The sequence below is a fragment of the Tolypothrix sp. PCC 7601 genome (assembly GCF_025677855.1).
GTDB lineage: Bacteria > Cyanobacteriota > Cyanobacteriia > Cyanobacteriales > Nostocaceae > Aulosira > Aulosira diplosiphon.
The window spans coordinates 3,114,261-3,344,946 of sequence record NZ_CP064879.1 but is presented as its reverse complement, the minus strand read 5'-3'; the positions used below and the strand labels follow the sequence as shown (position 1 = coordinate 3,344,946).

176 protein-coding genes, 2 tRNA genes, 10 pseudogenes and 2 riboswitches (1 of these 190 running past the window's edge) are annotated in these 230,686 nt (G+C 39.7%); of the genes and pseudogenes, 125 read left to right on the top strand and 63 right to left on the bottom strand.

The features are described from left to right. From HG267_RS14005 to HG267_RS13990, 4 genes are all read right to left on the bottom strand, one after another. A protein-coding gene (locus tag HG267_RS14005) for a peptidase domain-containing ABC transporter (protein WP_045872534.1) crosses the window boundary here: on the bottom strand, nucleotides 1-1,435 show its 5' portion. Its footprint begins 716 nt before the window's first position; only the first 1,435 of its 2,151 coding nucleotides appear in the window; the start codon lies at nucleotides 1,433-1,435; the stop codon falls past the left edge of the window. A gap of 145 nt (nucleotides 1,436-1,580) precedes the next feature. Then, nucleotides 1,581-1,904 (bottom strand): hypothetical protein, encoded by a 324-nt coding sequence (locus tag HG267_RS14000; protein ID WP_052335321.1) that lies wholly within the window; start codon nucleotides 1,902-1,904, stop codon nucleotides 1,581-1,583. 151 nt (nucleotides 1,905-2,055) lie between these two features. After that, nucleotides 2,056-2,265 (bottom strand): CTB family bacteriocin, encoded by a 210-nt coding sequence (locus tag HG267_RS13995; RefSeq protein ID WP_045872533.1) that lies wholly within the window; start codon nucleotides 2,263-2,265, stop codon nucleotides 2,056-2,058. Between the two features lie 152 nt (nucleotides 2,266-2,417). After that, on the bottom strand, nucleotides 2,418-2,624 hold the full coding sequence (locus HG267_RS13990; RefSeq protein ID WP_045872532.1) for a CTB family bacteriocin: 207 nt from the start codon (nucleotides 2,622-2,624) through the stop codon (nucleotides 2,418-2,420). Between the two features lie 789 nt (nucleotides 2,625-3,413). On the opposite strand from HG267_RS13990, the gene HG267_RS13985 reads away from it, so the two are divergent. Next, nucleotides 3,414-3,797 (top strand): calcium-binding protein, encoded by a 384-nt coding sequence (locus tag HG267_RS13985; RefSeq protein ID WP_045872531.1) that lies wholly within the window; start codon nucleotides 3,414-3,416, stop codon nucleotides 3,795-3,797. A 193-nt stretch (nucleotides 3,798-3,990) separates the two neighbouring features. Here HG267_RS13985 and HG267_RS13980 read toward each other — a convergent pair whose 3' ends face one another. Beyond that, nucleotides 3,991-4,545 carry a TIGR02281 family clan AA aspartic protease gene (locus HG267_RS13980; protein ID WP_081584090.1) on the bottom strand — a complete coding sequence of 185 codons (555 nt, stop codon included), beginning with the start codon at nucleotides 4,543-4,545 and terminating at the stop codon, nucleotides 3,991-3,993. Between the two features lie 884 nt (nucleotides 4,546-5,429). On the opposite strand from HG267_RS13980, the gene HG267_RS13975 reads away from it, so the two are divergent. The 10 genes from HG267_RS13975 (at nucleotide 5,430) to HG267_RS13930 (ending at nucleotide 21,000) form a co-directional block, all read left to right on the top strand. Then, nucleotides 5,430-7,013 (top strand): ferredoxin--nitrite reductase, encoded by a 1,584-nt coding sequence (locus tag HG267_RS13975; RefSeq protein ID WP_045872529.1) that lies wholly within the window; start codon nucleotides 5,430-5,432, stop codon nucleotides 7,011-7,013. Between the two features lie 134 nt (nucleotides 7,014-7,147). Next, complete coding sequence (locus HG267_RS13970) at nucleotides 7,148-8,473, top strand: CmpA/NrtA family ABC transporter substrate-binding protein (RefSeq protein ID WP_045872528.1); 1,326 nt, start codon at nucleotides 7,148-7,150, stop codon at nucleotides 8,471-8,473. Between the two features lie 128 nt (nucleotides 8,474-8,601). Beyond that, nucleotides 8,602-9,441, top strand: a complete 840-nt coding sequence (ntrB, locus tag HG267_RS13965) for a nitrate ABC transporter permease (RefSeq protein WP_045872527.1) — start codon at nucleotides 8,602-8,604, stop codon at nucleotides 9,439-9,441. An 84-nt stretch (nucleotides 9,442-9,525) separates the two neighbouring features. After that, nucleotides 9,526-11,514, top strand: a complete 1,989-nt coding sequence (locus HG267_RS13960; RefSeq protein WP_045872526.1) for a nitrate ABC transporter ATP-binding protein — start codon at nucleotides 9,526-9,528, stop codon at nucleotides 11,512-11,514. Nucleotides 11,515-11,617: 103 nt separating this feature from the next. Next, nucleotides 11,618-12,466 carry a nitrate ABC transporter ATP-binding protein gene (locus HG267_RS13955; protein ID WP_045872525.1) on the top strand — a complete coding sequence of 283 codons (849 nt, stop codon included), beginning with the start codon at nucleotides 11,618-11,620 and terminating at the stop codon, nucleotides 12,464-12,466. A 115-nt stretch (nucleotides 12,467-12,581) separates the two neighbouring features. Continuing rightward, on the top strand, nucleotides 12,582-14,084 hold the full coding sequence (locus HG267_RS13950; protein ID WP_045872524.1) for a NarK family nitrate/nitrite MFS transporter: 1,503 nt from the start codon (nucleotides 12,582-12,584) through the stop codon (nucleotides 14,082-14,084). Between the two features lie 277 nt (nucleotides 14,085-14,361). Then, nucleotides 14,362-16,605 carry a molybdopterin oxidoreductase family protein gene (locus HG267_RS13945; RefSeq protein WP_045872523.1) on the top strand — a complete coding sequence of 748 codons (2,244 nt, stop codon included), beginning with the start codon at nucleotides 14,362-14,364 and terminating at the stop codon, nucleotides 16,603-16,605. 414 nt (nucleotides 16,606-17,019) lie between these two features. Then, entirely contained in the window at nucleotides 17,020-17,436 is a 417-nt protein-coding gene (locus HG267_RS13940; protein WP_045872720.1) for a phosphate-starvation-inducible PsiE family protein, read from the top strand. Nucleotides 17,437-17,551: 115 nt separating this feature from the next. After that, nucleotides 17,552-18,010 (top strand): nitrate reductase associated protein, encoded by a 459-nt coding sequence (locus tag HG267_RS13935; protein WP_045872522.1) that lies wholly within the window; start codon nucleotides 17,552-17,554, stop codon nucleotides 18,008-18,010. A 716-nt stretch (nucleotides 18,011-18,726) separates the two neighbouring features. Continuing rightward, nucleotides 18,727-21,000 (top strand): CHASE2 domain-containing protein, encoded by a 2,274-nt coding sequence (locus HG267_RS13930; RefSeq protein WP_045872521.1) that lies wholly within the window; start codon nucleotides 18,727-18,729, stop codon nucleotides 20,998-21,000. A 169-nt stretch (nucleotides 21,001-21,169) separates the two neighbouring features. On the opposite strand, the gene HG267_RS13925 is transcribed toward HG267_RS13930, so the two are convergent. Continuing rightward, complete coding sequence (locus HG267_RS13925) at nucleotides 21,170-21,802, bottom strand: J domain-containing protein (protein WP_045872520.1); 633 nt, start codon at nucleotides 21,800-21,802, stop codon at nucleotides 21,170-21,172. 248 nt (nucleotides 21,803-22,050) lie between these two features. Between HG267_RS13925 and HG267_RS13920 the strand changes: the two genes are divergently transcribed. The 3 genes from HG267_RS13920 (at nucleotide 22,051) to HG267_RS13910 (ending at nucleotide 24,626) form a co-directional block, all read left to right on the top strand. After that, nucleotides 22,051-23,148, top strand: a complete 1,098-nt coding sequence (locus HG267_RS13920; protein WP_045872519.1) for a tocopherol cyclase family protein — start codon at nucleotides 22,051-22,053, stop codon at nucleotides 23,146-23,148. Between the two features lie 33 nt (nucleotides 23,149-23,181). Further along, nucleotides 23,182-23,255, top strand: a tRNA-Arg gene (locus HG267_RS13915). 177 nt (nucleotides 23,256-23,432) lie between these two features. Further along, nucleotides 23,433-24,626 (top strand): site-specific integrase, encoded by a 1,194-nt coding sequence (locus HG267_RS13910; protein ID WP_045872518.1) that lies wholly within the window; start codon nucleotides 23,433-23,435, stop codon nucleotides 24,624-24,626. 114 nt (nucleotides 24,627-24,740) lie between these two features. On the opposite strand, the gene HG267_RS13905 is transcribed toward HG267_RS13910, so the two are convergent. The 8 genes from HG267_RS13905 to HG267_RS13870 all read right to left on the bottom strand — a co-directional run bounded on the left by HG267_RS13905 (nucleotide 24,741) and on the right by HG267_RS13870 (nucleotide 31,462). Then, a complete protein-coding gene (locus HG267_RS13905; RefSeq protein WP_045872517.1) occupies nucleotides 24,741-25,577 on the bottom strand; it encodes an energy-coupling factor ABC transporter ATP-binding protein in 837 nt (278 codons plus the stop codon). After that, on the bottom strand, nucleotides 25,552-26,364 hold the full coding sequence (gene cbiQ, locus HG267_RS13900; protein ID WP_045872516.1) for a cobalt ECF transporter T component CbiQ: 813 nt from the start codon (nucleotides 26,362-26,364) through the stop codon (nucleotides 25,552-25,554). The genes HG267_RS13905 and cbiQ overlap by 26 nt, the downstream gene beginning before the upstream one ends. Beyond that, nucleotides 26,361-26,663 carry an energy-coupling factor ABC transporter substrate-binding protein gene (locus tag HG267_RS13895; protein WP_045872515.1) on the bottom strand — a complete coding sequence of 101 codons (303 nt, stop codon included), beginning with the start codon at nucleotides 26,661-26,663 and terminating at the stop codon, nucleotides 26,361-26,363. Before HG267_RS13895 ends, cbiQ begins: the two co-directional genes overlap by 4 nt. Next, nucleotides 26,647-27,426 carry an energy-coupling factor ABC transporter permease gene (locus tag HG267_RS13890; protein WP_045872514.1) on the bottom strand — a complete coding sequence of 260 codons (780 nt, stop codon included), beginning with the start codon at nucleotides 27,424-27,426 and terminating at the stop codon, nucleotides 26,647-26,649. The genes HG267_RS13895 and HG267_RS13890 overlap by 17 nt, the downstream gene beginning before the upstream one ends. A gap of 369 nt (nucleotides 27,427-27,795) precedes the next feature. After that, a riboswitch (cobalamin riboswitch) is annotated at nucleotides 27,796-27,936 on the bottom strand. 70 nt (nucleotides 27,937-28,006) lie between these two features. Then, on the bottom strand, nucleotides 28,007-28,336 hold the full coding sequence (locus tag HG267_RS13885; protein WP_071989451.1) for a DUF6464 family protein: 330 nt from the start codon (nucleotides 28,334-28,336) through the stop codon (nucleotides 28,007-28,009). Nucleotides 28,337-28,587: 251 nt separating this feature from the next. Next, a complete protein-coding gene (locus HG267_RS13880; RefSeq protein ID WP_045872513.1) occupies nucleotides 28,588-28,992 on the bottom strand; it encodes a hypothetical protein in 405 nt (134 codons plus the stop codon). 325 nt (nucleotides 28,993-29,317) lie between these two features. Continuing rightward, complete coding sequence (locus HG267_RS13875; RefSeq protein WP_045872512.1) at nucleotides 29,318-29,872, bottom strand: hypothetical protein; 555 nt, start codon at nucleotides 29,870-29,872, stop codon at nucleotides 29,318-29,320. 240 nt (nucleotides 29,873-30,112) lie between these two features. Beyond that, the gene (locus HG267_RS13870; RefSeq protein WP_045872511.1) at nucleotides 30,113-31,462 is read right to left on the bottom strand and encodes an OB-fold nucleic acid binding domain-containing protein; all 1,350 of its coding nucleotides are present in this window, start codon (nucleotides 31,460-31,462) and stop codon (nucleotides 30,113-30,115) included. 320 nt (nucleotides 31,463-31,782) lie between these two features. On the opposite strand from HG267_RS13870, the gene gatA reads away from it, so the two are divergent. The 11 genes from gatA (at nucleotide 31,783) to ylqF (ending at nucleotide 44,614) form a co-directional block, all read left to right on the top strand. Next, nucleotides 31,783-33,249: an Asp-tRNA(Asn)/Glu-tRNA(Gln) amidotransferase subunit GatA gene (gene gatA / locus HG267_RS13865; RefSeq protein WP_045872510.1), complete on the top strand. Its 1,467-nt coding sequence runs from the start codon at nucleotides 31,783-31,785 to the stop codon at nucleotides 33,247-33,249. A 480-nt stretch (nucleotides 33,250-33,729) separates the two neighbouring features. Further along, on the top strand, nucleotides 33,730-34,632 hold the full coding sequence (locus HG267_RS13860) for an alpha/beta hydrolase (protein WP_194007922.1): 903 nt from the start codon (nucleotides 33,730-33,732) through the stop codon (nucleotides 34,630-34,632). Between the two features lie 458 nt (nucleotides 34,633-35,090). Continuing rightward, on the top strand, nucleotides 35,091-36,179 hold the full coding sequence (locus tag HG267_RS13855) for a helix-turn-helix domain-containing protein (protein ID WP_045872509.1): 1,089 nt from the start codon (nucleotides 35,091-35,093) through the stop codon (nucleotides 36,177-36,179). 555 nt (nucleotides 36,180-36,734) lie between these two features. Continuing rightward, a complete protein-coding gene (locus tag HG267_RS13850) occupies nucleotides 36,735-37,460 on the top strand; it encodes a PEP-CTERM sorting domain-containing protein (RefSeq protein WP_045872508.1) in 726 nt (241 codons plus the stop codon). A 949-nt stretch (nucleotides 37,461-38,409) separates the two neighbouring features. Further along, nucleotides 38,410-40,632 (top strand): FdhF/YdeP family oxidoreductase, encoded by a 2,223-nt coding sequence (locus HG267_RS13845; protein ID WP_045872507.1) that lies wholly within the window; start codon nucleotides 38,410-38,412, stop codon nucleotides 40,630-40,632. Between the two features lie 52 nt (nucleotides 40,633-40,684). Continuing rightward, on the top strand, nucleotides 40,685-41,362 hold the full coding sequence (locus tag HG267_RS13840) for a Uma2 family endonuclease (protein WP_045872506.1): 678 nt from the start codon (nucleotides 40,685-40,687) through the stop codon (nucleotides 41,360-41,362). Between the two features lie 82 nt (nucleotides 41,363-41,444). Continuing rightward, nucleotides 41,445-42,284 carry a formate dehydrogenase accessory sulfurtransferase FdhD gene (gene fdhD, locus HG267_RS13835; protein ID WP_045872505.1) on the top strand — a complete coding sequence of 280 codons (840 nt, stop codon included), beginning with the start codon at nucleotides 41,445-41,447 and terminating at the stop codon, nucleotides 42,282-42,284. 64 nt (nucleotides 42,285-42,348) lie between these two features. Next, entirely contained in the window at nucleotides 42,349-42,879 is a 531-nt protein-coding gene (locus HG267_RS13830) for a VOC family protein (RefSeq protein WP_071989450.1), read from the top strand. Between the two features lie 177 nt (nucleotides 42,880-43,056). After that, entirely contained in the window at nucleotides 43,057-43,434 is a 378-nt protein-coding gene (locus HG267_RS13825) for a VOC family protein (RefSeq protein ID WP_045872504.1), read from the top strand. Further along, nucleotides 43,424-43,708 carry a hypothetical protein gene (locus HG267_RS13820; RefSeq protein WP_155539472.1) on the top strand — a complete coding sequence of 95 codons (285 nt, stop codon included), beginning with the start codon at nucleotides 43,424-43,426 and terminating at the stop codon, nucleotides 43,706-43,708. The genes HG267_RS13825 and HG267_RS13820 overlap by 11 nt, the downstream gene beginning before the upstream one ends. Nucleotides 43,709-43,732: 24 nt before the next feature. Then, nucleotides 43,733-44,614, top strand: a complete 882-nt coding sequence (gene ylqF / locus HG267_RS13815) for a ribosome biogenesis GTPase YlqF (RefSeq protein ID WP_045872503.1) — start codon at nucleotides 43,733-43,735, stop codon at nucleotides 44,612-44,614. 381 nt (nucleotides 44,615-44,995) lie between these two features. Here ylqF and HG267_RS13810 read toward each other — a convergent pair whose 3' ends face one another. Continuing rightward, the gene (locus HG267_RS13810) at nucleotides 44,996-45,871 is read right to left on the bottom strand and encodes an S-methyl-5'-thioadenosine phosphorylase (RefSeq protein ID WP_045872501.1); all 876 of its coding nucleotides are present in this window, start codon (nucleotides 45,869-45,871) and stop codon (nucleotides 44,996-44,998) included. A 280-nt stretch (nucleotides 45,872-46,151) separates the two neighbouring features. On the opposite strand from HG267_RS13810, the gene HG267_RS13805 reads away from it, so the two are divergent. Then, entirely contained in the window at nucleotides 46,152-46,838 is a 687-nt protein-coding gene (locus tag HG267_RS13805; RefSeq protein ID WP_045872500.1) for an HAD family hydrolase, read from the top strand. 67 nt (nucleotides 46,839-46,905) lie between these two features. Here HG267_RS13805 and HG267_RS13800 read toward each other — a convergent pair whose 3' ends face one another. After that, the gene (locus tag HG267_RS13800; RefSeq protein WP_155539470.1) at nucleotides 46,906-48,000 is read right to left on the bottom strand and encodes a hypothetical protein; all 1,095 of its coding nucleotides are present in this window, start codon (nucleotides 47,998-48,000) and stop codon (nucleotides 46,906-46,908) included. Nucleotides 48,001-48,552: 552 nt separating this feature from the next. Between HG267_RS13800 and HG267_RS13795 the strand changes: the two genes are divergently transcribed. Beyond that, on the top strand, nucleotides 48,553-52,119 hold the full coding sequence (locus HG267_RS13795) for a CHAT domain-containing tetratricopeptide repeat protein (protein WP_045872498.1): 3,567 nt from the start codon (nucleotides 48,553-48,555) through the stop codon (nucleotides 52,117-52,119). Between the two features lie 280 nt (nucleotides 52,120-52,399). On the opposite strand, the gene HG267_RS13790 is transcribed toward HG267_RS13795, so the two are convergent. From HG267_RS13790 to HG267_RS13780, 3 genes are all read right to left on the bottom strand, one after another. Then, nucleotides 52,400-52,858: a VOC family protein gene (locus tag HG267_RS13790; RefSeq protein ID WP_045872497.1), complete on the bottom strand. Its 459-nt coding sequence runs from the start codon at nucleotides 52,856-52,858 to the stop codon at nucleotides 52,400-52,402. Beyond that, entirely contained in the window at nucleotides 52,858-53,019 is a 162-nt protein-coding gene (locus tag HG267_RS13785) for a hypothetical protein (protein WP_155539468.1), read from the bottom strand. Before HG267_RS13785 ends, HG267_RS13790 begins: the two co-directional genes overlap by 1 nt. 83 nt (nucleotides 53,020-53,102) lie before the next feature. Beyond that, nucleotides 53,103-53,531, bottom strand: a complete 429-nt coding sequence (locus HG267_RS13780; RefSeq protein WP_045872496.1) for a GNAT family N-acetyltransferase — start codon at nucleotides 53,529-53,531, stop codon at nucleotides 53,103-53,105. A 686-nt stretch (nucleotides 53,532-54,217) separates the two neighbouring features. Here HG267_RS13780 and HG267_RS13775 point away from each other — a divergent pair. Together HG267_RS13775 and HG267_RS13770 are read left to right on the top strand one after the other, a co-directional pair. After that, nucleotides 54,218-55,393 (top strand): homospermidine biosynthesis protein, encoded by a 1,176-nt coding sequence (locus HG267_RS13775; protein ID WP_045872715.1) that lies wholly within the window; start codon nucleotides 54,218-54,220, stop codon nucleotides 55,391-55,393. 450 nt (nucleotides 55,394-55,843) lie between these two features. Further along, nucleotides 55,844-56,824, top strand: a complete 981-nt coding sequence (locus tag HG267_RS13770; RefSeq protein ID WP_045872495.1) for an aldo/keto reductase — start codon at nucleotides 55,844-55,846, stop codon at nucleotides 56,822-56,824. A 330-nt stretch (nucleotides 56,825-57,154) separates the two neighbouring features. On the opposite strand, the gene HG267_RS13765 is transcribed toward HG267_RS13770, so the two are convergent. From HG267_RS13765 to HG267_RS13745, 5 genes and pseudogenes are all read right to left on the bottom strand, one after another. Then, complete coding sequence (locus HG267_RS13765; RefSeq protein ID WP_045872494.1) at nucleotides 57,155-58,051, bottom strand: bile acid:sodium symporter family protein; 897 nt, start codon at nucleotides 58,049-58,051, stop codon at nucleotides 57,155-57,157. A gap of 235 nt (nucleotides 58,052-58,286) precedes the next feature. Continuing rightward, nucleotides 58,287-58,409: pseudogene (locus HG267_RS13760) on the bottom strand (chemotaxis protein CheB); the annotation flags it as partial. Nucleotides 58,410-58,856: 447 nt separating this feature from the next. Further along, nucleotides 58,857-59,576: pseudogene (locus HG267_RS13755) on the bottom strand (RtcB family protein); the annotation flags it as partial. Continuing rightward, nucleotides 59,576-60,385 carry an LAGLIDADG family homing endonuclease gene (locus HG267_RS13750; RefSeq protein ID WP_045872492.1) on the bottom strand — a complete coding sequence of 270 codons (810 nt, stop codon included), beginning with the start codon at nucleotides 60,383-60,385 and terminating at the stop codon, nucleotides 59,576-59,578. The pseudogene HG267_RS13755 and the gene HG267_RS13750, both read right to left, overlap by 1 nt. 235 nt (nucleotides 60,386-60,620) lie before the next feature. Beyond that, nucleotides 60,621-61,082, bottom strand: a pseudogene (locus HG267_RS13745) (RtcB family protein); the annotation flags it as partial. A 377-nt stretch (nucleotides 61,083-61,459) separates the two neighbouring features. On the opposite strand from HG267_RS13745, the gene HG267_RS13740 reads away from it, so the two are divergent. From HG267_RS13740 to HG267_RS13725, 4 genes are all read left to right on the top strand, one after another. Next, nucleotides 61,460-62,377 (top strand): class I SAM-dependent methyltransferase, encoded by a 918-nt coding sequence (locus HG267_RS13740; RefSeq protein WP_045872491.1) that lies wholly within the window; start codon nucleotides 61,460-61,462, stop codon nucleotides 62,375-62,377. After that, nucleotides 62,374-63,102 carry an HAD family hydrolase gene (locus HG267_RS13735; RefSeq protein WP_045872490.1) on the top strand — a complete coding sequence of 243 codons (729 nt, stop codon included), beginning with the start codon at nucleotides 62,374-62,376 and terminating at the stop codon, nucleotides 63,100-63,102. Before HG267_RS13740 ends, HG267_RS13735 begins: the two co-directional genes overlap by 4 nt. A gap of 70 nt (nucleotides 63,103-63,172) precedes the next feature. After that, a tRNA-Ala gene (locus tag HG267_RS13730) sits at nucleotides 63,173-63,245 on the top strand. 152 nt (nucleotides 63,246-63,397) lie between these two features. Then, nucleotides 63,398-64,519: a tyrosine-type recombinase/integrase gene (locus HG267_RS13725; protein WP_045872489.1), complete on the top strand. Its 1,122-nt coding sequence runs from the start codon at nucleotides 63,398-63,400 to the stop codon at nucleotides 64,517-64,519. Here HG267_RS13725 and HG267_RS13720 read toward each other — a convergent pair. Beyond that, entirely contained in the window at nucleotides 64,512-64,781 is a 270-nt protein-coding gene (locus HG267_RS13720; protein WP_052335319.1) for a hypothetical protein, read from the bottom strand. The two genes, HG267_RS13725 and HG267_RS13720, sit on opposite strands and share 8 nt — an antisense overlap. A gap of 1,045 nt (nucleotides 64,782-65,826) precedes the next feature. Between HG267_RS13720 and HG267_RS13715 the strand changes: the two genes are divergently transcribed. After that, nucleotides 65,827-66,075: a hypothetical protein gene (locus HG267_RS13715; RefSeq protein ID WP_155539465.1), complete on the top strand. Its 249-nt coding sequence runs from the start codon at nucleotides 65,827-65,829 to the stop codon at nucleotides 66,073-66,075. 83 nt (nucleotides 66,076-66,158) lie between these two features. Here HG267_RS13715 and HG267_RS13710 read toward each other — a convergent pair whose 3' ends face one another. Continuing rightward, a complete protein-coding gene (locus HG267_RS13710; RefSeq protein WP_045872487.1) occupies nucleotides 66,159-66,512 on the bottom strand; it encodes a helix-turn-helix domain-containing protein in 354 nt (117 codons plus the stop codon). Between the two features lie 365 nt (nucleotides 66,513-66,877). Between HG267_RS13710 and HG267_RS13705 the strand changes: the two genes are divergently transcribed. From HG267_RS13705 to HG267_RS13620, 18 genes are all read left to right on the top strand, one after another. Then, on the top strand, nucleotides 66,878-67,897 hold the full coding sequence (locus tag HG267_RS13705) for a ParB N-terminal domain-containing protein (protein WP_052335318.1): 1,020 nt from the start codon (nucleotides 66,878-66,880) through the stop codon (nucleotides 67,895-67,897). Nucleotides 67,898-68,118: 221 nt separating this feature from the next. Further along, nucleotides 68,119-71,226: a hypothetical protein gene (locus HG267_RS13700; RefSeq protein ID WP_168161010.1), complete on the top strand. Its 3,108-nt coding sequence runs from the start codon at nucleotides 68,119-68,121 to the stop codon at nucleotides 71,224-71,226. A gap of 263 nt (nucleotides 71,227-71,489) precedes the next feature. Next, nucleotides 71,490-71,711, top strand: a complete 222-nt coding sequence (locus HG267_RS13695) for a hypothetical protein (RefSeq protein ID WP_045872485.1) — start codon at nucleotides 71,490-71,492, stop codon at nucleotides 71,709-71,711. After that, complete coding sequence (locus HG267_RS13690) at nucleotides 71,693-72,100, top strand: type II toxin-antitoxin system VapC family toxin (RefSeq protein ID WP_045872484.1); 408 nt, start codon at nucleotides 71,693-71,695, stop codon at nucleotides 72,098-72,100. The genes HG267_RS13695 and HG267_RS13690 overlap by 19 nt, the downstream gene beginning before the upstream one ends. 482 nt (nucleotides 72,101-72,582) lie before the next feature. Further along, nucleotides 72,583-73,140, top strand: a complete 558-nt coding sequence (locus tag HG267_RS13685; protein WP_045872483.1) for a hypothetical protein — start codon at nucleotides 72,583-72,585, stop codon at nucleotides 73,138-73,140. Between the two features lie 22 nt (nucleotides 73,141-73,162). After that, a complete protein-coding gene (locus tag HG267_RS13680; RefSeq protein ID WP_045872710.1) occupies nucleotides 73,163-73,492 on the top strand; it encodes a hypothetical protein in 330 nt (109 codons plus the stop codon). Then, nucleotides 73,492-76,182 carry a hypothetical protein gene (locus tag HG267_RS13675; RefSeq protein ID WP_045872482.1) on the top strand — a complete coding sequence of 897 codons (2,691 nt, stop codon included), beginning with the start codon at nucleotides 73,492-73,494 and terminating at the stop codon, nucleotides 76,180-76,182. Before HG267_RS13680 ends, HG267_RS13675 begins: the two co-directional genes overlap by 1 nt. An 8-nt stretch (nucleotides 76,183-76,190) precedes the next feature. Beyond that, nucleotides 76,191-76,904 (top strand): hypothetical protein, encoded by a 714-nt coding sequence (locus tag HG267_RS13670; protein WP_045872481.1) that lies wholly within the window; start codon nucleotides 76,191-76,193, stop codon nucleotides 76,902-76,904. A 15-nt stretch (nucleotides 76,905-76,919) separates the two neighbouring features. Further along, a complete protein-coding gene (locus tag HG267_RS13665) occupies nucleotides 76,920-77,945 on the top strand; it encodes a hypothetical protein (RefSeq protein WP_045872480.1) in 1,026 nt (341 codons plus the stop codon). A 10-nt stretch (nucleotides 77,946-77,955) separates the two neighbouring features. Next, complete coding sequence (locus HG267_RS13660; RefSeq protein WP_045872709.1) at nucleotides 77,956-78,744, top strand: hypothetical protein; 789 nt, start codon at nucleotides 77,956-77,958, stop codon at nucleotides 78,742-78,744. Then, nucleotides 78,744-80,360 carry a TrbI/VirB10 family protein gene (locus tag HG267_RS13655; protein WP_045872479.1) on the top strand — a complete coding sequence of 539 codons (1,617 nt, stop codon included), beginning with the start codon at nucleotides 78,744-78,746 and terminating at the stop codon, nucleotides 80,358-80,360. The genes HG267_RS13660 and HG267_RS13655 overlap by 1 nt, the downstream gene beginning before the upstream one ends. A 111-nt stretch (nucleotides 80,361-80,471) precedes the next feature. Further along, nucleotides 80,472-81,119: a hypothetical protein gene (locus HG267_RS13650; RefSeq protein ID WP_235623097.1), complete on the top strand. Its 648-nt coding sequence runs from the start codon at nucleotides 80,472-80,474 to the stop codon at nucleotides 81,117-81,119. A gap of 39 nt (nucleotides 81,120-81,158) precedes the next feature. Continuing rightward, entirely contained in the window at nucleotides 81,159-82,985 is a 1,827-nt protein-coding gene (locus HG267_RS13645; protein WP_052335317.1) for a hypothetical protein, read from the top strand. 24 nt (nucleotides 82,986-83,009) lie between these two features. After that, complete coding sequence (locus HG267_RS13640) at nucleotides 83,010-83,570, top strand: hypothetical protein (RefSeq protein ID WP_155539461.1); 561 nt, start codon at nucleotides 83,010-83,012, stop codon at nucleotides 83,568-83,570. Nucleotides 83,571-83,574: 4 nt separating this feature from the next. Then, nucleotides 83,575-85,401, top strand: a complete 1,827-nt coding sequence (locus HG267_RS13635) for a type IV secretory system conjugative DNA transfer family protein (protein ID WP_045872476.1) — start codon at nucleotides 83,575-83,577, stop codon at nucleotides 85,399-85,401. Between the two features lie 84 nt (nucleotides 85,402-85,485). After that, on the top strand, nucleotides 85,486-85,740 hold the full coding sequence (locus HG267_RS13630; protein WP_228045261.1) for a hypothetical protein: 255 nt from the start codon (nucleotides 85,486-85,488) through the stop codon (nucleotides 85,738-85,740). A 131-nt stretch (nucleotides 85,741-85,871) separates the two neighbouring features. After that, nucleotides 85,872-87,266 carry a hypothetical protein gene (locus tag HG267_RS13625; protein WP_045872475.1) on the top strand — a complete coding sequence of 465 codons (1,395 nt, stop codon included), beginning with the start codon at nucleotides 85,872-85,874 and terminating at the stop codon, nucleotides 87,264-87,266. A 10-nt stretch (nucleotides 87,267-87,276) separates the two neighbouring features. Further along, nucleotides 87,277-88,893, top strand: a complete 1,617-nt coding sequence (locus HG267_RS13620; protein ID WP_045872474.1) for an ATP-binding protein — start codon at nucleotides 87,277-87,279, stop codon at nucleotides 88,891-88,893. An 83-nt stretch (nucleotides 88,894-88,976) separates the two neighbouring features. Here the strand turns inward: HG267_RS13620 and HG267_RS13615 are convergent, their stop codons facing one another. Beyond that, complete coding sequence (locus tag HG267_RS13615) at nucleotides 88,977-89,762, bottom strand: hypothetical protein (RefSeq protein ID WP_155539459.1); 786 nt, start codon at nucleotides 89,760-89,762, stop codon at nucleotides 88,977-88,979. A 776-nt stretch (nucleotides 89,763-90,538) separates the two neighbouring features. Then, complete coding sequence (mobV, locus tag HG267_RS13610; protein WP_045872472.1) at nucleotides 90,539-92,212, bottom strand: MobV family relaxase; 1,674 nt, start codon at nucleotides 92,210-92,212, stop codon at nucleotides 90,539-90,541. Nucleotides 92,213-93,170: 958 nt separating this feature from the next. Between mobV and HG267_RS13605 the strand changes: the two genes are divergently transcribed. From HG267_RS13605 to HG267_RS13585, 5 genes are all read left to right on the top strand, one after another. Beyond that, the gene (locus HG267_RS13605; RefSeq protein ID WP_045872470.1) at nucleotides 93,171-94,325 is read left to right on the top strand and encodes a ParM/StbA family protein; all 1,155 of its coding nucleotides are present in this window, start codon (nucleotides 93,171-93,173) and stop codon (nucleotides 94,323-94,325) included. Beyond that, nucleotides 94,325-94,738 (top strand): hypothetical protein, encoded by a 414-nt coding sequence (locus tag HG267_RS13600; RefSeq protein WP_045872469.1) that lies wholly within the window; start codon nucleotides 94,325-94,327, stop codon nucleotides 94,736-94,738. The genes HG267_RS13605 and HG267_RS13600 overlap by 1 nt, the downstream gene beginning before the upstream one ends. Nucleotides 94,739-94,810: 72 nt before the next feature. Next, nucleotides 94,811-95,842 carry a cobalamin biosynthesis protein CobQ gene (locus tag HG267_RS13595; protein ID WP_052335316.1) on the top strand — a complete coding sequence of 344 codons (1,032 nt, stop codon included), beginning with the start codon at nucleotides 94,811-94,813 and terminating at the stop codon, nucleotides 95,840-95,842. After that, nucleotides 95,839-96,543 (top strand): DUF6753 family protein, encoded by a 705-nt coding sequence (locus HG267_RS13590; protein ID WP_045872468.1) that lies wholly within the window; start codon nucleotides 95,839-95,841, stop codon nucleotides 96,541-96,543. The genes HG267_RS13595 and HG267_RS13590 overlap by 4 nt, the downstream gene beginning before the upstream one ends. Nucleotides 96,544-96,601: 58 nt before the next feature. After that, the gene (locus HG267_RS13585) at nucleotides 96,602-97,732 is read left to right on the top strand and encodes a hypothetical protein (protein WP_052335315.1); all 1,131 of its coding nucleotides are present in this window, start codon (nucleotides 96,602-96,604) and stop codon (nucleotides 97,730-97,732) included. A gap of 27 nt (nucleotides 97,733-97,759) precedes the next feature. Here the strand turns inward: HG267_RS13585 and HG267_RS13580 are convergent, their stop codons facing one another. Continuing rightward, complete coding sequence (locus HG267_RS13580; RefSeq protein WP_045872467.1) at nucleotides 97,760-97,954, bottom strand: hypothetical protein; 195 nt, start codon at nucleotides 97,952-97,954, stop codon at nucleotides 97,760-97,762. 44 nt (nucleotides 97,955-97,998) lie between these two features. On the opposite strand from HG267_RS13580, the gene HG267_RS13575 reads away from it, so the two are divergent. After that, nucleotides 97,999-101,778 carry a hypothetical protein gene (locus HG267_RS13575; RefSeq protein WP_045872466.1) on the top strand — a complete coding sequence of 1,260 codons (3,780 nt, stop codon included), beginning with the start codon at nucleotides 97,999-98,001 and terminating at the stop codon, nucleotides 101,776-101,778. Here HG267_RS13575 and HG267_RS13570 read toward each other — a convergent pair. The 7 genes from HG267_RS13570 to HG267_RS13540 form a co-directional block, all read right to left on the bottom strand. After that, on the bottom strand, nucleotides 101,772-102,239 hold the full coding sequence (locus tag HG267_RS13570; RefSeq protein ID WP_045872465.1) for a hypothetical protein: 468 nt from the start codon (nucleotides 102,237-102,239) through the stop codon (nucleotides 101,772-101,774). The two genes, HG267_RS13575 and HG267_RS13570, sit on opposite strands and share 7 nt — an antisense overlap. Before the next feature lie 92 nt (nucleotides 102,240-102,331). Next, the gene (locus tag HG267_RS13565) at nucleotides 102,332-102,955 is read right to left on the bottom strand and encodes a Uma2 family endonuclease (protein WP_045872464.1); all 624 of its coding nucleotides are present in this window, start codon (nucleotides 102,953-102,955) and stop codon (nucleotides 102,332-102,334) included. A gap of 303 nt (nucleotides 102,956-103,258) precedes the next feature. Then, nucleotides 103,259-103,522: a hypothetical protein gene (locus HG267_RS13560; protein ID WP_045872463.1), complete on the bottom strand. Its 264-nt coding sequence runs from the start codon at nucleotides 103,520-103,522 to the stop codon at nucleotides 103,259-103,261. 86 nt (nucleotides 103,523-103,608) lie between these two features. Next, on the bottom strand, nucleotides 103,609-103,896 hold the full coding sequence (locus tag HG267_RS13555; protein WP_045872462.1) for a hypothetical protein: 288 nt from the start codon (nucleotides 103,894-103,896) through the stop codon (nucleotides 103,609-103,611). 218 nt (nucleotides 103,897-104,114) lie between these two features. Continuing rightward, nucleotides 104,115-104,846 (bottom strand): hypothetical protein, encoded by a 732-nt coding sequence (locus HG267_RS13550; RefSeq protein WP_045872461.1) that lies wholly within the window; start codon nucleotides 104,844-104,846, stop codon nucleotides 104,115-104,117. Nucleotides 104,847-105,036: 190 nt separating this feature from the next. Then, complete coding sequence (locus HG267_RS13545) at nucleotides 105,037-105,426, bottom strand: hypothetical protein (protein ID WP_045872460.1); 390 nt, start codon at nucleotides 105,424-105,426, stop codon at nucleotides 105,037-105,039. A gap of 156 nt (nucleotides 105,427-105,582) precedes the next feature. Next, nucleotides 105,583-105,828, bottom strand: a complete 246-nt coding sequence (locus HG267_RS13540) for a hypothetical protein (protein ID WP_045872459.1) — start codon at nucleotides 105,826-105,828, stop codon at nucleotides 105,583-105,585. 449 nt (nucleotides 105,829-106,277) lie between these two features. On the opposite strand from HG267_RS13540, the gene HG267_RS13535 reads away from it, so the two are divergent. Beyond that, nucleotides 106,278-106,802 (top strand): plasmid pRiA4b ORF-3 family protein, encoded by a 525-nt coding sequence (locus HG267_RS13535; protein ID WP_081584089.1) that lies wholly within the window; start codon nucleotides 106,278-106,280, stop codon nucleotides 106,800-106,802. Nucleotides 106,803-106,954: 152 nt separating this feature from the next. Here HG267_RS13535 and HG267_RS13530 read toward each other — a convergent pair whose 3' ends face one another. The 4 genes from HG267_RS13530 to HG267_RS13515 form a co-directional block, all read right to left on the bottom strand. Further along, nucleotides 106,955-111,595, bottom strand: a complete 4,641-nt coding sequence (locus tag HG267_RS13530) for a CHAT domain-containing protein (protein ID WP_052335314.1) — start codon at nucleotides 111,593-111,595, stop codon at nucleotides 106,955-106,957. Between the two features lie 83 nt (nucleotides 111,596-111,678). Next, a complete protein-coding gene (locus HG267_RS13525) occupies nucleotides 111,679-113,883 on the bottom strand; it encodes a caspase family protein (RefSeq protein ID WP_045872458.1) in 2,205 nt (734 codons plus the stop codon). Nucleotides 113,884-114,138: 255 nt separating this feature from the next. Beyond that, on the bottom strand, nucleotides 114,139-115,350 hold the full coding sequence (locus HG267_RS13520; RefSeq protein ID WP_263420057.1) for a S8 family peptidase: 1,212 nt from the start codon (nucleotides 115,348-115,350) through the stop codon (nucleotides 114,139-114,141). A 52-nt stretch (nucleotides 115,351-115,402) separates the two neighbouring features. Then, on the bottom strand, nucleotides 115,403-116,302 hold the full coding sequence (locus HG267_RS13515; protein WP_263420056.1) for a hypothetical protein: 900 nt from the start codon (nucleotides 116,300-116,302) through the stop codon (nucleotides 115,403-115,405). Nucleotides 116,303-116,756: 454 nt separating this feature from the next. Here HG267_RS13515 and HG267_RS13510 point away from each other — a divergent pair, with 454 nt between their 5' ends. Both HG267_RS13510 and HG267_RS13505 read left to right on the top strand, forming a co-directional pair. Then, on the top strand, nucleotides 116,757-118,163 hold the full coding sequence (locus tag HG267_RS13510; protein ID WP_045874808.1) for a hypothetical protein: 1,407 nt from the start codon (nucleotides 116,757-116,759) through the stop codon (nucleotides 118,161-118,163). A 9-nt stretch (nucleotides 118,164-118,172) separates the two neighbouring features. Then, a complete protein-coding gene (locus HG267_RS13505) occupies nucleotides 118,173-119,567 on the top strand; it encodes a DUF1822 family protein (RefSeq protein WP_045874807.1) in 1,395 nt (464 codons plus the stop codon). On the opposite strand, the gene HG267_RS13500 is transcribed toward HG267_RS13505, so the two are convergent. Continuing rightward, a complete protein-coding gene (locus HG267_RS13500; protein ID WP_045874806.1) occupies nucleotides 119,556-119,759 on the bottom strand; it encodes a hypothetical protein in 204 nt (67 codons plus the stop codon). The two genes, HG267_RS13505 and HG267_RS13500, sit on opposite strands and share 12 nt — an antisense overlap. Before the next feature lie 89 nt (nucleotides 119,760-119,848). Between HG267_RS13500 and HG267_RS13495 the strand changes: the two genes are divergently transcribed. The 10 genes from HG267_RS13495 to HG267_RS13450 all read left to right on the top strand — a co-directional run bounded on the left by HG267_RS13495 (nucleotide 119,849) and on the right by HG267_RS13450 (nucleotide 138,621). After that, nucleotides 119,849-125,326: a tetratricopeptide repeat protein gene (locus tag HG267_RS13495; protein WP_045874805.1), complete on the top strand. Its 5,478-nt coding sequence runs from the start codon at nucleotides 119,849-119,851 to the stop codon at nucleotides 125,324-125,326. A 72-nt stretch (nucleotides 125,327-125,398) separates the two neighbouring features. After that, a complete protein-coding gene (locus HG267_RS13490; RefSeq protein WP_045874804.1) occupies nucleotides 125,399-127,933 on the top strand; it encodes a CHASE2 domain-containing protein in 2,535 nt (844 codons plus the stop codon). Next, nucleotides 127,926-128,600, top strand: coding sequence for a hypothetical protein (locus HG267_RS13485; protein WP_045874803.1), 675 nt, complete (start codon nucleotides 127,926-127,928; stop codon nucleotides 128,598-128,600). The genes HG267_RS13490 and HG267_RS13485 overlap by 8 nt, the downstream gene beginning before the upstream one ends. Before the next feature lie 30 nt (nucleotides 128,601-128,630). After that, nucleotides 128,631-129,089 (top strand): type II toxin-antitoxin system HicB family antitoxin, encoded by a 459-nt coding sequence (locus tag HG267_RS13480; protein WP_228045648.1) that lies wholly within the window; start codon nucleotides 128,631-128,633, stop codon nucleotides 129,087-129,089. A 209-nt stretch (nucleotides 129,090-129,298) separates the two neighbouring features. Beyond that, the gene (locus tag HG267_RS13475) at nucleotides 129,299-129,634 is read left to right on the top strand and encodes a tetratricopeptide repeat protein (protein ID WP_045874802.1); all 336 of its coding nucleotides are present in this window, start codon (nucleotides 129,299-129,301) and stop codon (nucleotides 129,632-129,634) included. A 277-nt stretch (nucleotides 129,635-129,911) separates the two neighbouring features. Continuing rightward, nucleotides 129,912-132,320, top strand: a complete 2,409-nt coding sequence (locus HG267_RS13470) for a CHAT domain-containing protein (protein WP_081584182.1) — start codon at nucleotides 129,912-129,914, stop codon at nucleotides 132,318-132,320. A gap of 195 nt (nucleotides 132,321-132,515) precedes the next feature. Continuing rightward, entirely contained in the window at nucleotides 132,516-133,175 is a 660-nt protein-coding gene (locus tag HG267_RS13465; protein ID WP_045874800.1) for a tetratricopeptide repeat protein, read from the top strand. Beyond that, on the top strand, nucleotides 133,175-133,372 hold the full coding sequence (locus HG267_RS13460) for a hypothetical protein (protein WP_045874799.1): 198 nt from the start codon (nucleotides 133,175-133,177) through the stop codon (nucleotides 133,370-133,372). The genes HG267_RS13465 and HG267_RS13460 overlap by 1 nt, the downstream gene beginning before the upstream one ends. 13 nt (nucleotides 133,373-133,385) lie before the next feature. After that, on the top strand, nucleotides 133,386-136,226 hold the full coding sequence (locus HG267_RS13455) for a CHAT domain-containing protein (protein WP_045874820.1): 2,841 nt from the start codon (nucleotides 133,386-133,388) through the stop codon (nucleotides 136,224-136,226). 127 nt (nucleotides 136,227-136,353) lie between these two features. Then, entirely contained in the window at nucleotides 136,354-138,621 is a 2,268-nt protein-coding gene (locus HG267_RS13450; RefSeq protein ID WP_096622029.1) for a caspase family protein, read from the top strand. A 98-nt stretch (nucleotides 138,622-138,719) separates the two neighbouring features. Here the strand turns inward: HG267_RS13450 and HG267_RS13445 are convergent. Beyond that, nucleotides 138,720-139,766: pseudogene (locus HG267_RS13445) on the bottom strand (caspase family protein); the annotation flags it as partial. 71 nt (nucleotides 139,767-139,837) lie between these two features. On the opposite strand from HG267_RS13445, the gene HG267_RS13440 reads away from it, so the two are divergent. The 5 genes and pseudogenes from HG267_RS13440 (at nucleotide 139,838) to HG267_RS13420 (ending at nucleotide 152,067) form a co-directional block, all read left to right on the top strand. Then, nucleotides 139,838-141,148 carry an IS701 family transposase gene (locus tag HG267_RS13440; protein ID WP_096621593.1) on the top strand — a complete coding sequence of 437 codons (1,311 nt, stop codon included), beginning with the start codon at nucleotides 139,838-139,840 and terminating at the stop codon, nucleotides 141,146-141,148. Between the two features lies 1 nt (nucleotide 141,149). Then, nucleotides 141,150-142,751 (top strand): helicase-related protein, encoded by a 1,602-nt coding sequence (locus HG267_RS13435; RefSeq protein WP_263420055.1) that lies wholly within the window; start codon nucleotides 141,150-141,152, stop codon nucleotides 142,749-142,751. Between the two features lie 62 nt (nucleotides 142,752-142,813). Beyond that, entirely contained in the window at nucleotides 142,814-146,647 is a 3,834-nt protein-coding gene (locus HG267_RS13430) for an Eco57I restriction-modification methylase domain-containing protein (RefSeq protein ID WP_263420054.1), read from the top strand. A gap of 73 nt (nucleotides 146,648-146,720) precedes the next feature. Continuing rightward, nucleotides 146,721-147,765 (top strand): annotated as a pseudogene (locus tag HG267_RS13425) (DEAD/DEAH box helicase); the annotation flags it as partial. A 51-nt stretch (nucleotides 147,766-147,816) separates the two neighbouring features. Further along, nucleotides 147,817-152,067, top strand: a complete 4,251-nt coding sequence (locus HG267_RS13420) for a helicase-related protein (RefSeq protein ID WP_411863273.1) — start codon at nucleotides 147,817-147,819, stop codon at nucleotides 152,065-152,067. Nucleotides 152,068-152,258: 191 nt separating this feature from the next. Here the strand turns inward: HG267_RS13420 and HG267_RS13415 are convergent, their stop codons facing one another. After that, on the bottom strand, nucleotides 152,259-153,284 hold the full coding sequence (locus HG267_RS13415) for a diguanylate cyclase domain-containing protein (protein WP_045869402.1): 1,026 nt from the start codon (nucleotides 153,282-153,284) through the stop codon (nucleotides 152,259-152,261). 206 nt (nucleotides 153,285-153,490) lie between these two features. On the opposite strand from HG267_RS13415, the gene HG267_RS13410 reads away from it, so the two are divergent. The 3 genes and pseudogenes from HG267_RS13410 (at nucleotide 153,491) to HG267_RS13400 (ending at nucleotide 155,683) form a co-directional block, all read left to right on the top strand. Continuing rightward, nucleotides 153,491-153,982 (top strand): hypothetical protein, encoded by a 492-nt coding sequence (locus HG267_RS13410; RefSeq protein WP_369792172.1) that lies wholly within the window; start codon nucleotides 153,491-153,493, stop codon nucleotides 153,980-153,982. A 213-nt stretch (nucleotides 153,983-154,195) separates the two neighbouring features. Then, nucleotides 154,196-154,753 (top strand): annotated as a pseudogene (locus HG267_RS13405) (GGDEF domain-containing protein); the annotation flags it as partial. Nucleotides 154,754-155,170: 417 nt separating this feature from the next. Next, a complete protein-coding gene (locus HG267_RS13400; protein WP_052335131.1) occupies nucleotides 155,171-155,683 on the top strand; it encodes a DUF5662 family protein in 513 nt (170 codons plus the stop codon). Nucleotides 155,684-155,765: 82 nt separating this feature from the next. Here the strand turns inward: HG267_RS13400 and HG267_RS13395 are convergent, their stop codons facing one another. The 6 genes from HG267_RS13395 to HG267_RS13370 all read right to left on the bottom strand — a co-directional run bounded on the left by HG267_RS13395 (nucleotide 155,766) and on the right by HG267_RS13370 (nucleotide 162,070). Further along, a complete protein-coding gene (locus tag HG267_RS13395) occupies nucleotides 155,766-157,118 on the bottom strand; it encodes a CBASS cGAMP synthase (protein ID WP_045869401.1) in 1,353 nt (450 codons plus the stop codon). 4 nt (nucleotides 157,119-157,122) lie between these two features. After that, complete coding sequence (locus tag HG267_RS13390) at nucleotides 157,123-158,142, bottom strand: CBASS cGAMP-activated phospholipase (protein ID WP_045869400.1); 1,020 nt, start codon at nucleotides 158,140-158,142, stop codon at nucleotides 157,123-157,125. Between the two features lie 292 nt (nucleotides 158,143-158,434). Next, entirely contained in the window at nucleotides 158,435-159,409 is a 975-nt protein-coding gene (locus HG267_RS13385) for a hypothetical protein (protein WP_081583955.1), read from the bottom strand. Then, nucleotides 159,406-159,996, bottom strand: coding sequence for an alpha-ketoglutarate-dependent dioxygenase AlkB family protein (locus HG267_RS13380; protein ID WP_263420052.1), 591 nt, complete (start codon nucleotides 159,994-159,996; stop codon nucleotides 159,406-159,408). The genes HG267_RS13385 and HG267_RS13380 overlap by 4 nt, the downstream gene beginning before the upstream one ends. Then, the gene (locus tag HG267_RS13375) at nucleotides 159,983-160,717 is read right to left on the bottom strand and encodes a Rha family transcriptional regulator (RefSeq protein ID WP_052335130.1); all 735 of its coding nucleotides are present in this window, start codon (nucleotides 160,715-160,717) and stop codon (nucleotides 159,983-159,985) included. Before HG267_RS13375 ends, HG267_RS13380 begins: the two co-directional genes overlap by 14 nt. Before the next feature lie 108 nt (nucleotides 160,718-160,825). Beyond that, complete coding sequence (locus HG267_RS13370) at nucleotides 160,826-162,070, bottom strand: hypothetical protein (protein ID WP_052335129.1); 1,245 nt, start codon at nucleotides 162,068-162,070, stop codon at nucleotides 160,826-160,828. 167 nt (nucleotides 162,071-162,237) lie between these two features. Here HG267_RS13370 and HG267_RS13365 point away from each other — a divergent pair, with 167 nt between their 5' ends. From HG267_RS13365 to HG267_RS13315, 11 genes are all read left to right on the top strand, one after another. Continuing rightward, nucleotides 162,238-162,417, top strand: coding sequence for a ribbon-helix-helix domain-containing protein (locus HG267_RS13365; RefSeq protein ID WP_045869398.1), 180 nt, complete (start codon nucleotides 162,238-162,240; stop codon nucleotides 162,415-162,417). A 441-nt stretch (nucleotides 162,418-162,858) separates the two neighbouring features. Continuing rightward, nucleotides 162,859-163,812, top strand: coding sequence for a hypothetical protein (locus HG267_RS13360; RefSeq protein WP_045869397.1), 954 nt, complete (start codon nucleotides 162,859-162,861; stop codon nucleotides 163,810-163,812). Nucleotides 163,813-163,881: 69 nt separating this feature from the next. After that, nucleotides 163,882-164,451 carry an RNA polymerase sigma factor gene (locus HG267_RS13355; RefSeq protein WP_045869396.1) on the top strand — a complete coding sequence of 190 codons (570 nt, stop codon included), beginning with the start codon at nucleotides 163,882-163,884 and terminating at the stop codon, nucleotides 164,449-164,451. 45 nt (nucleotides 164,452-164,496) lie between these two features. Next, the gene (locus HG267_RS13350) at nucleotides 164,497-165,117 is read left to right on the top strand and encodes a cupin domain-containing protein (RefSeq protein ID WP_045869395.1); all 621 of its coding nucleotides are present in this window, start codon (nucleotides 164,497-164,499) and stop codon (nucleotides 165,115-165,117) included. A gap of 310 nt (nucleotides 165,118-165,427) precedes the next feature. Continuing rightward, on the top strand, nucleotides 165,428-166,090 hold the full coding sequence (locus tag HG267_RS13345; RefSeq protein WP_045869394.1) for a ferritin-like domain-containing protein: 663 nt from the start codon (nucleotides 165,428-165,430) through the stop codon (nucleotides 166,088-166,090). A gap of 459 nt (nucleotides 166,091-166,549) precedes the next feature. After that, the gene (locus HG267_RS13340; RefSeq protein WP_210403077.1) at nucleotides 166,550-167,203 is read left to right on the top strand and encodes a hypothetical protein; all 654 of its coding nucleotides are present in this window, start codon (nucleotides 166,550-166,552) and stop codon (nucleotides 167,201-167,203) included. A 106-nt stretch (nucleotides 167,204-167,309) separates the two neighbouring features. Further along, nucleotides 167,310-168,482 carry an MFS transporter gene (locus tag HG267_RS13335; protein WP_045869393.1) on the top strand — a complete coding sequence of 391 codons (1,173 nt, stop codon included), beginning with the start codon at nucleotides 167,310-167,312 and terminating at the stop codon, nucleotides 168,480-168,482. A gap of 37 nt (nucleotides 168,483-168,519) precedes the next feature. Further along, nucleotides 168,520-168,915: a nuclear transport factor 2 family protein gene (locus HG267_RS13330; protein ID WP_045869392.1), complete on the top strand. Its 396-nt coding sequence runs from the start codon at nucleotides 168,520-168,522 to the stop codon at nucleotides 168,913-168,915. A gap of 633 nt (nucleotides 168,916-169,548) precedes the next feature. Next, nucleotides 169,549-170,799 (top strand): ornithine--oxo-acid transaminase, encoded by a 1,251-nt coding sequence (rocD, locus tag HG267_RS13325; RefSeq protein ID WP_081583954.1) that lies wholly within the window; start codon nucleotides 169,549-169,551, stop codon nucleotides 170,797-170,799. A 252-nt stretch (nucleotides 170,800-171,051) separates the two neighbouring features. Next, on the top strand, nucleotides 171,052-172,095 hold the full coding sequence (locus HG267_RS13320; RefSeq protein WP_045869391.1) for a 1,9-bis(guanidino)-5-aza-nonane synthase: 1,044 nt from the start codon (nucleotides 171,052-171,054) through the stop codon (nucleotides 172,093-172,095). Between the two features lie 302 nt (nucleotides 172,096-172,397). Then, nucleotides 172,398-172,616, top strand: a complete 219-nt coding sequence (locus HG267_RS13315; RefSeq protein WP_045869390.1) for a chlorophyll a/b-binding protein — start codon at nucleotides 172,398-172,400, stop codon at nucleotides 172,614-172,616. 236 nt (nucleotides 172,617-172,852) lie between these two features. Here HG267_RS13315 and HG267_RS13310 read toward each other — a convergent pair. Continuing rightward, a pseudogene (locus HG267_RS13310) lies at nucleotides 172,853-173,029 on the bottom strand (hydrogenase accessory protein HypB); the annotation flags it as partial. A gap of 125 nt (nucleotides 173,030-173,154) precedes the next feature. After that, a riboswitch (cobalamin riboswitch) is annotated at nucleotides 173,155-173,298 on the top strand. A 276-nt stretch (nucleotides 173,299-173,574) separates the two neighbouring features. On the opposite strand from HG267_RS13310, the gene HG267_RS13305 reads away from it, so the two are divergent. The 8 genes from HG267_RS13305 to HG267_RS13270 all read left to right on the top strand — a co-directional run bounded on the left by HG267_RS13305 (nucleotide 173,575) and on the right by HG267_RS13270 (nucleotide 179,063). Continuing rightward, complete coding sequence (locus tag HG267_RS13305; RefSeq protein WP_045869389.1) at nucleotides 173,575-173,775, top strand: hypothetical protein; 201 nt, start codon at nucleotides 173,575-173,577, stop codon at nucleotides 173,773-173,775. Nucleotides 173,776-173,991: 216 nt separating this feature from the next. Further along, the gene (locus tag HG267_RS13300) at nucleotides 173,992-174,996 is read left to right on the top strand and encodes a methyltransferase domain-containing protein (protein ID WP_045869388.1); all 1,005 of its coding nucleotides are present in this window, start codon (nucleotides 173,992-173,994) and stop codon (nucleotides 174,994-174,996) included. 148 nt (nucleotides 174,997-175,144) lie between these two features. After that, entirely contained in the window at nucleotides 175,145-176,200 is a 1,056-nt protein-coding gene (gene cobW, locus HG267_RS13295) for a cobalamin biosynthesis protein CobW (protein WP_045869387.1), read from the top strand. Then, the gene (locus HG267_RS13290; RefSeq protein ID WP_045869386.1) at nucleotides 176,187-176,651 is read left to right on the top strand and encodes a hypothetical protein; all 465 of its coding nucleotides are present in this window, start codon (nucleotides 176,187-176,189) and stop codon (nucleotides 176,649-176,651) included. The genes cobW and HG267_RS13290 overlap by 14 nt, the downstream gene beginning before the upstream one ends. A gap of 202 nt (nucleotides 176,652-176,853) precedes the next feature. Then, nucleotides 176,854-177,243, top strand: coding sequence for a hypothetical protein (locus tag HG267_RS13285; RefSeq protein ID WP_045869385.1), 390 nt, complete (start codon nucleotides 176,854-176,856; stop codon nucleotides 177,241-177,243). A gap of 139 nt (nucleotides 177,244-177,382) precedes the next feature. Then, entirely contained in the window at nucleotides 177,383-177,808 is a 426-nt protein-coding gene (locus HG267_RS13280) for a ubiquinol-cytochrome c reductase iron-sulfur subunit (RefSeq protein WP_045869384.1), read from the top strand. Nucleotides 177,809-177,977: 169 nt separating this feature from the next. After that, nucleotides 177,978-178,838 carry a class I SAM-dependent DNA methyltransferase gene (locus HG267_RS13275; RefSeq protein WP_045869383.1) on the top strand — a complete coding sequence of 287 codons (861 nt, stop codon included), beginning with the start codon at nucleotides 177,978-177,980 and terminating at the stop codon, nucleotides 178,836-178,838. A 6-nt stretch (nucleotides 178,839-178,844) separates the two neighbouring features. Beyond that, nucleotides 178,845-179,063 (top strand): hypothetical protein, encoded by a 219-nt coding sequence (locus HG267_RS13270; protein ID WP_210403076.1) that lies wholly within the window; start codon nucleotides 178,845-178,847, stop codon nucleotides 179,061-179,063. 643 nt (nucleotides 179,064-179,706) lie between these two features. On the opposite strand, the pseudogene HG267_RS13260 reads toward HG267_RS13270, so the two are convergent. Continuing rightward, nucleotides 179,707-180,844: pseudogene (locus tag HG267_RS13260) on the bottom strand (ISAs1 family transposase). A 137-nt stretch (nucleotides 180,845-180,981) separates the two neighbouring features. Here HG267_RS13260 and HG267_RS13255 point away from each other — a divergent pair. Next, the gene (locus tag HG267_RS13255) at nucleotides 180,982-181,251 is read left to right on the top strand and encodes a hypothetical protein (RefSeq protein ID WP_045869382.1); all 270 of its coding nucleotides are present in this window, start codon (nucleotides 180,982-180,984) and stop codon (nucleotides 181,249-181,251) included. Here the strand turns inward: HG267_RS13255 and HG267_RS13250 are convergent. Further along, nucleotides 181,248-184,223: a poly(A) polymerase gene (locus tag HG267_RS13250; RefSeq protein WP_228045385.1), complete on the bottom strand. Its 2,976-nt coding sequence runs from the start codon at nucleotides 184,221-184,223 to the stop codon at nucleotides 181,248-181,250. The two genes, HG267_RS13255 and HG267_RS13250, sit on opposite strands and share 4 nt — an antisense overlap. 185 nt (nucleotides 184,224-184,408) lie before the next feature. Between HG267_RS13250 and HG267_RS13245 the strand changes: the two genes are divergently transcribed. The 4 genes from HG267_RS13245 to HG267_RS13230 are packed head-to-tail and all read left to right on the top strand — an operon-like array spanning nucleotide 184,409 to nucleotide 185,560. Next, nucleotides 184,409-184,591: a hypothetical protein gene (locus HG267_RS13245; protein ID WP_155539117.1), complete on the top strand. Its 183-nt coding sequence runs from the start codon at nucleotides 184,409-184,411 to the stop codon at nucleotides 184,589-184,591. Continuing rightward, nucleotides 184,591-184,830 (top strand): hypothetical protein, encoded by a 240-nt coding sequence (locus HG267_RS13240; protein WP_045869380.1) that lies wholly within the window; start codon nucleotides 184,591-184,593, stop codon nucleotides 184,828-184,830. Before HG267_RS13245 ends, HG267_RS13240 begins: the two co-directional genes overlap by 1 nt. A gap of 42 nt (nucleotides 184,831-184,872) precedes the next feature. Then, entirely contained in the window at nucleotides 184,873-185,223 is a 351-nt protein-coding gene (locus HG267_RS13235) for a DUF5674 family protein (RefSeq protein ID WP_045869670.1), read from the top strand. Continuing rightward, nucleotides 185,204-185,560, top strand: coding sequence for a hypothetical protein (locus HG267_RS13230; RefSeq protein WP_045869379.1), 357 nt, complete (start codon nucleotides 185,204-185,206; stop codon nucleotides 185,558-185,560). Before HG267_RS13235 ends, HG267_RS13230 begins: the two co-directional genes overlap by 20 nt. A 124-nt stretch (nucleotides 185,561-185,684) precedes the next feature. Here HG267_RS13230 and HG267_RS13225 read toward each other — a convergent pair whose 3' ends face one another. The 3 genes from HG267_RS13225 to HG267_RS13215 form a co-directional block, all read right to left on the bottom strand. Beyond that, on the bottom strand, nucleotides 185,685-186,095 hold the full coding sequence (locus tag HG267_RS13225) for a hypothetical protein (RefSeq protein ID WP_045869378.1): 411 nt from the start codon (nucleotides 186,093-186,095) through the stop codon (nucleotides 185,685-185,687). Between the two features lie 202 nt (nucleotides 186,096-186,297). Continuing rightward, nucleotides 186,298-187,182 (bottom strand): GIY-YIG nuclease family protein, encoded by an 885-nt coding sequence (locus HG267_RS13220; RefSeq protein WP_210403075.1) that lies wholly within the window; start codon nucleotides 187,180-187,182, stop codon nucleotides 186,298-186,300. 1,025 nt (nucleotides 187,183-188,207) lie between these two features. Next, a complete protein-coding gene (locus tag HG267_RS13215) occupies nucleotides 188,208-188,963 on the bottom strand; it encodes a fatty acid desaturase (protein WP_045869376.1) in 756 nt (251 codons plus the stop codon). A 592-nt stretch (nucleotides 188,964-189,555) separates the two neighbouring features. On the opposite strand from HG267_RS13215, the gene HG267_RS13210 reads away from it, so the two are divergent. Then, nucleotides 189,556-190,257, top strand: coding sequence for a hypothetical protein (locus HG267_RS13210; protein ID WP_045869375.1), 702 nt, complete (start codon nucleotides 189,556-189,558; stop codon nucleotides 190,255-190,257). Next, nucleotides 190,254-191,093, top strand: coding sequence for a TIM barrel protein (locus HG267_RS13205; protein ID WP_045869374.1), 840 nt, complete (start codon nucleotides 190,254-190,256; stop codon nucleotides 191,091-191,093). The genes HG267_RS13210 and HG267_RS13205 overlap by 4 nt, the downstream gene beginning before the upstream one ends. Here the strand turns inward: HG267_RS13205 and HG267_RS13200 are convergent. Further along, nucleotides 191,068-192,584 (bottom strand): transposase gene (locus HG267_RS13200; protein WP_228045388.1). Its coding sequence is split into 2 segments (ribosomal slippage): nucleotides 191,068-191,693 and nucleotides 191,693-192,584, totalling 1,518 coding nucleotides; the frame shifts between segments, so codons are not numbered across the junction. The two genes, HG267_RS13205 and HG267_RS13200, sit on opposite strands and share 26 nt — an antisense overlap. A gap of 99 nt (nucleotides 192,585-192,683) precedes the next feature. Further along, on the bottom strand, nucleotides 192,684-196,886 hold the full coding sequence (locus HG267_RS13195) for a non-ribosomal peptide synthetase (protein ID WP_045869373.1): 4,203 nt from the start codon (nucleotides 196,884-196,886) through the stop codon (nucleotides 192,684-192,686). 6 nt (nucleotides 196,887-196,892) lie between these two features. On the opposite strand from HG267_RS13195, the gene HG267_RS13190 reads away from it, so the two are divergent. The 13 genes from HG267_RS13190 to HG267_RS13130 all read left to right on the top strand — a co-directional run bounded on the left by HG267_RS13190 (nucleotide 196,893) and on the right by HG267_RS13130 (nucleotide 205,335). Further along, nucleotides 196,893-197,027: a hypothetical protein gene (locus HG267_RS13190; RefSeq protein ID WP_304412424.1), complete on the top strand. Its 135-nt coding sequence runs from the start codon at nucleotides 196,893-196,895 to the stop codon at nucleotides 197,025-197,027. A 214-nt stretch (nucleotides 197,028-197,241) separates the two neighbouring features. Beyond that, complete coding sequence (locus tag HG267_RS13185) at nucleotides 197,242-197,448, top strand: hypothetical protein (RefSeq protein WP_263420051.1); 207 nt, start codon at nucleotides 197,242-197,244, stop codon at nucleotides 197,446-197,448. Between the two features lie 223 nt (nucleotides 197,449-197,671). Next, nucleotides 197,672-198,493, top strand: a complete 822-nt coding sequence (gene pstB, locus HG267_RS13180; protein ID WP_045869372.1) for a phosphate ABC transporter ATP-binding protein PstB — start codon at nucleotides 197,672-197,674, stop codon at nucleotides 198,491-198,493. A gap of 435 nt (nucleotides 198,494-198,928) precedes the next feature. Next, nucleotides 198,929-199,330: a fasciclin domain-containing protein gene (locus HG267_RS13175; RefSeq protein WP_045869371.1), complete on the top strand. Its 402-nt coding sequence runs from the start codon at nucleotides 198,929-198,931 to the stop codon at nucleotides 199,328-199,330. A 266-nt stretch (nucleotides 199,331-199,596) separates the two neighbouring features. Continuing rightward, entirely contained in the window at nucleotides 199,597-199,734 is a 138-nt protein-coding gene (locus HG267_RS13170; RefSeq protein WP_155539112.1) for a hypothetical protein, read from the top strand. Between the two features lie 110 nt (nucleotides 199,735-199,844). Continuing rightward, the gene (locus HG267_RS13165) at nucleotides 199,845-200,090 is read left to right on the top strand and encodes a hypothetical protein (RefSeq protein WP_045869370.1); all 246 of its coding nucleotides are present in this window, start codon (nucleotides 199,845-199,847) and stop codon (nucleotides 200,088-200,090) included. A 127-nt stretch (nucleotides 200,091-200,217) separates the two neighbouring features. Further along, nucleotides 200,218-200,505: a pentapeptide repeat-containing protein gene (locus HG267_RS13160; protein WP_045869369.1), complete on the top strand. Its 288-nt coding sequence runs from the start codon at nucleotides 200,218-200,220 to the stop codon at nucleotides 200,503-200,505. A 229-nt stretch (nucleotides 200,506-200,734) separates the two neighbouring features. Beyond that, nucleotides 200,735-201,220, top strand: coding sequence for an Allophycocyanin subunit alpha 2 (locus HG267_RS13155; RefSeq protein WP_045869368.1), 486 nt, complete (start codon nucleotides 200,735-200,737; stop codon nucleotides 201,218-201,220). A 356-nt stretch (nucleotides 201,221-201,576) separates the two neighbouring features. Next, entirely contained in the window at nucleotides 201,577-202,095 is a 519-nt protein-coding gene (locus HG267_RS13150) for a response regulator (RefSeq protein WP_045869367.1), read from the top strand. A gap of 58 nt (nucleotides 202,096-202,153) precedes the next feature. Further along, nucleotides 202,154-203,113 (top strand): orange carotenoid-binding protein, encoded by a 960-nt coding sequence (locus HG267_RS13145; RefSeq protein ID WP_045869366.1) that lies wholly within the window; start codon nucleotides 202,154-202,156, stop codon nucleotides 203,111-203,113. 293 nt (nucleotides 203,114-203,406) lie between these two features. Then, nucleotides 203,407-203,859 (top strand): photosystem II assembly protein Psb34, encoded by a 453-nt coding sequence (gene psb34 / locus HG267_RS41735; RefSeq protein ID WP_045869365.1) that lies wholly within the window; start codon nucleotides 203,407-203,409, stop codon nucleotides 203,857-203,859. 217 nt (nucleotides 203,860-204,076) lie between these two features. Continuing rightward, on the top strand, nucleotides 204,077-204,520 hold the full coding sequence (locus HG267_RS13135) for a hypothetical protein (RefSeq protein ID WP_045869364.1): 444 nt from the start codon (nucleotides 204,077-204,079) through the stop codon (nucleotides 204,518-204,520). Between the two features lie 470 nt (nucleotides 204,521-204,990). Further along, nucleotides 204,991-205,335 carry a hypothetical protein gene (locus tag HG267_RS13130; RefSeq protein ID WP_045869363.1) on the top strand — a complete coding sequence of 115 codons (345 nt, stop codon included), beginning with the start codon at nucleotides 204,991-204,993 and terminating at the stop codon, nucleotides 205,333-205,335. Nucleotides 205,336-205,389: 54 nt separating this feature from the next. Here the strand turns inward: HG267_RS13130 and HG267_RS13125 are convergent. Continuing rightward, nucleotides 205,390-205,813: pseudogene (locus HG267_RS13125) on the bottom strand (IS4 family transposase); the annotation flags it as partial. A gap of 296 nt (nucleotides 205,814-206,109) precedes the next feature. Here HG267_RS13125 and HG267_RS13120 point away from each other — a divergent pair. The 6 genes and pseudogenes from HG267_RS13120 to HG267_RS13095 all read left to right on the top strand — a co-directional run bounded on the left by HG267_RS13120 (nucleotide 206,110) and on the right by HG267_RS13095 (nucleotide 220,940). After that, nucleotides 206,110-207,333, top strand: a pseudogene (locus HG267_RS13120) (ISAzo13 family transposase). Between the two features lie 625 nt (nucleotides 207,334-207,958). Further along, nucleotides 207,959-210,817 (top strand): helicase-related protein, encoded by a 2,859-nt coding sequence (locus HG267_RS13115; protein WP_045869360.1) that lies wholly within the window; start codon nucleotides 207,959-207,961, stop codon nucleotides 210,815-210,817. Nucleotides 210,818-210,879: 62 nt separating this feature from the next. Continuing rightward, nucleotides 210,880-214,761 carry an Eco57I restriction-modification methylase domain-containing protein gene (locus HG267_RS13110; protein ID WP_168160955.1) on the top strand — a complete coding sequence of 1,294 codons (3,882 nt, stop codon included), beginning with the start codon at nucleotides 210,880-210,882 and terminating at the stop codon, nucleotides 214,759-214,761. Nucleotides 214,762-214,778: 17 nt separating this feature from the next. Then, nucleotides 214,779-215,573: an Rpn family recombination-promoting nuclease/putative transposase gene (locus HG267_RS13105; protein ID WP_045869359.1), complete on the top strand. Its 795-nt coding sequence runs from the start codon at nucleotides 214,779-214,781 to the stop codon at nucleotides 215,571-215,573. A 22-nt stretch (nucleotides 215,574-215,595) separates the two neighbouring features. Further along, nucleotides 215,596-217,821, top strand: a complete 2,226-nt coding sequence (locus HG267_RS13100; protein WP_263420050.1) for a DEAD/DEAH box helicase — start codon at nucleotides 215,596-215,598, stop codon at nucleotides 217,819-217,821. Nucleotides 217,822-217,883: 62 nt separating this feature from the next. Further along, nucleotides 217,884-220,940 carry a DUF1998 domain-containing protein gene (locus HG267_RS13095; RefSeq protein WP_317891625.1) on the top strand — a complete coding sequence of 1,019 codons (3,057 nt, stop codon included), beginning with the start codon at nucleotides 217,884-217,886 and terminating at the stop codon, nucleotides 220,938-220,940. A gap of 181 nt (nucleotides 220,941-221,121) precedes the next feature. On the opposite strand, the gene HG267_RS13090 is transcribed toward HG267_RS13095, so the two are convergent. Beyond that, entirely contained in the window at nucleotides 221,122-225,513 is a 4,392-nt protein-coding gene (locus HG267_RS13090; RefSeq protein ID WP_045869358.1) for an ATP-binding protein, read from the bottom strand. 81 nt (nucleotides 225,514-225,594) lie between these two features. Between HG267_RS13090 and tnpC the strand changes: the two genes are divergently transcribed. Continuing rightward, a complete protein-coding gene (gene tnpC, locus HG267_RS13085; protein ID WP_045868690.1) occupies nucleotides 225,595-227,067 on the top strand; it encodes an IS66 family transposase in 1,473 nt (490 codons plus the stop codon). Between the two features lie 129 nt (nucleotides 227,068-227,196). On the opposite strand, the gene HG267_RS13080 is transcribed toward tnpC, so the two are convergent. The 4 genes from HG267_RS13080 to HG267_RS13065 form a co-directional block, all read right to left on the bottom strand. After that, complete coding sequence (locus tag HG267_RS13080; RefSeq protein ID WP_081583950.1) at nucleotides 227,197-228,186, bottom strand: hypothetical protein; 990 nt, start codon at nucleotides 228,184-228,186, stop codon at nucleotides 227,197-227,199. After that, on the bottom strand, nucleotides 228,183-228,773 hold the full coding sequence (locus HG267_RS13075; protein ID WP_228045750.1) for an alpha-ketoglutarate-dependent dioxygenase AlkB family protein: 591 nt from the start codon (nucleotides 228,771-228,773) through the stop codon (nucleotides 228,183-228,185). The genes HG267_RS13080 and HG267_RS13075 overlap by 4 nt, the downstream gene beginning before the upstream one ends. After that, the gene (locus HG267_RS13070; RefSeq protein WP_052335127.1) at nucleotides 228,760-229,512 is read right to left on the bottom strand and encodes a Rha family transcriptional regulator; all 753 of its coding nucleotides are present in this window, start codon (nucleotides 229,510-229,512) and stop codon (nucleotides 228,760-228,762) included. Before HG267_RS13070 ends, HG267_RS13075 begins: the two co-directional genes overlap by 14 nt. Nucleotides 229,513-230,152: 640 nt before the next feature. Then, a complete protein-coding gene (locus HG267_RS13065) occupies nucleotides 230,153-230,473 on the bottom strand; it encodes a helix-turn-helix domain-containing protein (RefSeq protein ID WP_235623025.1) in 321 nt (106 codons plus the stop codon). Between the last annotated feature and the right edge of the window lie 213 nt (nucleotides 230,474-230,686).

The following is a 230,686-nucleotide window of genomic DNA, read 5'->3' as shown; positions in this document are numbered from 1 at the left end:
CATTGGCAATATAAGCTAAAGGTTTGCGTCCGTCACCTTCATTTTCTGGGGTAGCATCAATAACTTCTGTCAGGCGTTGTGTAGCAGTTTTAGCCCGCGTAAATTCTTCTACAAAACTAATCACAGTAGCGATTAACCCCAGAAAATTACCATTCATGGAGTTAAACGCCATTAACTGCCCAATACTGAGGTTTTCATCCGGATTAATTACTAAGTTACCACCAAACCACAGCAAAACAACTGCACCAATCGCAGAAATAAAACCAGAGAAAGTATTATTAATAATTCCTATCTGCATGGTGCGAAAGGTGAGATTACCAAGACGACCAAATCGGTGTTGTAGTTCATCCCAAAATTGGGGAGCAGATGCAGTCGTTTTGAGAGTTAGTGCGCCTTTGAATGTTTCTACTAAAAGTCCTTGAGTTTCGGCTTCTGTAACTAATAACTCGCGAGTTTTTTGCTGTAATGTGGGCTGGAATACTATCGTTGACAAGGTCATAGCTATAGAAATAAATACTGCTACTACAGTTAATTTCCAGCTATAAAAAATCATCAGCCCTAAAGAGATGATGGCGATAAAAAACTTACTAGGTAAGCCAACAACTACTTGCGCCACTAATTGATTTATCTGTTCAATATCTTGTAACCTGCTAACTATTTCTCCACTGCGACGGGTTTCATAATAAGTTAAAGGTAATCGCAGAATTTGTCTGCCAAATTCCATTACCATTCCTAATTGCAAGCGTTGAGCAAAGTTAGCAATTAAATTAGATTGTACAAACGAAAGGCTACTAGAAATAAAATTCATTACTACTACAGATATTGCCACAGTAGTTAGTAAGCTAGTATCCCCACGAACTAAAACATCATCTGTGAGAATTTGTAATAAAAATGGAGAAGCTAAAGAGAGTAAGCCCAATATTAAATTTAGTGGAAAAGCCTGTGCTAGAATTGCGCGATAATTCCAAACACGTTTAAAGAAGCGCCAAAAGCCACCAATATTATCATCCTTTTGAGCAAAAAATCTGACTGGATCTGGTTCCAGTAATAGCATTAACCAATCTGTCCAACCCTCAGCCAAATCTTTTTTAGAGAGATGGCGAATACCTACAGCCGGATCAGCGATTAAACATTTTTTGCCCTTTTTACCATATAAAACAACCCAATGATTTCCTTTCCAGTGAATAATTGCTGGTAAGGGTGCTTCATGCATCCGGTTTAAGAGTTCTGGTGAAGTTTTAACGGGACGAGTATTAAATCCTAATATTTCTGCGCCGCGTCTTAACCCTAATAAAGTAGTACCAAATTGTCCAGTACCTACAGCTTCTCGGATGTGGGTGAGAGTAAAATTATGCCCATAATGTTTAGCAATTGTAGCAATACAAGCAGCTCCGCAATCTTCTTCACTATGCTGTTTTACAAATTTGTATCTCATAAGCAAAGCACTCTAGAAAATAATAATCACAACAGCAATATATTTTAAATTTGTTGGAATAGTTTTGAAATTAACCTCTATTGGGATTTTAGTTATCAGAGTTTTTAAAGGAATCACTAGAGCCAAGATTATTGCTTATTCCAGTCTAAAAGAGACCCATTATACTAGATAAGAAATTACTGCCACCTCTTAACCAACTACTGCGTCTATTACCGGAGCCAAAAAATGCAGCAAAGATGAGTGTAGTTTGAGAAAACTGATATGCACTTTGGCTCTTAGCTGAACCAATTGAGTTACCTAGTGAAATATTTACTTCGCTACTACCCGAAGTTAGTATATTTGTGTTTTGATAAAAAAGATAGAAAAGCCCAAAGGGAGAAGATGAACGTCCACCAGATAAAACTTCTTGTTCTTGTTCGGACACATCTATAAACAATTCACTCTTTTGTTGTTGGATGTTATGAGACATAATATCTATCTCTCTAGTTCCTGAGTTTATCCAATACTTTTTCTGCAATTAAACTACATCTATAAAGCTGTAATAACCCCGTTGCTAGTGTCTCATCTTTACAAGATGAGACGAAACGGGGTTATCGCTTCACTACTTACTTTCTTAGTACTTATGGAATTTTAATCGCGGTAATACCACCAGTTAAGAAGTCAGAGCTTGTAGCCAATGAACCTGTAGTGGTTCCAGCCAAAGTGGAAGTTGAAGTGGTTGCCAAAGCTAGCTCTTTAAGACTAGTAAAACTTAGAGATAAACCCTCAGCACCACCAGCTACGATTTCTTGTTCCTCAATACTTACTTCGATAAAAAGTTCGTTAGACATGATTGGAATCTCCTGGATTTTAAGAGTTTCGTGAGTTGCTTGTTGTTCGCTTGATTAATACGATATAAACAAGTACCTAAGTGAGCCCATTTTCATGTCTCCCCTTGTCAAGAGGAGACACATGGGGTTATCGCTGATTACTTACTACTTAATTAAATTGAAATAGCAGTAATACCACCAGTTAAGAAGTCAGAACTTGTAGCCAATGAACCTGTAGTGGTTCCAGCCAAAGTGGAAGTTGAAGTGGTTGCTAGAGCTAGCTGTTTGAGACTAGCAAAACTTAAGGATAAACCACTAGCACCACCAGCTACGATTTCTTGTTCTTCAACAGTTACTTCGGTAAAAAGTTCGTTAGACATGATTCAAGTCTCCTGGGTTTTAATTATCTCGCGAGTTGTTTGCCTCTTGCTTCTCTCCTCGCTTGATTAATACGATATAGGCAAGTACCCAGGTGAGTCATTCTCATTTTGTGCAAACTTAATTACCAAAGTTAGAAATTCTCATTGCTTAAATCAGTCAGTGTAATTACTGAAAAATACATGGCTAAAATCACCACAAATTTTGCTAAAACTTATTTAAAAATTCAAGAAATTTTATAATAGCTTTACCAAAGTGCTTTATGTTTGTGGCATGTAAATCTTTGCTTTTCAAGATTTTATCAAAAATATATAGAAAATTATTACCCTCTTTAAGAAAAATGCTTTGATATATGATAATAAAATAATTAAGTCAAATTTAATACCCTCTATCTTGATGAAATAGACGTTATCTAGGGCTGACGAGACAAGTATCTTATTTGTGAAGTGATAAAAAATACTCTGAGGGTAAAATAATACTGTTTTGGCGCTATACAAGACTCAAATCGCTCACTTGTAAAGGTAGGCTTGCGTGAGCCTAGCTTATGTAAATAGACCACGCTTGATGGGTGAATAGCACTTACTGAAGCAAAAGTTGCTGTCCAGACCCCCGATTTTTTCAAAAAATCGGGGGTCTAATTTAGCTGATTTGTCGCTTAAAAAACCAAAAATAGAGGAATTACCCTAAATCACGCCTGAATTTTTTATTCCAAAGAAGTCATAAGAAATTGACAGGCGATCGCCAACAAGGTATACATATTTGAACATTTATCCTATGCAAGTCTGGATTTTATGCCTAATGTTGAAAGGGATGAAACTCGCGAGAGTCGCATTGAAACAGAGATCATTGCCGATACTGGTAATGATAAAGAGGAACGGGCTATGGGTTGGTACTACTACCTAGACGATACCCTGAACTTTCCCTTTAACGCCAAGTTGAAAAAGAAAGCACGCAAAACAGGAGTCATTGAAGAGAAACAAGTTGAAGTTTTAGCAATGGCACCTGACGAAGATTGTTTCAAAGATATGTATGTTGAAGTAGTCTATCCTGGTGGCGACGATGAAGATATATTTTCGGCAAAGCTGTCAGAAATAGAAGCAATAGATGCTGATGAAGAAACCCTAGAAGCACTTGCAGACTGGCAATATTGGCTTGCTAGAGGATACAAGTTTTAATAGTTAGTCTTGATAGTGCTGAGTGCTGTAGACGCTTCTGCGGCTTCCCGCAGGGTGGAGCCACTGCGTTGCGGAGGACAGTTGCATGGGCGGGTTTCCCGACTTGAGCAAACTGTCCGTTGGGGTTACCCCCGTTGTAGCAAGTGGCGTTGCTGAGTTCTGAGTAAAAAACTAGCCTCTAGCCTCTAGCACTTTAGCGCTGGCGGAATTCCACTTCTTTTTCCAAAATCTTGATGTCGTAGTTGTCAAAAAAATCGTGCCCTAATAGACCAATACTCGCTTTGGGTGCGATCGCAACTTCAATATTATTAGCTACAGCTCCACCAACAGCAATATCTTTGATCTGACTCGTTAAAAATTGCACTACAGTTCCATCTGCAATTTGCGCGTTAATTTTACCTGTGGGTTGGAGTTGCAGAGTAGCTGCCATTTTTAGAGTTATCAGGGTACTACTGGCACCTGTATCTAAAATCATCTCAAATGTTTGTCGCTGGTTAAAAGTCACATCAATCACAGGAGTTTTCCCAATTCGGCGTTTGATTGGTACACGAAAAACTCCGTTGTCTGGGGGTGTGACACCACAAAGCTTTCCTAAACTGATAGTTCTACCAGAGGAAGTCACCATAAAACAGCTTCCTAAATCTTCGGCTGTGGCACGATGCCAGAATGCTAAAAATAGCAGTGATGGTAGGAATGCCAACATTGCTAAGTTAATAGCCAACATCCTGATACTTCTAGCATTCTTCATCGGATTTTGCGCTCCAATTCCTAATTACCCCTTGTTATTAGATTACCCAGAGTTACTGGTAAATAGGGCAATCAAATAACAGCATCATTTATCCACAAAAAAAGCTTTTAGTTCAATACGCTTGGGTTAAGCTCATTAGCGATTGATTTGTCACTGATTAAAAAAGCTCTTTCAATTGGGGGATTCTCCCCCAAACCCCCGATTGGGTGACGGTTGCGTCCCCCAAACCCCCTCCAAAATGATTGTTCTGTTTTGTTGTTGAGTAACTAGTTTTTTGGTTTTGTGATCAATTAATTTTTTCAAATGAACTGTATTTGCTTTTAGTTGACTGTTGACTGTTGACTATGTTTTCTGTCAACCGTCAACCATCAACGTGAAATCCTCATCGCTCTTTTAGGGGTGGGATGAGCTTAAGAAAGCTATTTAAAACTGCTGCTGTGAATGAATTAGAAAGCTATTTTCGCTTTTGGATGTAGTGCAATAGCTTAATTGTTGTGCGATCGCATTAACTCAGTATTAGTGGCAGATTGCCTGATTCAAAAGTGCTGAATAAATTTAAATGCAAATAATGCATAGTAGCGATACATTTTTTGCACTATTACTAATTTTTTGTAGCTACTTATACTATTTTAGCAGAAAACCGCCTTTAACCTTAAGAATATGTAAATCGTTACACTTTTGTTACCAAAACAGCTTTAGCAAATTTCCCACAATGGATACAAGGAAATCTTCCTTCTGAAGCAATCATCTCAATACACAAATATTAGTTTATGAATGCATTTGCCCTAGTGGAAGCGGAAGCGATCGCACTACGGGTTAATTGATATTGGGCAAATAACTCACTTGGGTTTACGGGATTAAAACTTTGCAATGAGAGTCAGTTCATGACAGACACAGCAACTACCACCACAACCAGCCTCAATAAGTTTGAGAAATTCAAGGCAGAAAAAGATGGACTTGCTATTAAGCAAGAAATCGAAAAATTTGCCTCTCTAGGCTGGGAAGCAATGGATGAAACAGACCGCGATCATCGGCTGAAGTGGGTGGGTGTATTTTTTCGCCCAGTCACACCAGGTAAGTTTATGATGCGGATGCGAGTACCTAACGGTATTCTCACCAGCAATCAGATGCGTGTGTTAGCAGAAGTAGTACAGCGTTACGGTGATGATGGCAGTGCCGATATTACCACGAGGCAAAATATTCAATTGCGGGGGATTAGGATTGAAGACTTACCTGATATCTTCAATAGATTTCATGCAGTTGGTTTAACCACCATCCAATCAGGGATGGACAACATCCGCAATATCACAGGCGATCCCGTGGCTGGATTGGATGCGGATGAGTTGTTTGACACAAGAGAGTTGGTACAACAAATTCAGGATATGATCACCAACAAAGGTGAAGGTAATCCCGAATTTACCAACCTCCCACGCAAATTTAACATTGCAATTACTGGTGGGAGAGACAATTCCATTCATGCAGAAATCAATGACCTAGCGTTTGTACCAGCATTTAAAGATGGGACAGGGGAAGAAGTCAGCCCATCTCCTAAATTTGGGTTTAACGTTTTAGTGGGTGGCTTCTTCTCTGCAAAACGTTGTGAAGCGGCGATTCCGTTGAATGCTTGGGTTGCTCCCGAAGATGTGGTTGCTTTATCTAGAGCGATTGTAGAGGTTTTTCGTGACAATGGCTTCCGCGCTAATCGCCAAAAATCACGTTTGATGTGGTTGATTGACGAATGGGGTTTGGAAAAATTTCGTGTAGAGGTCGAAAAACGTTTGGGTAAGTCACTGTTACCCGCAGCACCGAAAGATGAAATTGATTGGGAAAAACGCGACCATATTGGTGTATATAAACAAAAGCAGCCAGGATTAAATTACGTAGGTTTACACATTCCTGTTGGTCGCTTGTATGCGGGTGATATGTTTGAAATCTCCCGTTTAGCTGGAGTTTACGGCAGTGGAGAAGTCCGCCTAACTGTTGAACAAAACGTCATTATTCCCAACATTCCCGATTCTAGATTAGCAATATTTTTGACGGAGCCATTACTAGAAAGGTTTGCAATTAATCCAGGGTTGTTGACGCGATCGCTAGTTTCTTGCACAGGCGCACAATTCTGCAACTTTGCTTTAATTGAAACCAAAAATCGCGCTTTAGCAACAATCAAAGCACTAGAAGCCGAGTTAACTCTAACTCATCCGGTGCGAATTCACTGGACTGGTTGCCCCAACTCTTGCGGACAACCCCAGGTTGCAGACATCGGCTTAATGGGAACTAAAACTCGCAAAAACGGTAAAACCGTGGAAGCCGTAGATATCTATATGGGCGGCAAAGTCGGCAAAGAAGCACAATTAGGTACTTGCGTTACTAAAGCCGTTCCCTGCGAAGACTTGCAATCAGTACTACGAGATTTACTCATCCAACACTTTGGGGCAAAACTCAGCCAAGAAGTATTGGTGACTCATTGATGGGGCAAGGGGGGAAGGGGGAATGGGAAAGGGGTAATAATCTATAAACCTTTGACCCTTGACCCTTGACCTTTGACCCTTGACCCTTGACCTTTGACCCTTACCAAATACCAAATCTGCTTAACAACCGAACAATGACTAATTTTTCACGAAGAAAATTTATCTTTACTTCCACTGCGGCGGCGGCGGCTTCTATTCTGGCTCATGGTTGTACTTCTAATGGTTCCAATTCAGCGACTACAGGGGATAACGCACCTTCGGCTGCACCTGCGGCTAACGTCTCTACAGTAGCTAATGCACCAAAAGTAGAAACCCCCAAAGCCAAGTTAGGATTTATCCCTCTAACTGATGCTGCACCTCTGATCATTGCTAAAGAAAAGGGTTTCTTTGCTAAGTACGGTATGACTGATGTTGAAGTCATCAAGCAAAAATCATGGCCTGTTACCCGCGATAACCTCAAAATCGGCTCGGCTGGTGGTGGTATTGATGGCGCACATATCCTCAGCCCTATGCCTTATCTGATGACTATTAACGATAAAGTGCCAATGTATCTGTTGGCGCGTTTAAATACTAACGGTCAGGCTATATCGGTGGCTAATAAACTTAAAGACCTGAAAGTAGGTTTAGAAAGTAAAGGGCTGAAAGCTGCTGCGGATAAAGCTAAAGCTGATAAACAGTCCATGAAAGTAGCTATGACTTTCCCTGGTGGAACTCATGATTTATGGATGCGCTATTGGCTAGCGGCTGGCGGAATCAATCCCGATCAAGATGTGGTGTTAGAACCTGTACCACCACCACAAATGGTAGCCAATATGAAAGTTGGTACAGTTGATGCCTTTTGTGTGGGAGAACCTTGGAACGCTCAATTGGTGAGCCAAAAATTAGGTTATACAGCCCTCGTCACAGGTGAGTTGTGGAAAGATCACCCAGAAAAAGCTTTTGCAATGCGGAAAGAGTGGGTCGATAACAACCCCAACGCCACCCAAGCATTGTTAATGGCAGTTCTAGAAGCGCAACAGTGGTGCGATAAAGCAGAAAACAAAGAGGAAATGTGCAAAATCTGCGCCGATCGCAAATACTTTAACGTTGCAGCTGCAGATATTTTAGAACGGGCTAAGGGCAATATTGACTACGGTGATGGTCGCACACAGCAAAATTTTGGCGATCGCATGAAGTATTGGGCAGATAATGCCTCTTATCCTTACAAGAGCCATGATACTTGGTTCTTAACCGAAGAAATTCGCTGGGGTTATCTGCCAAAAGATATCAAGGTGAAGGAAATTGTCGATCAGGTTAATAAAGAAGACTTGTGGAAAAAAGCAGCTAAAGCAATTGGTGTAGCTGATGCGGAGATTCCTACTAGTACTTCTAGAGGTGTTGAGACTTTCTTTGATGGTGTGAAATTTGATCCAGAGAAACCAGAAGCATATCTTAGCAGTTTGAAAATCAAAAAAGTCTGATAGCAATTCGTAATTCGTAATACCCTGCGGGAAGCCGCTGCGCGTCTACGTAGTTCGTAATTCAGAATTACGAAATTTCACAAAATTGGTTTTGAAATTAATTAAATCTGCCCTGGAGTAAGAAAAAAATGACAGCTATTGCTGGTAGTCGGATCAACAGAAAAAAGTCTCAAAAGGCGCTTAATAAATTATTCTGGAAAAAAATTGTACCGCCACTGGTAGCATTAGCGATTTTTTTGGTGATTTGGCAATTACTTTGTTTAAATCCTAACTTTAAGTTACCGGGGCCAATTGAAACAGTTTCCGAAACTTGGAACCCTTTTATCATTAATCCATTCTTTGATAATGGCGAAAGCGATAAAGGTTTAGGTTGGCAGATTCTTAGCAGTTTGGGCAGGGTTGGTTTAGGGTTTTCGCTGGCAACAATTGTTGGTATTGCATTGGGCATATTAATCGGTGCAAATCAATTAGTTTATAATGCCGTAGATCCCATCTTCCAAGTATTGCGAACTGTACCGCCTCTAGCATGGTTACCTATCTCACTGGCAGCATTTCAACAAGCTAATCCCTCAGCAATTTTCGTAATTTTCATTACTTCAATTTGGCCAATTATTATCAACACTACAGTTGGTGTACAGCAAATTCCCCAAGACTACATTAATGTAGCTAAGGTTTTAAAATTAAAAGGGCCAAAGTATTTCTTCAAAATCGTCTTTCCTGCCACAGTACCTTATATATTTACAGGTTTAAGGATTGGGATTGGTTTATCTTGGTTAGCCATTGTTGCGGCTGAAATGTTAGTAGGCGGTGTGGGTATTGGTTCGTTTATTTGGGATGCCTACAACACAACTACAGAAACCAATATGAGCGAGATTATTATCGCCTTAATATATGTTGGTTTAGTTGGTTTAATGCTGGATAGATTGGTAGCATTTATCGCTAGCAAAGTTGTAGCTGAACAAAAGTAATCAATAGTTCAAATTCAAAACTCAAAAGTAGATTATTGGCTCTGAACAAATAACAAATGACAAATGACTAAGGACTAAAGACAAATGACTACTTTTGTGGAAGTTGATCACGTTGACCGCATCTTTGATTTACCAAATGGCGATAAATATATCGCTCTAAAAAATATTGAATTAAAAATCAAACAAGGAGAATTTGTTTCTCTAATTGGACATTCTGGTTGCGGTAAATCTACCTTACTCAATATCATTGCAGGTTTGGATAGAGCCAGTATTGGCGGTGTGACTTTAGAAGGGAGAGAAGTTAGAGAACCAAGTCCCGATCGCATGGTGGTTTTTCAAAATTACTCCCTGCTTCCCTGGTTAACAGTCCGCGAAAACATTGCCCTGGCTGTGGATGAAGTCTATAAAAATCAGCCCAAAGGCGAACGTCGCGGCATTGTTGAAGAACATATTGATATGGTAGGGCTGCGCCTAGCCGCGAATAAACGTCCTAAAGAGTTATCTGGGGGGATGAAACAACGGGTAGCGATCGCACGTGCTTTGGCTACTCGTCCGAAGTTGTTACTGCTAGATGAACCCTTTGGGGCGTTGGATGCCTTAACCAGAGGGAGTTTGCAAGAACAACTGATGAAAATTTGCAACGAACACAACGTTACCTGCGTGATGGTGACGCACGATGTAGACGAAGCCCTATTGTTAAGCGATCGCGTTGTTATGCTTACCAATGGGCCAGAAGCGCATATTGGGCAGATTCTCGAAGTCCCAATTCCCCGTCCACGTCAGCGTTTGGAAGTAGTTAAACATCCCAGTTACTACAATCTGCGGAATGAGATGATTTACTTCCTTAACCAGCAAAAACAGGCGAAAAAACGCCGGATGCAGCAATCTCCAGTAACAGTAACTACATCCGAGAAAGTTTTAGAAAAAGCCAATCTGGAAATCGGCTTTATGCCTCTGACTGATGCTGCACCCTTAATTGTTGCTCAAGAAAAAGGCTTCTTTGCTCAATACGGCTTAGAAAATATCACCCTCCGTCGTGCAAGTACCTGGCAAGAAATTGCTAAAGGTGTAGTGACGGGTAAATTAGATGCAGCCCAAATGGTAGCTGGAATGCCTTTAGCCCTAACTTTAGGCGCTGGCGATCAAAAACCAATTCCAGTAATTAATGCTTTAAATCTTTCCCGTAATGCTAACGCTATTACCTTAAGCAAAAGATTATATAACCAAGGTGTCCGCGACCTAGCTAGCTTAAAAGCGGCAATTAACCAAAATCCTGACCAAATTATGACCTTGGGTGTGGTTCATTCCACCTCTATGCAGAACCTGGTGCTGCGTTATTGGTTGGCTGCTGGTGGTATAGATCCCGATAAAGATGTCAGTTTGGCAGTGATTCCACCCACCGAAATGGTTTCACAACTCAAAGCTGGCAATATTGACGGTTATTGTGCAGGAGAACCTTGGAACTACCTGGCTGTTGAACAAGACTTAGGTTTTGTTGCAGCTACAGCTTTAGAAATTTGGTCAGGACAGCCGAAAAAAGTCTTAGGAGTGCGGGAAGAGTGGGCGCAGAAATATCCCCAAACCTATCTCGCCCTAATCAAAGCTTTATTAGAAGCTTGCCAATACTGCGACGACATCCGCAACCGCCAAGAAATTATAGAATTACTCTCTCGTTCTGAATATTTAAATATTGACCCTGCATACATCCGCCCTGGATTTATCGATCCCTATGATCGCGGCGACGGTAAAGCACCTCAAGAACTGACAGGCTACAACCAGTTTTACCTGCATCAAACCAACTATCCCAACCGCACCGAACTGTTGTGGATGGTCACTCAAATGGCGCGCTGGGGCTTAATACCCTTCCCGAAAAACTGGGTCGAAGTCATTGAAAGAGTCTGTCGCACAGATATTTTTGGTACAGCTGCGCGGGATCTCGGCTTACTCGATATCGGTGAAGATGACCCGATTCATTTATTTGATGGGAAAGTTTTTAACCCTTCCGAACCAATTGAGTACCTCAAAGGTTTAGAAATCAAGCGACCAATTCGCGTGGAAGAAGTGTTTATTTAGTCAAGAGTTGACCAGACGCGATTAATCGCGTCTGTACTCAAAAGTTTATAGATTAGCCTTTTTTACCAATTACCAATTACCAATTACCCATTACCAAATTCTTATGCAACTCGCCAAAAATACTCACAATCAAAGTCAGGTTAATAAATTACCAAAGCAAAAAGCAGATGATTTTTTGGTAATTGAAGGTGTCAGCAAAATTTACCCAACTCCCGAAGGCCCCTACACCGTATTAGATGGCGTTGACCTGAAAGTTCGGGAAGGTGAATTTGTTTGTATTATTGGTCACTCTGGTTGTGGTAAATCTACGCTGCTAAATATGGTGGCTGGATTTAACACTCCCAGCGAAGGTATTGTTCTCTTGCAAGACCAACCAATTACTGAGCCAGGGCCAGACAGGATGATGGTTTTTCAAAACTACTGTCTCCTACCTTGGTTGAGTGTATTTGATAACGTTTACTTAGCGATTGATTCCGTATTTCCCAAAAAGTCCCAAGCCGAAAAAAGAGCGATCGCTAGAGAACATTTAGCAATGGTGGGGCTAACAGAAGCGGCTGACAAGAAACCCAGCCAAATTTCTGGTGGGATGAAACAGCGAGTTGCGATCGCCCGCGCCCTCTCAATTCGTCCCCAAGTTTTGATTCTTGATGAACCTTTTGGTGCGTTAGACGCAATTACCAAAGAGGAATTGCAAGAGGAATTGCTACAAATTTGGCGAGAACATCAAGTTACGGTATTAATGATTACTCATGATATTGATGAAGCGCTGTTTCTCGCAGACAGAGTGGTAATGATGACTAACGGGCCTGCTGCTCAAATTGGCGAAATCTTAGAAGTTCCCTTTGCTCGTCCCCGCAATCGTCGCCGCATTATGGAAGACCCCGAATATTACAACCTCAGAAACTACGCTCTCGACTTCCTCTATCGCCGTTTTGCTCATGATGATGAGTAAAAACTCGGTCATTACAAGTATTTATTGACTCTAAAAATATCCCCTGGTGCTTCAAAATCCTAGACAAATGTCCTGACAACGAACTCATTCACCCGCTTCACTAAGGAAGATTGCAATGCTTAAAGGATTATTTTCATTCAGGGATCGTTATCGCATCTTACATCAGACGTGGTTTGCGTTTTTTCTTACCTTTGTCTGTTGGTTCAACTTTGCCCCCTTTGCAACCACAATTGGTAAGGAATTACATTTAGCACCTGAGCAAATTAAAACTTTGGGCATTTGTAATCTGGCTTTAACAATTCCAGCGCGGTTAATTATTGGGATGTTGCTGGATCGTTTTGGCCCCAGAATTACCTACTCAATACTGTTGATGTTTGCGGCTGTTCCTTGTTTAGCAACAGCACTATCACAGGACTTTCACCAATTAGTTGTCAGTCGTTTACTGATGGGAATTGTTGGTTCTGGGTTTGTCGTCGGTATCCGCATGGTAGCGGAATGGTTCCCGCCGAAAGAGATGGGAAGCGCTCAAGGTATCTATGGCGGTTGGGGTAACTTTGGGGCTTTTGGTGCAGAGTTCGCCCTACCAATGATTGCTGTGGCGACAGGCTTTTTGGCTGGTGGTGGTTCCAACTGGCGATTAGCGATCGCACTCACTGGGATCATTGCTGCTATCTATGGCGTAATCTATTACAACACCGTTCAAGATACACCTGCTGGCAAAGTTTACAAAAAACCCAAGAAAAATGGTGCTTTGGAAGTCACCAGTGTTAAAAGCTTCTGGGCGATGATTGCGTCAAATTTTGGTTTAATTTTCGCTTTGGGTTTACTAGCTTGGCGATTGGAACAAAAGAATATTCACTTCCTTAATCAAACCCAAATGTATTTAACTTGGTTGGTGTTAGCAGGATTATTTGCTTACCAAACCTACAAAGCTTACCAAGTTAACAAAGAATTACTGATTGGCAAAAAAACTTACGCACCTGCTCAACGCTATCAATTTAGTCAAGTTGCATTACTAGAGTTCACCTACGTTACTAACTTTGGTAGCGAACTCGCAGCCGTATCAATGCTACCAGCATTTTTCGAGAAAACCTTTGGTTTAGAACATGTAGTAGCTGGAATGATTGCTGCTACCTACCCCTTCTTAAACTTAGTTTCCCGTCCTAGCGGTGGTTTAATTTCTGATAAATTTGGTTCCCGCAAATGGACAATGACAATTGTTAGTGCGGGTATAGGTGTGGGCTATTTAATGGCACATTTTATTAATAGCAGCTGGCCAATCCCCTTAGCGATCGCAGTCACTATGTTTGCTGCTTACTTTGCTCAAGCTGGCTGTGGTGCAACCTATGGTATTGTCCCCATGATTAAAAAAGAAGCTACCGGACAAATCGCCGGGAATGTCGGTGCTTACGGCAATTTTGGTGGCGTAGTCTATCTGACAATTTTCAGCTTAACGGACGCATCAACACTGTTTACCACAATGGGTATCGCCGCCTTAATTTGCGCTTTTATGTGTGGCTTCTTCCTCAAAGAACCTCAAGGTTCCTTTGCTGGTGCTTATGAAAGCGAATCAACCGAAACAGTAGCACCACCCACACCAATTTTGGCCGAGGAATAAGGGACTTTGTATCCATTTGTGTCAACTTAACGTGAAACCTGCTCTTGTGCAAGGTTTCGCCCTCTGCCTGTGCCCCTCTCCCACAGGCAGAGGGGAGCAAGAGATTTAGTTCCCCTTCTCCAGGGGGAGAAGGGGTTAGGGGATGAGGGCGCGAGGTATTTGTACAACGCCTGCCCTATATAGCTTTTAGCTTAAGTTGACACCAATACTTTGTATCTCTATCACGTTTACCTCCGCGCCCCTTTGCGTTTAAATCCTAGATTCCCACAAAACTACCATGAGTGAATTTACCAAAACCCTATGTCCATACTGCGGTGTTGGCTGCGGGCTGGAAGTTTCGCCCCCAGCACAACACGGTAAAGCGACTAATCGGGATAGTCAAGGAACTCCAATTTGGCGGGTACGGGGCGATAAAGCGCACCCATCTAGCCAAGGTATGGTTTGTGTGAAAGGTGCGACAATTGCTGAGTCTTTAGATAAAAGTCGGCTGCAATATCCAATGATTAGAGATTCATTGGATCAAGATTTTCGTCGCGCCAGTTGGGAGGAAGCTTTTGATTTGATTGTGCAGCGGATTCAAACAGTACGCTTTACTCAGGGGCCAGAAGCTATATGTATGTATGGTTCTGGACAGTTTCAAACTGAAGATTATTACATTGCTCAGAAACTCATGAAAGGTTGTCTGGGCAGTAATAATTTTGATGCAAATTCGCGTTTATGTATGTCTAGCGCCGTGGCTGGCTACATTCAAAGCTTTGGCTCAGATGGCCCTCCCTGTTGCTATGAAGATTTAGAGTTAACTGACTGTGCATTTTTAATTGGGACTAACACCGCCGAATGTCATCCCATAATTTTTAATCGACTAGAGAAATATCGCAAAAAAAATCGCAAAGTTAAATTGATTGTGGTCGATCCTCGACGCACACCCACCGCAGAAAATGCTGATTTACATTTAGCGATTCGCCCAGGTACAGATATTGACTTATTAAATGGTATCGCCCACTTGTTGATGCGCTGGAATCAGATAGATGTGGGATTTATTGATGACTGTACCAGCAACTTTCCCGCCTATGCAGAAGTGATTCGTCACTATTCTCCAGATGTGGTAGCCCATCGCTGCGGAATTAGCGTTGCAGATTTAGAAACCGCAGCCCGCTACTGGGGACAATCTCAAAGAGTGCTGTCTCTGTGGTCGATGGGTATTAATCAATCGAGTGAAGGTACAGCAAAGGTCAGAACTATTATTAATCTGCACCTGATGACGGGACAGATTGGTAAACCTGGTTCCGGGCCTTTTTCTTTAACCGGTCAGCCAAATGCAATGGGCGGAAGGGAAGCTGGTGGTTTATCGCATTTATTACCTGGTTATCGCTTGGTGAAAAATCCCCAGCATCGTGCAGAAGTAGAAAATTTCTGGGGACTGAAGCCAGGACAAATTTCTCCTGAACCGGGGATGACGGCTTGGGATATGATTACTGGCTTAGAAAATGGCGCAGTCGGATTACTGTGGATTGCTGCGACTAATCCCGCCGTCAGTATGCCAGATTTGGAACGGACAAAGAAAGCATTATTGCGATCGCCTTTCACAATTTACCAAGATGCATACTATCCCACAGAAACCTCTGCCTACGCTCATGTGCTGTTACCTGCTGCCCAGTGGAGCGAAAAAACTGGCGTAATGACCAACTCTGAACGCCGAGTAACTTTATGTTCAGCATTCCGCTTTCCTTGGTGGGAAGCGAAAGCTGATTGGGAAATTTTTGCGGAAGTCGGACGCAGATTAGGCTTCACCAAAGAATTCGCCTTTGCTAACTCCACCGAAGTCTACGCCGAATTTGTGCAACTCACACGCGATCGCCCCTGTGACATGACGGGTATGAGTCATGAGCTATTGCAAACCCAAGGCCCCACTCAATGGCCCTGTCCAGAAATAAGCACTGGAGAAGATGAGGGAGATAAGGGAGATGAGGGGGCAAAAATTCAACTTCATCCCCGTCATCTCCCTGATTCCAAAAGGCTTTACACTGATTTACGATTTCATACCCCCGATGGTAGGGCGCGGTTTGGTGCATATCACTCACGGGGTTTGGCGGAACCACCAGATCCAAATTATCCCTTTGTGCTAACTACTGGGCGGTTGTACGGACATTGGCACACCCAAACCCGTACTGGCCGCATAGAAAAAATTCGGGCTATGCATCCAGAACCGTTTATTGAGATTCATCCCCGTGATGCTGCTGCTTTGGGAATTACAGATCACCAATGGTTAGAAGTGCGATCGCGTCGGGGTAAAGCAAAATTTCCCGCCAAAATTACCAAAGCGATCGCACCTGGTACAGTGTTTGTCCCTATGCACTGGGGAGCACTATGGGCCGATGAAGCTGAAGCTAATGCGCTCACTCATCCAGAATCTTGCCCCGATTCGCTACAACCAGAACTAAAAGCTTGTGCAGTGGATCTAACACCGATTTCTGCAGAAATTACACTTAAAAATTATCAACTCCAGTCCTCACAATGGTAAGCTGCTAAATAGATAACTAAATAGTAAGTTGATAATTTAACCCATAGTTAACAGTCAATAGTTATGATTATTTTTTCTAATCCTATAGATAAATCTATAGGATTTTTATTTTATATTTTGACTGTTGACTTGGGACTAATACGCTGGGGATAAGAGTCATTAACCGCCAATATAAGCCAATAATAGCTGAAATCATTAGTTTAAATTTGTGCTTTTTCATAACACAAATTACCTAATATCAAGCGTTTGGAAATTAAAAATTTACATAGGGTGTAGTAGATGAAAAAAATTCTCAAACAAGTATTAGATACTACAAATTTGAAAAAGGATTACGAGAAATGGATTGCTAAATACGATTATCAATCAATTTTTCAGAATCGTAAATCAAAAATCCGCAATCCCAAACCAGAGAAGATGCAGGATGAGAAATTTATGCACTTCATTGAAAACATTGAAGTGCTAGTTTCTAAAGTACTATCTTTGTTTATGGTCGTGGTGATTTTAGCCGCAATCTGGGATTTAGCGGTTTTTCTAATTAAAGAGTTATTTGATGTACCTTATGGTACCTTTAACACAACTTTATTTAAAATATTTGGATTATTTTTAAATATTTTAATTGCCTTAGAAATTTTAGAAAATATCACTGCATATCTTAGAAAACACGTTGTTCAAGTCGAATTAGTTATTGTTACGTCTTTAATCGCTGTTGCTCGAAAAATTATTATCCTTGACTTGGAAAAAGTAACAGGAATTGATATCATTGGTTTAGGAGTTGCAGTTTTAGCATTATCAATTAGTTATTTAATAATTCGCTTTAGTAATTCCCGATAACCTTATTCAGAAATACATTGTAACTGGTGATTTTTGATTAAGTATTGGCAAAAAGTATCAAGGTAGAAATAACCTTGAATTTTGCTTTTGACTCTTACCAAACACCAAATAACAAATGACAAATACAATCTTTTTTAAATTTGAAGCGGATTTCGTGACATCCCTGCGTTGTATACCGATGCAGGTGCGCTACAAACTAGATACCTGTGGTATTAAACTCAAATTATCTGATTGGAATCAAATGTCTCAGACTGAACGTGAAGCTTTAGTGGAATTACCTTGTAATACTGATGCAGAAATCCAAGCTTATAGTCAATATCTAGAACAATTAATTTTAAACCGCACAGGTACATCACCTGCAAAATTACCAATTGAATCTCATCCGGCTTGGATGGATTCTACTAATTTACCTGCTAGTGTTCAAGAACAAGCTCAAGAAATTGGTATTACACTAACAACACCACAGTGGGAATCTTTAACACCTTTAGAGCGGTTTGCTCTCATTAAACTTAGCCGTTCTGGACATGAAAATAGTAACTTTCCCCGCGCAATGGCAGAATTTCATCTGGCTTAAAAATATTGTTAACTGTTAACTGTGTAAGTATTATTTGAACTCCCCATTCACACAAACCTTGATAAATATAGATTTTTTGTAGAGGTTTAGCAATACTAAACCCTTATCCACGTATTTATATAATTACAACAAATTGTTAAGTACAAGAGGTAAAAGATTAATCATATAACTCTTGTAGAGCGAGCATCTTGCCCATTAATGCTGTACTTATTCATATAAGATTCTTTGCGTTATAGTAAAATACTATACGTATATTTTAAAATACATAGACTAAGTTCTACAGGCGCAGCAGTGCTGTGACTAGTACAACAAGGCAAAAGTGAGCCAGTGCGGTGGACGGGTTTCCCGGCATAAAGCAACTGGCGAACTCCAAAGGAGTCAAAAGTCAAAAGAAAGAATAGTTATAGCATAAGCCTTTTAGCAATTACAGGTGGTCTGTTTCTCTTACAAAGTTTGGCGGGACGGAAACCGACACCGCCAACTTTGCGCTATTTACGCCGACTTGTACTAGTTGAAAACAGAATCGGTGTTTAATAAGCTTTGCAAAGAAACAAAACAGAAGATGTAACATTTGCTGAATCGAACTATTTTTTGATGCAAAATATTGTTTTCAAGTTTTTTCAGTATTATTTTATTTACCTTTGACAGTAGTCAATAATTTCTCAGTCTTGATTGGCAAATTATATTTTAAACTTGTAACTTAGGATTTATATAGTATGCGGCCCAAGCTGAAACAGCTACTATGGCAATGGCGGGGAGTTTTGCTAGCAGTACCGAATGTAACAGTTATTGTGATTATCCTGCGATTAATGGGATTGCTGGAATTCTTAGAACTAACCGCGCTAGATCAGTTTTTTCTGTTACGTCCACAACAGCCTGTTGATGAGCGCATTATCATAGTTGAGATTAATGAATCAAACATCAGGAAATTAAAAGGATGGCCGATAAATGATAACGTACTTGCTCGAGTTTTAAATAATATTAAGCAGCAAAAACCTCTAGCCATCGGTCTTGATATTTATCGAGATTTACCTTTAAATCCTGGCCATCAAAACTTAGTAAATATATTTAATACTACTCCTAACTTGATTGGAGTAGAAAAATTATCTAATACATCTGATAGTTCTGCAGTTAAACCACCTCCAGAACTAAAAAAACTCAATCAAGTAGGAGCGAATGACTTTCCGTTAGATAAAGATGGTAAAATACGCCGAGCTTTACTGTATGCAGGTTTGCCTGATGGCAATAATCTGGAAAGTTTTGGATTAAAATTAGCATTATTATATTTGAAACCACAAGGAATTACTGAAAAACCATCAGAAAATAATCCTAACTTTTTGCAGTTAGGTAAAGGTATTTTTCCTAATTTTGAAAGTAATGATGGTGGTTACTTACGAGCAGATGATAGCAGCTACCAAATTATTTTAAACTACCGAGGTGGAATTGATCGGTTCACACGAGTATCTATTAATGATGTTTTAGATAACCGAATTTCACCAGATTTGATGCGAGGAAAAATTGTTTTAGTTGGTGCTACAGCCGAGAGTTTGAATGATCTATTTTGGACACCATATAGTAGTAAATTAATTGGTGCACCTGTACGAATGGCTGGTGTTGCCATTCATGCCAATTTAATTAGTCAAATTTTGAGTTCGGCTTTGGAAAGTCGCCCACAAATTAAGACATTAGCTGAACCTATAGAATGGTTGTGGATTTTATTCTGGTCGATGGTTGGTGCAAGTTTGTGTTGGCAACATCGACATGTCATTCATGAAAACAAGAAATTTTCATTAACTAATACCACTAGCAGTATTGTACTAGCAACTGCTTGTTTGGTGGGTGGGAGTTATTTAGCTTTTCTTTTTGCTTGGTGGATTCCCATTGTACCGCCTCTATTAGCTTTAACCGGATCTGCGATCGCAGTCACTCAATATATCGCGCGGAGTGCTGCGGAAATGCGCCGTACCTTTGGTCGCTACGTCACAGATGAGGTAGTTGCTAATTTATTAGAAACTCCTTCTGGACTTAAGTTAGGAGGAGAACGGAAAAAAGTCACCGTCTTAATGTCTGACTTAAGAGGATTTTCTGCTGTTTCTGAACGTTTACCACCTGAACAAGTAGTAGCAATTCTCAATGTTTATTTAGGCGCAATGGCAGATGTCATTAACCATTACAACGGTACGATTAATGAATTTATTGGTGATGGTATCTTTGTCATGTTTGGTGCGCCTGTAAGTCGCGAAGATGATTCCCAAAGAGCAATTGCTTGTGCGATCGCTATGCAATTAGCAATGAAACCTGTCAATGAACATAATCAACAAATGAATTTACCAATTATCGAAATGGGAATTGGGATTCATACAGGTGAAGTTGTTGCAGGTAATGTAGGCTCTCAAAAGCGTGCTAAATATTCAGTTGTTGGCAGTCATGTTAACTTAACTTCTCGGATTGAGTCTTATACAGTTGGTGGTCAAATTTTGATTTCTGAAGAGACTTTGAAAGATGCCAATACTGACCCCTATATTAATATTAGAATTGATGGACAATTACGGGTAGAACCAAAAGGAATTAAAGCTCCAATTACCATTTATGACATTGGCGGTATTGGTGGTAAGTACAATCTTCATTTGCCGAAATCCGATGACAATATGCTGAAATTGTCTGAAGAAATTTCTGTTGAATATACAATTTTGGAAGGTAAACACGCAGTAGGCACTATATTTAATGGTGAAATTGTTAAATTATCCGAGCATGGTGCAATATTGCGATCGCCTAATTCGCTAGATTCTTTAAGTAACCTCAAGATGAGATTGTTAAACGCACCAGAAATTGCTCCTGGTGAAGGTGATATCTATGCCAAGGTATTGAAAAAAGCTCCTGATGACGACAGTTATTTTCTGATTCGTTTTACAGCTATGCCTCCAAAGCCAAAAGAAGTACTTGACAATCGGCTTAAATCTGAATCTAGTAGTAATAAATCAGAACAATGAGAAAATTAGGACTTACGCAAAAGTCACGTAATTACGTCATTACGAGCGCAGCGACGTAATCGCCTGATATTCTGGGATTGCTTCCCTACACTTCGTTCCAGTCGCAATGACAAATTTTGCTTGCGTAAGTAAGTCCTGAAAATAAGAAAATTTAAAAAATTATCAATTTCTAAAACCAATTGAAATGAAATAAATTTTTAAATTTCTGACACCATCTTTTTACTAGTGGTTGAGATTTTGCGGGTTGCCTATATGGTGTTGACCATCTTGAGTATTCTGATTTGTAATTAGTTTTAGGCATCCTCAAATCTAATTCTAGCTGCGCGGCTTTATTTAAATCGGAAGTCGCTCTATACTCAAATCCTAATTGAGAGCAAACTAATCCACGATACTTGTAGGCCTGAATATAGCGAGGATTAAGGCGAATTGCGCGTGTAAAATCTGCGATCGCTTCTTCATATCGCCCTTGACGGGCATTCTCTACCCCCAAATTGTAGAAGGTTTCCGCATTCCAGCTATTAGTAGATACGTGAGTAGATTTTTGCGGCGCAGCTGGCTGTTCAACAGTCGTAGCTAAACCTTCAGACTTAATCAGGTTATAAGCTGCATTGATTTGTTTAATTTTTGCCTCTGCTTCCTGCTTTTGTTTTTCATCCCCAAAGCGATCGGGATGCCAAGTTTTCACCAACTGACGGTAAGCTTGCTTTACCTGTGCTTGTGATGCACCCGGTTTCAGCCCCAAAATTTCAAAAGGATTATTAATATCGAGGTGTAGATGATCTCGCTGCTTGTCGTTAAACATCGGGTAAACCGAAGAAATAGTTAACCGTATACATCTATGCTAACTATTTCTAAAAATTTCTTGGGTTTTAGCTAAATACACTATGACACATTAGATCTCTTGCAAAAAGCACTTTTGCAAGAGATGGAAAAAGGGGAAAGGTTAAAGGGGAAGGGGAATATACAAAACCTTTCCCCGACTTCTGCAGCAAGTCTATTATTCATTGGAGAATATTGTGCATACTGGGAAATAGGCAACACATTGACATTATGCTTAGTATTCCCAGAAACTTTCTCGACACCACTCAAACACCCCATTCCGGTTACCACTGGGATGATAGTAACCGCCGCTTTTTTGAGGGCTGGTATTATCGAGTTACCTTACCAGACTGTGGTGAAACCTTTGCTTTCATGTACTCAATTGAAGACCCTATTGGTAATCAACCTCACAGTGGTGGTGCAGCGCAAATTCTGGGGCCACAAGATGAGTATCTTTGCCGGACTTTTCCTGATGTGAAAAAATTTTGGGCTAGTCGAGATGTTTTAGGTTTAGGTCATTGGGGGAAAACAGATTTACCCACCCAAGGCTTCTACCTGCTTCCAGAAGAGTTTGAGCGCCATATTCAACAAGGCTATCAAGCTACCGCTACTTTGAATCAAGGCATCATTAGCGACCCTGCTACAGGGAATTATTGTCGTTGGCGGTACGAAATCAAGCCGATATACGCTTGGGGTAATCATGGAAGTCTGCAACAATCCACTGCTGGCTGGCTGTCATTTTTGCAGATTTTTGAACCAGGATGGCAAATTTTAATGGCTCATGGTTTAGCTAGTGGTTGGATTGATTGGAATGGGAAAATCTATGAATTTACTAACGCCCCAGCCTATGGAGAGAAAAATTGGGGTGGTGCTTTTCCGCAAAAATGGTTTTGGCTCAATTGTAATAGCTTCCACAACGAACCCGACTTAGCATTAACTGCAGGTGGTGGAAGACGGGGTGTGCTGTGGTGGATGGAATCTGTAGCGATGATTGGTGTGCATTATCAAGGCAAATTTTATGAGTTTGTACCCTGGAACTCAAAAGTTGAGTGGAATATTCAACCTTGGGGTAGATGGCAAATACAAGCACACAATGCAGATTATGAAGTTGAGTTAATTGGCACCACAGATTTACCTGGTACGCCTTTACGTGCGCCGACAGCACAAGGTTTAATGTACTGTTGTCGAGATACTATGAAAGGAAAACTAGATTTGCAATTACGCGATCGCACTAACGGCAAACCTCGAATTATCCTCAAAGCACAAAGTTCGCTGTGCGGTTTAGAAACTGGCGGCGGTTCTTGGGATGATAGCTGGCAGTCTAGTTAAAACTACTGCTATCATAATAAATGCTTCGTCATTGGGGCTGTAGCTCAGTTGGATAGAGCGAGCGCCTCCTAAGCGCTAGGCCGTGCGTTCGAGACGCACCAGTCCCGTACCCCCATAAATCCCTAAAACCTATGAATTATAAAGGTTTCAGGGATTTATTTTTTGTCCTATTTGCTGAAATATAGTACAGAAGCACTGTCTAGCATTTGTTAAACAACCCAAATTGACTATCAAATGACTATCACAAATCTGGTACGTTAGACTGAGCGTCTAAGATATTCATTATGCAATCAGGAAAACGCAATACTAAAGGTTCCGTCGTAGTTGAAAGTTTCCGCAAGCGCTTACGGTTGTCGTTACCCCGGCAATTATTTAATGGAAAGCAAAAATACTTAACACTTGGACTAGATGACACGCCAGGGAACCGCCAGATAGCAGAAGCTAAGGCTAAAGAGATAGAGAGAGACATTCAAGCTAATATTCTTGTTCCAGGAACTTTTGACTACACATTAAATAAATACCGTCCTGAGTCCTTTCGATTAGCAGAAACAGAGCAACCAGAATACTCTGTTAGTCTTCATGACATTTGGGAAAAGTTTATAGAACATAAAAGAAAAACCTCATCACCCAGCACAATGAGGTTTCAGTGGAGAACTTTTAGTAACTATGTACGTAAATTGCCTACTCATGATTTAGAGAAAGCAGTTGAAATTAGAGATTGGGTTTTAAGTAATATTCCTCCAGAATCAGCTAGAAGATTTATCGTTCGTTTAAGCGCTTGTTGTGATTGGGCAATTGATTCACAAATTATTACTAATAATCCTTTTAATGGAATGTCTAGTAAAATCACAATTCCTAAATCTCAAAAAAATGATGATGGCGAAATAAACCCCTTTAGTGTGCATGAAAGAGATTTAATAATTGAAGCATTTAGGAGTAATCAATTTTGTTCTAAATATTCTAGAGTTAAGCATTCTTCTTATGCTGACTATGTAGAGTTCTTATTTCTCACTGGGTGTAGACCTTCAGAAGCTATTGCACTTGAAATAAAAAATGTTTCTAGCGATTTTAGATATGTAACATTTGATTGTGCAGTTGTCTTAACAGAGAGCGGATTGGCTAAAAAATCAGGATTGAAAACTCAAGATAAAAGGAGATTTCCTGTTAATCAAAAACTAAAACCTATACTTGAAAGATTATGTGAAGGTAAAAACAATGATGATATTTTGTTCCCTAGTCCTCAAGAAAAAACCTACATTGATACTGACAATTTTAGAAAACGAACATGGAAAGTTGTTTTAGATGGTTTAGGTATTGAATACAGAAAACCTTATCAAACTAGACACACTTTTATTACTTTAGCGCTAGAAAATGGATTAGATGCTAAAGACGTTGCCCGATTAGTTGGCAATTCTCCTGAGATAATTTATAAACACTATGCAGGTAATAAAAGAGATTTGTTTGTTCCAGAGTTTTAGCTGAGAAAAATAAGCAAAGCTAGCATTAACTCACTGTCATAATTAACTAAAGGGAGCCTGACATGAATATCAAATGAATATCAACAATTACCAATTACCAATTACCAATTACCATTACCCATTATCTAATTCATTTCTTTCCCAAATCCTTTTTTGTATCCGTTGAATAACTGCTGATTCTTCAGGCGATAAACCATCAAATAACATTTCATATATTAATGGCAAACCTAACTCTAATTCTTCTAAGAGTTCACGTTGCATAAATACATCTTGGGGTTTACCTTCTAATACTAGCCGTCCTTTATCCATCACAAAAACCCAATCTGCCCACCGATAAACTAAATCTAAATCGTGGGTTGCCATTAATAAAGTAGTTCCGGCTTGATGAATTTTTTTCAACGTTGCCATTAGATTGCGAGTATGCTTAACATCTAGATATGCAGTTGGCTCATCTAATACTAATAGTTCTGGTTGCAGCACCATAACATCTGCTATGGAAACTCGCCTTTTTTGACCTAAACTGAGATGATGCACTGGTTTCTCTGCTAAAGATGTTAGCCCAAATTCAACTAAGGCTTGCTCAACTCTTAATTGAATTTCTGATGTCGGCAAACCTAAATTACATAAACCATAGGAAATATCTTCTTCCACAGTAGCCGCTACTAATTGTTGCTCTGGATCTTGAAATATTAAGCCGACTTTTTGCCTTAAATTACTGAGATAATGACGGTTATAATTAAAGGCTTCACCTCGCCACCGTACATTTCCCGAGTTGGGTTTATATAAACCATTAGCTAATAAAAATAGGGTAGTCTTACCACAACCGTTTTGACCAATTAATGCACATTTTTTGTGTTTAGGTACTCTCAGAGTTAAACCATTGAGAGCCGATTGCTGTGAGCCTGAATATTTATAATATACTTGCTCAAATTCGAGTAAATATTCCTGCATCTTGAGACAATTGTAATGCGATTAATAATGCACAGCCAAAAATTGCTTCTATGATATATCGCGGTTGTGGACGATAGCGATGAGGATGCCATACTCGGAATTCATCTTGAAAACCGCGTGTTTCTAATCCTAAAGAGAATTGATTATATTGTTGTAGAGTTCGTTGTAATAACTGCCCAATCAGTAATGCTAAACTTTTCATACTAATGCGCCAAGTACGGTAGCCATCACGAGATTGTTGAGCAGTCCACAACTCATGAGATGTTCTCAACAGAATAAAAATAAACCGATACATCAGCAACAAAAGTTCTGTCAAAAGCACAGGACATCCAATGCGGCGCAAAGTTTGTAATATTTCTGTGAAAGGAACAGTTAACATTAAGAAATATAGGCAAGAAATAGAAGCTAATGCTCTGGTAAAAATTGCTAATGCCTGTTCGCTACCACTGCGGCTAATGTAGATATAATATTGTCCAAATGTTAATCCTGACCATGAATCTGGTAATACACTAGCTAAATCTGCAATAGAGATGCTATTGAGTATCAGTGCTGGTAAACTGGTTAACCAAAAAAAACTGGCAACTATTAATAATTTTAAGTAAATACCACCAGGAATTTTAGCGTAGATAACTATCCAAATACCCATCCACAAAGCAATGAGAATTTGGCCTAATGGATGGGTAAAAAGGGAGATAACAAGAGTAGCGATCGCAAAAATTATTTTATGTTCTGGTGGTATATGTCTGAGTCGGTTGGTGTAGGCTAAACTGTCTAGTTGCAGCGTCATTCTTGATCTCTTTGCTGTTGCGAACGTCCTCTATATAAGCCAATAGCGTAACCAATAACTCCCGCACCTAAAGCTGCTTGGGATGCAAATAATAAACTTTCTATCTCTTTGCTAGGTGGTTGAAATAAGGGTTGAAACCAAGGTTCATATCCTGGTTTTACTTGACTAATGGCCTTTTGAGCTTCGCCATCGGAACCACCGAATTCGGCATCGCGTGCTAATATTAACGGCGCAATTGCTAAACCAATAACTGCAAGCACCAATAACCAGTTATGCCATCCCTTATGAGACTGTTTCATTAGTTTGGGGTTCCTGTTTAATTAATTTCAATAATTCTAATTCTTGAGGATTGTATGATTGTAGCCAGTTCCACACTAGGACTGTCAGCAAACCCTCACTAATTGCCAAGGGTACTTGAGTAATCGCAAAAATTCCTGCAAATTTGGTAAATGAAGCAATAAAGCCACCCACAGGTGCAGGAAAAGCTAGAGCTAACTGGAAAGAAGTAATAATGTAAGTGAGTAAGTCTGCTAAAGCGGCTGCTAAAAATATGGCGATTCTTTGTTTACCAGTTAGCCGCATCGTCAGTTGATATACCCAGTAAGCTGCAAATGGCCCCGCGATCGCCATTGAAAAAGCATTTGCTCCCAATGTTGTCAAACCGCCATGTGCAAGTAACAAAGCTTGAAATAGCAGCACCAAGCTACCTAAAACTGACATGGCTAAGGGGCCAAATAAGACTGCTCCTAAGCCTGTGCCTGTAGGATGGGAACAGCTACCTGTAACAGAAGGCAGTTTTAAAGCTGATAACACGAATGTAAAAGCACCTGCTAACCCCAAGAGTAATTTCAGCTGCGGGTTAGCTTGCGTAATCCGAGTTAGCGATCGCAATCCTAAAACAAAAAACGGTAAGGCGACTACCCACCAAAAAATTGCCCACTGCACTGGTAAAAAGCCTTCCATAATGTGCATCGCATAGGCAGGTTTGGGTAAGCCTACTATAAAGTACAAGCTGCCTAATGCTAATAAAACTAAATGTAGCTTAACGCGATTTTTTCTCATTTTGATGTTTCAGCAGAGTTCAAATAGTATCCAAATTCTTACTAATTAGCTAGAGCAACTAGATTTATGCCACATAAATCTAGTTGGTAGCAGTACAACTTTACATTAGTCAAAATTGCCACATAGTTATACTGGCTACACAGCTATAGGCATCTTGATACTTTTGGTATTTAGCTACTGATAAAAGCTGGCTCAATTTTTTAAATAAATCCATAGTTGTTAAGTAATACAGTGTAGGCAATCAAAATTCGTTGAGCGATCGCTACTCTGGTATTTAACAAACAATATCCGCCGCTTTGTTGGCAGATCTGGATAAATCATTTGACAAAATACTAAATAAGACCGCATCTGTACCTCGCAGATGTGTTTCCACAAAAATAACTAATAGGCGGGCATTCTGACTTACTCAATAAGAGATTACAGCTGCGGGACAGCGCCGGATTTACACCGAACTTTCCCCCTTACGTCTGATGGGTGCTATTCATCAGAACCCATTAAATTAAGACAAAGTATATCATTAGGGAATCATTAATAATTCGTAATTCGTAATTCGTAATTAAAAATTAGAAATCTTATATATTCAGGCATATTCTTTAGATTCATTCTCAGCTAATTCTCTAGGTTCATAGTGACGACATCCTTGACATGGGCCATTGGGATTCACAGCACAGCGAATATGACCGGATCGAGCATTAAATTTGCAGCTAATATCGCCAACCAGATAACCTACGCCTTCTAAATAGTAGCGATCGCCTTCAATCTGCCTAATTTGTCTTGCTCTCAGCCTGGAGCCATTAATAGCGGCTTGTCTCATCCTTAACCTCGTCCGTAGATGAGTTTTACGGATGATCCATAAAGAGAACAGGGAGGGTAAGAAACCAATGGCGATTACCAAAAGAGTTTTTAACACTTTTTCCTTACCTCGTTTTCGTGAGTGCAAATCTTAGGGCAGTTTCAGCTTTGCGCCTTGCCAGTAGGATAGTTTTTCCTGACTAACAATAGCAAGTGGCACTGCGACCTCTAATTTAGAGGTATCGAGTACCACTTTAATCAGCATAGCTTTTACAGTTTATTGGTTGGGCTGTAGTTGCACCTTCATAACTTTAAGATTTGTTGATGGGCATGGGGCATGGGGCATTGGGCATTGGGTACGGGACGCACTTATGACTGCGATCGCAATTCTTTGCTACGGCTTTGCTGGCGCAGTTGTTGCGCTAGCTGTTGCGCTTCTTTTTCGGCTTGAAATAAATCGATTTTGCGGGTTGTGAGAATAAATGACTCATCTGACTGTTGTCTCACCCAAGGGATAGCCAATGGTAAATACTGACAAGTGCTTTGATGCGGCTTGCTTTTTTCTTGCAATTTGCTGGCGATCGCTTTGAATTCTAAAATCATCGCTTCTAACTGTGCAGCCATTTGATTGATGCATTGCCCTTGGGATAATAAACGCTCCCACTCATCACTTATATTGTCTTTTGGCAATTGCAATGGTGCGATCGCTGTTTTTGCTGCTTTTGTGGGAAATGGCACAATCGCCAGGTTAGGTGTTGTTTTGTATTCTTCCATACTTTTTAACAAGACTAACTAGCTGTTAAGGCATTTTAACAGGTTATTAGTACAAAAATACTACTTTAGTTTTGGTGAAGTTGTAAACAAAAATTACTGTGTGGAGTCAGCCTGAATTGAGAATGTAGTTCCAATACTACAAGGGTGAGAATTTTAAATTCAAAATTTGGTGTGGGGAACAAGTTAAAGAATCAGGTTTAAAGATTTGCTTTTTAAATGGCAAATATTAAATGTGGTGCTGCCTTGTAAAGTTATATTCTGAATTTATCGGGTTAATAAAAAGATTTTTAATAACTGAAACTGATAACATCCACAGCCAAATAAATTAATGATTGTCAAATTGATTGTATTTGCTATAATTTACTCGCCATTCTTCAAGATTGTCTATAGTTATAGATTTAGTTATGACATTGGCATCGTTACCACGCCAATCTATTTCTGGATCGGTTGTAAAAACGCCACATTCTAATTGGTCATTTCTAATATTCCAGTATTCACTAAATCGACTTTTTAAGGTAATAACTTGGTCAAAAACCTTGTTTCTATGCTTATTCCTTCTTTTTCGTTCGGTTGCACCTGTAGCTTCTGTGTCAATAAATTTAGTTTCTATTAAAAATAGATTCCCGCGATTTGTCAAATAGACAAAATCACATTTTCCTAAATCAGTGTAATCTGCAATGGGCGATTTTTCAAATAATAATAATTCTGAGCAAGAAGGAAATAATTTACTCAGGTTCAGGAATAAATAAGCTTGTAATAGCAGTTCTTTATCATAAGGGAAAAAAAGCACCCCCTCAAAAAATTTTTTGATATCTTCTTGAGTTTGAGGTTGTATTTTTCTACAATATGATACAAATTTATGTAGCTCAGTTACCATCATCAAGTCTGATCTCCTTCCCCTGATTATTGCCTATATGGCATGGCATCAAAAGATACCATGCAAAAGAGGAAGTTATCATCCGCAGAAGTAACCAAAAAATTTAAATCGATTGTCGTTTGTCTAAGGCTATCTACTGTTGACGCTGTAGTAAATCATATGTCAAGCTAGTCCAGCAATTATCCGTATAATAACTGGAAGTACATCATAAATCAAACTTGATGAACCTCTAGTGTTGTATCTTTAACTACTAGTCAAAGGTTTAATTTGAGCTGGGAATCTCGCATTTTGGAGAGCAATCACAGCACTGAGAGAATCTTGTACCCAAAATTGCCTACCAAAGCGGACTAGCTGCCGAGAATTCCCTGACTGCACAACTCCAATTACAGGAATTTTGGCTTTTTCCTTTTCGCCAGCTTGTTCTTTTAAAACATTTCTTAAGCGATCGCGTTCTTCAATGTTGACTGCTTGCATGGGGGTGAGTTCGACCATAATTAGTTTGACTGTTTCAACTTGTTCGGCATCTTCCACAATAAATTGCGTTTGGTCATCTCTGCGGTCTACTTTACCCCAAATAATCAATCTTGCATCCACTTGCAGTAAAGAACTAATCCGTTCATAGTTTTTAGGAAAAACAACGGCTTCTGACTGGGAAGTTAAATCTTCGATTTGTAAAATTGCCATTGGATCGCCTTTTTTGGTGATTACTTTTTTCACCCCGTTAAGCATGACAACTGCACAAATCATCATGTCATCTCGTTGTTCGCCTAGTTGGGAAAGATTAATTGGCGCTAATACCAAAGACGATTGCTTAATTGATTTAAGAGGATGATCTGATACATAAAAACCCAAGAGTTCTTTTTCCATCCGTAATTTTTCTTGAGGAGGAAAATCAGAAACAGGTTGAGATTTCGGGGCAATTTCAAAAGCATTATTGCCGTTTTTATTATTTGTAGCAGCAAAACCGCCTAATAAATCAAAAATACTGCCCTGTCCACTAGCTCTGTCTTTAGCGCGCGATTGTGCCCAATCATATACTAGGGGCAAATCTTGGGTTAACTGCTGACGGTTGGGTTGGATTTTGTCAAAAGCACCACAAGAGATGAGTGACTCCAAAGTGCGGCGGTTAACAGCACGTAAATCTATGCGATCGCAAAAATCCCCCAGGGATTTAAACTCGCCGCTTTCTTCCCTAGCTTCCAGAATACAGGCGATCGCATTCTGTCCCACATTTCGCACTGCAGAAAATCCAAATAAAATTTTATCTGCTGCTGGCGTAAAATCCACCCCAGAGCGATTAATATCTGGCGGTTCGATTTGAATACCCATACTCATACAAGTGGCAATATATTTTTGCACCTTGTCGGTATCACCACTGTTAGCAGTCAACAGTGCAGCCATATATTCCAAAGGATAATTAGCTTTTAAATATGCTGTTTGATAAGTGACATATCCATAAGCTGTAGAGTGAGATTTATTAAAACAATTGGCAGCGATCAAACCATTTTTAATTGCAAAATTATGGTCTTGTTCCACCCCAATGTCATAGACATTTGCTGCGCCTATAGCTCTCCGTGTAACTATTTTGACCATTTATCTGTACTCCCGTCAGCAATCTATATAAATGCTTTAATTTATCAATTAATCTGGATTGTAAGCCAAACAATGCCCATACTACACAATCTATTTCACGGCGAACACTGCTATACTTTTACACGAAAATATGGATTAGGGACTGGGGACTGGGGACTAGGGACTAGGGACTAGGGACTGGAGACTGGGGACTAGGAAGAAACAGGGGACAAGGAGAAATAATCAAATACTCCATTCCAATTACCAATGCCCCATGCGCTATGCCCAATTCCCCAAATATGTACTAAAATCAAGGACTTGAGTCACATAAGGAAGCAATCATGGCATCCATCCGGGAGTTGCACGAACAACTAATTAAAAAAGAACGTTCTGCTGTCGAAATTACCCAAGAAGCTTTAGACCGCATTCAAACTTTAGAACCAAAATTGCACAGTTTCTTGTGTGTGACGGCGCAACAGGCGTTAGAGCAGGCTCGTGCTGTGGATGCTAAAATCTCTGCTGGTGAAGAAATTGGGCTGTTGGCAGGGATTCCGATTGGCATCAAAGACAATATGTGTACCAAAGGCATTACCACCACTTGCGCCTCTAAAATTTTAGAAAATTTTGTGCCGCCTTATGAATCAACGGTAACGCAAAAACTGGCGGATGCTGGGGCGGTGATGGTTGGTAAAACGAACTTAGATGAGTTTGCTATGGGTAGTTCCACAGAAAACTCAGCTTACCAAGTTACGGCTAATCCTTGGGATTTATCGCGGATTCCTGGTGGTTCTTCGGGAGGTTCAGCCGCAGCAGTGGCGGCGGAAGAATGCGTTGTGTCTCTCGGTTCTGATACCGGTGGATCAATTCGCCAACCAGCATCTTTCTGTGGTGTGGTAGGCTTAAAACCGACTTACGGGTTAGTTTCTCGTTATGGTTTGGTGGCTTACGCTTCATCTTTGGATCAAATTGGGCCATTTGGACGCACAGTAGAAGATACGGCAATTTTATTGAGTGCGATCGCAGGCTATGATCCTAAAGACTCCACTTCCTTAAAAGTAGAAATTCCTGATTACGCTGCTACTTTAAAACCAGACCTAAGAGCTAGAAAGAAAATCCGAATCGGTGTCATCAAAGAAACTTTTGGTGAAGGCTTAGAATCAGTTGTCGAAAAAGCAGTTACCAAAGCCATTGAACAACTGCAACATTTAGGCGCAGAAATTCATGTAGTTTCCTGTCCTAACTTCCGCTATGGTTTACCCAGCTACTACATCATCGCACCGTCGGAAGCATCAGCTAACCTAGCTCGTTATGATGGCGTGAAGTACGGCTTACGGGTTCCTGATGCAGATAATCTGCTGTCGATGTATACTCGTACCCGCGCTAGTGGCTTTGGTACAGAAGTGAAACGGCGGATCATGATTGGCACTTACGCCCTTTCTGCTGGTTATTATGATGCTTACTATCTAAAAGCGCAAAAAGTCCGCACTCTCATTAAGCAAGACTTTGAAAAAGCTTTTGAACAAGTTGATGTCTTAGTTTCTCCAACTGCACCAAGTACAGCATTCAAGGCGGGAGAAAAAACTACCGACCCTTTGAGTATGTATTTAACTGACTTGATGACTATTCCTGTCAATCTTGCCGGTTTACCAGGTTTAAGTGTTCCCTGCGGCTTCGATGAAAATGGACTACCCATTGGCTTGCAGCTAATTGGCAAAGTTCTGCGAGAAGACCAACTATTTCAAGTAGCTTACGCCTATGAGCAATCTACTAATTGGCATTTACGTCAGCCAGAAGTGATTGGTGGGTAGGGACTGGGGACTGGGGACTGGGGACTGGGGACTGGGGACTGGGGACTGGGGACTGGGGATTGGGGATTAGGTAGGCTTATTCGGCTAATCCCTAATATTTTTATTGCATAAAAATCAGGACTTACGCAAGCAAAATTTGTCATTGCGACCGGAACGAAGTGTAGGGAAGCAATCCCAGAATATCAGGCGATTACGTCGCTGCGCTCGTAATGACGTAATTCCGTGACTTTTGCGTAAGTCCTAAAAATATTAAAAAATTAATAGAATTATAAACTTATATGAATTTAATGTATATAATATTACTGAGTTACCTCTCATTAAAATAATTCGTAATTAAATAATTTAAGCATAAATACTTACAACAATCAGTAATCACCAATCCTCGGATTTGGTGAAGTTTTTTATGCTGTCTTAATTACAAATTACGAATTACGAATTACGAATTATTCAAGATACTGAGAAACTAACAAATCAGGGTAAATGAGCATAAACAGGTTGCAACTGCCATTGGATTTATTATTCAAGCTGGTAATTGGATTCGTTATTATTGGTGCGATCGCATATTTTTGTGTATGTATATTTCTGTTTATTCAGCAAACCCGGCTGATATTTTTTCCTTCTCCTGTGATTGAAAAAACACCAGGGTTGTTTCATCTTCCTTATGAGGAAGTTTGGTTACCAGTACCGGGGCGAACTGCTAAAGGGGAACGCATCCACGGTTGGTGGATGAAAGCTAAACAAACCGATAAAAAATCCCATGACAAAGTTCTGTTGTTTCTCCACGGTAACGGTATCAACATTGGTGCAAATCTTGCCTATGCATCTCGGTTTTATCAACTAGGATTCTCTGTATTGCTGATTGATTATCGGGGTTATGGTCGCAGCCAAGGGGCCTTTCCCAACGAAAGCAGAGTATATCAGGATGCAGCTACAGCTTGGAATCATTTAGTACAGCAACGAAAAATTCCACCCAAGCATATTTTTATTTATGGTCATTCTTTAGGCGGTGCGATCGCAATTGATTTAGCTATCAAACACCCAGAAGCTGCGGGATTAATTGTGGAAAGTTCTTTTACCTCTATTCGAGATGTGGTAGCTTACAGGAACTTGTTTTGGATGTTTCCCGTCAATTTAATCCTGACACAACGGTTTGAATCGATAAAAAAAATACCAATGGTGAAAATGCCAGTTTTATTTATTCATGGCATGGAAGATTCAAGTGTGCCGTTTTTTATGAGCCAAAAACTGTATGCTATTGCGCCCGAACCAAAACAGCTAATTTTAGTTCCCAACGCTGGACATAACAATTTAGCAGATTTAGCTGGTGTGCAATATCTGCAATGGATTGATGATTTTGTAAAACAAGTTTATGTTCGCAGATAATTCAATCAGTGAAATAGATACTTGATACATAGCTGGTGAAGTATTTTCCACCAGCGAATTAATTGTGTTTGCAATATCAATACTTTTCGGTTAAGGGGGAAAAAGGAAAAAACCTTTAACCTTTAACCTTTAACCCTTTCCCCAAAAGCAATTTTGAATTCAAAACGCTTAACCGAGTAGTATTGGTTGCAATATCACGATTTGCACTGCAGAATAACCTAAGTTTTTATTCAGCTAACAACTGCGTATTACATTTATCGCGGCATAGTAACTAGCTGTAGTTTATGGTCAAACCTACAGTTATATTTAATGCTCAGTAACCCACTCACTTTGTTTATAAAAATACCTTTTCAGGGGTAGAAAATTCCCAGAGAACCATCCGGATCAGTCAGCAAAAACAAGAAGCAATTATACAGGTGGAACTACTCTTGGCTCCAGTATTGGAAGAGACTTAAACTATGACTACTACATCTGTATATTTGCTAACAATCCCCGGAAATCCTCCTATTGAAATTCCTCGCGATCAATTGCGATCGCTGCTTGCTGATATTGAAGCTGAATTACACCGTAGTAAGGTTTATAGGAATGCTTTAGGTACTTTACAAGAGTTGCTAGGGTCTTCATCTGAGCAAGCCAAGGTTTTATTTAAAGCAGTCAGCAGAGAAGCAATTGCTTTAGCATTTCAGCAATTTGCAACACATCATCAACAAGTTACAAATATCGTTCCGCAGACAGATGTTGCTAGCATTTCTTCCAATATAAAAGCAGAAGACTCTAGTAATTTATTACAACCACTAACAAGTCTTAAATCAGACATATCCGAGCCAGTAGCAAATACAAATATAGATCATTTGCCATCACAGGTAGCTACAACAGATGATGTAGTCAATAAACCCGAATCTAAATTAACCAAAAAGGTATGGAAGAAGTGGCTTAATTACAATCAGAAGCCATCTACTACCCAACAACAACAGCAAACACTCAATGAAGAGTATGCAATTACTTTGCGTCAAATAGGGCAACAATTTCAGCAAGCACGAGAATTGCGAGGATGGTCTTTAATAGAACTTAAAGAACATACTCATGTGCCAATTCATCATATGGATGCTTTAGAGAAAGGGAATATAAATCTATTACCAGAAGATGTGTTTGTTCGTGGCTTTATTCGCATTATCGGCAATACTTTGGGACTAAATGGTACAGCTTTAGCAGCTTCCTTACCTAAACATGAGACAGCAGCATCACAAGCCGCTTTACCTTCTTGGTGTCAGGCGCAGAAAGCGACTGGTGGATTTGGACTAGAACTCCGCCCAATGCATTTATATGTAGGCTATACAGCCCTTGTTGCTGGAGCATTAGGAGGATTGTCTTTTGTATCATCACAAGCAAACTCTGATAAAACGCTTCGTGTTGATGTGGACAGCCAACCCGCTTCATCCTTACCTAAATCAACTCAGAAACAAGAAGCCAATGCTAAACCAGGACTAAAGTCTGGTAGTACTCGTGTGATGGTTGGGCCTGACATTTCTCCACCAGAAGCACTGTAGCGCTAATACACGCGGTTGCATTCTTGTACTGTTTAAATAATGCGATCGCGCTTTATATTATCTCCGTTAAACTACCATAAATATGTCATGGCATCTTTCTACTGGCAATGACTGCTATTACATGGGAAATGAGATTAATTACTGATTTAATTTTTAATTAAAATTAAACCTGAGAAGTTTTATCTGCTATAAATTAGTAAAAACACTTAAATTACAGTCAATCATTTAACTATTGATTAGTATATATAGTCACCAGTTCCCAAATAGTTGATTTATATTTTTCATAGTAATTTTATCTTCTATAAGGCATTAATCTAGAATTTTAACTATGTGTTTTTCAATCAAAAAGCTATTGCTTTTTAGCATCAAATTTGGGAAACACTTGCTGCATAAGAAACATAAGATATTACTTATCCTAAGCTTTAGAATAGCAGCTACAAATATATCTACTCTGCGAACTTAAACTTTCGATAAAATCAACCTGTATAAGATGTTTTATTTCTAACACTAAATTATATTTTGAATAGATCTCTACACTTGCAATTTTAGATACATATGAGTAAGCACACTGCCTTTATTTCAGCGCTTGTAGTAACAACAGGCGTTGCGTTAGCAGCGACTGCAATGCCAGCCTCTGCCGTAACTTTCGGATTCAATAACATCGCTGGTGGTGATACTGTTGGTGATGCTTATAACTCCAAATTTTCCTTTGATCTTATTGATCAGGGAAACAATACTGTGCTATTCAAGTTTGCCAACAATACTCTTTCCGTGGCAAATGAAGACCCTACTATTAAACAGGTTGCGTTTAGCGTTGATAGTACTGCAGGTAATCTTTTATCTGGTATAACATTCAATTCTTCATTTAATACATCTCTGAACGGAGTCAGCTTTAGCAGTGATACTAGCAATTTATCACAAAGCAATAAAATAGCAGGATGGGATGGTACAACCTTAGGTGCTGGAGTTGTAGGTGGTAACGCCAATGGAGTACAAAAAGGTGAAGTTTTAGGAATTCAGTTTACAGGAAACTACAACTCTATTCTTGATGCTATTACTAAAGGTAAATTGCAAATAGGTATTCATGCTGGTAGCCTTGTAGGTGGTGCTAGTGATGCTTATGTAAACAGCACTTCTTATGTAAGCAGTGCCCCTACGCAATCTGTGCCTGAACCAGCTACAATCTTTGGTCTGATGGCTTTTGGTATGGGTGGATTATTGACAAAGAAAAATGGCAAAAATGCTAAAAAAGAAGCCCTAGCAGTCAAAGTTACAGTTTAATTTCTGGTAAATTGTAAACCATAGATTATGTGATTTGTCAACTTTTTTATTACATTCATAGATAATTTGAAGCTAATAATAAAAAAGTCCAACTTTGAGGAACTCAAAATTTAGCTAAAGGCTCTATTGCAACACAAATATTCCCGATTTCTTCAAGAAGTCGGGAATTTTACTATTCGCCAATGTTGTCAGTATATTGAGGCAATTAAAGCTTTTGGTATCTGGCTTGGCTAATATTTTCAGCTAATTTCAGGAATCCTCTAATTTGCCAGTGTAGTCACAAATCTCGATTTTCTAAGCTTACAACTTATGAATCGCCTTGCGTCTTTGATTATCGCTGCCTCAATCGCATCTATCGCCACTTTAGGGATCGCTCAAAATACTGATGCTAGAACATGCACTCTCTACCGTAACTGCTACTACCAGACATCTAACACCTCTAAATCTGTAGTGGAGTATGATGCAGATAAAAATTTCTACAAAAGTGGGATGTTGAGCATATTGATCGTGCTTGCGGTCACTAAAATAGCAAAAAACGCTCTAGAATCATGGCTGAATAAAGCCTAAAAGCGCTTAAGTGATTTTTAGATAGCTAGTAAAGGCGATCGCTATAATTATATTTATCGTGAAAACCATACCGTAACAGTTAAGTAGTTAAACAAAATTAATTACAAAATGTCATTGCGAATGGAGCGGAGCGGAATGAAGCAATCGCAAGGGTTGAGATTGCTTCTCTTCGAGACGCTGCGCGTTAAGCGAAGCTATGCCGAAGGCTTTACGCTGCGCTCGCAATGACTGTAATTAATTTTGCGTGGTTACTTACGAATTCATTACCCATTACCCATTACCCATTACCCATTACCCATTACCCATTACCCATATTCGCTACTCATTTGCTACTCAAAAAGCTAGCCTGTAAGTGAATGTTCTTCACTTGCAAATACTCATCATGTTGCCTAAACCCAAGAAATACTGGACTCCTTCACACTGGGCTAGCTGGAAGCCTTTTGGTATTGGTGAACAGTACCCGAATAATTACTGGGAAGTTTTTCGGGCCATTTGGTTGTCTCGCAAGCAGCTACCCTATGCATGGAATATTCTCAATCAGGGTGTTTGCGATGGCTGCGCTTTGGGAACTACGGGGATGAAAGACTGGACGCTGGATGGTCTGCATCTGTGCAATGTCAGGCTGCGGCTGTTACAGATGAATACTATGCCAGCTTTTGACCCGGCGCTGCTGAAGGATATTTCACCACTACAAACCCTAAGAAGTGCTGAATTGCGAGATTTGGGAAGGCTTCCCTACCCAATGATCCGCCAACGAGGGGATAAAGGTTTTCGTCGGGTGAGTTGGGATGAAGCCCTAGAAGTCATTGCTAATCAGATTCGTGCTACCACACCAAACCGCCTCAGCTTTTACATTACCAGTCGCGGCACAGTCAATGAGACTTACTACGCTACGCAAAAAGCTGTGCGGGCAATGGGGAGTAATAATATTGATAATGCTGCTCGAATTTGTCATTCTCCTAGTACTGCTGGTTTGAAATCTACACTAGGTGCAGGGGCTACTACTTGTTCTTATAAAGACTGGATTGGTACTGATTTATTAGTGTTTATTGGCTCTAATGTGGCTAACAATCAGCCTGTTACTGTTAAATATCTCCATTATGCCAAGAAAGCTGGGACAAAAATTGTCGTAATTAACACCTACCGCGAACCAGGAATGGAACGCTACTGGGTTCCTTCAATTGTCGAAAGTGCTTTATTTGGCACCAAGTTTGCGGAAGATTTCTTTCTCGTCAGCTTGGGTGGAGATATGGCATTTTTAAATGGCACAATCAAGCATATGATTGCTAACGATTGGGTAGACCAGTCATTTATTGATAATTACACTGCTGGTTTTGCAGAACTCAAAGCAGTATTAGCAAACCAATCTTGGGAAGAATTAGAGCAACTTTCTGGAACTACCCGCGAGCAAATGTATGCTTTTGCCAAAATGGTTGCACAAGCCAACAAAGCTGTATTTGTTTGGAGTATGGGAATTACTCAGCATGAATGTGGTGAAGATAATGTCCGCAGTATTATCAACTTAGCCCTTACCAAAGGTTTTGTCGGTCGGGAAGGCTGCGGTTTAATGCCAATTCGGGGTCACTCTGGGGTACAGGGTGGTGCAGAAATGGGATGTTACGCCACGGTTTTTCCTGGGGGTAAGCCGATAACTGCAGAAAATGCTACTCAATTAAATAAAATTTGGGGTTTTGAAGTACCTGTAACTCAGGGTTTAATTGCGCCAGAAATGATTAATGCTGCACATCAAGGAAAATTAGATGTGTTGTTTTCTGTAGGTGGTAATTTTTTAGAAGTTCTCCCAGAACCGGATTATGTTGAAGAGGCTTTGCAGCGCATTCCTCTAAGAGTACATATGGATATTGTGCTGTCTAGCCAAATGTTAGTAGAACCAGCAGATACGGTAGTGCTATTACCTGCCACAACTCGCTACGAAATTCCAGGTGGAGTAACAGAAACTAGCACAGAACGACGGGTGATTTTCAGCCCAGAAATACCAGGGACGCGCATTGGCGAAGCACGTCCAGAATGGGAAATATTTATGGATTTAGCAAGGCGGATAAGACCAGATTTAGCCGATAAATTATATTTTGAAAATACGGCTACTATGCGGCAAGAAATTGCCCAAGTTGTACCCCAATATGCAGGAATTCAACATTTACAGCAGCAGGGAGATCAGTTTCAATATGGTGGTTCACATTTGTGCTTTGGCTGGAATTTTTATACAGCAGATGGCAAAGCGCATTTTACACCTTTATCACCCCCACAAAAACAATCACCAACAGGTTATTTTTTAGTAGCAACACGTCGAGGCAAACAATTTAATAGTATGGTACAAGAACGCAAAGATGCGATTACAGGTGCAGTGCGAGAAGCTATATTTATGAATGCTAAGGATGCAGATAAATTAGGATTAAAAGATGGAGATCAGATAGTTCTTAAAAATGATTTAGGTGAGTTAACAGGAAAAGTTTATTTAGCGCCTATTCAACCAGGCAATTTACAAGTGCATTGGCCCGAAGGAAATATACTGCTCGATAAAACTAAACGTTCTGTAGAAGGTGTGCCAGATTATAATGCGATCGCTCGCCTAGAAAAAATCTGAATCTAGCTACAAACCCCTACTCTAAACTTAGATTACCCACACATAAAAAGCTATGTCCATCGCCCAAGATTTACCTACACCAGAAGGTGTTATATTTCCAAACAGGGATTTATATAGTGACGAACCGCCTTTGGAAACATATCTACATTTACAGCAGATGATGCTGTTATTAAAATGCCTAGAATGGTGGTGGCGAGACTTAAACCACCTCAATGATTTTTTTGCTGCTGGCAATATTACTATTTATTACAGTCAACGTCAGCGTAGATCAGAAGATTTTCGTGGCCCAGATTTTTTTGTTGTACGCAATACTGAAAACAGACTGCGTAACAGTTGGGTTGTGTGGGAAGAAGACGGCAAGTATCCCAACTTGATTATAGAACTACTGTCCCCAACAACTGCATCGGTGGATAAGGGCTTAAAAAAACAAATTTATCAAGATATATTTCGGACTCCAGAATATTTCTGGTTTGACCCTCAGACTTTAGAATTTGCTGGTTTTATTTTGGTAGGTGGTACGTACCAACCCATAGAACCTAATTCCCAAGGTTTATTATGGAGTCAACAGTTAAGTTTATATTTGGGTGTTCATGAAGGAAAATTGCGTTATTTTACTGCCGAAGCAATTTTAATTCTCACACCAGAAGAATATGCAGAACAAGAAAGGCAACGCGCAGAACGCCTAGCTGTAAAACTACGCGAACTGGGTATTGATCCAGAGAATATATAAAATTGCTGATTTTGAGAAGTTGTGAGATAAGCTGATGCGATCGCACAAATATTAACTACAGAAATTCCCAGAGATGATCGCTATGAATAGGCGCATAGGCAGCAAAACTAAAGCCACAGTTAGAGTTGTAGAAAATGGCAAAATCCACACCCGCATCGATCATCTCACCGCAGAAGAGCCTTTAGAAATTCGTTTACTTTCCCCAAATCGCACGCTAGCTATTACCATGCGAACCCCAGGAGCAGATTTTGAGTTAGCTGCTGGTTTTCTTTACAGTGAAGGCGCGATCGGCTGTAAGCAAGATATTCAACGTATTAGCTATTGTGTGGATGAATCAATTGATGGCGAACAACGCTACAACATTGTGAATGTAGAATTACGCTCAGGATTAATTGCAGATTTACAACCGTTAGAACGTCATTTTTACACTAATAGCGCTTGTGGAGTTTGTGGTAAAGCCAGTTTGGAAGCTTTGAAGCTCAGGGATTATCCAGTAATTTCTTCAGAGATACGAATCAAGCCTGAGATTATTTATAGTTTACCGGATAAATTGCGTTCTGCTCAAGGCATTTTTAGGGCTACTGGAGGTTTACACGCTGCTGCTCTCTTCGACTTGCAAGGACAACTTTTGAACTTGCAAGAAGATGTGGGGCGACACAATACTTTAGATAAATTGATTGGTACAGCTTTGTTAAGTAATGAATTACCTTTCAATAATCATATTGTGATGGTAAGCGGACGTTCTAGCTTTGAAATTTTGCAAAAATCCGTCGCGGCTGGTGTACCTATTGTTTGTTCTGTCTCTGCACCTAGTCATTTGGCTGTGTCTGTCGCTGAAGAGTTTGGCATTACCTTAATTGGATTTCTACGAGGGCAGAAATTTAATGTATATACTGGCTGGGAAAGAATAGACGCAGCATAAAGCATGAATTTTTTACCGATAAGTTTAAGAGACTAAAACGAAACCTCATCAACAGGTGATTTATATGACTGATTTTCAAATTAAAGGCATCAACCATATCGCCTTGGTATGTAAAGATATGACGAGAACCGTGGATTTTTACACCAATACTCTTGGTTTGAAATTAATCAAAACTATTGCCCTCCCAGAGGGTGGACAGCACTTCTTTTTTGATATTGGTAACGGTGATGCTTTAGCTTTTTTCTGGTTTCCTCAAGCACCAGCCGCCGCACCTGGGATTGCATCTGCACCTCTCGATACCTTTAAAACTGGTAATGCTGTGACTGCTCATGGTTCCATGAATCATTTAGCTTTTAATGTGCCATTAGAAAAAATTGCGGAATATAGAGACAAACTAGTTGCTAAAGGCGTTGAAGTAACTCCTGTTTTACATCATGCAGATGTACCTTCTGGTTTTGTACCTGAAATTGATGAAACAACATTTATTTCCTCAATTTATTTCTACGATCCTGATGGGATTTTGCTAGAGTTTGCAGCCAATACTCGCACTTTAGGCGATCCAGCAAGAGATTTACAATATCAGCCAGCTAAATAAATTAATCCTCAATAAGTCTTGAATCGTGGGGATGATCAACATAACCGAAAATTAAATACTAAATTGACTGCTACTTGTGAGATAATCTGTTCCGGTAACAGTCAATTTATCTTACACAATCGGTAATAAGCTGTCACACATTTAAGTTACATAATTAAATGCATTTTAGTTTAAATTATGGTTTTTCAATATACCGATGCACTCGTTACCATAGCAACAATTAATCTTGATAATTTAGTGAGTTTTTATACCAATCTTTTAGGACAAAAACCAACAGCATTACTCCCTAATATTTACGCAGAGTTTCAACTTTCAGGTTTGCGCTTAGGTATTTTTCAACCAAAAAACACACATCAGAACGAATTTGAAACTACAGCCAAAAGTAAGATAAGTTTGTGTTTAGAAGTAAGTAACTTAGAAATTGCGATCGCTCACCTTACCAATTTGGGCTATCCCCCACCCGGAGAGATTTCCGTCGCTTCCCACGGCAGAGAAATTTACGCCTACGATCCTGATGGTAATCGCTTGATATTACATGAGGGGATTGGGGATTAGGGACTGGGGACTGGGAGATGAGGGAGATGAGGGGGGTGAGGGAGATGAGGGAGATGAGGGAGATGAGGGAGATGAGGGAGATGAGGGAGGTGAGGGGGGTGAGGGAGATGAGGGAGATGAGGGAGATGAGGGAGATGAGGGAGATGAGGGGGGTGAGGGAGAGGAATTCCCATTACCCATTACCCATTACCCATTACCCATTACCCATTACCCATTACCCATTACCCATTACCCATTATCAATGCCCAATGCCCAATGCCCCATGCCCAAATAACAAATGACAAAGGACAAATAACCAATGGCTTTAACTCAAAACTATAAATTAAATGTGATCCAATGGTATCCAGGTCACATTGCTAAGGCAGAAAAGAATTTAAAAGAACAGCTAAAACGGGTAGATGTGGTGCTGGAGGTACGAGATGCACGTATTCCCTTGGCGACGCATCACCCGCAAATAGAAGAGTGGGTGGGAAGTAAAACGCGGCTATTAGTACTGAACCGCTTGGATATGATTTCTCCCCAAGTGCGATCGCTTTGGGCAGACTGGTTTAAACGCCAAGGTGAGGTAGCTTTTTTTACTAATGCTCAACAAGGTCAAGGTGTAACAGCCGTGTTAAAAGCGGCACAAGCTGCCGGGATAGAATTGAATAACAGAAGACGCGATCGCGGGATGTTACCTCGTCCTGTGCGGGCTGTAGTAATTGGATTTCCCAACGTTGGTAAATCAGCTTTAATTAATCGGCTTTTAGGAAAACGAGTAGTAGAAAGTGCAGCACGTCCGGGCGTAACTCGTCAACTGCGCTGGGTGCGGATTTCTGATCAATTAGAATTATTAGATGCTCCTGGTGTGATTCCTCTGAAATTAGAAGACCAAGAAGCCGCATTAAAATTAGCTATTTGTGATGATATTGGCGAAGCATCTTATGATAATCAATTAGTAGCAGCAGAATTAGTAAATGTACTTAATTATCTTCAAGATGTAGCTACTAATTTACTACCAGAAAAACCCTTACAAGCCCGCTATGAACTCGATTCTTCACCCCATACAGGCGAAGCTTATTTACACGCTTTAGGAGAACATCGCTATAAAGGTGATGTCGAAAGAGCCGCTAGGCATCTTTTAACAGATTATCGCAAAGGCTTCATGGGTGAAATTCCGTTGGAATTACCACCCAATTAGAGCAATTGTGGGTAATGGGTAATGGGTAATGGGTAATTGGTAATTGGTAATAATAATTTCCCCTTTTCCCCCTTCTCCTTTTCCCCTTCCCCTTTTGCCCTTAACCGACAAGTATTGGGATTCCTTTGACATACTCCCGGGCGTAGAAGCACGGGGCTTTAGACCCATTCTTTTGGTAAAAATACCAGTATCATGTAGCTTGTGTTCAGTGTAAGCCATAAAGCACAAACAGCTGTGCCACAGGTGCCGTACTCTCGCTGCTAAAGCACCCTTGAATTTTTCAAATCAAAAATATCAATAATATCAACATGGTAAAGGTAAAAGAGAAAAGGTTTTTAGCAAATTACCAATTACCAATTACCAATTACCAATTACCAATTCCTATTTCAAATATTTCTCCAACAACAATCCCAATTTTTCTTTTGTCGTTGTTGGTGCTTTATCTAAAGGAGTCAAAATTGCATATTTCAAAGCTGAATGTGCATCACTAATAGGTGGATTTTCGCTCAAACGGCGTACAGTTTCTTGAATTACTTTTTGAGCATTAACTGCATTGCGCTGTAAATTGCCTATTACCATTTCTACTGTGACGCTATCATGATCGGGATGCCAACAATCGTAATCTGTTACCAGTGCTAAAGTTGCATAAGCTATTTCTGCTTCCCGCGCTAATTTTGCTTCTGGTAAATTCGTCATACCAATTACTGTTGCACCCCAACTGCGGTAAAGATTGGATTCCGCTTTTGTAGAGAATGCTGGCCCTTCCATACAGACATAAGTGCCACCACGATGCAGAGTTACATCCGCTAAATTCAAAGATGCGATCGCATCTGCTAATACATTAGCTAAGTTATGACAAACCGGATCGCCAAAGGCAATATGTGCCACAATTCCTTCACCAAAAAATGTTGAAATCCGGTTCTTTGTTCTGTCAATAAATTGGTCGGGAATTACCATATCTAGTGGTTTGGCTTCTGCTTTTAATGAACCCACTGCACTAGCTGAAATTAAGTACTTTACACCTAATTTCTTCATAGCATAGATATTGGCACGAAATGGCAACTCTGATGGCAATAACGTATGATTGCGACCATGACGAGCCAAAAAAGCTACTTTAGTGCCATCTAATGTTCCCAAAATTAAAGCATCAGAAGGTGAGCCAAATGGTGTATCTACTTGCACTTCTTCTATATCTTTGAGTGCATCCATTTTGTAAAGACCACTGCCACCAATAATCCCAATCTGCGCTTCTGCCATGATAATTAACCTATCTTTTCCAAAGCTGCCAAGTTATTTTACCGAAAAGGTAACTCTCATAGCAGTTATACAATTTTGGATTTTAGATTTTGGATTTTGGATTTGGGATTTTGGATTGACTCGACGGTTGAATATGCTGGCGCTCTAGCATTAAGGAATAATTACTCAAAAATATAGTTAATTAAAAATTGGGAATTTTAACCAGGATTAAATCTAAAGTTAAAAAAATCATGTAAACTATGTAAATAAAGTTAACAAATATTTAAATAATACCAAAACCATGCTATTTGCAATTCTCTTTGACTTAGACGGTACTATTGTAAACACTGACCCTATACACTACATAGCTTGGCAACAAAAGCTGGCTGATCATGGCATAGAAATTGACGAGGCTTTTTACCAATCCAGAATTAGCGGACGACTCAACCCAGAAATTGTGAAAGACATTTTGCCACAATTATCAGACGCAGAAGGGCTAAAATTTGCTGATGAAAAAGAAGCACTTTTTCGGGAACTTGCACCTAATTTAAAGCCTCTAAATGGATTTGCTGAATTACTAGCATGGACAGATGCACATAAATTAAAGCGCGCTTTGGTAACAAATGCGCCTAGAGCAAATGCTGAATTTATGCTAGAAGTTTTAGGCATTAAAGAAGCTTTTGAAATTGTTGTTTTAGCAGAAGATTGCACAGCAGGTAAACCCGATCCTACACCTTACCAAGTTGCTCTGAGTCAATTGGGGATTAAGGCAGATCAAGCGATCGCACTAGAAGATTCACCCTCAGGAATTCGTTCTGCTGTCGCTGCTGGTATTCGCACCCTTGGTATTGCTTCTACCCACGACCCCAAAATCTTGCTAGAAGTTGGTGCTTTTATTGCAATACCAGATTTTACCAGCTTACAACTGTGGACATTGCTTAATTCCATGACCGAAGGAGATTTAAGCGAAATATCATCAAATTTTTAATCTCAAAAAACTGGGGAAGTGAAACAGTAATTTACTCTCCCTTCCCCCATTACCAATTACCCAATTCCTATTTTTTAATTTTGCGATCGCGAGATATCGACCTGGCTTTAACTATTAACCCCAACCCCATCAACGAAGCTAACAAAGTTGTAGGTTCTGGTACATCACTTGGATTCGGTGCGTCTGGTGTGGGTGCTTCTGATTGTGAAACTGCTATGTCTTGTAAAACGCTATTTCCACTCACAGTTGGTAGACTGATGTAACTAGAGCTAGTTGCTTTTCCACCACCCATAATTTGTGGTAATCCTAGCCCTGCAATTACAGAACCTAATAAAATTTCTCCTGTACCGCCACCTCCTCCACCTTTGCCGTCAGGTATGATGGGCGGTATGATAGCTTTTTTATCGTCCTTCCTCACAGCCCATTCTTCTACTCCACCTTCCGCATTAGTGAATTGAGAGAATAGGTAAACATATTTCTGGGCTTCTTGTTCTTTAGCTTTTGATGAAAATAAACTGTCTTTTATATATACGAAATAATCATAGCTAGTATTGTCGGAGTTGATATCTTGAAGCAGCACCGAATTTTGTTCAATATCAAAAATTTTGGTGGCATTACCATCAAAAGTAGGATAATTAGCTAAATCAGGATTATTTCCTAGAAAAATTTCTAACTTTTCCAATACAATTTTTGATAAATCTTGACTGTTATTGGTAATAACTGGCTCGTTAATTCTTAAAATAAACTCACGATAATCTGTACCACCGATATTAACTATTGGTACATCGCTTAATTTTAATGAGTGAGAAACTTTCTCTGTATTCAGAGACTTACCTAAAAGTGCATCTGTGTTGTAACCTTGCTGGCTTGAACTACCCGCAGAAGGTTCAATCCGCAAAAATATATCGACTTCGTCTTTATCTGTCACAGTGTCATTGCTAATCTTCTGGACGCAAGCATCCTTACCTTTGATACAGGTGGAAGGACTGGGATTAATAGCGCTGATCTGTGTAGCAGAAGCTTCCTCAGCCACGATACTGATGAGGAAAAGCATCTCAAAGATTGCAATCAAGCCAAATCTTCTGAGAATTGTCCAAGCCTTAGGCAAAAATATTTTTTTTGTGTTGTGTAAAGATAAATGGTCGTTTAAATACGTAGACATAGCAATTCTGGCATTTTAAATTTAGGTATAATTTTTACTAAAGTTAAAGAGTTTATTCAGTAATAATGACCAAACTAATCCAAAGATTAGCAGTATTGAAAGCCAAAATTATTAATTTTATACAATCTTTATATTAATTACTGAGAATGAGAAAATTTATTAAAGTATAATTTCAGACTTTTGATAAGTACTTATAGCTAGAAGAATTGTGAAGAGAGCGATCGCTTCCCTACAGAAATTTTGCAACCCAGAGAATAGGCGGTTCTACAGCATCTTCAAACGTCGGAACCTCTGAGTTGGAGAGACGCGATTAATCGCGTCTGTACAAGAGTAAAAATCCCATTTAGGCTTTCATGCAACGCTTGTGCAATGTTTTCATGGGGACTGTTTCCCCTGCTTGCCAAAGCGAATGATTATTTTTTATTTAGAAGTCCCGAATCGTGCTGCTCATCCTACTGATATAGATGTTTAAGGCTTGTAAATTAACAATAGTAGTAGGAATTACATTTAGATTTATCATCAATAAACATCATCAAAAGGAAAATTAAATTAATGCACAGGCGGCTTATATCAATTTTTAGCCATCGTACTTTTATTGTCTTTATCAGTATGATGTTGTTGTCTGAATCTATAGGTATGACAGCAAGGGCAATAAATTTAGAAATAGCGCAAAAACCTACCACTAACAGCCAAAATCTTAGCCCTGCTCAACAAAGAGCCTACGCGCAAGCAAAGCAGCTATTACAAACAGCAAACCAACTGTTACAACAGGGAACTCCAGCCTCTCGTCAGCAGGCTCTAGCTAAATATTTAGAAGCACTAAAAATTTGGCGAGAAATTGGCGATAGCTCTCAGGAAGCTACTACACTTTTAAGCATTGGGACTCTTTATTATTTCCAAGGCGACAACTCCAAAGCTTTGGAATATTTCAACCAAGGTTTATCTATTAGACGGCAACTCAAAGACCGACTGGGGGAAGCTGTCATGCTTCAGTCCATTGCTGGCGCATATTACAACTTAGAAGAAAAGCTCAAAGCATTAGAATATTACAACCAAGCTTTATCTATATTTCAAGCTGAAAAACAATCCTATTTTGCAGCTGGTGTATTAATTGGGATTGGCAGAATTTATTTTACTTCTGGTGAAACCCAAAAGGCATTAGATTTTTACAATCAAGCTTTAAATTTGCAACGTGCTAGTCAGGATTTAGATGGACAAGTTAACACTTTGGAAACAATTGGTCGAGCTTATAGCCAATTAGGTGAACCACAAAAAGCTTTAACAGCTTTAAATCAAGCCTTAGAAATTCAGCGAACTAGAAAGAATATTGCCGGGCAAGTTGATACTCTCACGAACATAGCGACTCTCTACAGTTCACTGGGAGATAATCAAAGAGCCAGGGAAACGTTAAACCAAATACTAGAACTGCAAAAACAGTTATCACAACCAGACCCTAACAGGCAAGCAATCACTTATATGGGTATAGGTGTCACCTATGTGGTTGCTAACGATTATCAAAAGGCACTGGAATATTATAATCAAGCGCGATCGCTCTTTCAAAAGTCTGGTAGTGCCAGTGCTGAAGCCGAAGTTCTTATCCAAATCAGCTTTGTCTACGATGAATTAGGACAACAGCAAAAAGCCTTGAGTGCTTTGAACCAAGCGCTAACTCTCCAACGCGCCCAAAAAAATCGCTCTCGGGAAGCCTTTACCCTCGGCAATATCGGTGATATTTACGCATCCTTTGGCAATTATCAGCAAGCTTTAGACTTTTACAACCAAGCGCTAGCTCTCCAGCGTCAAAGCAAAGAATTTTCAGGAGAAGCAGCTACACTAACATCACTCGCCCAACTATATGAGTTCTTGGGAGATTATCAGTTAAGTGTTGATACATATAACCAAGCGCTAGATAAATTCCGTAAAATTGGCGATCGCTCTCAGGAAGCTAAAATCCTCGATCATATTGGTAATGTTTACCGCTCGGCATCAAAGCCAGAAAAAGCTTTAGATTATTACAATCAAGCTTTGCAGTTGTGGCGCAAACAGGGGGCGCTATTTCAAGAATTTGCGACGCTGACAGGTTTGATTCGAGCTTATGAGTCACTGAAAGATTACCCCAAAGCTCTAGATACTGCCAACCAAGCACTAACCTTGGCAAAAAAACAGCAAAGTACTTTCAGCGAAGCTTCTGCCCTTGGTTTATTGGGTAGGGTGTACTTAGCAGCAGGAGATTATCAAAAATCTCTAGATTTCTCCCAGCAAGCGAACTCTAAATTTCGGGCATTAGGTTTACTTAGCGGTGAAGCTAACACTCTCCGTAATCTTGGCAAAGTCTACAATGCCTTAAAGCAGTACCAGCAAGCAATAGAAAATTACAATCAAGAACTGACGCTATTGCGACAATTAGGTGATCGCACTGCTGAAGCTGAGACTTTATATAATATGGCCGTGAGTGAGCGCGATCGCAATAACCTAGAAGCTGCTCGCAACCAAATCGAATCAACCATTAAAATCGTCGAAGATATCCGCACCAGAGTTACCAGCCAAGACTTGCGGACTTCTTACTTTGCTTCAGTGCAGAAATATTACGAGTTTTACGTTGACTTGTTAATGCGATCGCACAAACAACAACCATCCAAAGGTGACGATGCCTTAGCCTTACAAGCCAGCGAACGCGCCCGCGCCCGGAGTCTTTTAGATTTACTAGCAGAAGCTAATGCAGATATTCGCGAAGGTATAGATCCTAAACTATTAGAAAGTGAACGGAGCTTACAAAAACAGCTTGATGCTCAAGAAAAACTCTCGCTGAAATTATCTAGTAGTGGCAACAAAACCGAAATCCAAAAGCTAGAACAGCAAACACAAGCACTGCTAGAACAGTATCGACAACTGCAAGCCAAAATTAGAGCCACTAGTCCCCGCTATGCGGCTTTAACGCAACCGCAAACACTCTCACTCAAACAGATTCAGCAACAAATATTAGATGACAACACCCTACTCTTAGAGTACGCTCTAGGCGAAGAACGTAGTTATCTTTGGGCTGTCAGCAAAAACAGCATTACTAGCTACGAACTACCCAAACGCGCCGAAATTGCCGCCGCAGTCCAAGAATTTCGCAAGGTTTTAATTTCACCAATTCAAAGGACTAGCCCAGCCGCAGCCGCTACTCCCTTAACACAAATGATACTCGCACCCGTCGCCCAGCAATTAGGACAGCGTCGCTTAGTTATAGTCGCTGATGGGGCTTTGCAATATATTCCGTTTGCAGCTCTGAATACACCTAGCGCCAAAACTAACAGTTATGAACCATTAGCAGTCAACCATGAAATAATTACTTTACCTTCAGCCTCAACGCTGGGTGTACTTAGACAAGAAACTACTGGACGAAAACCTGCCCCCAAAGCATTAGCTGTAATTGCTGACCCCATTTTCTCCCTCAATGATGAGCGGGTTAAGGTTAAACCTCCCACTCAAGCAAACAGCAATCAGAACCTAGACTTACAACAGCTATCCAGATCTGCTAGAGAAGCAAGTATTGCCTTTGATCGGTTACCTTTTACCCGTCAAGAAGCTGATACTATTCTCTCTTTAGTCCCTGCAAAAGAACGCAAGCAAGCCTATGACTTTGCCGCTAACCGTTCAGTAGCTACCAATGCTCAGTTGAGTCAATACCGAATCATACATTTTGCTACTCATGGCATCCTCAACAGCCAAAACCCAGAATTATCAGGAGTTGTACTGTCGTTATTTGATGAAACTGGCAAACCTCAAAACGGCTTTTTGCGCCTACATGATATTTTCAACCTGAAACTACCAGCAGAATTAGTAGTACTGAGTGCTTGTGAAACTGGTTTGGGTGAAGAAGTCAAGGGAGAAGGATTAATAGGCTTGACAAGAGGATTTATGTACGCAGGTAGTCCGAGAGTTTTGGTAAGTCTGTGGGGTGTAGACGATCGCGGAACTTCGGAATTAATGAAAAAGTTTTATAGCAAAATGTTGCAACAGGGCTTAAAACCTGCTGCGGCATTACGGGCGGCACAAGTAGAAATGTGGCGCAATCCCGACTACAGCGCACCTTATTTCTGGGCACCTTTCACTCTCCAAGGCGAGTGGCGCTAACCTAACATCATTGTTTTGGGACTATCTAGAAAATTGCAAGGGTTTCAAAACTGATACCAATTCAAATAATGTTTGCGACAGATAAATTCTTTGTAGGGGCACGGCACCTGTAAGATATTTGATATGCCAAAAGATTGTGGATGCCGTGCCCCTACACATCTGTCTTCTTTCAAAACGGTATAAGTTTGCAATCAATACTTGTCATTAACCCAATATTTGCTCTCATATCCGCAACAACTTTTCTCACAAAGGATTGCACTTTAGTTTCGTTGATCATGCTTCATCTTCTAAAATTTTCAATTGTTAAATTTGAGTTACTTTTGTTAACCGCTTGCTCAACGGTGAAACTAATTTCTTGACCATAGGAAACTTCAAGGGTGTGACCATCAGGATCTCGGAAAAAAGCCCAGTAACCAACGGGAAAGCCCCAATCATGGGGGCCATCGATTAACAAACCTTCTAAGCGCGCTTCATTGCAAAGACGATCTACTTCCTCACGAGTTTGACAAGCTACCCCGAGATGAGATGAAGGTGCAAGTGTACTTTTTAATTCAGCCACTTGAATTAAGACAATCACAAATGGTCGAGTTAAATCACTAATCCAAGCAACGTCTACGTGCTTCGTTTTATCAGTACGACGATGCACTACTTGCATTGCCGCATACTTGGCATAAAACGCTATGCTTTGATCGATGTTGCTTACCCCAAGAGCAATGTGAGTAAAACCTAGATCCGACATCAGCTTTCACCTTTTGAGAAATCAACAATATCTTTCACATTAAGATATTGCCGATAAGCAAAAGCTGCGGATAGCGTAGCATCGCGTAATTCTGCTACAGGTACATCTATTAAGTAAGTTGGCGAAATTAAAGATAACTGGCTGAGGCTGTCATTGGTCATTGGTCATTGGTCATTGGTCATTTTTATCGACTTACATACTTGACAACAATCATCTCACTTTTAACTCAAGACTAATCACCGCTTTACTGAGTCAAGTTGATAGCAAAGTGAAAAGCTCTAATTTCTAAACGCTGCTGGAAGTAAAAACGATGAGCGGCGAAACGCTGAACGCCAGAGTCGAGATGTAATTGTTCGCAAGCATGAGATTTAGCATAGTCTAAGAGCCAATTTAATAGATGACTACCATAGCCTTGAGAGCGATCGCCTTCTTGAGTAACTAAATCATCAACATAGAGAAACTTACCCCAAGATAAGCTTTCAGATATTCTAAATCCTGCTACTGCTCTGACTGTCCCTTCATCTTCCAGATAAGCAAGACGATAGCCTTGCTGTTGTTGTCTTCTAATGCGAGTTACAAAATCACTAGCGATGAGATGGGGACGAAGTGCTTGCATGATAGCAAAACAGCGCTCAATTTCTGCATCAGACTGGGCTAGGGCAATATCAATCATTTAAGCTGGGGGAAGTTCACAATTGTGAGTTTCTGACAATGTTAAAGGTAATTGTAATCCTGATGCGATCGCAATTTCTGGCGGTTCCTCAATAAATAATTCGTAATTCGTAATTCTTAATACGCTATGGGGACGTGCAAAGCGAAAGTCTGCTGAGAATTGCTATTTGTTATTAATCCTCATCCAGACTTTAATAACTCACTTTTAGAGACAATTTAGAAAGTAGGGTGTGTTACGGCTATGAAAGTATTTGGAACACAGAAACAATGAAATTTAGCCGTAACGCACCGCCGAGTGGATGGTGCGTTAGGCGCTAGGGTAGTTATTTCGTGACAAATCATCTTGGAAATCAGCGCCTAACACACCCTACAGTAAATAAATATTTTCTTAATCTCTACATAATTGCTAGTTAATGTTTCTGAACAATATCGAAAAAGCACTACTAAAGTTAGGGTTCTTTAGCTATTGCTAACTAAAGTTTCCGATCAATCTTGAAACTGCACCAGTAAAGATAAAGGTTTTAAGCTGCTAACTTAAGCTTCTTGTTAAGTTAAAGGCAAAGAGTTAAGCAAACATCAATGACTAATGATCAATACCAAAAAATACTCCTGAAGAGTAAATCTACAATTTAAATGCGTAACAGCTTAACATTAGATTCGGCGCGTTTACTTTTCGGGATTCTCAAAATGTCAAAACAGCTAGGTCAAAAAATAGCACCAGTACCCATGTCAGCAGATATTGGGGTAGTTGATTTAATTGATAATTACTTCACTGCTTACAACTCGGCGCGGTTGCGGGAAATTTGCCAATTGCTGAGTCGTGATGTGCTAACTGATGGTGTAACAGTAGGTGTGAGCCTTTCTGGTGCAATGACACCAGCCGGCTTCGGTGTTTCTGTTCTTGCACCTTTGATTCGTAACGGCTTTATTGACTGGATGATTAGTACTGGTGCAAATCTTTATCATGATATGCACTATGGCTTAGGTTTTGAACTCTTCGCTGGTAATCCATTTTTGGATGATGTGAAGCTACGCCAGGAAGGAACTATCCGCATTTATGACATTATTTTCGGTTACGATGTCCTATTGGAAACCGATGCGTTTATCCGCAAGATTCTGCAAGCTGAACCTTTCCAAAAGCGCATGGGAACTGCTGAGTTTCATCATTTACTAGGAAAGTATGTTTGGGAAATCGAAAAGCAACTGGGCGTAAAAAATTCCTGCTTGCTAGCTACAGCCTATGAGTATGGCGTACCCATTTATACTTCTTCCCCTGGCGATAGTTCAATTGGGATGAACGTTGCAGCTTTAGCTTTGGAAGGTTCGCAGTTAATATTAGATCCCTCAATTGATGTGAACGAAACAGCTGCGATCGCCTACAATGCACGTGAAGCTGAAGGTAAAAGTGCGGCAGTAATTATTGGTGGTGGTAGTCCTAAGAATTTCTTGCTACAAACCCAACCGCAACTGCACGAAGTACTAGGCTTAGAAGAACGGGGACATGATTACTTTGTGCAGTTTACTGATGCACGTCCTGATACAGGCGGTTTATCTGGGGCGACACCTTCGGAAGCTGTAAGTTGGGGTAAGATTGACCCGGAAGAGTTACCCAGCACCATTGTTTGTTACACCGACAGCACGATCGCTTTACCATTGGTAACAGCATATGTTCTTAAACAATGTCAGCCTCGCCCAGTGAAGCGGCTGTATGACAAGCGTGATGCTATTGTGGAAACACTGCGACAAGATTATCTTGCAGCTAAATCACAACCATCAGATCAAATCCCTGCGGCTGTTGCAAAAGATGCATCTCAGCAAGCAGCAACTTATCCTTGCGGCAGATTGATTCCTAATACTCCTTAGAACTAGTGGGATGCGTTAATAACGCATCCTACATTAACAATGTAAGCCGATACATTGGCATTAGCACCCGATACATTAACAATGTAAGCCGATGCATTGCCATTAGCACCCAATACATTAACGATGTAAGCCGATGCATTAGCATTGTCATGCCCTACATTAACAATGTAAACCGATACATTGGCATTGTCATACCCTACATTAACGATGTAAACCGATGTGATCGCACTTGCACTTTATACTCATAAATTACCAATTGTGATTGTTACAACAAAAACCCTGTTTTTGTCTCGCGCCATAAGGTAGATGAAACCGCAGTGCGATCGCAGGTAAAACATAAAGACTGTTACTAAAGTTATTTTTACGAATTAATCAATGTAAAAATGACAAACCCCAATTACCAATGCCCAATGCCCCATGCCCCATACCTAATAACAAATAGGAGATATTATGAAAACAAGAAAACTTGGTCAACAAGGATTGGAAGTTTCCCAACTGGGATTAGGTTGTATGGGAATGTCGGAGTTTTATAGTGGACGAGATGAGCAAGAAGCGATCGCTACTATTCACCGCGCTTTAGAATTGGGTCTGAATTTCTTAGATACTGCAGATATGTATGGCCCGTTTACTAATGAAAAGTTAGTAGGCAGAGCGATTAAAGACCGTCGAGACAGTGTAATCTTAGCAACTAAGTTTGGTAACGTTCGCACGGAAGATGGTGGCTGGAAGGGTGTCTGTGGTACACCAGAATACGTGCATGAAGCTTGTAACGCTTCGCTGCAACGCTTGGGAGTTGATGTCATCGACCTTTATTATCAACATCGGGTAGATCCCAATGTTCCCATTGAAGATACTGTAGGCGCGATGGCGGAGTTAGTACAGCAAGGTAAAGTCCGCTATTTAGGGCTTTCGGAAGCTGCGCCTAGCACAATTCGCCGGGCAAATGCAGTGCATCCAATTAGCGCCTTGCAAACAGAATATTCTCTGTGGAGTCGCGATCCCGAAGATGAAATTTTACCCACAGTGCGGGAATTAGGAATCGGTTTTGTTCCCTACAGTCCATTAGGGCGTGGTTTTTTATCAGGTGCGATCGCAAGTCCAGATGATCTCGCTGCTGATGATTACCGCCGCAATTCTCCCCGCTTCCAAGGTGAGAATTTCCACAAAAACCTAGAATTAGTAGAGAAAGTTAAAACAATTGCCAATACTAAAGGCGTAACTCCTAGCCAGCTGGCTTTAGCTTGGCTATTAGCACAAGGAGAAGATATCGTTCCCATTCCTGGCACAAAACGCCGTACTTATCTAGAAGAAAATATTGCTGCTACCGAAATTAACTTAACTTCCGAAGATTTAAGCCAAATCGAAGCCGTTGCGCCCAAAGGAACAGCCGCAGGCGATCGCTATTCTGACATGAGTACAGTTAACCGCTAAGGGACTTCCAAATAAAAAAATATCCCATTATTTTTTGTGGGGTGGACATCTTGTCCGCCCAGTTTATGTGGCAGGCAAGATGCCCGCCCCACAAGATGGAATAATTTATTTCTTGGAAATCCCTAATAGCAATTGCCTACACTCGTATATGTAATGGGAAAAAGGGGAAAGGTGAAAGGGGAAGGGGAAAATACAAAACCTTTTCCCCTTAGCCTTTTCCCAAATTCTGCAAGAAGTCTATGTAATGGGAAAAAGGTGAAAGGTGAAAGGGGAAGGGAAAATACAAAAACCTTTCCCCCTTACCCCTTACCCTTTCCCCCTTACCTATTGTTAAACCTGACTTTCTACAGGCTGCTGAACAGGAGTGATTGCAGCCATCTTTCTACCGTAGCTAATAGCAATCAAAGCTGTAACATTCATAAACAGACTGTAAATCGCTGCTGGTATTGCCATATCAGGATTATTGAGTAACCCAGCAGTAATTGCGATCGCTAACGTGCCATTTTGGATGCCAACTTCAATGACAATGCAGATTTGCTGTGGCAGATTGAGGTTAAATAGCTTGCCAATATAAAATCCTGCCAACATTGAGATCACATTTAACAGCGCTACACCAACTCCCACTTGCACAATAAAGCTAGGTAGACGATTCCACTCCCGAATAATCAGCAGCAGAATAATTAACGCTAAGAAAGAAACTGCTAGACGATTAGTTACTTTTTCTAGACGACGAGCCACTTCTGGAAATAGCTGCCGCACTCCCATTCCCAACCCTATAGGTAGCAGCGTCATCAGAAAAATTTGTAGTATGGTAGCACCAATGGGTAAAGCGATCGCAGCTGTCTCTCCCATGAAGTGCTGGTATGCTAGGTTTCCTACTACTGGAATTGTAAATACTGTAATCACACTGCTAAAAGCTGTGAGAGTCACTGAAAGGGCAACATCACCCTTAGCCAAGAATGTGATGACATTTGAGGATACCCCACCTGGACATAATGCCACGATCATTAACCCCATTGCGATCGTAGGTTGCATGGGTACAACTTTAGTAATGATGAAAGCAATAATTGGTAAAAAAACTAACTGACTAATCAAGCCAATAGCGACAGCTTTAGGATACTTCTTTATACGTTGGAAATCTTCTGGAATCAGAGATAAACCCATTCCTAGCATAATGATAGCCAGGGCAATAGGTAAAACAACGGCCGTCAAAAAGCTGGCTTCCATAATCAATTTTGTATTTATTTGACAAAATTGATGATATCAGAATGTTTACCTAGCAATTACACACTAATAATAGGTTATTTGAATACTGATGAAAGTAAGCTAGGTCTAGCTTGTTTTTAATTAGACTCTATACTCTTACCATTCAGCATCTTTAGCACTTCCTGAATAATTTCGGACTGCTGTTGAGCATCTTCTGATTGTTGTTCTAATCTTTTTGCTGCTAAAGATAAATTGCGATCGCATTGCTGGGCATTGCCCCATATAATGCATCATCAGGGCGCTGCACAATAGCTACACCATCCCGCATTTTTACCGCCATTAATCCTGCTGTTCCATCATCAAGTAAACCCGTTAGTACATAAAAGCTATATACGGCGCGTGTTGTACAAAAATCTTCGCCCTCATCCCCTAACCCCTTCTCCCCGAGGAGAAGGGGAACTAAATCTCTTGCTCCCTTCTCCCTGTGGGAGAGGGGCTGGGGGTGAGGGCGAAACCTTTGCACAAAGCGGGTTTCACGTTAAGTTGACACCAATGGGCAATGCCTTGCCCTTAGAATTCTCTGTACCTCACCAACTTGCAATCTGCTGTAAAAATTTGAAACCTGATTGCAAAAGATAAATTTACACAAGCCATAGCTAGCATAATTCTCAATCCGTCTTCTCCCAAAGGGAGAGGCTACGCCAAGGAAAGTTTGCTCAAGTCGGGGAACCCGCCCACGCAACGCCAGTTGCTTCAAGCCGGGGAACCCGTCCAACGCACTGGCTCAACTTTCCGCAAAATCCAAAATCTAAAATCCAAAATTAAATTATCCCTTCACACACAAAACTTGTTTGAGTGTCGCTACAACTTCCACCAAATCAGCTTGATTTGCCATTACTTGCTCAATTGGTTTGTAAGCACCAGGAATTTCATCTAATACGCCTTCATCTTTACGGCATTCTATACCCTTAGTTTGCTCAATTAAATCATCAAGAGTATAGGCATTCTTTGCCTTATTTCTCGACATTAAACGTCCGGCACCGTGAGAGCAAGAACAGAAGCTATGAGTATTACCTTTACCTTTAACAATGAAAGATTTAGCTCCCATTGAACCAGGAATTATGCCATAATCTTCAGTTTGCGCGCGGACTGCACCTTTACGAGTGACATAAACATCTTCGCCAAAATGTACTTCTTTTTCGGCGTAATTATGATGGCAATTTACTACTAATAAAGGTTTAGTTACTTTACCACCAGCAAGATGTTTTTCAATAATCCGTTTAAATCGCGCCATCATTACATCACGATTGAAACGCGCATATTCCTGCGCCCATTGTAAATCGTTCCAGTAAGCTTCAAATTCTGGAGTGCCAGCTACAAAATGCGCTAAATCTGGATCGGGTAAATTATTATTTGCCAGCTTCGCTAATTCTTTCGCTGTATTAATATGGCACTGCGCCAAATTATTGCCAATATTGCGCGAACCAGAATGTAGCATCAACCAAACGTAATTCTCTGTATCGAGGCAAACCTCAATAAAATGGTTCAATTTGTTACTGATTGCTTGCTTTGCTTATTTAGTCTCCACAGTCTTAGTTCAATACTATTTCGACTTCTGCCTAGCACTTTCATTGAAGACTCAATTGGATGATTAGTAATGTACTTATCTTCTTCAGGTGTCCAAAATTTTCTATTTGTGACACACCTCATATTAGCAGGACGGCTCCAATTTAACACTTCATTAGCCTTGATGAGTTTTCTAGATAAAGCTAGACAACCATCATAGTACAAATGCTTTGCTAGTTTTTGAGCATCTTCTTTGTACACTACTATGTTGTAAATGCTATCTCTCGTATTTCTGTTAGAAGTCTTTACTTTGCCTGTAATTTGGCTAATTAATTCTATATACTCAACAACAATATGTGAGCTAGAAGTAACGAAAGATAGAAAAGGAAAGCCTTTGCAAGTTAGCCCTAGCGATCCATCTCCGTCTATTAGACCTCTAAAGTAATCTACTTTTGAGAAACTACAACTAGGAGTTTTGATTAACTCCGATTTACATCCATTTGGTAAACCCCATAATTCAAGATAATCTCGAAATCGTTTATCATAAACTCTCCAAATAACTGATGTATGATTATTACTAAAATTAGTTTTTCGTACACGCTCAGTAATTGAAGAATTGAACGGTAAGAGGCTCTTGAATGCCCACAGTATATGTTCATCTTTCTTGTTGACCTCTATACTTAGACGACCTCGATCGCGAGTGTTATTGTACAGATGTCCATCAGTTTGGATGAAGGCAAATAAGTAAGCGTAATAGGGATTGTCAAGATTGATATCAGTGGGTTTCATTAAACCACAATATCATAGATGAAAGTTGCAATCGATCAAGGCATTTCTGCTTGATTCTATACCTTCCTATTCGGTATAGTTCGGAGCACACCTTCATCCTAAATTATTTAGGATGCTCAAGTCCCTCTGCTCTCTACGGGGCGTTTTACCGCTTCCCTCGGTATTAGCAATCTCAGCCTTCACCGATTTGGACGAGTTTTGATTACTGCATTACTACAGTAAGGGGCAATGTTTTACCCCCTCCCAGAGAACCCATTTGTTTCATTGCTTTACTTTCCAGATTTTGCACACCACGATGCAAATCTTTAAAATCACTCCAGCGTTGCCAATTAGTTACAGATTTTTCAACTTCTTTATTTTCGTTGAATCCAGTAGGAATTGCCGCTTCAAGCTCTAGGCGAATTTTCTTGAGTTTACCTTCAAGTTTTTCAGCAGTAAATGGCATTTTCATCGCCGCCATCCCGCAACCAATATCTACACCAACAGCAGCAGGTATAATTGCTTCTTTTGTAGCAAGTACAGAACCTACTAAAGCACCTTTACCTAAATGCACATCTGGCATCAAAGCTACGTGTTTAAATACAAATGGCAGCGATGCTACATTCTTAGCCATTTTGGTTTCTTCATTACCCAAAGCGTGATTCGCCCAAGATAATACTGGTGTTGGTGCAGAAATCTCTAATTTTTCGTAGGGCATAATTTGATTAATTTCTAGTTTTTGAGTGTAATTTGAAATTTAAGGTAAAACTACGTATTTTTGTCAGCATTCATCGTGTAAATTTACATATAATATGGTTTTTGCTTAACTTCCACACAATGAGGAAGCTTAACCAGTTGTGGGAAGCTTGAATCAGCTACACTACAAATGTAGTATTTGTATTCTGAAAATGTCAACTCCAGCATCAAAGCTGTCCTGAATCAGGAATTACGATCTGCGTTAGTATTCGCGTAGTACCTTGTAGATCAGCCGAAGGCATCGCTTCCCAATAACGGCAGATTTCTGAGAAATATATTAAAATTTGTAAATAATAGCACTGTGGTTTCCATCACCTATCTACGATTTGGCGCAATTCTATGGCGGTTCCTCAACATAAAATCTGGGAACGTTTGATATCCCCTGTAGTCAGCTTTTTAATTGATGAAGAGGGATTAGAGCGGTATGCTTTGAGTATTGACTGGAAAAAACAGAGCGATCGCTTCCATAGAGATGATGTAATCTTACCCTCTTACTACAGTAGCTATAAATTTCGCAGCATTGAGGGTGGCTATCTCAACCCCAAGGTAGTAGTTTCCTACGATCCAATTCTCCAATATTTGCTGCCACCAAATGAAACCCTTGTGCGCCAAGCTGTAATTGATACAATTCAAGTCCAGCCACGACGCATACTAGATTTGGGTTGTGGTACAGGTTCAACCACCTTGATGTTAAAACAGGCTTTCCCCCAAGCCCAAGTCATCGGCTTAGATTTATCTGCTTATATGTTGGTAATGGCAGAACATAAAGCCACAAGTGCTGGTTTAGACATACTGTGGCGACATGGTAATGCTGAAAAAACCGCCTTTCCTGATGCTTCTTTTGACTTAGTAACAGCTTCTTTATTATTTCGCGAAATCCCCACAACCGTATCCCAAAACATTTTGCGCGAATGTTTCCGATTGCTGGTAGTTGGGGGACAAGTATTAATTTTAGATAGTAATCAAAAGGCCCTGCGTCAGCTAGAATGGCTCAAAGAAGTGTTTGAGGAGCCTTATCTGCGGGACTATGCTGCTTTCAATCTCCATGAGAGCATGAATCAAGCAGGATTTTTGGCTTTATCAAGCAAAGATGTTTGGTGGATGCATCAAGTAACTAGTGGCGTAAAACCCATATCCAAAGTTGATGTAACTAAATACAATACAGTTAAACAGTCCGTATCAAAATCAACAGATGGCAAAATCGATAATAATGATTTAGAGGATCTTGGCTCCCCAGTTTTTGGCATAAAGGCATGAGTTTAAAGGCGATTTTATTTGATTTTAATGGTGTCATCATTAAAGATGAGCAAATCCACCTGCGCTTGATCGATGAGATTCTGATTCAAGAAAATCTCCAACCGCAACGGGACAGCGAACGTCAAGCTTCTTTAGGACGCAGTGACCGCGCCTGTTTTCAAGAACTATTGTACAATCGCGGTCGTGTCCTCAGCGAAGAATATTTAACTCAGTTACTCCAGCAAAAGGCGCAGATGTATGTCCAAGAACTAGATCAGCTGGAAAAACTGCCTTTATACTCAGGTGTAGACGACTTGATATTTCAAGCGCGCTCCCATAATCTCAAACTAGGGCTAGTTAGTGGTGCAATTCGCCAAGAAATAGATATAGTACTGCAACGCGCACAATTAACTGAATATTTTCCCGTCATAGTTGCGGGAGACGATATCACTACCAGTAAACCAGAACCGGATGGTTATTTGTTGGCAGTAACACGTCTCAACCAAAAATACCCCGACTTGAATCTACAAACAACAGAATGTTTAGTAATAGAAGATACCCCAGCTGGTATCCAAGCCGCAAAAAGAGCGCAAATGCAGGTAGTTGGCGTAGCTAATACTTACCCCTTCCATATGCTTCAGCGCTGTTGTAACTGGACTGTGGATTATTTGACAGATTTGGAACTAGAACGAGTGCAGGAAGTGTTTTCCCAGAAAGAGTTACAACCAACCGCAGATAAATGGTAAGATAGAAAATAGTGAATATGCATAATTTGAAGATTATTCCTCAAATTTCGCTATCTACAATCTTAGATAAGGGGAATTAGCTCAGTTGGTAGAGCGCTGCGATCGCACCGCAGAGGTCAGGGATTCGAGTTCCCTATTCTCCATTAACCTCAAATTTATACAGGATAAGGATTTCAAGTCTTTTGAACCAGGAATTCTAGATACCTGTATTGTCAATAATTATAGCTGAAAATGTGGCAAATCTGGATAATCCTAGATAATTACTAGATAAAGATTATCTAGAATCGGGGCAAATATGCCACGCAAATCCAGCAAAGAATTAGTCAAGGTTCAGTCTAGCAACGGTAGGTTGAGACTGTATTGGTTATACGAAGGAAAAGCTTACTATCTATACTTAGGGCTACCAGATGGAGTTACAGCTCGTAACGTAGCTACCAGCAAAGCAGCTACTATCGCTAATGATATTATCAGCAACAACTTCGACCGCACTCTCAACAAGTACAAACCAGATGATCAAAGAACTGACCGTTTAAATGCGTCAGAGTTAATGGAACGATTTACCGACAGCAAACGTAGTTCTTTAGATACCCAAACACTGACTAAGTACAAAATCATTGCCGATCACCTAAGCGAAGTTTTCAAAAATAAGCTTGCACACGACATTAACGAAACACATGCTGAGAAGTTTAAGCAATTTCTTTTGGAACGACAAAAGCCGATTACAGTTCGCGATCGCTTATCAGTCTTAAAGTCATGTTGGAATTGGGCTATCAAACAGAAGATGCTTCCTGAAAGCAATACCAACCCTTGGGCTGAAGTCCTTTTGGGATTAAAGGTACCCCAAAAGGCTCGCCCAAAACCTTTTACTAAACAAGAATGTCTGGCAATTCTTGAAGGTTTTCGCAATCACCCACACTATTGCCACTATGCAGACTACGTGGAGTTCATGTTTTTGACTGGCTGTAGACCTGGAGAAGCAATCGGGCTACAGTGGAAGCACCTTTGGGACGATTGCTCTGTAATGTGGATCGGAGAATCCTTTGTCAGAGGAACACGTAAGGATACAAAAAATGAGAAGGCCAGATATGTCAAACTTTCTCAACGTGTACAGGAGATTTTGCTGAATCGGCGTGGATCGCAATGGGAAGACGAAGCTTTAGTTTTCCCAGCACCGAAAGGTGGCCCAATGAACGATAATAATTTTTGCAAACGAGTATGGAAAGCAATATTGCAATCAGTAAAAGTTCCATATCGAAAACCCTACACAACTCGTTCTACATTAATTTCCCATTGGCTTCAAAATGGTGAAAATCCTGTGGTGATTGCTCAGTCCACAGGGCACGATGTTAAAGTGCTCCTAGATTCATATGCTGGGATTGTAATTCACCAACCCAAAACTCACGATTTTCTTAGTTAGCTCGTTTCCTTGCTTGATTGCAAGGCAATGACTTGAGATAGTAATCTATAGCCCGTTGATGGGAAGTAGGATCTTGCTGGTTAGCAAGCCAGTCAGTTAACAACTCTACGTTATAGCGCTTATGTCCTCCAGGAAGAACAGAGAAATGTACTCCTGCGATTAGTAATCCTCTATTGATATACTCAGCCAGAGCTTTTGCAGAAATACCTAAACGCTCTTGAATTTTAGAGGTAGAGACGAAATGATACTCCATTGGTTGCATCAAAGGTAAACTCTATAATCGAATGCCAAATTTAGCCCCACGTTCAAAGTGAGATAATTTCAATACACAATGTCCCTATCCGGCAACGCTATGCGATGATGCTCCCGACACTTTGAGATGTAACTATCATTTAGACAAAAGGCACAACTTGAATCTCTTAAGTGAAGCTGTTGTAGATGAACCCTGCACTTTGCTTCATTTATACATAATTTATCTATTTTTTGACAATTTTTTTTGGATATAAAATAATTAGATTTTTCCCAAAATGTATATTATGCTTCAGCTTTGATTTTTTTAATACTTAAGCTCAATGATATTTATGTAATGTGAAACCTTTTAGAGAAGGTCTTAGGGCGATCAAGGATCACATATGCTTTTTCAAATTAAGTATTTAAAGGTATAAGTCATAACCGAACACTGAAATTTTAGGACATTCTAGTATCCTGAATTGCTAATTCATTAGTATCTTTCTGCAAATAGCTTTCAGCAATTATAGAAAATTAATTTGCTACCTATATCACTAAGATAAAAATAATACTGTTCATGTAAGATGTTTCATTATTTACACATTCAGATTGTAACCCGTATTTTTTCAAGATAGATTTTAGAATGAATTATTAATTAAATTTTGTTCTATTTTTAGATGAAGAATACAAGGTGGATATCCTTGCTCACAAGTATTAGGTAAGTTCTTGTTATATATATTTTTATTGTAAATTGGCAAAATCATCTTTGACAATTAACCACATAATAGTTTGTGTAGTTCTATTGAAAATAGTCTTATAAGTGTTTGTATAAAATGTATTAACTAAAAAATCAAAAATATAATTCATGCATCTATCCAAAGATAGGCCAAAAAATTATTAAGCCCAATTTATTCCTTTAGGTAGATTTGGAGAAAATTTAATCTAGGCAAAATCTTGTAATAAGTATTAAACGCAACAAAGAAAATCGTTCAATTATTTCTCATACAGGGAAGCATTCGTGTACTTAAGCACGACTACCGCACTGGGCAAACATTACTGAACACTCACACAATCAAATCATGATGAAGAGCAGAAAAATCCGTGCCCTGGCAGTACGCATTTTGATCACTGACAAAGGAATCTCCTTGCAGCATCGATTACTCAACTTGAAAAATTGTCTACCAACACCACTGAAGAATAGTTTTCGTTCAACCAGCTTAAGTATTCCGCAGTTACCCCTACTCACCCATCAAGATGGCGATGGTTTGAAAACCGTCGTTGCCAGAAACTGTTGTATCTTCACTAAACTGTCGTCAGAAAGTGACTGATTATATTGGCAAAAACGACTTTCTGAACATAAATATGTCAAGGCTGGCATCGCTACTATTCACCCAAGTCACCCAAATCCGACTTACTTAATAACTGCCTGCACCGACTGGCTTCTGCTGGCTAATGTTTCTACTGCCGCAGATGCTACTTGAGCTACAGCCTCTGTGGGGAGCGATCGCAATTTAGTAATAATCTGCTGTAGCGCATCATCAGAAGGCAAATCTCCTTTTACTAGGTAGGTTTGCAGTTCCGCCAGCGTCCATCCTTTTAAAGCTGCCAGCTTCTCAAGATTTCCAGTATCAGGGAAAGCCAAGCCAGATTCCCAGAAATTAACGCAAGATTTACTCACACCCAACTGTTGAGAGAAACGACGTTGTGATGTAGCACCTCGTAGCCCTTTAATGAGTTCCGCTAATCTTTCTGCCTTGGTTGCCATATTAAGATTTTATACTTTTTCGGTGTGATTTTAGTGTCAAAGCTAATCAGAGCGTACCTAATGCGGTAAATTACTAAGAATAAGTGTCCAAGCAATTAGACATATATGACTAAATAATCAGTCAGTCGAGATTTTTCCGTAGTTATAAAAAGTCGGATGCCTCGTTTTTGAGACTTATGAACTTTTTATACTAATTGCGTTTAACTATGCCAATCCATGAAACAGGACGTGGAAGGGCAACATTTTCATAGCTATTGGGTGAGAGAACTATCTCGATTTTACTTTACTACATCTGGCATTTCTGATGGCGTGAAGAGTAACTGGCATCAGGATTTTTGGCAATTCTTTACAAAATTAGGGTTTCTATGAGTGTGACTTCCCAACCCAATTCAATTTTTCAATCATTTGACCCCAACTCTCTAAAACCCCATCCGTTGTATTTGTCGATTTATGGAGAAGCAGAGGATGTTTCTGATGTGATGAGATTAATTCAAAACGCTCAGTACCCTAGACCGCTACTGATAACCATTGAAAATACCATCATTAACGGGCATCCTTATTGGAAAGCGGCACTGTTATTGGGTTGGAATCAGATTCCAGTAGAAATCAGAGACTTTCCTCATCGGGAAGCTGAATTGGAAGCACTGTTGTTAGAAAATGCCGCTCGCAAAAAGACAACCGAACAAAAAGTGCGTGAAGCCATTGCTTGGGAACGAATCGAAAAAGCGAAAGCGAAACAACGACAACAGATTGCAGCAGCTACTACTAATAAAAAATTAGGCAGGAGTGTACAAACAACGCTTCAGGAAAATTTTCCTGTATCGTCTCCAGGACAAACCCGCGATCAAGTAGCAAAACTTGTAGGTTTAGGTAGTGGTCGTAACTATTCCAAGGCTAAAAAGGTAGTCACAGCAATAGATCAGCTCCGACAACAAGGTAATGACAAATCCGCTCATGATTTACGAAAAGCCTTGAATGAGCAAAGTGTAGATGCAGCAACTAAGCTGATAAAAGCACATCCATCCCAAAGTGGAAAACAAACAGATGACCCTCTTAAACGCAGTTGTTGGAATTGTCAATTTTGCAGTAAAGAACAGGTGAAGGATAACCACAGCTTCTACTGCTATAAATTTGGTTTGTTGAGTTTTCTAGAGAAGGATGCTCAAACAAGGGGCGAGGAATGCCTTGGATGGCAATATCGGTGGAGTGACTCTGAAGGTTGTCAATCTATACCGAAGAACTCGTATTTCACTCTCACACTGCCATCACACTTACAAATAATGTTTGAGGACGCAGCCAGAGCATCAGGAATGACTTTGGTGGACTGGACTTGTCATCATCTTTTACAAGCTGCCCAATCGTCGAAAATACCCTTAGAAGTCTAAAAAATAGCTTTGAAAAAGAATACAGAAGTCAGGATAAAGGAATCAGAATCAATTAGCCCTGATATAAAACCCTTGCATTCATATATAATTCATGCCTTCATTCTGAGTCCTAACTCCTGTATTCGTTTCGATAAATTCCAAATTGAGCCAATTTCATCACAACAAAACTTCAGTTCTATGCTTTGGCTAGCTCAAGTTGCCGTATTCAAGAGCCGAAACTCATGCCAGGAACTCCGAAAAAAGGCAAGCATTCAAGCAAAAAAAATCCATGTCCTGTTTGTGGAAATACCACAGGAAGTTGTAAGTTGAATGACGATGGTAGCCTTTATTGCTATCATTCTCTTGGTGACTCTGCGCCATCCGGTTACATCTACATCCGAGAGCTATCAAGTGGGATGGGGCAAGAGTTTATTACACCATTGGTGGCAGATGAATTATTTAGAGCTGCAACAGAGCTTCAAAACCGAGGAAAGAAAGCATCCAGCACAGAGATAGCCCAGTTGACAGGGCTGCCTAATTCTTGGGCTAGAGCATTACAACAAGCTTACCCATCAAAGTTTAGAGAATGTAATGACTACAACTACCATCGCTCCAGAATTGTAGTGAAACCCAAACATCAGATGCATAACAATCAACGCCAAAATCATCCTCAACCTCAGATGAAAGTTCTGAGTGAAGAAGAACGAGACAAACACTACCGGGTGATATTGACACAACTACAACTAACAGATGCTCACCACAATCATTTAACTGATGTGCGGAGACTGAGTGAATTTATTGATTTTATCGGCTTTCGCTCCTGGGAAACCAAGCAAGTGGAACACATCAGTGCTAATTTACCAGGTGTGGTCGAACGCAATGGTTCATTGTATTTATATGGTCAACCAGGATTATTCCTGCCAATTTATAACGAGCTAAGACAAATCATCGCGTTCCAACTACTTCCAGATGACCGAAGTAGTGGTAAGTATAAATGGGGGTCGTCCACACCTGTGGACGGTAATGGCCCAAGGTTAGATAACGGGGAAATGCCATTGGCGTTCTGTCATCCTTTATCAATTCAACTATCCTCTATTGGTTTAGCCGAGGGAGTTTTAAAAGCCCACTCAGTAGCTTGTCATCTTCAGCAAATCATTATCGGTGCGCCAGGAGCCGCTTGGGACTGTAGCCCAAAGTTATTGAGACGTTACCTGGAAAACATTGCACAAAGTAGAAATATATCCTTATCAAAATTGGTGATTGATTTGTATGTTGATGCGGGTATGATTTCAAATCGGCAGATCATGCTCCGCTATTATGAGACGGTCAAGTTGTTGCAAAAGTGGGGATGTAAAATTCGAGTTGGTTGGTGGGAACAGTTAACCAAAGATAAACAGGATATTGATGACTTGATTATTCAAGGAGGTCGTCATCAGATCACTTATATTTCAGTTGATGAATGGATCTCGCTGTGGCCTGATAACATCCGCAATGATTTTTTGTATAAAAACGTACAATTTAATACTGCGGATTGGGTAGCACCAGTGCAACATCCAGATAGGTCAGAGTTGGGATATTGGAAGAAAATTAAAGCCTCTGGTGGCGATGTCAAATGGCAATGGATTCCCAAAGCGGGTTTTAGTTTTATTGTCGAGCGGGAACTAATTGGAACTAACAATGCTTTTGGCGGATTAGTTCTACAGGTAAAGCGCAGTTATGACTCAGCAAATGAACAAGATAGGGTAGTAGTTCCTGCTGAAGCACTGCATCGAGTTACAGATTTTATTAATTGTCTGTCGCGTTCCACTGGCAAGGTTTATCTTGTCAATAAGTTAAAGCCAGAAGAACTTCACCAATATTTGCACAAAGAACTGGCAGCTTATCGAGAGCGTGGAGGTAAAGGATATAAATTATCAGAACGTCTCGGTCGGCAATCAGATGGCACTTGGGTATTTCCCAATTGTCAAATTAGCGCAGATGGAAAAAAGCAAACAGAGGAACAATCTCTTTGGGTTCTCAATGAGGCATTGATTGCTAAAGAAAAAATTCCTATCCCCAAAATCAACACAGAACACGAAGCAGAAGTTCTACCACGCTTAGTTTCGGCAATGCGAAACTTCTTTGGCGAATCAGGGTTTATGAGTGCATTCTTTACCACAGCATTCTCTGTGGCTGGACTATTTTATGATGAAATTCAGGAAGCAGAAGGATTTTTTCCAGTTTTAGGGCTGTATGGAGATGCGGGAACTGGAAAAACAGTCGCTGCTGTGACGGCACTTTCACTTTTAGGTTTTGACCATCGAGCGAAAATTAATCAAACCTCAGAAAGTGCCTATCACGAACGATTTAAACTCATGGGTGGGTTAACCCAGTTTCTCGATGATCCTGATAAAACTCAAATTTCCTGGGTTTGCCAACAAATTAAAACCCAATTTGGTGGTGGGTCACGTTCTGTACGAGAAAATAACCAAGATCCCCATAGTCCCTTGATAGTGGCTTCCAATTATTCCATAGGTGATAATGACCCCATAATTCTTTCAAGGTTGATTCGGTTGGAGTTTGCAGGAAACCCAAATCCCCCAGCTTTCCCAGAATTAAGAGCGATTTCCCGAATGTGTTCATCTGCCTTACCTGATTTCATCAAGCTTGGTTATCACCAACAAGGAATTAAGGATTTGGAATCACAGCTAATTTCCAAGTTACCCACAGCACACGCCAGGTTAGCATCAAGTTTGGCATTGGTTGGTTACTATGCTTTTCGCTTGGCTGAACTATCTGGTGTGGTTTTAGCAGAGGAAGTTTGGGCTTATTTGAGTTATTTGTGTGGCGAAGCAAATGAGGATGAATCTAAAAAATCCTCACTGGATGATTTTATCGATAAACTTTTGGTATTGCGATCGCAAACAGAAGTTGGTGAGTGGAATTGTCGCTTAATTACCGAAGATGGCAACCCAGAAAACCATAATTATAAATCGCTGGCAGTTTACATCCACTCGGTCTGGCCTGTCATGTCCCGTTACTTTAAATCAGAGTTACCATACAGCCAAAAGATGATTCGACAGCAAATCCAAAAAGCCGGTGGAAAAACTTACAGCAAACAGAAGTTTCATTGCGACAAAGACTCTTCCATCGCTTATCAACGTTGTCAACTAAATGTTAGGGCTGATGTCAATGGAGAGATTATCGTACCTAAATCTCCACAGATGGCTACTCGCAGTTGCGTGGAAATTCCTATTGAGTTGCTTCAAGGGCGAATAAATAGTTTTGAGTTAGCTGGTCAAACAAATTTTTCAGTTGATTATGGCAATAGTCAAAACTTGGTTACTATTTCCAATGAGGCTACAAGTTAGTTAAAAACGCAAATAGTAACTGCTGGGATATTTATCATACAAGCATTATGTAACTGTCTCAACCATTAGTTACTCAATTTAAACTCAAGTAAGAAAATAATATTTGTAATCGAATCTGACAAATAAACACAGAGCGGAAATACTTATTATTATTCAAACTAGGAATACTGACAGTTGCTCCACTGAAGATTTTTCATGCTAATTTTGGAGATGTAGAAACGCTTTGTATTCTTCCTAGTTAGCTTTTAAATCCGGAGTGATCAATGCTTCAAAGCTATGAAGCCATTATTGAAAATGGTCAAGTTAAGTGGCTAACAGATGAGCCTAAAATATCTAAAGCTCGTGTAATCGTCACGATTCTTTCAGATACCACACCACAAGTATCACGCCGTACTCCCCCTGCCGCGATCGCGGGTAAAGGTAAAACGTTGGGCGATTTGGTTAGCCCCATCGTTGAGGAACAGGATTGTCCAGGTCTCAAATAATCGTCCTCGATACTCATATTTGGGTATGGTTCATCACTCAAGAGTTTGAGCGATTTCCTGCCCACTGGCGAGACATTATTGAAACTGCTCTTGTGGTAAGTATTTCACCCCTATCATGCTATGAAGTTGCCTTGGCACAACAACGGGGACGACTAGAACTACCCTGCGCTGCCGAACAATGGTTTCAGGATGCTTTGGAGCCATCTGGAATTGTATTGCTGCCGATAACTGCTGAGATTGCCTACAAAGCAGTCAGCTTATCTCCTGTCCACAAAGATCCATTTGATCGCTTGATTATCGCCACAGCACTTGTTTATCAAGCGAAACTAGCTAGTATTGATGGCTTATTTACTCAGTATTCAGAACTCGATACATACTTGATGAAGTAGGCGATCTAATCGTATCCACAATTTTGAGATTCTATCGTTTACTAAAATTTTGCTATCAAAGAATAATCTGGTATTTTTTGTATTTGTTTACTATTGAAATAGTAATCATAGTAACCAAGTAAAACGAAAGCCCAAAACCTTTTAACAATGAATATTTCATTGGTTACTATTAATCAATTTTTAAATATTTAAGTTACTTGAATTACAGTAATATAGACAAAGAAGATATATTTCTATGTATGCTACGGATATTCGCTAGTAAATTTTCATCAAATTAATTACGTAATAATATACATTTTAAAGACAAAACTATACTCAAAAACTTTTTTTTGGGCATCTATACACAAACTAAAAGTTAATATTTTGACTTAATAAATCAATTATTGAATCGTATAAACATATGAGTTAAATATCCGGCAATTGGTTGATGTAAATTCAATCAATCGAAAGTTAATTATGGATATAGAATTTTTTTTATTCCTATGCTCTCGAAACCGTCTAAAGATTGTGAATTACGTCAAAGAAATCACGCTCGTTCATCTAGATTAATCCTGACGGCAACTACCACAACAATCATAGATGTAGTCATTAACCCAAGTTTGATTGGAATTACGACATTGGCTATTTCGACATTGGGAACGAGCGCAATATTTTTTCGGCGCGAGTTGGACGGTTTATTCAATACAATCGCCAAATTTTCTGGAAAATACAAAATAACTTCATCTGCATTAACAGTTTTGGGTGCATTTCTACTATTAGATGCTCTTTCCACAACCGCACAAGCACAATTTTTCCAAAATGCAGAAACTTGGATGACAGAGCAATTTACAGGTGCCCAAGAAGCAATTACTTTATCGTTTAACGTCCTACGAGGATTATTCATCCTGTACTTAGGAATTTCTTTGGTACGTGTTATCCAAGCAGCTCGTCAGGATGAAGATTGGCAAAATTTAGCCAGGACACCAATGATTATTTTGATTGCGGTGACTATGGGGGATATTCTGGCAAATTTAATTATTGGCGGTGGTACTGGAACCTGAACTAAAACTGGAGGATAAAAAAATGGAGGAAAAATCAAAATACCGTAAAGTTAATAGTACAGTGGGAAAAGTACCAAATATCGGAATATTCCCCGCAGATCAATTAATCCCTTGGGCAATAATTTGTGGAATTTCTTACTACTTAGCACATGGGCTATTTCGACTGAATTGGGTTTGGACTTGTGCAGCAGCAGCTTGGGGAATAGCAACTTGGTGGATACTTACAGCCAATGGCGCTTGGCATATTTTATCTAAATTTGTTGCAACTCCCCATTGGACGCGAGTGCGTGTGAGATATCAGAAAATATTGGATTTAAAGGAGTACTCAACCAAATCAAACGGTAGAAAATAATGAGCAATAAAGTTGGTAAACGCATACTTAGATTAACACCTCTTGAAGATTCATTTTCACTAGTTACAATGTTGCAAATTAATCTACAAGGGCGTTCAATTGGTGCTTATCTTCTACGCAAAGGAGTTGATAACTTCCTAATTCAATTTGGGTTTGAATGTACGGGTATTCATTCCACACTACGCAGCGAACAAATTGATCCAGTTTTTGATGCAATTGAATCGGGATTAAAAGATTTACCATCCTCTGAACGTTTAACCATCCATCTTAGTTCGTTTACCAACGATACATCACGACAGCAACAACTTAAGAATTTGAGCGATATTGCTCCTACCAAAGAACTGCAATATCTCTTGATGGGAGAACGATGCCGGACGCAACAATTAACAATTCAAGGAGTTCGCAAACCGAAAAAACTACATCTTTATTGCACCTACACAGTTGAAACCAACAGCACTGGTACAAGCGATGCGCTTGAAAAAGCTCTATCCAAATTAGAGCGTTCTTGGAAATCATTTACAGGAGAAATCAACGAACTACAATTTATCGCCATCGAACGCCTAATACACGCATCTTTTACCGATGGATTCCAACTATGGGAACAATTAATATCCAATAAAATGGGGCTAGATATCCGCCCAATAAATGCTGATAAACTTTGGTCAGAACTTTGGCAGCGATTTAACAACACACCACCCCGTCCAATTCCCCAACTTTTAATTCTCGATGAAAACGGACTGCGAGAGGAAATTTACTCAGATGTCGCCCCCACATCTTTCCTCATGGAGTCCGAATCATCCATCCCCATTGCAGATAGACGTTGGGTGCATCTCAAAGAAAAATACATTGCCGCCCTTACTTTTGTAAATAAACCCGGTGGTTGGGTGGATAAAGAACGACAAATGCATTATTTATGGGAGGTTTTATCAAGAGAAAGAGTTTACGACACCGAGATTTACTGTCAGTTGATGCGAGCTTCGGAAACGTTGGTAAAAACCAATATGCAGCGTTTAACGAAACAGGCAAATACATCAGCCGCACTTGCACAGAATAAAAACTCAGTTGACGTAAAATCACTACTCAACATCAAAAAATCTGTTGCGGCTCAAGAAGAACTTTATGAAGGTGCTGTTCCCATTCACGTAGCGACAGTATTTTTGGTATATCGCAAAACCCGCGAACAATTAGACGAAGCTTGTCGTTACTTACAATCCTGTTTTCTGAGTCCAGCTTGGGTTATCAGAGAAACCGAATATCCCTGGCGAATCTGGTTGCAAACTTTGCCGATAGTTTGGGAACGCTTGATGACTGCGCCTTTTAATCGCAGGTTAGTTTACTTAAGTGGCGAAGTACCAGGATTGATGCCACTGGTGCGAACCAAAGCTTGGGATAGTAGCGGTTTTGAATTAATCGCAGAAGAAGGAGGAACACCAGTATTTCTCGATTTGTACAACCAACACAAAAACTTGGGATTATTTGCTACCACCCGTGCAGGTAAAAGTGTTTTGGCATCAGGGATTCTTACGCAAGCCTTAGCGCACGGAATGCCTGTAGTAGCAATAGATTACCCAAAACCAGATGGAACTAGCACTTTTACTGACTACACTCGATTTATGGGTAAGGATGGTGCATATTTCGATATTGGTAAAGAGTCGAGTAATCTGTTCGAGTTGCCGAATTTACGCTCCTTGCCTACAAAATTGCAGCAAGAAAGGTTTGAAGATTATAAGGATTTTTTGGCCACAGCATTACTGGCAATGGTTGTAGGTAATCATGGTAGTGCCTCCTCACAAGTGCTGACAAATACTGTCCGTTCGATTATTGCTTTGGCTTTGAAAGCATTTTTTGGGGATGAATTAATCCGCGATCGCTATGCGGCTGCATACACTAACGGCTTTGGCTCGGACGAATGGTCTGCAATGCCGACATTGCATGATTTCTTGAGTTTCTGCTCCCACGAACGTTTACGGTTAGATTCCCTGAGTGGGGATACCAAAGCCGCTTTGGAAACCATACGGTTAAGGTTAAGATTCTGGCTTTCTAGTCGTGTAGGACAAGCGTTAGCACAACCATCTACCTTCCGCAGTGATGCTCATTTACTCATCTTTGCACTGCGTAATTTATCGAACGATCAAGATGCAGCCATTTTGAGTCTTAGTGCTTACAGTGCGGCATTACGACGAGCTTTAGCATCTCCGGCAAGCATCTTTTTCATTGATGAAAGCCCAATTTTATTTGAATTTGATGCGATCGCAGCTTTGGTTGGTAGGCTTTGTGCTAATGGTGCAAAAGCCGGAATCAGAGTAATTTTATCCGCCCAAGACCCCGATACGATCGCAAAATCTCCATCAGGTTCCAAGATTTTTCAAAACTTAACCACTCGACTTATCGGACGTATTCAACCGACTGCTGTTGATAGTTTTTCAAGCATTTTGAAGTATCCCCAGGAGATTATTTCTCGTAATGCCACAGAAAGTTTCTTTCCTAAAAAGGAGGGTTTTTATTCACAATGGCTGCTGGATGATAACGGAATATTTACTTTTTGTCGTTATTATCCAGCATTTAATTTATTAGCGGTAGTGGCAAATAATCCTTCTGAGCAAGAGCAGAGAACACAAGCATTGTCGAAGTATCCAGATAAATTTGTTGCTTTGACAGAGCTTTCTAGGCAACTAGTAAAAACAAAGTAGTTCAGAGTATGAACAAGCTCAAAAAATTGACAATAAGCATAGTTGGTATAGCCATAATATCAACAATTGGCGTTTCAAGTTCTGATGCATTAGAGATATCGAATCCCCTAGCAAAAGTATTTGAGCAATGGCAAGAGCAATTAAGCTCTCTAGATAAATATATTGACTCAGTAGTCTCTGGCAAATTAGGTAATTTATCAGAATCTTTGCAGGGAGATTTGCAAGTAGCAGTTAATGAATCTGTTGGCACATTAGGTTTACCTTCAGCAACAGAAGTAAGAGAAAAAGTTGAGGAAATAGCCGCTAATGACGATAATGCAGTTAATAGTGTTGACAAAGTAACCAATGAAATTGACCGTCAAATTACTCGTGCATCTGCGGATACAACTTTGAGTAAACAAGGTCAACAAATTACAAAACAGCAAGTTGAAAAAACCCAAACTTCGATTGAACAGGTTAAAGCTAATGCAAATGCTGCTCAAGCTGAAGTTGTCACTCAAAATGTAATGAAGCGAATTGCTCAACAAAATACTCAAATGGCAGCAATTTTAGGGGTGATGCGAACTGATGGTTTGAAATTAAAGCAATCGCAAGATTTAGCTAACTTGAACTTAACTAATATCTCTCGCTCATTGGATGGTCAAAATCAAGTACATCAGAAAGAAACTGTAGGTCAGGGATTTAATAATTTGAGAACTGCGTCGCAAGCTCGATTATTTTAGTTGAAGATCACCCGGATGTTCTACTATTTTTTGAAATACGGACTAATCCTTTCTCAAACTCAAGTTCCAAATCCAGGACAAGCAGCTTCCACAATTACCGAAGATGGGGTAGCGGCTAGTGAGGCTGTTGCTAAGTCAATTGATAAGCTATGGAACGATGTTTTAAGTGGAGGATTGTATAGTGCGATCGCAAATCTGGGAGTATTCTTCGCCATTGGCACGTTGCTAATTTTCATCGTCCAATGGACAAGAGAAATGGTTGATGGTGATAACTCCAAGGCTTTGGAGGAAATGATTTGGCCCATCGTAGTCATCGTTCTACTTGCCAACAATGCTCAACCATTAGCCGCCGCTACCCAAGGACTTAGAGGAATCATTAACCAAACGAATCAAACTCTTTTAGCTTCTACATCTGCTTCTATCCAGTTGCAAGAAGCTTATCAGCAAGTCATGCTCAAGACGGGAAAGGGAGATGCTATCCAATCATTGATCGCTCAATGTAATGCGATCGCTGACCCAACACAACAAGCCCAATGTCTTCAAAATGCTTCCACGCAAGCTAAAGACATAGAATCCCAGCTAGATAACGACAATCGCCCCGATTGGCTCAAGGGTATCAGCAATTTTTTCAACACCAACATTTTTCAGCTAACAGTGCGGGGTTGGTTACTAGCATTGGCGATCGCTTTTCAATGGATAGTCGAAGTTTGTCTGTTACTGACTGCCCTATTAGGCCCGCTAGCAGTAGGAGGTTCATTACTCCCAGTCGGGAATAAAGCAATTTTTGCATGGTTAACTGGGTTCTTTTCAGTCGGAATGATTAAGCTTTGTTTCAATATTATTTCTGGTTTGGTCGCCACAATAGTGCTGAATGCTAACAACAATGACCCAATGATTTTTGCTTTTGCAATTGGTATTCTCGCCCCAATTTTATCTGTAGTTTTAGCTGCGGGTGGAGGAATGGCAATTTTTAGAAGTTTCTCCAGTCTGGCGAGTTTTGGGCTTTCTTCAGTTGTGATGAGGATAGTTAATAAATCCTGAAATGTTGTTTATGACTATTTTAGATTCAGAGTCTACACAAAAAAATCGATTGCGATTTTTAAATCGCGCGTCAAAAACTGTTTCAACTGGTGATACATTAGCATTATTTGCTTTAGGTACTTTTGGATTACACCTCATTACTTTTTTGGTACTTTTATTATTGTATGGTTCCTATTCACAGTTAAATAAAAAAGCACCTCCAAGTTTAGTACAACTAGAGACAGGAAAATCTATTAAAGTTGCTCCTCTTGATAGCCTAGAACGCACTCCTCAAGTAATTCTGCGTTTTGTTTCTGACACAATGACTTTGATGATGAATTGGTCGGGAACACTACCACATACTACTGTTGAAGAAGCAGCTAAACCAAAACCTGACCCCGGTGTAAATATTGGCAACAGAGAATTTAGAGATAGTAAGATTACATCAGCAGCATGGCAAGCATCTTATGCCTTATCAGAAGATTTCCGTAAAGAGTTTTTAAAAGTGCTGGCTGTAATTACACCATCAGGAGTTTTTCAAGGCAAGACACAAGTAGTTTTAGTCCCACTTTCAATTCAATCACCAATAAAAATCTCCGAGGGTAAATGGAAAGTAAAAATGGTTGCTAACCTGACAGTTTTTGCTCAGAATAGCAATTTAGGAGAAATAATTCCATTTAATAAAGAAATATTTATTAGGGCAGTTGTCCCACCAGAATCGCCAAATCAAGTTGAGGGTTTAGCAGCAGGAATTTACCAGGTGCGTGCGAGTGGCTTAGAAATTTATGCGATTCGGGATTTAGCACAGGAGAATTTGTAATGCAGGAGAATAATGTAACCCAAAGCTATGAGTCAGATACAAATTGGGATGAGTCCAGCCTTGCTCAATTACTTGGTTTTCATCATCAAAGTCAGCTAGAGAATTCAATCTCCTCTGCTGAAGAAATATCTGTTGGCAGTGAAGTTGCGGAGACTGAAAGTGAGGAATCTATTCAAAATGCAATTGCAACTCATGAACTATTTGATGACCCCCAAATAGGTAAAACTCAGCCCACATTCTACGGTAATCCCTTTGCAAAGTTTGGCGCAGTTGGATTGGTGATGCTTGTGGTATTTGGTGCTGGAGCAACTATTTTAAATAGCATTATGTTTGGTAAACCCAGAGTAGCACCAACAATTGCTAATCAAGAAGCTGACAAACCAAAAGTAGAAATGGCTGATAACGCAAATCTTCAAGAAACAGAAACAGGAAAGCTCAAAGCAGAATTAGCTTTAGGCAGTCAAGCAGAAAAAATGCAATCGCTCTTGCGTTCTAAAAGCCTTAAAACAACAATTCAACGCAAAGTTTCTCACAGGAATGATTCAAACAACCGGATTAATCGAGTTTCTGACGCAGAAGTACGCCCAGCGCAGGTTTCTTCTGTTCGTAACCCAATACAAGAAAGCAGCAGATATGATTTGCCTCATGTTGCTTCTGTTCCTAGATTTCAAGCCACCGTAGGTGCAGCACCTCCAAACAAAAAAGAATCTGTTGACCCAATAGAGGAATGGGAAAAAATTAGTCGCTTGGGCAGTTATGGTCATACAGAAATTGCATCTATAACTAACGAGCTAGCAAACGTTAAAACTTTGGATACTATAGCCAATAAACAACCGACTTCATCAATAAAAATTCCTCGTGCTACCTTAGTTTCAACAGCATCTACTCAGAATATTGAACCGGAACCCTTGTATACAGAAGAAGCAGCAGTTATCAATGGCGAACCGATACAACAATTACAAGTTGGTGCCTCTGCATCTGGAAAGTTAGTAACTCCGCTAATTTGGAGTAAACATTCAACTAATAACTCTTCTAACAAATCACCAACTACAACAGAAAATGAAAAATTTATTATCCAACTTATTGAACCTTTAACGAAAGAAGATGGTTTGATTGCTTTACCAAAAGGTTCTCAAATTGTTGCTCAAGTTACTGATATTCAAAAATCAGGACTTGTTCAACTCGAAGCAACACAGGTTTTAATTGATAGTCAGGAATATCTGCTCCCACCACGAGCAATTAGTATTCGTGGTAATTCCGGTCAACCTTTAATCGCATCGAAATGGAGTGACAAAGGTGGAGAAATTGCTTCCCGTGATGCTGAAACATTTATAGTAGGTTCCCTTGCCAAAGTCGGTAAGGTATTAAATCAACCCAAATCTCAACAAATATCAACATCTAGTGGGTTAGGTGGTACAAATACTTTTTCTTCTATCAGTGGAGGTAGCGAAAATATTTTGGGCGCAGTTTTAGAAGGTGGATTTGAACCGCTCACTCAACAAATTCTTCAGCGCAATCAACAAGCACTTGCAGAAATTCAGCAACGAGAAGAAGTGTGGTACATCCCTGCTGGTACAGATATTCAAGTCTTTGTTAATCAATCATTTCAGTTGTAAACACTTTTAGTTATGAAGGCTTTTTTACAAAATTTGAGTGTTATTTCGACTGTTCTGACTTTTACTGTTTTTTGGCAATCAGCGAGAGGTGAAAATTATTTAAAAAAAGGAGTGAGGAATATTTCACAAGATATAGCGACTGGTAACAGTAGTAATATACCTCTGATTGAATTGTCATCCGGATATGGGGTGAATATTTCATTTATCAAGAGTGGCGAGATAGTCGAGAAAGTTTGGCTGGATAATCCGGCTTTCGCTTCATTAGATGTCGATGGTTGTCTATCAGGTTTAGCACAGGAGTGCGAACAATCAGGTGCAACTGTACTGCATTTACGGCGAATCAATCCGCTTACAATACCACAACTACCCAAGACAAATAGCAGCTTGCTAACGGTAATTACAAAGGGTAACTCTGGACGAAGAGTTTATGTATTTCGCGTAGCAATGGGCGATAGAGATCCTAAGTATCACACCATTGAAGTTACGCCAAGTTTAAGAGAAGAAACTGAAATCAGAAATTTTCCTAGCGCCAGGAATATCACAAATCTACAGATGATTAGTTCGGGGCTAGAAATTGCCCAGCAACAACGTTTAATTTTACCTAACTCTCGCTTACAAAGAAGAGTTAAAAGTTTTTTGATATTAATGAAGTCGGGATATTTAATCAATGATGCTGCCCGTAGAAGTGGAATTTCCTTACGCTTAGTCAATCGCTTAATCGAGCTAGGAAGTAAGTCTCAAATCGGTACTTTACGCTAGATATTTAACATTTATCCGAAAAATATTTATTCAAAAGCAATGAAATTATCAAATAAGTATTTGGCATTGATGCCAGGATTAAGCCTAGCAATATTAATCTTTATTGCAATTATCATTATATGGCAGCAGCAAGGCATATCGAAACAACCAGAGATTCCCACAATATCTTGGCAAAATACCCGTTTACCAGATTGGAACCAAATTACTTTTTCTAAAATGCCAGCAATTAACGAATCTGGCTCATTTCAAACACCTCCAGGAGTGACAGAAAAATTGGGATATAACCCCTCTCGTAGTTGGAATGCAGGACAAAAGCCTGATTCATTTACAATGCTAGGTGATTTTCAAGATTCTTTCCAACTCCAAAAGTTTTCACTTACCGATATCGCCCAAATTGTTGACTTGGATTTACAAAAACTGAACTTAGAAAGCTTTGGTGTGATAAATTTTCAAACTTTAGAAAGTTTGGTGAAAGCTATTCCTAATTTAAAAGAATTTCATGTTTCCGAAGTTAAATCTGTTCTTGATTTACTTGATCAATACTTATCCAATTCCTTCGATACCAATCAAACCATAGGAAATTTACTACAACAATCTCCTCACTTGGGTAAATTAAGTTTATCATCATTGAATTTAAAATCTTACAACCTGAATTCAATTCCTGGATTATCCACAACTCCCATTGGTAGTTTTGAAAAATGGCAAGGAATTTACATTGATGAAATTCCTGGACTAGCAAAAGTACCATTTTCCCAATTCCCCAATCCCATCAACCCTGTAGGTACGGAAGTCGGAATAGTTGATATTGCTTTTGGTACTGACGAACAGAAACTCAATCGCACTATTTCCGGGAGCGATATAGAAGGTTTTGCTGTACCATGCGATCAAGATTGCGCCCATACTGAATTATCTGGTTCACCTGCTGTTAACGGTAAAGCTTGGGTTAGCGGGAAGTATCAGTTAGTCAAGGGTGGTAAAGGTATATTGGGTTCTGTTAATGGTGGAAAAGAACCCACAGGGAGACAACCTTTTGGTGATGCGTTCAAGGTGGCTATATGGGATATCTCGGAAGTTGATGGAATGATTTCCCAAGTGTTATTCTTCCGGGTTTGTATGCGGAATAATTTTGTTGATTTGGGATGTACACCCTACTTTATTGGCCCTGTTCCCTTCATGAGCTATAGGGAGAAAGAACCGATATTTTTAGGTGCTATTGATGAGAATAAAAATTCTGTCTCTACTCCCACAGGATTAAAAAGTAGTGGATTTACTTTTAATAAGTCTCCGATAACATCTGGAAATGCGCTATCTAATTTAATACCAGCAGCGAAAGGTGATTGTAAAAAGCTTCATTCATCAGGTATTAATATTGATGCTTTGAGCAATGCACTGTTGAGTACTGAAGATAACTACAACGCTGTGGGTAGTTATGTTTGTGACTCGAATGGTAATTGCGGTCGAGCGCTGGGTGCAATGCAATTGATGTCCTATCGTTCTGATGTAAGGAAGATTATATCAAGTAAATCTGGTGGGTCACAATTCCTCACCAAGTTGGATACAGGTAAAGAAGTGACTGGTGAGGAAATGATGCATTACTTTTCACCCACCGAGCAGCAATCTTTAATTGAAATTGAAAGTAATAACTTATTATCAACAGCATCACAACAAATTGACCCATCTACAGGCAAGCCTTTTAGTGGAAGCAGATTAATTAAACGTGCTGCTCAAATGCATTTTGCTGGTGTGGGTATTCCTGCTGATGAGTTAGTTAGTGATGTTAAGGAAGAAAATTCAGTCAAAGAATATGGCAATAACGTAGCTCATAAATATTCAAAAGCTATGGAATCAATGGGCTGCTTAAAATAATTTTTGTTGGGTAGTTAGCTAACTATGTCAAAACAATCGAGAATTTATAATTCAAAAACATTGATGATTTTGATTATAGGTTTGGCTTTATTGACCACAATAATAGTTCTTTACTCGTTGGTATTGAACATGAAATCTTCGTCAAACAAAAGTTATGCACCTACTTGGAAACCTGCCAAAGAGATTGTGAATGCACCCCTATTTAAAAAAGTGCTAGCTCATGCTTCTACAAATAAGCTTGATGATCAAGCTGTAAAAGTAATACCAATTAGCTCTAGTGATGGTATTCATGTATTTGTATTTGATTTTCATGCGCCTCAAATTTGCGGTGCAGGTGGGTGTTTGTATCAGGTTTATCACGAATCTGGAAAACTACTTTTGCAAGTCATGGCTAATCCTCACTTACCACCAAAAGAAGATTTGATTAGGGTTTCAAGCCGCGATATACAAGTTTTTCCTTGCTTAATTTTTACCCAGACAACAGACATGGAAAATATAGTATCTCGTACTGATTATTGTTTTGATTCTGGTCGATACACGCGCTTTGGCGAGACGTGGACGGGTATTGGTTCATTAGGAAATTAAAACTATGAGTAATTATTTCCAAGTACAGCAAGTAAAATCTGCGCCAGTCCAAAGTTTGCAGATAGAAAAATTGGCAGACTTAATGAAATCACAATCTGGATTAATATTACTGGGTTGTTTTGCAGTAGTGGCTATTTTTCAAGTTTTATCAGGCAGAAATTCTAAAGGTAAAGTTGCCACTAGTTATTGGGGTGGGAGTCGTGAAAAATCATTAGCTGCACGTCAAGCGAAAAAGCAAATAAGTAAGCCAACTCGTAATTCTGTCGCATTGTATGTTGGTACTCCTCGTGACATCAGAATTACTCTTCAAAAACAATGGTATGAGGCTGGGTTACTCAAAACCAAACCAACATTTTACAAGCAATTCATTTCCCCCAATTCAACTTTATATGTACCTGATGCTCAGAGGGGAATAGCCGTTATTGGTGCAGCTGGTTCTGGTAAAACCTTCTCCGTAATAGACCCACTAATTCGTAGTGCTTTTGACCAGGGTTTTCCCATGTTACTGTACGATTTCAAATTTCCAGCACAAACTAAACGGGCTGTAGCTTATGCAATGAAACGCGGTTACACTGTGAGAATATTCGCGCCGGGGTTCCCTGAGAGCGAAACTTGCAATCCGTTGGACTTGTTGAGGGATGAGGAAGATGCGATCGCAGCAGGACAACTCACTCAAGTCATCTCCCGCAACTTTGATCGCGGGGGAAATGCTAGCAGTGATAAGTTTTTCGAGGAAGCTGGAGATAGCTTAGTTGAGGGAATTTTACTCGTTACTAAAGCGGTAAAAGCTCTGACTGGTGAGGGTAATTACTGTGACTTGATGATGGCGCAGGCGATTTTATCTTTACCTAATTTGCCAGCAAGATTAGAAGCTACTTCAAAGAATAAGTTGAAAGTCTGGACTTCGCGCCCACTTTCCCAGTTAATCAGTGTTAAGGATTCAGAAAAGACTGCTGCATCAATTATTGGAACTGCTCAAAGGATGTTTCAACGTTTTCTCAAACGTGATTTTGTTGGTGCTTTTTGTGGAAAGACTACACTACCACTAGATTTAGATGGTAAGCAATTAATTATTTTCGGACTGGATCGGAATAATCGAGATATTGTCAGCCCTCTGCTGGCTGCAATTTTACACATGATTGTGACGCGCAATATTACCCGTACTAGACCGCGTAAAGATCCTTTGATAGTTGCATTGGATGAATTGCCAACGTTTTATTTACCAGCGCTTGTCAACTGGTTAAATGAAGGACGCGAAGATGGTTTTGTTGGTATTTTGGGATATCAAAACATTGCCCAGCTGGAGAAAGTTTATGGAAAGGAATTAGCAAGGGCAATTTTAGGAGGTACAGCAACCAAATTTATTTTCAATCCCCAAGATCCAGAATCTGCGAAGTTATTCAGCGATTATCTGGGAGAGATGGAAATCAAGTTTAGTTCTAAATCCCGCAGTATTGGCAAAGGCGGAGGTTCTCGCAGTTCTAACGAACATCACCAAAAGCGACATTTATTTGAACCCGCACAGTTCGCCAAGATGGGTACGGGTAGGGCAGTAATCATCAACCCTGCATACACTCGTGGCACAGAAGCTTATATTCCTCTGCTACAAAAGGTTAAGGTTCCTTCATCTGATATTGATGAGATGAACTGGTCAGAGGCAAAGTGGGATTTTGTGCGATCGCGCCTGATCCAAAACAATTCCATACAAATTACTGACTCAGAGCGATCGCAACAATTTCAGGAAAGGCAAGAACTAGCACAGAAATTATTTCCTATACCCGAACATACTGGGGATTTACCTTCACCAGAAGAACTAGCTAACGTATTTTAGATGGTTAAGAAAATGCGAAAGACACAAGTTAATTGGAGTCCACAAGTTTTCTCGATATTATCAAATTATCCTCAGTGGCAGGACATGCTTCGTTCAGCCCTCCATAAACCTTTATTGGATACAACTTATTGTCCAGAAGTAATCGAAGTATTCGATCAGCATGGCTTATTAGCTGGTAGAGTTCACGGCTGCTTTTCTTATGAATGTTCGCGAACATTTCAATCAGAAAGCGAATTTATTGCTTGGTTATTCGATGGGGAGTTAGCTGTTTTTTATGTGGGTTCAGAACTGGTAATTAATCGCATACAAATATTAGAGAAAGTGAGTAGGGAGTGGTGAGTAGTGAATAGTAGGAAGAGGATTTTGAAGAAAGAACAAAAAAAATATGCATTTCTGCCAGGAATTATGTTATGCGACTTCCTCAATGCTTACTATTAGCTACTCACTACTCACCACTCACTTCTTGAACAATGTCTGATATTTTTACTGTTAACTCTGGTGATGCAATTGCAATTCAACAGCATTACGAACAAGTAATTGAAGCTTTGCTCAGAGCGATTATAGATGCCAAACAGGATAATAACGAGCGTCAGGGATTGCAAATATTTGATGGAGATAGATTAGTTTATGGGCAAGATACTAATCAATTTCGTGATGAGATTTCTTCTTTTTCTGGTCAACTTTTAAATCCTCAACTTATTACTGAACTGCAACAATTACGCTCTACAAAAGTTGGAGAGATAGTAGAGGGAGCGATTAATAAGAGGGTTGAATTAGATGGGCAAGTTGTTTTGCAATCGAATAATCAAGGTAGAGTAATTATTAATACTTTATTGCCCCAGTCAAGTATTCAAACAGCAAGCTCTGAAAATTTGAGCAATTTAGATAATAGGGATAATAGCAACCAAATTGATTATTTGGAATTTTCATCACTAGATGATATTCAAGAACCAAAAGTTAGTTCAGATACAAATTTATTAACAACTCCTGGCTCAACAAGAGTAAGAAAATCTTTAGAACTATTAGAATCTAGCCCATTAAAAACACTATTAAGTGCTGAAATTGAGCAGTTGCAAGCAGAAATAAAAGCATTACAGCAGGAACGTAATTTATATCAACATTTAATTGAGAAAAGGTTACAGCAATCTCAAAATACATCTTGGTGGCAACAAACAATTAATAATATCTCTATTGTAGTTAGTAGCGTGAACTCTGCCATAAAAATGGGGATACAGGAGTTTAAAGAGAACTCAATGCAACATCAATGGGCGGCATCTTTAAAAAACTTGTTTCACCTCCAGACACAATCCGGAGAAGGTCATTACCAAGCAGGTGAATATGAAATTTCTCGTCATGGTACTTTATATGAAGTGAAGGAGTTAACCACGGACAAGCAAATAATGCAGTTTCGTTCGACTCCCTTGGGTGTAAGAGTTGAGAGAGAGAACTTAGAACCAACTCATATTAAAGATATTGATACATTGCAACGCTCTCTACAAAGAAATGAACCCATTCCTACATCTTTCGCTCCTGTCGGTCAGCAAGAAGCTGAGTATTTTGCTCGTGTAGAAAGAGTTACAAATGCTCTTGTGCAATATGCTGTGATTCAACAAAGAGATGTAGAAATTGATGGTAGATTTTCTTATAAATGGCAAGCAACCCCTGATGGCAAAGTACGCATTGATTCTAAAGATGGGCGAGGAAATTTATTAGAGAAATATGGCGGACAATTGAAAAGCACTATGAACGAGAGGGATTTAATTTATTTTGAGCAGATACTACCCAAATTACAACCTACTCGCAAACAACAGGACAGAACTTCTTCTCAATCTCAAAAAGCTGCAAGTCACGGATTAGAAAGATAGTTTTCAGGATATGGAATTGTCTAACTTGAATTTATTAATAGAATCTGATGTGCCTATTGTATCTGTAACTGTCCCACTATTAGAACGGATGACAGCATTGCAGCGAATCTATAATGAATGTGCAATCAAAAGAAATCTGCCCCTTTATTTGTGGAATCCAGGTTGGGGATATTTTAAACAAATCAAGTGTAATTTAGAACATAAAGTATGTTTTTATTCCGTAAAATTGAGCAGTTTACAGCTTCGTAATAATACTATTATTTCTGCTCTTAATTGTTTATCTAACTGTAACCTTGATGGAATTTTTATCTTAGAAAATTTGTTACCTTTAACAGGTAATATTGCAGGCTACAAAAGTTTTTCTCAGAAAATAATTTCTCAAATAATTAATATCTATTACGATTGGGCAAGCTCTGGACAATTCAAGTATTTGATTATTCTGACAAATGAGAACGTAGAATTACCTCAATCTTTAAGCAGTTTGATTCCAACTCTTTTGCTAGAATTACCAAATCATGAAGAAATTGCTGATTTAATCAAAGTGCTTTTACCGAAATTTTTAGGTGAATTGTCATGCAATTGCGATATCGCTGCCATAGTCAATGCAGCTTCTGGTTTAACGGCTGTTGAAATTCGTTTAGGATTGACTTTAGCAGTTAATTCCTGTGAGCAACTAAATATTAATTCAGTCGCCTCATACTTACTTGATTACAAAATAAATCGCTTTCGTGCTTTAAACTTGAATTTTGTGACTCAGGCAAATCTTCCAGATTTTGGGGGATTGGATTTGCTCAAAAAATATATTGAAAATGTTAAACAGGACTTTTCACCCGAAGCTAGAACAGCTAATATTCCTCTTCCCAAAGGTTGTTTACTCGTAGGCCCACCGGGGACAGGGAAAACTTTAGCAGCACAAGTCAGCGCCAAGATTTTGGGTTTTCCTCTTGTGAGCGTAGATACCGCAGCCGTTATGAGTGCTGGTGCCATTTATCTCAAAAGGTTACTAGAACGAGTAGAAGCTTGCACTCCTGCTGTGCTTTACTTTGATGAGTTTGATAAATTGTTTGCTGCGTCTGATGAATCGGGCGAAGCTATCGGCTCGCGACAAATTTTAGGAACCCTGCTAACTTGGTTGCAAGATAAGAAAACTGCGGTGTTTACTATCGCCACCCTTAATCGATTAGATGCACTACCACCAGAATTAACCAGGGTGGGAAGATTTGATGAGATATTTTACGTGGGATTTCCCCAAGCCATTGAGAGAAAGGAAATTCTAATTATGCACTTAGCGATATTTGACGAGCGTTACCGTAACGGTAGTAACCCACTCACTGAGAAAGAATGGCGGATTATTCTGAATAAAACACTCAATTGTACAGGTGCAGAACTAGCGCGGATAGTATCTCAAGCAGCGCGTGAATTATTTCATCAGGGACAGGAAATGAAAATTGGGTTGGCGCAATTGTTAGCGCAAAGGGAGGCGATGGTGCCATTGTATGTCCGGGATACTGATAGGATATTGGCAATTGAGAATCAGGCCAGATATATCTGCCAACCTAGCTCCACTCAAGATACTTCAGTTTTCGCTCCAGCAATTACTAGCTACTGGGGTGAATCTTCTTGTTAAGGCTGCGTTTCAAGCACTATACGCTTGTGGAAAATTTTCCTGAAGCGAAACCAATTGGTTAAAAAATTAGGATTACCTAAAAATTATTGACCTAGAGAAAGTGCCTTAGCAACTCTTAGGGGTATGCTCTCCTGAGCACAAGCCTTCAAAACAGCAGTTGCCCGCGTATTTCCCCGATTAGCAAAGTATTCCCAAACGGATAACCAATCTTCGCAGGTAAGTGTATAAACCTGTTTGACTCCCTCTGGTGTATTAACTCTACACTCTACAATCTCTTTTGATAACTTCATTTTCGAGAGGGTTTTTGCCCTCTTAGGGGAATTGTCGATTAACCATTCACAGTTGGAATGAATGCAGCGCATTCCTTCGTCATACCCTATCCGGTATTCTCCTGGTGCTACAACTAAAACTTGTAAATAAATGTGATTTTCCAATTTAATTTGGATAGTTTGAGCCTTAGCAAGTCGATAATTACCGCTAAAAAAGCAGGGATTTGGTGTGACTGCTTTACCTCTTTCTGGATTTGACAAGGCTTCAATCAATTGTTTCCATTCACTACGACTTAGAGATAATCGATGTTCTAGTAAATAGCCTTGTTCAAAAAGTTGTCTCAGATAAACTGCTACTGCTGGTAGCGTATATCCTTTAATTATCTTCCCATTTGGAATCTGTACAATTATTGACTCTAGCTGTTTCTGCTCTGCAAATATTCTGACATCTGTTTTTGATTTTCCAACGATTAGTGCTACTTGTCGTTCACTCATGACTTTGACACCATTGGGTAACTGATATGCTGCCCATACGTGTCTTTTCCAATGCCATTGTGCTACAACTGTTCTCGGTGGCTCAGAATTTGTTGCTTGGCTCAATTTTATGTTTTGGTTGGTTTTTATGTTCTTGGGTAGATTCATAAACTGCCAACTTTCTATTTATTAAAGTTCAATTTTTTCAGGATATAGGGCTACTATAATTGCATCCTGTCATGTAAAAATATCTAATGATAATTAAATCATCAGTCAGATAAAAATCATTTATTGACAGGATAATTACTCACCCATTTTTGAATTAAAACCAGACAAATAAGTCTGGCTTACCATTGTTATAGGTCGCTGTACATTGTGCAATCTTTAAGTAGATGCGAATATTATTCATAATTAATAATTCACATAAGAACTATTAATTAGCTATTTTAATGTCACCCTAATATTTTTATATAGATGCTTTAGATGTGTAGCGCTCACATTGCTATCTATTTTAGAATCAGCAATAGTAACACTTTTGTAAACCAACATAAATTTTACATCTGTTGCTTCATACTAACTTAAAAATCTAGTTTTATCAAATACATAATATTTATCTAGCAATATAAAAATAATAAATCAATAGATTATGCAATTTTAGATACTATTCTTTATACCTAATTTGAATATAAATACATAAAAAATACCAGTTTAAAAATAATTCGGCAAATGGTTAGAGCACAACAATGTTGTGCCCGGAAAAATAATTGATGTATTACAAATATTATGCGAATTTACAGAAATAATAAAAAAATCAGCAGATGATGAATATAAGCAATTGAATGATAGATATTTAAAAATTATTTACTAAAGAAACTCAAATGTAGAATCATCTTTTATTTGCATCATTCCAATTCAACATATTTTTCCTTTACGTAGCATTGCTGTAATTGCTTTTTACAGCTATTATTTGGCTCCATCTGTGTTGCACTTGGTAAAATTTTTTGAATTGCCACTTTTGTTTCTTTTGGCATAGCAATAAGTATATTCGGTACGGTTTGCAAAAATTCTACTGGTAATAAATAGTAATGCGCTTGCACAGCCGCTAGGCGATCGCTATCGTCAACTGCCAAGTATAGTGTTCTGTGGTGATGGGGCGAATTTAACACCATTAGGGACAGTGCATCCATAGGTGAAGAGACTAACACAGCTGTTATTATGGGAACGTTTGAGTTTCCACCCATACTCACATGGAACCAACCACATGAGCGCCTACTACCAGGATATAAACTATAACGATCGCTAGCTTCAAAAGGAGAGTATAAATAAGCTCCTGTAATTTCCTGAGTCAGACTCCGCGCCAGAAAGACTGCATTACCTGCTAAATCTGCATAAACCAAATTACGTTGGTGAAGCGTCTGTATGAGGTTTCGGGGAATGGAGTAAGTAGCTGTAAGATAATTCTCTACTTCTGTCCAATGGCGATGCGAAGATGTCGGCGGTATGAAAATACTAGGTGGAGTTCGTTGTGCGATCTCTATTGCTTGCTGTTGTGCATGGTGAGTCACCGCAGTTAACATTGCCGTTTCACCAAAGCGATCGCGCAACCAAGCAACTGCATCATCGAATGTACAGTTATTAATCTCCATCACCAAATCAAGTTGACTGTTACTACTGTTATTGACTTGCTGATATTGGTTTAGCCCTAGTTCGTAGCCTACCAGTTCCAAAGATAAGTCATGCCAATTGCTGGTTGTGAGGCGCAGTAATTGCAATTCACTCTCTAGCTGTCGTCGTAATTGTTCGCTTTTAGATGCCGTTTGCTTTAGTTGAGAGTTGTGTCTTTGGATGCGCGATCGCTCCTGAAGTTGGTAGTTGATCGTTTCCAACTGCGGACTCAAAACTTCAATCACCCTCTGTCGGTACGATTCACTCGTTTCTTCTGCTTGGGGTTGGGGAAGACAGCGTTCCCAGTCGAGAAAAAGAGAATCCTGATTAACAGCAGCGTAATACTTTTTGATTTTTGTGTAAGTAGCAGTACTTCCTTTGATACCGCGAGAAATTCCTAAATGTGCAACAGCCTCAGCAAAACTATCTTGCAAGGAGTAGAGTTTATCCCTGGTGCCAAACAAGGCTCTACAGTTGAGCTTACCTCGTTCATCCAAAGGTACGAGGTAAGCATGAATGTGCGGTGTAATTTCATCTAAGTGCAGTTCTGCCCGAATTATGCGATCTCCCCAAAAGCATGACAACCAATGGATTGTTGCTTGCACAAAATTATCCAAACACCTTTTGTCGTAAACTCCTGCTTTATTAGGTGCATGGGGTCGAAAATATTCTGCGCTGGACGAGAGTAACATTTCCACGGCTAGAACCGCGTTCGAGCGAATCTTCTGCGAACCAATTTTATTTTTGACTAAAGTCGCCAAATTTGCGTCATCAGGGCTGCCAATTAGCCGCACATTTGTTACTTGCGGATTTGCATTTGGCGTATCCCTAGTTCTTGATGTGTGTGCTTCTTTTCCAGCCAATAATCCCCAAGATTTGATTTTCTGGATTCGACAAACTGCGAAGGGCATAGTGTGATAGGTGACGCAAATTTTGCCTGAACTAATGATCGATAACCTGTCTTTTCCACTTTTAACGCGCTCGTAATTAATTGGACGAACTGAGTAATTTAATGTACTGAAAAATCTATCTAGCGGCTTACGCAATATTAGTATTTTTTGATTTATTTAGATTGCGTATATAAACGTAAAAATACGCTTAAACGCAATTATTCCTTGTTAAAAAATGTAATAGAAATTTTCGTAACCCAATAGATTATACGGAAATGACTTTTCAATTAACTATCGCTGTAATCCTTGCAAAGGAAGAAACTCAGCTATTTTTTATTGTAGATTTGCCAGCCAATAAACAATTTTAATTTTTAAATTTTTTATACTGATGATTTTTAGTACATTTCAACCAAGTACATAATCTACCGATTGTTCGATTGCGCGAAATAGGAACATTTCGCTACCAAGGTAGAGAAGGAAACAAATCACAAAAAAGTCGAAGACAGTGAATTATTTTTTTCTCAAGCCTTTGATAAGCTGCGCTAATACTAGTTTTAGTCTGGTAAGAGAGGATGTTGATATTGCTCTTGGTATTGAAAATTTTGGACTTTTTGAGTATCACTGCAATTATTTTTCAGGAATTAGCCAGAACAAATTGTGTAGTGTGTTTTACCAATAAAATCATCACAAGCTGGAATATTGTACAAATTACCTTGGCAATAAAAAAAGATTTTATTGTTTGGATTATCTCAAATTTTTCCAACCGCTAACACTTCCTTGAAATCACTGAGAGATGAAATGAGGTACTGAGAGTAGTTAACAGATTTTTGAAATATCACAATCTGAGTGAAGGAAGTTGAAGGAATTTTTCCGAGATCATCACCCCAACATTGATAAGGAAGGCTAATAATTAACCTTCATTTACCTTTAGTTTCCTTCAAATTAAACAGCTTTAATTGCATTAAATTTGTTTAACATCATGAGCAAGAATACTCAAGTAAAAAATAATTCTTTACCCTTGCTAATTTTGGCTTTGGATTTTGGGGGAAGTGCAACCAAGGGAATTTATTGTGCGTTTGAGCAAAATAATCCATCATCCTTGGTCATGGAACCGGAGGTACTCAAAGTCTCTTTGGAGTCAGTTACTTCACACACACAGAGTTTAGGTGTAACAGAACCAGAGAACGTCGCATGGGTGAACTATATGGGTGAAACCTTTGTTGTGGGCTATTTGGCGAAAAGTAAATATTATGCCAACGAGGGTTTGAAAGAATTGAAATATGAGCGGGCGATCGCCAAAACTGTATCTGCTATTTGGGTAGTTTCACAAAAGGTGAAATTGGGGATGAAATGTCGGCTTGCACTTGCTTGTTTGCTACCACCAGGAGAGTTAGAGAACAAAGAAAGTTTCTACAAACAACTTTTAACTGTACTTGCTGACTTCGTAACACCAACTGGAAGAATGCGTGTAGAGTTAATCGAGTTTAAATGCTTACCAGAAGGAGCAGGAATTTATCTGGCTTACCAAAAGAAATTAGGACAAGCTATCAAAACAAAAGTAATTGCCCTACCAATGATAGGTTACAGAAATGCATCAGTGTTAATCAGCAATAAAGGCATAGTAGCAGCTGATGGTAAAACTTCTGATTTAGGAATGATTCGACTTTTAGAGAAAATACTTGCCAAGACATCTGGACAAACTGCTGCAAAATTAGCTCCGGCTGTAGTTGCTGCTGGTAATGATGTATCCACAACTCCTTTTTTCCGATTATTGAGAAGTACGAATCAAGCTAACAAACAGCATGAATTACAGCAACTTCAAAAAGCGGTAAAGCTTGCCAGAAGCGAGTATGCTGTTCTACTGACAAGTTGGTTAGACCAAGTAATTTCTATCAGTTCAGTAGATGAAATCTTATTTTGCGGTGGTACTGCGGATTATCTCAGAAAAGAGTTGAATTCACACTATCCGGGAACTCCTTGTTTGTGGGGAGTGGGTGCAGAAATACCTGAACAAGTTGATACTTTCTCCCTAGGAACTAGGCTTGCTGATGTCTACAGTGTATTTTTGTATTTTTCAGAACAAGTCCATCAACGTTTTCTTCCTACTCATAAGGCGAGCTCCAGAGGTCTGTAATGTCTAAGCAAATAGATTTTCGCTGGCGATATCAACCACGTAAGCAGATGGATATGCAATTGATGGAGTATATCCAAGACAATCAAATTACTAGCAAAACCGAGATGATACTTTTGGCACTGCGGTCATTCTGGCTACCTTATGCAATAGCTGAGGATTCTCTCCCACAAGAACAGATGCGACGTGTGGCGCGTGCTTCAGTCCAGGCCTTAAGAAAGCAGATAAAAGAGATTTTGGAATTAGCAGGCTTGGAAGATACTTCCTTAGATGTTCAGTTGCAATTAACTCAATTAAGGTCATTACAAGTAGCCAACGTGATTGCAACACATGGGGCAAATACATCTATCGATGAGCTTCGTACTCATGCAGGAAATCATGCTTATGATGATACAGGTTTAAGTAATTTTTTGTAGAAACTCCTACTTAGCGATTGTAAATTTTATCTCTAAGTAGGCAGTTTTATTCACTAATAGATAACTATAAATATGACGGCGACACCAGGAAAAAGAAGACGAGGTAGACCCAAGAATAATCCAGCTACTTTCTCAGTAGGTTTATCTAACCACGGTCAACCTGATAATTTAGATAATTCCTATGTAGAAGCGACAGACTCACCAACTAATGTGGAATTTGGTGAAGATTGGGAACGCGAGCTTGATGGTGATGCCTCTGTTCATGATTGGGATTTATCAAGCTCAAATGGAGTACATGATCAACAAATAGCAGTTGTAGAGTCAATAGCTAATGATGAAATAAGTGAGCAAATTCAACAACTAATTCCTGCTAATGATTTTGACACATTAGAGAATAAAATAGATTTCAAACAACCAACAACCATCCACATTATTGATGGGGAAAAGGGAGGATGTGGTAAATCTTTCCTTTGTAGAGCCTTTATTGAATATTGCAAATCTATTAATTACCACATGGTGATTATCGATGCAGATACGAGTAACCAGGATATTAGCAAAATTTATCCTCATGTGGAGGTAGCTTTCTTTAGTGATGATGAAAAACAAGCAAAAGCAGCAGATAAAATTTTTGAATTAGCTTTTGAAAGCTCAGTGATTGTCAATTTACCTGCTCAAGTATATACAAAATTTAGCGACTGGATAACAAGCAACAATTTGACTGATTTAGGTCAAGAGCATTCGATATTTTTTATCAAATGGTTTGTCTGTACTGGTGGAGTAGACTCGGTTAACTTCTTCCTCAAATCTTTGTCAGATTTAGGGGATAAGATAACTCATGTTTTTGTCAAGAATATGGGATTGTGCGATGACTGGAGTTACATAGACCAAATGCCAGAGTTGGCAGCAGCCGCGCGAAAATATCAATTTATGGTGATGGATTTCCCAAAGTTCCCCTTTTGGGAGCGTAACATGATTGACCGCTTAGAAATCACCTTTTCAGATGCGATCGCACATCCAGATTTGAAGGTGGTATCTAAGCAAAGAGTAAAGAATTTTCTCAAACTTACCTATGAAGCTTTTGCAGCAACGGGGTTAATTCGATGACAACAACTGATACGGTAAAAACACCCCAAACTCCCGATGATTTACTTGCTGAAGCATTGAAGGGTAAAAGTGAAGATTTCAAACGTCGAGTTCTGGACTTTACTCTTAGAAGCGGACTATCTCAAGACGATCCATTATTTCTTGTACTGGTGGCGACTGGACAGTTAGAAGCGATGCTTCAAGATGCACCAGAAACATTGCAATTGCTGTTCAAAACTTGGAATAAAGATTTAGCTAACAATCTAGAGAAAGTTGAACAAGTCGCAGTTGAGAGACAGAAAGTTGCGATTAATCGTGCCGCACAAACTCTAATTCATGAATCCTTGTTACGTGAAGGTCGAAATATTATCTATTCCATATTTCCGACCACGATTATATTTTTCTTTATCTTGATGATGGGTTTCATTGCAGGTATTTCCATACCACCTTGGATAGATGGTGTCTTGGGAGGGGGATATACAAAAGTGCGTTCGACTGCTTTGACATGGAATGAATTAGAAGCAATGAATTGGGCAATATCGAGTGAAGGAAAATTTGCCAAGAATTTGATTAATTGGAATCGGGGTTATTTGGAAAATGGCGAATGTATCAAGGATGCTCAAAAATTGGGCTTGGTATTGTCCCAATATAATCGCAAAGCCAAGTCAGGATTTTGTACTATTTGGGTGACTCCGCCAGAACAACGTAAGTTTATTCCTTGAACGCGATACTTCTTAAATTTTCCAATTGTTCTCGAAGTATTAAAATAGGTGATTGTATATGGTTGCCGCGACAATCTATCCAACAACCCAAACTGATATTTCCAATCTGGCCAATGCCACTATTTCTATTGTTGAGCAAGCTTTTTTATTGGCATCAAAAAGACGAATACTTTCCCATCAACAATATAAGCAATCACTTGAATCAATTGGTTGGAGTTTAAAAGAAAGTACAGTTTACTTGAAAGTTGCAGGTACATTTTCCTCATTTTCACCAGATGACCTCCAAGAAATCGAACCCCATACTATTTTTGATTTAGCAAAACACGCCAAAAAATATAGTCAAGTCATTGAGAATTTAAAAGATTGCGGTCAAATTACCCAAGAGAAAGTTCGCGAATTTATTGCTGCTCATCGCACACCAAAGAAACCAAAACTAGATAAACCCACTATTTGGAAAACAGGGAGAGATGGTAAACCAGTATGTCGGATTCCCGACATTATGGAAGATGATATGCAGACTGGGAATATTATCCAGAAAGAAATGGATGAAAATGGCACAATTACCCAAACATTAATTAGGGAAGCAGTCGCATTATGGCAAGGTGTAAAATCAGGTAAATTAGTTGTACACCTGAATAATGAAGAATTTTCTCAGGAAACAACTGATGATTTTGAATCAGAATATTTGCTCGAACCGTCAGAATCTCATCATGAATTAGATTTAAATACATCCATTAATTGTTTCTCAAATTCACCAGAAGTTTTTGTTGCAGAATCAACAAGGTCTTCAGCATCTGTTGTGATAAATCCCTCCGAAATTTCTGTATCTAATCATCAACTAAATTTATCACAAATAGCAGAGTCATTGACACAAGTCAATTCTTGGTCAGAAGTAATTAGTATTACCAATAATTATCAAGCACCAATCAAGTCTCAAATTTGGGAGTTATTAAATACTGAAACTCGCAAGAGATTTTATGAATTGAAAAGAGAATATTTTGAAAATCTCGATAAAGTTCCACAGATCAACGATCAGGTGATCTGGGAAAAGTGTCCGATTAATCTCTATTCATGGCAGCCTTTCATAATTACAAGTATTGAAGATGGTAAGGCCATGTTGGATGTTTTTACTCGTCCGGTTCCTCTTGATGAATTAAGACAATGTAGTAATTCAAATATTGATTTTTAAGAATGAGAGTCAATATTTGATATCCAATCAAAACGGTATACATTCAGAGTCAGGAATTTGATTTTCCTTAACTATTTGCTCCATTTTATCAACTTCTATTTTCCATTCTTCTGACGCTGGGTCGTAGAAATAGTCAGTATCTACATATCCTTCACTAATAAGTTCTTCTGGAGTCATCCCATAGGATAGCTGGGTAATACTGATTTCTGGTTTTTCAGTCATCTTTTTATCCTTCAACAAATCTAACTGCGAACTGTTTTAAAGATATGGCTTTAAAACTCAATCATTTTGACACCAAAACGAAACAAGATATTTTGTCCGAACAAAAGCTCACAAATTCATTGGCTGAATATTTATTTCCCAATACTAAGTTTAGTATTGGTATTGCTTATCCTGATGCCACTATAACAGAAGATTTGGATGAATATAATGGCATGACTTTGCAATTTTCATCGGGTCATCGGATGTTTTTTGCAGATAACCCAAATATTCGTGATTTATTGTATCCTAACCCTTCGGATGCGGCTGCTTATCCTTTGCCTTTTACACCTTGTCTGGCTTTTCACGAGTTAAAAAATGTCAGAATTTTGGTTATTGATGATGTGACTGGGGAAAATGGTGGTGTAATTGCTGTGGATGATGCAAGAAAATTGGTTGGTGATTGTAAAGGATTAATTGATGGCAATTTTGCTGTCTCAAATAATATAACTTCTCGTGCTTTTCAATTCCGACTTGGTATTAAACCTCAAGCAGAAAGTCCAGTAATGCGAATTGCAAAAGGTACACTTGCACCTGCACAATTGGATAAACTTGGGGAATCATTTTTTCGTATGGGTGGTAGTGTCAGAGATGCTACTCTGCGTTTCAAGTTTGGTTATGATATGGTGCTAGCAACGTCTTCTTTTAAGGGAAGGAAAGGAGAAGATGCAATTAAACCTGGGGAATATATACTCTCAATTGGTTTAGGTGTAAAATCCTTGGCTTTATATAGAGAACATAGTTTGGGAACCCAGGTTTTAATCAATTATTCTCAAGCGGTAAAACAGGAAATTTTACCTAAAATTAAACAGCAAGCAGAAAAGTTAGCTTTAGACCAAAAACACCCAATCAAGTTAGCACAGCGATATATTAAAACTTACGAACGACGCAAAAGTATATTAGCTAAAAAGCAAGAAGTCGAACCCCAAATCCAAGAAGATATTGAACAATTTTCTATATTTGATAACTTAGATTCTGGTGGTGAAAGTGAAGACACTCAAGATAATGATCGCTTCGCTACACAACAAAAGGATTTATTACTATATTCGCTACTAAAAGCAGATTTATCGGGTTTTAAGCAAATTATCGAGCATCCGAAAATTATTGCTGAACTTCAGGAATTTGCTAGGAAGGAATGGGTAGAGATAGCAACGGGACGTTCGATAAAGTTTACATCTGGTTTGGCTCAACCTAGTTTGCAATTAAACAAAGATGAAATCAGTATACCTTTTTTAAATGAAGGGGAAGAAGTTATAGTAACTCGTTCGCCGTTGATTAATTCAAATGGTGTAATTACTTTAAAAAACAAACATTTACCAGAAATGGTAGACGGATGTGTCTACATCCATCCTCAAACTGCAATGGAGAATATGCAGTGTGATTTTGATGGTGATTTACTAGCTTTTGCTAGCAGTAGAGAGTTTCCTGCGTTAGCAGCAGAAGTTAAAGAAAAGAACCTTCAAGAAAATCGTTATCCTGATATTGTTAAAAAAGCTAAAGTACCCTATCAAGGAACTTTTCAAGAAATTGCTGTTTCGGCAATGGAGAATAAGATTGGCATTATTGCTAATGAAATTCAAAAAAATATAGCACTACAATGTGAAATTATTGCGCTGCCTAAATCTGATAAATTTAATTATCTTCAGACAGTTTCAGCACATTGTTGTTCGATAGTTAAGAGATATAAACAAGGTAAATTACAGATACCAGACAAGATATTACAGCAAATATATCCAATTGCATCGCTCATCAATAAAAATATAGACAACTCTCAAATCGAACAAAATTTACAGTTACTTAAAAAGTTGTTGAAAGATTGTGTAGCTGAATTGGGTAATGAGTTACAAGTTGCTGCTGATGGGCCTAAAAGTGCTTTACGTCCCGATGATTCAATTATCCGATATTGTCAGGCTATAACTAGTTATAAGGAGGTGCAATGGTTGGCTGATAAGAAAAATAAGGAAGTATTTACTTTGCGGGTCATGAAAACTAATGGTTACAGTCCGATTGATTTAATGATTCAGCAAACTAACGATATATTTGAGCAGAATCAACTTGTTGCACGACCAATTGAGCAATTTAGAAAGTTGTATTATGGTGTTGATTTTTATGATAAACAGAGACAACAGGCTCAACAAATTAAGGGTGAATATAATTCTCAGGTTAGGAAACGTATTGAACTAGAAGATAGACAAAAAATAGAGCATGGCCCATATCTTGTAATTACTTCTCCAACTACTGCCAAGCAATTAGAGGTTACTAATTTAATCAAGTTTCCTGCCGCTAAAAATATTGACTTCTGGAAATCTTCGGAACTCACTATTAAGATTGGTGAGAGAAATCCAACTGAAAAAATACCTCATACCTTGTTTGCTCAAGCGAAATTTATCACCTCTGATGGTCAAGAGGTGGATATTGCTATCGGCACAATTAGCATGAAATCAATAAAAGAACACGACCTCAAGCCAGGAATGTCAATCAAACAAGGTAAGGTTGAATTTCATTTCGGTATTAGTGATGGGATGATTGATGCTTTAAAACAGCAAACTAGGGAATATGTTGAGTCAATTAAACAAGAAACACCGTCAGCAGAAAGATTACAACTTGCAGCAGCTATTCACGATATTAGCCACACTGAATCAAGCCAAAATTATTCGGGTATCAAAAGAGCAGGTGTGGCGTTTGCTATTTTTTCAGATGAAGTTATAGGTCAACTACAGCATTTACAGTTTACCCAGATGAGGGTAATTGGTACTCAATTTAATGAGTATGCCCTCCAGAATTTTCAAGGTGAAAGACTACCGATTAAATTTGAGGATAGCGTGCATCCTCGTGACCCAACTAGAACTTCCAGTTGGGTAATTGTAGAGGGTAAAAAGCTTGGTACACTGGATGCTCGTTCTCCTCATTTACTAGCCGGATGTGAGGCAATTGCAGCTATTACTTCTGCTCCCAGTACGAGCTTTATTGTTACCAGTTTGAAAAATCCTGACCATAAATTGCAAATTGATAGCGTTAATCAATATGCTTTTGCAACTCATCAATGGCTGGGTGAGCAAGTAAATATTACTTTGGATGTGCGTCAAACTCAAGAGCGAAAAGCACCAACTGTTTTTGCTTATATTGGTAATCAAATATTGGGAGTAGTAAATAAGCAGTCAGTCAATTTTTTGCAAGGGAGACTGGCTGCTGTTAATAGACAACTTCAAGGATTTAGTTTTGTAGGTATGCTTAATAATGCTCCAGCTAGTTATGCGGATATTGTGATTGATAGCAGCAGTGTTAAGTTTCCAGAAATCCCAGTGGGAGAACATGAAAATAATTCCGCAGTTGCAACTGTCGTGTTTTTTAGCGCATCTATTGACAGCCAGTTGCAAGCCAAAACAGAGCAAGTTTTGTGTAATATGCTCAAACGCGCTGTTGATCGTGCAGTGGAGAGGGGTTATGATACAGTCAGCTTTGTTGATGTTTCATTACACTCAGATAAGTCCTCACAGAATCTGAAAACTATTGAGATGCTGGCAACAGAACGGAAGAATATCAAAGTTGAGTTTAAAGGTACAGCATCGCTAGAAGATGCGATCGCACTCCTGACACAGCCAGATGATATAGTTGTTGGTATTCGTAGCCCCAAAACCATTGGCATTATAGACTTTGCATCAAGTCACCGAAAAGCGATCGCTGCATATATCCCGGAAACTGGAAAATTTGAGCGGCGTAATTTACCTTCAATTCAACCAAATATGGTTGCAGCAAACAACGATATCGAACGCGATGGGAGCTATTGAGCTTTCAATTGATTCAACACCCGCGCTACTTCTGTTGGTTGAGACAATAACAAGGTTTGTAAATGAGATCGCAAAACTGCCAATCTCTGATATTGTCCATCAATTTTGTCTGGAATACCCAAGCGTCTTGCTGCGGTACGAACACGAGGTTGTGGTAACTGCTGTATCAAAACTGCTAGAGATTCTGTATCAACATTATTTGCTGTATTTGAAACGATAGAATCAGCAAGTTGTGTCTTGATCCGTACTATCTTACTTACAGGTTTGAGATAGGGAAGAGAATTTATTCTTTCGGCTTCTTGGTTGCGAGTTAAGGATTGCACAGCTTTACTAAAGGAAGTCTTACCCGATTGCTTCCATAAATCCCATAAACCAACAAATAAATTCAATATTATCAACGTTGTAAAAGCTAAAACTAATGCGATCATGAGAGCGTTCAAAAATTCTTGAGTATTTTCCATTTTCTTTATCTCCGATATCCAGCTTGAAGCGGATGCTGGTCTTTCACAGTCTTCTCCCCGTGAGGGGTTGCAATGGAAAACTCATGATGAAATTACAGACGAGCCTTAAAAATTTGGTTGGCAGTGAGATTGAAAGTAGGAAATATTGGAGAAATAATTTGGTCATTATTTCTAAATTGAGTAATTTTGTACTCCCCGTCAATGAGTTGATAAACTGATATTGTTGGTTGTTTGGGGTCGCCAATAAACCGTTTACCACCTAAAGCTTCATAGTCAATTATCCAATATTCCTGAATCCCCATTTCTTCATAGTCCGCAGACTTTCTCGAGTAATCATCGCGCCAATTTGTACTGACAACTTCAACAATTAATTTGACGGAATCAGCTATTTCAATAATTGACTCATTTTCCCACCTTATTTCGTGAATGAGAGCTTCTTCATCTAAGACAATAATATCCGGTTCGTATCCAGATTTACCAACTGATGTTTTGACTATTGATTCTCTGGGTATAAACCAGATATCCTCTTTATCTAAGTTGGTAATAGCTATATTGAGATGTTTGATTGCAAAACCAGTTACTCTTGAATGTTTTCCTCTAGGTTTTGGCATCTCAACAATTAACCCATCATGCAATTCGTAACGTACCTCAGAGCCTTCTGGATACCAGGCGATAAATTCATCAAACGTTATTGATTTAGTTAAGGCTTGACTCATATTTTTGATTCATGAAAAAACGCAATAGTAATTCTTGGATGAATCATCACTTAACTGTGTAGACCGCACCTGATAAAGCAATTCGGCAAATAGAGCTTGACTTTCCCTATTTCTAGACTGTACATATACAGTTACTCCTGGTCTACACAACTAAATGCTACCAACGATATACTGAAATCTAATTTTCATTCTCTTTTCTTGACTAGTCTTGATATGTCAAGCTCCCAGTTATAATAATATCTAATTAACTTCTTAATAAAAAAAATACCCTCATAGAGGGCTACTATTCATTGTAAATCAAGACTACAGCAAATTGATTGAGCGAATTAAAATGCTCATTACTTCCCCAGGATTGTTCGTTGGTAATAAGGGACTCCAATCACCTATATCTGCATAACCGAGTTGATGCAAAACACGAATTGTTGCCATTACAGCTTTACTGGAGCCAATCAGCGTATGCTTTATTTTTTCTCGTTCTTGTTTGGCTGGGGAATTGGTCTGAAAATTAGGAATAGTTAAAACTTGGCTATTAGCATCACCTAGAAAGCTTCGATAGTTTGTTGGCATAGAAGATTTCTCCTAGCTTTGGAGTTTACTGAATTTGGGTAGCAGCCTTTTTCGTTGTTTATACCGAGGTTATCAGGAAAGTTTTTTCAAAATAACCCTGATGTTTTTGATTCGTGAACCGTGAGAGGCTTTACTAATCGGAAATATTCTGTTTCTAGCGAATTAGCACTTCTAAAATAAAGTCGAAATGAGCCATCACCATATTGTTTGATGTCTTGCTTGTCGAAAATTATTTCTTGCCTTTGCAACCATTGGTATACAGTTGCATGAAACTCAGCTAGAAACAAAGCCGGAAAATAAATTCTTCCTACTTTTGCTCCCGTTTTTATGTGAGTGAATATTTGAAATTGTGGTTCTGCTAATACTTCTGCCATTGATAGTGCCTGACATTCTGTTCTAAATTCTCTTGCCGTAAGGCTGGATGTAAGGATTCAGGAGTCAGGAGTCAGAAGTCAGAATTAGGAAGGAATCCAGTATATTTTGGAACTTGTCTTTTCCTAATTATTTAACTCTTCTAACTCCTGAATTCTGACTCCTGTATTCTGACTTCTGGGTCTGATAATTTTGAGAAAACAGATAAGAGTTCCTGCAATTAAATTGATACTGATTCGGTGTATTTGAGAAAATTCGAGATTTTCCAATTTAAACCGTGAACGGGATCGGCTACATTCGGTTTTGAGGATGCACCGTCGCACAATAAACAAGTCTCGCATTGAATTCTGTCATCTTCAGTATGACGGCACAGAACTTCACCTTGGCTCAAAGGAGCATCAGGAGCGATGATTCTGAAAGTCCTCCAACCCTGCATTTGGGCTAATTGCGCTTCAGCTTGGCTTTGCACAGAAGCCATTAAATATTTCTGCCAACGGTGATCGCACAATTGCCATTGGTGCGTGTAACCAGTATATTTTCTCGATGCTAAAATGATTGGCTCCCACGCCTCAAAGGGTACTGCTGTTGGGTCTCCATAAGAGCCAATTCTCACGGGATAGCGATATCTTTTCAAAACTTCTATTTCATTTGTACCCAGTTTTGGGTAAGTTCCGGTTTTATACTTGCGGTAAATATTGTTGATAGGCAACAGATTAACGTAGCAGCTACCGCTCTGACTCAATTTCAAGGGACAGTTCCCACAAATACCTTTGTCTAAACCATTTTTTGCGGCTGATGTTGGCACAAATTCTTGCTGTAAAATCCAAGATTGAATCAATCTTCCAGTTTTGCGATTGGATGTAGGGTAAACAAATCCGGTCAAAATCAGGGCGATCGCAGAACCGTCAATCAAAGAAGCTCCTGACCAAACAATATAGCTGTTTTGTAGCATATTGATAATAGCAGATAGTTGAATATTGATGAGTTAGCAAGTTGTGAAGCGAGTAATTTTGTAGACAAATAGCCACAAAAATCTACTGATTAAAAGCCTTGAGTTGATGAGATAAATCGCTGCTAATAAAAATCCTCCAGCATGATTAACTACTAGAGGATTTGAAAATTGCTACTATGAGTTTTTGGGATTAGTAGTGAGTGCTATCTTCAATCGTCTCTGATTGGTAATGCATCTGGTTGCGCTCGGCATATTCTTGTCTACGTTGCCAAGATATTTGATTTTGAACTATCAAATCTTCAAGGCTTTTACCAAACTTGCGATTTGCATATTCAAGAAGTTGCTCTAGATTGTATCGTTTTTCTTCAATATTACCAAAATCAGTAGTAAAGCGTTCTTTAAATTCATCCCAATCAAAAGTTTCTTTGAGAGAGCGTTTGGCAACAAGTCCACAAAGAGAACGGATAGAATAGTAAACTTTTGAGTAAACACGCTCGGAGTAATTGCTCACGGCATATTCACCTAATATTGAACCATCTATTGCTTGAAGGGTAGAAGTAGAAGATTTGCGTGACGGCATATAAGATTTCCGTAAACTTCATTAACCAAATGGCGTAAGCCAATGCATTTTTACAATTAGGAAATAGAAAGTCAGAACTGTTTTGAGAATTCCGACTTTCGACTTACTAAATTCAACTTAATCTTGTGAAGAATTTCAGCCCACAATTGGAACGTGCTACCACCAAGCTGAATCATCGCAGTCAGCAATGAAATCTTTTCTTTCGCTGCACATTTGATACTCAGCTTCTAGCTGTTGTAAGTCTGCATCAAGTGCGAGATTTTTCACCGCCAGCATTATTTCTGTTAGATGGGTTTCTTCACTTATACCTGTATAATAAACCTTGATGAACTTATCTGCTTTACCCATAAAGCTTTCGAGATGGGTGACAAATGTTTGTTCAAAATCTATTGCCTGAATCATGGTTAATTGCTTATGAATACCTTCAGTTCTCTTCAGGCGTAAGCCAAAAAAGGAAAAGACTAAGCTGAAATAAATAATATAAAATGTTAAAATGTATTGCTTACCTTTTTAGGCAATAGTATTGAAATATTTCCGAAATAACTGAAATACTAAATAATAAAAACCTATATGATTTTCACCGAAGATATGTAAAAATAAATAATTTATGAAAAACAGGCAACTCTCAATAAAGCTAGCAGCCTATGTTGGCAGATTGCAGTAGTGCGAATAGCGAAAGTCACCAATACAACACATGTACACGCTTGTGGAAAAGTTTCCTGAAGCGTCAAAGTGGCTGATTAACCTTATGCTGAACAGCCATCACTAGCTTGTTAAAAACTATTATTTAGAGAGGCTCTCTAGTAAGATTGCTTGACAAAAATGCTCCCATCAGCGTCATTTAGGAGATTATGGCTAAAACTAAGAAATCAGAAAATGTTCCCAAAAAAGTGGTTAACTCTTCTGCAAATGCACTATATGTGCTGGATGTATTTTTAATTGACGGCCCAATGACCGAAGAATTTATTGCTGATAATCCAGAGGTGTCTCGAACCATTGAGATTAAAGGCAGTAATACTTTGCAGGAGCTTCATAAAATCATCTTCAAGGCATTCGACCGCCAAGAAGAGCATATGTATGAATTTCAAATTGGCGGAAATGGCCCGCAAGATCCAAATGCCAGAAGGTACGGTTTGAAACAAGCATTTTCCAGTTCCGGTTTGACACCAAAGCCTACAGGCGATGTTTCTAGTACTTCAATTGCTGAAGTGGGCTTATCAATTGATGAGGCTTTTGGTTACTGGTTCGATTTTGGTGATGATTGGTGGCACCAGATTGATGTCACAAACATTTTAGACCAGGCCCCAACGGGCAAGTATCCCAGAATCACCAAGCGAGTTGGGGCTAGCCCTCCTCAATACGCGGATTTTGAGTAGCAGAGCAAGTTAACCTATGAGGAGCGATCGCAACTGCAATCTTCGATTTCTAGCTAACTTGCTGCCATGAGAGTGACTACAGGGACGCATCCTGACTTTAAAAGTCAAGTTCTGTGATTACTAACAAATCACACGTAGTAAGACTCTTTCTATTATTCGGCATCTCCAATTAACGTGAACCCAGCCCAATTTTTGGGATTTGGATGTGTTTTCATGGTGTCTAACATTGCTTGACGTAGCGCTTGGGCTTTATCAAGGTTGCTGTCCAGGTAATACTTGTAAAATTTGGTCATTAGTTCACCCGTGGGAGCATCAGGTACAGACCAAAGAGAAACCATAACGCTGGGAACTCCCTTGCCAATAAAACTACGCGATAAACCAAAGATACCATCTCCTCCGAGCATTTCTCCCCGACCCGTATCGCAAGCGCTAAGAACTACCAAGTCGGCATTAAGGTCTATTTTGTAAATTTCTTCCGCAGTCAGTAAGCCATCATTCGACTCCTCATCTCCAGAAGATGCCAGTACGATCGCACCAGGAATTGAGCCTAGTTCAGGGGTATTGCCACGCATATTGGTTATTAAGCCGTGGGTTGCTAAATGAATCAATCGCGCTGTCTTCATTCGTCGCACTACTTCTGATTCTGTTGCTTGTGGGCCAATTAAAGCTTGGGTTTTAAGCTGTTTGGCGATCGCAATGGCTTCTGTTTCAGATACTGGCAATGGATCGATGCGTATATTTTTAAATGTTGGATTGATTTTGCTGAGGTTTGGCATGGTTGGATTGCCAACAATCAATGCATCGTTAGCATTCCATGATTTACTTCTAGTTTTTTGCCGTGACTTGCTGGCGAAATCTAATACTTGTATGGACGGTGAGGTAAAAATAGTATGTTTTTCTATCAAGTATTTTCCTTTTGCATCTTGAAGTGCGGCAAAGGGGGTCAAAAATAAATCTCCTTGAGGAATAAAGATAACTCGCGCTTGATGATTTTGTGGTAGAAAGTTTTCGATTGGCTCAATCAGTAGTTTATGTAGTTCCTGTAAGCGTGTTTTCTGTTCCTGTGGATTAATTTTGGCGACAATTTCGACATCGCTACGACCTCTAGCACCAATCACATTTCGGCTGATGGTAATCAAATCACTCAGGGGTAGTTTAAGTTTTGCTAAGTCGATACTACGAAAATCTATTTTCCCATTGGGCTGAATTACCCAAATATAGAGTAAAGAGTCTTGAGGTTTATCAATATCTGGAATTAATGAATATTGAACTATTGTGGCATTTTGTGATTTGGCAATTTCTTGAATCTGTGTGAGGTTAGGAGATTCAAAGCTTATTTTTTGTTTTGGTTCTTGGTTATTTGAAATTATTTTTCGATTAATTAAGATTTCACCTAATGCTTGACTGCGGCTACGTTGGGAAAGTTCTAGTGCTTCTTTGTTTTTACCTTGTTCAATCAATGCACGTTGTAGGTAATGATAAATATTCTCTCTAAGTGCATATAAAAATGCTATATCTATACCTAAATTAGTACTTGTTAAATGCTCTCTTCTATAAGCTTTACTGCCTTCCCATAACTTAATTGCAGCCAAAAAAGCTTTTTCGGCTGCGGCAAATTCTCCTGTTTTTAGTAAAATTCTTCCTTGTTGTTCTAACGTTTTTTCTTCAGCATAGTAATCGCCAGATTCTTTTAATATAGTTAGGGCTTGTTTATAGAGACTTAATGCTTTATCTGGCTGTTCTAAAAGCTCATACAATAGCCCTTGATAACTCAGAATATTACCTTCTAATGCTCGGTCGCCTAATTCTTGAGAAATAGTTAATGCTCTTTGATAATAATCTATTGCAGCATCTGTTTCCCCTCTACGTAGATAAAGCAAGCCAGCAGATAATAATGGTTGTGAGGCTCTAACCCCTAAAACGTGTTTGTCATCGCCCAAATCAAAAGAAGTCAAAAAATTGTAATAGATATATTCTAGTACATTTGCTATTGGTATTTTCTTTATTACAAAATTAACTTTGTTGCTAAACTCAATATTGATGGTTTTATTAACTTGCCTCTTTCTTGAAGTGAACATATACATCAAGCTTAAGTAATCTAGCGCTTTTGCAGATTGTTCTGCACTGCCATAATCAACAAGAAAAAGTAATTTACTAATTTCATTAACAATACTATTTGGATAACTCCCATAAATAGTACTATTGTCTATGATTATTTTTGTATTATTAGAATCATTTTGTTCTAACAATTCGTCATATTTACTAATAAATGAATCAATAGTTTGCAATATATTTATCTTTTTACCCTTTTGCATTAATAATAAACTGCGATGAATTTCTAGAGCTTTGAAGTAATGCCTCTGACTTATATATGCCGATCTAATAAATTTTATAGTATCTATCTGACCAGACATATTATTAAGCTTCTGATAGATTAGAAATGCTTCTTTGTAAGCATTTAAAGCTTTAGAAGAATAAAAAATTTGTCTTTGATTCAAAGAGCGCTTCAAACTATAGTATTTTCCTATTTTGATAAGAGTAGTTGCTGCATTAGTATCATCTTTTAAACTTTTGATAAAGTTAACAGTTTTCTGAAAATATTCAACCGTTTTGTCAAATTTGCCTAATTTATCCCAAGCAACTCCAATCTCGTAGAGAGTATTCGCAACTTCGGTGTTATTTTTTAAATTTCTAAAAATAGTCAAAGCCTTTTGGTAAAACTCAATCGCTTCCTGATGCTTGCCTTCTTCGGTATAAAATTTAGCAATCTTTAAAAGTACAGAAGCTTCTCCTGGTTGGTCGTCAATTTCTTGGTAAATATTTATTGATTGCTGATAAAATTTGAGCGAATTCTTATATTTTGCATCTCTAGTTGCATTTCTTGTTGACTTACCCCATTGCTGATAAGCATATGCAATATTGATTAAAAACTGACTTTCTTGCCTACGCATATCTTTCAAACTAATTGCTTTATTGTCAACTGTTTTTAAAACTAATAATGCTTGTTGATAAAACTCAATTGCTTGAGAATATTCCTTTAAATAATCCCAAGAAACTCCTATAGAGTTTAGTGTATCAGCCACTTTGATTGCATCTTTTAAATTCTTAAAAATAGCTAAAGCTTTTTGATAAAAATCAATAGATTCTTTATGCTTTAGTAGCTTGTTATAAAGTATTGCGATTCTCTCAAGTGAAGCTGCTTCTCCTGATAAATCATTTAAGTCTTGGTTGATTTTTAATACTTTTTCATAAAGTCCGATAGCTTGTTCATATTGTTCATATCTTGGATATCTTGTGTTATCTTTAACTGAGTCACCTAATAGCTCATAAGTATAGGCAAGATTAGTTAAAAATAAACTTTCTTTACTTTGTCTATCTTTTAACGTAATTTGTTTATTATCAACAGTTTTTAACACAGATAATGATTGTTGATAAAACTCAACAGCTTTAGGGTAATCACCTAAATTAGTCGAAGCAACACCTATATAATTGAGTGTGTCGGCAACTTGCAAATTGTCTTTTAAATCTTGAAAAATAGCTAATGCCTTCTGGTAGGTTTGAAGTGCTTCTTTAGGCTTTGATAGCTGACTATACGCTTGAGCAAGGTTAAGTAAAAAGAAGCTTTCTTTTTGCTTAATCTCTTGCATTGACACTTTTTTGCTATCAACAAGCTTAAGTGCCATTAATGATTGCTGATAATAACTACTGGCTTTACTATAGTCACCTAAATTATACCAGGATAATCCTATATAGTTGAGTGTGTCAGCCGCTTGTAAGTTGTCTTTTAAAGATTGGAAAATTGCCAAAGATTTTTGATACCAATCAATAGCTTCTTTGTATTTTGATTGTTTAACATAAATTATGGCAATTCTTTCATATAGAGAAGCTTGGTTATCAGCAGGGGCTAATTTCTGATAAATTGGTAATGCTTTTTTAAAATACTCAATGGCTTTATCATATTTTGCATTTTTGGTACTGTCTTGAGTTGAATCTGCAAATAACTCATAAACATTAGCAAGATTTACTAAAAATTGACTTTCTTTAGTTTGTATATCCTTGGAAGTAATTTGTTTTTTATCAACAAGTTTCAATAATAATAATGATTGTTCATGAGATTCAATTGCTTTGGGGTAATCTTCCAAATCTCTCCAAATAGTTCCAATCTTATTCATGAAATTTGCTGCTTCCAAGTTTTCGCCTATCTCCCGATAAATTGCCACTATTCTTTGATAGGATTCAATTGCTTGTTTATATTGTTTGGATTCATTATGAATATTACCTATTGACTCTAGTAGCCAAATTTTCTCCCAAGGTTCAATTTGAGCTTGATAAGTTGATAATATTTGCTGAAATAAATCAAGTGCTTTCTCTTTCTCTTGTAATTCATAGTATTCTATTCCAATCAGCGTCATAATTATCCTTTTTGTTCTGGGAAATTTACCTTGTTCTGCTATTTTCAAAGCTTGCTGATAGACTTCCAGTGCTTTTTTGGGTTGCTTTTGTTTACTATGAATTAACCCAAATCCAGTCATACTAAGCGCTTCTGCATCCCGATCGCCTTGCTGTTTTGCTGCTTGTATGGTGCGCTCAAATATTTGCCGTGCTTCCTCTAGTTTTTCTTCCTGAGCAAGTGATAAGCCTTTTTCAGCTTGTTGGATGAGTTCTGATTTTGGCTGTGTTTTTGTCTGAGCTATTACAACTCCTATTTGGGGAGAAAAAATAGGTACAGCAGCAAAGGGGACTAAACCACAAAGTAACAGCAACAGATGAAAACAAGATTTTTGAGGATACATTAACAACTCCTAAGTATGATGATATTGAGACAAAAGAATTATTTTTTTCTGAATTTTTATCTAGAAAGCGTAATGCAGAATAACTAAGATTCAACCACATTAATAATGGTGGAAATTGCTGCAAGTTGGCTTTTAGCGACAATGCGATCGCCTGAACTTTCTACTCTAATACTCCGGGTATTTCGTTCTAAATCCCCTAATAGTTCTTGCACCCACCCTAATGCTTGCTCACCCTCGATGTTTACAGGAGTTCTTCCATCAGGGTTTGTTATATCTGCAATGCTCTTTAATCCTTTCAAAGCATCACGAATTGGCAAAAAACTTGCTAAGACCAAAATTTCTTGACTTCCCACCCCTTTAAGCTTGAAACTATAGCCATCACTTTCTTGAGGGGTAATAATCTCCTGTTGTGGTGCGAGAATGGCTTCTATCTCTGCCGAATTCCAGTAGGGGAAAAGCGGTGTTATTTTACCACTACTACCAATACTAATAACGGCTATATATAAGTTATCCTTTTCATTGTTACGTACTTTTACTTGTACATCTGTACCAGATAAAAACTGAGAAGGTGTCGTTTTTGTACTACTACCTTTAGGAGCGATCGCAGTTGTAACATTCAATTTTGTGCTATTGCCACCAAAAGCTGCATCACTACCTGTAATCAGTTTCAATAGTTTGCCAGCTAATAATGATATTAAACGCCCCTGCAAGCGCTCAACAGCTGATGAAGCTGATTCTCCTGATTTTTGGAAAGTGTTGGCTAAAGGAGTGAGTCCTGGTAAAAACAGCCCAAAACTATCTACTGTTGGTAAATCTCGAATTTTCTTTGGTTTTACCTGTTGCAGATAGCTATTAGTCATCCTTCCCAGAATATATTCTGCCCCGGTTGAAACCACTTCGATCCGATCTATAGAAGCTAAAGAAGCTTTTGCTATTTCTAACTGCTCACCCAAGGAAATATCTAACCCAACCCGCAACTTAAGATTTTCGGGAATACCTCGTATCTTTTCTCTGAGCAGGACACCAGGTTGAACGTTTTTACTTTCCCCTTTAGTCAGTTTGCCATAACCGACCAAACCCTTTCTGTCCTGTTGCTCAATTTCGCCAACTTCTTGTCCCTTTGTATTAATTAACGCCCAAATAATTCCTTTTGGTTTTGCTTCTAGGCTCAAAGCAGAAATACCACCTAACCAATATTCTATTTCTCCACTAGGTTTTACCTTTCTCACAACCGCTTCAGCCCAGGGTTTTACGGGATTCAGGAAAAATGTTGGTTTTTGGCTGTTTGTTTCTGGATTAGCAGCAATTATAGGAGTTTGATACATTGATGACTTAATAGCAAGATCATTGGTACTACGCTCTAAATTCACAAAAGTATTACCTATACCTTCTACAGAACTTGCTTGCCACAAATAACGAGTAAGGATATAGGTAAAGGCTCCACAGTGAAATGTATCATTATCAAACTTCGCTTCTGCCGCAAACTGGTCAAATTGAGCCGAACCAATTGCCACACCTTTAGCAATACCCTTACGGCGCATATCATAAAGCTTTGCTTCCGATAGCTGCAAGTCTTTCATCCACCGTCGCTGAAATTCTAATTCTGTTTCACTTGGTTGAGCCGATTCCCCACTATCAAGTCGAGACGAAACAGCACGAAATACCAAATCACCCCGCGTACCTCCCCCTGAGTGACAGCTATCTAAAATTGCTGTGACGTTGTTAGTTTTTAGGGCATACATCAACAAAAATAAACTCCGCCCCATAATATCTTGAACTACATCGCTACGTTCTGTATTTCGGTCACGAGGTACAAGGGTACCGTTAAGCTTGTTGGTATTAGGAACTACTTCGCCATTGATAATTAGTTCCGGAATCGGATAGGGATCGATAATCCGCGAGCCATGTCCGGAAAAATGAAAAACAACTACATCTCCTGGTTTTGCTTGGTCAATTAAATGGGTTTGAAATTGATCTAAAATATTTTGCCGTGTTGGCTTTAAATCTGCTTCATCTGTAATGACAACGATATCTTTGGGATTAAAGCCAAAGCGATGTACCAGTAATTCATATTGCATTTCTACATCACTGAGACAACCTTTTAGGGATGGGATGCCTGATGGATAGGAATTTACACCAACTAGTAAAGCTAATTTTCGTGGGGTATTTTGAGCAATTACTTGAGCATAGCGATTAGCTTGCTGGGTAAAATTTGATTGACTTAGTGTAATTGCGCTGAGTGTAGAACCAGCAAATTGGAGAAAATGGCGACGTTTGATGGGAGGCATTATCGAACTTCCTTTCTTGAGTTAGCTTGAAAATCGCTTGATTGGCACAAATAGCATCTAGTTACTCCTAGTATTTTTACGGAGAAATACTAAATTATTGTCTTACAGATATGTAGGCAGGTATAAAATTTTTTGTGCGATCGCCAACTAAACTATACAGATGCAAAATTACAGGTTTTGACAGTTGTGCAAACATTAATGTGGCAATAGTTCCAGTTCTCTACCTAATCGGCCCTGGAACATTACCACTTATCCCTATCTCTGCTTCACAGCCTGCACCGCAGCATCAGCATTAACTAAACCACGACCGAAGAAATACTCTTGGGCGGAAACGGGTTTCGCCTTAGGGAAAATACCAGAAGGTCGTGAAACTGGAGCATCTACAACAGTTCCAAAACCGACTTCCTTCTGCAACCTATAGCGATTAGCATCAGCTTTAGAAAGATTGAGTCCATCATAGGTAGCAGTCTGATTGAGAATTGAGACAATTTCATCGCGGCTTAATCGCCGTTTTGGATCTTCTCCCTTCATCAGGGCCACTACTCCTGAAACAATGGGAGCCGAGAAAGAAGTCCCTTGTACCTGGACATACTTACCTAAGGGGTCTAACGCCAAACCCCAGGTGTAATCTGGTACAGACATTCCCTGCCAAAAACCATCCAACCAAGTACCACCTGTCGTTAAAATTCCACCACTGAGGCTATTTTGGATTTCGCCGCCGGGTGCGACTAGATCTAATCCGCCGCCATAACTGCTGTAGAAGGTGCGATTACCCGTCATATTTGTAGCACCTACTGATACAACACCAGGAATACCAGCCGGGAATCCAACTCCATCCAAATTTTCATTACCAGCAGAAGCAACTATTACCAAATGACGATGAGCATCCAACACATCAAAAATTTGCTCGGTTAATCCCTCATCAGGAAGCAAACCACCCAAACTCATATTGATCACATCAACATTTCTACTGGCAGCATAACCAATAGCTTCGGATAAACTTGCCATATTAATCGCACCACGTAAGCCAAAAACCCTAATTGGCAGGATTTGGGTATGAGGCGCAACTCCCAGAATACCTGCTTTATCTTCCGAATTAGCAGCAATCACACCCGCAGCCCAAGTACCGTGAAACTCACTCCCAATTTCAGCACGAATCAGATTGCGAATGCGATGAGCAATTTCACTGTCTGAAGCTTTAGGGTAACGCTGTTTTAAGATGCCCGACAGTTGTTGATATTTCTTTAATAATTGGTCAGATGGTAATTTAAAAGTGTCTTGAAATTCTGCTTGAATCTGTGACATTTCTTGGGAACTCAAGCGTGTATCAGCGTCACCTTCACCTGGGCTAGAAAAGTCCCAGCCATATTCCTCACCAGGTAATTTATCAGAGCGATCGCCAGATTTGTATGTCTTCTTCACCAAGTCGGGATGATCCCATTGAATCAAGCTATCAATTACCGCCACGACAACCCCACGTCCGCCATTGCTGTTGCGCCAGGCTTCCGTAGCGCGAATATCAGTCCGAGCTAACAGCCTGACCCCGGCGAGGAGTACTATTTAAATGCCATTGCAAAGGTAGTAAGTTGGAAGAAATCGGAGTATCTTTTGGTTGGGGTAACTGTGCCAACTGCTGTTGTAAGCGTTCGGCGGCGTGAGGAGTTTCTGGTAAATTGGCTGCTGTTGCCAGCAATTGCGACATATGATCGGAAGTCGCTTGAATAAAATTCGGTGTTGCTGATTGCACTCCTGGTACTTGAGTTAGTTGATTAGCCACATGTAAAATTTCAGTCCCAGATACTGACTTAGAACGTACTAAGTAGCGGTTTTTACTAAATCTCAAGGGACGAAGTACTTCTAAATTGTGGCGCAGTAGGATAATTTGCCTTTGGCTCTCGGACATCTCGCCCTCAAAACTAATGACAATCTCGTTGGGTAGTACAATAACTGGCTCAGATTTTGTTTCTGGAGATGCTGACTGTGATTTACGGGATAAGATAGGTAATATTTCTTGCACGTAAGGCTGTTTTTGAATCTGCTGTTGAACTGTATTTAAGGAAGCACGAGTGCCAGAAGGTAGGTTAACTAGAGCGATGTTTTCTCCCAAAGGTTTAACATCTACATCAGAGCGATGATTACTACCAATGCTACGAGTATTACCGCCACCACGTCGTAAATCTTGTTGCAACTGTAAGTATAAAGGTTGGATAGAGCGAGAGCGTGTATTCTTGGGTTTAAAGCTCACAGCCACCGTATCACGGCGCAAATTCAAAGGAATTTTTTGTCCGTAAAATGTATAAAACAATTCATCTGCTGTTTGTGCCTGCGCGAACTCACGGTGTTGCTGAGGAAGCAGAGAAAAGCTGGTAGCACTGAAAAAACAACCTGCCAAAATCAGACTGGAAATTAAACGTCTCATAAGTGCGAACTGGGAATTAATTTTGCCAGATATGTGTATTTCTGATGATTTGGAGGATATGCAATTTCTCAGCAGCAGAGGTTGGCGCAAAATTGCATAAGGTCGATTTTCTCAGAAGTACTAAAAAATGAAAGCTCAAGTTTAAAAAGGCAGAAGGCAGAGGGCAGAAGGTTTTATTCAGATCGGAGTCGGAGTAACACCCCTCCTGTTGGAAGTCTTAAACCCTCGTTCCCTAAGGTTGCTGGCAGAGGGGACAGGTACGCAGGGTTAGGAGCAACTGCCGTGGCAGGAAGCAAAATTCCCTTCTGCCTTCTGCCTTCTGCCTCCTGCCCTCTGCCTTTCCCAATAACTGTTAAATTAGGGACTCAGTATGGAATCTCAAAAAATGGTTGGACTTGCGTTGAAAAGCATCGGCAATGTGACAATTAACAATGACCAATAAATACAAATACTTATGAGCGAGGCTTCAAGATATTGGCAATTGGTGAGGATTGATGCGGGAGGGAACCGGAGAATTCAACAGATACCTGCGGCGAAGTCGTTTTACTCACAAGTATTTGAGCGTTTGACACCAGATGCAGACATCCAGGGTAAATTGCTAGATTTATATCGCCATAGTTCTGGCGAGACTGCTTTACTAGCAGAACGTTGTTTGCTGTGTTTTCTATCTTGGATTCTTGAGCAAGGATGTCTGCAATTAGAAAGGAAATTTGGTCAAAAGCATAATTTTACTGCTAGCGATTTGTTCCCTTATGTCCTAGATGATGATGGTAAATTATCAACAGCCCGTGTATATCAATGCTTCTCGCAAAAAATTCTCCAGAGTTTTGATCCGCAGCAAAGTAGTCTGACTACTTGGGCGATAATGAAATTAAAGCAACAGCCTGAATTGAATAAAGTTTTATTAGAATGTGGTGTTTATTTAATTAGTAATTGGGCGATTTTAAATGATACTCAACCTAAACAATTAGAACGCATTTTCAAAGATTTTCATATTTTTAGCCAGGGTGGTTTTAGCGACGCAGCAATTAAAGAAGCGCAATCTATTTTAGAAAGCTATCATACTATCTACCGCTTGCAAAGACTGCAACAACGGAGAAAAGGTCTCAGGAGTAAATGTATTGCACCTGATACTCAACAATTACAAGATATTGCCCAAGATATTCAAAAGCATACAGGTCAAATTTTTGAGATTGAAGTTTTGAGTCAGAAACTGCAAAAGCTGGCTGCTCAATTGCGCGAGTACCGAATTTATGTTCGGGGTGGTTCTGTACAGACAAGTTCTCTAGACGCTGTGTATGGAAGCAAGTATAATTCTTTGATAGAAGAAATCCCGGCGACTGAAACTAATAATAGTTTAGAAGAAAACGACGAACAAACCGAATTTTTACAGTTTTATCGCCATCAATTTCAACTTAGCTTACAACAGGCTTTAGCTCAAGTTACAGAATCGCGAGTTAGATATTTAGAACGGAAAAAAGGCGATAAAGCCACGATGTTTTTAACTGCTTTGGAGCTATCTCAATGTCAAAAATTGGCAATGAAGGAAATTGCTGAATTCCTGGGATTGAGAGCGCAAGATTCGGTAACCAAGTTATTAAAGTTAAAAAACTTGCGGACTGATGTCCAGCAGGAAATGTTGGTAATTTTAAAGGACTCTCTCAAAGAAAAGGCTAAAGTATATGTTGATATCCAAGCTTTGAAAAACCTGGACGAGCGATTGACAAGCTTTCTGTTTGAGGAAATTAGCCAAATGCTGGAAAATTCCGAGATTCAATCAAGAACAATGAAAGCTCACCTAAAAGCTGATATTTTCGCCGAACGATTATGTGAATATATCCAAACTAGAAAAAGAAATTAAAACAAAATTATGACAAATTTATTAAGTAATCTTCCTCCCATGTCTTACCTTGATTTTGATGCTTTACCAACTTCAGCAGTTATTCTCTCACCCGATGAGATTGACCAAGCCGCAGTACTCAGTAATCAAGTTATTAATGAATCCAAACAATGGCAAGCTTATCTTCATTATTTAGCTTTATCAGCTTTTGAGCAATGGCTAGAAGAAAGAGCAGAATCTTTAACTATTAATCGCGAGCAATGTACAAGTTTACAACCAGTTTTAGCAAATTTTATTAGTGGCGTTGCTAATTTACAAGTAGGGGAATTTAAAGTCTGTTTAATTGCCACTGGTAGCTTGAGCGATGAAATGGTTAATATTCCCAGAGTAGTTGTAGATTTACCAGAGTTTATTCCCCACTTTTATGTTTTAGTGGAGGTGTTAGAAGAACAAGAAGCAGCAAATGTTTATGCTTTTTTAAGCTATGAAGAATTACAAGAGAATTTACAGACAACCTCTTTACAGTCAGATTGGAATTATCAACTGACAATATCCTGTTTTGATAGTAATCCAGACCGTCTCTTGCTTTATCTACGATGTTTGGAATCATCAGCAATCTCTTTACCTGTAATTCCTACAAATCGTAGTGCGATTTTAGCAAATATACAAAATCAGTTGGTGGAATTATTACCTCAGTTACAATCACCGAAACGGGAATTATCTGAAGTTTTAACTTGGGAACAAGCTGCTGCTGTTTTAACTAGTCCAGAATTGATCAATTGGGTTTACACATTACAAACACAAGCAGCTATAGAGAATATAGAGATTGGTAGCGCCAACCCAGAATCAACAGCTGCTTTTGCGTCTCTACAAGATGTAATTAAATTAATTACCCAACCTGCTTTAAATGCTGGACGTTGGTTGTGGGATGAGTTGGATGATTTAGCTGCTTCACTTTCTTGGGTGCTGTTACCCAGTTTTGCAGATGCTTCCCAAATGCGCCCAATACGTAGTCCTGAGGAAGAATTTGAGGTAATAGCTACTCAATTACGACAGAGGGGTTTAGAAATTCCCGTACAAGCGCGGGGTGCGTATCAAGATTTACTTTTAGCTGGGATACCTTTGCGGTTGTATGCTGTGACTTGGCATTTACTATCGGAATCTGAACAGCCAGAGTGGAGTTTGTTACTAATTTTGGGCGCACCTGCTTTAAGTAGTTTACCGTCTGGGATTAAACTTAGGGTCAGCGACCAAACAGGTATTTTGGATGAACCGGGATTAAATGCAGAGAGTGAAGATTCTTATATATTTACCCGTGTGGTTGGTAATTGGGATGAGAAGTTTTTGGTGAGTGTGAGTTTGATGGATGGCGTTGAGGTGACTTTACCGCCTTTTGCGTTTAATTTGGAGCGGTTACGGAATTGACGCGATTGGATACCAGAATTGGGCGATCGCTTTCACAATACTACTCTTCACTGGATAATTGCAATAAGCGGGTAATTGTTGCAAATGTCTGGTATGCTTTGGCTTTTTCTTTACAATATCTTTAAATAGCTTGTGATCTCCAGTATTAATACGGTCTGTCACATCAAGGTATCGTAATGATGCTGAGGTCATTTTTAAATTTTGGCATAACCTGGTTTGTCCTCAGAAATATAAGAGATTGAGTAATCAATCTTCTGTAGCCATATTAAGAGGAATAACCAATGTCTAAGAGTTTGAAGAGTTTCGCCCTAGTTAGTTTAGTGTTTTCACTGACTTGTGGTGTTGGGTTAGCGGCGAATGATGTGATAGTTAAGCATACTTTGGCGCAAACTGCAACCAGTTCGGATACTAAAGCAGATGCAGATAAGTTGTTTGAAGAAGGTGTACAGCAGTTTCGACGTGGGGAATATCCCAAAGCTTTGCAGACTTATCAACGGGTGCTGGAGATACGGCGAAAACTGGGGGATAAAGCAGGGGAAGCTGCCACTTTAAATAAATTGGGTGAGGTTTACAACGGCTTGAATCAACCTACCCAAGCTTTGGAAGTTTTGCAGCAAGCTGTAAATCTGTATAAAGTGATTGGGGATAAAGCTGCAATTGGCGAAGTGTTGGATAATATCGGCACGAGCTATAGATTAAATTTTGATGCTACTAAAGCATTAGAATTTTTCCAACAAGCTTTAACAATTCGTCGGCAAGTTAATGATAGAAAAGGTGAAGGTAAAACTCTCAGTAATATTGGATTTACTTACAGTAATCAAGAGCAATATCCTAAAGCCTTGGAAATTTTACAGCAAGCTTTAGCTATTCATAAAGAAGTAAAAGATACTGATCGGGAAGCATATACATTAATTAGAATTGGAATAGTTTATAGTAATTTACGTGATTATAAACGTGAATTTGAGTCATATCAACAGGCATTAAAAATAAGTAAAACCCTCGAAAATAAAGACGGAGAGTTGAGAGTTTTATTTAATCTAGGATGGCACTATAACAGTCAGGAAGATTATGTTCTTGCTGTGGATTATTGGCAAAAATCATTAATACTAGCGCGAGAAATTCAAAATAAATCATTAGAAGCTAGCAGCCTTGAAAATATTGGTGATACTTACTCTGTTCAAAAAGAATATAGCAAAGCTATTGAATTTTATCAGCAAGCATTAGTAATAAATAGAGGATTAAAAAATAAATCAAAAGAAGCAGATATTCTTCAGATGATTGGGAATATTTACTTTATTCAAGAACAGTACAAGCAAGCTAGTCAAATATATGAACAAGGATTAACCGTAGCTCAAGAAGCCAAAGATAAATTAAGAGAAGCTAGTATTATTACAGAAATTGGGAAAGTTTATTTTCAACAAAAACAATATTCACAGGCGATTGAAACTTATCAAAAAGCACTTAGTATCGCACAAGACTTAAAAAATAAATCTCTAGAAATAGGTATTCTTAGAGAATTAGGAAATATTTACTCCCAGCAAAATCAGTACGAACAAGCAATTAAAATCTACAAACAAGCATTAAGTATTGCACGAGAGAAAAAAGATAAATCTCTAGAAATTCGTATTTTAGGAGAGATTGGAGATGCTTATAAAGACCAAAACATGTATGACAGCGCTCTTCCATTTTATCAGCAAGCACTACCACTTCTATCAGCAATTGAAGATAACACATTCAAAGCAAATTTTCTAATTGTTATCGGTCAAACTTATTTATTTCAAAATAAAGATGATCAAGCAATTGAATTATTTCAACAAGCCTTAAAAATTTATCAGACGCTTCAAAATAAAGAAGGGCAACTGACTGCTTTGCAGAAAATTCTTGCAGGGCATAATTCTAAAGCTGTAGACTTCTTTGTTAAAGAATTATATGGTCAAGCGAAAGTAGAATATTCTCGTGTCATAGAACTAGCTCCATCAGTTATTAATCTTGCAAAAGAACTAAATAAACCAAAAATTCAAGCATCTACTTTGGCTGATTTAGGTGCTGCTTATGCTTTTATCCATGAAAATAAAAAGGCAGTTGAAACTTTACAACAGGCTGCCAAAATGGCTCGCGATCTGAAAGATTTAGTCACTGAAGCAACAGCTTTAGGAACCTTAGCCAATATCTATCGATCTCAAGGAGAACATCATAAACAATTAGAAGTAGATAAACGATATTTAGAAATAAAAAGAGAAGAAAAATCAAAATCACAACAAGATTATGGTTTATTGGGAGAAGTATTTGCTTTAAAATCTCTAGCTAGTACTTATAATGTTTTGGGAGAGCATAAAAAGGCAGTTGCAACATATCATGAGGCTTTACGTATAGCCCAGCAAATAAAAATTGATAAATTACCATCCAATGTTCGGGATAATGCTGTGGAAGCAGAAATTTCTGCTTTGGGAGGTCTACAAACAAGTTATAGTCTCTTTGGTAAATCTAATCAAGCTTTAGATTTTGCTCAACAAGCTGTCAAAAAAGCTCAGGCATCAGGTATAAAAGAATATTATGCAGAAGCTTTAATTGACTTAGCTAAATTATATACTGATGACTTCAAAGATTTTCCTAAAGCAATCGATATATGTAAGCAAGCCTTAACTATCGCTCAACAAATCAAAGAACCTAAAGTTGAAGCAAACGCATTAAAACAACTCAGTAATATTTACACCAAACAAGGTAATCACACTTCTGCCCTGGAATCTGCACAGCAACTTTTGGCTATAGCCAAGCGAGTAGAAAGTCCCTCTCTGGAAGAAGATGCTTTAAATAACTTACGCGATATTTACTTTAGCCAGGGTAACTTTATTAAATCTCTAGAGATAGCACAACAAAATCTGCAAATAGTACAAAGCAAAATGGTTGGGAATGAAATTATTGTTTTGCTAAATCTTATTGAAAATTACATTTATGTAGGTGATACAAATAAAGCATTGGAGACAGCACAGCAAGCTTTAGCTTTAACAAGAAAACAGTCAAATTTATTGTTTGAACCAGGTATTTTAGTATATCTCAGCAAAGTATATAAATTCCAAGGAGAATATGACAAGGGTATTAAAACAGCAGAGCAAGCAATAAGTATTTCACGTCAAATTAATAATTTTACTTTAGAAATCGAATCTATAGCGGCTTTAGCTACTATTTATGAAGCCACAGGACAGTATCAACAAGTGACGGCTCTTGGTGAACCTTTACTTGGTAAAATTCAAAAGTTAAATAATCCAGTCAGAAAGGCAGAAGTTTTAATTGTTGTAGGTAAAGCATACGGATTAACTGGGGAGTACACAAAGGGTAAACAATTAGTCGAGCAAGGTTTGGCAACTGCCCGTGAATTGAAAAATCCACTATTGGAAGTCCAGGCTTTAAACGCATTAGGTAGTATTTACAGTTCCCTGAATGATTATGGACAAGCTTTAGATTTAACACAGCAAAGTTTAAAAATTGCAGAGCAACTTAAAAGTCCTATCATTCAAGTTGATACCTTATATTTTTTGGGAGATATTTATAGCAAACTAGGAGACTACAAAAATAGCGCTAAGTATTATGAACAAGCATTGACAATAGTCAAACAGTTCAACAATCGTCAGGGCGAAGGTACACTTTTATTAGCTCTAGCTAGTAATTACTTTTATCAAGGAGAAACGAATAAAGCTATAGATTCAGCAACAAAAGCATTGGTGATTTTTACAGATATTAAAGAACCTCGCTTAGAAGCTTTAGCAAAATTAATTCTAAGTGCTGGCTATGGTGAATCGAAAGATGATGCAAAAGCGATGGAATCTGCTCAAGCATTTTTGGACTTTGCGAGAAAAAACCAAAATAGTGTTTGGGAAAAGTTAGCTTTCAGTAATATTGGTAGTTTACATCGTAAGTTTGGCAGAACAGAACAAGCAATAGTTGCTTATCAACAAGCTTTAGCAATTAAAACAGATAATCAAGTAAAAGGTGCAGACGCAGGTATTTATGCTGGATTAGGACGGGTTTATCAGGATTTAAATCAACCTAATATTGCTATTGCAAATTATAAGAAATCTGTGAATAGGCTTGAAGAAATTCGTGGTGGTATTGAAGGCTTACCCAAAGAATTACAAAACTCTTTCTTAAATTCAACTATTGATTTCGCTCAAATGAAGGTATCGGATATATATGCTCAACTCGCAGGTTTGTTAAATGATCAAGGAGCATATAATGAAGCGTTCCAAATCCGGTTACTTATAGAAGAACAAGAAATTCGAGAAGCAAGAGGTTCTAGAGGTAGCACAGAAGGTAAATTAAATATCCCTCTCACTCCCACAGAAGCAAAGATTCCCGAACAAGGTAAAATCACACTTGCTTTGGCTAGTCAGATAAGTGAATGCGAAAGAACTAAATGCAGTCAACTCACTGAGCTTAATAATAAGCTCAGTGCTTCAATTCAACAAGTAAATAAAGAATTGAAGAAAATTGAAGAAGAAATTAAGGATAATCGTGCTAAAGATGAACAATTCTTTAATCCGAAAGGATTCGCAAAAGCCCAAGCAATTGTTGAAGCCCAAGCAAAGGAAACACGCGCAAACAGCGTTATGATTTATCCCTTGGTACTAGAAAATGAATTGTGGTTACAAGTATATGGACAAAACGGGCTAGTCAAAACAGAGAAAGTCCAAGTATCAAGGAAGGAATTAAGAAATACAGTCAAAAAATTTCGTGAGTTAATCGGAAAATGTGAACCAGAAGGTTATTACTGTAGTGTAAAAGATATTGCCGAAATACAGCCTATCAGCCAACAACTCTACAGATGGCTAATTAAACCTTTAGAGAAGGAATTAACGGATAATCAGGTCAAAAATCTGATTTTTGCGCTACATAGAGAAATTCGCTATATTCCCATGAGCGCACTTCATGATGGGAAACAATATCTAATCGAAAAATACACAATTCATAATGTCACTACAGAAAAGATTGAAGAGCAAGATAAGCTACCTACTAATATTCAAAATACCCCCCTTTTAGCAATGGGATTATCGGAACCTGCTCCCGATCCAAATCCTAATTCTAATAAGAGTTTCCGTGCTTTATTAAATGTACCCAAGGAATTAGACGCTATTGTTCGTGAAAATACCAACGATAAGCAAGGAATTTATCCAGGAAAAGAGTATTTAAATAAAATCTTCAATTTTGAAACATTGCGAGATAATTTGAACAAATACAAAATTCTTCACCTTGCTACTCACGGTGTATTTGACTCAACAACCCCAGAACAATCTTATATCTTAATGGGAACTGGTACACCATTAACACCGGATATGATTTCTAGCTTGACAGGATTAAAGGATATTCATTTGGTTGTTTTGTCAGCTTGTCAAACAGCCCTGGCTACTTCTACAAATCAAGATGAAGCTCAGGACGGTGTAGAAATTAATACCCTTGCTTACGAGTTTATGAATCGAGGTGCTAAATCGGTAATGGCTTCTCTTTGGAAAGTTGATGATCCTAGTACATCTCAACTAATGCAGTTATTTTATAAAAATCTTGCTACTGGCAAAATGACGAAATCTGAAGCATTACGTCAAGCACAACTTAGCATAATAAAAGGTAATAACTCTACGAACACAAATATTGATAAACGTGGTGCTTACTTAGAACCAGGTGCATTACCCAGAAATGAGCAGCGCAAAAGTAGTTACTCTCACCCCTACTACTGGGCACCATTTATTTTAATTGGTAACGGTTTATAAACAACATCAGAGATGCAATTAATCGCATCTCTCTTCACTAATAAATAACGCACTACCAATCAGTAAGCACACATGAGCAACTTTTATCTCAAAGTTCAACACATTGAAAAACTTTGTTTATTTCAACTCAGTTGGGGAAAAGGACAGCAGCTAAATGTGACAATTCCCTATCCTCAAAATCTCACCATACTTTATCAAGATTGGCAACGTTCCTATCTAAATTATTACAAAAATTACAAAACACAATCAGTACGTGGTCGGATAGCAGATAGTGGTGTAATTTCTACTCCTCCGACTGATTGGCAGGCAAAATTAGTGCAAGCGGAAGCTAAATTTTTGTTGGAATTTCATAAATGGTTGCGTTGTGCAGAATTATATGAAATTCGTATGGCTTTGGCTAATGTAGTAGGGGAGAAAGAAAAGATAGAAACCCTTTCTCAATCACCAGAAATTACAAATCTTTTTCTTACTTGTAACACCATAGATTTAGAACGCTTTCCTTGGGAATCGTGGGAAATTGGTACAGAATTTGCACTTTCTTCGGGAAAAATTCGTATTGTTCGTACCCCTGTAAATATTCATCGAGGATTTGCACAGAAAAATCCTCGGCTTACTCGTAAAGTTAGAGTGTTAGCAATATTAGGTGATGAAACTGGCTTGGATTTCAAAGCTGAAAAGCAAGCAATGCGTCAATTTAAAAATATCATTGATGTCAAATTTGTAGGTTTACAGCCAGAAACAAGTATTACAGATTTAAAAACTAAAATCAAAGATGCTATTACCTCTGAATTAGGTTGGGATATCTTATTTTTTGCTGGACACAGTAATGAAAATAATATCACAGGAGGAGAAATTAGTATTGCTAAAAATGTCACTTTATCGATTAGTGAAATTGCACCATTATTAAGTATCGCAGTAGAACGTGGGTTACAATTTGCAATTTTTAATTCCTGCAATGGTTTGAATATTGCTAACTCTCTCATTGACTTGGGTTTGAGTCAAGTTGCTGTGATGCGCGAACCCGTTCATAATGCTGTCGCCGAGGAATTTTTACTACACTTTTTACAAGCCTTGGCGGAATTTAAAGATGTTCACGAAGCTTTATTATTAGCATCCCAATATTTGAAGACAGAGAAAAACCTTACATATCCCAGTGCTTATTTAATTCCTTCTTTATTTCGTCATCCCGAAGCACCTTTATTTAAGGTTGAACCATTTGGTATTAAACAAAGACTTAGAAAAATTATTCCCACTCGAAAAGAAGGTATAGCACTTGCAGCTTTATTATTAATTAGCTTACAAATTCCCATCCAAAATCACTTATTAGGACGCAAATTGTGGGTACAATCTCTCTATCGTCAACTAACAGGAAAGGTTAACCAGCAAGAGGTTCCTCCCGTATTACTTGTAAAAATAGACGACGAATCAATTAAAAAATCTAAAGGTAAAATCAGCAACCCTAGACCGATGAACCGCGAATATATTGCGAGTTTAATCAATCGGCTAACAGATAGAAAAGCGAAAATAATCGGGATTGATTTTATATTAGATAGACACCAACCCGAAAATGATAAAAGTTTAGCTCAAGCAATTAAAAAAGGTGTTAATACATCGCCTAATCCAACTTGGTTTATCTTCGCAGGAACTGAATCTGATGCTGGAGTTTGGCAGACTGCGATCCCTGAAATTGCTAGTTTCAATTGGAGTTTAGATGGAGAAATTGAAATCTTATTTTGTGATAAAATACAGCGTATCCCTTGTTATATGACACTGTTACCATCATCAAATAATAATTCAACACCTTTCACTTTTGCAGGTTTATTAGCTTTATCACATCAATTACAATATTCTCTCGATGATTCCAGTAAAGATAGTAACAATAATCTCAAAATTCCCCAACCTAAACTAGATAGTCAAAGCAATTTTTGGCAGCAGTTAAATAGCTATCTCAACCGGAATAAACATAATATACTAGATAAGACAATTTTAAATTCACCTCGTTCTCGCTTGCAACCGATCGCAGATTACAGTACTATCATTTCCCAAATGTGGCTGCATCCAATTATTGATTTTTCTATCCCTCCCAATCAAATATATGAATCCGTCCCTGCTTGGAAATTGTTAGAACAAGATAGTAAAAATCTACCTTTGGCGAACCTACAAAAACAAGTAGTTATCATCGCAGCAGGGGGATACGATGAAGCGGGAATGTCAATAGATAAAGAAGATAATTTTGATGTACCCCCAGCACTAGATTTTTGGCGATTGCAACAGGGAAACAATAGCAGAATTATACCTGGTGGAGAAGTTCATGCTTATATGGTGCATCATTTTCTCACACAGAGATTGGTTATACCTATTCCTGATGTTTGGATATTGGGGATTGCTATTTTGATGGGAAAATATTTCTACTATTTATTACGCAAACATTCCCACTATTGCTGGCAATGGCTGATGCTAATTTCTTTACTAACAGTCGTTTATGGAATTATTAGTTTGGAAATATACATATCATCCCTAGCGATTATAATACCTTGGTTTTTACCATCTGCGACCGTTTGGACATATTTCATAACAGGTTTTTTACGGAGAAGGGTTTATGAATAATTACAACTGGATTTTACCCAGCTTGTTGATATCTGCAATGACTGTTACATTGCTCCCTGTTTTGCCAAATCAAGTATCCCACGCCGAAAAGCGTCCAGCACAGCCGTCTTTTTCTTGGTGGAATCTTTTTCGGAGGAACCCTCCAGTGGGAAGGGGTAAAGGCGCACCACGTCCAATCATTAATGGTGTTTGTATTGCTGCACCAGATCGTGGTGAGATAATTTGGAGCGATCGCCCGTTTATAATTTGGCAAGGAAATCTGAAAAAAATCGGACTTTCTCAGGGTATTCCCGATGCGAGTGCAACTGACAATATTCAAATCGGACAGCTTTATGCAACTTATACGGGGAATCCCTTGCTACCTGCTCAACAATACCATTGGTCAGTAGCAATTGAGAATTCTTGGGCGGGAAATATTGCGTTTAAAATCATGGAACCCCAGCAAAAACAGCGCATTACCAATGATTTGCAGCAATTGGAGCAGCAAGAAAAAGCTAAGGGTGTAACTGCTGAGGGTATCGCATTTGCAAAAGCGAAGTATTTTTTAGAACAAGACCCACCATTGCGGTCAGATGCATTGCAGCAAGCTTACTCGGTGGACAAACCTTCACCAGAGTTAGTTAAAATCCGGGAAGAGATTGTGAAAGATTTTTGTAAACCAAATTAACCACAGACTAAGAATTTTCAACTGGTTGAGATGCCTAAAATTAAGCCCCAAATTGTTGTTATACAAGAGTTTGGGCATTTATATCACTTTCGACATCATAAATGCTGGCAGAAAGATTATTATGAGAAAAAGAAGTTGCGATCGCTGTCTATGAATCTTCAATCCGTTGTAAGTTTAAACAAGCTGCCTCTTCATATCCTAGTTGAACGGCTGGATTCAGGGCATTTTATCGCATCAGTATCAGAATTAGCTGATTGTGTAGCCGAAGCTGAAAATCGTGAGGATGCGATATCTTCGATGGGCTACGCCTACGCATTTCTACAGGAAAAAATTAAAGAAAGGCTGGCAAATATTGAGATTTTGACGATAGAAGTTGCAAATAATCCCTGGACAGATTTTATTGGTATGTTTGAGGGAGATGAGGATTTTGCACAGCTGGCTGAGGAATTGCGGACAGAGCGCGAGTTAGATATCAATGGTGCAGCATGAGCCTTTGGTTGCTAGATACTGACCATGTATCGCTACTGTTGGATGGATGAAATCGATCAGCGTGGGAAAAAATGCCCACATTACTTGTTTTTGCTCAATTCCTTGAGAGAGAAGGTTCAACAATAACTTGCTTGGTACGCTAAAAAAAGCATAACCTCTTGTGGTTGAGAAATACGAGTAATTACTGAAAGATTTAAAGGGCTGAAAAAATGCGTAAAAGTCTGAATTGCTGTAACCGCCGAGGTAATAGGCTTTATAAAGCCAAAAATAAGTTATCAATATTTGTTTATCGGGCTACATTTGTTACTGTGTTGCTTTCGTTGATATTTCCCGTAGGTTTAGCATCTCCGCAGATGAGAGAAGTAGAGGGTGGGGTAAGTAGTAAATTAGTAGCACAAGGACAGACACAGCAACAGCGACTAGAAGAATCAAGGAAACTAAATAAACAGGGACTTAAATTATTTCGCCAAGGTAAATATAAAGAAGCCCTAGAGTTATTCGAGAAAGCGCTAGTAATTACTCATCGTTCGCGTAATCGATTCTGAAAATAAAGAATTCATCAAAATGGTTAAAAGGCTTACAAAAAAAGGATTAATCGCATCAAACTTTTATCCATATACCCTTTAGAGGCGTGGTTAGTTCACAGTGCGATGACGGTGCGATCGCACCGATACATTCAGATTCCTACTGAAATCTTTGAGGGAAATCGGGTAAGTGTAAGCTTTCTATTCTGATTACCAAAACCAAAGCTATATATAGTAGGAATTTCATGGTTTTTTGGGAATTAATTATTTCCGATTTGGATTACGCGAATGGTGAGTAATTAGTAGAGAAATTAGTGATAAAGAAATTGAAAGTAGAATTTTAAGCAATATTGGTTCAGTTTACGACAATCTGGGCGAGTACAAACAGGCACTAGATTATTATCAACAAGCTTTAACTATCGCTCGACAAATCGATGATAAATTCGGCGAAGGTAGAATTTTAGACAACATAGGACAAGTTTACGATCATCTGGGAGAGTATCAAAAAGCATTAGATTATTATCAACAAGCCTTAACCATTTCTCGACAAATTGAGGATAAATTCGGCGAAGGTACAACTCTCCACAATATTGGAAAAATATATGACAATCTGGGAGAGTATCAAAAAGCATTAGATTATTATCAGCAAGCCTTAATCATTGCTCAACAAATTGATGATAAAGCTGGCGAAGGTACAACTATTAATAATATTGGTTTAGTTTATCGCAGGCTGGGTCAGTATCAAAAAGCATTAGATTATTATCAACAAGCTTTAACCGTTGCTCGACAAGTGGAAGACAAGGAACTTGAAGGTACAACGATTAACAATATTGGGTTGATTTATAATAGTTTGGGACAATATCAAAGAGCCTTAGATAATTATCAGCAAGCTGTAATTATTGCTCAACAAATCCTTGATAAAAGACTAGAGGGTATAATTCTCAGTAATATTGGGGTAGCCTACGACAATCAGGAAGAATACCAAAAAGCATTAGATAATTATCAACAAGCTTTAACTATTGCTCAACAAATTGGTGATAAAGAAGGTGAAGAAACTACTCTTGGTAATATTGGAGAAGTTTACCGCAGGAGAGGAGAGTATCAAAAGGCGTTAGATTATTGGAACCAAGCATTTAACATTGCTAAACAAATTGGTGATCAAGAAGGTGAAGGTACTTATTTAAACAACATTGGAGTAGTTTATAACAATCTAAAAAAATACCAAAAAGCATTAGATTATTATCAACAAGCATTACCTATTCGCAAACAAATTCGTGATAATACTGGCGAAGGTGGAACTCTCAATAATATTGGAGTAAATTATATAGATCAAGGTAATTACTCCGAAGCGGAAAAACCTCTATATGCTGCTATTAAAATTTGGGAGTCACTACGGGCAACATTAAATGATGAGCAAAAAATATCAATATTTCAACAACAAGCCACTACCTATCGCTGGTTACAAAAAGCTTTAATCGCCCAAAATAAAATAGAACAAGCATTAGAAATATCTGAACGCGGTAGAGCCAGAGCCATTATTGATTTAATCACCTCAAAATCAACCAGAAGTAACGAATTTTTAAACACAATCCCATCCATTGCTCAAATTAAAAAAATTGCTCAACAGCAAAAAGCTACACTTGTGGAATATTTCTTAGCCAAGGATGCAAAACTTTATATTTGGGTAGTTAAACCCACAGGAGAAATTGCATTTAAACAAGTAGATTTAAAATCCCTCAAAACACCTCTAAAAAATTTAGTAGAAACCAGTCGTCAATCTATTGGTGTTATAAAACAACGTGGTGCTGAAATTGAAAACCCACCCCTACCAAGTGCAGAAACTCAAAAGAAACACTTACAACAACTCCACGAACTCCTAATTACACCCATCGCCAAGCATCTTCCTAAAAACTCAGGCGATCGCGTAATTTTTATACCCCACGAATCCCTATTTCTCGTCCCCTTCCCAGCGCTCAAAGATGCAAACAACAAATACCTGATTGAAAAGCATACCATCCTCACTGCTCCAGCAATTCAGGTATTAGACTACACCCGGAAAAACACAGAAACATTAAATATTGCATCTCTGCAACCAGGAGATACATTACTGGTAGGGAACCCAATTATGCCAATTACAGGGATTCCCCCCGTACAACAACGTCCTTTACCCGGTACGGAAAAAGAAGCGAATAAAATAGCCCCCATCCTCAACACTCAACCTCTAATCGGTAAACAAGCAACAAAATCTGCCGTACTGCAAAAAATATCAACCGCCAAAATAATTCATTTAGCTACACATGGATTACTTTATGGCTTTGGGGAAAGAATACCAGGTGCGATCGCACTTGCTCCCGATACTCCTGGTGTCAACGAAGGATTGCTCAAAACAACCGAAATCATTAACTTAAATTTGAAAGCAGACTTAGTAGTTTTAAGTGCTTGCGATACTGGTGGCGGGGAAATCACAGGTGATGGAGTCGTGGGATTATCCCGTTCCTTGCTGACTGCGGGAGCAGAGAGTGTAATCGTTTCTCTCTGGGCAGTTGATGATAGTTCCACGTCAGATTTAATGGTGGAATTTTACCGCCAATTACAGCAAAATCCTGACAAAGCCAAAGCCCTACGTCAAGCAATGTTAAGCACAATGAAAAAATATCCCCATCCCATACACTGGGCGGCTTTCACCCTCATTGGCAACGCCGAATAAACGGGAATTCAAAAAAAATTTCACCAAGCCGCAAAATTTTGGCATATCCTCCTTACTCCCAGAAATACATATAACCAAGAAAGCAAAAGATACTTCCAGAACGGAAAAAACAATTGTAATTCACTCTGCCGAAAGTATCTAGTTTTCTTTTGCAAACACTACTCAACAATCATCAATCATTCAGGAATCAGAAAAATGAAAAAATTCACATTAGCACTCGGCATGGCTGTATTAGGTGCGATTATTTCTAGTCCTAAAGTTTTGGCAGAAAATCTCAATCAACCAGAACCAATCCTGATTGCTCAAACTCAAACTCAACTTAAGCCACAACTACAGCTACCTTCAATCAAACCTCAATCTACACATACCTACAACTCTGGAAATAGTAACAATATCGAGTCCTTATTAAATCAGGCAACAGAGTATCTACAAAAGGGCAATTATGACCAAGTAATTGAGAATTGTAATCAAATTTTACAACAAGATAAAGATAATTATGGAGCTTATATACTGCGAGGTTTAGCATATATCCAAATAGAAAAGTATCAGCCCGCAGTTGATGATTTTAATCAAGCAATTCGGATTGAGCCAAATTCCCATTACTCATACTTTGGTAGAGGTTATGCTTACTTGTACTTAAAAGACTACGAACAGTCACTAGCAGATTTTAATCAAGCAATAAAATTAGATTCAGATTTCGCCCATGCTTATTTTTGGCGTGGTATTGCTCAGGGTAATTTAGGTAATAAACAAGGAGCAGTTGCAGATTTAAAACAAGCTGCGGAACTGTATAAAAGAGAGGGTAAAACTGAGAATATGAAGACAGCACTTGACCTGCTAAAGCAAATTAGTTAATGCAAATACTAAGCCCAGATTCCCATCTGTTTGGAGGGGAATCTGTAGCACTCACATTTCTGATAACTGAGCTTTATGGTATTTTAAGTATAAATACGGATAAAACAGGTGCGTTACGTCAAGCGATGCTGGAAACGATGAAAAAGTATCCAAATCCTCGCGATTGGGCTGGTTTTACGTTGGTTGGTTTGTTGTAGTGGGGGTATGGCTATGCGTTCCTGCAAAGTTGGGTTAAGTGTGTTTGTTTGTCTATTGGCTATTTTTTCAACTTCATTGAGTTCTCGGTTGCCAATAGTGTTTACTGAATCGCGGGTTTTGGCACAGACGGTGGATGAAAGGAAAGCGGAAGCTGATAGGTTTTTACAGCAAGGTATTGAGCAGTTTCAAACGAGTCAATTTGAAGCAGCGTTACAATCTTGGCAAAAAGCACTACAAATCTACCGCGAAATTAAAGACCGTAATGGTGAGGGTCAATCTCTCGGCAGTCTTGGTGCTACCTATGGAGCTTTGGAAAACTACCCCAAAGCCATTGACTACCTTCAACAATGGTTAGTAATTGCCCACGAAATTAAAGACCGTCAAGGTGAGGGTAATGCACTGAAAAATCTCGGTCTTGCCTACAATAACTTGAGAGACTACCCAAAAGCCATTGACTACCATCAACAATGGTTATTAATTGCCCGTGAAATTAAAGACCGTCAAGGTGAGGGCACTGCGCTGGGAAATCTTGGTATTGCCTACTATTCCTTGGGAGACTACCCCAAAGCCATTGATTACCATCAACAAAGCTTAAAAACCACACGAGAAATTAAAGACCGTCAAGGTGAGGGCACTGCACTGAGAAATCTTGGTATTGCCTACTATTCCTTGGGAGACTACCCCAAAGCCATTGACTACCTTCAACAAAGCTTAAAAATCACACGGGAAATTAAAAACCGTCAAGGTGAGGGTGCTGCGCTGGAAAATATCGGTATTGCCTACTATTCCTTGGGAGATTACGCCAAAGCTATTGACTACCTTCAACAAAGCTTAAAAATCGCCCGCGAAATTAAAGACCGTAAAGATGAAGGGCAATCACTGGGAAATCTGAGTTCCGTCTACAATGCCTTGGGAGACTATCCCACAGCAATTGACTACAATCAACAAAGCTTAAAAATCGCCCGCGAAATTAAAGACCGTAAAGATGAGGGACACTCACTTGGCGGTTTTGGTTTTATCTACCGTTCCTTGGGAGAATACACAAAAGCAATTGACTACCAGCAGCAAAGCTTGGCAATTGCACGAGAAATTAAAGACCGTTTACTTGAGCGTCAATCACTGGTAGAACTTGCTAATATTTTTGGTATTTTGGGAGACTACCCAAAAGCAATTGACTACCAAAAACAAAGCTTGGCGATCGCACGAGAAATTAAAGACCGTAATGGTGAGGGTATAGCACTGGGAAATCTCGGTATTACCTACTTTTATTTGGAAGATTACCCCAAAGCTATTGATTACTATCAACAGGCATTGACAATCACACGAGAAATTAAAAATCGCAAAGATGAAGGTAATGCACTGATGCATCTAGGATCTGCTTACTGGAAGCAAGGAAAACTTACTTTAGCAGAGAGTACCTTAATGGAAAGCATAAAAGTTTATGAATCTCTCCGAGGTCGGGAATTAAAGGATAGTGAGAAAGTCTCAATTTTTGAAACCTATATTAATGCCTATCGGATTTTGCAACAATTTCTCATTGCTCAGAATAAAACTGATGCAGCTTTAGAAATATCCGAACGTGGAAGGGGAAGAGCATTTGTGGAGCTACTTGCCTCCCGTTTATCAACTAACTCCAAAGAAAAATTTCCAACCCCACCCAATATTACTGAAATTAAAAAAACTGCCAAATCACAAAATGCTACCCTTGTTCAGTATTCGATTATCGGTGGCAATTTCAAAATTAATGGTAAACAACAATGGAAAGAATCAGAGCTATATATCTGGGTCATAAAACCCACAGGAGAAGTCATCTTCCGCAAATCTGACCTCAAACCATTATGGCAGAAAGAAAAGACAAATTTAGAGGAATTAGTTAAAACCAGCCGTAAATCAATTGGTGTCAGAGGTGCAAAAATGGAAAACCCACCTCTAATCAATCCAGAAAAACAGAAAAAACGCTTACAAAAACTCCACGAAATATTAATCTCACCCATAGCTGACCTATTGCCCAAAAAAGAAACCGATAAAGTAGTATTCATACCCCAAGAATCATTATTTCTAGTTCCTTTCCCTGCATTGGAAGACAAAAATGGCAAATACCTGATTGATAAACATACCATCCTCACATCTCCATCAATTCAAGTTTTAGATTTAACTGAAAAACAATATCAAAAACGTGAAAAGAAAACCCTACAGACCAATGATATGCTGATTGTAGGTAATCCCATCATGCCTAAAGTTCCAATCAAAATTGGCGTCACACCGCAACTATTACCACCTCTACCTTACGCAGAAAAAGAAGCTAAAGTCATCGCTAATTTATTTAAAGTTCAACCCTTAATTGGCAAGCAAGCAACAGAATCCACCGTAGTCCAACGCTTACCGCAAGCACAAATTATTCACTTTGCCACCCACAGCTTATTTGATGATGTTCGCGGTTTAGATAGTTCCATTGCTCTAACACCCGAAAATTCTAACTCCTCCTCATCTCCTCTCACCAAAGAAGAGCAAAAACGCGATGGACTACTAACCGCAGAAGAAATTTTCGGCTTGGAATTCAAAGCAAATTTAGTAGTTCTCAGTGCTTGCGACACAGGTAGAGGAAGAATTACAGGAGATGGTGTTATCGGTTTATCTCGCTCTTTTATTAGTGCCGGAGTACCCAGTGTTATCGTCTCCCTCTGGTCAGTTGATGATGGTTCAACCGCATTTTTAATGACTGAGTTTTATCAAAATTTGCAACAAAAAATGGACAAAGCCACAGCATTAAGAAAAGCCATGCTCGACACCAAGAAAAAATATTCAAATCCATCACAATGGGCAGCTTTTACCCTCATCGGTGAATCTCAATGACCTACCCTTTGCAACGAAATAGGAAATTTTAAAGCCTTTATCTTTACAGAAAATACGTCAAAACTGGCATATCCTCCTACACCCCCAGAAATACAAATCACCAAACAATCTAAAATCCAAAATCACCATGTCTTACATCAAACGCCGTCAATTTATTCAATTCGCTGGTTCTGCTTTAGCCACAATGGGTATCAGCCAGTTAGACATCATGCGTCAAGGAGAACGTTACGCAAAAGTTTTAGCACAAGACACACCCCGCAAACTGGCGTTACTGGTGGGAATAAACGATTATAAAAACAGCATACCTACTCTAGGAGGTTGCTTAACCGATGTTTCCTTACAAAAAGAGTTACTAACCAACCGCTTTGGTTTTAACGAAAAAAATATTCTGACTTTAACCGACTCACAAGCCACACGCCAAGGTATTTTACAAGCATTTGACGAACACCTAATCAAGCAAGCCAAACCTGGTGATGTTGTAATTTTCCATTTTTCTGGACATGGTTCGCGTGTCAAAGATGAAGATATGCCCGGTGGACTCAACGGTACAATTGTCCCTGTTGATAGTTCCTTTCTTCCCAATGGTGGTGTGGTGCAAGATATTATGGGAGGCACACTGTTTTTACTCATGTATGCATTGCAAACCACAAATGTCACTGTGGTATTAGATTGTTGTTACTCAGGGGGTACAAAGCGGGGAAATTTTGCCGTTCGTTCCCGTGATGGTGGAAGTAATTTCTTACCTAGTAAAGAAGAATATGAAACACAGCGTAAATTATTAGAAAGAATCCCACTGTCACAACAAGATTTTATTACCAAACGCCGCCAAAATGTTGCCAAGGGAATAGTAATTACATCTGCAAAACCAGATCAATTTGCTGTAGATGGTCAATTTAGTGACTTTCGTGCTGGAGCTTTTACTTACGCTTTAACTCAATATCTTTGGCAAGTAAACAGCAATGAAGCTTTTGCTAAAACTTTCGCTTATGTTCGCCATAATGCTCGCACGATAGCATGGAATACTGGCGGTTTTCAAGAAGCAGAAATAGAAAGAAACATCAAAAATCTCAACTCTCCATTATACTTTTTACCTCCTAAAGCAACTCCCGCAGAAGCCGTCATTACTGGTGTGAATGGCAACCAAGTAAATTTATGGTTGGGTGGAATCGAACCCCAAAGTCTAGAGAGTTTCAATAAAAGTGCAACTTTAACAGTTATTGATGAAAAAGGAGAAGCACGGGGACATGTACAAATTGAATCCCGTCAAGGCTTATTTGCTAAAGGTAAATTACTCAACAACACACGCACACAAACAGCATTAGCAAAAGGAACTCTTTTACAAGAGCGTATCCGCACTATTCCTAAAGATATAACTTTAAAAATCGGACTAGATGATAGTTCTCTTGATAGTAATATCATTGCTCAAGCGAAACAAGCATTACAAACAATACCTGGTATTGAAGCCTTAGCTCTGCGACAACAAGAAGTGCAATATATATTTGGTCGGATGACTCAAGCCAAATATCAAGAATTACAGAAACAAAAAATCCCAAATTTACCTGCTGTAGGTAGCTTTGGCTTATTTACACCTACCTTAGACGCAATTATTGTTAATTCCTTTGACGATGCCGGAGAAACATTAAATGCCGCAGTGCAACGCTTAAAATCAACACTTAAATCATTCTGGGCTGCTAGAGTTGTTAAAAATATTATTGGCAATAAAAATACATCAAAAATCAATATTTCCGTCTCCATGATCGTTGCTGATAGTCAAGAACCTCTCGCCAATACTTTTACACCTCGTGGAGCCAAAACAAATAATGACAATGGAAACCAATCAGCACCATCAAAACCAGTAAGTATTTCCGATTCTGGTATACCAAAATTACCCTTGGATACAACAATAGCCTTCCAGGTTCACAATCAAGAATCCGTACCTCTTTATGTCACTATTTTAGGTATAGATAGTGCTGGAGAAATTGCAAATCTCTTTCCTTATGATTGGTCAGAAGAACCGATATTAGCCGCATCAATAGCAGGTGGAGATAAAGTACTAATTCCTAAAGCCGAACATCAACGTAGCGGCACAAGGATAAACATTGGCAAGCCATTGGGCTTTTCAGAAATACTGATTATTGCCAGTCCGACACCATTACGGGATTTACTCGAGAAACTCCAAGCGATCGCAGATGCTCAAGGACAAGCTGGTAAACGCAGCCTCATAACAGCAACCGGAGATGAATTTTTAGATTTAACTAATAACTTGCTTGATGATTTAGACAGAAGCACTCGCGGTGGAATTATTGTAGAAAATATCCAACTTCCAGAGGGAGAACGTGGGGTTGATACTACGAAGTTAGCCGTAATGTCGATTCCATTTGAAGTAGTGAGTTAGTAAAATTGAGTAAACTTACAGTATTATTATGTCATTTGTAGGAGGTCAAGTATTTTACCTAACCTCATTTGTTTCAATTCACATTTAGAAGCAACCGATCATCTTGAAGGAGTGGCTCGAACTCTCTCACGTAATAACAGTCCAGGTTTTAGTGATATAGATGTTGGAGATGCTAGCAATTTTGCATATCCCACCAATCCTTTACGACTTTCAAGCTTGACTGTTCCTTGCTGCTGACCTTCAGCATTGATGATTTCAAAAACAGCACTTTTATTCAAGTTCTCCAAATTTTTTGGATTAACACCACCAAGCCAAATTTCTATTTGATTTTCCTTAACTTGCGTAATTACCCCTTCTGCGCTCGGTGCTTGTACTCCAATAAAATACATGGGACGTTGCTGATAATCGCTGTTGGGTTTAACAAAAAGTACAGGCTCTTGAAAATTACCTTGCTCAAAACTTAAAGCATTGACATTGCGAGCAATATTCACAAATGATTCACCCAAAGTTAGATTTCCACTTTGCTGCCAGAGATACTGTGTAAAAGTATAAGTAAATAGTCCTGCATGAAAGTCATTAAAGCTGGCATCGATGGCAAATTGATCGCGCCTTGCACTTGCAAGCACAACTCCTTTAGGTATTCCGATTCTCCGTTGTTTTATAAATTCCTCTGCTGACAAACCTAAACGTTGTAACCAGGTTGCTTGGTAAGCCTTTTCTTCGGGGCTAACTTGAAATTTCCCCTCTAACTGAGAAGATTTCAATGCGCTACTGACTAAACCACCAGAATAGATAGTATCGATAACAAAAGTCACATTTTCCGTCTTCAATGCTGCCATCAATAACCAAAGTGTGTGTCCCGTAACCTCTTTGGTGCTAGAAGAATTATCCGATGCTAATTGACTATCGACAGCAACCAAGCTACTAACAAAACCATCTGGATGATCCCGATCCGCGTCAATTACTCGTGAACCATGTCCAGAAAAGTGAAATACTACCACATCCCCTGGTTTGGCTTGCTTAATCAAATGCTCCTCAAAGGCTTGTAAGATACCTTTGCGCGTGGCTTGTTTATCAGTCAGAGTCAAAATATTTTGAGGATTAAAACCAAAGCGGTGAATTAATAACTCACGTTGCAATAAAACGTCATTAACCCTGTTTTGTCACTCTGGCAGTAGTATAATAAGGTAAAAATGCTAGAACCAAGACACAGAGCATGGTACAGCCCCGTCCAGCCGCACCAACAGTCAAATTTGTGGACGAATATTGCCAGTGGTATAAAAGTCTGTTTCCAGATGTTAGGAGTTTCGAGGCTTTTAAATATCTCCATGTAGGCTGCATTTCTGATCTAAAACGTAAAACATTGCCAGAAATAGCAAAAATCGTAGGATTAGATAACCAGCAAGGGTTGCATCATTTTCTAACTACATCACCTTGGGATATAGAAAAGTTAAGAACCTTAAGGTTAGAGTTAATTTTACAAGTGCTAAAAGGTAGACCAATCATTTTAATTATTGATGAGACAGGGGATAAAAAGAAAGGGAGCAAGACAGATTATGTGAAACGGCAGTATATAGGAAATTTGGGAAAAACAGATAATGGAATTGTGGCAGTGACAGTATATGGTGTTTTCTGTGGGATGACATTTCCATTACTGTTTGAAGTGTATAAACCCAGGGAAAGATTACAGGCAGGAGATAAGTACCGCACTAAACCAGAAATAGCAGCAATACTGATAAAAAAGCTACAATCAATGGGTTTTAAATTCAACTTAGTACTTGCAGATAGCTTATATGGAGAGAGTGGTAAGAATTTCATATCTGTATTAGATGAACTAAACTTGAACTATATAGTAGCGATTCGGTCAAATCATTATGTAGAAATACTTCCACGACAACATATTCAATATTTAAAGTGGCAGAAGTTTCAAAGGGTATTCTCTGACTTGAGTCGGGAAAATCGATTTATTAGAGAAATTATTCCGGGAAAACGTGGAGAACTTAGATATTGGCAAATTACTACAGATCCAGAAAATTTGCCTGATAACACTACTTGGTATGTGATGAGTAAATATCCAGACATTACGCCAAGAGAAGTTGGAAATTTTTACGGTTTAAGAACTTGGGTCGAGTACGGGTTAAAACAAAGTAAGAATGAATTAGGTTGGTCAGATTTTCGCCTGACTCACTACCCAGATATTGAGCGATGGTGGGAAATTATTTGCAGTGCTTATTTAATGGTTAGTCTGCATTCGGAGCAACTGTTTCAGTCTCCATCACAACGAGAGTCAAAATTTGTTTCACATCCTTGGTGGGATAATGGAAATGGCTGGAAGAACATTCTTAACAATCTTCGTTTGATTATTCAACCTTTTACTTTATTTAATCTGATATATCCCTGGTTAACGGTTTTTCCTATTCCTCAATTAGCTTTGGGTTTTTTTAAACTTCAATCTATTATTTATAGCCTCACCAGTTCAATTTTTATATCCCTGATTCACCCTGATTTCTACTTTTCCTCTGCCTAGAGTGACAAAAGAGGGTTATGTTCACGATCCCACAGAACAAGAACAAGCAGTTGACGCATCACCCACTGTGGTAATTGAACAAGGACAGCAAAGTTATAAGGACACAGATAAACGCAAGCTAAAAGCTTTTGTGCAAGCAGCAGAGAAGTTGCGGGGTGAAAAAGACCAAAAGCTACAATCATGCATTACTACAGTCGATTCTCTGCTCAAAGAAGAGATGAACCCGATTGTCTGGTGTCGCTACATTGCTACGGCAAATTATGTAGCTGATGCTCTCAGGCAGAAATTAGAGAAAAAAGGAAGCCAAATTCGGGTAATCGCTATTACTGGGGAACTTTCAGAGGATGAGCGGGAAACTCGACTAGAAGAGTTAAAATCTTATCCCCAACGAGTGCTAGTAGCTACAGACTGTTTGAGTGAAGGGGTAAACCTGCAAACACACTTCAGTGCTGTAATTCACTACGATTTACCCTGGAATCCTAATCGCTTAGAGCAACGGGAAGGACGTATAGACCGCTACGGTCAAACTGCCAGTCAGGTAAAAGCCTGCTTGCTTTATGGTCAGGATAATCCTGTTGATGGTGCGGTTCTGGATGTTCTAATTCGCAAAGCTGTTCAGATTCACAAATCTTTGGGGATTACTGTTCCTGTGCCAATGGAAAGTACGACTGTAGCGGAGGCTGTTTTTAAATCTCTGTTTGAACGTGCTGCTGAAGTTATCCAGTTATCTCTGTTTGATTTTCAGGAAGAATCAGCAGTTGATAAAGTTCATAAGAATTGGGACAACGCAGTTGAACGGGAGAAAATTAATCGGACTCGCTTTGCTCAACGTGCGATTAAGCCTGAGCAAGTAGAACAGGAATTAATTGACTCTGACCAGATTTTAGGGAATGAGCAGGATGTAGAGCGTTTTGTCTTATCGGCGTGCGATCGCATCTCTTGTTCTTTAATTAAGAAAAAGCAGGGATGGTTACTTCCCCAACCACCAGATTTTCTCAAGTCAACGTTAGGGGATAAGTCGCGCTTACTCACTTTTACCACCCCAGCACCAGAAGGTGTGGAATATGTGGGGCGGAATCATCCCTTGGTGGAAGGTTTAGCGCGGTACATCCTAGAAGATGCGCTTTCTCATAATACAGAACCAATTGCAGCACGATGCGGCTTTACTACAACTAATGCTGTACAAAAGCGGACGACTTTACTGTTAGTAAGGCTACGGCATTTGTTAGACAGTTCTAAACGCAGTACAGAAACGCGAAATACTACATCTCTACTAGCGGAAGAATGCGCCGTTATCGGCTTTACAGGTTCGCCTTCTAGTCCTAACTGGTTGTCGCAGTTGTCAGCAACATCATTACTGCAACAAGCCAAGCCAGTCAGCGATGTTGGTAAAGCTATCAAGCAGGTGGAAATTGCTGACTTACTTGAAAGGTTAGAAGAACTCCAGCCAGATTTGGAAAAGTTTGCAGGGGAAAGGGCGGAAGAACTTTTACAAAGCCATAAGCGAGTGAGAGACATTACCAAAGAAGGACGAATCCGCGTCACTCCCCAATTGCCGATGGATGTTCTCGGCGTTTTTATCCTCCAACCTGGACGTAAGTAAAAGGCTCGTAGTAGAGCTTTAGCGCCAAAGCAAACGTAATTTTTATTCTTAATTCTCTATATATGAAAACTACATTAACTGCGCTTCAAATTGAAGGAAATTTACTGGCTCCAGATATGACTGCCCAAATGCTAGAAGGCAGTATCAAAGGACAATCGCCAGAGGATTTTGGTTTTAATAAAACTGATAAATTAGCAGATGAAATTGCTACAGCTTGGGGCGATGCTAAAGCATATTGGGCAGCATTTCAACGGGCATTGGCTAGATTAGATGAGAATAACACCGCTACAAGTATTACTCGTGAACTTTGGGCAGTGCCATTACTACAGAGTCTAGGCTATGACCCTGTATATACTGCAACAGCCGAAGTGGTGGAAGGACAAACCTATGCGATTTCCCATCGTGCGGAAGAGGGAGAAAATAAACCACCTATCCACATTATTGGTTGTCGGCTAGAAGTTGATAAACGTCCGCCCAGTGGCACACCCAGGCTATCAGCACACGCACTGGTGCAGGAGTATCTTAACAAGACAGAGCATTTGTGGGCGATCGCAACTAATGGTTTTCGTTGGCGGTTGCTACGTGATTCTTCGTTGATGACTCGTCTTACTTATATCGAATTTGACTTAGAGCAAATTCTCAACGGTGAAAACTTTGCTGAGTTTGGCTTATTTTATAGGCTGTTCCACCGTTCCCGCTTGCCTGAAGCTGTGGATGATGCAGATAAGTGTTTGCTGGAATATTACCATCAAGAAGCACTGCAACAAGGTGGACGAGTACGCGACAAACTTCGTGATGGGGTTGAAAAAGCTTTAGTTCAGCTAGGTAACGGCTTTATTCAACATCCGCAAAACGAACACCTGCGCCAAAAGTTAGGAATTATCCCCCATTACGAAACAGAAATTACAAGTTACGAATTTTACCGCCAATTGTTGCGGCTAATTTATCGCTTACTGTTTTTAATGGTGGCAGAATCTCGCAATTTATTATTAATTGGGGATGATGTAGAAAAAGCAAGAATCTACCGAGAATATTACAGCATTGAGCGACTGCGAGAGTTAGCTGAACGTCCTCATTGGCGGCGGGAAGGTTTTCAAGATTTATGGCAGGGTTTGCGGGTAACTTTTTTACTATTTGATGAAAACTGGCGCGGGGAAGTACTAGGTTTGTCTCCTCTGAATGGCGATTTATTTGGTTCTAATACTCTGTCAGCTTTAGATGATTGTGCAATTGATAATTATGATTTACTTTTAGCAATTCGCCAGTTATCGCTGTATCAAGACAAGGTACAACTACGGCGGGTGAATTATGAATATTTAGATGTCGAAGAATTAGGAAGCGTTTATGAGAGTTTGTTAGATTTTCATCCCCAGGTAATACATAGTCAGGGGAGATATGAATTTGCTTTGGTTTTTGGTAGTGAAAGGAAAATTACTGGTTCTTACTATACCCCGCCACAACTTGTACAACAACTCATCAAAACTGCACTTGTACCAGTAATTGAAGAAAAACTTCGCAGTACAAAAGATAAACTTCGCAATTCAGAAAATAATCAAGAATTAGAAAAAGCACTTTTGGATTTAAAAGTTTGCGATCCGGCTTGCGGTTCGGGACATTTTCTTTTAGCAGCAGCAAGATGTATTGGGAAAGAATTAGCCAAAGTTCGTACTGGCGAAGTAGAACCGGGAAGTGAACCTTTAAAATTAGCGATTAGAGATGTTATTCAAAATTGCATTTATGGGGTGGATTTAAACCCGTTAGCTGTGGATTTGTGCAAGGTGGCGTTATGGATTGAAGGCTTTCCTGGTAAGTTACCCCTTACCTTTTTAGATCACAGAATTAAATGTGGTAATTCCCTAGTGGGAGTGTTGGATATTAATTGTTTGAAAGAAGGAATACCTGATGAAGCGTATAAAGCTGTGACTGGGGATGATAAGAAGTTAGCGACACAGCTTAAAAAGCGTAATAAGAAAGAGCAGGAAAATAAAGGACAATTATCAATAGATGAGAATTTAGAACCTGAACGGACACACTATGCAGAAAGTGTGCGGGAGTTGGGACATATTGCTGAAGTCACACCGCAACAAGTGAGAGAAAAGCAAGCACGATATCAGCAAACTCGTAAAGAGTCGGGATGGTGGCGGGATTATTCTGCTTGTAATTTATGGACTGCGGCATTTTTTACGCCGTTGACTGAACAGAATTTGCAACTGTTACCAACAACAGAAGCGTTAACTCAGCTTTTACGTGGTAATTTACCAACTAAAAGAATAGTAGATGCAGCAAATAAATTAGCGGAAGATAAGCATTTCTTTCACTGGCCTTTAGAGTTTCCTGAAGTTTTTGAGCAAGGTGGATTTGATAGTGTGTTAGGAAATCCACCTTGGGAAAAGATAAAGTTACAAGAAAAAGAATTTTTTGCTTCTCACAGTGCGGAAATTGCTAACGCTGTCAATAAGGCAGCAAGGGAGAAGTTAATTAAGGAATTACCTAAGAAAAATCCTGTGTTAGCGCAAGCTTTTGAAGAAGCAAAGCATGATGCTGAAGCGCAAGGTAAGTTTATTAGAGAGTCGGGAAAATTCCCGTTGACTGCGGTAGGAGATATCAATACTTATGCTGTGTTTGCTGAGATTACAAGAAAGTTGATTTCTCCTCTTGGCAGAGTTGGAGTCATTGTACCAACTGGTATCGTAACTGATAGTACGACTAAAAATTTCTTTAAAGAATTGTCGTTAACTAATACATTAGTTTCACTATTAGATTTAGAAAATCGTGTAGGTATTTTCCCCTCTGTACATAGAAGCTACAAATTTTGTTTGCTTACCATGAATAACGTAGGAGTTAAACAAGCAGTATTTTCCTTTTTTGCAACACGTATTGGAGACTTAACAGATGAACGTCGTAGTTTCACTCTTGAACCGTATGAGATTTCACTATTTAATCCTGAAACAAGTACTATGTTAGCTTTTCGGTCATCTTATGATAAAAAGTTAACTGTAAATATTTACAAACGCATATCTTACTTCTCTGAATGGCATTGCGAAATGCTTCAAGGCATATTTCACAGTAGTAATGATAATTCTCTATTTGTTAGTGAAATAGTTGACAATGACGAATATGTAGAGCTATATGAGCCGCGAATGTTTCACCAATTCGATCACCGTTATTCTTTATATAATTTTAGCAATAAGGAATTTAATGAGGTTACTGATCAAGAACATATAAATACTAATTTTAAAACTAATCCTCGCTATAAGGTAAAACAAAATGAACTTATGCGGAGGCTAAGTAAAGATAAAGATAATTGGATATTAGCATATCGGAGAATTGCTCGTTCTACAGATGAAAGAACAATGATTGCTTCTATAGTCCCAACGCATTGTATTAATGAAAATGGAGTAATTCTAATAAATTCTTATAAAGCACAACAATGGTTATTGCTATTATCAAACCTTAACAGTTTGGTTTTAGACTATATCTTGCGACAAAGGGATTGCTTCTCAATCAATAATTCTGATATTAGGCAGTTACCAATTTTATTACCTAAATACTACACTCAAGAGGATATCGAATTCATCACCCCCCGTGTACTCGAATTAGTTTACACAGCTTGGGATATGCAACCCTTCGCCAAAGATATGGGATATGACGGTGAACCCTTCACTTGGAACCCCAACAGACGCGCATTATTAAGAGCAGAATTAGACGCATATTACGCCAAACTCTACGGACTCACCCGTGATGAACTTCGATATATTCTCGACCCTGCTGATGTCTACGGCGAAGACTTCCCCAGCGAAACCTTCCGCGTTTTAAAGAATAACGAAATTAAGCAATTTGGCGAATACCGTACACAAAGATTAGTCCTAGATGCTTGGGACAAAATGTTTAAATAAACTCGAATTTTATATTGTCCATATAGCTTAGTTATTTAAGCATTAATTATATATATTAACCACTATAAAACCGATGAAGCTCCCAATTAAACTTCAGGATTTATTGCAACAGAATGAAAGCGCAATTGTAGCAGCTAGCACATTTTTTAGCCAAAAAATAGCATTGCTAGATTGTACAGGAGTGGTAACAGTCACTTCCGAACAACTAGCGCTTTTATTTTCCAGCATTCCTGAAGATTGGGAATTCCAAGAATTTTCAGAAATTCTCAACTTATCTACTGTTAATTCAATTTTCAATCACCAACTTCAAGAATGGATTAATCAACGCTTAGGACACACTCAACCCCAGTCCTCAATTACAAATGCCGAATTATCTAATACGAATGAACTCGATATTTTCAACTTCCGCAACGAAGTAATTGGCGACTACCGCCGCTATATAGAAAGCTTCCTCAAAATCCGCGACTCCAAAGTCAAAGAATTTGTAGACGCAGAATTAGACAAAGGACAACTCTGGACAGATCCCCTAGTACAACTCAATCCCAGCTATAAAAAAGGTGCAACAGTCAAAGAATTAGTACAACAGCAAACCCTCCATCCAGACAGCGAAAACTACTTCTGCAAAAAAGACGGTACACCTTTTACTTTCCATTACCACCAAAAGCAAGCATTTGAAACCGCACAACGCCAAGAACCCTACGTTGTCACTACAGGCACAGGTTCCGGTAAAAGCATGACTTACGTCGTGCCTATTTTTGATGATTTACTGCGTCATCCCGAAATTTCCGGAGTCAGGGCAATATTGGTTTATCCCATGAATGCCTTAATTAACTCCCAAAAAAGAAGAACTCGACAAATTTTTACGCCAAGTTCCCAATACTCACATTCGCGTCGAACAATACACCGGACAAGAAAGTTTAACCAGGAAAACCGAAATTCAAAACAACCCACCCCATATTTTGCTGACCAACTACGTGATGTTAGAGTTAATGCTCTCACGCACTCACGAAAATAAACTGGTCGAATCTGCAAATTTAAAATTCTTGGTACTGGATGAATTACATACCTATCGAGGGCGACAAGGCGCAGATGTTGCCATCTTAATTCGTAAACTCCGGCAACGCAGCAAAAGTAATGACGAATTACTCTGCATTGGCACCAGCGCCACCATGTCAACGGAAGGTTCTCGTCAACAACGCCGTCAGGTAGTAGCAGATGTGGCTAGTAAGTTATTTGGTGTAGAAATCAAACCCAGCAACGTCATTGATGAGACTCTAGAACGTTCTATCCAACGTGCTGAACCTACCATTGAACAACTGCGTCAAGCAATTTTGGCAGGCTTACCAAGCGATTTAGAACAGACACCAACAGAATTTCAAAATCATCCCCTAAGCTATTGGATAGAGATGAACTTCGGTTTAGAAGCAAGAGAAGGGCATCTCGTCCGCCGTCAACCCATTAGTTTAGAAACAGGTGCAACCAAACTTGCCGAACAAACCCAGCTTCCAGAGGAAACTTGTTTAACAGTTCTCAAACAGATGTTCCTCTGGGGAAGCAAAACCAAAGGACTGGCATTTCGCCTGCATCAGTTCATTTCCCAAGGGGGAAGCGTTTACGCCACAATTGAAAATCGAGACAAACGCCATTTCACCCTAGAAGGACAATATACAACCACCGATAACCGCCTGCTTTATCCCCTGGTTTTTTGCCGAGAATGCGGACAGGATTACTATGTCGTGCGCTACGATGCCGATAAGCACATCATCCTACCCCAGTTGCCCACAGCATTAGATATCAGTCCTGACGATGCAGATATCACGGAAGGTTATCTTACCCTAGATGAACCAGGACTATGGGATACAGGCGATGAAGATAGACTTCCTGACTCTTGGTTCAGTGAAACCAAAAAGAAAGGACGGGTTGCTAAAAAAGACTTTGCGCCGTTTATTCCTCGTAAGCTGCAAGTCCTAGCCAATGGTAAAGTTACATCCTCTCTGTTACAAGGAACCACTTGTTGGTTTATTCCCAAACCCTTTCTTACCTGTCTCAACTGCGGCGTACTCCATGACAAGAAGCGCAACGAATTTACCAAACTCTCTCGCCTCAGCAGTGAAGGACGCAGTACCGCCACTACCTTGCTTTGCCTTTCTACCACCAGCCGCCTCAAGCAAGCCTTTACAGGGGAAAAAGCCAAAGCTGCCAAAATTCTCAGCTTTACCGATAACCGTCAAGATGCGTCTTTACAAGCCGGACATTTCAATGATTTTGTGCAAACCAGTTTTTTACGGGCTGCACTTTTAGGCGCAATTCAAGCTAAACAACAACTTACCCACAGCGAATTAGCTAGTGTAGTCATCCAGTACATGGGAATTACTCAAAACGACTACGCCAAGCAACCAGCAGAATTTAGTGGTGGTAAGCGGCGCAATGAAGAAGCATTTCGCAAACTGATTGAATACCGCCTTTACGAAGACTTGCGTCGGGGATGGCGCATCGTCCAACCCAACCTCGAACAGTGCGGACTGTTAGTAATTGAGTATGACGGATTGCAAGAAGACTGTGCTGACAACAACCTTTGGCAAAAACACCGCCATCCCCTGCTACTACAAGCCACTCCCCAACAACGTTTCGTAATTACACAAGCACTCCTCAACCATCTGCGGCGAGAATTAGCCATTGATGCCAAACTGTTGCAACCAGACCAAAAAGACTCACTTAGAAGCGAAGTTATTCAAATAATTAAAGAACCTTGGGTATTTGACGAGAACGAATATCTGCATTTAGCAACTTGGGCAACCATTAGCAGTGGTAGCGAGAGAGCCAAAGTCAAGCTTACCACTAGAAGTAAAATCGGAAGGTTTTTGCGATCGCCTAATACCTGGTCACTTCGTAGCCAACCTTTAACAGATACGGAATTTAACAGCTTAATCACCACTTTAGTTAGTGCTTTATGTGACGCTGGCTATTTAGTGCAACAAAAATCTGAGGTACAGCTACAAATTAGTTCTCTACTGTGGAAAGCAAGCAACCTCAAGGAAATTCCCACCGACCCTTTAACATCGCGTCGCTTGCAAGGTAACGATCAAACAAGTATATCTGTTAACCAATTCTTCCAAGGATTCTACCAAACCAACGCCCTACAAATCCAAACAATGGAAGGGCGAGAACATACAGGACAAGTAAGCAATAAAGACCGTCAAGAACGAGAAGAAAAATTCCGCCAAGGACAATTAGCAGCATTGTTCTGTTCTCCGACAATGGAATTAGGCATCGACATTTCCGACCTCAGCGTTGTCCATCTACGGAACGTTCCCCCCAGTCCCGCCAATTATGCTCAACGCAGTGGTCGCGCTGGTAGAAGTGGGCAGGAAGCCTTAGTAATTACCTATGCTTCCATTGGTAGCGGTCACGACCAATACTTTTTCAAACGCCAAAATCAAATGGTAGCTGGGGTAGTTGCTCCACCAAAACTAGAACTAGCCAACCAAGATTTAATTAAATCTCATGTGTATTCAATTTGGCTAGCACACACTGGGGTTTACTTGGAAGACTCCATGAATAAACTCTTAGATTTGGAACTAGAAGGTTATCCCCTCAAAGACAGTATTCGCCAACAACTTACCCTCAGCCCTGCCAAATTAGCCCAATGTCTGCAAGCTACTCAGTCCATTTTCTCAGACTTTTTCTGCCAAGAGGATTTGCAAAAAGCTTCCTGGTATTCTGTTAATTGGCTACAGCTAACTATTGACAACGCCCTGAATGCTTTTGACCGCGCCTGTAAGCGTTGGCGAGAATTGTACACAGAATCAGTCAAACAATTAGAATCTGCCCGCCGCACCATTGACCGTTCTGCTAGAGGTGATGTCACCCAGGAAGAACGCAGTAACGCCGAAGCACAGTCACGAGAAGCGCAACGACAAATTGACCTCCTCGTAGGACACACCCAAGGCAAGAGTAATTCCCAGTTTGAATTTTATCCCTATCGCTACTTTGCCGCCGAGGGATTTTTACCAGGATTCAACTTCCCCCGTCTACCAGTCCGGGCATTTATTCCCGCTGGTGAAGGTGGTGAATTCATTTCTCGCCCGCGCTCAATGGCATTACGAGAATTTGCTCCTAGTAATATTCTTTACTATGAAGGCAGTAAATTTATGGTAGCCAAAACTAAAGTTCCTGTTGGTGGTATTGAAGGCGAGTATAAGCGGGTGAGCGTTTGTGCTAATTGTGGCTATTATCACGACGGTGATTTTCGTGATACCTGCGAAAACTGTGGTTTAGAAATTAAACCTGATGTTCATAACAATGTAGCTAAATTGACTCGTGTGCTACCAATGGAAACTGCGATCGCTCGCCGTCGAGAACGTATTACCTGCGACGAAGAAGAACGGCTCAAGTACGGCTACAACATTACAACCCATTTCCGCTACGCCAATCAAAAACGAGAATCCGCGATCGTCCAAGCTGCTGATGCTACGCCACTATTCAAGTTAACCTATGGAGCCACTGCTACCATCTGGCGAATTAATCGCGGACTGAAGAAGAATAGAGAAGACCGAGGATTTAAGCTTAATCCGACAACGGGTGTATGGGGGGACAATAAAAACCCACAGGCTCAACAAACCCCTGACAGCCTGCACGCTGAAGTTAATTTAATGGTCGATGATACTTGTAATATCTTGGTGGTTGAACCCTTAAATATTCCTGCTGATAACAGAGAAGCTTTTATTACTACCCTGCAATATGTTTTAGAAACAGCAATCCAAGCCGTCTACAAATTAGAAGCTGATGAACTTGATTCAGAACGGCTAGGTGCAGGTAAATATCTGCTTTTCTGGGAAGCTGCTGAAGGTGGCGCAGGCGTATTATCTCAACTTTTAGAAAAACCAGAAGCATTTAAAAAAATTGCTGATGCGGCTTTAGATATTTGTCATTTCACGCAACCAAAAGAAAGTTGTATTCAAGCTTGTTATGAATGTTTGCTTTCCTACCGCAACCAATTCGACCATGCGCTGATAAACCGTCATCTAATTAAACCCTGGCTTGACCTACTACTGGAGAGTAGCGTTATTACTCAAACCAAAGGACTTTCTCGTGATCAGCAATATCAAAAACTGCTGCAACAAACAGACCCCAACTCTGATTTTGAGCGCGTGGTGTTACAGGAGATTTATCAACGCGGGTATAAATTACCTGATGCTGGCCAAAAGTTGATTCCAGAAGCCAACTGTAAGCCAGATTTTGTGTATGAGCAGGAGGCGATCGCACTTTTTTGTGATGGTTCAGTTCATGATAGCCCTGATAAACGCAGACAAGACCAAATTGAGCGCGATAATCTCAGGTATAACACTGATTACACTGTATTAACTTTACGCCATGATGAAGATTGGGGCGCGAAGTTAGAAATTTTGGGGACTCTGTAATCTAAATTTAATTAGACTCGTCCGTAAATTTGCAACACTCTCTGAGCTTGGTTTTGGACAGCGTTGACTGTTAAGCAAATCCAACGTCAGAATAAGAGTTTGGGATAGTTACTGATAGCAACTCTCTGTAAAAATGTTGATAGCAATTCATAATCTACCTCATGTTTACAACTTTTATGAAAATAGCAAAATTATTTTAGTATAATTCGATCGCGCCCCTCTGCCTTTGCTTGGTAAAGTGCCTTATCTGCTTTCAGCATCAAATCTGAGGGTGAAGATTCCCATGTCGGAACCATAGTCGCCACACCAATACTCAGGGTGACATACTCACTAACCTTTGACTTGGAATGAACAATTTTTAAATTTCTGACTCCCGCTTGCATCGCCGCCGCAACATGAACTGCACTCACAGCATGGGTATTAGGCATAATGACAGCAAATTCATCACCCTCACTAATCCGGGCTGCTAAATCTTGATTTTTCTGTGCTGTATGGGCTATGACTTGACCGAGTCTGGACAAGCACGTACCTGTCTCAGAATGGCCATATTGATCAACGTAAGGTTTAAAGAAGTCTACATCACACATAATTAAGGACAGAGGTAATTCCTCTTGTGCTAAATTAATCCATTGCGTATTCAGGTAATCATCAAAGCGGCGACGATTAGCTAACCCTGTTAAGCTATCAACGTTGGCCATATGTTGTAACGCCTGGTTTGCCGCTTCTAACTGTTTATACACTTGTGCCTGTTGTAACAACCGCCGCAAACGCTGGCGCAAAACTGCCCAATGAATTGGTTTGGTTATATAATCCATTGCACCAACTTCAAAGGCATGGTTGACAGACTCTTCATCATCCAAGGATGTCATCATCAATATGGGAGTTCGTTCCCATAATTTAGAGATGACAGTATTACCTAAAGCAGAATCAGTATCAAAACTTGCAAGGGCTGCCATCAAGTTATTTCTAGCAATTTTAAGCAGTTGCTTACAGCATGTAAAGCCATCCATCACAGGCATTACCGCATCTAACAAGACTATATCCGGTTTGATAGTATCGTAAGCATGTAAACATTGCTGACCATCATTGACCTCAACCACTCGATAGCCTTCTTGTTCCATAGCTTTACGCAACAGCACTCGCATGGTCTTGTCATCAGAGGCTACCAAAATCAGTGGCGGTTGCTTAGAAAGAGAAAATGGACTTATACCTGACATAAGTTGCGTTTCGCAGAAAAACCCGATATGCGCGGCGTAAGAATTGTGCGTAAGCACAGTAGTATATTTTACTTATAAGTTGTTTCCTCCTGGAGTTCCTTCCTCACAGATCCCGGTCACTTCGGTAGTAAAATTACTGCCTTTTGTTTTATGATTGATAAAGATATAAGCCAGATCAGCAGTAATGAATATTTCCATTCTGGTCTTTGGGAGTCATAAATTTATCTCCACACTTCCAGATTCAGATACGTTATGCAAGCGCTTTTAGTGTAGAAGTTATTGGCGATCTCGATCAGGCAGTTTCGCATATTCAAATAACGCCGCCCGACATTATAGTTGTGCAGGCTAGCGTAGATGGCAGTATGGAACTGTGTAGCTGGTTGAAAGACCAAGCGAAGTTATCTTGGATATACTGTATTCTTTTGGAAGATCGTTCTCAGCAAATAACGGATAGAGATAAGTATGGCCGGGAGTGGGAATTGGAGATGACTTCCTCGGCATTAAAACAAGGAGCAGACGCTTATATTTGGCAACTACCTGAAGGAAAAACAGACTATACGTTAGCAGAATTAACTGCTAATCATCGTCTGATAATGGCACAATTAACAGTTGGTTTGCGGAAAGCGAAAAAATATCGCGATTTAATGCGGACAAATAGACCCGTCCGAAAATTAAATTCCCGAAAAGATAGGATATAAAGTTTGATTTTTGCTAATCCTAATATTTACCATATATAGCTTGTGCTGATTCCATAGCATAATAAATCATGTGTAAGCTCAAAATTAGAAAATCCTATTTTTTGTCTCTAAACTATCATCAACTATCTCAAACCCTTATTGCTACGTTGAGCGAAGACATATAAGCAATCTTTGAAAGCCTTGTACAGACTGGGTTATAAATTTACGGACAAGTCTAATGATTTACTATCAGCGATCGCTTTAGCTGATGCTTTGACAGAACTCAATAATCGCCGTGCTTTGGAATGGGACTTACCCAGACAAATTCAAAGAGCCCGTGAACATGGGCTTCTTTTGAGTTTAATTATTTTAGATATAGATGACTTTAAAAAAGTTATTGATACACATGGTCATGTATATGGTGGCAGTACATTGCAGTTGCTGTCTATCCGTCTGAAGCACAATCTGCGCTTTCAGGATACTCCATTCGTGTATGGTGGTGATGAATTTGTGGTTCTTTTAGCTAATACTACTGGTGAAGAAGCATTAATTGTCGCACGCCGTCTGAATCGCATAGTTAACGAACAACCATTTGTGATTAATAATCATCAGGCTATTAATGTCACCATTAGTTTAGGTACTGCCTGCCTGCAAAACAATGATGATGAGCAAGGTACCAGCCTATTGGATCGTGCCGATCAATGTCTACTAGAAGCTAAAGCTACTGGAAGAAATAAAGTGATTGGCTGGGACTTATCCGATGTCTCCTATCTCAAAGCTGCTTCTTCGTGACGCTTGATTGGGGGGATAAGGGGGACATATCAATTCAAAATTCAAAATTGGGAAGAGGGTGGACAGGCAAACCAATGCTTAATGAATAATTGTAGCTAACTGTTGACCTGAGAGACTTTCAGCGTTTTTTGAATTACTGTCACTGAGTAGAATTCTCAAAGGAGCTTGCGAAGTGAACTTGAGGCTTTGACCCCCCAATATTTAGCTTACCACCACTCGTGAGAGTTTAGAAAAAAGCGGATTTTGTCAATCAGCTAAAATACTCAAAATGAATAAAAGTGCAATCACTCTAACCTCTTATGAGTGGGTAGCTGCTTTGATGTCCAACTCATCTCTTACTGCTGGAACACCTTATGTGCAGACAACTTTTCAAACAGCTTCTAATATGGAGTAATATCATTATCTAAGTAAATAAGTATGGATATCGATAGAGAACTAACTTTAGAGGAAAAAAGCACTAACGCCGAAACCTGGCAGCATATTTTTCTAGTGCAAAAGCTCTTAGCCAAAATGCAGGTAGAGCTTATGAAACGGCAATTCACGCACGACCAAAGTAAGCTTCGCTCACCTGAAGTGGAAGCGTTTACTGAAGTTACTCATAAGCTAAAAGGACTCACTTATGGAAGCTTGGAATACCAAGAAAATCTTAGAGAGATAAAATCAGCTCTAAAACACCACTACTCCGTAAATAGACACCACCCAGAGTTCTTTAAAAACGGAATTGAGGGCATGAACCTTATTGACCTGATGGAGTTACTTTGTGATTGGTACGCTGCCAGTAAACGCCATGATGATGGAGATATTCATAAGAGCATCGAGATTAGTGTAGAACGTTTTGGGCTTTCACCACAACTTGTTGCAATTCTGAATAACACCATCCCCTTAATGGAAGATATGTTTGAAGGTTTGCATACACAAGCTGACATCTAAATTTATATGAGAGCATTCTCTTGTCTTTTCAAGACCAGATTCGTGACGTTTCTTCTGATCGATAAGACTTAAATAAGTAGCACTAATTTATCACTACTTTAACTCTTTTCACGCCGATGATTCGCCCGTACTGACGCAAGACACAATCCATGTAGTGAACTCCTTTATAGGCTGAATTTTCTGTAGCAGAATGTCCTCTTCCTGCAGGATGTCCTAAATCATTTTCTATTTCAGCTTCAGCTCCTTCATTTCTTACTGTCCATTCAACCGTTACATAAGGTGGAAGGGAACTAGTATTTACCAATTTAAAGGTAATAGAGCAATTTTTTGGAATTGGCCCAATAGAATCGATACCACTCCAGTTGTTAGTTCGTTGTGATAAAGGTTTTTTGCGTTCTGCGGTGACAAAAATTGTAGGCGTAAATACTTGACGGAGCAATGAATCTTGCCGTGACTCTGAAAACTTCACGATTTCTTCTCTGGCTTCTGGTAATGGGAAGAAATGTTTGTATACTGTGCTCCATATGTCAGCCGCTTCAACTTCTGTCTTCGCATTCAGAGCCTGTTGAGCAAGAGTAGCGAATTGTTCTATATGCTTCTTTAACGCAGTGATGCCATTTTTCCCAAGACGATCGGACATAATTTCTGCGTGATTGACTGGATTATACACCGTTGAATCTTGTGTAAGTCGAGCTAATATTAACCTAAGAATTCCAGTCAGTGCATTATCATCACTTGATCGTTCTTCTTCACTGAGTAACTCATAAGATTCTGTAACTAAGACAGTTAATAAAATTGCAGAAGGTTTTCCTTCTCCTTCTTTCAGGTTAAGAATCCCCCATGCTTTTAAATAACGAATGAGACGGCGTACATTATGACGAATATCCTCATCTGGAAATTGTTGTTTAAACCATACATAAATTGCTTTTGGATCACTTTCTTCCCACTCATCTTCTTCAGTCGCTAACGCCCTTGCATCGCGTGAATTATCTAAATGATACGTGGGTACATCAATATGAAAGTCGCCTTCATAGTGAATCCGATTACACCGCATTTTAGGAGACGCTACTTTTTTAATATCATTTTGATGTTGCCTATAAGCCTCCATACATTCTTGCACCATTTTCTTTAATTGCAAGGGAGAAAACTCACCATCATGAGGTTCACCTTGCCATTGAAAATATATTCCTAAATCAATATCAAACTCATCGCCATTAAAAAGTGGACGTAACTGAGTCTTAAATTTATAAGATCCTTGTAGCCACGAGTAAATTGAGTAGCCACTTATTATTTTTAATTCAGCTTTCAAATAATCTGCAAGTTCATTCCATCGTTGTTTTTGTGCTTCTTTTTGTTCATTGCTAGGAGTAATACGTCTATGAAGTGTTTGCTTCTCTGTCGAAGAATTATAAAACAATGATGCGGTAATTCCCATAAAATTATAAATTATTTGAGTTTCGATGAGATCCGTAATAAAAATAAGGAGTAGGTGGTGTGTGCTGGAGCATTCTGCGGAGTACTGGACTTGAAATTGATTCTCGCAACGCAGCACTTGCTAAACCTTTAATAGTGGATTGAGCCGCAGAAGTTGCAACGTCAAGTCCTAGATCACCTTCCTGGGCTTTTGATTGAGCTGAGTCAATCCGGAAATAGCGATCACCTAATTTGTGGGTGAGCATAAATTCTGTCAATTTCTGTTGCGAGGAGAGGATGACAGACATTAGTCGTGTGTCGTAAAACCAATCTAGGATTCCTAAATTTCGACCAGTACTATGAGAGAAAGAAAATTGTGAAGTAGTAGTTCCAATACTCAAAATAGACACCTGCGTTGTAGGCACTTTAAAGAAGTACTCTGCTTCGTGAAGTGCTACGGCATCAGGCATATTAGCACAGAGTCCGCCGTCAGTGAACAGTTCATCTCCAACCTGTGCTAAAGGAAAAAATGTGGGTGCTGCTGATGTGGCTAAAGCTACATCATGAACCCTAATGCGGTGATCTCGTTCAAATCGCTCGTGATGGGGTGTTTTGAACACTTGAGGTCTTCCCTTGGTCAAATTGATAGTAGGGACAACAATTGGGTGTTTGAGATCGCCTATGAGTGTCGCAGGATCAATGAACTCATGTAACGCATTCCGTAACCCGTCATGCTTATACTTAGGGTTGAAAAGCGCACGTCCAAGGTCAATCATTTTACCAAATGTTGAACGTGGTACAGGCCTTGCGGAAAATATACTCTGCCCATGCTTTTCAAATGCATGTAATATTGTCGTAGCGGGAACTTCTAACGCTAAACTTAGTGCCACAATGCCACCAATTGAAGTCCCTGCTAAAAGGTCAAAGCATTGTGCTATGGGCTTGCCAATTCTTTCTTCCAACTCACATAACACTACAACTTGGTAAAGACCAAGATATCCTCCTCCGCTTAAGGAGAGAATTTGAAAATTATTTGCGTGCTCCATCGGTAAAACCTAAAAATGAATGTGCTACTATTTGAGACTACGTTTTCTTAGAGGATGTAAAAAAGCTATCTCAGTGTAAGGTGTGAATAGAAAGAACACAGCACCGAGAGAGTAACATGAGTAAAGCATACCCCAGTAATTTGACTGATGCCCAATATGAATTTATCAGTGAACAGAATTCATCAAATTTACCAATGGCTAAAAAATAACGGTAGATACTGCTTGGCGTTGGGAATAGGAAAGAGTTCTAAAATATGCCAATAGTTGAGAGCTTTGGGTTACTGCTTCTCTTTTAGCTCAAGGGATAGCGCCGCATCATTTCGCCTACTTCCACTGCCTCCCCATCCAGCGTATACACGAACCCTCCAGACATTGCAAGTGCAATCCTCTGCTTCCTCACCCACTCAAACCAAGCACTCACATCCGATGTCACCACATTCTTGCCCTTAGCCCCACTCTTGCAGCTGTTGATAAATAAGCCAGTCGGATTATCACACCATCCCTCGTGAATTCCTTCCTTCACTCGTGCGATCGCTCCGGCGACATTCGCCCAATATTTCTTCACCACTCCCAAACACGGCTCTGGGTTAATCCGGAGTCGCCGTAACTCTGTGCAAACCTCAGCAATCTCGTGTTTGCTAGGCTTATACGTACTTGAACCGACTTTGACTTCTGCCTCGGAAAACTCGTCCTCATGAGGGTCTATCTCCCCCGTTGAGTTATCTTGTTCAATTTCATCAACAAAGCGAGTAATCTGGGGTTGTTCTGGTTCTGGTGCTTGGCGAACTGGCTCATATTCGCTTTCTTCTACTCCTTCATCCTTTACTTCCCCAACAGCAGTGTTTTGTTGTGGTTTAGAAGTTTCAGGATCTGATCTATGGTGTTGTTCTGCATTGAATTCTGAAGGTTCAGTTTTGCACTTGCCAGGTTCCAATAGACGATTCAGTACATCAAAGTGTAATTTATACTGCCATGTTCGATCCTGACCGTTACCAGGATTTTTCTGTTTTTCAATAATACCCATTTCCTCAAGGCGAGCGATCGCACTCCTAATGACATGAAGACTATGTTCACCCATTAGGTCAGCGTAAATTCTCTTGAGTGGCTGGTAAACCCAAGGAGTGCGGTGATTTTTGAGCTTCCACTTTGTCCAATGTCGGAAATACTCAATCAGCTTGGCCGCACAGAAGTTACCAGTAATATCCAGATATTCCCGCCGCAATATCACCAGCACAGATGCTTTTTCGGTAGAGACAACAGCACTCATCTTCTACCTCCTACATGCGGACGAAAAGTTAGATTAATTCTTGTGCCAACCAATTTCTTGGTTTTGGGAACTTGATGTAGATGTGTGGACTGACAACCAGGGTGCATGATCAGCAAACTCCCATGTTCCAGCCAAAAATCAGTCGGCTTGCCCCCGATGAGCTTTATCTGAAACTTCCGCTCCGCTCCTAAACTTACAGATGCGATGGCTGGATTAACACCCATCGACGATTCATTATCTGCGTGCCAGCCAATAGAATCCTGGCCGCTCCTGTATTGATTGCCGATAACTATGTTGAATTTGTAGCCAGTCAGTGAAGTAATTCTGTCCCTCAACTGGCCCAGAACTTCTGTCCAAGGCAGGGGTTTCAGTAGCACGCTCTTGGAATACAAATACTCACAACCTTTGTCACCATAAATGCATTCTAGCCGGGGCACAAGTAAAGTTTTACCCACCATTTTGATTTGATTCTGCTGCCATTGCAGTCCAAGGCAGTGCTGATATAGTTCGTTCGCTTCTTGTTTGCTAAGGAACTCTGGATAATAAGTGACTGGTAAAACTCTTGTGGGTTCATTAAAAAGGGACATCTGTATCATCTTGTTCTCCTTTTAACCATAGTTGTTTCAATGCTTCTTGTTTCGCTGCTTCTAACTTTTCTTTCTCCTGGGCTGATGACTCACCGACGAGCTGCTCAAATTCCGCCCGTTGTCGTTGCTTCAATTGCTCAGTAGTCACAGGAGGTAATGCCAGTTGCTCATTTGTCCCTTGCTGGGAAGGACGGAAGTTACGACGGCGGAAGATGTAGCGGAAATGGCGTTTGTCCTGTGGGGGAAGCTTTCGCCATACTTCTTCATTCCAGCCTGGGGGTATGAAGTCAGCAGATGGTGGCAGAAGGTTTTGAATTTGGGATTGGAGGTTAGCGATCGCTTTACCTTGGGCTGCTATTTTTTGCTCTAATTCGACAACCCGCAACTCGACTGCGTTTGATAACGCTAGCTTTGCTTTTTCAAATGCTTTGACCAAATGCCGCTTGCACTGCCTAACCTGTTCGGTGTTACGACTGTAGGTCATTAACAAAGTTGCTTGGGGTTCAGTCAGTAGAGCATATTTTACGGAATTGCTTGCCCCAACTGAATTTGTGACAGTCTCCGTTTCAAACGCGACCTGTCCCCAGTCCTCTTCTATCTCCTCAATATACTTAGTTAACGTTGCCAAAAAGTTTTTATGCTGGATACCTAACTCTTGAGCTATTAACCGCGAATCAACAACTAATACACCTTCATGTTGAATAACATTGAGACTGGACATATCTCCTCCAGTTTTAAAGCATTACTTGGGAGCGGCATTGCACTGATACCGCTATCTAAATTTGTTAATTTGAGTGAGCAGCAGTGGAATTGCTGCCCACAGTTGGTTTTAAGCTATTACCAATTTTTGACCCTGGGCTGTACCAGAAAGAAGCGATCGCCATTCTCTAGGGCTGAGGTGTTCAAGTAGTCGATATCCCAAATATTCATCAGCTGCGCTCTCGGACAACGACTGCACAGCATCTGCTGCCGAGTTACAGGGTATGCATTGATTTTCCTGTGCTGCACGTATGACCCACCAGCGACCATCAGTGCATCCGACTTCGCCAAGCTTTACATCATTGTGGTAAATGCCATCGTCAAGCATTTCAAACCCATACTTTTCACACGCGCTGAAAATCTCAGCCATGATTTCGTTACCAGTAGCAGAAGAGGCGGGGGAGCAGGGGAGCAGAGGAGCAGGGGAGAAAGATTCTTGCCCCTCCGCCCCTCTGCACCTCAGCCCCTCCGCTTCTTCTTCTAGCTGCTCTTGCAATGGAAGCTTGCTTTGCTGGTACTGTTGTTTGATGTAGCTGTGGCATCTAGCAGGACTGATGTCTCGGAAGATCTCAATACTGTTAATCATTACCCGCCAGTACAAATTCTGGTAATTGCCGTGGTCGTAGCTAATGCTAGCTACCAATTCATCCCCAACAAATGCCTCTTGGTCATAAAACGAAATTTCTAAAATTGTTGGGGCTTCTGGTACTTCAATTTCACTTTGTGGGTTAAGTTTTCCATCAACAGAAGAAGTCAGAAATCGGAAGTCGGAAGTCGGAGGTAATTTACTTTCGTCTTCTATGTGCGAAATTCCAACTTTATCTTCAGAGCATTTTTCCACTTCCGACTTCCGACTTACTACTTCCGACTTATCTTTGTGCTGCCATTCGATGAATCTTTGGCATCGGGCGATTGTGGTATCCCGGAAAATCTCTTCACCATTCACCATGACTACCCAAGGTTGTGTAACAAACTCGTCATAGTCGTAGGCGATGTAAGCGACCAGTTGCTTGAGCGCGTACACTTCGTAGTGGTAGCAGTTGATTTCTACTGTAGTCAGTTGAGGGGCTATGGCTTCGGCTTGGTCTGTGATGTACTGGTCGAGTTCGGCTTGGGCTATTGCTTGTTCGTCAGGGTTAGCATCAACGACTGTCTCAACTCTGATTGCCTGATACTCAGCGATCGCGCTCATCCAAGCATCCTTGCACCGCTTGTCAAATACCTCAACTGTGCAGCCGACTTCACAATAGATTTGCTTGAGCCGAGCTATGGATTTGTGTTGCAGCTGTTGATGGCTATAAGTTGTATATGTCATGATTGATGAGTCTCTAAAAGGACAGAAGGCGCTCAAGATTCGCAGTCGGGAGCGCTTTCTTTATTTATATGGTAGCACTACTTTAATGCTACTTAAACATTTTTATTATGCTAAGGTAGCGTTACCCTCATGCTATAATGAAGGGAGTATAGTTTTGGAGTAGTGCTATGGTGTTATCGGTGGTTACAGCCAAAAAGCGAATGTCGCTTTATTTGGATGAGGCATTAAAGTCTGACTTGGAACGGTTAGCCAAGATTCGGAAGCGTTCTCTATCAAATTTGATAGAAGTTATTTGCGAAGAAGAGCTAGAACGCGCTAGGAAGAGTGGAGAATTAAAGGATGCATGACTTTAAGTCATCAATCTTTACGCTGTAACTTCATTTCAGCAGCAGTAGAAACTGTAAATAGTAGGTCATATTTACATAAATTGAGGCAAACAGATACTAGATACTCTAATGGAACCGACTTTGAGTAAATTAGAGCTAATTTCAGTATTAGTATGGTTAACACCTAATGAGGAGGCATTATAAGTCAATGAGCAGAAATATTTACCGTCATTGCCAGCAAAATGACATTTAGCAGAGCAATATAAAATCCTTGTGATTGCTACCCTGCTGGAAGGCTCCGCCTACATTCTGCTCTCCTTCCCCTACAAAGACACTAGGCGAGCGGAAACGCTTGAGAGCGAACACTCCATTCGCACATTTGTGTAACTACTTAAGTATTTTTGTTCCTGCTCAAATTAACGTATCAATCTTGCCATCACTTGAGCTAGAAGAGGTGGATGAATGGACAACCCACCCCGTAAGCGCAAAAAAGCCACCTCTACATCCAGTGACTTACAACCAGCAGTTAACCCACAAAATAGCTCTCCTCAGGACAATCAGGATTTAGTAACCATCGATGTTCCTGCTGTTGAAGTTCCAGAATTAACTCCAGAAGAACAGAGCGATCGCTTGCACCTGGAGCGAAAAGTCGAGAGGGCATTTTTTGAGGCAGGTAAGGCATTGGCAGAATTGCGCGATCGCAGACTCTATCGCTCCACTCATCGCACATTTGAGGACTATTGCCGCGATAGATTTGGGCATAGTCGGCAACAGTCGAATTATTTGATTGCCGCAGCTGGTGTTTACGAAAATCTGACAACCATTGGTTGTCAAAATGTGGAGAATGAAAATTTGACAACCATTTGTTGTCAAATTCTGCCCACGAATGAGCGTCAAGTCCGCCCACTCACTAAGCTAGAACCCCAACAGCAACAGGAAGTTTGGCAACAGGCTGTAGAAGAAGCTGGCGGTAAAGTACCGACTGGTAAAATCGTCAAAGATGTCGTGCAGCGCATTATGGAACGCACCCAAGTACTCAACAGCTACCAGTTGGGTGAAGTCTGCCAAATCTTAGCAAAGGACAATCCCGAACTCAGGGGCAAAGGCGGTTGTTGGGCAATTGTCGCTCAAGTGAATAACTTCAGTTGCACCGTGAGGAATTGGGATGGTGAACTGACGGTGGGGCTGAAGCATCTCAAGTCTTACGAATACTTACCTGAGGATTGTCAGCAGATGCAGGAGATATGCGAGCGTATTTCACGGGTGTATTCCAGTGGGCTGGAGGAATCGGTGCAGAAGTTTTTGGAGTCGCTGGGGAAGCTGAAGCGGGCCTATATTACTGCTGTGGAAGAGAAGCGAACAATCACTACATTTATTTTCTCTCCCCAGAGTGACGGAAGAGCGCTCAACTCTTGAGCAAGCGAGACTTGGAAACCATCAAAAGAGCCGCTATACTTCATAATTAGACAAAAACTGAACCTGTAGATGGATTCCTCACCTGTAGCTGATGATGCCTCATTGTTAACCAGAATCGCTAAACATGACCAAACTGCTCTTTCTCAACTCTACGATCGCTATGCCAAGATAATTTATGCTGTGGCATTTAAAAGTCTGAGATCGGTTGAGGAAAGTGAAGAAGTAGTCCTAGATGTTTTTGCTCAAGTCTGGCGAATAGCTGAAAACTATGATTTGGCTAAAGGCAGAGCAGATACTTGGCTATTTGTGCTAACGCGCAGCCGGATTTTGGATCGCCTGCGAAAGCACCAGCGCAGTCAATCTTCTTCTGCAATCTCGACTGAGCTTTTAGAGATCCAAATCCCAGATCAGAGCGTAGATCCTATTGAGGAGGTATTGCAGGGCGAGCGTCGAGCGAGCGTGTTATCAGCATTGAAACTACTGCCACCAGAACAACGTCTAGTGATTGAATTAGCTTACTATCAAGGTTTAACCCATAGTCAAATAGCAACTCAGACACAGATGTCTTTAGGCACAGTTAAAACCAGAATTCGGTTAGGCTTAAATAAGTTGAAGTCTGCCCTTGATGTTGAAGTCTAGGTATAGGTTTAAAAGTAAAAGGTTTGTTAAAGGCTAAATCTGCTCATGAGTTTTGAAAACCACTGTTTCTGTGAATTAGCTCCATTGTATGTGCTGAATCTACTGAGTGAGCCAGAAAGGCTATGGGTTGAGCAACAGTTGGCAGAATGTCCAGAATTAGCTGAGGAACTAGCCCAATACGAGATAGCAGCAACAGCGATTCCATATAGTACGCCTGTTGTGCCAATGGCAGAGGATTTGAAAGACCGATTATTTGCTCGCTTAGAGTTGGAACCTCTGGAGTCTCATCCCCAGGAGATTCCAAATGCAGACAATATCCTATCTTCATATCTAGCAGTAAGATCGCAAGATGTGCAATGGCAACCTCACCGTGTCCCTGGTGTAGAAACTGCCATTTTTCATACCGATCCCATCAAGCGGGAGATTGTTGGGGTTTTGCGGGCTGCTCCTGGGGCGCATTACCCCATGCACCGTCATGCAGCGATTGAGGAAATCTATATGCTAACTGGCGATTTGGTTGTTGGAGATGAGGTTTATCACACAGGGGACTACATTCGCTCCCAGCCAGGATCGGTTCATGGGCCCCATACAATCGGGGGCTGTATGTTCTTTTTCCGCACTTCAATGGATGATGAATATCTTGGTTTTGCGTCAGATGAGGCTTAAAAAAAGCAAAAGGGCAGGGCATAGGGAAAATACTCTCTTTATCTCCTGGTTCTGCGTTGAAAAAATCTTTCGATCAAGTTCTGCTTTTATAGATCCAAATCAGATTGCTCGACGTATATATCTTTTAGATGAACAGCTGAGTCTGCAAGAGCAATAGTCAAATGCTATTTGCTCTCTACGAAGCTGTAGAGAATTTGCTATGAAATTACCTCTTGAGATATTTCTTCTGAAGTAGGGACAGTTTTGCCTTGGCTGTTCTCTAATCATCATCTGTAAATTCAACATGACATCATCTCAAAGACACTAAATTATGGATTTTCAAAGCGCTTTAACTAAAAAATCCTCACGTCGCTCAATCTTCTCTCGCCGTGAGGTGGTGGTAAGTGGAGCAATAGCTGGTGTGGCTGGTGCATTGGGCTTACCTCTGCTTGCCCAAAAAGCAGAGGCTAGCTCAAGCTCTGCTGAACAAAATGATATAAAAATTCTCAATAATGCTCTTTACTACGAGCATCAAGCTATTTGGGCTTATAGTTTTGCAGCTGGCAAGTTAACTAATACTGATGTAGGTAAAACGGTTCTAGCTTTAGCTCTTCGCAACCAAGCAGATCATAAAAAACATCGGGATGCTTTGGCAACCACTGTCTCCAGTCTGGGTGGAACTCCAGTAAAAGCAGAGGCTAGTTATGATGTTTCGTCTTACATCAAAAAAGGTGAGGGCAACATAGATAGTGATGTCAACATTGCAAAATTGGCTTTAGCTTTGGAAATAGATGCAGCGATCGCTTACACTCTGGAAGCTGCCAAGCTCAAAACACCCAAACTAGTTACTGTCGGAGCGAGTATTGGCACCACTGAATCTGCCCACGCTGCTGCTATTCGTGCAACTTTCAGAGCACTGGGTGTGGGTATTGAAATTGTGCCTGCTGCTTTTGTGAGTGTAGAAAATCGTGATGCTTGGATATTGAAGGTCTAGTGCAAAAAGGCAACTAAGTTATACCAATTCAAAATTCGTCTTCTCCCAAAGGGAGAGGCTACGCCAAGAAAAGTTTCCTACGGCGGAAAACCGCTCCGGGTACTCCTACGGAGAAGCAAGCTACGGCAGTCTACCCGGCGGTAGAGCCGCACGTGTGGCTGCACTCACCGCCTACAGAAATTTCCGCAAAATTCACGCATTGCATTAACAAATCCTTATTTAACAAGGTTTCTGAAGTTGGATCTGTTTCAAACTTTTAGCGAATTGGTATTACACAGAAGAAAGTATATACAGTGAGGTTTTAACATTTTTTAATTAGATAGCTATTGCCGACCCCCCACTGATTGATTCTGACGAATGTATTCTTCTTCAATCAGCAACCTTGTTTTGAGGGACGCTCGCTACCAACATTCCCCTAAATTTATAGCTAAATAAATACTTGAAATCAGGAGTTTTAAAATGCTAAATTTCAGCCCTCGATGGAGTGGTTTAGCCTTAGCGATCGCTGGCATACTTTTCGGTACTTTTATGTTCTTTCATCCATCAAATGATGCTCAAGGAGCTATGAATCCTCTGTGGACACCAGTTCATGTAATGTGGTTTGTATCCTATCTGCTGATTTTGTTAGGCTTGAATGCCTTTCCAGTAAATCTAGGTGATGAGGTGGGAAGATTGGGTTTTACAGCTTACTTACTCTCTTTCTTGGGTACTGCTCTATCACTGCCAATAGCTGTTTGGGACTCTTTTATTGTTCCTTATCTTGCCGTTCATGCTCCAGAAATGATTGAGCAAATTGAGGAGTCATCATTAGAAACGCCTGTATTGACCTTTCGGATTGTCTTTTTCCTCACGGTAATTACCTTTTCATTAGGCTTTCTGCTTCTAGGTGTATCGCTTCTGCGTATGCACTTGCTGTTGCGTGTAGCGGGTGGATTATTAATGATTGGTGCGCCGCTATTTTGGATGGGAGCGATCGTATTTAGTAAAGGTTCACTGAGTAACGTCGTCACGATTATCGGAGCAGTATTTTTTGGCGCAGGACTAGTATTGCTTGGCTATTGTTTATGGTCAAAATTTGAAAAACTGGTAGCTACAGCATCAAGCATCAGATAAATTGCTGCAATATCAGTTTGTAACTAATACCACATGACATAAATAGAGCATTCATTTTAAATCAATAAAACTCTAACTTTATGGGAATTACCAATTACGAATTACTATGCGATCGCCTATATCTCAATCTTCAATTCTCTGGCGACAAGTCTGGGGCTTGGCAGCGTTAATAGCAGCTATCATTTTTAGCTGGATGGCTTATGGTTTCTATCAACCCAGAATTTTAGAAAAACTTGGCTTTGCAGGTATTGCTAGTAGTTTGGGAGTCCTGCAAGGACTACTAGGAGCAGTGGTAGAACCTTATTTTGGGCGAATTTCCGACCGAGTGATGCGGCGAGTTGGTTCTCGTCTGCCGATGATTGCCGTTGGCGTAACCTTGGCAGGTACGATCTTTGTGGTGGTATCGCTGTTGCTTGGGGGCGAGTTACCAAACGGTTTGCGCTGGTTAATTCCTGTGCTAATGACTATATGGGTCATTGCTATGATTGTGTTTCGTGGCCCTGCCATTGCCTTGCTGATGCAGTTTGCACCTAGTGCCGAATTACCTAAAGCTACTACCATTCTGGTCTTAGTCTTTGGATTGGTAGGAGCAGTTGGGCCTTTATTGGGTAACTTGATTCAACATTTGGGGGCATCACTGACATTTCTGTTGGGAGCTGTTGTTTTGATAGTTGGGGCATTGCTTCTATGGTCAGCAAAACCTCAATATACTCTGCCTATAGAGGAAAGTTATCAACCATTACCATCTTTTTTACGTTCGGTGCTAATTTTTGGTGTAGGTTTAGGCGCAGGTTTAGAAGTGAACCTGCTACTGAGACTTTTTCCTGTTTTACTACACAAGATACTGCCGAGCATTGGAGCAGAGTATATTAGCTCTGCTATTTTATTGGTGTCTGGCTTGAGTGGACTTTTCTTAGAGCGATTGATTTTGCGATTGGGTGTTAAAAAGGCGATGAAAATGAGTTTAGGTGCGATCGCCGCTGTTATGGGACTGGCCCTACTAACTCATTACAGTATACTTGCAATGGGATTAGTTGTTGCCTTTGGAGTAACCCTTGGTCTTTTGTTTACCAGTCAAATTCCCTTTGCTCTTTTCATAGTTCCTCCCGCGTGGGCAGGTTTAGGAACAGGATTGTACTTTGGTGGTATGGGTGCGGCTACTGCTTTGATTTCACTGCTGCAACAATACAACGGAATAGCTCCTGTAATCGGGTTTTTTGGGAGTGCAATCGCCGCTTTGATTGCAAATTCTTGTCTCAATGCCATCAAAAACGTTTGAGAAACTCTGATGTCATTAATTTAGGAGTATAACTATCATGTCAACCATATCAACACAGGCGATCGCTACGTTGATTGCTAATTACTTTGCAGCTACACGAGCAATGGATGTAGAAGCTTGGTTAGAGACATTTGCAGAAGATGCAATTGATTACGATCCGGTAGGTGGTGCTGTTTTAGAAGGACATACGGCAATTCGCCAGTTTTTCTTGAGTATTGCCGGAATGTTTGAAACTGTGGGACTGACTGAAGAGTTTGTGCATATTGTGGACAATGAAGTTGCTGTCAAATGGACGGGACGCGGTATTGGGAAAAACGGTCATGAGGTCATATTTGAAGGCATTGATATATTTGAAATCAATGCTGCTGGTAAGATTCAAACACTACGAGCTTACTGGAATCCAGAGGTAGCGATCGCTGCATTACAAAGGTAATTTAGTGTCTACTCAACTTTATTATGTGTATAACCTCTGGATTTAACTTCAATTGGGCAATCTACAGGTGCTAATTTATCGCTGCAATTTTCTTATCCCCCTCCCCAGCATTGAAAGACTAGGAATTTAATGATAGTCTAAAATGCATAACAGTGGAAAAAATTGCTTTTTTTGACTACCTAAAAATATTCCATAAAAATATCAAACTTTTTGTCTGCAAGATGCAGGCAAAGACGTATTGATAACCGAAAACGGTACACTTTACACTATCGGTTTTTATGCCAGCAAAATTTTACATTCAGACAGAGTGGGCAACTGGTTTTCTTCACTAAAAGTAGGCAGTTATATGTCCTACACAAGTTGCGTGTCTGGAAGATGAGCAAATAGCTGGTCAATAATTACTGGCTAGTTGAGATATTTAGAAAAAATTCATTGTCTTTGACATTACTGACTAATTTTGAGAGTAAAGTTTTTGCTTTCATGTCAATATTCCCTGAAATTGGGAACTATAAAACGAAGAACAAAGCCAGATTTTTTTCTTCTGCTCATACCTGTTGAGTGTCTTATTCGACTGGTAATCTTTTAGATGTTTTCTAGTTTTATTTCCATACATCAAAACTATCAGGAGCAAATATGCAAGCAGCGAACGTAACTCTGGGAATTCCCAACTTCAACACTATGAATACCCAGGATTATATTGAACTAGAACAGCAATATGGTGCTGATAATTACCATCCTTTAGATGTAGTCATTACCAAAGGAGAAGGTGTATGGGTATGGGATATAGAAGGTAAAAAATACCTGGATTTTCTTTCGGCTTATTCAGCATTAAATCAGGGTCATTGTCATCCCAAAATTCTTCAAGCAATGATAAAACAAGCTCAACAAGTTACACTGACTTCCAGAGCTTTTCGTAATGACCAATTAGGAAGATTTTATCAAAAGCTTTCTGAGATTTCTGGTTTACCTAAAGTACTACCCATGAATTCGGGAGCCGAAGCCGTGGAAACGGCTATCAAAGCCATTCGTAAATGGGCTTATAAAGTAAAAGGCATACCAGAAAATCAAGCAGAAATTATAGTTTGTAGTAATAATTTTTCTGGACGCACTATTAGTTTAATCAGTTTCTCTACAGAAGAACAATATCAAGATGGATTTGGGCCTTTAACCACTGGGTTTAAAGTTATCCCTTTTGGTGATGCTAAGGCATTAGAAAAAGCAATTACTCCTAACACTGCGGCATTTTTGGTAGAACCAATTCAGGGTGAGGGAGGTATTATTGTTCCGCCTCATGGGTTTTTAAAGCAAGCTGAACAAATCTGTCGCCATCATCATGTCTTATTGGTCTTTGATGAAATCCAAACGGGCTTGGGAAGAACAGGTAAAATGTTTGCCCATCAATATGAGGATGTTAAGCCAGATGGCATAACTGTAGGTAAAGCTTTATCTGGTGGATTTTATCCCATTTCTGCGTTTATTTCGACAGAGGAAGTGATGGGTATATTTCAACCAGGGGATCATGGTAGTACCTTTGGGGGAAATCCTTTAGCTGCTGCTATTGGCATTGCCGCACTTGATGTTCTTATAGAAGAAGAATTATCAGAAAAAGCCTTAAAACTAGGGGAATATTTTATAGAGAAATTACAATCAATTAAGAGTTCATATATCAAAGAAGTACGCGGCAAAGGTTTATTAATTGGCATGGAATTGTATCCTGAAGCTGGTGGTGCAAGGCGTTTTTGTAAAGCTTTAGCTAAAGAGGGATTATTAGCTAAAGAGACTAGAGATAATGTCATTCGTTTTGCTCCACCCTTAGTTATTTCCCAAGATGAAATAGATTGGGCATTAGAGAAAATTGAGCGAGTTTTGACAACCACTGGTTAGTTTGGCACAAATTGAGTTTTGCGGGGTGGTTGATAGTGTTTGAGAAGTCATTAATAGCAAAATTGAACAATCGTCTCATCCAACTTATGAGTATCTGGGAATTGTACGTCAAATTGAATAAAAGACGGCAATCAGATCCCGGTTTGTCCTGGTATGACCACTGCGAAGCACCTAGTACGTTGGCAGAATTTGCCTTCTAGTTGTGTAAGTAGACCGGATGATTTTAATTTTCAATAAAAAGGACAATCTACCATGAATCGTGAAGAACTTTTGCAAGAGACCGTGCAACCAATTGACATTAAAGCTTTTGATGTTGTTGGCTTGGTGGAAGCAATGAGTAAGACAGCTTTCCAAGCTCGAAATTTGGGGCGGGCAGCGAAAATTTACGATGCAATGCTGCAAGATAAAGAATGCACGATTATTCTGTGTTTAGCTGGGTCTTTATTTAGTGCTGGACTGAAGGGAATAGTCCACGATTTAATTACTCACAATATGGTAGATGCAATTGTTTCTACCGGAGCTAACATTGTTGACCAAGATTTCTTTGAAGCGTTGGGTTATCGTCATTATGTCGGCGATCCCTTTGCTGATGATGAGGTGCTAAGACAGCAACGCATAGACCGCATATATGACACCTATATTGATGAGGATCAACTGCGGGTATGTGATATGACTATTGCCGAAATCGCCGAAGGGTTAGAGAAACGTCCCTATTCTTCACGAGAATTTATTCAGGAAATGGGGGCTTATTTGGAACGTCGGGGAAACTATGGTCAATCTGTGGTGCAAGCCGCTTATCAACACCAAGTACCAATTTTTGTCCCTGCTTTTAGTGACTGTTCGGCTGGGTTTGGTTTAGTGCATCATCAATGGAATTCCCCAGAATCTCATGTGACGATTGACTCAGTGAGAGACTTTCGGGAGTTGACCCAGTGTAAACTAGCTTCTAATTACACTGGCTTGGTAATGATTGGTGGCGGTGTACCGAAAAACTTTGCTCAGGATACGGTGGTAGCTGCGGAATTGCTGGGATTTGAAACGAGTATGCACAAGTATACAATTCAAGTCACTGTCGCTGATGAGCGCGATGGTGCTTTATCTGGTTCTACTCTTAAAGAGGCTCATTCTTGGGGGAAGGTAGATAAAGCTACTGAACAGATGGTTTTTTCTGAGGCGACTGTGGCTTTACCATTAATTGCGGGGTATGCCTATGGTAAAGGTAATTGGCGCGATCGCCAACCACATCATTTAGCTGAGTTGTTCACCAAACCTCAACCCAAGGTAGCAACTGTGTAGAGATTTTTAGGGGGTAAATTTACCCCCTGTCCCATGACAAACATAACTTGAATATTAGCTATAGCTTGTTGTGTTACCCTTCATCTTGGCAACAAGATGAAGTTTGTATTTATCTCTTGTGTCAGATAACACAAATAAGTGTTCAACTTATGGTAGAAATTGTTTGTTTTTCTGGTGTAAATTCTTTGATTTTTTTACGTAACTCTTTGTATCGTTAGGAAGACGATGATTATATAAAGTTTTTTTAAGATGGGAGGCGACATAGATAAAGTACAAACACGAAATCAAAAAGGCGACGAATTATGCAAGAAATCAAAGAAGTAAAAGGAAGCCAGGATTTACTTCCAGAAATTAAAGAGCCTTACTATTACGCTGGTACTCGTTGGAGATGGGGTTTCCAACCAAGTGCAGAGATTTGGAACGGACGCTTGGCGATGATTGGTTTCTTTGCAACTGCACTGTTTGAAATCCTTAATAAAGATGGGCTTCTTGGAGGACTGTTTTGGGGATTTTTCCAATAAAAAAGTAATGCTGCTCTATATTACTGGATTGTAGAATCACAAAAATCCTCATCTTTCAGAGAATTTAGTTTAAACAAATATGCTCAAATATTGCGCTCTATTAATGATATTAACTCTCATGAATAGAGCGTAAAAATTTTATTAGTTTATCCTCATCTGGATATTCCCACACTCTGTTTTGACACTAAATTTTAAATCTATTAAATGAATTGTCTAGATTGAAATTTAAACTCACTTTATGAATATACTTGTGAACTATTTTGAACCTTTTCTGATAACCACTGATACCAACTCTCTAACCCAGTTCCAGTTAACGCTGAAACTTGAAAAACCTGAATTTGAGGATTAACCTGCTGGGCATATTCTATGCAACGCTGAACGTCAAACTGCACATGAGGTAGTAAATCAATTTCAATTGAATAAATTTACTTGAAGTCTTGGTCATAACAGCCAGGACTTCTTTAATGTCATGAAATCTTAAAATAAAAGTGGCTGTTAACTAAAACTCTATCTTGTATTATTTTCCTGATTATGATGTACAATGGGTCGATAAGTCGGTTCTAGTGGGGAACAGCCACTAGAGGAAACGGGGAAAGTCCGGTGCGAATCCGGCGCTGTCCCGCAGCTGTAATCAAGGTTTACCTTGTGAGTCAGAATGCCCGCCGAAGTTGACTTGTAAATTTTGTACATCTGCGAGGCACGGATGATTTATTACATGGCGATCGCTAAATCTGATATTTTGAAAGCACCGCACATTAAAACGCTACAAATGGCGGCTTTCCACGAAATACGTAATTAATATTAAATTTCAATTAGTAATTACTTTTGTGAATATTCAGGTATTTCTTTTACTTTGAAACCTGAAATATTTTCAACGAGGTATGGCACAAAATTTCCATCGTTATATCTAGCGATAACTTCTCTGTATTTTCGTTAAATTCTGACTCGGTTAATCATCATGCCGAAATATTATCTTCACCGGACTGGGAAGATTCCTACTGCTGTTCATCCTTTTGTCAAACAAACAGGTTTTAGAGAAGATCAGCAGCAACCCTTTCTAAATTTAAGGCAAATAATTCGAGGTTGGCAAAAAATTGCAAGTTCAACCTATGGAAAGATTTCTCTGATGATCTCTCGTCTAATTCGGGATGAACCATGAATCAATTCAAAATTCAAAATTCAAAATTCAAAATTAAATACAGCCACTGACAAGGGGGAGGCAGTCTCGTGGGCGGGTTTCCCGACTTGAGAGAACTGGCGTTGGGGTTTATACCCGCTTTGTGAGAGAAGGATTCTTTCGCCCACAAGGGGCGAGGGTTTTCATAAACAAATCAATGTCTATCAACTGTTAGCTACATAGAAAGCTTTCACAACAATGTCAACTTTATTAGTTTATTTTGTAATTGGTTCTCTTATCGTTTTACTAATTGGAATTGCAGCTTATTTCGTAACGGCTCGTAAGTATCAATCCTCAGCCACAGTCGCTAATTCCTATGACCAATGGACGCTTGACGGCATCCTAGAATTTTACTGGGGCGAACACATTCACCTCGGTCACTACGGTTCGCCACCAAGACGCAAGGATTTTTTGGCTGCTAAATCTGACTTTGTACACGAAATGGTTAAATGGGGTGGTTTAGATAAATTACCTCCTGGTACTACCGTCTTAGATGTTGGCTGTGGGATTGGGGGTAGCAGCCGGATTTTAGCGCGAGATTATGGATTTGCTGTCACAGGAATTACCATCAGCCCACAGCAGGTGAAACGCGCCCAGGAGTTAACACCCCAAGAACTAAACGCCCAGTTTGCAGTCGATGATGCAATGGCATTGTCGTTTCCAGATGCCAGTTTTGATGTAGTTTGGTCAATCGAAGCAGGCCCCCACATGCCCGATAAAGCCGTTTTTGCCAGAGAATTAATACGGGTGCTAAAGCCTGGTGGAATTTTGGTTGTCGCTGACTGGAATCAAAGGGATGACCGCCAAAAGCCGCTAAATTTCTGGGAGAAACCAGTAATGCGACAACTGCTAGATCAGTGGTCTCATCCAGCTTTTTCTAGCATTGAGGGATTCTCCGAACTGTTGGCAGCTACAGGATTAGTGGAAGGAGAGGTAATTACGGCTGATTGGACGCAAGCAACCCTTCCTTCTTGGTTAGATTCGATTTGGCAAGGAGTGGTTCGCCCAAGCGGATTTCTGCGTTTTGGACTGTCTGGTTTCATCAAATCTGTGCGCGAAGTGCCGACGTTTTTATTGATGCGTTTAGCCTTTGGTGCAGGACTGTGCCGATTTGGAATGTTCCGTGCTGTGCGGGCAAATTCACGTACAGAATTGAGGGATAGAAACTTTGTTCAGGAAAATCCCTCAAGTTTAGTTGGGTAGCGATACTTGCGGTGGGCTGCGTCTACGCATGATGACTAATGCGTGAGTTCTCAGCAATCACCCCATCACAAAATCTATCTAATACATGATATCTGCGTAAAACTTCTTTTTTGTAATCGCTCCTTTAATCAACAAACAACTTATTTATATGCACAAAATTCCCGTCACAGTCATTACAGGATTTCTCGGCGCAGGCAAAACTACGTTAATTCGTCACTTACTGCAAAACAACGAAGGACGACGGATTGCTGTTTTGGTAAATGAATTTGGGGAAATGGGCATTGATGGCGAACTATTGCGTGATTGCCGAGTTTGTGATGATGAAGAAGACCCCAACAGTAATATTGTGGAACTCACCAACGGTTGCTTGTGCTGCACAGTGCAAGAGGAATTCTTACCAGCAATGCAAGAATTACTCAAGCGACGCGATCGCCTAGACTGTATGTTGATTGAAACCTCTGGACTAGCATTACCAAAACCATTGGTGCAAGCATTTCGCTGGCCAGAGATTCGCACAGGTGCTACAGTGGACGGCGTAATCACTGTGGTGGATTGCGAAGCCTTAGCCAGCGATCGATATGTAGGCGATTTAGCAGCCCTCTTAGCCCAGCGACAAGCCGACTCTAGCCTAGAACACGAAACACCGATTGAGGAATTGTTTGAAGATCAGCTAGCTTGTGCTGACTTGGTGTTGCTGACTAAAAGCGATCGCGTTGACGAACAAACCCAAGTGAGAGTGCAGGATTGGTTAAAGCAGAACTTACCTCCTGGTGTAAAAGTCATTCCTTGCCAGGATGGTAAAATCAGTAGCAATTTATTACTCGGTTTTAACGCTGCGGTAGAAGATAACTTAGATAGTCGTCCCAGTCACCACGATACTGAAGAAGACCACGAACATGATGACGGGATTAATGCAGTGCAACTAATATTAGACCAAGCATTTGAGCCGTCTTTTTTGGTTAAACGTTTGCAAACATTAGTGCAACAGCAAGAAATTTATCGAATTAAGGGATTTGTAGCAGTTCCGAACAAAGCCATGCGTTTAGTATTACAAGGTGTCGGTAATCGATTTGACTACTTTTACGACCGTCCTTGGCAAAACAGCGAACTCCGTCAAACGCGATTAGTGTTAATTGGTCGAGAACTGGATCGAGTTCGTATTGAGTCAGTGGTGTTGGGGGAGGAAGTCGGTGCGACCATCTAATTGTGTTTGGCAAGGAAATTTTGGCTACTGGCAAAACAGCTTTATCCATAACAATATATTGGTAATCGGTTACACAGCATGGAAAGGATTTCAGTCATTTGGGCGGGGAGTTGTCTTATGTGATGTAGATATTCAAGTGACTCATCCTACAATTACGAGCCTGGATACAGTTAAGTTCACCCTGCAATTTCTCCCCTTGAATTTGATTGGATTTTACCTGCAAACATTTCAGGATAGCGGATTGATATCACAATCAATCTGTTCATCCATGATTTCATCAATTTCCCCAACAGTTGCAACATACAATCCCTATCAAGATATTCTTTTGGTGCTAAAGGCTGAACATCAAATTGAAGTTAATTTTTTACACAAACTAAAAATTACTCCACCTGATTGCTACGAACAAGTTTGCACGCGTTGGTCAGAATTTAAACCAAGCCTAATACCCTAGAAAGTACACAGTATTTTTAAAAGTAGGAGTATAATCGATTGCTATCTCTCCGCCAAGTAGTTATTAAATATATAAAAACAGGAAAAATCTCCTGTTTGGGTATCAAATTAATGGAAGAAATACAAGGGAAAAAATTCCGCATTCCCCTACTAAGTCGAGAGAAAATTAACTTTAATTGCCAACCTACTTCTAGGACAATTGCATGAATAAATTTCTGACAAATTTAACAACTAAATCCGCAGCTTTGATGTCTCTAGCTTCATTGGTCATGACCAATAAAGTGACCACAGCTGGTCAGCCAGTAAATCCCCAACCAGTAGACCGTCCTGATGCTGCTACTACACCAGTATCCGCATCAGACCAAAGAGCTTGTGCCAGACATCCGAAACTCGGTAAATTTTTCTGCGCTCACGCTGAACAATTATCTCATCTGCAAAAAGGCGTAGCAGAGATTGATGTTACTGATGAGAACAGCGAGAAGGCATTACTTGGAGTTACAGATGCAGAAAGCGATGCTGCTGTAGCTATGTTTGGTTGTGATTGTGCTGCATCGATAAATTGTTTACGCCGCTTGCGGAATAGCCTCCCATAGAATCTTATTTCCTAAGTTTTTCATCTTGGGAAAAGCAGGGGATAGGAGGAAAATTATTTCTCTCTCCCCTTACTATTTTACAGATTTCTGCTCGGAAATTTAAGGTGCAATAAAATTGTTTATATCAAACTTAAATAATATGAAACGTCGTGATTTTATTACTTGTTTTGGTTTGGGTTATGTAGCAAGTAGCTTACCTGCAAAAGTTGTAGCTTCTGCTCCAGAAACTACAGCAATATCATCAACTTCTGGAGATTGGCAACCAGTAGGAACAGTTGCCCAATTGGATAAAACTGGTCAGCTATTAAATGAAAACTCACCGGTTGGTTCTGTATTGGTAATTGGTACTTCTAAAAGCAAAAATCTAGTGGCTGTGAACCCTACCTGCACTCACATGGGTTGCACCGTAGAGTGGCTTGCAGAAGAAAAGATATTTTTATGCCCTTGTCATGCTTCCGAATTTGCTGCCAATGGCAATGTACAAATGGGGCCAGCTACAAAACCACTATCAAATTACGAGACAAAAATAGAAGGCAATTTAGTTATTGTAAAACGTAATTCATAATTTGTAATTAATAATCTCAGGTTTGATTTGGGGCTTTAAGTGTTCACTAAAATTATTATGTAGCAATTTGCAAATAGTAATACCTTAGTTAATCAAACGACAAAATTAACACACTGATATTGCTGGGAATATTAAGCATGAATTTGTCACTGTTTCTACCAATTTATAAATGCAAAAACCAAAACTAATAAATATTTCCAAAGCGACTCGTTACCAAAATGCGGCGATAGATTATTACATGGGACTTACAAATTCCTCCTATCTCCATTACGGGTATTGGGAGCCACTACCTACTGTAGGTGAGGAATTGACTCTAACTCGTCTGCGTGCGGCTCAAGAAGCTTATGCAGCCAAGCTTTTTAGTTTTATTCCAGAGGGTGTAAAAACTGTGCTGGATGTCGGTTGCGGGATTGGTGGGAATGCAGTGTATTTACGCGATCGCGGTTTCATTGTTGAGGGATTAGCACCTGACACACTCCAGCAAGAAAAGTTTATCAAGAATACCAACTCTCAAGTACCTTTCTATTTAACGAGATTTGAAGATTTTCACACCTCAAACTCCTACGATTTAGTTCTGTTGAGTGAAAGCAGTCAATATATTGCTGCTCTCGATTTAGCTCAAGGTGCGGCTCGTTTACTGGATAGCGGTGGCTACTTGCTGCTTGCAGACATGATGCGTTTTGATGCCGAATACCGAGAAGGTATTTTTTCTAATTGTCATGTCGCCAGCGAACTCCAAGCGGCGTTAGAACAGTCTGGATTCAAGTTAATCAAGACTGAGGACATTTCCAGCCATATTGCGCCAACGATTGACTTGTGTGTTGATAAGTTCCGTACTTTTGGGCTAACTACTATTAAATATATTGCAGATTTGGTGGCGATCGCACTCCCACCATTATACGCGATCGGATGTTGGGTATTTAAGCGTTGGCTAGAAAAGCCAATTGCTGAAGGTTTAGCAGCACGCACTATTTTTGAAAACCATCTGTGTTATTCCATTCAACTTTGGCAGTTAACTAAAGGAGTTTAAGTGAAGATGACCACAGAAATAAACACTCAAGATTGGCAACAAACTTTTATCGCCACTAATTTATTAGCAATTGGGTATAACGCTTGGGTTGGCTATTTAGGAGGAGAATGTGGTGTTGTAATTTGCAGTACCAATTCTCCGCATTTAAGTATTGCTGGTGAAACATTTAAAGCCCATTTTATCCCGCGTAAAAATCTCGCAGCTTTCTTAAATTCGTGGTTCTAGAAAATACATTAAAACAGCTACCAAAACCTTATGATTTGTGGTTAGTTAATTTTCATGCACCAATAGCAGAAGAAGTGAAAAAATGTCTACCTGAAACCAAGTTATTCATACCAGTAAATGGCTATAATTACAAAATTTATCATTGTCAAAATAATTCGTAATTCTTAGTTATTACACTACTATTTTAGTCGTATAATTGAAAAAAATGATACATAATGTGAATTAGAAAAACCACGGGAAAAGTAACAAAATGAAAGTTCCTAGCTTTTCGATTCATACTTCTTCCATGACTAGCATAGGTTTTGGAACGCTATTAACAACCATCTTTTTCTTGGTAGATGATTAATATCAAAAACCGTTAAAAATACAACAATTATTAAAGTCAGTATTGAGAGCGATAAATCATGGTCATGGTGCTTTTATATGCAGGGTAAGAGTATCTCAATCAGGCTTGACACAAGGAATCAGAAGAATCTAAAGTATTGTCAATGAAACAACTGAGAACCTGAATCATATAAGTAGCTTGGTGTTAAAAATTATCGCTATGGCAAGGCAGGAGGCAGGAGGCAGAAGGCAGGATGGAAGAGGATTATAGCTTTATTTACCTTTCTTAACTTAGTTCTGTTTTTTCTCACCAACTTACTTAATTGTTATCCATAGCAGTGCGTTTCATTTTTTGACGGAGACTACGTTTGTGGGTCTGTTCACGGTTAAGAGCATTGAGAGCCAAATGTCGTAACAGAGCAAAATTTTGGGGGCTGTGAAAAGAACGAATGCGACAAGCATCTTCTTTTAAGGTACAATCAAGAGTCCAATAAACCTCGTTTTCAATGCCCCAATGCTTGCGGATAGCCCGACCGATAATTTGAGCATCACTGTTTAAAGAAGTGAGATAAAATTGAACCTCACGAATTTCTGTGCGATGATGTCCTGTCTTGAAAAGTTTTGTGGAAGGAAACCTTCCCCACAAACTTTTCGCTTTTTCAATCCGTTTGTCATAACTAACATTTATCCCCTTCCATTGTTGTGCTTGCGCTTTTCAAACCATTCTTTAACTTGAGAATAGAGAGTCGGATGGTTGGCTTTAAGTGCCAGGACATAATCGGCTTTTTTGGCGATAATCTGTTTGGCAATTTCGGTTTGTGTTCCCATTGCATCAATAGTGATGATAGCGCCAGTAATATCTAGTAACTCTAATAATGCCGGAATAGCCGTAATTTCATTGGACTGATCTTCTACTTTCACTTGTGCCAACACTAAACTGTGTTCAGTTGCCCAGGCACTTATGAGATGGAGTGCACTTTGACCTTGATTGCGGTCATAAAAACCCCTAATTGTTTTTCCGTCTACTGGGGATAATTTCTCCTCCCATTTTTGTGATCAGGGTTTCTACCCATCTCAAAAAACATCGGTTTAATGCTTCTGGGTCGATAAACTCAAACACTCGTCGAAATGTATCATCTTTTCGCGTAGCGTGCCGTCAGGCAAGGAATACCATTTGGTAATGCCAAAAACTCTTCTAACCATGTTTGCTTGCTGATGCCATAATTCTCAATGTCTTCCCATCCTTGCGCTCCAGCGATGATTGCTAAAATTGCAATGACTAAAATATCTGTGAATTGATGTTTTTTTGTCCGCTCTACTCTATGGTCTTTGATATCTGAGAAATGTTCAACTAAACTCTGTTGAATAATGCCAATGTCTGTTATTTCTCTTGATTTTTGCTGAATACAAATATTTTTGACACTATCAGCAGATTTAGTTTCAAAGCCCTCTGACATCGATTTGATTCCAGGTGATTTTCCATCGAGCAATTGAATTCATCTCATTCATCTTGCTCTAAAGTCAAGTTCATTTTCTACACATTCCCTACCTCCTATCTTCTTTGATTTGTCAAGTTTTCTTTATACCAAATTAGATGAGCTTACCCTGTTTAAACAGTGACCTTTTAGATAAATTAGCTGCTAAATTAAAACAACAGAAATTTGAGAGAATAAAAGGTAAAAAGCACGGTAAATATTGGCATATTACGTTAAACATTCCCAGTAATGAAAATAGTAAATTAGCCAGGGCACAGTTTGATGCTCTCAAGAAGAAAGATTGGAAACTTTGGCTTGTCAGAGAACCGTCCAAAGCTTGCCAATGCAATGGTGAACAATGTGATTCAAATGATTGGCAAGAAATTTAATTTGAAAGCATCACCTCAACACTAGTATTTTGACAATTTAACTGTGATAAAAAATCTCTCGCTAACTGTTCTAAGGTAGTGCTTTGACAATTAGCAACAAGATGCAAACCCAATACTAAACGCGCTGTATTCTGCATCTTTTGAATACCTGTCCAAGGTCGCACAAAGATACCAAGTTGCTCAAGCTGAATAATTAAACCAACGATGTAACCTGCTAAAATACCGCAGCATTTTTCTAGCTCATGCTCATCTTGATTACTCACCTTTAATATCAAGAAAATTTCTGATTCTTGGTGTAACTCGATAGTTTCAAATAAAGCTGTCCACTTCTGTTCACCAGCTAAAATTTGCTTAGTCAGTGTTGCACCTCTAGCAAATTCGCTTTGGATTATCTGTGCAGTAGAACGGGTGACATTACGAGCAGTATTCTGACATGGTTCTATTGATGTGACTACAGGTAACCAGTCTCTTGGGGATTGTACCTGATATTGTCTACCTACATCTGTAAGTGCAATCGCCTGTTGCCAATCATGATGGTGCAAAATTTGGAAAAAATTACTCAGTAATTTCTCTAAGCTTGTTTCTGATTTTTTGTCTAATGTACAACAAAAAGCGCAGAGTAACGCCCAGGAAAAACCACCCAAGAAACCCCAAGCATTACCGTAAATATTTCTGGCTTTAGCCCAGGCGCGTACTGCTCGCAATAGCTGCCGAAAGGTGTCAGGCGATACATATTTGCTAACTACCTCTGTAATTACATCCGCTTCCCAACAACCGACAATAGATTTTAAGCTAATGGGGTCAAGGTTTTGCGGATTTTTCCTTGCCAATTGGTAGTTTTGGGCCCTTGCGTAAAGTAAATCTAAGGATATTCCTTCTAATTGCAGGCGCAGTACAGGGACTCGTGCATCTAATACTAGTTGAGTGTGGCATAATCCTTGCAACCGTTCTTGAACGCTAGCTAGAAAAGCTTCCCCTGATAAATAAGTCGGAATCACACACACAGCATCCAAATCGCTGTCGGGACTTTGTACCCCGAGACGCGCCGAACCCAATAACTGTAGTGATGGTTGAAAACCTAAACATTCTGCACAAGCTTGAGTCACCACTTCTAATACTGTGTCACGCTGTAATTGCTGTGCTGGCATTAGTTCAGGTTCCAAGTTATTAACCAACTTCCCCAATTCGGAAGAATGTGTGACTCCGCTTTCTCCCAAATAAACAATATGTCTCACCGCAAAAGGCTCATCACCGCGACGACTAATTAAGGCGACAGAGTCAACTGTAAAACTAACTGGATGCCATTGCGGTAACTCAGCCAAGGCTGCTTCCGGACTGGGAAATTGTCCGACGCTGAGGTGGGGTGTAAAACCTGCTTTTGTTTTGCTACTTTGCTCGTTACATTGGGGAAACAGATTTTGCAGTACCTTCTGTAACTCATGCAATGCATTTTCTGGCTGGACAACAGGACGCAACCATGCGGTAGAACTTTTGCGGTGTGTAAATGTTTGGAAATCGGCTAAGGTAATTTGAAATGGTTGTAATTGAGCCAATGCAGGCGCAATCATGTCTACCACCTCGGCAAAATAAGATTCGCTCAGAAAACCGTAAAGTAAATTAATGTGAGCCATCCACCGCTCAACTCTGGCATCATAACGCTCACGGATGGCTTGGATTGCAGGTAACACATTGTCTTTTGGAATCACAACTACAGCACTCTGATAAACTGGGCGGGCTGTAGATAGAGAAGATACCTCACTCGGATTGAGAAACACAGGCTTCTCTGTGCGTCGCCCCGTCTCTGTTTCTCCCTGTCTTCTTGCTCTTAGAACTGCACGAAGACCAAAATGATCTGATGGATAAATTTTCCCCTCTGTATCTGCTATTGGTTCACAAGCAAATAAGCTAATTGACTGCGCTTGCCAATCATGGTTTGGATTGAGCAGTAAAATGCGATCGAGCCTAACTGGTATTCCCATTAAACTCATCAACGCCGCTAAGGAGTTGCGTTGTGGGTCAAATGTATAACCTGCTGCATCTGGATGTAGTTGTTGCCAGATATCGACATATCCAGCACCCATTAATATCTCTTCTTGTTCGTTCCCTCGGGTATTGAAGTCACCAACTATCAAGCTATTTCCTGGTAAAGTTTGCAGATATGCAACTATGGTAGATAGCTGATGCTGGCGTTTTTCTAAGGCATTTTGCGCGTAATCGCTGGTTAAATGCACGACTGCAATGTGCAATAATTGACCGTTAATTTCACAACTCCCTACCAATACCCGCTTGTGTCCAGAAAATTGATGTTCAACGAGTGTAAAAGGCAGACGCGACAATAATAAATTACCTAATGGTCGCACTTTTTCGGCTGCACTGGATTCGGAAATATAATAATTGCGTACCCAAGTTTGCGATAAAAGTAACTCTACTAAAGCTGGTGTTGCTTCTTGGATGGCGATGATATCTGCGTTACATTGACGTAACTCCTCAACAATTGCTGGTAATCTTTTTTCAGTTGCAATTTTCTCCTTGTCGTAGAGGTCACAAAGCACGTTAAAACTAACTATTGTCAAAGTTTCTAAATTGACATCTTCGGCTTTTTGTGTATCTGCTTGCCAACCTTGAATATCGTATTTATAAACGGGTCGTGGAATGAATATCGCTGTGTTATCGAATACAGTGACAACTTTTTCCCCTGTATTTTCTCTAGTCTCGCTTTTCCACGCCGCCGCAGGTAACTCTCCACTGGAAATTAAATCTAAATGCTGTTCCCGATCCCAAACAACCACGTCTTGGCAACGGATATAGCGGATGCGATGCCAAGGTATATCACCATCTGTCGCCCATTGGGTTAGAGGTTTTTCTCTGATTCCTGTAGATGCAAGGCGTTCAATATAACCGACAACAAAAGCACTGCTATTAAGACGCTCGTCCCAGATAATGCGATGGTAAACCTCGCGACTGGTTGCCATTTTTTTCTTTTCTGATTTTGACATATTCCCTTTTTCTGTAATCAAATAATTTCGTGACGAAATTAAACAACTAAGCAAGTTAACTTTCGCCACTTGAACCGAATTTGATTGAGATGAGGGACTACATATGCTTTTACCGTGATTTGATTAATGTATTACTTTTATAATACATTATACTTCAGAAGTTGGGGCAATGCCAAAACAGTGATCGCTTGCACCTAGAGCGAAAAGTCGAGAGATCATTTTTTGAGGCGCGTAAGGCATTGGCAGAATTGCGCGTCTTTGACGCTGCCGTTGGCGTTCGCGGTGCGTCTCCCTTAGGAGAAGCCATCGCTTTGGGCATAGTCGCCGCCAGTCTTATCTTCTAATGGATGCATCTGTTGTTTTTGATAACTTGGTTGAAAAATGTGATCAAATTGATCACAAATTACCAACGACAGAGGGGCAAGGGCGGGTGCTGGGCGAGCGCATTAGTCAGGTGTATTCCAGTGGACTGGAGGAATCGGTGCAGAAGTTCTTGGAGTCGTTGGGGAAGCTTAAGCGGGCTTATTTGACGGATTTGGAGGAGAAAGTGTTGAGGGTGCTGGAGACTGAGATGAAAGACTGATGCAATAATGCTTTGGGTAATTTATTGTGTAAGGATGAAATTTTGGTACTGATTATCAGAGAAAGAGCGACGCTAGAACAAGTTGAGCAAATGCTGCAAACATTGAAAATTTACATTAAAGTTGCAGTAGATATAGAAAGAGGGATATTAGCCGGGGGAGGAGAAAAACACGCTTTCTGTGAAGCAGCATTGCTCGAAGATGGTAGTAGACAGCGAGATATTTGGGGTGCTGACTGGACTCCTTTTAATCAATCAATTGCCTATGAATCAATTATTAACATTCGCCCCAGTCAAAATAATCGCTCGATGCTAATTCAAGACCCAGCAATTCAAGAACGTGTTAAACAAATCACTCAGGAGTTAATCGGTGGTTATGAACCAGAAATTAAATGAAAAACAAGCAAGGTTTCAAAGCGAAAATACATCAAATCGTTTAGGACATATAGCTTCTAATTTAGCCAGGTTGAGAACATTTTGTAACACTGCTTACCCGGAAGCAGTTGAAAGTGTGGCAGATGAAACTATGTATTTTATCGAATGGACAGCAGCAGAAATTGAACCGGAATGTGCCGAAGAATTAGTCAACATTCAAGTTCAAATAGCACGGTGGAAATTAAAGTTTGATAGTCTTTGGTCTGATGAGAGCGAACGCAGAAATATGTCCGAGCAAGCTAGTGCTTGGTCAGCGCGAGTATTAGATATGTCAGGTTTGTTGTCCGAATCCATCTAGAATTTTAATCGCGCTCGCAGTATTCTGAGTTTTGCATAAAATATGAGTAATCCCCGAGATTCTTGGATAAATAGTTCATGAATGCACTCGCATTTCTGGAGAGTTCCTTTGCGTTCCCCTCATCTCAATTGAGCTCGTTGCCATTAAGTGTCGGCAATTGAAGCACTTCAGAAAAACGTGAATACTTAACCGCATCGGTAGGAGGATAATCTGCCGACACTGCAATTAACCCAATTTTTATATCCTCAAAATAAATTACACCTCCAATACGCCGTTCAGCTTGGAAAGGCCCATGAAAAAAATGATACTTTGCAATATAAATCGATAAAAAGTCAGTAATTTTTGTTTCCCTGCCAAACATTTGGTGACAAGTCTTGCGGATAACACTATGTAGATATTCATTATGGGTAGGCTCACCCATATCAGTAAATTGCGGATGATCTGCAAAATGATCCATATAAAATAACCAGATATTAGATAAGTCTGCCTCATGAGTCAGTTTTTGCTTGAGTTCTTGTAATCGATTGATGTTCATATTGTGGATATTAGTGTGGTGGGACAAGCAAACAGCACTGTTAAAAATCTACCATGAGAATATTTTTAATCAGAATTATCATATAGAGCTTCTTTAAGGAGATTGCTGCTAGGACTTAGACCTATTGATTGTTCTAGAATGTGAATATAGGAATAAGATTTTCTTGTGGCAATGATTGCAATTTAGTCAATAATATAAAAATTTAAAACAATAGCTTAGGTACTGGATCTTCATCAATAGCACATATACCTGGATGCTGTTCTTGTATGTATGGATGCTTATCCACTAATATTTCTAGCTGTTCACTAGTAAGGCAGAGAATCTTGACACCACTGACAACTCTCAATTGTGAACCACACTCCAAGGGAAATAATTTCCAGCCAATTTCTGAGTTTCTAGCTAATTCTAATCTTTCAGTAAAAGACATCGCTTTTACATCTTGTCTCATTTTTTCATATTCATCTAAAGGAATTGAAGACCAAACTCCAAAACGTTTCTCTTCCATGACGCTGTACATACTAGGGTTGTGCATGATGCGTTCTTGAAACCAAGGAATTAGCCTTGTTTCAATACCATTACACCTTGTTAACCAACGAGCGCCATTTCTAAGCCGATCGTACTCAATCCATCTAAATAAACTATTGGGTTTTCTATTCACAGCTTGCAAACTCTTACGAACTAATGTTGTTGCCAGCCGAGTTTCTGTATAATTAGCCAGATAACCTATAACTAATGTTTTGAGTGGCAGTTTTTCACTAGCAGGGCATATTCCAAAAACTAGCACTCGCTCGTTTAATTTTTTGAGCGACAGTGTTAGCATCTGAAAACTGGGCGACAAGTTTTTTTGAGGTACTTTAGTTTGATTTAAAGTTGGGCAATAAAACTGGATATATTGGCGTTCTAGTTCATTAAGCTCATTTTGTAAGCAATTTAACCAAAATAGCTTGACTTGGCATCGACGATTAATTGCTTCTAATTGTGGTAAACGATGATGATTTTGCCAACGATTTCTAAGATTTACTGCTTGTCCAATATAAAGGACTTGTCCAGACGCAACAGCAAAATAAATTGCAGAATATTCAGGCAACTTCTGTTTATCTATTAAATTTAAGTAAGGTAGATTGCTAAAGTCTTGTAACACTAAAATATTAATAGGTATTGATATTGTAGACAGACATTTTTATTATTCCTATTATTTATGAATTTTAAATACATCAATAATGCAATTTATTCAAAATTACCAGAAGCTTAGCGAGAGCGTGAAAGCCCCTGAGGAGCAGGCGCGTAGCGCCGTACTCCGTGCTAAGAGCGGGTATGAAACGCGACACGGCGGGATTTATCTTCACTAAATTGGTTGCACAAGCAGTATGAAAATAGAAACATTCACAGCAAGTAACAACGATGTACAAAAAAACTGCAACAGCTAGAGTGATTATCAATCTGGCTGAATCACTGAAGCATTCCAGCCCCTTGAAGTAGACAACTGTTCTGGTTCATCTGTACCTCAACATCAGTGCTTGCTAATCAAGCCATTTTGGTGTTTAGCCCAGATATCTACAAATCTTAAGACTTTATTAAATAAATACCCAGAGAAACATGGGTAAACAATGGGTAGTTTCCCCACTATCTTTAAGTAATCGATTCAGGGATGATTAACTGTATAGAAAAGCGCTGGCAAAAATTTTCTAGCTGGCATTTAATAAACCGCATACAAAAGTAAGCCCTGGATTTTTATCAGGGCTTTTTAAGTATAAAAAGTATGTGGCTGTTGGTGATGGGGTGCTGGAACTTGAAACTTAGCGAATTCCGGCAACGGGATTGAAACCTATTATCAGCTTTAGCTATTTTTCTGATTACATTTACTTGAAACTTAGCGAATCCCGACAACGGGATTGAAACAACAAGAGGCTACTAGAAGTTTTCAGGTTTCTATTGCTTGAAACTTTACGAATCCTGGCAACGGGATTGAAACTTAATGCGATCGGGTAATTCTGCGCTTCACAACAATACAATTTTACTAGCTAAAATTTTCATCAGGTGTGAATTATAACTTGAGAAAGAAGTTTTAGAAGTCTCCAGTAATTATCTATTAGTCAAGGATAAGCATTGATTTTAATTATTAGAAGAAATTATCATGTAGGGTCTTGCCATTGCCAAATGACGTGCAGCAATACCAGGATTGTGATGATGTACATCGTGATTGATTGTTGCTTGAATCACAGTTTGCCCAAAAATTCGCTCTCCCCAAGTTTCGAGAATACTAGGGATTGAAATCCTAAATGTTCCGTATTTTCCTTGTTGATGATGCACAAGACGAAAGAATACTATATCTCCTAATGTATACACAATTCGCAGAAATAACCAAAATACAAATAATTTTTTAGCATTTAACAAGATTAATATGACTAAAATTAAAAGTTTGATCAGCAAGTCTAGTCCTAGTTGATGATTAAATCCATTTACTTGCAGCGAACGCACAAAACTCTGTTCTGGCGCACTTAAGGCATTTAAAACCACCACAAAAAAATTCCCTCGAATATGGTAAGCATCTGGATCAGACTCTGTTGCCGGGCTACGATGATGAGCTAAATGAATATCACGGATTTGTGAATAGCTTAATGTCAAAATTGAAAGGGGTATAGGACTAATACCTAAACATCTAATTATCTTATTTATTTGTTTGTCGGTTTTAATATGAAGCAGTTCATGAACACTAATAATCCAACGAGGTAGCGTAATGGCAACAATCAAAAATAAAATCCAACTTGAAATCAAGTCTGCTACAAATAAACCGTAAGCTCCTACTAGGATAAGAGCAGCTATAGTGCAATGGCACAGATAATGATTGGCATCATTATCTGTAACCATATACTCATTTGGACACTTATTGGAGTTTTTGAGCATTGCATTTATGAAATTCAGTTACGCTTTTTGATTTTATATTGGGCTTCAATCTCCAAAGCCTGAATAAAGCATTTTTTATCACTGGCAATGGCAACATAAGTCAGCTAAATATAGTTGCTCCCTCGTGGATAAAACATCAACGCCGCGCCTTGACGCACAGCACCGTCAATCACCTCCACTTTCTCTAGTTACTTGGCATCGCTCTGTACTGTGACGTGATGTTGTTGGGCTCATCCAATCTTTTGTGCATCTATGGAGTTCATCAAAATACAGTAGCGATGCTTTTTATGTGCTCGACACCATTTGCATGTTGCTCCTTTCTCATTTCCTAGCCAAAGACCACACTCTTTGATGTGCCAAGGTAGTTGCTACTGTTTCAATTTCTGGCTGGGACAGCCCGCAGATAGTAGTGAGAGTTTCCCAACACAGCGATCGCCAGAAGTTCGCTCAAATCATCAATGCTTTCAAAAAACCATCTGGCTATTCCACGATTAATGGTATATTAGTACAAAAGCACTAATAGCTGCTTACCACTAGTTTCTTCCCTGCAATAGACATGACAGATTCTCATTCTCTATTTTCGAGTTATGAAGAGTTAGTGCAAAATCATGCCAGACAATTTGACCCACATATTGCACAATTGCAACAGCTAGTAACAACAAGAATGCAAGAACTTCGTGCCGCAGAGCAGACGTTGGTTGATGCACAAGCAATAGAACTTCAAAACATCTTTAATGCTCTGGCTACTGATGCTCGCTGCTTGTTGCCAACGCCAGAATTCAGAACATTTGTGCAAGAGTTAAAACAGACACAAAGTCATAATTGGTATACGCGCAAATCTGAATTTAGTATTGCAGAAGATCCAACTACTTGGTTATTAGCAACGCTCGAACTACCGATAGGTTTGAGCAACTACCAGATTCAAGAAGACCTTGATGGTTATGATGACGAACGGAACTATATTGGGTACAGCTATACTCTGTCTTTAAGATTTGGTTCTGTCGAGCATTTGATGGAAATACTTTATAAACGCATCTATAACGTGAACGACCGTACAGAAACTTCTATAAAAGAGCAAATTGACTACTATATTTGGAGTGAAGTTGAAGATTTACTCACAAATATGCCATATCCAAAAGAACAAAAAAAGCAATTAGCTCAAGAGATAAGTGTTTTAGTAGGATATTCCAGCAAAGTATTTGCTTTAAAACCTAGAACTGCAATTTTTGAATATTCATCAGCAACACAAGAACAATGAAGTTGTATCTGAGTTTGTCAGCTTATGGTGGAGTGTCAACCCGTGAAGCCTTAACAGTATTTTGGAATGCAGGAGTCCTGCATACTGAACTAGCAATTGGGCCTAAACCTGATGCTGATGCTGCACAAGCAATTTTCGACTTTGGAAAACTGGGAATGCTCTATCGAGCACACCATGCCTTTGTTTGGGGCGATCGCCACTATCCTTTCAATCTAGCCCAACCCCAAAATTGGGATTATTTTAAGCGACTGACAGATTACTTGGCCAGTATAGGTATCACAGCTTATTCAGTGCATGGAGGAAGTTTTTCCAAAACCACTGAACGCATCCAAGCATACACAACATTTGTAGAAAATATTCATTGTCTTCACCAGCTTTGCCTGACGCGAGGTATTGTTCTGGGTGTGGAAACAATGTATCCCACACTTGGTATCAGCGCTACCCAGAACCTTTTGGATAATGCTGACGAAGTTACCCAATTTTGCCAAGATACCCCACAAATTAAGATAGTTATTGACTTAGCGCATCTCAACATTTGGCATGATAAAAGTTCACTAGTACTGAATCAATGGTTGGGACTCCCACTAGAAAGACTGTTAGAAATTCACATTTCAAATAATGACGGCAGACAAGATATACACTCCCGGATTACAGATGATACTTGGTGGTTACCGCAGATTACTCAATTTCCAGATGAAGTTCCTTTGGTATTAGAGAGCCGATTAAATCGATTGCCTATATCAGTAGTACAACAGGAATACGAGCGTGTCACCAAATTAATACTGATTAAACCTAGTGTGGTAAAACTTACTAGAGAAGACGACTCTCTAAATTAGCTAAGTAACCCTTGGGGTCTCTGCGAAATCGATATTGTTCAATTCTGGCTTTGTGGTGTTTTTGCAGTTGAGAGCGTAATTCGAGCCAAGTATGAATATCAACTTGTGCTAAATCAGATGCGGTAAAAGAATGAAGCGAAGTTGCGATGCCTTCGGCAACGGCAAAGCCGAACGCGCAAGCAAGTTTGACAGAACCACGAATAACGAGGGATGAAGGGGCAACCTTACGACCGGTACAACGACGTTGATGATGACGTAGTATACCAAAAGCATGTTCTAAGTCATTATTAGTTCTAGGAAAATCTTCAATTTCATAACAATGAAAAAGTCCAGACCAGTAGCTATGGGTGGTTTTTATAAAGTTATCGATTGCAGTGTTCAGCGTACCAGCTTTCTGCTTTTGTTGGGACATTTCTGTTAACAGTTGCTGATAACTTTGTTTGACTCCATCAGCATCAAGAGCTATTTTATTGTTGAGAATATTACTAGCTTTATCAACCCATTCATATGCAACCCTCACAGGTGCAAATAAAGATGCAGTCGTAGATAATCCCTTGGCTAGAAGGTGTTTTAGGTTAACTAAGGGTGGTGGTAAAGCACTTTTTTTTCCATCCGCTCTAAGCTTTGCTCTATCAATGTCAAATTTTCTTGTAACTTTAATCCAGATGCTTCTAACGGTGGATGACCATCATTGGTTATAGAACTACGCACTGCCGAACAATAATCTTCAATAATAGTTGCCATTTCCTGAGTTTCATTGGTAATACTACGTTCAATGTCTCGTAATCCTCTAACTTTTTTTTTCAATTCCTTTTTTGCATGTCTATCCGCCTCATATATGGGTTTAATTGCTTCCTTCAGGTAATGATAATGACACAAACCATGAGCGATACTAGGTAATGCTACCCTAACAGCTTTACGAATTGATTGTTGTCCATCACTAACAACGCCATCAATTGGTACATTTAAGGTATTAGTTACTTCTAATAATAACGCCACTAAATCTTCATTTCTTGATGATAATAAGGTTTTAGCAAGTAAAATTTCTCCAGATAAGCAATCTCGAATTACCCATAATACCTCATGTCCAATTTCTGGCTGCATCCCATCAATTGCTAATATCACCCGTCCTTGATTAGCCACGATTGCTTTTAACCTTTTATGGTCTTTTAGCCATAAAGAAAGTAACTCGTCATATCTGTCTATTAGGTGCGTAACCGTTCGTTGACTGATACATATACCCTTTAATTCAAGGTGAGTGTGTATTTGAGGAACACTTCTATGTTCCTGGTAGCGTAACGCTCCTATATAAGCAATCACATCCAAACCAAATTCGTTCTGTGGTAGAGCGAGTGACCCTTCTTTTTCTGGTCGATATGCTTTTTTATACCGCAGACATGACTTATTTTGACATCGACGAATTTTTAGCTGTAGTTCTACTACCCCATTGAGCGTTCTTATATGTCGAGGATTATTGTATTCATTCCACATTGCTTGACAGCATGAGGGGCATTTTTTTTGAACACAATCGAGTACTTCAAAAGATGTTGCCTCTGGTTTTAGACTTTTTCTTGCCAAGTTTCTGCACCATTATTTCGCTACAAGGTCAAGATTACAGGATTTCCACTCCTCTCTAGTAAGTTTTACCACACTAGCTTTTATTTGTGCGGCGAGAACCTGGATATGAGGTTTTCTCAGCATAGTTAGGTGATTTCCAGGAATATGATGAATTTCCGTTCCTTCTGCGGCTAGCTGATTCCAACCCATACTCGGCTCTTTCTCGGCAATGGTTGACTGAACTTGTGTTCTGAAAAAATGAATTTGCTTAGGGTAGACTTGCGGAACATAGTTGAGAACTGCTTGACTATTAGCATAGAAAACACGAAGTATAGAGGGAACTGCTAACTCGCTTAAAAGTCTTAACTGGGATTCTTTAGATATAAGGTTGTCTGTTGCATCCTCTTTGAGAATGAAGTGCGAGAACAGATTTCTTTGGAGTAATTGCACAAACTGATTAAAATTAGGAAACCGAGAAATTAAACTGTTGATTCTGTTTTTCCCAGGAGCAGTAATTAAACACAAATAATCTAGAAAAAAAGGCCATATATATCGTATTACTGTAGTCAAAAGAAACTTAAAACTATTACTTAAAGAAGGTATATTGTCCTTAATTGGTGCTACAGTGTCAAGCACAGCAAGTAGAGCTACTTCTTCCCCAGACTTTTGTAGTTGTTGAGCCATCTCAAAAGCAACCCAACCTCCGAAAGACCAACCTCCCAAAAAATAAGGGCCTTTCGGCTGTACTGAGCGCAATGCTTCAATGTAGTGGGTAGCCATATCCTCAATGCGAGTTAGTGGAGTTTCTCCATCAATGCCAATGGATTGTAACCCATAAAATGGTTGATTCTTCCCTAGATGATGAGCTAATTCGTAATAAGGAAAGACAACGCCAAAAATTGGATGAACACAGAAGAAAGGTGGATTTGAACCAGTCGGTTGAATCGAAACCAAGGGAGACGAAGGGATAAAATCTGTTTTTGAAGATAGAGAAGTTGCTAAACTTTCAATTGTGGGATTTAAAAATAAAGTAGATAGTGGCAATTCCAGCTCAAACTGTTTATTTATCTGTTGTAAACAATGTACAGTTAGTAGTGAATTTCCTCCTAAATCGAAGAAGTTGTCATGTATACCTACATCCTCAATGTTAAGGATTTCAGCCCAGATTTTTGCCAAAGTTGACTCAGTTGGAGTACGAGGAGCGATAAAAGCTTCATCTCTTGAGTAGTTTGGAGTGTCTAGTGCTGTTAGTGCATAAATATCTACTTTGCCATTAGCTGTTAATGGTATATAATCCAGCATTACAAAAGCTTTTGGCACCATGTATTCTGGTAATTTTTCTTTTAAAAAGTTGCGTAGTAGAGACGCAATATTTTGTGTCTTTACATTGGGAACAATATAACCTATTAAGTACTTATCACCAGATACATTCTCTTGAGCAATTACTACCGCTTTTTGGACATTTTGATGTTGACTTAGTACTGTTTCAATTTCTGATAATTCAATGCGAAAGCCGCGAATTTTTACTTGATTATCAATGCGACCTAAAAATTCAATATTACCGTCTACTCGATACCGAGCTAAATCGCCTGTCTTATAAAGTCGCGCTCCATTTTGCTGATTAAAAGGATTGGGAATAAATTTTTGGGCTGTCAATTCAGGATGGTTAAGGTAGCCTCGTGCTAGTCCATCACCATCAATATATAATTCGCCCGTAATTCCAATTGGTAGAGGTTGTAAATGATTATCTAATATATAAATTTTAATGTTATTAATAGGGCGACCAATGGGAGGTTTTTCATTCACAGATTTAATTTCTGCAACGGTTGACCAAACAGTTGCTTCAGTAGGGCCGTAAGCGTTAAAAAACCTCCGGCTAGAACTCCACCAACGTTTTACTATATCATCGGTACAGGATTCACCTGCACAAATAATAGTTTGCAATGTAGAAAGTGATTCTGTAGGTAAGACTGCTAATACCGCAGGTGGAAGGATGACATGAGTAATAGCTTTTTCGCGCAATAGTTGGAGCAAAGGTTGTCCGGGTAGAAGGGATTCTTTATTTGCTAAATAAAGAGTTGCTCCTGTTCGTAGTGCCATAGCAATCTCAAAAATTGAAGCATCGAAACTCAATGATGCAAATTGCAAAATGCGGTTACTCGATTGCAAGTTGAAAGTCTCAATCTGAGCTTCTACTAAATTAGACAATCCCCAATGTTCAATTAAAACTCCTTTAGGCTTCCCAGTAGTGCCAGAGGTGTAGATGACATAAGCTAAGTTTTCAAATGTTACACAATTGGTTGGATTTTCTTGGCTGTTTTGTGTAATAGCTGTCCAATCTTTATCTATACAAATAATTGGCTTCGAGAATTCCTGAAAATGCTTGAGCAACTTTTCTTGTGTGAGTACTACTGAAACTTGTGCATCTTCTAGCATGAAGTTAAGACGCTCTTGAGGTAGGCTCGTATCTAAAGGTAGGTATGCTCCACCAGCTTTGAGGATGCCTAATAGCCCGATTATCATCTCTAGCGATCGCTCTACACAAATGCCAACTAAAGATTCAGCTTCTACACCAATTTTTTGAAGATAATGTGCAACTTGGTTGCTGCGTATATTTAACTGTTTGTAGCTAAGTTGTTCATCACCAAATACTAGCACGATCGCATCGGGAGTTTGCTCTACCTGTGCTTCAAACAACTGATGAAAACACTTGTTATGCGGGTAACTTTTCTGAGTGTTGTTCCAATCAATTAATAGCTGTTGTTGTTCTCCTTCAGTAAGCAAAGGCAAATCTGAAAGACGCTGTTTTGAATTGACGACAATACTTTCTAACAGTGTTTGGAAATGTCCCACCATTCGCGTAATGGTGTTTTGATCAAATAAATCGGTGCTATACACCACTTGTCCTTTCAGAGTTTCCAAATCTTGCCACAGATGGAACTCTAAATCAAACTTTGCAGTTTTGCTGTCAAACTCGAATAGCGAAAGCTTTAACCCAGGTAACTCTAGCGCTTCAATGGGAGTATTTTGCAGGCTAAATACAACCTGAAATAAGGGATGGTGGCTTAAATCTCGCTCTGGGTGAAGTTCCTCCACCAACTTTTCAAAGGGCAAATCCTGATGGGCATATCCTCCCAAAGTTACCTCTCGTACTCGATTTAATAATTCTCGAAACGTCGGGTTCCCTGATAAATCGGTACGTAGCACTAAACTATTGACAAAAAAACCAATCAACCCTTCTAGTTCGCTACGGTTACGATTAGCAATAGGTGAACCTACTGCAATATCCTCTTGCTGGGTGTAGCGATAGAGCAAAGTCTGAAACGCAGCCAGCAGAGTCATGAACAAGGTCACACCTTCTTGGTAGCTAAGTGCCTCTAGCGCTTGAGTTAAGGACTGTGGTAGCTCTAGAAATTGTTTTGCACCCCTGTAGCTAGGAACTGCTGGTCTTAGTCGGTCGGTGGGGAGATTCAGCACTGAAAGCCCATCTAATTGCTTTTGCCAATAAGCTAACTGGGTTTGTAGAGGGGAGGTGCTGTTTGCTCCCACTCCTTGCAGCCACTCCCGTTGCCATTGGGCGAAATCTGCATATTGAATGGGTAGTTCTGGCAGGGGCGTAGACAGGGAGTTGTTAGAAGCGTCACCTGTTCGCCCAGCAAAAGGGCTTGCGATTAGACATCCCTCATCATCTGCAAAGGCTTTGTATAATACCCCCAGTTCTTTAATTAGTACTCCAATTGACCAGCCATCAGCAACAATGTGATGTAGATTTAGCAGCAGTACATATTCTGCTTCATTTAGTTGAAGTAGCTTTACTCGCAGCAATGGCCCGGTGGTGAGATTGAAAGGATATTTAGCCTCTTGGGTTGCGATTCGCCGCACTTGTGTCTCACGTTCTTGGCTTTTGAAATTGCGTAGATCTATTAGGGGAAAAGATATGGTTAAGCTGGGTGCAATCACCTGCACTGGTTGCTGGTCTACCATAACAAACCTAGTGCGTAAGATTTCGTGGCGACGTACAATTTCGTTGAATGTCTGCCTTAAGGCTGTGAAGTTGAGGGAACCTTTCAGGCGAAGCGCTGTTGACACGTTGTAAAATGGATTACCCGGTGCTAATTGGTCGAGAAACCACAATCGCTGCTGGGCGAAAGAAGTGGGAAAAACGAAAACCTCTGCTTCTTGAGAAAAATTGAGTTCTTCATCATCTGTGAGACTACTGAGAATATATTGGCTCATAAGTGAATGGCAAACAGTTGTGGTGGAATTTGGGAAACTTTTTCTCAGTTCATCTTGTTGTCAACGCTCCAAGAGGAGTTGAGCTATGAAGAATTAATGGTTGTCAAACCAGGAAATCGGTTATTAGTGATGCCCGTTTAACAAGCAATGGCTGTTGAAGATTTTGGCAATGAAAACTTCTTAAATGCCTGCTCAAAATAGAGATAGTTGTCCTGGCGATACATTTCCTCTCCGTCGCGTATGAAAACTGAGCAGTATCCTCTATTTTATAGGTGGCATCCGTAGTCAATCTATGTCCAGAGTAGTAGAAAAATTTTTATGCTGGTAAGAGTTCAAATTTTCAACAAGTTTGAGCTTGCAACTTTCACCCCTCCCTCCGTTAGGTCAGGCTACCTCTGTGGAAATAACTCGGCAGATAGAATACGGTAAGTTTGTCCACACGCAAGAACAACTATATTACTTTGTGACATTTAGTTGTCAAGGCAATAACTCTTTGGCAGAACATGAAAACCCACTGAGTGAGTGGGTGACATATTTGTTTTATCCGCAGGCGAAACGATGAGAGGTAAAAAGATGCGATCGCATTCTTTTAGTTATGAAGAAACATCGCGTGTTCAGCGATTCTTTAACCAAAAATAGATGAGTAGGATTCAGAATCTATGACTGAAATCCTTACTGGAAGTGGCCTTACTAAGTCTGTAAGTATTGGGCGATCGCCACCATTTACCAACATATCTGCGTAATTTACCTGGCACTTAGTTCATATAAAGTGACGAATCAAACTAATGCTAAACAATTTTACGGCTACTAATACTAGTACAGTAATTGATACTGAAACCGTTTTACGCGCAGAAAATCTTAACGTTTATTACGGGAAGTTTCTCGCGTTGCAGAATATTTGCCTAAATATTTCCAAAAATCAGGTTACAGCTTTTATTGGCCCTTCTGGTTGTGGTAAAAGTACATTGCTACGATGCTATAACCGTCTCAACGACCTCATCAAGTCATTTCGAGCCGAAGGTAAAGTTTATTTTTACGGTAAAAATTTGTATGCACCAGAAATTGATGCTGTAGAGGTGCGTCGTCGGATTGGGATGGTGTTTCAAAAAGCAAACCCATTTCCTAAATCAATTTATGACAATGTTGCTTTTGGAGCCAGAGTTTGTGGCTACAAAGATAACATGGATGAATTGGTAGAACGGAGTCTACGGCAATCAGCTTTATGGGATGAAGTTAAAGACAGACTGCGACAAAGTGCTTTAGCCTTATCTGGTGGTCAACAACAACGGTTGTGTATTGCGCGAGCGATCGCTGGACAACCAGAAGTTATACTTATGGATGAACCTTGTTCTGCTCTTGACCCCCTATCTACTTTGCGGGTTGAAGAATTGATTCACGAACTCAAACAGCAATATACCATTGTCATTGTTACTCACAATATGCAACAAGCGGCACGAGTCTCTGACAAAACAGCTTTTTTCAACGTTAGCACTACCCAAACAAGAGATATTACTGGCTACTTGGTAGAGTACGACTCAACAAACGTGATTTTTAATCATCCTCAGCAGGAAGCCACAAAAGATTACGTCAGTGGTAGATTTGGTTAAATTTGGGTTTTGGGAGCCTAAGCTACCTGATAAGCTCCACATTGATATCTGGAGAATTGTAGCAAAAACTGGCAAAATTTTTATAAGCTCATAATTTTGGCAAATGGATTCATCTATAGACATAGATAATTGAGCAATAATTTATTCAAAGGTAATACTTTTTTGATAAACTATTACTAATAGTAGATTTATTTATGCTAATTTATTGTAGTCATTTTGCTGAGTTATCATGGTTATTTTTTAGTATCGATACTATTACATTACTGAAAAAATAATTTTAGTTAATCTCTTTAAAATTATCACCATAACATTTATTTTTTAGTCTAAATTAGACAACTTATACGCTATTGCAACGTTTTCTGAAACATGATTTGAAACAACAGCCTGTCATACTTAATATTGTTAAGAGATGACAAAAAATCTAGGGTAAATCACATGGCTGACATTGTAGATACCGCTGTTAAGGCTGGTTCTTTCAGTACTTTAGTTGCTGCTGTTAAGGCTGCTGGTCTGGTAGATACTCTCAAAGGTATTGGCCCATTCACCGTTTTTGCACCTACTGATGAAGCGTTTGCTAAACTTCCCGCAGGTACAGTAGATGCATTACTTAAGGACATTCCCAAACTGAAAAAAATCTTGACTTATCATGTCGTTTCTGGCAAGGTGCTAGCGGCGGATGTGGTGAAGCTGAAATCAGCTAAAACCGTTGAAGGGGAAGATGTGAAAATTGACGCTTCTAAAGGTGTCAAGATAAATAATGCCACAGTTACAACACCAGATGTTGCTGCTGATAATGGTGTAATTCACATCATCGACACAGTTTTAATGCCTGCATAAGTAATTGCTGAGATAGTAATTACTTTTAGTCGATACATCACAACCACCCAGATGTATCAGACTTCTGATCAAAATCTGAATTAAACCAAAATTGACATGAGTCGCACACAGATAAAATCTAAATTTATCTGTGTTTTTTTGTGAAATCAACAGACAAATTCTATTGCCATTCTCTATCCTCAAGTTCCTTTTGAGGCAGCAATAAAGTTGCTTCAATTTCTTGCCTAATCGTCCGTCAAGCTGAAGAAAGTGGAGTTTTGAATATCTTGTTGAATTCAGTTTATACCAAGGAGCCAGAAATCTCGGATAAGGAGTTACGTGCATCAGAACAAGGAATGGCAGCTTTGGTGCATCACGGTAATGGGCGATCGCAACTTGAATCTAAATCAATCTTAGTCAACTAATGCTAGATTTTAACACCTTAACTATTATCCCACACAGAGGTGTTAATTTCCGCATCTAACTAAAGTACCTTAGTGCCGATCAACTAAAGCTATCAGGCGTTTAGACAACAATGTATAAACCAATCCTAGAAAAAGATGGGACTAAATTTAAGGGTGGAATTACTCTACAGTGGTATGTGGCAGTACATTCTCACCCTTTAGATAAAAGAAGTTATTCTTACGCGATCGCTATCGATAACGTATTAGAGCGCAACCCATCCCCCCTTGCCGACTTTGACTCATGCTTGTTTGGTTGTTATGAAACAGCCTATCAAGCACTGAATGCCGCAGTTGAGGAAGCAAATAAGATCGTGTAACTGTTTTTGCCACACAACCTAACAAGATGCGATCGCAAAGAGTAAACTGGTGCTGCCACAATGACAAATTGTAAGTTATAATAGAGATCTAAACAGCGACAACGCTACACGTTGCGAGGCAACCAATATGGATGCCAATGAAGTTTTAAGACGATATGCTGCCGGAGAACGAAATTTTAGACAAGCAGACTGGAGAGGAATAAATTTAGCTAAAGCAATTTTGAGTGGGGTAGATTTGACTGGGGCACACTTGAATAACGCAGACTTGAGCTACTCAGATTTAAGCAGTGCTAATCTCAACTGGGCTGGACTCAAAGGAGCCGATTTCAGTGGCGCTAACCTGAGGGGAGCAAAAATGCCTGATGGCAGAACACACAACGACCTCTTAGAGTCTGCCAATTTTTTCTCTAGCTAAGACTGGACAATAAATTTGCTATTGGTGAGCAGTACCGTTAATCTCAAGGTACTGCTCATCGCTAGATATTACAGATTATTTTTCATATCGTAGTTAACCAAATCAACCAAGAAATGCAACAGCGCCAAGTCATGCTTGAGGATAAGGGATGTAATTCATTGCCGCTGTCTTCAATATGCGATCGCCTAACGCATTTTCGACCTAATTTAAATTTTTCAGGAGTTTGTAAATGAGTATTATTACCAAGATGATTCTAAATGCAGATGCAGAGGTTCGTTATCTCACTCCTGGAGAACTAGACCAGATTAATATCTTTGTTAAGAGCAGTCAGCGCCGTCTACAACTTGTGGAAGCTTTAACTCAAAGCCGCGCAACTATTGTTAAGCAAGCTGGAAAGGACATATTTCAGAGGTTTCCACGCCTTGTTGCTCCAGGTGGTAATGCTTACGGTGAAAATATGACTGCCACCTGCCTGCGGGATATGGATTACTACCTGCGGTTGATTACTTACAGTGTAGCGGCTGGAGATACTACGCCAATTCAAGAAATCGGGATTGTTGGTGTGCGGCAAATGTACAGATCTCTCGGCACCCCAATTGATGCGGTTGCTGAAAGTGTCCGTGCTATGAAGAACATCACTACCTCAATGTTGTCTGGAGAAGATGCAAGCGAAGTTGGCACTTACTTCGACTACCTAATTACTAATCTCCAATAGGCAGGCAATAACAATCACCTGGAGAGAGATCAGCCTTACTGCCTTAAAAAGGGGGCTAAGATTCTTTTAAATTCCCCCTTTTTGAGGAGAGCCGCTGCGTTGTGTAGAAACCCCCGCAACTTAGTGGTGTAGATAATGGCGGCTCTAAAAATAAAAGAATCTGGAAATAATTCATTTCTAAAACTTTTTTTACTTTTCATGTTGAAGTTAACCAAATAACCCTCGAAATCAAACAGCAGCTTGTCATGGTGTAAGAGAAAGGATGCTATATATTTTCTCTCTAACAGTTCACTCCTTTAGGGAATTAATGAGGGTTTGTAGCACTCGTTGTATATGAAATCTCAATTGGAGTAACTATGTATCCAAGTAATAGATTTCTTAATAATAATCTTTCAGTCCTCCAAGGGCTACAAGTACTCATCGTAGACGATAATGTCGATTTCTGCGATTTGATGATGCTCCTGCTGCAACTCTATGGTGTTGAGGTAAAACAAGCGTTTTCAGTCCCGCAAGCTCTGGAGATATTTGAGCAATGGCAACCTTATATAGTCATGAGTGACATTGGATTGCCGAAGGAAGATGGCTATTCCCTGATTCAAAAAATGAAAAGCAAAGCGAAAGAGTTAGGGCAAGTGGTGTTAGGGATTGCTGTGACAGGCTACGCCGATGAAAAGATGCGTCAACGTGCTTTGTCTGCTGGGTTTGACCTATGCTTTACCAAACCCCTAGATATTGATGAGTTTGTGGTTATGCTTGCCTGTTTAGCTATTTGCCAACAGTCTTCAGGTGCGATCGCCCAACGAATTTTGGGTCATGTTCTTAGACATAGTGATTTAAGTCTTGAACAGCAGTTAGAACCATCAGTTTCAAGTTAGCATCACCATTTTAGAAACACTATCAATTAATGTAATTTCGTTAAGGAGATTTTGAAAAATGCCGTTTACTATCAAGTCTGCACGCTCCATTTTTCCTGAAACTCAAGTTGCTAATGCAATTCCAGCTACGGTTGAATCATGCAACCAACTCAGTGCTGAGGATCAGTTGGCTTTACTTTGGTTTGTCTATACTGAAATGGGAGTTACAATCACTCCTGCTGCTATGGGAGCAGCCAATATGGTCTTTGCAGAAAAAACCCTGACTCAAATTAAGCAGATGCCTGCAATAGAACAAACGCAAGTTATGTGCGATCTAGTTAATCATAGTGATACTCCCATCTGCCGTACATATTCATCTTTCGGCACGAATGTTAAGTTGGGCTTCTGGTATCAGTTAGGCGAATGGATGAAACAAGGAATCGTTGCTCCCATTCCAGAAAATTATGAACTATCTGCACAGGCATCTGATGTTCTCCAAGCTATCCGTCAACTTGAAGGGGGTCAACAACTCACCGTATTACAAAATATTGTTGTCAATATGGGGTATGCCCCAACGGTTAGCACCCAAAAAGTCAAAGAACCTGTGGTTCCACCTAAAGATATCGCACCCAGAGCTAAGGTCAGCATTGAGGGCATCACCAACTTGACAGTCCTAAGCTATGTGGAGAATATGAACGCCTTTGACTTCCAAGAGGCTGTAGCTTTATTTGCTGAAGATGGTGCCCTGCAACCCCCTTTCCAAGAACCGATTGTGGGTAGGGAGAACATCCTCGCCTATATGCGCGAAGAATGCTACGGACTCAAGCTCATACCAGAGCGAGGGGTATCTGAACCAGCAGAAGGAGAATTCACCCAAATTCAAGTGACGGGTAAGGTGCAAACTCCCTGGTTTGGTGACAGTGTTGGCATAAATCTAGCATGGCGGTTCTTGCTCAATCCGCAAGGCAAGATTTTCTTTGTGGCAATTGATGTGGTGGCATCTCCCCAGGAACTACTTAACATGGGCTTTAGCCAGTAGAGCAAGTTTGGGGTAAACAGTGTCTGGGTGGGTCTAGAGGAGTACAGTTGGTCAATATTCTATTAAAAAGGGGCTATTGGTAGTGAGCAACCCATTTGCAGCAGCATAACCCTCTAAACCCTTGAAACACGGGGTTTCTTTGTTTTTATCAAGCTCAATTATTAGCAATACTATTCGTTGAACCTTGGGTGCAATATGTTAATTAAAAAGATAGTAATAATATCATAAGTATTTCAATTTTGTAAATAATTTGTTATAATAATTACATAGAACTTAAATACGAGGTCACGCCCATGCGCTACACCGATAAAAAAGGGAAGACCCTCAACCTTAATGATTGTATGACTGCTGACAGCTTCTTGATGGAAACGGAGGTTTACATCTGCGAGCCATTAGAAATGCATTTCAATAAACAAGGAGATTTAAAAGCAGGAAAGAAACCAAACAAAGCGATCAGCTATGCTGGGCGGAACGCCATCGCACATCTTGCTAGTGATGGCAGTGAACTGATCCCCGCTGAAGTTCAAGCGCGTACACACAGACAAGGCAGTCAATTACTGAATTTACCCCTCGCAACTGGCTATACAGTAGATGATGAGGGAATGCTCAATAACTATACAATTCAGCCTGCTATGTCCTTGGCAGAGTATCCCTCAACCAAACAGCAACAGCGCTACATCTTTCAGGGGGCAGTAGCTATCGTGTTTGTTGCTCTGACGCTGCTAACTGCATTCGCTGTCAGCTAGGTTTAACAATAGCTAGTAGTTCATGTCATTAATTTTGATGAGCTACAATATCCCGGACTTCTCCGAGAAGCCTGGGATCTGATCACCATTAACAACTCAGAACTCATGGGATGAACTACTAGTTAAAGTTGTTGCCCAAAAATCGGATGCGAATATCGGGCGATAATACAGCATGGTTCTGAGCGTTTTTTCTGAGTTATGTTAACAAAAAAATGTGATGAATATAGATTTTTCCAAGAAAATTACTAGCTTATCTTTATTACTACTTTGTGTTGCTTACGCTTTCTTGGGTTGGTATCTATCTGCTTATCATATTATTTGGCTTGTAGGAAGTTTTATAGCAACTGTGGCTTTCTTTGGCGGACGGAAAAATAGTTCTTTGTTTGAGCGTTCGTTGAGTTTTTTTCCTCCAGGCTTGTTGGGAATTTTTATTATCTCTTTAATTGTGAGTTTAATACTATTTGCTTTAGCAGTAAATAGCCCTATTTTAGGAATTCTCATTGTCACCCCGCTAGCAACTACTGTTTTAGCAGAATTAGAAATGCGGCTTACTGGTTTAAACAGACTAAATGCATTAGTAATTTTAATATTGATAGCTGGGTTTGGTTTAGTAGTGGGCGAAATGATAGATGTCTTGCTTGTGCCAAGTACCAGGTACTAAGTTATAGATGTTGTTTCACCACAAAAGTCTAAGACTGATTAAAAACTAATTTAAATAATAGCTTTTAAAATTAAATTTTGTTGGTTTATATGATAATTATAAATACTTATTATTCCTCATAAAATTACAATCATAAAATCACAAATAAATAATAAAGAAGATAAAAAATGCTAGTTTCATCCACTAATTCGAGTCGATTACTGACTCTTAATCTAACTGATAACAGCCAAAAAAATACAACTACATATACCTGGAACTCTTTATGGAGTCACCATAGTTGCCCTTGCTGTTCATATTGTTTACTCCGTCATATAAATAAGGGTGGTATTTACTGGCGTTGTAGCCATTGTTATCAAGAAATGCCAGTTTGGGACATATCTAATTGCAGAACTAGCTACTCTAGCTTCCTGCCTCTACAAGATTTTCAAGCCAAACATCCATATTAAACGAACAACTTAGCCAGAAAACTAATGCTCGACTTTAACACGTTAACTGAATTCTCAAGCACTTACTGCATTGGCATTTGTGCTTTTCTAATTCCAGCCAACCTACTTGCTACTTCATTGACAATAACTTTTACACTATTGCATCGTCCGTCTGTTCAGGTCTGGCAAGCTGCTGGAATTGCCAGTATCTTTGCTCTACTCATGATACTGCATGTAATTGCTTGGTTCATGATTGGAGTAGTTATGGCTCCTACATACATTTTGTTGGGCTTGGCAAGCATCTGTTTATTAGCAAATTTAGGGGCAATTCTTAGACATAGACGCTTTGTGAGAACTTATAATGACAATACAGTTTATATCTGTATTTAGCTCGCCTGGATTAGTGATAAGTTAAGGAAAAGCAGGATTTGTCAAGAGGAGGAGAAAAGGTGATAAATCAAGTTGTTGAGGCTTCTTCGGTATAGTCTTAACAATATCAAGACACTTATTTTCAGGAGCCGTAAAAAACCAAACTCGGTCAGTTGCCTTACCCTTGGAATATGCGTGATTAAAGTGATACAGACCCCTAAATACCATCTTCAGAGAAATTCGCTCAAATGGGAGAAATAACTCATCTGCGATCACATCCGCGAGGTCAATTAAAACTGTGTAGAACAACCAATTTGCCCAAACTTGAAGTTGGATACCATTAATTGAACCAATCCACAGATAACTTCATCCCAACAAGCATTTGGCAGTGTTAAATGCCTCCTCAATTCGCCACCATCGTGCATAAAGAAAGGTCGGCAACAACATATGGTGGAAGAACTTGAGGGTCTAAAACTGAGGTGATGTAGCTATACCAGGTTTAGCCTTGCTTGACTTCGATGAGACGTGTAACTTAAGGGATAAAGTGGCCGGAATTAAAGGATAAAGTGGCCGCCCTAAAAACCTGCAATACTTATTTTTGCGTCGCCCTACTTTCGCCATACTTTACAAGCGATCGCACTCAATTCTCGCAAATACCCTTCTGTCATAGGTTCTGTTCTGCGGCCACTTAGGACTTCCAAAAAATAAATTATGCCAAAAGCAATAATGATAATCACTCCCCTTTTGTAGTAATTTGAATAGTGACTGGGTTTTTGAGTGTGACAAACAGTGTCTATAGTATTAACTGATTCTCTGAAAAACTTATTGATTGAAACTGCATTTCAACTCAAAGGTGCGGCTAAACGTAAATTTATGGCACAAACAGTTGTGAAATTAGGTTTTGGAGGACAGAGGTTAGCGCAGAAAGAGTTGGGATGGAATCGAGACACAATTCGTAAAGGAATAAAAGAACTTACAAGTGGCATTACTTGCGTTGATAACTATTCAGCTAAAGGACGTTATAAAGCAGAAGAACATTTAACCACCCTTTTAGAGGACATAAAAAATCTAGTTGATTGCCAAAGTCAAACTGACCCCAGTTTTAAAAGTAGAAGATTATATACTCGATTGAGTGCTGCTGAAGTAAGAAAGCAGTTAATAGAAAAGTACGGTTATAGCGAATAAGTTTTACCTACATCAGAAACAATTCGCGTGAAATTAAATGATTTAGGTTACACCACTAGAAGAGTGCAGAAAGTTTTACCTCAAAAAAAATTCCTCAAACCTCAGCAATCTTTGATGAATTAGCAATTATTAATCAAAATGCCGACTCCGACCCAAGTATTTTACGCGCTATGTCTAGATGCCAAGGCTCGTGTAAACATTGGTTCATTTGACCGTGGAGGTAGAAACAGAGTTAAAACCGAAACTTTTGACCACGATTTTCAGCCAAAAACAAGTGTAACTCCTTATGGGATATTTATTCCCGAGTTAGATGAGCTTTTTTTATATTTCACAGAATCGAAGGTAACGAGTGATTTTATTATTGATGTATTAGAGGATTTTTGGAAGGGTGAGAAACATCGGTTTTCTCAAGTTAAAACATTAGTTCTTAATCAAGATAATGGCAGTGAGAATAACTCTCGAAGTACTCAATTCATGAAGCGTATAGTTGAATTCGCTCACCAGTATGAATTGAATATACGTTTAGCCTACTATCCTCCTTATCATAGTAAGTACAACCCAATTGAGAGAACATGGGCAGTATTAGAGAACCATTGGAATGGCAGTATTTTAGATGAAGTAGAAACGGCTGTAAAATTTGCTGCCACTATGAAATGGAACGGGAAGCATCCCGTGGTTAAGCTAGTACATAAAACTTATGAAACTGGTGTAAAACTTACCAAAAAAGCCATGTCTCAAATTGAAAGACAAATCTCACGTTTAACCAATTCTAGTCATGAGCTTTATGCAAATTTGGGAAATTGGTTTATTGATATCTCTTGTGGACAAACTTAATAATTCTATCTTGAGCAAAGCACTTATCTAGCTAGAAGCCATATTAAATCATCACTATTTCACCCTAGCAGAAACGACTCTTGGGTGTAGATTATTTATGACTAATTGAGGGGGAGAAAGCGGTTGCCGTCGGCAACCGCTTTCTCCTCCTATAACAATGATTATCATTCTTATATAAATGCTGCCTTTTGTTTTTTTGGAATAATTTATTCTCTGGAAGTCCCTTAGATCCAGATGTCGAATCAGTCCTCCTCACCCTTGAACTGAGCAATGGTTCAGTGCTGGATTTGGGGACAGGGCCTCTCACCCAAGCGATCGCTTTTCCTAGCTCCTCCAGTCAGCTAATTTTCACGAGTCCAAGCTTTTGAAACGGGCAAGGGATAGCATGACAGCAAAATTGCTGAGTTTGCTTAGTACCTATAGAGTAAATAATTACTTTATGAAGAGACGATAAAATTTTATTCTTTATTTGATAAATTCAGTAATCACACTACTGCTTCGGTAGTTAAACTGACAGTACAACAGAATAAGAAATTTCTCGCTTAATAGTTATATACCCGTAGCAAGTAGTAAGTTTTGACACTTATTGCTTGAATTCTGTTGCCAAATTTTCAGAGGGCAAACAATGACGGACATATTGAACCCTATACCTGGTTCTATAATTACCTGTCGCAATCGACAATGGGTGGTGCTACCTTCGGAAAATCAGGAAATTATCCGCTTGCGTCCCCTCTCAGGAAATGAGGACGAAATCGCTGGAATTTTTCAGCCTTTGCTCTCACAATTCCTAGAAAAGATTGAATCAGCAACATTTCCCCTACCTCAAGCTACTAGCGTACAAGATCATGCAGCTGCACTCTTACTCATGGATGCTGCACGTCTTTTACTCCGTAGCGGTGCGGGGCCTTTTCGCTGTTTAGGACGGTTATCACTGCGTCCCCGTCCTTATCAGTTAGTTCCTCTGTTGATGGCGCTGAAGTTAGAGACTGTAAAACTGCTCATTGCTGATGATGTGGGCATTGGCAAAACTGTCGAGGCTGGATTAATTGCGCGTGAGCTTTTAGATAGAGGTGAAGTCAAACGAATCGCAGTGCTGTGTCCACCACACTTGTGTGAACAGTGGCAGCAGGAATTACGCGAAAAGTTTCATATTGATGCTGTGGTAGTACGTTCTGGCACAGCTTCTAAGTTAGAGCGGAACATACCAAATAATGAGAGTGTTTTTAGTTATTATCGACACCTGATAGTTAGCTTGGACTATGCCAAAGCAGAGCGTCGGCGTGCTAGTTTTATTACTCACTGTCCAGACTTGGTGATTGTGGATGAGGCTCACACTTGTGCCCGTCCAAATAAAAATACTACATCGCAGCAGCAACGACACCAGCTAATTACAGAAATTGCCCAAAAGCAAGAACAACATTTACTCTTACTTACAGCTACTCCTCACAGTGGAATTGAAGAGTCTTTTCTGTCGCTTCTAGGTTTGCTGAAGCCAGAATTTGAGCATTTTACTTTAAGTAATTTGAATGAGAAGCAACGCGATCGCCTAGCCAATCATTTTGTGCAGCGCCGACGGGCAGATGTCAAGCTTTGGTTAGGGAACGAAACGCCTTTTCCTGAAAGAAACTCAGAAGAAACGCCATACAAGTTATCGAAAGAATATAAACAGCTATTTGATGAAGTCTATGACTTTGCCCGTGGTTTGGTGAAAACTACTACGGCGGACATGAGTCATGCTCAACGTCGGGGGAGATATTGGTCGGCGCTGGCGTTGATTCGTTGTGTGATGTCTTCGCCTGCGGCGGCGATCGCTACATTAAATCGTCAAGTTGGTAAATCTAGTGAACGCGATCGCAATTCGTTAGTCGCTGATTTAGACGAAGACTTGATGAGTTCTTATGTTCACGATCCCACAGAACAAGAACAAGCAGTTGACGCATCACCCACTGTGGTAATTGAACAAGGACAGCAAAGTTATAAGGACACAGATAAACGCAAGCTAAAAGCTTTTGTGCAAGCAGCAGAGAAGTTGCGGGGTGAAAAAGACCAAAAGCTACAATCATGCATTACTACAGTCGATTCTCTGCTCAAAGAAGAGATGAACCCGATTGTCTGGTGTCGCTACATTGCTACGGCAAATTATGTAGCTGATGCTCTCAGGCAGAAATTAGAGAAAAAAGGAAGCCAAATTCGGGTAATCGCTATTACTGGGGAACTTTCAGAGGATGAGCGGGAAACTCGACTAGAAGAGTTAAAATCTTATCCCCAACGAGTGCTAGTAGCTACAGACTGTTTGAGTGAAGGGGTAAACCTGCAAACACACTTCAGTGCTGTAATTCACTACGATTTACCCTGGAATCCTAATCGCTTAGAGCAACGGGAAGGACGTATAGACCGCTACGGTCAAACTGCCAGTCAGGTAAAAGCCTGCTTGCTTTATGGTCAGGATAATCCTGTTGATGGTGCGGTTCTGGATGTTCTAATTCGCAAAGCTGTTCAGATTCACAAATCTTTGGGGATTACTGTTCCTGTGCCAATGGAAAGTACGACTGTAGCGGAGGCTGTTTTTAAATCTCTGTTTGAACGTGCTGCTGAAGTTATCCAGTTATCTCTGTTTGATTTTCAGGAAGAATCAGCAGTTGATAAAGTTCATAAGAATTGGGACAACGCAGTTGAACGGGAGAAAATTAATCGGACTCGCTTTGCTCAACGTGCGATTAAGCCTGAGCAAGTAGAACAGGAATTAATTGACTCTGACCAGATTTTAGGGAATGAGCAGGATGTAGAGCGTTTTGTCTTATCGGCGTGCGATCGCATCTCTTGTTCTTTAATTAAGAAAAAGCAGGGATGGTTACTTCCCCAACCACCAGATTTTCTCAAGTCAACGTTAGGGGATAAGTCGCGCTTACTCACTTTTACCACCCCAGCACCAGAAGGTGTGGAATATGTGGGGCGGAATCATCCCTTGGTGGAAGGTTTAGCGCGGTACATCCTAGAAGATGCGCTTTCTCATAATACAGAACCAATTGCAGCACGATGCGGCTTTACTACAACTAATGCTGTACAAAAGCGGACGACTTTACTGTTAGTAAGGCTACGGCATTTGTTAGACAGTTCTAAACGCAGTACAGAAACGCGAAATACTACATCTCTACTAGCGGAAGAATGCGCCGTTATCGGCTTTACAGGTTCGCCTTCTAGTCCTAACTGGTTGTCGCAGTTGTCAGCAACATCATTACTGCAACAAGCCAAGCCAGTCAGCGATGTTGGTAAAGCTATCAAGCAGGTGGAAATTGCTGACTTACTTGAAAGGTTAGAAGAACTCCAGCCAGATTTGGAAAAGTTTGCAGGGGAAAGGGCGGAAGAACTTTTACAAAGCCATAAGCGAGTGAGAGACATTACCAAAGAAGGACGAATCCGCGTCACTCCCCAATTGCCGATGGATGTTCTCGGCGTTTTTATCCTCCAACCTGGACGTAAGTAAAAGGCTCGTAGTAGAGCTTTAGCGCCAAAGCAAACGTAATTTTTATTCTTAATTCTCTATATATGAAAACTACATTAACTGCGCTTCAAATTGAAGGAAATTTACTGGCTCCAGATATGACTGCCCAAATGCTAGAAGGCAGTATCAAAGGACAATCGCCAGAGGATTTTGGTTTTAATAAAACTGATAAATTAGCAGATGAAATTGCTACAGCTTGGGGCGATGCTAAAGCATATTGGGCAGCATTTCAACGGGCATTGGCTAGATTAGATGAGAATAACACCGCTACAAGTATTACTCGTGAACTTTGGGCAGTGCCATTACTACAGAGTCTAGGCTATGACCCTGTATATACTGCAACAGCCGAAGTGGTGGAAGGACAAACCTATGCGATTTCCCATCGTGCGGAAGAGGGAGAAAATAAACCACCTATCCACATTATTGGTTGTCGGCTAGAAGTTGATAAACGTCCGCCCAGTGGCACACCCAGGCTATCAGCACACGCACTGGTGCAGGAGTATCTTAACAAGACAGAGCATTTGTGGGCGATCGCAACTAATGGTTTTCGTTGGCGGTTGCTACGTGATTCTTCGTTGATGACTCGTCTTACTTATATCGAATTTGACTTAGAGCAAATTCTCAACGGTGAAAACTTTGCTGAGTTTGGCTTATTTTATAGGCTGTTCCACCGTTCCCGCTTGCCTGAAGCTGTGGATGATGCAGATAAGTGTTTGCTGGAATATTACCATCAAGAAGCACTGCAACAAGGTGGACGAGTACGCGACAAACTTCGTGATGGGGTTGAAAAAGCTTTAGTTCAGCTAGGTAACGGCTTTATTCAACATCCGCAAAACGAACACCTGCGCCAAAAGTTAGGAATTATCCCCCATTACGAAACAGAAATTACAAGTTACGAATTTTACCGCCAATTGTTGCGGCTAATTTATCGCTTACTGTTTTTAATGGTGGCAGAATCTCGCAATTTATTATTAATTGGGGATGATGTAGAAAAAGCAAGAATCTACCGAGAATATTACAGCATTGAGCGACTGCGAGAGTTAGCTGAACGTCCTCATTGGCGGCGGGAAGGTTTTCAAGATTTATGGCAGGGTTTGCGGGTAACTTTTTTACTATTTGATGAAAACTGGCGCGGGGAAGTACTAGGTTTGTCTCCTCTGAATGGCGATTTATTTGGTTCTAATACTCTGTCAGCTTTAGATGATTGTGCAATTGATAATTATGATTTACTTTTAGCAATTCGCCAGTTATCGCTGTATCAAGACAAGGTACAACTACGGCGGGTGAATTATGAATATTTAGATGTCGAAGAATTAGGAAGCGTTTATGAGAGTTTGTTAGATTTTCATCCCCAGGTAATACATAGTCAGGGGAGATATGAATTTGCTTTGGTTTTTGGTAGTGAAAGGAAAATTACTGGTTCTTACTATACCCCGCCACAACTTGTACAACAACTCATCAAAACTGCACTTGTACCAGTAATTGAAGAAAAACTTCGCAGTACAAAAGATAAACTTCGCAATTCAGAAAATAATCAAGAATTAGAAAAAGCACTTTTGGATTTAAAAGTTTGCGATCCGGCTTGCGGTTCGGGACATTTTCTTTTAGCAGCAGCAAGATGTATTGGGAAAGAATTAGCCAAAGTTCGTACTGGCGAAGTAGAACCGGGAAGTGAACCTTTAAAATTAGCGATTAGAGATGTTATTCAAAATTGCATTTATGGGGTGGATTTAAACCCGTTAGCTGTGGATTTGTGCAAGGTGGCGTTATGGATTGAAGGCTTTCCTGGTAAGTTACCCCTTACCTTTTTAGATCACAGAATTAAATGTGGTAATTCCCTAGTGGGAGTGTTGGATATTAATTGTTTGAAAGAAGGAATACCTGATGAAGCGTATAAAGCTGTGACTGGAGATGATAAGAAGTTAGCCACACAGCTTAAGAAGCGTAATAAGAAAGAACGAGAGACAGATAATCAGGGACAGTTATCACTGTTTGGAGGTTTAGAACCTGAACGTACACATTACGCAGAAACTGTGCGGGAGTTAGGACATATTGCTGAACTCACACCACAACAAGTAAGAGAAAAGCAAACACGTTATCAGCAAACTCGTAAAGAGTCGGGATGGTGGCGAGATTATTCGGCGTGTAATTTGTGGACTGCGGCATTTTTTACAGCATTGACGGAAGAGAATTTGCAGTTATTACCAACAACGGCAGCGTTAACTCAGCTTTTACATGGTAATTTGTCAACGCAAAAGATAGTAGACGCAGCAAATAAGTTAGCTGAAAAAAAGCACTTTTTTCACTGGTGTTTAGAGTTTCCTGAAGTATTTGAACAAGATGGTTTTGATTGTGTTTTAGGAAATCCACCTTGGGAAAGAATTAAGTTACAAGAAAAAGAGTTTTTTGCTTCTCAAAGTGCGGAAATTGCTAATGCTATAAATAAAGCAGCGCGAGAAAAATTGATTAAGGAATTACCAAAGAATAATCCTGAGTTAGCACAAGCTTTTGATGAGGCGAAACATGATGCTGAGGCGCAGAGTAAGTTTATCCGCGAATCGGGTAGATTTCCGTTAACTGCTGTGGGAGATATTAATACTTATACTGTGTTTGCAGAAACTATAAGAAGGTTGATTTCAAATTATGGAAGATTAGGGGTAATTGTTCCTACAGCAATAGCTACAAGTGATACAACTAAAAATTTCTTCAATGACTTAATTAGTAACCATAGCCTTGTACAGCTTATAGGTTTTATCAATGAGAAATCAATTTTTACATCAGTTCTACATAATTTCAGATTTTGTATTCTTTCAATTACAGGACTAGGCAGCAAAACTGAAAAGCCAGAATTTATCTTTGAATGTCAAACTTTTCAAGAAATAGATAAAATTGAAAGACATTTCACACTACATATTGATGATTTAAAACTTTTAAACCCTAACACGCTCACTTGTCCAGTTTTTAGAACTAGTGATGATACGGAACTAACTAAGAAAATCTATCAGCGCGTACCTGTTTTGGAAAATGAGCAAACAAGTAGCAACCCCTGGGTTATTTCATTTATGCGTATGTTTGACATGACAAATGATGGTGAAGTATTTGCAAAACAATCACTTCCAGATTATGTACGACTATTTGAAGGTAAAATGATTGATATTTTTGAACATCGTTCTGCAAGTTCTGTAACGAATGCTAAGAATTTAATACGTTCTGGTCAACCAATTGCAACCACACTAGAACAATATATAGACCCCAATTATTTACCAACTCCGCAGTATTGGGTAAGTAAAAAGGAAGTATTGTCAAGATTACCACACAAGTCTCCTAAATGGTTTATTGGATTTAAAAGTGTTACTAGTCCAATTAATGAAAGAACATTTGTTGCTACAATTCTGCCATTTAGTGGGGTTGGTAATTCCATTCCTTTAATACTAGCTGATTTTCCCAATGCAAGATTAGCTTGTTGCTTACTTGCTAACTTAAATAGTCTAGTGTTCGACTTTGTAGTTAAGCAAAAAATTGGAGGAGTAAACCTCAATTTTTTCATAGTCAAACAACTTCCCGTCCTTCCTCCAAAAGCATACACTCAAGAAAACATTGAATTTATCAGTACTCGCGTACTCGAATTAGTCTACACCGCCTGGGATATGCAACCCTTCGCCAATGACATGGGCTACGACGGCGAACCCTTTATTTGGAATAACAACAGACGTGCATTATTAAGAGCAGAATTAGACGCATATTACGCCAAACTCTACGGACTCACCCGTGATGAACTGCGATATATTCTCGACCCTGCTGATGTCTACGGCGAAGACTTCCCCAGCGAAACATTCCGCGTTTTAAAGAACAACGAAATTAAGAAATTTGGCGAATACCGTACACAAAGATTAGTCCTAGAAGCTTGGGATACAATGTTTAAATAATTCGTAATTAGGACTTTATGAAAACAGATGCAATTTTCTACGAAATATTTAAAGAATTTCCCAACATCTTTTTTGAAATCATTGGTAAACCAGATACTAACACCAATATATATGAGTTTATTGCACCAGAAATTAAACAAAAAAGCTTCCGATTAGATGGGGTATTTTCTCCATTTGCAGAATTCCCTAATGAAGCATTGTACTTTATCGAGGTTCAGTTTTACAAAGATGAAGAATTTTATGATCGACTATTCACCAGTATATTCCTTTACTTCACCCAATATCAGCCCCCTAACCCTGATTGGTTCGCAATAGTTATCTATGACAAGCGCAGCAATGAACGTACCTATCCCCAACGTTATCGTTCTTTATTAGAACCACATCTACGCCGCTTTTACCTAGATGAACTTGACGATGTACCAGACGATTCTCTGGGAATAGGAATTGTCCGCTTAGTTGTAGAAAGTGAAAATAAAGCCGGAGAATTAGCCAAAACCCTAATTAATAAAGCTAAAGAACAATTAACAGACACTCTCATCCAAAGAAAAGTTTTAGAATTTATAGAGACAATCGTAGTCTACAAGTTTCCTAATTTAAGCCGCGAGGAGATAGAAGCCATGCTGAATTTAAACTTGCTGAAAGAAACTAGAGTTTATCAAGAAGCCAAAGCAGAAGGTAAGGAAGAAGGTGAACTGGAAACAAAATTGAAAATGATCCCAATCTTCCTAGAACTAGGTTTAACTATTCAACAAATTTCTGAACGTTTAGAACTAGACGTAGAAGAAGTAAGAAAAGTTGTACAAACGATGTAAAAATATCAACAATACATATCCGATGAAGCTCCCAATTAAACTTCAGGATTTATTGCAACAGAATGAAAGCGCAATTGTAGCAGCTAGCACATTTTTTAGCCAAAAAATAGCATTGCTAGATTGTACAGGAGTGGTAACAGTCACTTCCGAACAACTAGCGCTTTTATTTTCCAGCATTCCTGAAGATTGGGAATTCCAAGAATTTTCAGAAATTCTCAACTTATCTACTGTTAATTCAATTTTCAATCACCAACTTCAAGAATGGATTAATCAACGCTTAGGACACACTCAACCCCAGTCCTCAATTACAAATGCCGAATTATCTAATACGAATGAACTCGATATTTTCAACTTCCGCAACGAAGTAATTGGCGACTACCGCCGCTATATAGAAAGCTTCCTCAAAATCCGCGACTCCAAAGTCAAAGAATTTGTAGACGCAGAATTAGACAAAGGACAACTCTGGACAGATCCCCTAGTACAACTCAATCCCAGCTATAAAAAAGGTGCAACAGTCAAAGAATTAGTACAACAGCAAACCCTCCATCCAGACAGCGAAAACTACTTCTGCAAAAAAGACGGTACACCTTTTACTTTCCATTACCACCAAAAGCAAGCATTTGAAACCGCACAACGCCAAGAACCCTACGTTGTCACTACAGGCACAGGTTCCGGTAAAAGCATGACTTACGTCGTGCCTATTTTTGATGATTTACTGCGTCATCCCGAAATTTCCGGAGTCAGGGCAATATTGGTTTATCCCATGAATGCCTTAATTAACTCCCAAAAAGAAGAACTCGACAAATTTTTACGCCAAGTTCCCAATACTCACATTCGCGTCGAACAATACACCGGACAAGAAAGTTTAACCAGGAAAACCGAAATTCAAAACAACCCACCCCATATTTTGCTGACCAACTACGTGATGTTAGAGTTAATGCTCTCACGCACTCACGAAAATAAACTGGTCGAATCTGCAAATTTAAAATTCTTGGTACTGGATGAATTACATACCTATCGAGGGCGACAAGGCGCAGATGTTGCCATCTTAATTCGTAAACTCCGGCAACGCAGCAAAAGTAATGACGAATTACTCTGCATTGGCACCAGCGCCACCATGTCAACGGAAGGTTCTCGTCAACAACGCCGTCAGGTAGTAGCAGATGTGGCTAGTAAGTTATTTGGTGTAGAAATCAAACCCAGCAACGTCATTGATGAGACTCTAGAACGTTCTATCCAACGTGCTGAACCTACCATTGAACAACTGCGTCAAGCAATTTTGGCAGGCTTACCAAGCGATTTAGAACAGACACCAACAGAATTTCAAAATCATCCCCTAAGCTATTGGATAGAGATGAACTTCGGTTTAGAAGCAAGAGAAGGGCATCTCGTCCGCCGTCAACCCATTAGTTTAGAAACAGGTGCAACCAAACTTGCCGAACAAACCCAGCTTCCAGAGGAAACTTGTTTAACAGTTCTCAAACAGATGTTCCTCTGGGGAAGCAAAACCAAAGGACTGGCATTTCGCCTGCATCAGTTCATTTCCCAAGGGGGAAGCGTTTACGCCACAATTGAAAATCGAGACAAACGCCATTTCACCCTAGAAGGACAATATACAACCACCGATAACCGCCTGCTTTATCCCCTGGTTTTTTGCCGAGAATGCGGACAGGATTACTATGTCGTGCGCTACGATGCCGATAAGCACATCATCCTACCCCAGTTGCCCACAGCATTAGATATCAGTCCTGACGATGCAGATATCACGGAAGGTTATCTTACCCTAGATGAACCAGGACTATGGGATACAGGCGATGAAGATAGACTTCCTGACTCTTGGTTCAGTGAAACCAAAAAGAAAGGACGGGTTGCTAAAAAAGACTTTGCGCCGTTTATTCCTCGTAAGCTGCAAGTCCTAGCCAATGGTAAAGTTACATCCTCTCTGTTACAAGGAACCACTTGTTGGTTTATTCCCAAACCCTTTCTTACCTGTCTCAACTGCGGCGTACTCCATGACAAGAAGCGCAACGAATTTACCAAACTCTCTCGCCTCAGCAGTGAAGGACGCAGTACCGCCACTACCTTGCTTTGCCTTTCTACCACCAGCCGCCTCAAGCAAGCCTTTACAGGGGAAAAGCCAAAGCTGCCAAAATTCTCAGCTTTACCGATAACCGTCAAGATGCGTCTTTACAAGCCGGACATTTCAATGATTTTGTGCAAACCAGTTTTTTACGGGCTGCACTTTTAGGCGCAATTCAAGCTAAACAACAACTTACCCACAGCGAATTAGCTAGTGTAGTCATCCAGTACATGGGAATTACTCAAAACGACTACGCCAAGCAACCAGCAGAATTTAGTGGTGGTAAGCGGCGCAATGAAGAAGCATTTCGCAAACTGATTGAATACCGCCTTTACGAAGACTTGCGTCGGGGATGGCGCATCGTCCAACCCAACCTCGAACAGTGCGGACTGTTAGTAATTGAGTATGACGGATTGCAAGAAGACTGTGCTGACAACAACCTTTGGCAAAAACACCGCCATCCCCTGCTACTACAAGCCACTCCCCAACAACGTTTCGTAATTACACAAGCACTCCTCAACCATCTGCGGCGAGAATTAGCCATTGATGCCAAACTGTTGCAACCAGACCAAAAAGACTCACTTAGAAGCGAAGTTATTCAAATAATTAAAGAACCTTGGGTATTTGACGAGAACGAATATCTGCATTTAGCAACTTGGGCAACCATTAGCAGTGGTAGCGAGAGAGCCAAAGTCAAGCTTACCACTAGAAGTAAAATCGGAAGGTTTTTGCGATCGCCTAATACCTGGTCACTTCGTAGCCAACCTTTAACAGATACGGAATTTAACAGCTTAATCACCACTTTAGTTAGTGCTTTATGTGACGCTGGCTATTTAGTGCAACAAAAATCTGAGGTACAGCTACAAATTAGTTCTCTACTGTGGAAAGCAAGCAACCTCAAGGAAATTCCCACCGACCCTTTAACATCGCGTCGCTTGCAAGGTAACGATCAAACAAGTATATCTGTTAACCAATTCTTCCAAGGATTCTACCAAACCAACGCCCTACAAATCCAAACAATGGAAGGGCGAGAACATACAGGACAAGTAAGCAATAAAGACCGTCAAGAACGAGAAGAAAAATTCCGCCAAGGACAATTAGCAGCATTGTTCTGTTCTCCGACAATGGAATTAGGCATCGACATTTCCGACCTCAGCGTTGTCCATCTACGGAACGTTCCCCCCAGTCCCGCCAATTATGCTCAACGCAGTGGTCGCGCTGGTAGAAGTGGGCAGGAAGCCTTAGTAATTACCTATGCTTCCATTGGTAGCGGTCACGACCAATACTTTTTCAAACGCCAAAATCAAATGGTAGCTGGGGTAGTTGCTCCACCAAAACTAGAACTAGCCAACCAAGATTTAATTAAATCTCATGTGTATTCAATTTGGCTAGCACACACTGGGGTTTACTTGGAAGACTCCATGAATAAACTCTTAGATTTGGAACTAGAAGGTTATCCCCTCAAAGACAGTATTCGCCAACAACTTACCCTCAGCCCTGCCAAATTAGCCCAATGTCTGCAAGCTACTCAGTCCATTTTCTCAGACTTTTTCTGCCAAGAGGATTTGCAAAAAGCTTCCTGGTATTCTGTTAATTGGCTACAGCTAACTATTGACAACGCCCTGAATGCTTTTGACCGCGCCTGTAAGCGTTGGCGAGAATTGTACACAGAATCAGTCAAACAATTAGAATCTGCCCGCCGCACCATTGACCGTTCTGCTAGAGGTGATGTCACCCAGGAAGAACGCAGTAACGCCGAAGCACAGTCACGAGAAGCGCAACGACAAATTGACCTCCTCGTAGGACACACCCAAGGCAAGAGTAATTCCCAGTTTGAATTTTATCCCTATCGCTACTTTGCCGCCGAGGGATTTTTACCAGGATTCAACTTCCCCCGTCTACCAGTCCGGGCATTTATTCCCGCTGGTGAAGGTGGTGAATTCATTTCTCGCCCGCGCTCAATGGCATTACGAGAATTTGCTCCTAGTAATATTCTTTACTATGAAGGCAGTAAATTTATGGTAGCCAAAACTAAAGTTCCTGTTGGTGGTATTGAAGGCGAGTATAAGCGGGTGAGCGTTTGTGCTAATTGTGGCTATTATCACGACGGTGATTTTCGTGATACCTGCGAAAACTGTGGTTTAGAAATTAAACCTGATGTTCATAACAATGTAGCTAAATTGACTCGTGTGCTACCAATGGAAACTGCGATCGCTCGCCGTCGAGAACGTATTACCTGCGACGAAGAAGAACGGCTCAAGTACGGCTACAACATTACAACCCATTTCCGCTACGCCAATCAAAAACGAGAATCCGCGATCGTCCAAGCTGCTGATGCTACGCCACTATTCAAGTTAACCTATGGAGCCACTGCTACCATCTGGCGAATTAATCGCGGACTGAAGAAGAATAGAGAAGACCGAGGATTTAAGCTTAATCCGACAACGGGTGTATGGGGGGACAATAAAAACCCACAGGCTCAACAAACCCCTGACAGCCTGCACGCTGAAGTTAATTTAATGGTCGATGATACTTGTAATATCTTGGTGGTTGAACCCTTAAATATTCCTGCTGATAACAGAGAAGCTTTTATTACTACCCTGCAATATGTTTTAGAAACAGCAATCCAAGCCGTCTACAAATTAGAAGCTGATGAACTTGATTCAGAACGGCTAGGTGCAGGTAAATATCTGCTTTTCTGGGAAGCTGCTGAAGGTGGCGCAGGCGTATTATCTCAACTTTTAGAAAAACCAGAAGCATTTAAAAAAATTGCTGATGCGGCTTTAGATATTTGTCATTTCACGCAACCAAAAGAAAGTTGTATTCAAGCTTGTTATGAATGTTTGCTTTCCTACCGCAACCAATTCGACCATGCGCTGATAAACCGTCATCTAATTAAACCCTGGCTTGACCTACTACTGGAGAGTAGCGTTATTACTCAAACCAAAGGACTTTCTCGTGATCAGCAATATCAAAAACTGCTGCAACAAACAGACCCCAACTCTGATTTTGAGCGCGTGGTGTTACAGGAGATTTATCAACGCGGGTATAAATTACCTGATGCTGGCCAAAAGTTGATTCCAGAAGCCAACTGTAAGCCAGATTTTGTGTATGAGCAGGAGGCGATCGCACTTTTCTGTGACGGGTCAGTTCATGATAGTCCTGATAAACGCAAGCAAGACCAAATTGAGCGGGATAATCTCAGATACGACACAAATTACACTGTCATAACGCTGCGGCATGATGAGGATTGGGGAGGGAAGTTAGTAATTTTGGGGAGTTTGTGAGTTATGAGTTAATAATTTGTAATCATTATTGTTTCGCTCTTGCATCAATACGAGATGAATTAGCTAAGTTGAAATATTTCTCTATACTTTAATTTTAATTACAGGTTTGCAACAAAAATAGCCTGTAAAATGATATGAGAAATACTTTTAGCTTGTAATGTAGGCGTTGTTCCAATCTCTCTTATTTTGGTTCTTCTATCACACCTTCGAGAAAAGCGATCGCACCTTTACCCCAAGGGTTTTGTTCTGTAAAATGCTCGCTAATTTTGATTGCCGCCTTTTTACCTCCATTCCAGAGGCGTTTAAGTTGCAGAAATTTTTGCCAGTTTAACGCTTGTTCTTTCGCTTTGACATCAATGATGTGATAGGCATCTGTTTCATTTGCAATATCTGGATATTCTTGTTGTAAATTGTGGATAAATTGCTTGAAGTGAGTTAACAAATCCTCAAAATTCTGTTCAGTTGTGTTGATATTTTGTGTAAACTGCTGCTGACTGCCTTCAGCAGCATAGTTAACCCCAATGGTTGCGTGTTGTTGATTAAAAATAGGCGATTGTTCTGACATGATGGTAAGCTTTTCTAAAGATGCTATATATACTTTACTAGAAATAGTTGAGGACACAGGCTGCTCAACTTGTAGCTTAAATAAGCTTTGGAGTTGCTGTTTTTCTGAATCTGATAAGTCTGACATAGCTAAAATGATGGGTAATTCATCTTGTAAAAGCAACTGACTAACTTTCTCTATCTCTCCATCGCGTAATAGCCTTCTTATTGCCCAAATTCTTTCAGCATCTATACGTCTATCTGTAATAGGTAATTGGCTACTGACATCTGCAACTTGTTGAGAATTGCATTCGTCGTTGACTTTGATACGTAATTCTGAAGCAAGTTCCTCCAACCAAAGGCGAGCCGCAAATGGTGGATTTCTTTCACTCAATGCCTGCTCTACCGTGTTGACGCTACTCTCTAAGTACTGCAATCGAGATTTGAAAAGATTAGGTTCTACAACAAGATAAGACAATAAATCTTTGATATCCTGACTCTCAGGATATTGCGTAATAATTGCAAAAGCAATATACCAGAAATTGCTTTTTTGAATAGATAAAATATGACAAACACTTCTAGCTTGTTCTTCAGAATTAAGTGCAAATTCTATTAGCAAGTCTGAATCTTTTTCTTGATTAATTATTCTGTGGAGATGCCAGCTTATAAAAGAATGTTCTCGGGTATCTTGTAGAGCGACTTTCAAGGGTATGCAGATAGCAAGTCTACGATTATTACTATATAGAAACTCCCAAAATTCTCTTTGATGATTACTATTAATTGGGTTCCAGCATTTATACTCTGTCAGTTGTTTCACAAGTAATTGCTCTAGAAGTCTGAACCCCTGTGCAATATTAGCCTGCACAAGATGCAGGGCAAGCCGATCAAAATAGTAATCTTGATCTGATGTATCACTTGCTTCTAAACACTTCCAGGCGAACTCAGCCAGCTTTCCATCAACTGCTTTTTCAGGATGGAGCCAAATGAAAAAAGATTTCACCACTGCTGCTGCATTTTCTAAATCTGAACCTGCTATAGCTTCCAACAAGTAGAGATATTCGCTTGAATTAAGACAGTTAAGCCATTTGCCGTGTTCAAGGATGTATTCAACATCTTTGGGATCAACGCGCTTGTTTCGGATTAATGTCACCATTCGATTGACCCCTGTAATATCACCTCCAAGTTGCTGAGTAGCACAAACTATTGCTTCAGCTTTAACCTGACCTGACTGTGTAAGCTGATCCAAATAGTCACTGACAAACTGGCGATCAATCTGACTTAAACCCCCAAAGTAAGCTGAAAAGACATTAATACCATCTTTTCTCATACCAAGTTGTTCGATCTGCGCTAACCATCTTCGTTCAGAATCAAGCTTTCCAAGCCAGAAGCAGAAATTGTGTGCCTCTTGTGCTTCCACAGAACAAAGCCACTCTAGTAGTTCTGTTGTTAGAACTGATGGCTTGCTAATTACTTCTTCTGCAAGTGTTTGCGCTTCTTTTTCGGATCGATATATATGTTTTCCATTTTCATCTAGTTCATAATCATTATGGCTTCTTGTCCAATTACTTGCCCAACGTTTTAGTCTAATTGCAAATTCAGCAGTATTTAGTGACTCAATTAGAGTATTGATATTTTCAAGTAGTTTTTCAACTTCAATTCTCGTTTCTGGATTGAACTGATTATTATCTTTTTTATAAAAATCATAGACAGAATGTAGAGCATCAGCTAGTTTGGAAATTGCTAAGGGAATTTGTTGATTAGTAACCCAATCCACAGCAGTTTGGAATACTGAAACTGTTATTTCTGGTGAAAATTGGAGCATTGAGAATTCAGCAATCGCTGTTGGAAGTGCAAGTCTTGCTGCATCAGCTACTTGAGGCTCGTCGGATTGGACTAACTCAACTAGAAGTGTGAGTAAAGACTTTTGATAACTCCAAACATCTCCCCAAGTCATTTGAGGTCTTGGATCGAAGGGTTGATTTCCTCTACCCTCATGAAGAAAGTGATAACCCAATCGGTTGAGAGTAGTCTTGATGACCTCAATGGCAAGTAGGCGTGATGCGACAGTAGCTTTAGCTGATGCAAATTTCTTCAACAGATCAAGTCTGTATTTGAGAGATAATGGTACTTGTGGATGAAGTGGACGGAAGCACTGGCAGAATTTGCTAGTAGCACTGCTGTTGTTGTAATTAGCTGGCTCAGTTTCGGCAAGCAGTCCTAAATAATAGAGCGCTCTTAAACTTGTTCTTTCACGAAATATTAGTTCTTCAAGTGCCCATACTAAACTATCTCGTTGTGAGTATTGCAAAGATTTAAGATATTCAAAAGTTGCAGATCCTAAACATTGCTGAATAAGGTTTATAGTCTTATCTGGATTTGCACAAGCTGCTAGGTGTAGTATTTCCCGATTAGCAAGTGCTGTGGGTAAGTCTGGAAGTAATCCACTTGAGCCAAATATTTCTTTCCAGAACCAAGCAATCTTTGATGATTGTAGCTCTTGTAGTCGCTGAATCAACCGCGATCGCTCTTTCTGACTTAAATCAGCAAATAATGCTAAAAACTCGGAACGGCGACCTTGGAGTAAAGAAGCAGCAAGATGGTTTGCAAGTAGCGGAGGAGTAACTTCAGCGTACAAGCCTCGAATTTGCAAAAAACCTGCTTTTGCTAGGCTCTTGATTGCTCTAGTTACTTCATCAGATTGAAACTTTTGTCCAAACCACTTACATAAAACTCTTATTTCTCTGTTAGCTCTGCCTTCGATTTCAACATACTCTAGCAAACTCAATAACTTGAGAATTTCAACGGCATAATTATCAATTAGGCTTCGAATTTCCTGCTCAAGAGCCATAGCAATTTGGTCTACAAAGCTTTCATGTTCTTTTCTAAGAGCAGATCCTCGCTTGGCTGCTAGTAATATTATCCCTGGATTACCCCCAGCCTGTTTGATAATCCACGACTCCATACCATAGTCAAAGTCAGCTTTAGAAGCTTTGAGAAGTTCTCTCGATTCCTCCTGTGAGAGAGGAGAAAGTTTAAGGTTCTTTACTCGCTCGTCTAAGCCAAAATTAATAGTAGGTGAGTTTTCTGAAGTTGGTAGTGTAACTATAAGTTTCAGGCTAGTGGATGAAAGTATCTGATTAACCAGTTCTTTAATCTTGCTAGGATCGGGATCTTCAACAACAACTATCGTTTGTAAATCTGAAGATTCCAAATGAAGCAAATCACTTACTTCGATTGAACGATTCTTAGCAATTACAGTCTCAATAGCAAGATGCTTTGTTACTTCTAGTACAAGTCTCGTTTTCCCTATATCCTTTGCTCCTGAAAGTACTATTGCTCGGATATTGGGATTATCAACAAGTTTCCGCAACTCATTTAATTTCTCATCTCTCCCAGTTAGAGAAATATTTGCACCATAAATTTGCTTGTTTTCATGATGCTCAAACCAGGCTTTCTGCCATGTGGTAAATTTAGCCGTTGAGAAGAAGCTTGATCGTAACTGAGGAAGACTATTCAAAGCACTTGCCAAAAGTGCAGCTTCTACTACTTCAACAGCAACAACCTCAGTCTCATCGTAACCATCGAGAATTTTTGCTTTTAATTCACTCTGTTCATCAAGTGTTAAATGTATGTTGATAAAAAGGACATATTTGTTTGGTTGGCGTTTATTTCTGTTAATAAAATCTTTGAGAGCGCCCTTTAAATCAGCCTTTAACTTTGAAAAAATTTCTGCTTTATTCCGAGCGGAAACATCACGATGCTTATATTGATAAACATTCCATCCAGAACTTAAGAAAGCTGATAGGTGTTTTTGGGTAGGCGCTATTTCTACTGTCCACTCTGCATCCCTACCTCTATCTGGAACATATATGCGCTCAGTAAATGAAGGTAACGAGTAACATTTTTTTCCAGCAGATGCCCATGCAATAGAATTACAAAGAAGCACAAAAGTTTGCGGAGAAAACTCTCGGCTGACAATACGCTCAATTTCTTCTGCACTAATCGGCTGCCCATGAACCAATGAGGTCATCTTTACTCTCAAGAAAAAGTTGTAAGGATTCAGGTGGCAGAGTATTGACAAAGGGATCGCTTGAGGAGGAGTATCACAGATATGAACCAAAACCTGCCTCAAGATTTAGACCGGGAAAGCTTGAACCAGTTATCGAAACAAGAACTGGTAGAGATAATCATTGAGCAGAGCAAGGTAATAGGTGAATTACAGAAAACAGTATTAGAACTACAGCAAGAAATAGAACGTTTAAAAGTCAGCAGAGATTTAGACAGCAAAACCTCATCTAAGCCGCCATCAGGGGACATCCTCAAAAAGAGTGAAAACAAAAAAGCAGCACCGCAAGAAGAATCAAATCATCCCAAAAGAAAGCCAGGTGGGCAACCAGGGCATCAAGGTAAGACCCGTAAGGGTTTTGGTAGAGTAGATCGTTGTGAAATCTTACGTCCAAGTGATTGTGTCTGTTGTGGTCAAAAAGCGTTTGCGGCTGTGGCAGTAAAAGTAGAAAAACAGTCTGTAGCGCAACTAGTGGAGCGTCCCATTGAAATAGTTGAGTATCAACGCCATACGTGCCAGTGTGAGTACTGTGGCAATATACAAACAGCCTCCTGGTCACAAGATATCATCCCAGGACAGGATTTAGGGATTTCTTTACAGGCATTTTTAGGATGGGCAAATAATTATGCACATATGCCCTATGAAAAACAGCAAGAAATGTTGTGGGAGTTAGGTCAAATTGAAATTGGGCTGGGAACTTTAGTCACCACAAATGAACGAATTCAAACAGCGATTCAACCAAGCATTACTGAGTTAAGTAATTGGGTAAAACAGACACAACCTAACATTCATGTGGATGAAACACCTTGGTCTGTCAAGGGAGTTAAAGAATGGTTGTGGGTAGTTGCCAATTCTGAGTTTTGCCTGTTTACTGCTGCTGACACTCGTTCCAGAGCAGAACTAGAAGCCATTTTAGGGGCTAAATATACAGGGGTAATCAGCAGCGATGATTTTAGTGTTTACAATGGCTATGCGGTGCCTGAGCAGCAGAAATGTTTGGCTCATCTACGCCGTCACTTCAAAAAACTAATTCAACTTCCAGGTCTTCACAACCAAGCTATTGGTGAAGCATTTGTGGATTTAATTGATGAAGCTTTTGGAAATTATGCCCAATGGTTTGAGACTCTTGACTGCGCCAGTTATAACGATTGGGTCAATCAATTCAAATCTAAATTGCAACAAACACTTGATGACTGGATTAACTTAGCCGGAGCTACAGCAGGAAACCTTTTACGTTCCTTGCGCGATAAAGCCTCCCAATGGTGGTATTTCCTTGACAACCCTGAAGTTCCTCCTGATAACAATCAAGCCGAGCGATCGCTGCGTTTGGCTGTGACAAAACGTAAAGTTAGTGGTGGTTCCCGTTCGATGGAGCGGTTTCAACATACTGCCAATTTGTTGACGGTGGTTCAAACCTGTCGTCGTCAAAGTCTGTCTGTTATTGATTTTTTTGTACAAGCACTAATTGCTGACTCTATTAATTCTCAGTCTCGCCCTTCTCTAGTTCCTCAATTTTAGACCTGAATCCTTACAAAAAGTTTTCTCTTAAAGCAATGTTAGCAATAAGACAAATGACTTGGGTAATTTGGTAAATGTAAGCAGAATAGCTGCTTAACTCTAAAAAAAATTGCGCTTTGATCGCTCTTGTTAGCTCTCATACGGAAACCGCCGCATCATCTCCTGTACTTCCACTGCATCGCCATCAGGTGTATAAACCACCCCCGCAGACATGGCGATCGCAATCCTCTGCTTCCTCGCCCACTCAAACCAAGCACTCACATCGCTTGTTACAGTATTCTTACCTTTAGCCCCACTCCGGCAACTGTTGATAAATAATCCAGTCGGATTATCACACCATCCTTCATGAATTCCTTGCTTGACTCGTGCGATCGCTCCGGCGACATTCGCCCAATATTTTTTCACCACCCCCAAACATGGCTCTGGGTTAATCCGCAGTCGCCGCAACTCGTTACAAATCTCTGCAATCTCCTGCTTGGTGGGCTTATCCATACTTGAACCGACTTTGACTTCTGACTCGGAAAACTCGTCCTCATGAGGGTCTATCTCACTCGTTGAGTCATCTTGTTTAATTTCATCAACGAAGTGAGTAATCTGGGGTGGCTCTGGTTCTGGGGCTGCTTGAACTGGCTCATATAAGCTTTCTTTTACTCCTTCATCCTTTTTTTCCTCAACAGCAGTGTTGTTGTTTTTTAAAAGGTTTAAAGTAGTTTCAAATGTTGGCGGATTATTCGCACATCTTGTCGAAATATCTGGCACATCTGTGTCAATTTTTTCGCATCGTTGAAAATCGAGTAATTGTGTGAGCTTTTCCCGATTCAATTGATACTCACAAGCTGTATCCTTGGGAAATTTTTGAGCAGCCTGTTCTTTGATTAGGTCATCGAAAACTAACTCCTTCATATGACGGCTGATAGTTTCCCGGCAATAACCCAAAATATCAGCCAACTTCTCAAATGTGATTCTGACCCATTCGTGCCCATAGTAGTGTTTACCATCCAGCCAAGAGAGTATTGCGGCTTTGCACTTCTGGCGACGATTAAAAGTCGCCAAGAATTCTTGGAGAATATTGACGGGAGTGTGTATTTGTCCGAGTACTGCGGAGGTAAAGCTATTCATTTTTTACCTCCTATATGTGGACGAAAAGTTAGATTAATTCTCGTGCCAACTAATTTCTTGGTTTTGGGAACTTGATGTAAGTGCGTGGACTGACAACCAGAGTGCATTACCAGCAAACTCCCGTGTTCCAGCCAGAAATCAGTCGGCTTGCCTTTGATGGGCTTTATCTGAAACTTCCGCTCCGCGCCTAAACTTACAGATGCGATCGCTGGATTATGCCCCATCAACGATTCATTATCTGCGTGCCACCCTATGCTGTCCTGTCCACTTCTATACTGATTGCCAATGACGATACGGAAGCTGTAGCCAGCCAGAGCAGTAATTCTGTCCCTCAACTCGGCCAGAACTTCAGTCCAAGGCAATGGTTTCAGTAGCACGCTCTTGGAGTATAAATACTCGCAACCTTCGTCACCGTAGATGCATTCCAGCCGGGGCACAAGTAAAGTTTTACCTACCATTTTGATTTGATTCTGCTGCCATTGCAGCTTTAGGCAGTGCTGATATAACACGCCAGCTTCTTCTTGGCTCAAGAATTCTGGGTAATAAGTGACTGGTAAAACTGGGGTTAGTTCACTAAAAAGGGACATCTGTATCATCTTGTTCTCCTTGTAACCATAGTTGCTTCAGTGCTTCTTGTTTTGCTGCTTCTAACTGTTGTTTCTCCTGGGCTGAGGACTCACCAACCAGCTGCTCAAATTCTGCCCGTTGTCGTTGCTTCAGTTGCTCAGTAGTTACAGGAGGCAATGCCAATTGCCCATCTTTGCCCTGCCCTGAAGGACGGAAGTTACGACGACGGTACAAAAAGCAAAAATGGTGTTTGTCCTGTCGAGGAAGCTTTCGCCATACTTCCTCATTCCAGCCTGGGGGTATGAAGTCAGCAGATGGGGGCAGTAGGTTTTGGATTTGGGATTGTAGTTGAGCGATCGCTTTACCTTGATCTGCTATTTTTTGCTCTAACTCGACAACCCGCAACTCGACTGCGTTTGATAACGCTAGCTTTGCTTTTTCAAATGCTTTGACCAAATGCCGCTTGCACTGCCTAACCCGTTCGGTGTTACGACTGTAGGTCATTAACAAAGTTGCTTGGGGTTCAGTCAGTAGAGCATATTTTACTGAATTGCTTGCTCCGACTGAATTTGTGACAGTCTCCGTTTCAAACGCGACCTGTCCCCAGTCCTCTTCTATCTCATCAATATACTTGTCTAGTGTTGCTAAAAAGTTCTTGTGCTGGATACCTAAATCTTCCGCTATGAGTCTCGAATCAACTACCAACACCCCAGAATGCTCAACAACTGATAACTCGATAACTGATGTTGAATTTTTCACTTTACACCCGCCTAATCAACAATTTGTGGGTTACGGTGATCGTTTCTAAATCTGCAAAATCTGCTAGTACAGTGACGGTCATTCGACCGACCCCATCATTAGTACATTAGTACGAGTACAAAATCTCAATTCATCTTTGATTTGAAATGTCAATGCGTCCATACTAGACATCTCCAAATTTTGACGCAGTAAAATTTCGGGGCATTGCAACCATGCCGCACCCAAATGAGTTGAGTCTTCAAAACTGGTACGCTAGTAAGAAATACTCATCAAATACCAGATTTGAACGATCACTTTACATTCTCTTGAAGGATCGTTTCTAATTTTGGTTATTAGCAAATACTGAAAGCAGCAAGTTGAATGGATTCTTTAACAGTCAAGTTATTTGTTACTTAACCATTTGGAGACGCAAGATAGAGTCTGCTTTCTCCTCAACGCTTTTAACTAGCTTTTGTTTCGTTGTCTTCTTTCCAAGCAAACCCAAGCATTTTCCTCTCTTACAGGCAATAACTTTTGAAATTGGTCATTTGTTAATGCTAGTTCTTAGCTCAATGATAGATTAGACATGACTACTATGACTGATAGTGGCGTAGTTAAGGCGATCGCATTGCTTTGGTCGGCGGGCGGTCGCTTCTAGTGTTTAGGCTGCTTTCAGTAGATCAACTTCAGCGCTTTCGCCCGAAATTTTCCTCTTGTTTCCTAAAATCTCTGTTTTTGCTGGGGAATCGAAAGTAACACCTTTTTCTATCTTTGATCTTTTTGGTGGCTCACCTTCCTCAAGTAAATCTCCTGGTTTGCAGTCAAGGGCTTCACAGAATCGTGCAGCTGCTTCTAGTGTGAGTGATTTAACCTTATTTTGTTCAATTTTTTGGATGAACTGAGGACTGTAACCAGTTTTTCTAGCTAGGTCATTCTGAGAAAGACCCGCAGCCTCTCTCAATTTTTTTAATGCGATAAACACAATTATCCTCTCCAAAGAATGCTCCTATTATAAGTGGTACTACCATTGGTTGTAAACATATAGGATTTACATCCATTGGTATTAAAGTTGCTTATGTCCAACCATTAGTAGTATTACAAATCTCTATCTGAAATCAACTACTACTGAATTGACTACTACTAATAGATGTACTATTATTGGATGCATAAAGAAAAACAAACTGCCTGCACCCGA

Coding starts and splice junctions, on each gene's coding strand:
- mobV (WP_045872472.1), bottom strand. CDS start 92,212: ATGCCCTTCGCAGTTTGTCGAATCCAGAAAATCAAATCTTGGGGATTA.
- HG267_RS13580 (WP_045872467.1), bottom strand. CDS start 97,954: ATGACTGAAAAACCAGAAATCAGTATTACCCAGCTATCCTATGGGATG.
- HG267_RS13930 (WP_045872521.1), top strand. CDS start 18,727: ATGCGGCCCAAGCTGAAACAGCTACTATGGCAATGGCGGGGAGTTTTG.
- HG267_RS13655 (WP_045872479.1), top strand. CDS start 78,744: ATGCAGGAGAATAATGTAACCCAAAGCTATGAGTCAGATACAAATTGG.
- HG267_RS13775 (WP_045872715.1), top strand. CDS start 54,218: ATGTCAAAACAGCTAGGTCAAAAAATAGCACCAGTACCCATGTCAGCA.
- HG267_RS13160 (WP_045869369.1), top strand. CDS start 200,218: ATGGATGCCAATGAAGTTTTAAGACGATATGCTGCCGGAGAACGAAAT.
- HG267_RS13675 (WP_045872482.1), top strand. CDS start 73,492: ATGAGCAATAAAGTTGGTAAACGCATACTTAGATTAACACCTCTTGAA.
- HG267_RS13250 (WP_228045385.1), bottom strand. CDS start 184,223: ATGGCAACCAGTCGCGAGGTTTACCATCGCATTATCTGGGACGAGCGT.
- HG267_RS13345 (WP_045869394.1), top strand. CDS start 165,428: ATGGATTTTCAAAGCGCTTTAACTAAAAAATCCTCACGTCGCTCAATC.
- HG267_RS13955 (WP_045872525.1), top strand. CDS start 11,618: ATGCAACTCGCCAAAAATACTCACAATCAAAGTCAGGTTAATAAATTA.
- HG267_RS13845 (WP_045872507.1), top strand. CDS start 38,410: ATGTTGCCTAAACCCAAGAAATACTGGACTCCTTCACACTGGGCTAGC.
- HG267_RS13210 (WP_045869375.1), top strand. CDS start 189,556: ATGACAGATTCTCATTCTCTATTTTCGAGTTATGAAGAGTTAGTGCAA.
- HG267_RS13270 (WP_210403076.1), top strand. CDS start 178,845: ATGACCACAGAAATAAACACTCAAGATTGGCAACAAACTTTTATCGCC.
- HG267_RS13285 (WP_045869385.1), top strand. CDS start 176,854: ATGAATAAATTTCTGACAAATTTAACAACTAAATCCGCAGCTTTGATG.
- HG267_RS13940 (WP_045872720.1), top strand. CDS start 17,020: ATGCAGGATGAGAAATTTATGCACTTCATTGAAAACATTGAAGTGCTA.
- rocD (WP_081583954.1), top strand. CDS start 169,549: ATGCAAGCAGCGAACGTAACTCTGGGAATTCCCAACTTCAACACTATG.
- HG267_RS13110 (WP_168160955.1), top strand. CDS start 210,880: ATGAAAACTACATTAACTGCGCTTCAAATTGAAGGAAATTTACTGGCT.
- HG267_RS13645 (WP_052335317.1), top strand. CDS start 81,159: ATGAAATTATCAAATAAGTATTTGGCATTGATGCCAGGATTAAGCCTA.
- fdhD (WP_045872505.1), top strand. CDS start 41,445: ATGAATAGGCGCATAGGCAGCAAAACTAAAGCCACAGTTAGAGTTGTA.
- HG267_RS13490 (WP_045874804.1), top strand. CDS start 125,399: ATGAGCAACTTTTATCTCAAAGTTCAACACATTGAAAAACTTTGTTTA.
- HG267_RS13300 (WP_045869388.1), top strand. CDS start 173,992: ATGTCAACTTTATTAGTTTATTTTGTAATTGGTTCTCTTATCGTTTTA.
- HG267_RS13890 (WP_045872514.1), bottom strand. CDS start 27,426: ATGAGAAAAAATCGCGTTAAGCTACATTTAGTTTTATTAGCATTAGGC.
- HG267_RS13620 (WP_045872474.1), top strand. CDS start 87,277: ATGGAATTGTCTAACTTGAATTTATTAATAGAATCTGATGTGCCTATT.
- HG267_RS13370 (WP_052335129.1), bottom strand. CDS start 162,070: ATGACATATACAACTTATAGCCATCAACAGCTGCAACACAAATCCATA.
- HG267_RS13660 (WP_045872709.1), top strand. CDS start 77,956: ATGACTATTTTAGATTCAGAGTCTACACAAAAAAATCGATTGCGATTT.
- HG267_RS13340 (WP_210403077.1), top strand. CDS start 166,550: ATGCTAAATTTCAGCCCTCGATGGAGTGGTTTAGCCTTAGCGATCGCT.
- HG267_RS13765 (WP_045872494.1), bottom strand. CDS start 58,051: ATGGAAGCCAGCTTTTTGACGGCCGTTGTTTTACCTATTGCCCTGGCT.
- HG267_RS13145 (WP_045869366.1), top strand. CDS start 202,154: ATGCCGTTTACTATCAAGTCTGCACGCTCCATTTTTCCTGAAACTCAA.
- HG267_RS13335 (WP_045869393.1), top strand. CDS start 167,310: ATGCGATCGCCTATATCTCAATCTTCAATTCTCTGGCGACAAGTCTGG.
- cbiQ (WP_045872516.1), bottom strand. CDS start 26,364: ATGACGCTGCAACTAGACAGTTTAGCCTACACCAACCGACTCAGACAT.
- HG267_RS13100 (WP_263420050.1), top strand. CDS start 215,596: ATGAAGCTCCCAATTAAACTTCAGGATTTATTGCAACAGAATGAAAGC.
- HG267_RS13105 (WP_045869359.1), top strand. CDS start 214,779: ATGAAAACAGATGCAATTTTCTACGAAATATTTAAAGAATTTCCCAAC.
- HG267_RS13710 (WP_045872487.1), bottom strand. CDS start 66,512: ATGGCAACCAAGGCAGAAAGATTAGCGGAACTCATTAAAGGGCTACGA.
- HG267_RS13665 (WP_045872480.1), top strand. CDS start 76,920: ATGTTCTACTATTTTTTGAAATACGGACTAATCCTTTCTCAAACTCAA.
- HG267_RS13590 (WP_045872468.1), top strand. CDS start 95,839: ATGACAACAACTGATACGGTAAAAACACCCCAAACTCCCGATGATTTA.
- HG267_RS13705 (WP_052335318.1), top strand. CDS start 66,878: ATGAGTGTGACTTCCCAACCCAATTCAATTTTTCAATCATTTGACCCC.
- HG267_RS13130 (WP_045869363.1), top strand. CDS start 204,991: ATGCTCGACTTTAACACGTTAACTGAATTCTCAAGCACTTACTGCATT.
- HG267_RS13605 (WP_045872470.1), top strand. CDS start 93,171: ATGAGCAAGAATACTCAAGTAAAAAATAATTCTTTACCCTTGCTAATT.
- HG267_RS13530 (WP_052335314.1), bottom strand. CDS start 111,595: ATGTATCCTCAAAAATCTTGTTTTCATCTGTTGCTGTTACTTTGTGGT.
- HG267_RS13350 (WP_045869395.1), top strand. CDS start 164,497: ATGAGTTTTGAAAACCACTGTTTCTGTGAATTAGCTCCATTGTATGTG.
- psb34 (WP_045869365.1), top strand. CDS start 203,407: ATGCGCTACACCGATAAAAAAGGGAAGACCCTCAACCTTAATGATTGT.
- HG267_RS13095 (WP_317891625.1), top strand. CDS start 217,884: ATGGGAATTACTCAAAACGACTACGCCAAGCAACCAGCAGAATTTAGT.
- HG267_RS13365 (WP_045869398.1), top strand. CDS start 162,238: ATGGTGTTATCGGTGGTTACAGCCAAAAAGCGAATGTCGCTTTATTTG.
- HG267_RS13515 (WP_263420056.1), bottom strand. CDS start 116,302: ATGAGACGTTTAATTTCCAGTCTGATTTTGGCAGGTTGTTTTTTCAGT.
- HG267_RS13165 (WP_045869370.1), top strand. CDS start 199,845: ATGTATAAACCAATCCTAGAAAAAGATGGGACTAAATTTAAGGGTGGA.
- gatA (WP_045872510.1), top strand. CDS start 31,783: ATGGCATCCATCCGGGAGTTGCACGAACAACTAATTAAAAAAGAACGT.
- HG267_RS13990 (WP_045872532.1), bottom strand. CDS start 2,624: ATGTCTAACGAACTTTTTACCGAAGTAACTGTTGAAGAACAAGAAATC.
- HG267_RS13090 (WP_045869358.1), bottom strand. CDS start 225,513: ATGACCTCATTGGTTCATGGGCAGCCGATTAGTGCAGAAGAAATTGAG.
- HG267_RS13960 (WP_045872526.1), top strand. CDS start 9,526: ATGACTACTTTTGTGGAAGTTGATCACGTTGACCGCATCTTTGATTTA.
- HG267_RS13625 (WP_045872475.1), top strand. CDS start 85,872: ATGTCTGATATTTTTACTGTTAACTCTGGTGATGCAATTGCAATTCAA.
- HG267_RS13920 (WP_045872519.1), top strand. CDS start 22,051: ATGCTTAGTATTCCCAGAAACTTTCTCGACACCACTCAAACACCCCAT.
- HG267_RS13360 (WP_045869397.1), top strand. CDS start 162,859: ATGGACAACCCACCCCGTAAGCGCAAAAAAGCCACCTCTACATCCAGT.
- HG267_RS13280 (WP_045869384.1), top strand. CDS start 177,383: ATGAAACGTCGTGATTTTATTACTTGTTTTGGTTTGGGTTATGTAGCA.
- HG267_RS13860 (WP_194007922.1), top strand. CDS start 33,730: ATGAGCATAAACAGGTTGCAACTGCCATTGGATTTATTATTCAAGCTG.
- HG267_RS13535 (WP_081584089.1), top strand. CDS start 106,278: ATGGCTAAAACTAAGAAATCAGAAAATGTTCCCAAAAAAGTGGTTAAC.
- HG267_RS13895 (WP_045872515.1), bottom strand. CDS start 26,663: ATGAAACAGTCTCATAAGGGATGGCATAACTGGTTATTGGTGCTTGCA.
- HG267_RS13790 (WP_045872497.1), bottom strand. CDS start 52,858: ATGTCGGATCTAGGTTTTACTCACATTGCTCTTGGGGTAAGCAACATC.
- HG267_RS13780 (WP_045872496.1), bottom strand. CDS start 53,531: ATGATTGATATTGCCCTAGCCCAGTCTGATGCAGAAATTGAGCGCTGT.
- HG267_RS13305 (WP_045869389.1), top strand. CDS start 173,575: ATGCCGAAATATTATCTTCACCGGACTGGGAAGATTCCTACTGCTGTT.
- HG267_RS13595 (WP_052335316.1), top strand. CDS start 94,811: ATGACGGCGACACCAGGAAAAAGAAGACGAGGTAGACCCAAGAATAAT.
- HG267_RS13830 (WP_071989450.1), top strand. CDS start 42,349: ATGACTGATTTTCAAATTAAAGGCATCAACCATATCGCCTTGGTATGT.
- HG267_RS13995 (WP_045872533.1), bottom strand. CDS start 2,265: ATGTCTAACGAACTTTTTATCGAAGTAAGTATTGAGGAACAAGAAATC.
- HG267_RS13315 (WP_045869390.1), top strand. CDS start 172,398: ATGCAAGAAATCAAAGAAGTAAAAGGAAGCCAGGATTTACTTCCAGAA.
- HG267_RS13380 (WP_263420052.1), bottom strand. CDS start 159,996: ATGTCCCTTTTTAATGAACCCACAAGAGTTTTACCAGTCACTTATTAT.
- HG267_RS13115 (WP_045869360.1), top strand. CDS start 207,959: ATGACGGACATATTGAACCCTATACCTGGTTCTATAATTACCTGTCGC.
- HG267_RS13275 (WP_045869383.1), top strand. CDS start 177,978: ATGCAAAAACCAAAACTAATAAATATTTCCAAAGCGACTCGTTACCAA.
- HG267_RS13970 (WP_045872528.1), top strand. CDS start 7,148: ATGACTAATTTTTCACGAAGAAAATTTATCTTTACTTCCACTGCGGCG.
- HG267_RS13500 (WP_045874806.1), bottom strand. CDS start 119,759: ATGACCTCAGCATCATTACGATACCTTGATGTGACAGACCGTATTAAT.
- HG267_RS13635 (WP_045872476.1), top strand. CDS start 83,575: ATGAGTAATTATTTCCAAGTACAGCAAGTAAAATCTGCGCCAGTCCAA.
- HG267_RS13875 (WP_045872512.1), bottom strand. CDS start 29,872: ATGATGGTAACTGAGCTACATAAATTTGTATCATATTGTAGAAAAATA.
- HG267_RS13785 (WP_155539468.1), bottom strand. CDS start 53,019: ATGACCAATGACAGCCTCAGCCAGTTATCTTTAATTTCGCCAACTTAC.
- HG267_RS13255 (WP_045869382.1), top strand. CDS start 180,982: ATGAGCTTACCCTGTTTAAACAGTGACCTTTTAGATAAATTAGCTGCT.
- HG267_RS13495 (WP_045874805.1), top strand. CDS start 119,849: ATGTCTAAGAGTTTGAAGAGTTTCGCCCTAGTTAGTTTAGTGTTTTCA.
- HG267_RS13935 (WP_045872522.1), top strand. CDS start 17,552: ATGACAAATACAATCTTTTTTAAATTTGAAGCGGATTTCGTGACATCC.
- HG267_RS13555 (WP_045872462.1), bottom strand. CDS start 103,896: ATGGCAGAAGTATTAGCAGAACCACAATTTCAAATATTCACTCACATA.
- HG267_RS13075 (WP_228045750.1), bottom strand. CDS start 228,773: ATGTCCCTTTTTAGTGAACTAACCCCAGTTTTACCAGTCACTTATTAC.
- HG267_RS13455 (WP_045874820.1), top strand. CDS start 133,386: ATGCGTTCCTGCAAAGTTGGGTTAAGTGTGTTTGTTTGTCTATTGGCT.
- HG267_RS13385 (WP_081583955.1), bottom strand. CDS start 159,409: ATGAGTGCTGTTGTCTCTACCGAAAAAGCATCTGTGCTGGTGATATTG.
- HG267_RS13695 (WP_045872485.1), top strand. CDS start 71,490: ATGCTTCAAAGCTATGAAGCCATTATTGAAAATGGTCAAGTTAAGTGG.
- HG267_RS13375 (WP_052335130.1), bottom strand. CDS start 160,717: ATGTCCAGTCTCAATGTTATTCAACATGAAGGTGTATTAGTTGTTGAT.
- HG267_RS13905 (WP_045872517.1), bottom strand. CDS start 25,577: ATGCAGGAATATTTACTCGAATTTGAGCAAGTATATTATAAATATTCA.
- HG267_RS13465 (WP_045874800.1), top strand. CDS start 132,516: ATGAAAAAATTCACATTAGCACTCGGCATGGCTGTATTAGGTGCGATT.
- HG267_RS13945 (WP_045872523.1), top strand. CDS start 14,362: ATGAGTGAATTTACCAAAACCCTATGTCCATACTGCGGTGTTGGCTGC.
- HG267_RS13700 (WP_168161010.1), top strand. CDS start 68,119: ATGCCAGGAACTCCGAAAAAAGGCAAGCATTCAAGCAAAAAAAATCCA.
- HG267_RS13195 (WP_045869373.1), bottom strand. CDS start 196,886: ATGAGCCAATATATTCTCAGTAGTCTCACAGATGATGAAGAACTCAAT.
- HG267_RS13585 (WP_052335315.1), top strand. CDS start 96,602: ATGGTTGCCGCGACAATCTATCCAACAACCCAAACTGATATTTCCAAT.
- HG267_RS13395 (WP_045869401.1), bottom strand. CDS start 157,118: ATGGGAATTACCGCATCATTGTTTTATAATTCTTCGACAGAGAAGCAA.
- HG267_RS13750 (WP_045872492.1), bottom strand. CDS start 60,385: ATGAAACCCACTGATATCAATCTTGACAATCCCTATTACGCTTACTTA.
- HG267_RS13525 (WP_045872458.1), bottom strand. CDS start 113,883: ATGCCTCCCATCAAACGTCGCCATTTTCTCCAATTTGCTGGTTCTACA.
- HG267_RS13485 (WP_045874803.1), top strand. CDS start 127,926: ATGAATAATTACAACTGGATTTTACCCAGCTTGTTGATATCTGCAATG.
- HG267_RS13880 (WP_045872513.1), bottom strand. CDS start 28,992: ATGGAAGAATACAAAACAACACCTAACCTGGCGATTGTGCCATTTCCC.
- cobW (WP_045869387.1), top strand. CDS start 175,145: ATGCACAAAATTCCCGTCACAGTCATTACAGGATTTCTCGGCGCAGGC.
- HG267_RS13460 (WP_045874799.1), top strand. CDS start 133,175: ATGCAAATACTAAGCCCAGATTCCCATCTGTTTGGAGGGGAATCTGTA.
- HG267_RS13715 (WP_155539465.1), top strand. CDS start 65,827: ATGATGAAGAGCAGAAAAATCCGTGCCCTGGCAGTACGCATTTTGATC.
- ylqF (WP_045872503.1), top strand. CDS start 43,733: ATGGCTTTAACTCAAAACTATAAATTAAATGTGATCCAATGGTATCCA.
- HG267_RS13795 (WP_045872498.1), top strand. CDS start 48,553: ATGCACAGGCGGCTTATATCAATTTTTAGCCATCGTACTTTTATTGTC.
- HG267_RS13640 (WP_155539461.1), top strand. CDS start 83,010: ATGTCAAAACAATCGAGAATTTATAATTCAAAAACATTGATGATTTTG.
- HG267_RS13810 (WP_045872501.1), bottom strand. CDS start 45,871: ATGGCAGAAGCGCAGATTGGGATTATTGGTGGCAGTGGTCTTTACAAA.
- HG267_RS13190 (WP_304412424.1), top strand. CDS start 196,893: ATGGCAAACAGTTGTGGTGGAATTTGGGAAACTTTTTCTCAGTTCATC.
- HG267_RS13390 (WP_045869400.1), bottom strand. CDS start 158,142: ATGGAGCACGCAAATAATTTTCAAATTCTCTCCTTAAGCGGAGGAGGA.
- HG267_RS13155 (WP_045869368.1), top strand. CDS start 200,735: ATGAGTATTATTACCAAGATGATTCTAAATGCAGATGCAGAGGTTCGT.
- HG267_RS13825 (WP_045872504.1), top strand. CDS start 43,057: ATGGTTTTTCAATATACCGATGCACTCGTTACCATAGCAACAATTAAT.
- HG267_RS13505 (WP_045874807.1), top strand. CDS start 118,173: ATGACAAATTTATTAAGTAATCTTCCTCCCATGTCTTACCTTGATTTT.
- HG267_RS13685 (WP_045872483.1), top strand. CDS start 72,583: ATGCTCTCGAAACCGTCTAAAGATTGTGAATTACGTCAAAGAAATCAC.
- HG267_RS13975 (WP_045872529.1), top strand. CDS start 5,430: ATGACAGACACAGCAACTACCACCACAACCAGCCTCAATAAGTTTGAG.
- ntrB (WP_045872527.1), top strand. CDS start 8,602: ATGACAGCTATTGCTGGTAGTCGGATCAACAGAAAAAAGTCTCAAAAG.
- HG267_RS13560 (WP_045872463.1), bottom strand. CDS start 103,522: ATGCCAACAAACTATCGAAGCTTTCTAGGTGATGCTAATAGCCAAGTT.
- HG267_RS13540 (WP_045872459.1), bottom strand. CDS start 105,828: ATGATTCAGGCAATAGATTTTGAACAAACATTTGTCACCCATCTCGAA.
- HG267_RS13670 (WP_045872481.1), top strand. CDS start 76,191: ATGAACAAGCTCAAAAAATTGACAATAAGCATAGTTGGTATAGCCATA.
- HG267_RS13720 (WP_052335319.1), bottom strand. CDS start 64,781: ATGCAACCAATGGAGTATCATTTCGTCTCTACCTCTAAAATTCAAGAG.
- HG267_RS13850 (WP_045872508.1), top strand. CDS start 36,735: ATGAGTAAGCACACTGCCTTTATTTCAGCGCTTGTAGTAACAACAGGC.
- HG267_RS13735 (WP_045872490.1), top strand. CDS start 62,374: ATGAGTTTAAAGGCGATTTTATTTGATTTTAATGGTGTCATCATTAAA.
- HG267_RS13870 (WP_045872511.1), bottom strand. CDS start 31,462: ATGGTCAAAATAGTTACACGGAGAGCTATAGGCGCAGCAAATGTCTAT.
- HG267_RS13925 (WP_045872520.1), bottom strand. CDS start 21,802: ATGTTTAACGACAAGCAGCGAGATCATCTACACCTCGATATTAATAAT.
- HG267_RS13135 (WP_045869364.1), top strand. CDS start 204,077: ATGAATATAGATTTTTCCAAGAAAATTACTAGCTTATCTTTATTACTA.
- HG267_RS13150 (WP_045869367.1), top strand. CDS start 201,577: ATGTATCCAAGTAATAGATTTCTTAATAATAATCTTTCAGTCCTCCAA.
- HG267_RS13800 (WP_155539470.1), bottom strand. CDS start 48,000: ATGTCTACGTATTTAAACGACCATTTATCTTTACACAACACAAAAAAA.
- pstB (WP_045869372.1), top strand. CDS start 197,672: ATGCTAAACAATTTTACGGCTACTAATACTAGTACAGTAATTGATACT.
- HG267_RS13950 (WP_045872524.1), top strand. CDS start 12,582: ATGCTTAAAGGATTATTTTCATTCAGGGATCGTTATCGCATCTTACAT.
- HG267_RS13680 (WP_045872710.1), top strand. CDS start 73,163: ATGGAGGAAAAATCAAAATACCGTAAAGTTAATAGTACAGTGGGAAAA.
- HG267_RS13415 (WP_045869402.1), bottom strand. CDS start 153,284: ATGTCAGGTATAAGTCCATTTTCTCTTTCTAAGCAACCGCCACTGATT.
- HG267_RS13840 (WP_045872506.1), top strand. CDS start 40,685: ATGTCCATCGCCCAAGATTTACCTACACCAGAAGGTGTTATATTTCCA.
- HG267_RS13855 (WP_045872509.1), top strand. CDS start 35,091: ATGACTACTACATCTGTATATTTGCTAACAATCCCCGGAAATCCTCCT.
- HG267_RS13175 (WP_045869371.1), top strand. CDS start 198,929: ATGGCTGACATTGTAGATACCGCTGTTAAGGCTGGTTCTTTCAGTACT.
- HG267_RS13725 (WP_045872489.1), top strand. CDS start 63,398: ATGCCACGCAAATCCAGCAAAGAATTAGTCAAGGTTCAGTCTAGCAAC.
- tnpC (WP_045868690.1), top strand. CDS start 225,595: ATGAACCAAAACCTGCCTCAAGATTTAGACCGGGAAAGCTTGAACCAG.
- HG267_RS13910 (WP_045872518.1), top strand. CDS start 23,433: ATGCAATCAGGAAAACGCAATACTAAAGGTTCCGTCGTAGTTGAAAGT.
- HG267_RS13230 (WP_045869379.1), top strand. CDS start 185,204: ATGAACCAGAAATTAAATGAAAAACAAGCAAGGTTTCAAAGCGAAAAT.
- HG267_RS13480 (WP_228045648.1), top strand. CDS start 128,631: ATGCCTAAAATTAAGCCCCAAATTGTTGTTATACAAGAGTTTGGGCAT.
- HG267_RS13355 (WP_045869396.1), top strand. CDS start 163,882: ATGGATTCCTCACCTGTAGCTGATGATGCCTCATTGTTAACCAGAATC.
- HG267_RS13985 (WP_045872531.1), top strand. CDS start 3,414: ATGCCTAATGTTGAAAGGGATGAAACTCGCGAGAGTCGCATTGAAACA.
- HG267_RS13320 (WP_045869391.1), top strand. CDS start 171,052: ATGAATCGTGAAGAACTTTTGCAAGAGACCGTGCAACCAATTGACATT.
- HG267_RS13740 (WP_045872491.1), top strand. CDS start 61,460: ATGGCGGTTCCTCAACATAAAATCTGGGAACGTTTGATATCCCCTGTA.
- HG267_RS13630 (WP_228045261.1), top strand. CDS start 85,486: ATGCTTCGTTCAGCCCTCCATAAACCTTTATTGGATACAACTTATTGT.
- HG267_RS13080 (WP_081583950.1), bottom strand. CDS start 228,186: ATGAATAGCTTTACCTCCGCAGTACTCGGACAAATACACACTCCCGTC.
- HG267_RS13770 (WP_045872495.1), top strand. CDS start 55,844: ATGAAAACAAGAAAACTTGGTCAACAAGGATTGGAAGTTTCCCAACTG.
- HG267_RS13475 (WP_045874802.1), top strand. CDS start 129,299: ATGCGTAAAAGTCTGAATTGCTGTAACCGCCGAGGTAATAGGCTTTAT.
- HG267_RS13980 (WP_081584090.1), bottom strand. CDS start 4,545: ATGAAGAATGCTAGAAGTATCAGGATGTTGGCTATTAACTTAGCAATG.
- HG267_RS13400 (WP_052335131.1), top strand. CDS start 155,171: ATGGATATCGATAGAGAACTAACTTTAGAGGAAAAAAGCACTAACGCC.
- HG267_RS13225 (WP_045869378.1), bottom strand. CDS start 186,095: ATGAACATCAATCGATTACAAGAACTCAAGCAAAAACTGACTCATGAG.
- HG267_RS14000 (WP_052335321.1), bottom strand. CDS start 1,904: ATGTCTCATAACATCCAACAACAAAAGAGTGAATTGTTTATAGATGTG.
- HG267_RS13600 (WP_045872469.1), top strand. CDS start 94,325: ATGTCTAAGCAAATAGATTTTCGCTGGCGATATCAACCACGTAAGCAG.
- HG267_RS13420 (WP_411863273.1), top strand. CDS start 147,817: ATGTCAACGGAAGGTTCTCGTCAACAACGCCGTCAGGTAGTAGCAGAT.
- HG267_RS13570 (WP_045872465.1), bottom strand. CDS start 102,239: ATGGAAAATACTCAAGAATTTTTGAACGCTCTCATGATCGCATTAGTT.
- HG267_RS13450 (WP_096622029.1), top strand. CDS start 136,354: ATGTCTTACATCAAACGCCGTCAATTTATTCAATTCGCTGGTTCTGCT.
- HG267_RS13240 (WP_045869380.1), top strand. CDS start 184,591: ATGGATGCATCTGTTGTTTTTGATAACTTGGTTGAAAAATGTGATCAA.
- HG267_RS13510 (WP_045874808.1), top strand. CDS start 116,757: ATGAGCGAGGCTTCAAGATATTGGCAATTGGTGAGGATTGATGCGGGA.
- HG267_RS13430 (WP_263420054.1), top strand. CDS start 142,814: ATGAAAACTACATTAACTGCGCTTCAAATTGAAGGAAATTTACTGGCT.
- HG267_RS13205 (WP_045869374.1), top strand. CDS start 190,254: ATGAAGTTGTATCTGAGTTTGTCAGCTTATGGTGGAGTGTCAACCCGT.
- HG267_RS13545 (WP_045872460.1), bottom strand. CDS start 105,426: ATGCCGTCACGCAAATCTTCTACTTCTACCCTTCAAGCAATAGATGGT.
- HG267_RS13215 (WP_045869376.1), bottom strand. CDS start 188,963: ATGGTTACAGATAATGATGCCAATCATTATCTGTGCCATTGCACTATA.
- HG267_RS13440 (WP_096621593.1), top strand. CDS start 139,838: ATGGTACAGCCCCGTCCAGCCGCACCAACAGTCAAATTTGTGGACGAA.
- HG267_RS13330 (WP_045869392.1), top strand. CDS start 168,520: ATGTCAACCATATCAACACAGGCGATCGCTACGTTGATTGCTAATTAC.
- HG267_RS13550 (WP_045872461.1), bottom strand. CDS start 104,846: ATGCTACAAAACAGCTATATTGTTTGGTCAGGAGCTTCTTTGATTGAC.
- HG267_RS13805 (WP_045872500.1), top strand. CDS start 46,152: ATGCTATTTGCAATTCTCTTTGACTTAGACGGTACTATTGTAAACACT.
- HG267_RS13565 (WP_045872464.1), bottom strand. CDS start 102,955: ATGAGTCAAGCCTTAACTAAATCAATAACGTTTGATGAATTTATCGCC.
- HG267_RS13575 (WP_045872466.1), top strand. CDS start 97,999: ATGGCTTTAAAACTCAATCATTTTGACACCAAAACGAAACAAGATATT.